At 72.7% G+C, this 230,686-nt stretch carries 175 protein-coding genes and 4 pseudogenes (2 of these 179 running past the window's edge); 63 read left to right on the forward strand and 116 right to left on the reverse strand.

The window, feature by feature from the left end:
* The 6 genes from OG753_RS08095 to OG753_RS08120 all read right to left on the reverse strand — a co-directional run.
* Positions 1 to 862, reverse strand: partial view of a methyltransferase gene (locus OG753_RS08095; protein ID WP_405787852.1) — the 5' portion only. Its footprint begins 161 nt before the window's first position; the window shows 862 of its 1,023 coding nt (coding positions 1–862); the start codon lies at positions 860 to 862; its stop codon lies beyond the left edge, outside the window.
* Between the two features lie 148 nt (positions 863 to 1,010).
* The gene (locus OG753_RS08100) at positions 1,011 to 2,129 is read right to left on the reverse strand and encodes a DegT/DnrJ/EryC1/StrS family aminotransferase (protein ID WP_327261119.1); all 1,119 of its coding nucleotides are present in this window, start codon (positions 2,127 to 2,129) and stop codon (positions 1,011 to 1,013) included.
* Positions 2,126 to 2,569 carry an FdtA/QdtA family cupin domain-containing protein gene (locus OG753_RS08105; RefSeq protein ID WP_327261120.1) on the reverse strand — a complete coding sequence of 148 codons (444 nt, stop codon included), beginning with the start codon at positions 2,567 to 2,569 and terminating at the stop codon, positions 2,126 to 2,128. The genes OG753_RS08100 and OG753_RS08105 overlap by 4 nt, the downstream gene beginning before the upstream one ends.
* Positions 2,569 to 3,348 (reverse strand): class I SAM-dependent methyltransferase, encoded by a 780-nt coding sequence (locus tag OG753_RS08110; RefSeq protein WP_327261121.1) that lies wholly within the window; start codon positions 3,346 to 3,348, stop codon positions 2,569 to 2,571. The genes OG753_RS08105 and OG753_RS08110 overlap by 1 nt, the downstream gene beginning before the upstream one ends.
* A complete protein-coding gene (locus OG753_RS08115) occupies positions 3,345 to 4,484 on the reverse strand; it encodes a nucleotide disphospho-sugar-binding domain-containing protein (protein ID WP_405787855.1) in 1,140 nt (379 codons plus the stop codon). The genes OG753_RS08110 and OG753_RS08115 overlap by 4 nt, the downstream gene beginning before the upstream one ends.
* Positions 4,485 to 4,790: 306 nt before the next feature.
* Positions 4,791 to 5,309, reverse strand: coding sequence for a MarR family transcriptional regulator (locus OG753_RS08120; protein WP_327261123.1), 519 nt, complete (start codon positions 5,307 to 5,309; stop codon positions 4,791 to 4,793).
* Positions 5,310 to 5,452: 143 nt separating this feature from the next.
* Here OG753_RS08120 and OG753_RS08125 point away from each other — a divergent pair, with 143 nt between their 5' ends.
* From OG753_RS08125 to OG753_RS08135, 3 genes are all read left to right on the forward strand, one after another.
* Entirely contained in the window at positions 5,453 to 7,042 is a 1,590-nt protein-coding gene (locus OG753_RS08125) for a DHA2 family efflux MFS transporter permease subunit (RefSeq protein WP_327261124.1), read from the forward strand.
* 310 nt (positions 7,043 to 7,352) lie between these two features.
* Positions 7,353 to 7,958, forward strand: coding sequence for a DNA-binding response regulator (locus OG753_RS08130; protein WP_405787857.1), 606 nt, complete (start codon positions 7,353 to 7,355; stop codon positions 7,956 to 7,958).
* A 325-nt stretch (positions 7,959 to 8,283) separates the two neighbouring features.
* Positions 8,284 to 8,970, forward strand: a complete 687-nt coding sequence (locus OG753_RS08135; protein WP_405787859.1) for a hypothetical protein — start codon at positions 8,284 to 8,286, stop codon at positions 8,968 to 8,970.
* Between the two features lie 101 nt (positions 8,971 to 9,071).
* On the opposite strand, the gene OG753_RS08140 is transcribed toward OG753_RS08135, so the two are convergent.
* The 14 genes from OG753_RS08140 to OG753_RS08205 all read right to left on the reverse strand — a co-directional run bounded on the left by OG753_RS08140 (position 9,072) and on the right by OG753_RS08205 (position 21,097).
* Positions 9,072 to 10,049: an acyltransferase domain-containing protein gene (locus OG753_RS08140; protein WP_405787861.1), complete on the reverse strand. Its 978-nt coding sequence runs from the start codon at positions 10,047 to 10,049 to the stop codon at positions 9,072 to 9,074.
* Entirely contained in the window at positions 10,046 to 11,017 is a 972-nt protein-coding gene (gene fabD / locus OG753_RS08145) for an ACP S-malonyltransferase (protein WP_405787863.1), read from the reverse strand. Before fabD ends, OG753_RS08140 begins: the two co-directional genes overlap by 4 nt.
* A 35-nt stretch (positions 11,018 to 11,052) precedes the next feature.
* Positions 11,053 to 11,271 carry a ferredoxin gene (locus OG753_RS08150; protein WP_327261129.1) on the reverse strand — a complete coding sequence of 73 codons (219 nt, stop codon included), beginning with the start codon at positions 11,269 to 11,271 and terminating at the stop codon, positions 11,053 to 11,055.
* On the reverse strand, positions 11,268 to 12,452 hold the full coding sequence (locus tag OG753_RS08155; protein WP_405787865.1) for a cytochrome P450: 1,185 nt from the start codon (positions 12,450 to 12,452) through the stop codon (positions 11,268 to 11,270). Before OG753_RS08155 ends, OG753_RS08150 begins: the two co-directional genes overlap by 4 nt.
* An 18-nt stretch (positions 12,453 to 12,470) precedes the next feature.
* Positions 12,471 to 12,734 carry an acyl carrier protein gene (locus tag OG753_RS08160; RefSeq protein WP_327261131.1) on the reverse strand — a complete coding sequence of 88 codons (264 nt, stop codon included), beginning with the start codon at positions 12,732 to 12,734 and terminating at the stop codon, positions 12,471 to 12,473.
* 121 nt (positions 12,735 to 12,855) lie between these two features.
* Positions 12,856 to 14,064 carry a ketosynthase chain-length factor gene (locus tag OG753_RS08165; RefSeq protein WP_405787867.1) on the reverse strand — a complete coding sequence of 403 codons (1,209 nt, stop codon included), beginning with the start codon at positions 14,062 to 14,064 and terminating at the stop codon, positions 12,856 to 12,858.
* Positions 14,061 to 15,332 carry a beta-ketoacyl-[acyl-carrier-protein] synthase family protein gene (locus tag OG753_RS08170; RefSeq protein ID WP_405787869.1) on the reverse strand — a complete coding sequence of 424 codons (1,272 nt, stop codon included), beginning with the start codon at positions 15,330 to 15,332 and terminating at the stop codon, positions 14,061 to 14,063. Before OG753_RS08170 ends, OG753_RS08165 begins: the two co-directional genes overlap by 4 nt.
* Before the next feature lie 80 nt (positions 15,333 to 15,412).
* Positions 15,413 to 16,921 carry an FAD-dependent monooxygenase gene (locus tag OG753_RS08175; protein WP_327261134.1) on the reverse strand — a complete coding sequence of 503 codons (1,509 nt, stop codon included), beginning with the start codon at positions 16,919 to 16,921 and terminating at the stop codon, positions 15,413 to 15,415.
* A 31-nt stretch (positions 16,922 to 16,952) separates the two neighbouring features.
* Entirely contained in the window at positions 16,953 to 17,894 is a 942-nt protein-coding gene (locus OG753_RS08180; RefSeq protein ID WP_327261135.1) for an aromatase/cyclase, read from the reverse strand.
* Positions 17,895 to 17,927: 33 nt separating this feature from the next.
* Positions 17,928 to 18,176 (reverse strand): acyl carrier protein, encoded by a 249-nt coding sequence (locus tag OG753_RS08185; protein WP_327266671.1) that lies wholly within the window; start codon positions 18,174 to 18,176, stop codon positions 17,928 to 17,930.
* 20 nt (positions 18,177 to 18,196) lie between these two features.
* Positions 18,197 to 18,520: a TcmI family type II polyketide cyclase gene (locus OG753_RS08190; RefSeq protein ID WP_327261136.1), complete on the reverse strand. Its 324-nt coding sequence runs from the start codon at positions 18,518 to 18,520 to the stop codon at positions 18,197 to 18,199.
* Positions 18,521 to 18,561: 41 nt separating this feature from the next.
* Complete coding sequence (locus OG753_RS08195; protein ID WP_327261137.1) at positions 18,562 to 20,094, reverse strand: FAD-dependent monooxygenase; 1,533 nt, start codon at positions 20,092 to 20,094, stop codon at positions 18,562 to 18,564.
* Positions 20,091 to 20,402 carry a darcynin family protein gene (locus OG753_RS08200; protein ID WP_327261138.1) on the reverse strand — a complete coding sequence of 104 codons (312 nt, stop codon included), beginning with the start codon at positions 20,400 to 20,402 and terminating at the stop codon, positions 20,091 to 20,093. The genes OG753_RS08195 and OG753_RS08200 overlap by 4 nt, the downstream gene beginning before the upstream one ends.
* Positions 20,399 to 21,097: a 4'-phosphopantetheinyl transferase gene (locus tag OG753_RS08205; RefSeq protein WP_405787871.1), complete on the reverse strand. Its 699-nt coding sequence runs from the start codon at positions 21,095 to 21,097 to the stop codon at positions 20,399 to 20,401. Before OG753_RS08205 ends, OG753_RS08200 begins: the two co-directional genes overlap by 4 nt.
* Positions 21,098 to 21,218: 121 nt before the next feature.
* Here OG753_RS08205 and OG753_RS08210 point away from each other — a divergent pair, with 121 nt between their 5' ends.
* Positions 21,219 to 21,728 (forward strand): MarR family winged helix-turn-helix transcriptional regulator, encoded by a 510-nt coding sequence (locus OG753_RS08210; protein ID WP_327261140.1) that lies wholly within the window; start codon positions 21,219 to 21,221, stop codon positions 21,726 to 21,728.
* Between the two features lie 63 nt (positions 21,729 to 21,791).
* On the opposite strand, the gene OG753_RS08215 is transcribed toward OG753_RS08210, so the two are convergent.
* Positions 21,792 to 22,577, reverse strand: coding sequence for an SDR family NAD(P)-dependent oxidoreductase (locus OG753_RS08215; RefSeq protein ID WP_405787873.1), 786 nt, complete (start codon positions 22,575 to 22,577; stop codon positions 21,792 to 21,794).
* Positions 22,578 to 22,822: 245 nt separating this feature from the next.
* Positions 22,823 to 23,500, reverse strand: a complete 678-nt coding sequence (locus OG753_RS08220) for a uracil-DNA glycosylase (RefSeq protein ID WP_327261142.1) — start codon at positions 23,498 to 23,500, stop codon at positions 22,823 to 22,825.
* Between the two features lie 241 nt (positions 23,501 to 23,741).
* Here OG753_RS08220 and OG753_RS08225 point away from each other — a divergent pair, with 241 nt between their 5' ends.
* The gene (locus OG753_RS08225; RefSeq protein ID WP_327261143.1) at positions 23,742 to 24,656 is read left to right on the forward strand and encodes a hypothetical protein; all 915 of its coding nucleotides are present in this window, start codon (positions 23,742 to 23,744) and stop codon (positions 24,654 to 24,656) included.
* 83 nt (positions 24,657 to 24,739) lie between these two features.
* Here the strand turns inward: OG753_RS08225 and OG753_RS08230 are convergent, their stop codons facing one another.
* The 3 genes from OG753_RS08230 to OG753_RS08240 form a co-directional block, all read right to left on the reverse strand.
* Positions 24,740 to 25,786, reverse strand: a complete 1,047-nt coding sequence (locus tag OG753_RS08230; RefSeq protein ID WP_405792571.1) for a lactonase family protein — start codon at positions 25,784 to 25,786, stop codon at positions 24,740 to 24,742.
* Between the two features lie 70 nt (positions 25,787 to 25,856).
* Positions 25,857 to 26,993: a nitric oxide synthase oxygenase gene (locus tag OG753_RS08235; RefSeq protein WP_405787876.1), complete on the reverse strand. Its 1,137-nt coding sequence runs from the start codon at positions 26,991 to 26,993 to the stop codon at positions 25,857 to 25,859.
* A 258-nt stretch (positions 26,994 to 27,251) separates the two neighbouring features.
* Positions 27,252 to 27,851: a GNAT family N-acetyltransferase gene (locus OG753_RS08240; RefSeq protein ID WP_327261145.1), complete on the reverse strand. Its 600-nt coding sequence runs from the start codon at positions 27,849 to 27,851 to the stop codon at positions 27,252 to 27,254.
* A gap of 142 nt (positions 27,852 to 27,993) precedes the next feature.
* On the opposite strand from OG753_RS08240, the gene OG753_RS08245 reads away from it, so the two are divergent.
* On the forward strand, positions 27,994 to 30,294 hold the full coding sequence (locus tag OG753_RS08245; protein WP_405787878.1) for a HelD family protein: 2,301 nt from the start codon (positions 27,994 to 27,996) through the stop codon (positions 30,292 to 30,294).
* Here the strand turns inward: OG753_RS08245 and OG753_RS08250 are convergent.
* Positions 30,284 to 31,777 carry an FUSC family protein gene (locus tag OG753_RS08250; RefSeq protein WP_327261147.1) on the reverse strand — a complete coding sequence of 498 codons (1,494 nt, stop codon included), beginning with the start codon at positions 31,775 to 31,777 and terminating at the stop codon, positions 30,284 to 30,286. The genes OG753_RS08245 and OG753_RS08250 overlap by 11 nt on opposite strands.
* 417 nt (positions 31,778 to 32,194) lie before the next feature.
* Here OG753_RS08250 and OG753_RS08255 point away from each other — a divergent pair, with 417 nt between their 5' ends.
* Both OG753_RS08255 and OG753_RS08260 read left to right on the forward strand, forming a co-directional pair.
* The gene (locus OG753_RS08255) at positions 32,195 to 32,665 is read left to right on the forward strand and encodes a MarR family transcriptional regulator (protein WP_327261148.1); all 471 of its coding nucleotides are present in this window, start codon (positions 32,195 to 32,197) and stop codon (positions 32,663 to 32,665) included.
* A gap of 160 nt (positions 32,666 to 32,825) precedes the next feature.
* The gene (locus tag OG753_RS08260) at positions 32,826 to 35,960 is read left to right on the forward strand and encodes a BTAD domain-containing putative transcriptional regulator (protein ID WP_405787879.1); all 3,135 of its coding nucleotides are present in this window, start codon (positions 32,826 to 32,828) and stop codon (positions 35,958 to 35,960) included.
* A 196-nt stretch (positions 35,961 to 36,156) separates the two neighbouring features.
* Here the strand turns inward: OG753_RS08260 and OG753_RS08265 are convergent, their stop codons facing one another.
* Positions 36,157 to 36,375, reverse strand: a complete 219-nt coding sequence (locus tag OG753_RS08265) for a hypothetical protein (protein ID WP_327261150.1) — start codon at positions 36,373 to 36,375, stop codon at positions 36,157 to 36,159.
* 212 nt (positions 36,376 to 36,587) lie between these two features.
* On the opposite strand from OG753_RS08265, the gene OG753_RS08270 reads away from it, so the two are divergent.
* The 6 genes from OG753_RS08270 to OG753_RS08295 all read left to right on the forward strand — a co-directional run bounded on the left by OG753_RS08270 (position 36,588) and on the right by OG753_RS08295 (position 45,227).
* Entirely contained in the window at positions 36,588 to 38,453 is a 1,866-nt protein-coding gene (locus tag OG753_RS08270; RefSeq protein ID WP_405787880.1) for a BTAD domain-containing putative transcriptional regulator, read from the forward strand.
* A gap of 91 nt (positions 38,454 to 38,544) precedes the next feature.
* Complete coding sequence (locus OG753_RS08275; protein WP_405787881.1) at positions 38,545 to 41,892, forward strand: non-ribosomal peptide synthetase; 3,348 nt, start codon at positions 38,545 to 38,547, stop codon at positions 41,890 to 41,892.
* Positions 41,889 to 43,289, forward strand: a complete 1,401-nt coding sequence (glyA, locus tag OG753_RS08280) for a serine hydroxymethyltransferase (protein WP_327261153.1) — start codon at positions 41,889 to 41,891, stop codon at positions 43,287 to 43,289. Before OG753_RS08275 ends, glyA begins: the two co-directional genes overlap by 4 nt.
* A complete protein-coding gene (locus OG753_RS08285) occupies positions 43,286 to 43,552 on the forward strand; it encodes a hypothetical protein (protein ID WP_327261154.1) in 267 nt (88 codons plus the stop codon). The genes glyA and OG753_RS08285 overlap by 4 nt, the downstream gene beginning before the upstream one ends.
* A complete protein-coding gene (locus OG753_RS08290; RefSeq protein ID WP_405787882.1) occupies positions 43,549 to 44,619 on the forward strand; it encodes a threonine aldolase family protein in 1,071 nt (356 codons plus the stop codon). Before OG753_RS08285 ends, OG753_RS08290 begins: the two co-directional genes overlap by 4 nt.
* 26 nt (positions 44,620 to 44,645) lie before the next feature.
* On the forward strand, positions 44,646 to 45,227 hold the full coding sequence (locus OG753_RS08295) for a GNAT family N-acetyltransferase (protein WP_327261156.1): 582 nt from the start codon (positions 44,646 to 44,648) through the stop codon (positions 45,225 to 45,227).
* A 65-nt stretch (positions 45,228 to 45,292) separates the two neighbouring features.
* Here OG753_RS08295 and OG753_RS08300 read toward each other — a convergent pair whose 3' ends face one another.
* The 15 genes from OG753_RS08300 to OG753_RS08370 form a co-directional block, all read right to left on the reverse strand.
* Positions 45,293 to 46,441, reverse strand: coding sequence for an acyl-CoA dehydrogenase family protein (locus OG753_RS08300; protein ID WP_405787883.1), 1,149 nt, complete (start codon positions 46,439 to 46,441; stop codon positions 45,293 to 45,295).
* Positions 46,438 to 47,628 carry an acyl-CoA dehydrogenase family protein gene (locus OG753_RS08305; RefSeq protein ID WP_405787884.1) on the reverse strand — a complete coding sequence of 397 codons (1,191 nt, stop codon included), beginning with the start codon at positions 47,626 to 47,628 and terminating at the stop codon, positions 46,438 to 46,440. Before OG753_RS08305 ends, OG753_RS08300 begins: the two co-directional genes overlap by 4 nt.
* A gap of 10 nt (positions 47,629 to 47,638) precedes the next feature.
* Entirely contained in the window at positions 47,639 to 49,036 is a 1,398-nt protein-coding gene (locus OG753_RS08310; RefSeq protein ID WP_405787885.1) for a condensation domain-containing protein, read from the reverse strand.
* The gene (locus OG753_RS08315; RefSeq protein WP_405787886.1) at positions 49,036 to 52,392 is read right to left on the reverse strand and encodes a non-ribosomal peptide synthetase; all 3,357 of its coding nucleotides are present in this window, start codon (positions 52,390 to 52,392) and stop codon (positions 49,036 to 49,038) included. Before OG753_RS08315 ends, OG753_RS08310 begins: the two co-directional genes overlap by 1 nt.
* Positions 52,385 to 56,485, reverse strand: coding sequence for a non-ribosomal peptide synthetase (locus OG753_RS08320; protein ID WP_405787887.1), 4,101 nt, complete (start codon positions 56,483 to 56,485; stop codon positions 52,385 to 52,387). Before OG753_RS08320 ends, OG753_RS08315 begins: the two co-directional genes overlap by 8 nt.
* A gap of 250 nt (positions 56,486 to 56,735) precedes the next feature.
* Positions 56,736 to 58,010, reverse strand: a complete 1,275-nt coding sequence (locus OG753_RS08325; RefSeq protein ID WP_327261162.1) for an MFS transporter — start codon at positions 58,008 to 58,010, stop codon at positions 56,736 to 56,738.
* A gap of 115 nt (positions 58,011 to 58,125) precedes the next feature.
* Entirely contained in the window at positions 58,126 to 59,157 is a 1,032-nt protein-coding gene (locus OG753_RS08330) for a winged helix DNA-binding domain-containing protein (RefSeq protein ID WP_405787889.1), read from the reverse strand.
* A gap of 12 nt (positions 59,158 to 59,169) precedes the next feature.
* Positions 59,170 to 59,844, reverse strand: a complete 675-nt coding sequence (locus OG753_RS08335; protein WP_405787891.1) for a 4'-phosphopantetheinyl transferase family protein — start codon at positions 59,842 to 59,844, stop codon at positions 59,170 to 59,172.
* Complete coding sequence (locus tag OG753_RS08340) at positions 59,844 to 63,782, reverse strand: amino acid adenylation domain-containing protein (protein ID WP_405787893.1); 3,939 nt, start codon at positions 63,780 to 63,782, stop codon at positions 59,844 to 59,846. The genes OG753_RS08335 and OG753_RS08340 overlap by 1 nt, the downstream gene beginning before the upstream one ends.
* 15 nt (positions 63,783 to 63,797) lie before the next feature.
* Entirely contained in the window at positions 63,798 to 65,012 is a 1,215-nt protein-coding gene (locus OG753_RS08345) for a cytochrome P450 (RefSeq protein WP_327261166.1), read from the reverse strand.
* A 1-nt stretch (position 65,013) separates the two neighbouring features.
* Complete coding sequence (locus OG753_RS08350) at positions 65,014 to 65,265, reverse strand: MbtH family protein (protein WP_405792573.1); 252 nt, start codon at positions 65,263 to 65,265, stop codon at positions 65,014 to 65,016.
* Positions 65,262 to 66,011: an alpha/beta fold hydrolase gene (locus tag OG753_RS08355; RefSeq protein WP_327261167.1), complete on the reverse strand. Its 750-nt coding sequence runs from the start codon at positions 66,009 to 66,011 to the stop codon at positions 65,262 to 65,264. Before OG753_RS08355 ends, OG753_RS08350 begins: the two co-directional genes overlap by 4 nt.
* Positions 66,012 to 66,014: 3 nt before the next feature.
* Complete coding sequence (locus OG753_RS08360) at positions 66,015 to 67,925, reverse strand: non-ribosomal peptide synthetase (RefSeq protein ID WP_405787895.1); 1,911 nt, start codon at positions 67,923 to 67,925, stop codon at positions 66,015 to 66,017.
* Positions 67,922 to 69,433, reverse strand: a complete 1,512-nt coding sequence (locus OG753_RS08365) for an aldehyde dehydrogenase family protein (protein WP_327266673.1) — start codon at positions 69,431 to 69,433, stop codon at positions 67,922 to 67,924. Before OG753_RS08365 ends, OG753_RS08360 begins: the two co-directional genes overlap by 4 nt.
* Positions 69,434 to 69,560: 127 nt before the next feature.
* The gene (locus OG753_RS08370; protein ID WP_405787897.1) at positions 69,561 to 70,574 is read right to left on the reverse strand and encodes a BTAD domain-containing putative transcriptional regulator; all 1,014 of its coding nucleotides are present in this window, start codon (positions 70,572 to 70,574) and stop codon (positions 69,561 to 69,563) included.
* A gap of 183 nt (positions 70,575 to 70,757) precedes the next feature.
* Here OG753_RS08370 and OG753_RS08375 point away from each other — a divergent pair, with 183 nt between their 5' ends.
* The 3 genes from OG753_RS08375 (at position 70,758) to OG753_RS08385 (ending at position 74,331) form a co-directional block, all read left to right on the forward strand.
* Positions 70,758 to 72,359 (forward strand): tryptophan halogenase family protein, encoded by a 1,602-nt coding sequence (locus OG753_RS08375; RefSeq protein WP_327261170.1) that lies wholly within the window; start codon positions 70,758 to 70,760, stop codon positions 72,357 to 72,359.
* 84 nt (positions 72,360 to 72,443) lie between these two features.
* The gene (locus OG753_RS08380; RefSeq protein ID WP_405787899.1) at positions 72,444 to 73,064 is read left to right on the forward strand and encodes a flavin reductase family protein; all 621 of its coding nucleotides are present in this window, start codon (positions 72,444 to 72,446) and stop codon (positions 73,062 to 73,064) included.
* A complete protein-coding gene (locus OG753_RS08385) occupies positions 73,051 to 74,331 on the forward strand; it encodes a cation:proton antiporter (protein ID WP_327261172.1) in 1,281 nt (426 codons plus the stop codon). Before OG753_RS08380 ends, OG753_RS08385 begins: the two co-directional genes overlap by 14 nt.
* Before the next feature lie 69 nt (positions 74,332 to 74,400).
* On the opposite strand, the gene OG753_RS08390 is transcribed toward OG753_RS08385, so the two are convergent.
* From OG753_RS08390 to OG753_RS08400, 3 genes are read right to left on the reverse strand one after another with little or no spacing between them, the layout of a single operon-like run.
* Positions 74,401 to 74,826, reverse strand: coding sequence for a universal stress protein (locus OG753_RS08390; protein WP_327261173.1), 426 nt, complete (start codon positions 74,824 to 74,826; stop codon positions 74,401 to 74,403).
* Entirely contained in the window at positions 74,826 to 76,358 is a 1,533-nt protein-coding gene (locus tag OG753_RS08395) for an APC family permease (RefSeq protein WP_405787900.1), read from the reverse strand. Before OG753_RS08395 ends, OG753_RS08390 begins: the two co-directional genes overlap by 1 nt.
* 52 nt (positions 76,359 to 76,410) lie before the next feature.
* Positions 76,411 to 77,004: a histidine phosphatase family protein gene (locus OG753_RS08400; RefSeq protein ID WP_327261174.1), complete on the reverse strand. Its 594-nt coding sequence runs from the start codon at positions 77,002 to 77,004 to the stop codon at positions 76,411 to 76,413.
* A 70-nt stretch (positions 77,005 to 77,074) separates the two neighbouring features.
* Here OG753_RS08400 and OG753_RS08405 point away from each other — a divergent pair, with 70 nt between their 5' ends.
* From OG753_RS08405 to OG753_RS08420, 4 genes are read left to right on the forward strand one after another with little or no spacing between them, the layout of a single operon-like run.
* Entirely contained in the window at positions 77,075 to 77,836 is a 762-nt protein-coding gene (locus tag OG753_RS08405) for a YoaK family protein (RefSeq protein WP_327261175.1), read from the forward strand.
* Between the two features lie 25 nt (positions 77,837 to 77,861).
* Positions 77,862 to 78,341 (forward strand): Lrp/AsnC family transcriptional regulator, encoded by a 480-nt coding sequence (locus OG753_RS08410; RefSeq protein ID WP_327261176.1) that lies wholly within the window; start codon positions 77,862 to 77,864, stop codon positions 78,339 to 78,341.
* Positions 78,342 to 78,395: 54 nt separating this feature from the next.
* The gene (locus tag OG753_RS08415; protein WP_405787903.1) at positions 78,396 to 79,073 is read left to right on the forward strand and encodes an HAD family hydrolase; all 678 of its coding nucleotides are present in this window, start codon (positions 78,396 to 78,398) and stop codon (positions 79,071 to 79,073) included.
* 49 nt (positions 79,074 to 79,122) lie between these two features.
* Positions 79,123 to 80,481, forward strand: a complete 1,359-nt coding sequence (locus OG753_RS08420; protein ID WP_405787905.1) for a cytochrome P450 — start codon at positions 79,123 to 79,125, stop codon at positions 80,479 to 80,481.
* Between the two features lie 56 nt (positions 80,482 to 80,537).
* Here OG753_RS08420 and OG753_RS08425 read toward each other — a convergent pair.
* Positions 80,538 to 80,700 (reverse strand): annotated as a pseudogene (locus tag OG753_RS08425) (IS481 family transposase); the annotation flags it as partial.
* 180 nt (positions 80,701 to 80,880) lie between these two features.
* Here OG753_RS08425 and OG753_RS08430 point away from each other — a divergent pair.
* Both OG753_RS08430 and OG753_RS08435 read left to right on the forward strand, forming a co-directional pair.
* Positions 80,881 to 81,891 carry a quinone oxidoreductase family protein gene (locus OG753_RS08430; RefSeq protein WP_405787907.1) on the forward strand — a complete coding sequence of 337 codons (1,011 nt, stop codon included), beginning with the start codon at positions 80,881 to 80,883 and terminating at the stop codon, positions 81,889 to 81,891.
* A gap of 276 nt (positions 81,892 to 82,167) precedes the next feature.
* Positions 82,168 to 83,268, forward strand: coding sequence for an FAD-dependent oxidoreductase (locus OG753_RS08435; protein ID WP_405792575.1), 1,101 nt, complete (start codon positions 82,168 to 82,170; stop codon positions 83,266 to 83,268).
* Between the two features lie 780 nt (positions 83,269 to 84,048).
* Here the strand turns inward: OG753_RS08435 and OG753_RS08440 are convergent.
* The 5 genes and pseudogenes from OG753_RS08440 to OG753_RS08460 all read right to left on the reverse strand — a co-directional run bounded on the left by OG753_RS08440 (position 84,049) and on the right by OG753_RS08460 (position 89,481).
* Positions 84,049 to 85,509: pseudogene (locus OG753_RS08440) on the reverse strand (NF041680 family putative transposase).
* A 181-nt stretch (positions 85,510 to 85,690) separates the two neighbouring features.
* The gene (locus OG753_RS08445) at positions 85,691 to 86,374 is read right to left on the reverse strand and encodes a hypothetical protein (RefSeq protein ID WP_405787909.1); all 684 of its coding nucleotides are present in this window, start codon (positions 86,372 to 86,374) and stop codon (positions 85,691 to 85,693) included.
* 51 nt (positions 86,375 to 86,425) lie between these two features.
* Entirely contained in the window at positions 86,426 to 86,620 is a 195-nt protein-coding gene (locus tag OG753_RS08450; RefSeq protein ID WP_405787911.1) for a hypothetical protein, read from the reverse strand.
* A gap of 71 nt (positions 86,621 to 86,691) precedes the next feature.
* Positions 86,692 to 87,555: an endolytic transglycosylase MltG gene (gene mltG / locus OG753_RS08455; protein ID WP_327261182.1), complete on the reverse strand. Its 864-nt coding sequence runs from the start codon at positions 87,553 to 87,555 to the stop codon at positions 86,692 to 86,694.
* Positions 87,556 to 87,618: 63 nt separating this feature from the next.
* The gene (locus OG753_RS08460; RefSeq protein ID WP_405787913.1) at positions 87,619 to 89,481 is read right to left on the reverse strand and encodes an ABC transporter ATP-binding protein; all 1,863 of its coding nucleotides are present in this window, start codon (positions 89,479 to 89,481) and stop codon (positions 87,619 to 87,621) included.
* Between the two features lie 134 nt (positions 89,482 to 89,615).
* On the opposite strand from OG753_RS08460, the gene OG753_RS08465 reads away from it, so the two are divergent.
* The 4 genes from OG753_RS08465 (at position 89,616) to OG753_RS08480 (ending at position 96,873) form a co-directional block, all read left to right on the forward strand.
* Entirely contained in the window at positions 89,616 to 90,068 is a 453-nt protein-coding gene (locus tag OG753_RS08465) for a MarR family transcriptional regulator (protein WP_327261184.1), read from the forward strand.
* Between the two features lie 40 nt (positions 90,069 to 90,108).
* Entirely contained in the window at positions 90,109 to 93,045 is a 2,937-nt protein-coding gene (locus tag OG753_RS08470; RefSeq protein WP_405787915.1) for an FAD-binding and (Fe-S)-binding domain-containing protein, read from the forward strand.
* Between the two features lie 160 nt (positions 93,046 to 93,205).
* Positions 93,206 to 95,095, forward strand: a complete 1,890-nt coding sequence (locus tag OG753_RS08475) for an ABC transporter ATP-binding protein (protein WP_405787917.1) — start codon at positions 93,206 to 93,208, stop codon at positions 95,093 to 95,095.
* Positions 95,092 to 96,873 (forward strand): ABC transporter ATP-binding protein, encoded by a 1,782-nt coding sequence (locus OG753_RS08480; protein WP_405787919.1) that lies wholly within the window; start codon positions 95,092 to 95,094, stop codon positions 96,871 to 96,873. The genes OG753_RS08475 and OG753_RS08480 overlap by 4 nt, the downstream gene beginning before the upstream one ends.
* Positions 96,874 to 96,936: 63 nt before the next feature.
* Here OG753_RS08480 and OG753_RS08485 read toward each other — a convergent pair whose 3' ends face one another.
* Positions 96,937 to 97,728, reverse strand: coding sequence for a metal-dependent hydrolase (locus OG753_RS08485; protein ID WP_327261188.1), 792 nt, complete (start codon positions 97,726 to 97,728; stop codon positions 96,937 to 96,939).
* Positions 97,729 to 97,872: 144 nt separating this feature from the next.
* On the opposite strand from OG753_RS08485, the gene OG753_RS08490 reads away from it, so the two are divergent.
* From OG753_RS08490 to OG753_RS08500, 3 genes are all read left to right on the forward strand, one after another.
* Positions 97,873 to 100,395, forward strand: a complete 2,523-nt coding sequence (locus OG753_RS08490; RefSeq protein WP_327261189.1) for a DUF3516 domain-containing protein — start codon at positions 97,873 to 97,875, stop codon at positions 100,393 to 100,395.
* Positions 100,396 to 100,456: 61 nt separating this feature from the next.
* Positions 100,457 to 101,380 carry an acyl-CoA thioesterase II gene (locus OG753_RS08495; protein WP_327261190.1) on the forward strand — a complete coding sequence of 308 codons (924 nt, stop codon included), beginning with the start codon at positions 100,457 to 100,459 and terminating at the stop codon, positions 101,378 to 101,380.
* 8 nt (positions 101,381 to 101,388) lie between these two features.
* The gene (locus tag OG753_RS08500; protein WP_327261191.1) at positions 101,389 to 101,790 is read left to right on the forward strand and encodes a YchJ family metal-binding protein; all 402 of its coding nucleotides are present in this window, start codon (positions 101,389 to 101,391) and stop codon (positions 101,788 to 101,790) included.
* Here the strand turns inward: OG753_RS08500 and OG753_RS08505 are convergent.
* Both OG753_RS08505 and OG753_RS08510 read right to left on the reverse strand, forming a co-directional pair.
* The gene (locus tag OG753_RS08505) at positions 101,754 to 102,566 is read right to left on the reverse strand and encodes a DUF6397 family protein (RefSeq protein ID WP_405787922.1); all 813 of its coding nucleotides are present in this window, start codon (positions 102,564 to 102,566) and stop codon (positions 101,754 to 101,756) included. The two genes, OG753_RS08500 and OG753_RS08505, sit on opposite strands and share 37 nt — an antisense overlap.
* A 137-nt stretch (positions 102,567 to 102,703) precedes the next feature.
* Entirely contained in the window at positions 102,704 to 103,102 is a 399-nt protein-coding gene (locus OG753_RS08510; protein WP_030384197.1) for a roadblock/LC7 domain-containing protein, read from the reverse strand.
* Positions 103,103 to 103,208: 106 nt separating this feature from the next.
* Between OG753_RS08510 and OG753_RS08515 the strand changes: the two genes are divergently transcribed.
* Positions 103,209 to 103,646, forward strand: a complete 438-nt coding sequence (locus tag OG753_RS08515) for a PPOX class F420-dependent oxidoreductase (protein ID WP_327261193.1) — start codon at positions 103,209 to 103,211, stop codon at positions 103,644 to 103,646.
* Between the two features lie 39 nt (positions 103,647 to 103,685).
* Here the strand turns inward: OG753_RS08515 and OG753_RS08520 are convergent, their stop codons facing one another.
* The 5 genes from OG753_RS08520 to OG753_RS08540 all read right to left on the reverse strand — a co-directional run bounded on the left by OG753_RS08520 (position 103,686) and on the right by OG753_RS08540 (position 108,902).
* Positions 103,686 to 104,348, reverse strand: a complete 663-nt coding sequence (locus tag OG753_RS08520) for a GTP-binding protein (RefSeq protein ID WP_405787924.1) — start codon at positions 104,346 to 104,348, stop codon at positions 103,686 to 103,688.
* Positions 104,345 to 104,725 (reverse strand): DUF742 domain-containing protein, encoded by a 381-nt coding sequence (locus OG753_RS08525; protein ID WP_327261195.1) that lies wholly within the window; start codon positions 104,723 to 104,725, stop codon positions 104,345 to 104,347. The genes OG753_RS08520 and OG753_RS08525 overlap by 4 nt, the downstream gene beginning before the upstream one ends.
* A 17-nt stretch (positions 104,726 to 104,742) precedes the next feature.
* Positions 104,743 to 105,186, reverse strand: coding sequence for a roadblock/LC7 domain-containing protein (locus OG753_RS08530; protein ID WP_327261196.1), 444 nt, complete (start codon positions 105,184 to 105,186; stop codon positions 104,743 to 104,745).
* Entirely contained in the window at positions 105,186 to 107,915 is a 2,730-nt protein-coding gene (locus OG753_RS08535) for a nitrate- and nitrite sensing domain-containing protein (RefSeq protein ID WP_405787926.1), read from the reverse strand. The genes OG753_RS08530 and OG753_RS08535 overlap by 1 nt, the downstream gene beginning before the upstream one ends.
* Positions 107,916 to 108,122: 207 nt before the next feature.
* The gene (locus OG753_RS08540) at positions 108,123 to 108,902 is read right to left on the reverse strand and encodes an MHYT domain-containing protein (protein ID WP_405792577.1); all 780 of its coding nucleotides are present in this window, start codon (positions 108,900 to 108,902) and stop codon (positions 108,123 to 108,125) included.
* Between the two features lie 177 nt (positions 108,903 to 109,079).
* Between OG753_RS08540 and OG753_RS08545 the strand changes: the two genes are divergently transcribed.
* Positions 109,080 to 109,679, forward strand: a complete 600-nt coding sequence (locus OG753_RS08545) for a methyltransferase domain-containing protein (protein WP_327261198.1) — start codon at positions 109,080 to 109,082, stop codon at positions 109,677 to 109,679.
* Positions 109,680 to 109,730: 51 nt separating this feature from the next.
* Here the strand turns inward: OG753_RS08545 and OG753_RS08550 are convergent, their stop codons facing one another.
* The gene (locus tag OG753_RS08550) at positions 109,731 to 110,645 is read right to left on the reverse strand and encodes an oxygenase MpaB family protein (RefSeq protein ID WP_405787928.1); all 915 of its coding nucleotides are present in this window, start codon (positions 110,643 to 110,645) and stop codon (positions 109,731 to 109,733) included.
* Positions 110,646 to 110,780: 135 nt separating this feature from the next.
* Between OG753_RS08550 and OG753_RS08555 the strand changes: the two genes are divergently transcribed.
* Together OG753_RS08555 and OG753_RS08560 are read left to right on the forward strand one after the other, a co-directional pair.
* On the forward strand, positions 110,781 to 111,560 hold the full coding sequence (locus OG753_RS08555; RefSeq protein ID WP_405787929.1) for a hypothetical protein: 780 nt from the start codon (positions 110,781 to 110,783) through the stop codon (positions 111,558 to 111,560).
* A gap of 370 nt (positions 111,561 to 111,930) precedes the next feature.
* Positions 111,931 to 112,929, forward strand: coding sequence for a polyprenyl synthetase family protein (locus OG753_RS08560; RefSeq protein ID WP_405787930.1), 999 nt, complete (start codon positions 111,931 to 111,933; stop codon positions 112,927 to 112,929).
* Between the two features lie 213 nt (positions 112,930 to 113,142).
* On the opposite strand, the gene OG753_RS08565 is transcribed toward OG753_RS08560, so the two are convergent.
* On the reverse strand, positions 113,143 to 113,325 hold the full coding sequence (locus OG753_RS08565; protein ID WP_327261202.1) for a hypothetical protein: 183 nt from the start codon (positions 113,323 to 113,325) through the stop codon (positions 113,143 to 113,145).
* Positions 113,326 to 113,507: 182 nt separating this feature from the next.
* Between OG753_RS08565 and OG753_RS08570 the strand changes: the two genes are divergently transcribed.
* From OG753_RS08570 to OG753_RS08585, 4 genes are all read left to right on the forward strand, one after another.
* Positions 113,508 to 116,615 carry a DEAD/DEAH box helicase gene (locus tag OG753_RS08570; protein ID WP_405787932.1) on the forward strand — a complete coding sequence of 1,036 codons (3,108 nt, stop codon included), beginning with the start codon at positions 113,508 to 113,510 and terminating at the stop codon, positions 116,613 to 116,615.
* A 3-nt stretch (positions 116,616 to 116,618) separates the two neighbouring features.
* The gene (locus tag OG753_RS08575) at positions 116,619 to 117,878 is read left to right on the forward strand and encodes an SWF or SNF family helicase (RefSeq protein WP_405787933.1); all 1,260 of its coding nucleotides are present in this window, start codon (positions 116,619 to 116,621) and stop codon (positions 117,876 to 117,878) included.
* A 186-nt stretch (positions 117,879 to 118,064) separates the two neighbouring features.
* Entirely contained in the window at positions 118,065 to 119,372 is a 1,308-nt protein-coding gene (locus OG753_RS08580) for a GAF domain-containing protein (RefSeq protein ID WP_405787935.1), read from the forward strand.
* Between the two features lie 54 nt (positions 119,373 to 119,426).
* Positions 119,427 to 120,950 (forward strand): aldehyde dehydrogenase family protein, encoded by a 1,524-nt coding sequence (locus OG753_RS08585; RefSeq protein ID WP_405787937.1) that lies wholly within the window; start codon positions 119,427 to 119,429, stop codon positions 120,948 to 120,950.
* Between the two features lie 230 nt (positions 120,951 to 121,180).
* Here OG753_RS08585 and OG753_RS08590 read toward each other — a convergent pair whose 3' ends face one another.
* Positions 121,181 to 122,320: a helix-turn-helix domain-containing protein gene (locus tag OG753_RS08590; protein WP_327261207.1), complete on the reverse strand. Its 1,140-nt coding sequence runs from the start codon at positions 122,318 to 122,320 to the stop codon at positions 121,181 to 121,183.
* Between the two features lie 87 nt (positions 122,321 to 122,407).
* Between OG753_RS08590 and OG753_RS08595 the strand changes: the two genes are divergently transcribed.
* The 7 genes from OG753_RS08595 (at position 122,408) to OG753_RS08625 (ending at position 130,618) form a co-directional block, all read left to right on the forward strand.
* Positions 122,408 to 123,463: a ferredoxin reductase gene (locus tag OG753_RS08595; RefSeq protein ID WP_405787938.1), complete on the forward strand. Its 1,056-nt coding sequence runs from the start codon at positions 122,408 to 122,410 to the stop codon at positions 123,461 to 123,463.
* A gap of 7 nt (positions 123,464 to 123,470) precedes the next feature.
* On the forward strand, positions 123,471 to 124,589 hold the full coding sequence (locus tag OG753_RS08600; protein ID WP_405787940.1) for a fatty acid desaturase family protein: 1,119 nt from the start codon (positions 123,471 to 123,473) through the stop codon (positions 124,587 to 124,589).
* Positions 124,590 to 124,973: 384 nt separating this feature from the next.
* Positions 124,974 to 125,801, forward strand: a complete 828-nt coding sequence (locus OG753_RS08605; RefSeq protein ID WP_405787942.1) for an FAD binding domain-containing protein — start codon at positions 124,974 to 124,976, stop codon at positions 125,799 to 125,801.
* On the forward strand, positions 125,798 to 128,524 hold the full coding sequence (locus OG753_RS08610) for a molybdopterin cofactor-binding domain-containing protein (protein WP_327261211.1): 2,727 nt from the start codon (positions 125,798 to 125,800) through the stop codon (positions 128,522 to 128,524). The genes OG753_RS08605 and OG753_RS08610 overlap by 4 nt, the downstream gene beginning before the upstream one ends.
* A complete protein-coding gene (locus tag OG753_RS08615; protein ID WP_327261212.1) occupies positions 128,521 to 129,492 on the forward strand; it encodes an antibiotic biosynthesis monooxygenase in 972 nt (323 codons plus the stop codon). Before OG753_RS08610 ends, OG753_RS08615 begins: the two co-directional genes overlap by 4 nt.
* 125 nt (positions 129,493 to 129,617) lie before the next feature.
* Positions 129,618 to 129,995, forward strand: coding sequence for an FKBP-type peptidyl-prolyl cis-trans isomerase (locus OG753_RS08620; protein WP_327261213.1), 378 nt, complete (start codon positions 129,618 to 129,620; stop codon positions 129,993 to 129,995).
* A gap of 359 nt (positions 129,996 to 130,354) precedes the next feature.
* The gene (locus tag OG753_RS08625; protein ID WP_327261214.1) at positions 130,355 to 130,618 is read left to right on the forward strand and encodes a hypothetical protein; all 264 of its coding nucleotides are present in this window, start codon (positions 130,355 to 130,357) and stop codon (positions 130,616 to 130,618) included.
* Positions 130,619 to 130,642: 24 nt separating this feature from the next.
* On the opposite strand, the gene OG753_RS08630 is transcribed toward OG753_RS08625, so the two are convergent.
* From OG753_RS08630 to OG753_RS08670, 9 genes are all read right to left on the reverse strand, one after another.
* Positions 130,643 to 131,353 carry a cytochrome b/b6 domain-containing protein gene (locus OG753_RS08630; RefSeq protein ID WP_327261215.1) on the reverse strand — a complete coding sequence of 237 codons (711 nt, stop codon included), beginning with the start codon at positions 131,351 to 131,353 and terminating at the stop codon, positions 130,643 to 130,645.
* A complete protein-coding gene (locus OG753_RS08635; protein WP_327266678.1) occupies positions 131,295 to 131,960 on the reverse strand; it encodes a molybdopterin-dependent oxidoreductase in 666 nt (221 codons plus the stop codon). Before OG753_RS08635 ends, OG753_RS08630 begins: the two co-directional genes overlap by 59 nt.
* A 256-nt stretch (positions 131,961 to 132,216) precedes the next feature.
* Positions 132,217 to 133,191: an ABC transporter substrate-binding protein gene (locus tag OG753_RS08640; protein ID WP_327261216.1), complete on the reverse strand. Its 975-nt coding sequence runs from the start codon at positions 133,189 to 133,191 to the stop codon at positions 132,217 to 132,219.
* A 1-nt stretch (position 133,192) separates the two neighbouring features.
* On the reverse strand, positions 133,193 to 135,256 hold the full coding sequence (locus OG753_RS08645) for an ABC transporter permease (protein WP_405787943.1): 2,064 nt from the start codon (positions 135,254 to 135,256) through the stop codon (positions 133,193 to 133,195).
* A gap of 97 nt (positions 135,257 to 135,353) precedes the next feature.
* The gene (locus OG753_RS08650; protein WP_405787945.1) at positions 135,354 to 136,478 is read right to left on the reverse strand and encodes a glycine betaine/L-proline ABC transporter ATP-binding protein; all 1,125 of its coding nucleotides are present in this window, start codon (positions 136,476 to 136,478) and stop codon (positions 135,354 to 135,356) included.
* Positions 136,475 to 138,001 (reverse strand): GMC oxidoreductase, encoded by a 1,527-nt coding sequence (locus OG753_RS08655; RefSeq protein ID WP_327261219.1) that lies wholly within the window; start codon positions 137,999 to 138,001, stop codon positions 136,475 to 136,477. Before OG753_RS08655 ends, OG753_RS08650 begins: the two co-directional genes overlap by 4 nt.
* On the reverse strand, positions 137,998 to 139,506 hold the full coding sequence (locus OG753_RS08660) for an aldehyde dehydrogenase family protein (protein ID WP_405787946.1): 1,509 nt from the start codon (positions 139,504 to 139,506) through the stop codon (positions 137,998 to 138,000). The genes OG753_RS08655 and OG753_RS08660 overlap by 4 nt, the downstream gene beginning before the upstream one ends.
* A gap of 589 nt (positions 139,507 to 140,095) precedes the next feature.
* On the reverse strand, positions 140,096 to 141,133 hold the full coding sequence (locus OG753_RS08665) for a DUF6745 domain-containing protein (RefSeq protein WP_405787947.1): 1,038 nt from the start codon (positions 141,131 to 141,133) through the stop codon (positions 140,096 to 140,098).
* Positions 141,134 to 141,167: 34 nt separating this feature from the next.
* Positions 141,168 to 141,494: a hypothetical protein gene (locus OG753_RS08670; protein ID WP_405787949.1), complete on the reverse strand. Its 327-nt coding sequence runs from the start codon at positions 141,492 to 141,494 to the stop codon at positions 141,168 to 141,170.
* 164 nt (positions 141,495 to 141,658) lie between these two features.
* Between OG753_RS08670 and OG753_RS08675 the strand changes: the two genes are divergently transcribed.
* From OG753_RS08675 to OG753_RS08695, 5 genes are read left to right on the forward strand one after another with little or no spacing between them, the layout of a single operon-like run.
* Positions 141,659 to 142,618, forward strand: coding sequence for an STM4015 family protein (locus OG753_RS08675; RefSeq protein WP_405787951.1), 960 nt, complete (start codon positions 141,659 to 141,661; stop codon positions 142,616 to 142,618).
* A gap of 10 nt (positions 142,619 to 142,628) precedes the next feature.
* Positions 142,629 to 143,753 (forward strand): STM4014 family protein, encoded by a 1,125-nt coding sequence (locus OG753_RS08680; protein ID WP_405787952.1) that lies wholly within the window; start codon positions 142,629 to 142,631, stop codon positions 143,751 to 143,753.
* A gap of 19 nt (positions 143,754 to 143,772) precedes the next feature.
* Positions 143,773 to 144,579, forward strand: coding sequence for an STM4013/SEN3800 family hydrolase (locus OG753_RS08685; RefSeq protein WP_327266679.1), 807 nt, complete (start codon positions 143,773 to 143,775; stop codon positions 144,577 to 144,579).
* Positions 144,576 to 145,949, forward strand: a complete 1,374-nt coding sequence (locus tag OG753_RS08690; protein ID WP_327261225.1) for an STM4012 family radical SAM protein — start codon at positions 144,576 to 144,578, stop codon at positions 145,947 to 145,949. The genes OG753_RS08685 and OG753_RS08690 overlap by 4 nt, the downstream gene beginning before the upstream one ends.
* Before the next feature lie 8 nt (positions 145,950 to 145,957).
* Complete coding sequence (locus tag OG753_RS08695; protein WP_405787953.1) at positions 145,958 to 146,848, forward strand: STM4011 family radical SAM protein; 891 nt, start codon at positions 145,958 to 145,960, stop codon at positions 146,846 to 146,848.
* Here the strand turns inward: OG753_RS08695 and OG753_RS08700 are convergent.
* Positions 146,823 to 148,022, reverse strand: coding sequence for an amidohydrolase family protein (locus tag OG753_RS08700; protein ID WP_405787955.1), 1,200 nt, complete (start codon positions 148,020 to 148,022; stop codon positions 146,823 to 146,825). The two genes, OG753_RS08695 and OG753_RS08700, sit on opposite strands and share 26 nt — an antisense overlap.
* 227 nt (positions 148,023 to 148,249) lie before the next feature.
* On the opposite strand from OG753_RS08700, the gene OG753_RS08705 reads away from it, so the two are divergent.
* A complete protein-coding gene (locus tag OG753_RS08705; RefSeq protein ID WP_405787957.1) occupies positions 148,250 to 149,362 on the forward strand; it encodes an alpha/beta hydrolase-fold protein in 1,113 nt (370 codons plus the stop codon).
* Between the two features lie 73 nt (positions 149,363 to 149,435).
* Here OG753_RS08705 and OG753_RS08710 read toward each other — a convergent pair whose 3' ends face one another.
* From OG753_RS08710 to OG753_RS08745, 8 genes are all read right to left on the reverse strand, one after another.
* Positions 149,436 to 151,136, reverse strand: a complete 1,701-nt coding sequence (locus OG753_RS08710) for an ABC transporter ATP-binding protein (protein ID WP_405787958.1) — start codon at positions 151,134 to 151,136, stop codon at positions 149,436 to 149,438.
* Complete coding sequence (locus OG753_RS08715) at positions 151,123 to 162,198, reverse strand: amino acid adenylation domain-containing protein (protein WP_405787960.1); 11,076 nt, start codon at positions 162,196 to 162,198, stop codon at positions 151,123 to 151,125. The genes OG753_RS08710 and OG753_RS08715 overlap by 14 nt, the downstream gene beginning before the upstream one ends.
* A 64-nt stretch (positions 162,199 to 162,262) precedes the next feature.
* On the reverse strand, positions 162,263 to 164,056 hold the full coding sequence (locus OG753_RS08720) for an ABC transporter ATP-binding protein (RefSeq protein WP_405787962.1): 1,794 nt from the start codon (positions 164,054 to 164,056) through the stop codon (positions 162,263 to 162,265).
* Positions 164,053 to 165,114 carry an iron-siderophore ABC transporter substrate-binding protein gene (locus OG753_RS08725; RefSeq protein WP_401273787.1) on the reverse strand — a complete coding sequence of 354 codons (1,062 nt, stop codon included), beginning with the start codon at positions 165,112 to 165,114 and terminating at the stop codon, positions 164,053 to 164,055. Before OG753_RS08725 ends, OG753_RS08720 begins: the two co-directional genes overlap by 4 nt.
* A gap of 113 nt (positions 165,115 to 165,227) precedes the next feature.
* Positions 165,228 to 166,067 (reverse strand): ABC transporter ATP-binding protein, encoded by an 840-nt coding sequence (locus OG753_RS08730; protein WP_327261232.1) that lies wholly within the window; start codon positions 166,065 to 166,067, stop codon positions 165,228 to 165,230.
* Between the two features lie 38 nt (positions 166,068 to 166,105).
* Positions 166,106 to 167,167 (reverse strand): iron chelate uptake ABC transporter family permease subunit, encoded by a 1,062-nt coding sequence (locus OG753_RS08735; RefSeq protein WP_327261233.1) that lies wholly within the window; start codon positions 167,165 to 167,167, stop codon positions 166,106 to 166,108.
* Complete coding sequence (locus tag OG753_RS08740) at positions 167,164 to 168,222, reverse strand: FecCD family ABC transporter permease (RefSeq protein ID WP_405787964.1); 1,059 nt, start codon at positions 168,220 to 168,222, stop codon at positions 167,164 to 167,166. Before OG753_RS08740 ends, OG753_RS08735 begins: the two co-directional genes overlap by 4 nt.
* A 300-nt stretch (positions 168,223 to 168,522) precedes the next feature.
* A complete protein-coding gene (locus OG753_RS08745) occupies positions 168,523 to 168,798 on the reverse strand; it encodes an isoamylase early set domain-containing protein (RefSeq protein ID WP_033225103.1) in 276 nt (91 codons plus the stop codon).
* A gap of 287 nt (positions 168,799 to 169,085) precedes the next feature.
* Here OG753_RS08745 and OG753_RS08750 point away from each other — a divergent pair, with 287 nt between their 5' ends.
* The 5 genes from OG753_RS08750 (at position 169,086) to OG753_RS08770 (ending at position 179,870) form a co-directional block, all read left to right on the forward strand.
* Positions 169,086 to 171,362, forward strand: coding sequence for an MMPL family transporter (locus OG753_RS08750; RefSeq protein ID WP_405787966.1), 2,277 nt, complete (start codon positions 169,086 to 169,088; stop codon positions 171,360 to 171,362).
* A gap of 76 nt (positions 171,363 to 171,438) precedes the next feature.
* On the forward strand, positions 171,439 to 176,223 hold the full coding sequence (locus tag OG753_RS08755) for a type I polyketide synthase (protein WP_405787968.1): 4,785 nt from the start codon (positions 171,439 to 171,441) through the stop codon (positions 176,221 to 176,223).
* A complete protein-coding gene (locus OG753_RS08760; protein ID WP_405787969.1) occupies positions 176,220 to 177,002 on the forward strand; it encodes a 4'-phosphopantetheinyl transferase family protein in 783 nt (260 codons plus the stop codon). The genes OG753_RS08755 and OG753_RS08760 overlap by 4 nt, the downstream gene beginning before the upstream one ends.
* A 6-nt stretch (positions 177,003 to 177,008) precedes the next feature.
* Positions 177,009 to 179,447, forward strand: coding sequence for a SpoIIE family protein phosphatase (locus OG753_RS08765; RefSeq protein WP_405787971.1), 2,439 nt, complete (start codon positions 177,009 to 177,011; stop codon positions 179,445 to 179,447).
* Between the two features lie 192 nt (positions 179,448 to 179,639).
* A complete protein-coding gene (locus OG753_RS08770) occupies positions 179,640 to 179,870 on the forward strand; it encodes a response regulator transcription factor (protein WP_405787972.1) in 231 nt (76 codons plus the stop codon).
* A 47-nt stretch (positions 179,871 to 179,917) separates the two neighbouring features.
* On the opposite strand, the gene OG753_RS08775 is transcribed toward OG753_RS08770, so the two are convergent.
* From OG753_RS08775 to OG753_RS08800, 6 genes are all read right to left on the reverse strand, one after another.
* Positions 179,918 to 180,934 (reverse strand): serine/threonine-protein kinase, encoded by a 1,017-nt coding sequence (locus OG753_RS08775; RefSeq protein WP_327261240.1) that lies wholly within the window; start codon positions 180,932 to 180,934, stop codon positions 179,918 to 179,920.
* Positions 180,935 to 181,171: 237 nt separating this feature from the next.
* Positions 181,172 to 181,735 (reverse strand): hypothetical protein, encoded by a 564-nt coding sequence (locus OG753_RS08780; RefSeq protein WP_327261241.1) that lies wholly within the window; start codon positions 181,733 to 181,735, stop codon positions 181,172 to 181,174.
* A gap of 132 nt (positions 181,736 to 181,867) precedes the next feature.
* Complete coding sequence (locus OG753_RS08785; protein ID WP_327261242.1) at positions 181,868 to 182,341, reverse strand: hypothetical protein; 474 nt, start codon at positions 182,339 to 182,341, stop codon at positions 181,868 to 181,870.
* 131 nt (positions 182,342 to 182,472) lie between these two features.
* Positions 182,473 to 183,072, reverse strand: coding sequence for a hypothetical protein (locus tag OG753_RS08790; protein WP_327261243.1), 600 nt, complete (start codon positions 183,070 to 183,072; stop codon positions 182,473 to 182,475).
* Between the two features lie 549 nt (positions 183,073 to 183,621).
* Positions 183,622 to 184,296, reverse strand: a complete 675-nt coding sequence (locus tag OG753_RS08795; protein ID WP_327261244.1) for a hypothetical protein — start codon at positions 184,294 to 184,296, stop codon at positions 183,622 to 183,624.
* A 142-nt stretch (positions 184,297 to 184,438) separates the two neighbouring features.
* Complete coding sequence (locus OG753_RS08800) at positions 184,439 to 186,760, reverse strand: WD40 repeat domain-containing protein (protein WP_405787974.1); 2,322 nt, start codon at positions 186,758 to 186,760, stop codon at positions 184,439 to 184,441.
* A 252-nt stretch (positions 186,761 to 187,012) separates the two neighbouring features.
* On the opposite strand from OG753_RS08800, the gene OG753_RS08805 reads away from it, so the two are divergent.
* Positions 187,013 to 187,138, forward strand: coding sequence for a hypothetical protein (locus OG753_RS08805; RefSeq protein ID WP_327261246.1), 126 nt, complete (start codon positions 187,013 to 187,015; stop codon positions 187,136 to 187,138).
* A gap of 104 nt (positions 187,139 to 187,242) precedes the next feature.
* Here the strand turns inward: OG753_RS08805 and OG753_RS08810 are convergent, their stop codons facing one another.
* From OG753_RS08810 to OG753_RS08855, 10 genes and pseudogenes are all read right to left on the reverse strand, one after another.
* Positions 187,243 to 190,194, reverse strand: a complete 2,952-nt coding sequence (locus OG753_RS08810; RefSeq protein ID WP_405787976.1) for an AAA family ATPase — start codon at positions 190,192 to 190,194, stop codon at positions 187,243 to 187,245.
* 107 nt (positions 190,195 to 190,301) lie between these two features.
* Positions 190,302 to 190,976: a response regulator transcription factor gene (locus tag OG753_RS08815; protein ID WP_327261248.1), complete on the reverse strand. Its 675-nt coding sequence runs from the start codon at positions 190,974 to 190,976 to the stop codon at positions 190,302 to 190,304.
* Positions 190,964 to 192,118 (reverse strand): ATP-binding protein, encoded by a 1,155-nt coding sequence (locus OG753_RS08820; protein WP_327261249.1) that lies wholly within the window; start codon positions 192,116 to 192,118, stop codon positions 190,964 to 190,966. The genes OG753_RS08815 and OG753_RS08820 overlap by 13 nt, the downstream gene beginning before the upstream one ends.
* Before the next feature lie 184 nt (positions 192,119 to 192,302).
* Positions 192,303 to 193,943 (reverse strand): molybdopterin-dependent oxidoreductase, encoded by a 1,641-nt coding sequence (locus OG753_RS08825; protein ID WP_405787977.1) that lies wholly within the window; start codon positions 193,941 to 193,943, stop codon positions 192,303 to 192,305.
* A 51-nt stretch (positions 193,944 to 193,994) separates the two neighbouring features.
* On the reverse strand, positions 193,995 to 194,654 hold the full coding sequence (locus tag OG753_RS08830; RefSeq protein ID WP_327261251.1) for an alpha/beta fold hydrolase: 660 nt from the start codon (positions 194,652 to 194,654) through the stop codon (positions 193,995 to 193,997).
* Positions 194,651 to 195,508 (reverse strand): DUF1295 domain-containing protein, encoded by an 858-nt coding sequence (locus tag OG753_RS08835; protein ID WP_405787979.1) that lies wholly within the window; start codon positions 195,506 to 195,508, stop codon positions 194,651 to 194,653. The genes OG753_RS08830 and OG753_RS08835 overlap by 4 nt, the downstream gene beginning before the upstream one ends.
* Positions 195,505 to 196,806 carry a class I SAM-dependent methyltransferase gene (locus OG753_RS08840; RefSeq protein WP_405787980.1) on the reverse strand — a complete coding sequence of 434 codons (1,302 nt, stop codon included), beginning with the start codon at positions 196,804 to 196,806 and terminating at the stop codon, positions 195,505 to 195,507. The genes OG753_RS08835 and OG753_RS08840 overlap by 4 nt, the downstream gene beginning before the upstream one ends.
* Positions 196,803 to 197,567: a DUF1365 domain-containing protein gene (locus OG753_RS08845; RefSeq protein ID WP_383194092.1), complete on the reverse strand. Its 765-nt coding sequence runs from the start codon at positions 197,565 to 197,567 to the stop codon at positions 196,803 to 196,805. Before OG753_RS08845 ends, OG753_RS08840 begins: the two co-directional genes overlap by 4 nt.
* On the reverse strand, positions 197,564 to 198,835 hold the full coding sequence (locus OG753_RS08850) for an FAD-dependent oxidoreductase (protein ID WP_327266682.1): 1,272 nt from the start codon (positions 198,833 to 198,835) through the stop codon (positions 197,564 to 197,566). Before OG753_RS08850 ends, OG753_RS08845 begins: the two co-directional genes overlap by 4 nt.
* A gap of 205 nt (positions 198,836 to 199,040) precedes the next feature.
* Positions 199,041 to 199,619, reverse strand: a pseudogene (locus tag OG753_RS08855) (sigma-70 family RNA polymerase sigma factor); the annotation flags it as partial.
* 98 nt (positions 199,620 to 199,717) lie between these two features.
* Here OG753_RS08855 and OG753_RS08860 point away from each other — a divergent pair.
* Positions 199,718 to 200,719 (forward strand): MerR family transcriptional regulator, encoded by a 1,002-nt coding sequence (locus OG753_RS08860; protein WP_327261254.1) that lies wholly within the window; start codon positions 199,718 to 199,720, stop codon positions 200,717 to 200,719.
* Here the strand turns inward: OG753_RS08860 and OG753_RS08865 are convergent.
* From OG753_RS08865 to OG753_RS08880, 4 genes are all read right to left on the reverse strand, one after another.
* Positions 200,707 to 201,657 (reverse strand): alpha/beta hydrolase, encoded by a 951-nt coding sequence (locus OG753_RS08865; RefSeq protein ID WP_327261255.1) that lies wholly within the window; start codon positions 201,655 to 201,657, stop codon positions 200,707 to 200,709. The genes OG753_RS08860 and OG753_RS08865 overlap by 13 nt on opposite strands.
* A gap of 45 nt (positions 201,658 to 201,702) precedes the next feature.
* Positions 201,703 to 203,082, reverse strand: a complete 1,380-nt coding sequence (locus tag OG753_RS08870) for a deoxyribodipyrimidine photo-lyase (protein ID WP_327261256.1) — start codon at positions 203,080 to 203,082, stop codon at positions 201,703 to 201,705.
* Positions 203,083 to 203,155: 73 nt separating this feature from the next.
* Complete coding sequence (locus OG753_RS08875; RefSeq protein WP_327261257.1) at positions 203,156 to 204,742, reverse strand: SDR family oxidoreductase; 1,587 nt, start codon at positions 204,740 to 204,742, stop codon at positions 203,156 to 203,158.
* A gap of 110 nt (positions 204,743 to 204,852) precedes the next feature.
* The gene (locus OG753_RS08880; RefSeq protein ID WP_327261258.1) at positions 204,853 to 205,491 is read right to left on the reverse strand and encodes a fasciclin domain-containing protein; all 639 of its coding nucleotides are present in this window, start codon (positions 205,489 to 205,491) and stop codon (positions 204,853 to 204,855) included.
* Positions 205,492 to 205,712: 221 nt separating this feature from the next.
* On the opposite strand from OG753_RS08880, the gene OG753_RS08885 reads away from it, so the two are divergent.
* Positions 205,713 to 206,297, forward strand: coding sequence for a sigma-70 family RNA polymerase sigma factor (locus OG753_RS08885; protein WP_327261259.1), 585 nt, complete (start codon positions 205,713 to 205,715; stop codon positions 206,295 to 206,297).
* The gene (locus OG753_RS08890) at positions 206,294 to 207,049 is read left to right on the forward strand and encodes an anti-sigma factor (protein ID WP_327261260.1); all 756 of its coding nucleotides are present in this window, start codon (positions 206,294 to 206,296) and stop codon (positions 207,047 to 207,049) included. Before OG753_RS08885 ends, OG753_RS08890 begins: the two co-directional genes overlap by 4 nt.
* Positions 207,050 to 207,131: 82 nt before the next feature.
* Here the strand turns inward: OG753_RS08890 and OG753_RS08895 are convergent, their stop codons facing one another.
* A complete protein-coding gene (locus OG753_RS08895) occupies positions 207,132 to 208,124 on the reverse strand; it encodes a GlxA family transcriptional regulator (protein ID WP_405787983.1) in 993 nt (330 codons plus the stop codon).
* A gap of 162 nt (positions 208,125 to 208,286) precedes the next feature.
* Here OG753_RS08895 and OG753_RS08900 point away from each other — a divergent pair, with 162 nt between their 5' ends.
* Positions 208,287 to 208,877 carry a cysteine hydrolase family protein gene (locus tag OG753_RS08900; protein WP_405787984.1) on the forward strand — a complete coding sequence of 197 codons (591 nt, stop codon included), beginning with the start codon at positions 208,287 to 208,289 and terminating at the stop codon, positions 208,875 to 208,877.
* Between the two features lie 16 nt (positions 208,878 to 208,893).
* On the opposite strand, the pseudogene OG753_RS08905 reads toward OG753_RS08900, so the two are convergent.
* Together OG753_RS08905 and OG753_RS08910 are read right to left on the reverse strand one after the other, a co-directional pair.
* A pseudogene (locus tag OG753_RS08905) lies at positions 208,894 to 209,109 on the reverse strand (aminoglycoside phosphotransferase); the annotation flags it as partial.
* Between the two features lie 29 nt (positions 209,110 to 209,138).
* Positions 209,139 to 214,991 carry a TIR domain-containing protein gene (locus tag OG753_RS08910; protein WP_405787986.1) on the reverse strand — a complete coding sequence of 1,951 codons (5,853 nt, stop codon included), beginning with the start codon at positions 214,989 to 214,991 and terminating at the stop codon, positions 209,139 to 209,141.
* 156 nt (positions 214,992 to 215,147) lie between these two features.
* On the opposite strand from OG753_RS08910, the gene OG753_RS08915 reads away from it, so the two are divergent.
* Positions 215,148 to 216,338, forward strand: coding sequence for an SLC13 family permease (locus OG753_RS08915; protein ID WP_405787988.1), 1,191 nt, complete (start codon positions 215,148 to 215,150; stop codon positions 216,336 to 216,338).
* On the opposite strand, the gene OG753_RS08920 is transcribed toward OG753_RS08915, so the two are convergent.
* From OG753_RS08920 to OG753_RS08955, 8 genes are all read right to left on the reverse strand, one after another.
* Positions 216,335 to 217,168 (reverse strand): inositol monophosphatase family protein, encoded by an 834-nt coding sequence (locus tag OG753_RS08920; protein WP_405787989.1) that lies wholly within the window; start codon positions 217,166 to 217,168, stop codon positions 216,335 to 216,337. The two genes, OG753_RS08915 and OG753_RS08920, sit on opposite strands and share 4 nt — an antisense overlap.
* A complete protein-coding gene (locus tag OG753_RS08925; protein ID WP_405787991.1) occupies positions 217,149 to 217,772 on the reverse strand; it encodes a hypothetical protein in 624 nt (207 codons plus the stop codon). Before OG753_RS08925 ends, OG753_RS08920 begins: the two co-directional genes overlap by 20 nt.
* 18 nt (positions 217,773 to 217,790) lie before the next feature.
* Positions 217,791 to 218,735: a hypothetical protein gene (locus OG753_RS08930; RefSeq protein ID WP_327261267.1), complete on the reverse strand. Its 945-nt coding sequence runs from the start codon at positions 218,733 to 218,735 to the stop codon at positions 217,791 to 217,793.
* Between the two features lie 95 nt (positions 218,736 to 218,830).
* Positions 218,831 to 219,568: a tyrosine-protein phosphatase gene (locus OG753_RS08935; protein WP_405787993.1), complete on the reverse strand. Its 738-nt coding sequence runs from the start codon at positions 219,566 to 219,568 to the stop codon at positions 218,831 to 218,833.
* A gap of 165 nt (positions 219,569 to 219,733) precedes the next feature.
* Entirely contained in the window at positions 219,734 to 220,708 is a 975-nt protein-coding gene (locus OG753_RS08940; protein ID WP_327261269.1) for an LLM class flavin-dependent oxidoreductase, read from the reverse strand.
* Positions 220,709 to 220,721: 13 nt separating this feature from the next.
* Positions 220,722 to 221,246, reverse strand: a complete 525-nt coding sequence (locus OG753_RS08945; RefSeq protein ID WP_327261270.1) for a hypothetical protein — start codon at positions 221,244 to 221,246, stop codon at positions 220,722 to 220,724.
* A gap of 1 nt (position 221,247) precedes the next feature.
* The gene (locus OG753_RS08950; protein ID WP_327261271.1) at positions 221,248 to 222,087 is read right to left on the reverse strand and encodes an alpha/beta hydrolase; all 840 of its coding nucleotides are present in this window, start codon (positions 222,085 to 222,087) and stop codon (positions 221,248 to 221,250) included.
* 112 nt (positions 222,088 to 222,199) lie between these two features.
* On the reverse strand, positions 222,200 to 223,609 hold the full coding sequence (locus tag OG753_RS08955; protein ID WP_327261272.1) for an MFS transporter: 1,410 nt from the start codon (positions 223,607 to 223,609) through the stop codon (positions 222,200 to 222,202).
* Positions 223,610 to 223,778: 169 nt separating this feature from the next.
* Between OG753_RS08955 and OG753_RS08960 the strand changes: the two genes are divergently transcribed.
* The gene (locus OG753_RS08960) at positions 223,779 to 224,699 is read left to right on the forward strand and encodes a helix-turn-helix transcriptional regulator (protein ID WP_383194129.1); all 921 of its coding nucleotides are present in this window, start codon (positions 223,779 to 223,781) and stop codon (positions 224,697 to 224,699) included.
* Positions 224,700 to 224,727: 28 nt separating this feature from the next.
* On the opposite strand, the gene OG753_RS08965 is transcribed toward OG753_RS08960, so the two are convergent.
* The 5 genes from OG753_RS08965 to OG753_RS08985 form a co-directional block, all read right to left on the reverse strand.
* Entirely contained in the window at positions 224,728 to 225,951 is a 1,224-nt protein-coding gene (locus OG753_RS08965; RefSeq protein ID WP_405787997.1) for an acyltransferase family protein, read from the reverse strand.
* Between the two features lie 126 nt (positions 225,952 to 226,077).
* Complete coding sequence (locus OG753_RS08970; RefSeq protein WP_327261275.1) at positions 226,078 to 227,331, reverse strand: VCBS repeat-containing protein; 1,254 nt, start codon at positions 227,329 to 227,331, stop codon at positions 226,078 to 226,080.
* Positions 227,328 to 228,116, reverse strand: coding sequence for a hypothetical protein (locus OG753_RS08975; RefSeq protein WP_327261276.1), 789 nt, complete (start codon positions 228,114 to 228,116; stop codon positions 227,328 to 227,330). The genes OG753_RS08970 and OG753_RS08975 overlap by 4 nt, the downstream gene beginning before the upstream one ends.
* A 22-nt stretch (positions 228,117 to 228,138) precedes the next feature.
* A complete protein-coding gene (wecB, locus tag OG753_RS08980) occupies positions 228,139 to 229,335 on the reverse strand; it encodes a non-hydrolyzing UDP-N-acetylglucosamine 2-epimerase (protein ID WP_327261277.1) in 1,197 nt (398 codons plus the stop codon).
* Positions 229,336 to 229,691: 356 nt separating this feature from the next.
* A protein-coding gene (locus OG753_RS08985) for an FAD-dependent oxidoreductase (protein ID WP_405787999.1) crosses the window boundary here: on the reverse strand, positions 229,692 to 230,686 show its 3' portion. The gene runs 697 nt beyond the window's last position; only the last 995 of its 1,692 coding nucleotides appear in the window; its start codon lies off the right edge, out of view; the stop codon is at positions 229,692 to 229,694.

Raw genomic sequence — 230,686 nt, forward strand, 5'->3', positions numbered from 1 at the left:
ACGGTTCGGTCCGCTCCGGCATGACGGCCTCGACCAGCAGGACCCGGCCACCCTCGCCGAGCGCGGCACGGCAGTTGGCCAGGATCTTCAGGGAGTTCGCGTCGTCCCAGTCGTGGATGACGTTCGAGAGCAGGTAGGCGTCGCCGCCGGGCGGTACGGAGTCGAAGAAGTCGCCACCGACCGTTTCGACCCTGTCGTCGACGCCGAGCCCGCGGAACGTCTCCTTCGCGCCGACGACGACATCGGGCTGGTCGTAGAGCACGCCGCGGACGTCCGGGTTGGCGGCGAGCACCGCGGCGAGCAGGGCTCCGTGTCCGCCCGCGACGTCCACGACGGTGCCTGCGCCGCTGAAGTCGAACGCGTCGACGACGGGGGCGATCAGCTGGCGCGAGGCCTCGGTCATGGCGTCGTCGAAGATGCCGGAGACGTCGGTGCGGTCCCGCATGAAGTCCCAGACGTTCTGTCCGTGCACCTTCTCGAAGGCGGGTTCGCCGGTACGGACGCTGTCCGCGAGGCCGACCCAGGTGTTGCGGTCGGCGGCGAGGCCGGTCCACCGGGCGAAGTTGCGCATGGAGGTCGGCGAGTCGCTGCGCAGCGCCTCGCCCACGTCGGTCAGGACGTAGACCGCGCCGTCCAGCTCCTCGACGAGCCCGATGTCGGCGCAGGCCCGCAGCAGCCGGTGGAGGGTGGGCGCGTGGGCGCCGACGGCTTCCGCGATCTCGTCCACCGGGCGGGCGCCGTCGGCCAGTGCATCGGCGACGCCGAGTTCGGCGGCGGCGCTCACCGCGGCGGCCATCCAGCTCGATGTGACGAGCTGCAGGACGCGGACGGAGGGCGGGGGCTGCGGGTGTGAGGACTGCATGGGAAGCGGACCCTTTCGGTCGCGGGTTCGGTGGGGTGGGGGCGCCGTGCCGGAGCGCGGCCGTACGACGGCGTCGGCGGGCCGGTGGTCTGCCGGCGGTCCGGTCGGCCGGCGCACCGTGCGTGGTGGCGCGCCGGTGCGTCGTGGGTCAGCGCGTCCGGATCAGGGCCGCGGCGCGCACGGCGGCGATGACCTGCGTGACGTCCTCGTCGCGCAGGTGCGGTCCCATCGGCAGGCTGAGCACCTGGTCGGCGATGGACTCCGCGAGGGGGTAGGTGCCGGCCGGCCACTTGGCGGCGTCCGCGTACGCCTGCGAGAGGTGCACCGGAACGGGGTAGTGGATCAGGGTGCCGATCCCCGCCTCGGTGAGGCTCGCCTGCATCCCGGCCCGGTCGTCGCAGCGGACGACGAACAGGTGCCACGCGTGCTCGGCCCAGTCGGCCACCTCCGGCAGCCGCACACCGGGCAGGCCGGCGAGTTCGGCCCGGTAGCGGTCGGCGATCCGCGCCCGACGGGCGTTCCAGCGTTCGAGGTGTCCGAGCTTGACCCGCAGCAGCGCCGCCTGCACTTCGTCGAGCCGGGAGTTGGTGGCGCGGATCTCGTGGTGGTACTTGCGCCGGGAACCGTAGTTGCGGAGCAGCCTGAGCCGGTCCGCCACTTCGGCGTCCGAGGTGAGCACGGCGCCGCCGTCGCCGAGCGCTCCGAGGTTCTTGCCGGGGTAGAAGCTGAACGCGGTCGCCGTGGTTCCGCCGCCGATCCGCTCACCCCGGTGCCTGGCGCCGTGCGCCTGGGCGGCGTCGTCCACGAGCGCGAGGCCGTGCCGGTCCGCGATCCGCCGCAGGGCGGCGAGGTCCGCGGGCTGGCCGTAGAGGTGGACCGGCATGATCGCCCGGGTGGACGGGGTGATGGCCGCCTCCACCAGCGCCGGGTCGAGGAGGTGGGTGCCCTCGTCCACCTCGACGGGGACCGGTGTCGCCCCGGCCGCCGACACGGACAGCCAGGTGGCGATGTAGGTGGCGCTGGGGACGATCACCTCGTCGCCGGCGCCGATCCCCAGGGCCCTCAGGGCCAGTTCGAGGGCATCGCACCCGCTGCCGACCGCCACGCAGTGCGCGGCGCCGCAGTAGGCAGCGAACTCGGTCTCGAACGCGGTGAGTTCGTCGCCCAGCAGGAACCAGCCCGAGTCGACCACCCGGTGGTAGGCCGCGTCCAGCTCCTCGCGGATCTCGGCGTGCGGCGCCTTCAGGTCCAGGAAGGGGATCTTCACGCGAGCAGCCTCGCGTCGGCCGTGAACTCCTCGTACACACGGTAGTAGTCGGCCTCGTCGTAGTGTTCGGAGGCCAGCACGAGGGCGATGGCGCCCTCCGAGAAGTTCACGAGGGAGTTCCACACCATCGGTCCGATGTAGAGCCCCTGGTTCGGGTTGTCCAGGTGGTACCGGGAGGTGCCGGAGGTGTCGTCGACGGTGACGTCGAAGCTGCCGCGGACGGCGATGACGAACTGCTCCAGCCGGCGGTGCGCGTGGTCCCCGCGCACCGACTTCACCGGCAGGTCGTAGAGGTAGAAGAAGCGCTTGATCTCGAATCCGATGTCCTTGACACCCTCCACGATGGACAGGCTCCCGCGGTCGTCGACGACCGTCTGGAGGTCCATCAGCGTGCAAGGACGTACCTGGCCGACCGAACCGGTCGCCGATGACCTGGTCATCACCACTCCTGGGCTGCTGCGCTGGACGGGACGGTTTCCGTGCCGGGTGCGACGCCGATGAACAGGCCGCGGCCGGAAGGGCCGCCGGCCGTGTACGCGACCGTGAAGCCGGCCTTCTCGAAGGCCTGCTCGTACTGCTCCCGGGTGAAGAGGGACAGGACGTGGGTGTCGGAGAAGCGGCGCAGTCCCGCGGCCGGTTCGCCCACCGTGTACGCGACGCTCATCCGTGTGGTGGTGCCCTCCCGGACGGTGTGGGAGACGCGGGCGATGGTGCGTCCGTCGACCTCGACGACGGCGCCGCCGACGTACCCGTCGAGGAACTCGTCCGGGAACCACCACGGCTCGACCACCACCACCCCGCCGGGTGCCGTGTGCTCACGGAACACCCGCAGCGTCCGGTCGAGTTCGTCGGTCGACGCCATGTACCCGATGGAGCTGAAGAGGCAGGTGATCGCGTCGAAGGTGCGGCCGAGGCCGAAGGATCGCATGTCGTCCCGGTGGACGGTGACGCCCGGGAGCCGGCGCACCGCGAGGGCGTGCATCCAGGGTGAGAGCTCGACCCCTTCCACGTGGTCGACGCTCTTGCGCAGGGCCTCCAGGTGCGTGCCGGTGCCACAGGCCACGTCCAGGAGGCTGGAGACGGCGGACCGGTGTTCCCGCAGGACCCGCACAATGTCCTCGGCCTCGGCGGTGTAGTCCTTGCCCCGGCCGCGGTAGACCGCGTCGTAGATCTCGGCGTGCTCCGCGCCGTACGCCTGCTCCGCGCTGGAGGTGGTCATCGGCGCACCAGTCCTTCCAGGTCGGCGACGAGGTCATTGGGGGTGGGGAGCGAGTTGAGCTCCCGCGCGAGTTCCCGCGCCCGCTGGGCGTAGCCGTCGTCGGAGAGGACCTTGCGGCACGCCTCGAAGGTGCCGTCCGGCGATCCGTCGCCCCGGTGGAGCACGATGCTCGAACCCTGCCGCTCCAGCATGCGCAGCGAGTCCTCGAAGGCCACGAACTGGTTGAGGACGACCTGGGGCGTGCCCGCCGCCATGGCGTTGAGCGCGGTGAGGCCTCCACTGTGGACGATCGTGTCGCAGGTGCGGACGAGGAACTCCAGCGGCACCCAGCCGCTGCGCACCTGCGGGAACAGGGTGCGCAGCTTCTCGCTCGCCTCCTCGTTCGCCGCGACGACGATCTCGGCGTCGAGCTCGGTGAGACGGGACACCAGCGCGCAGAGGTGGTCGAACACCTGGGGCATCGCGGTGCGGAAGCTGCCGTAGGTGACGCACACCCGGGGACGCTCGGCCGGTGTGTACATCCACGGTTCGAGGGTGCGCTGGCGGTTGCCGGGCACCCACCTCATCGGCCGGCCGGGGCGTGCGCCGGGCGGTATCAGGCTCGGCGGGCAGAGGTCGAGGAACAGGTCCGGCTCGGGCAGCGAGCCGAGGTCCAGCAGGTCGAGCTCCGGGGCGAGTTCCTCGTTCGCGTGGCTCTCCGCACCGTCGAAGTGCAGCCAGTCCCAGGCCTGCCGGACGTACGGGATGCCGAGGTGGGCGGCCAGCAGTCCGGCCGCGTAGGCATCGGTGCCGCCGACGACGAGGTCGGGGCGCCAGCTCTTGGCGAGTTGCAGCAGGGCGTCGAGGCTGACCGCCGCCTGGCGGCCGAACCAGCGTCCCACGTACGGCAGTTCCTGGTCCGGGGACCAGGGGAACTCGATGGGTCCACCCGGCCGGTTCAGTTGCTTGATGCTCTCCGTGGTGTGGCCGGCGGCCACGGGTACCGGTGGCAGTCCGACGGCCTCGATCGTGTCGGTGAGCTCGTCGAAGGCCGCGACGACGATCTCGTGCCCGGCGTTGCGCACCGCCGTCGCGAGCGGGGTCAGGGCGAATACGCCGGCCGGACTCGTTCCTGCGGCGATGAAGAGGACTTTCATGCATCTCCTTTGGTCTGGCCGTCCTGGAGGCATGGCTGCGCCGCCCCGCCCGGCCGATGACGTTCGGGCGCGGGTGACCACGCCTGGCGGGAGGCGGGCGGGAGCGGAGGGATCGGTGCCCATGCGGAGGAGCGGCCCCGGACTTCACGGGCGGGGAGCCGTCGGGCGGGTCGCTCGGCCAGTCCAGGGGGACACCGGCGCACGGGCGGGTGTCACGGCTGGGCTACTGGCGGAGGAGGCGGAACGGGGCCTCTGGGCACACACGTTCCAAGATGAAGGCAATCTTCTTCGCAGCAGGTCGGGTTGTCAAGCACGCCGTGGGGCACGGGTGCCCGGCCGGGGCGCCTGGTACTCGTCCGAGAGCAGCGAGTCCATCGTCCCGCGGAGGTGGCCGATGAAGTCCTCGAACTGGCGCAGCTGTTCGGGTGCGTACGTCGCCATCTCCGCGGCCATGCGGATGGCGTAGGGGCCGAAGAACTCCTCCGCGCGCGGCCGGACATGGGCGCTGCTGCGCAGCGTCACGATCCTGCGGTCGCTGTGTTCGCGGGTGCGGGCGATGTGCCCCGCCCCCTCCAGGCGGTTCAGCAGGGCGGCCGTGGCGCCGGAGGACAGGGATATGCGTTCGCTCAGCCGGGCGGGGGACAGGGGTGCGCCCTTGTCCTCGGCGTACAGGATCTCCGCCAGCGCCGCGGCGTCGGTGGAGTGCAGTCCCAGCCAGAGGGCGAAGCGCCGGGTGAACTCGGTGTAGTTCGCACCGAAGGCCCTCAGCCCGTCCATGAGCCGGTCGCGCTGCGCCTCGAGGCCGCCCAACTCCGGCTTCTCCATTCACGTACCCCTTCCGATCCTCGCCACCGACGCACTGTTTCGCGGCTCGGTTGACAACCCGACTCCCTCAAACTACCTTCACCGTGAAGATACCCTAGAGTGGAGGCATCTTGAATACCACAGCAGACCCGGAGTCCCCTCCCATGAGCAGGTGGCTCGGCCTCATCGCCGTGTCTCTGGGTGTGGCCCTGATCGTCGTGGACATCACGATCGTGAACGTGATCCTCGCCCCGATCATCGAGGACCTCTCGGTCGACTCGGTCGAGGCCCAGTGGATCCAGGAGTCCTACGCGATCGTCTTCGCCGCGCTGCTCCTGCTCACCGGCCGGCTCTCCGACCTGCACGGCGCCCGCAAGATCTTCCTCATCGGCCTCGCCGTGTTCGGCGCCACGAGCCTGCTGGCCGCGGTCGCGCCGAGCGGCGGCATGCTGATCCTGGCCCGGTTCCTGCAGGGCATCGGCGGAGCCATGATCCTGCCGTCGTCGCTCGCCATGGTGAACGCGACCTTCACGGGCAAGGCCCGGGGCCAGGCGTTCGCCATCTGGGGATCGACCATCGGCGCCGCCGCGGCCGTCGGTCCGCTGCTGGGCGGCTGGCTCGCGGACTTCTCCTGGCGCTGGGCCTTCGGCATCAACATCCCGCTGGTGGCCCTGATCACGGCGGGCATCCTGATCTACCTGCCCCCGTCGCCCCGCACCCAGGGCCGCGTCGACGTCATCGGCAGCATCCTGTCCGTGATCGGGCTCGGCTTCCTGGCGTTCGGACTGATCGAGGGCCGCAACTACGGCTGGCTGGTCACCACCGAACCGCTGAGCATCGGCGGGATCTCCTGGAGCGCCGGCCCGTCCCCCGTGTTCGTCTCGTTCCTCGTGTCGGCACTGGTCCTGTTCGCCTTCTGGCGCCGGCAGGCAGCACTCGGCCGCAAGAACGACGAGCCCCTGATGGACGTGCGGCTCTTCTCCATCCCCTCGTTCCGCAACGGCAACGTGGTGACGCTCATCGTCGGCCTCGGCGAATTCGGCATCATCGCGGTGCTGCCCCTGTGGCTGCAGTTCGCCCTGGACTACAGCGCCTTCCAGGCGGGGCTCGCTCTCGTCGCCCTCGCCGTCGGCAGCTTCTGCGCGAGCGGTGCGAGCTTCTCGATGTCGGCCTCCGCACTGGCGCAGGTACGGATCGGCCTGCTCCTCGAGGCCGTCGGCCTGGTCCTCCTCGGCCTGATCGCCGCCACCGACAGCGCCTGGTGGCTGATCGCGATCGCCCTGTTCCTCTACGGCATCGGCGTCGGGTTCGCCACGGCCCAGGTCACCAACATCGTCCTCGTGGACGTGCCCGCCGAGAGCGCGGGGCAGGGCTCGGGCATCCAGAGCGCGGCACGCGAACTGGGTTCCGCACTCGGCATCGCCGTCCTGACAACGCTGTTCTTCAGCTCGCTCGCCTCGACCCTGCAAGGCCGCCTGACCGATGCAGGACTCTCGGGCAAGGACGCGGAGCAGCTCAGCGGAGTCGTGACGGACACCGCCGGATCGGTGATCCCCTCGCTCTCGGCCGACCCGTCGACCGCATCGGCCGCGGACGCTGCACGTGAGGCGATGACCGTCGGGCTCGAACTGTCCAGTTACGTCTGCGCCGGGCTGCTGGTACTGGCGCTCGCGGCCACGCTGTTCGTCACGCCGAGGTCCGCGGCCGCAGCCGAGAAGTCCGAGCCCTCACTGCAGGAACCCAGCCCGCACTGAGCCCCCGCGCACTCGGACCAAGTGCGCGGCCACCGGGCGCCGACCCCGCGGCGGCGCCCCCGGAGACGACCCGGTCGGCGGGTTCCATTCCCCCGTAACCCCCGGCCGGGTCACCTCCGTTCGATGGAAACCTGGTTTCACATCCCGGAATCCCGGGACGGAACACCGTCCCGGGTTCCGCGAGATTTCGCCTACGTCAACCCAGGGGCAGCAAAATTTTTTCTGTACAACTACCCACCGGAAGCTAGGATCCTGACCAGGCCAGCGCCATCGCACGCTGCAGGACACTCGCGTTCACCCTGGAGGGAAAGTGACTACAGTTCTGCTCGCCGAAGACGTTTGCATGGTACGGGGGGCGTTCCTTGCATTGTTCGCACGGGAAGCTGACATCGATGTCGTAGCAGACCTCGGAGACAGCGGGGAAATACTGCCGGCAGCCCGGCTCCACAAGCCGGACGTCGCAGTGATCGATATAGACATGCCCGGTCAGGACGACCTGTCGATTATCCAGGAGATCCACGATGAATTACCGGGCACCCGCACGCTGATACTCACGCATCACTGGCGCCCGACGATCGTGCGCCGCGCACTGGACATGAGGGTCGACGGATTCCTCGTCAAGTGCTCCCCGCCGGAGAAGCTCGTGAGCACCGTGCGCGACCTCGCCGCAGGACATCGCGTGATCGACGCGGACCTCGCCGTGTCCGCATGGCAGGCGCCGATCCCCCCGCTCACCGAGCGTCAGCTCGAGGTGCTGAGACTCGCCGCGGCCGGCGAGGGCGTTCCCGACATCGCGGCGCGGCTCAACCTCTCCCCCGGCACCATCCGCAACTACCTGACCTCGGTGACGGCCAAGCTCAACGCGCGCACCCGCATGGACGCGGTCCGCATCGCGGCGGACGCCGGCTGGCTGTGACGGGCGACGCGCCCCGTCCGCCAAAAGAAGTACCGGATATTCCCTGGGCCCGCCAGTGAATGCATCACACGGAGGGCGTGAGATTCTCATGACCCCACCGGACGATTCCATAATGCATTGATGATGAAGACACTCCCGCATGGAGGCAATCTGACTTACGTTGGAGGCGGCCGGTTCCCGAGGCCGAAACAAGGGGGAAGTAGACAGTCTTATGGGATGCCCAACCAAATACCGCCATCATGCTTCTGAAAACCCGCCCACATGCGTTTCGAATACCGCGGACTGCACGTTGTGCGACAGCTGCAGAGAACAGATCGCCTCGTGCTTGAGCGAGTTGCCCGCCCTCTACTTGTCCTGCGAGCTCTCGCTCGCGGGAACCCGCACGCCACGCGAGAGAGTTTCGAGTTCGAACAGCCGGCAGGAAATGCCGTTCAACGCGGAAGCCGCCGAAGTGCGTTCCTCCGTCAGATCCGTCCTGGCCTCCTGGGCATCCCTCGTCGCACAAGAGCGCGGGCTCGATGCACCGCAGCGCGATGTCGTCCAGATGGCACGGTTCATCCATGAGAACATCCCGTGGCTTTCCGGCCATTCTGCGGCCGGCGAGGCAGTCGAGGAGTTCAGCACGCTGACCCGCCGCGCGCGACGGGCGAGCGAACCACGGGCTGTACGGGTCGTCCCGCTCGGCGACTGCATGCACCCGAGCTGTACCGGCAAGCTCCGGGCCGTGGTCAAGGTCGTCTCCGGCACCCGCTCGAAGCCGTCGGAGATCCGGTGCAGCGTCGACGACACGCACTGGTGGGCCTCGGACGAATGGGCGGCGCTGGCAGCGTGCGTACAGAGCCACACGACGTCCCGCCGCGCCTGGTACAGCGTTTCGGACATCGCGGCGCTCTGGAACATGCCCAACGGCAGCATCTACCGGCTCGCCAGCCAGTACCGGTGGCGTCGCCGCAAGGTCTCGGGCAAGGTCTTCTACCACGCGTCGGACGTCAACGACGCGCAGAAGCCCTGATCCAGGGGTCATGAAGTCCTGACGTCGAAAAAGCGGGGTGCCGGCGCATGCGCCGGCACCCCGCCTCCGTGCGCGGCCCGCAGATCCTGCCCCGCCCGGGATCAGGCACGTGCTTCCAGTTCCGCGAGCCCCTTCGTCCAGGCCGTCCACGCGTCGCGACCCGGAGGAGCCAGCAGCGGGACCACTCTGCTGCGCCCTGCCCGCACCGAGACGTGCCGGCGCGCCAGAGTGGCGAGTCCGCCGGCCGGTGCCCCGTCGACGACGGTGTACTCCCCGCCGCCCAGCACGCTGTCCAGGGCGGGCCAGAACAGCACCGGCTCCGCCATCTGGGCCGCCCAGAACTCCGGCAGCGCGGCCTCCGCGTCCGTGACGACACGGCCCGTACGGGTCGACACGATCGGGATCGTCGCCGGATCGAGCGTCTCGGCCGCGACGGCGGCGGCGAACCTGCGCGCGGCACGGTCCATCGCGGGCGAGTGCCAGGGCTCGAGCGAGCGCACCCGCCGGGCGGCCATCCCCCCGGCGCGCACGGCGCGTTCGGCCTCGGAGAGCTGCGGCTCCGGCCCGGCGAGGACCGTCTGCAGCGGGCCGTTGTGCGCGCCCACCACCACGCTCTCCCCCACCGACCGGCTGCGGATGCAGTCGAGCACCGTTTGCGGGGCTCCCGCGACGGCCAGCATGCCCCCCGGTGGGGCCTCCGCGAGCGCCGCGCAGCGTGCGGCGAGGATCCGGGCCGCCGCGTGCAGGTCGAACACGCCGGCGAGGGTGGCCGCGGCCAGCTCGCCGACGCTGTGACCGATCAGCAAGGACGGCCGGAGGCCCCGGCCCGCCAGCACCGCCCCGATCCCGTACCCGATCATGAACAGCAGGGGCTGCGCGGTCGTGCCCCGGTCGGCCGGAGCGCCGTCGACGCAGGCCAGCCAGTCCTCGCGGACGGTTTCGCCCCCGGGCCCCAGGGCGGCGAGGAACTCGTCGGCCACGGCGGCGAACCGCGGCTCCCGCCGGTAGAGCTCGACGGCCATGCCCGCGTGCTGAAAGCCCTGGCCCGGCAGGAGCAGGACGATCCCCTGTCCGGTCATCGCGCGCCGGCCCCGCGCGCCCCGGAGGCACCGAGCGCCGCGACCACGCGGTCGAGGCGCTGGGCGTCGCGGGTCCGGTACACCTGGGCCTCCGGGCACAGGCGGGCGCACAGACTGCTCAGCGCCTTGCCCGGCCCGACCTCGACGAACCGGTCGACCCCGGAGTCCGCGAGCGCCAGGACGGTGTCGGTCCACAGCACCCGGCTGGTGAACTGCCGCCGCAGGCAGCGCGCCGCCTCCCGCGCGGTGCGCACGGGCGCGGCCGTCACCGCGGACACCACGGGGACGACCGGGTCGCGGAGCTCGAACCCTTCGAGGACCCGGGCGAACTCCTCCTCGATTCCGGACAGCAGGCTGCAGTGCGCCGCGCCGCCCACGTCCAGTGTCAGCACCCGCTCCGCCCCCGCCCGTTCGGCGAGTTCGAGGAGCCGGGCCACTCCCCCGGTCTGGCCGGACACCACGATCTGGCGGTGGTCGTTGTGATTCGCGATCTCGACCACCTCCCCGGTCGCGGCGGCGGCCCGGGCGCACAGATCCTCCAGTTCGGCCGGTGCGATGCCGATGACGGCCCCCATGCTGCCCGGGATCCGTCGGTTGACCGACGCCATCAGCTCGCCGCGGAGCCGGACGAGCCGCAGGCCGTCGGTCCAGTCGAGCACGCCGGCCGCCACCATGGCCGTGAACTCCCCGAGGCTGTGCCCGGCGACGACGTCGGGCACGACCCCGTGCACCCGGAGCACCTCGTGGGCGACGACGCTGGTCAGGAACACGGCGGGCTGGGTCACCGGCATCGCGCCAAGCTCCGCGGCCGGGCCCTCCCGGCACAGTCCGGTCAGCGGTATGCCCAGGATCTCGTCGGCAACCCGGTAGTGCGAGTCGAGGAACTCCGGGTGCCGCTCCACGAGTTCGCCGCCCATACCGACGCGTTGCGAACCCTGGCCCGGGAACACGAAAGCCGTCCTGCTCATCTTCGGCACCACCCTCCATTCGTGGCGGGCGGCGCTCAGGTCACCCTGAGCGCCGCGATGGGACACGTCCGCGCCGCGCTCACGGCGGCGGCCTGCCGGTGCACCGGTACGTCACCGTCGTCGATCAGCTCGGCGTACCCCTCGTCGACGCTGATCAGGTCCGGGGCCACGGCCTGGCACAGTCCGTGGCCCTCGCAGCGGCTCAGGTCGACGCTGAGCCGCACGGCCGGCCGCCCGGCCGTCCGGGGGCTCACGTCCGCAGCGTCACCGGCAGGGACGCGATTCCACGGATCGTGTTGTGCAGCCGCCAGGTGGGCTCGCCGACCTCGATCGAACGGACGCGAGCGGACAGCGCCTTCAGAAGAGCGTGTCCCTCCATCCGGGAGAGCGCCTGGCCCACGCAGCCGTGGATGCCGTGGCCGAAGCCCACGTGCTGCGCCACCCCGGGGCGGTGGATGTCGAAGGTGTCCGGGTCCGTCCAGTGGCGCTCGTCGCGGTTGGCGGAGCCGTAGAGCAGCAGGACGCGCGCATCGGGTTCCAGCATGACGCCCCCCAGCTCGCGCTCCCGTGTGACCAGCCGGGTGAAGCCGCGCAGCGGCGACTCGATGCGGATGATCTCGTTGAGCGCCTTGGGTATGAGCGCTTCGTCCGTGCGGACCTGCTGCCACTGCTCGGGATGCGATCCGAACAGCCACAGCATGCTGGACAGCGCGCTGACGGAGGTGTCCATCGAGGGGGCGAGGAAGTCCCCGAGGAGGCCGGGCAGCAGGTACTCCTCGATCTTGCCCTCCTTCGCGTCGCTCACGAGCTGCGCGCCCCAGCTGCCCGGTCGCAGGTTCCCGGGGACCGACATCCGCTGGAGGAACTCGGACATCTCCTGCAGGAGCGGGAATCCCGCCATGGTGCGCTCGTTGAGCGGCCCGAACGCGTTGAAGCCGGCGGTCGCCCAGTCCAGCAGGCGCTCCTTGCCCTCCTCCACCGGCCAGCCGAGCAGGTCGGGAACGACGGCCAGCGGAAAGGCCTGGGCGAAGTCGGTGACCGCGTCGAAGGTGCCCTTCTCGATCAGCTCGTCGACGAGCCGGGTCGCCCAGCCCTCGATGTAGTCGTGGAACTGCTCCAGGGCCTTCGGCTTCAGGTGCCGGGCGACCAGGCCGCGCACGTGGTCGTGGTAGGGCGGGTCGCTGGTGAAACTGCTGCCCTTCTGCGCCTTGTTGAGCGTTTCGGTCAGTCCCACGCCCGACGCCGAGGAGAAGGTCGTGTGGTCGTGCAGGGCGTCGTAGACCTCGCGGTAGCGGGCCACGGCGAAGACCTGGTGGGCCTCCAGCCGGACCACGGGGCCCAGGTCGCGCAGCCGCCGGTAGTCCTCGTAGGGCGACAGGATCGACGCGTCGCTGTAGGGGTCGATGTCGCTGCGGGGAATGGTGGTGATCGCCATGGTGATCTCCTTGCTCGGTCAGCCGTGGGCCGGGGTCGACAGCAGGTGGGCGTTCACGACGTCGACGAAGTCCCCTGGGGTCTCGACGTCGGCGAACGCCGTGTCCTCGAACTCCAGCCCGTACTCCCGGCCGATCCGGCTGCCGGTCTCCAGCAGGGCGAGCGAGTCGTATCCGAGGTCCTCGAAGCTGGCGTTCCGGATGTCGCCCTCCAGTTCGCTCGCGCCGCCCGCTCCCTCTCGGAGGATGCGCTTGAGGTCTTCGATTCCGAACCTCTTGGTCATGTTCCGGTTCCTTCCCGGTGGTCGTCGCAGGCCGGGCCGGAAGCCCGGGCGTCATGGGGGGCGGGGAGATCGGGGGCGCAGAGATCAGCTGCGGGAAGATCGGCGCCGGTGCGCACGGCGGTCACCGTGCCGCGCGGACCACGACGGCGGAATTGAAGCCGCCGTGGCCCCGTGCCAGGACGAGCGCGGTGCGCACACAGGCCTCGCGCGCCGCGCCGGTGACCAGATCGATGCCGTACTCGGGGGCGCAGTCGACGTGGACGGTCGGTGGGATCACCCCGTCGCGGACGGACAGCAGCGCGGCGGCCACGTCGAGCGATGCCGCCCCGGCCGCCAGCCGGCCGGTCATCGTCTTCGGGGCGGTGACGGCCACCCCGCGGACGCCGAACACGGCGTTGATCGCGTCGGCCTCGACCCGGTCGAGCTCGGGTACGGCGGCGGCATCGGCGAAGACGACGTCCACCTCGTCCGGGGACACGGCCGCGTCGTCCAGGGCGGTCAGGATCGCCCGGCGCAGGCCCGGCTCCCGGGAGCTGCCCGGTTTCGGGTCCATCGTGGCGCCGTAGCCGGCGATCTCGCCGTAGACCCTCCCGCCCCGCCGCCGGGCGGCGGCCACCTCCTCCATCACGAGCAACGCACCGCCCTCACCCGCCACGTGCCCGGAGGCCGTCGGGTCGAAGGGGAGATAGGCGCGTTCGGGGTCGTCCGACGTGCTCATCCGGTCTGCGGCCATCTGCGCGACCCAGCCCCAGGGGCAGAGGGAGCCGTCGACTCCGCCCGAGATGACGAGTCGGGTGCCCTTGCGGATCTGCCGCCGGGTCTGGGCGATGGCGTCCAGCCCGCCGGCCTGGTCGCTGACGACCACGCCGCTGGGGCCGCGCATGCCGTGCCGGATGGAGATCTGGCCGGAGTTGACGGCGTAGAACCAGGCGTAGGACTGGTACGCGCTGACGTACTTGGGCCCCTTGCTCCAGAGGTTCTCCAGTTCGCGCTGGCCGAACTCGAAGCCTCCCGCGGAGCCGGCCGTGATCACCCCGGTGCTGAAGTCCGGCAGCTCGGAGGGCTGTACGCCCGCGTCGTCCAGGGCCCAGGCGGCCGCGACCAGTGACAGCCGCGTCATGTGGTCGGTGGCCGGGATCAGTCTGCTCGGCAGGTGCGCGGCGGCGTCGAGGGACACCTCGCCGGCCAGTTTCGCCGGGTATCCCGACGCGTCGAAGCGGCTGACCTCGGCGATGCCGCTGACTCCTTCGACGGTGGACTTCCAGTACGCGTCGGTGCCCATGCCGTTCGGCGCGATGGCTCCGATGCCGGTCACCCCTATGGGCGTCATGCGGCGTTCCTCTCGGGACGGGACAGCACCATCGCGCTCTGGAAACCGCCGAATCCGCTGCCCACCGTGAGCACGCGGTCGGTCCGCCAGTCGCGTGCCGTCAAGGGCACGTAGTCGAGATCCAGTTCCGGGTCCTGGTGGTGCAGGTTCGCGGTGGGCGGGACCACGTGGTGCTTGATCGCCAGCGCGGAGGCCGCGATCTCGATCGACCCGATCGCCCCGAGCGAGTGGCCCACCATGGACTTGATGGAGCTGACCGGCACCCGGTAGGCGTGGGCGCCCAGGCTGCGCTTGAACGCCGCCGTTTCGTGCCGGTCGTTCTGCTTGGTGCCGGATCCGTGGGCGTTGACGTAGTCGAGGGCGGCGGGGTCGAGTCGCGCCTCGTCCAGCGCTGCGGTGATCGCCTCGGCCATCTCGGCGCCGTCCGCACGCAGTCCGGTCATGTGGAAGGCGTTGCTGCGGTTGGCGTAGCCGACGATCTCGGCGTAGACGGTCGCGCCGCGCTTCAGTGCGCTCTCGTACTCCTCCAGCACGAACACCGCGGCACCCTCGCCGAGCACGAAGCCGTTGCGGGTGCTGTCGTAGGGGCGCGAGGCGTGCTCGGGGTCGTCGTTGTGCACGCTCGTGGCCTTGATCGCGTCGAAGCAGGCGACCGTGATGGGGGAGATCGGGGCCTCGGTCGCACCCGTGATCATCACGTCGGCGGTGCCCTCGCGGATCAGCTCGACCGCGTGGCCCACGGCGTCGATGCCGGACGTGCAGCCGGTGGAGATCACCGTGCTCGGCCCTTCGGCCCCGGTCGCCCAAGCCACCTCGGTGGCGAAGGAGCTGGGTACGAGGTAGTCGTACAGGTGCGGGGTGGTGTAGGTGTGGTCGACCAGGTGGGCCGCACCGTCGTCGCTCACCACCCGGTACTCGTCCTCCAGGCTGGTGGTGGCCCCGACGGCGCTGCCGATCGTCACACCGATCCGGTGCGGCGGAATCTCGGACAGCTCGAGTCCGCTGTCGAGGGCGGCCTCCCGCGCACAGACCACGGCGAACTGGGCCGCCCGGTCCATACGGCGTATCTCCTGCGCACGCAGGCCGTGTTCGGCCGGGTGGAAGTCGACCTCGGCCGCGATCCGCGAGCGGTACGGCGCCGGATCGAAGTGCGACAGGATCCTCGTCGCCGTACGTCCCTCGCTGATCAGGGACCAGAAGTTCTTGGTGCCGGCACCTCCTGGTGCCAGCACTCCGATACCGGTGATGACCACGCGTCGCCTCATCATCTTTCCCTTCACAGAAACGACAGACAGGTGAATCCGGACATGCTGAGGACCGCTCCCGGAGGGCGGCCGGACGAACGGGTTCAGGGCCGGCGGGCGAGCGGTACGGGCTCGCCGAACCAGCGACGCAGCGCCTCGCGCAGCGGCACGGGGGCCAGGTCGGTCCACACCACGTGGCCGTCCGGCCGCAGCAGGAACGCAGCGCCGTCCGCGGGGGCCTGCGCACCGTGGGCACCCACGACGCGGACGCGGCCGGTCCAGCCGTCGGCCGCGGCCCGCAGCTGCGCGGCGCGCGACCCGCCCCCGGTCAGATCGAGCAGGACCCCGCGGCCCTCGCGCAGCAGGCGGGCGACGGTCGTGCGGGTACCGTCCGCGGTGAGTTCGAGGTCGGGCAAGCGAGTGCCCAGGTGCGCGGCGCTCTCGCCGCCCTCGCCGCCCACCTCGTAGCGCACGTCGAGTCCGCTCAGCATTCCGGCGAACGTGGCCCTGGGCCCGGGCCGGTCCAGGAGCTCGGCGAGCACCTGTCGCACCGGGTCGGCCGCGGCTCCGCCGAACTGCAGCAGCGCTTGCGCGCGTACGTTGTCGATGACCCGGCCGGCCACGGGGTGGCGCTCGTCGTGGTAGCTGTCGAGCAGAGCGGGCGGGGCCCATCCGTGCACCTGCGCGGCGAGCTTCCACCCGAGGTTGGCGGCGTCCTGCAGGCCGAGGTTGAGCGCCTGGCCGCCGATCGGCATGTGGACGTGGGCCGCGTCGCCCGCGAGCAGTACGCGGCCGCGACGGTAGCGGGTGGCCTGCGCCCAGGCGTCGTCGAAGGCGTCCAGCCAGAGCGGGGTGCCGTCGGCGATGTTCTCGCCCGTCACCGTCTCCCAGGCCTCGGCCACCTCGTCGAACGACGGCGGGCCCGTGCGGTGGACCGGGGGGCGGCCCGATGCGTGGACCATCACGCGCGTCACCCCGTCGGCGCGTCGTGCGGAGGCGGCGAAGCCCCGCTCGAAGCGGGTGAACCGATGCCCGGGGACGTCGATCCCGGCCACGTCGGCACGCAGCAGTTCGCGACCGGCGGCGCCCCGGGCGAGCTCGAAGCCCGCCAGGCCGCGCACCGAGCTGTCTGCGCCGTCGCAGCCCACCAGGTACGCGGCGCGCAGGGTGCGGGGGCCGGCGGGTGTGCGGAACTCCGCCACGACTGCGTCGTCGGTGATGTCGAGCCCGTGCAGCTCGTGCTCCCGCCGCAGGTCGACGCCCGAGGCGAGGGCCCGGTCGCCCAGCACCGCCTCGGTACGGAACTGCGGCACCTTCCAGTTGCCCGCGTACCTGCTCCCGGCGGCGCGGGCGTCGAAGGACAGACCGCCGAAGTGGCCGGCCGGCTCGTGTTCCAGCGCGGCGAACTCCTCCACGAGCCCCCGCTGGCCGAGGAGTTCCATCGTGCGGGCACCCAGCTGTGAGGCGCGCGACTCGGTCATGGGTTCGGCCAGCCGGTCGGCGAGCACCACGTTCACCCCGTACTGCCCGAGGTCGCCGGCCAGCAGCAGGCCGACGGGACCGGCGCCGACGACGAGTACCTGGGCGGCCTCGACGGCGGGGCGCGGCGTCACGGCCCCGGCCCCGGGGCGCCGGTGCGTCCGGTCATGAACGGCCCTCGATGTGGGCCTTGGCATGGGCCAGTGTGCTCAGGCTGTTGGTGCCGAGGGCCGTGCGGACCGCCTTGCGCGCCTCGTCGAGCCCGGCGTCCGCACCGAGGACCAGCGCGATGGCGGCCTCGTTGATGACGGCGGTGTGCTGCGAGGTGGCCAGCACGCCCCCGGCGTTCTCCTCGAAGCGCCACTGCCCGGTGTGCAGCGCCAGCAGTGCGGGCAGCTGCGTCTGCTTGTAGACGATGCGGCCGGGGGGCAGGCACACGCGTACCGACCGGGTGGTGTGCACCGTCCCGTCGGGGGCGCGGGTGTCCATCTCGAGGAGCTGCAGCCCGTCCCGGTCCTGCAGCCGCACCCGTGCGACGTGCGGGAGCCGCCGGTCCCACAGATCGGCCCGGTCGATGAAGTCGAAGACCTGCTGCGGCGTTCCCGCGATCTGGGTCGTGTCCTCGAACGACAGGAGGGTCCGGGGCGCGTCGGCGCCCTGTTCCGCGTGGGTCCTCAGGGCCTCCAGCTCCGCGTGGCTGTTGCGGTCGACCGCCGCGGCGATCCACTCCAGCGCGGTCGGATCGTCGTCGACGGCGCGGTAGTCGTGCAGCAGCCGCACGTGGCAGTGCTCGTCCCCCCGGTCCTCGACGATCCAGGCACCGCCCATCGCGGCGACGGGAGGGCTGGAGACCTCCTGCCGGAACTCGATCCGGCCGTCGGCCGGCAGCAGCCGCCGACGTGAGGTCCAGGTCTTCGCCTCGCCGTTCGCCGTGGCCCAGATCCGTATCCGTTCGTGCTCGCCGTTCAGTTCGAGGTGCTCCACGTGGACGCTCGGCGGGAAGAACAGCGGCCAGTTCTCCACCTCCACGAGGAGCTGGTACACCGCCTTGGCCGGGGCGGCGATCGTGATCTCGTGCTGGACTTCGTGGACCTGTGGTCCGGACATCGTGTCTCCCTGCTCGTTCGGGGAATCGTGCTCTCAGGCGGAATTGACCAGCTCGAGGAAGCCGCGGGGGGTGGTCGCGGCGGTCACGGCGTCGTCGGTCAGCTGGATGCCGTACTCGCGGGAGATGACCGCGGCGGTCTCCAGCAGTGCGAGAGAGTCGTATCCGAGGTCGGTGAACAGCGCGTCCAGGATGTCGCCGTCCATGTCGACGCTCTCGTCCGCGCCGGCGGCGCCGAGCAGGATCCGCTTGAGGTCGGCGAGGGTGAACGCGGTGGCTTGCATCAGGGCTTCCTCTCCCATGACTACTGCTCCCAGTGGTAGAACCGCTGTGCGATGGCGTCGGCGGGCGATCGCCATGTCGCGGGGTCGTATGCGGTGATGTGCTGCTTGAGGTCCTCGCTGATCCCCACGAAGAGGGGGTGCGAGCGTGCTGCGGCGATCCGGTCGCCGCCGTCGTCGGACTCGAAGTCCTGGAGGTGGAAGTACAGGCCCTGGTAGCTGAAGAGCTGCCGGCGCACCGTTCCCATGTTCCGGGGCATGCCGGTGCGGTCGAAGTCGGCGAAGAGCTTTCCGACCTCGTCGATCGAGCTCGGCTCCAGGCGGGCGACGATCAGGGTGCTGTGCATCGGTTCTTCCTCGTTCCTTGTCACTGGACCGGCCGGGGCCGTCACTGGTGTGCCGGGTGCTCCGTCGTGTGCGCGGGCCGCGGCCCGAACCAGGTGGTGAGCGCCGCCGCGAGGTCTCCTCCGTCGGGCGCCGCCCAGGCGACGTGCCCGTCGGGTCGCAGGAGCAGCGCGCGCGTTCCGCCGAGCCGGCGGTCCTCGGAGGCCGCCGGCACCACGTCGACGTGCTCCGCCCACTCCTCGCCCAGCCGGCGCAGGCCCGGGTCGTCGGCCAGGTCGAGCAGCACGCCCCGTGCGGGGTGCAGCAGCCGTGCGGCCGTGGTGGGGCCCGATCCGGTCCGCAGGTCGCAGTCGGGCATCCGCATCCCGAGCAGCGGGTGCTCCCCGGGGCCGAGGTCGTAGCGGATGTCGAGTCCGCTGACCATGCCGGCGAGGTGCCGGCCGACGGCCTCGTCGCGCAGCAGTTCACCCAGTACGGCGCGGAGCGGCTCCACCTCGCTGCCGCCGAGGTAGAGGAGCCCCTGGGCCCGGGTGTTGGTCAGGACGCGCTCACCCACGGGGTGGCGCTCCTGGTGGTAGGTGTCGAGGAGGGCCGGACCGCTGCTGCCCCTCACCACCGCGGCGAGCTTCCAGCCGAGGTTCACCGCGTCCTGCACCCCGACGCTGAGCCCCTGGCCGCCCGCCGGGAGGTGGATGTGGGCGGCGTCGCCGGCCATCAGCACGCGCCCGCGGCGGTATTCGGTGACGAGCCGGGAGGCGTCGGTGAAGGAGCTGATCCACCGGGCCTCGCCGTGGCCGATGTCCTCGCCGGTGAGCCGCTGCCACGCACCCGCCACCTCGTCGAAGCCGGGCGGCCCCGTACGTTCGCGGGGCGCGGTGCCGCGTTCGCAGACGATGATCCGGTCGACGCCGTCGCCGAGGGCGGCGGCCATGACCATTCCGCCGGGCACCCGCTCCCCGAGGAAGCGCGGCCGGACGTCGGCGCCCGTGATGTCGGCGAGGAACATCTCGCAGGTGGCGTCGTGGCCGGGGAAGTCGAAGCCGGCGGCCTTGCGCACGGTGCTGCGGCCGCCGTCGGCGCCGACGAGGTAGGAGGCGCGGAGCACGCGTTCGCCGTCCGGCCCGGACACCGCGATCTCGACCAGGTCGTCCGTCTGCCGCACGTCGGTGATCTCGTGTCCGCGTACGAGGGTGGCGCCCAGCGAGGTGGCCCACCGCTCCAGCACCGACTCGGTCTCGGTCTGTTCGACGTTGCGCACGCCGAAATGCCCGTCGGGCAGCACGTCGTAGTCCATGGGGATGCCGCCGAAGTGCCCCTTGGTACTGATCTCGGGGTTCTCGAAGTGGTCCAGCAGGCCGCGCTGGGCGAAGACTTCGGTGGCCCGGGCGGTGAATCCGAGTCCGCGGGACTCGGTGACGGGCCCGGCCAGTCTGTCGACGACGATCACATCGATGCCGCCGAGCCGGAGCTCTCCGGCCAGCATGAGGCCGGTCGGTCCCGCTCCGGCCACGATCACGGGTGCGTCGATGTCCTGCTCCCGGCCGGTGCCGCCGGGGACGATGCCGGTTCCGGTCATGCCTTGTAGGTCTCTTCCATTCCGATGAAGTTGTCGGTGATGGTGACGAATCGCCGGGCCATCAGGGGGGACTCGCGCAGCTCCTCGACGAGGCCGTTGTAGGCGGGTACCTCATCGAAATGGACGAGGAAGAAGTTGGTGTGGCGGGCGCCGAACGCCGCTGCCCGGAACGGGCGAATATGGAGGAACTGGGCATGCTTCCCGAGGATCGGGAAGACGTGCTCGGACTCGAACCCATCGCGCTCGGCGGGGTCCATGAGAAACCATTCGGGTTCGAACCGGACGCCGAGAAATGCCGTGTACTTCACGAGAAATCCTCCTTGTGCGACTGCCGGCTCACCGGCTGTTGTTCGGGAATGCAAATAGCGGTGACCATGAGCCGCTCGTCGGCGGCCCACCGCCCGTGGAATATGTCGAGGGGCCCCGCACCCGCGATCTCCGGGACGGACCGGAGAATGCGGGCGGCGAATCGGCCGCTTTCGGGATCGAAGGTGACATGCGCGTCGCGGAAGCCGATGCGCACTCCGGTCAGCGGAAACCAGGCCTTGTAGACGGCCTCTTTGGCACTGAAGAGCATTCGCCCCCAGTGCACGCGGGGCGCCCCGGCGGTCAGCTCCCTGATGTGCCGGGCCTCGGCGCCGACCGTGATGGCGGCCAGCGCGTCGCCGGACAGCGGCGCGTTGGGCTCGGCGTCGATGCCCACGGCCGCGCCGTCCGCCGCACGCGCCACCACGGCGGCCCTGTAGCCGTTGCAGTGGGTCATGCTTCCGCGTACGCCGGCCGGCCAGCGCGGCTGCCCTTTCACCCCGGGCAGGATGGGGGCCGGCTCCACGCCGATCCGGGCCAGTGCCCCACGGGCCAATGCGCGCACGGTGGTGAACTCCGCGCGGCGCTTCTCGCCGGCCCTGGCCAGGACGGCCTCTTCCTGGGGAAAGAGCCGGGCGTCCAGGTCTTGCCGGGACTCCGCGGCCACGGCCCAGTCAGCTACTATCCGCGCCATCATGCGCACAGCCCTCCCATCGGCCCGTGATGCCCCACCGCGGCCTTGCAGGTGGTGCTATATCCTTGGGAAAATATGCGCGCATACTGAATGCCGCAGCGCAGCGAGAATGAGGGGTAACTCGATGAAGGAAACAGATATTTCACAGGCGGCGGAACAGAGCACACGCATTCTGGATGAGCTCAGATCATGGGGGGCGAATTACACTGAATTCACGCGCAGATTCGCCACCCATTTGGGGCTGCATTCCACGGACGCCGCCGCACTGGTGGAGATCCTCTACGCCGAGGACCAGAACGCCCCACTGTCCCTGGCCCGCCTCAGCGAGCGCGTTTCACTGACCTCGGGCGCCACGACGGCACTCGTGGACCGCCTGGAGAAGGCCGGTCACATCGTCAGGACCCGCGGGGAGCACACCGACCGGCGGGTGGTGACCCTGCGCAGCAGCCCGGAGATCGGCCGGCCCGCCTCGGAGTTCTTCCAGCCCTTCTCGGACAGCCTCACCAGGCTGACGGCGCAGTATCCGCCCGAACTGATCGACCGGTTCGAGGAGTTCCTGAAGGACATGCGCGCCACCCTCACTTCGCTGCTCGCCGACGAGTACCGCGAGACGCGCACTCCCGAGCGGTCGTGACGTGGCTCGAACGTCGGCGGTGACCTCGACGGGGTCCGTCGGCGTTCGCCTTCCCTCCCGCGGTCAGAAGTTGCCCAGTCCGCCGCACACGTTGATGGCCTGCGAGGTCACGGAGGCGGCCGTGTCGCTGACGAGGTATCCGACCATTCCCGCCACCTCGTCCACGGTCGAGTAGCGGCCGAGCGGGATCTTCGCCTCGAACCTCTGCAGGATGTCCTCCTCGGTGGTCTCCCAGGCCCGCGCGTAGCCGCTGCGCACGCGCTCCGCCATCGGCGTCTCCACGTACCCCGGGCAGACGGCGTTCACGGTGATGCCGGTCCTGGCCAGTTCGTTTCCGAGGGACTTGGTGAATCCGACGACTCCGTGCTTCGAGGCGGAGTAGGGGGATGCCAGTACGACGCCCTGCTTCCCGGCGGTGGAGGCGATGTTGACGATCCGGCCCCAGCTCTTGTCGCGCATCCCGCCGACCGAGAGCACGTCCCGGGTGATGAGGAAGACGCTGTTGAGGTTCGTGTCGATGACGTGGGACCACGCCTCGTTGGTGAGGTCCGCGGTGACCCCGCCGCCGCCCGTACCTGCGTTGTTGACCAGGACGTCGATGCTGCCGTACCGCTCGACCGCCGCGGTCACCATCGCCCGCACGTCGTCGGCCGAGCGGACGTCGCACGCGGTGCCGTCGGCCTCGTAACCCTGGGAACGCAGGTGCTCGACGGTCCGCTTCACCCCGTCCGCGGTCCTGGCGCACAGGAAGATCCGGTATCCCAGCCCACCGAGGTGGTTGGCGATCGCCAGACCGATGCCGCTGGTGGCTCCGGTGACGATCGCGGTCCTTCCGGCTCCGTTGGCCATGTTCTCTGTCCCCTCCGCATACGAAAGAACGGCCCGGGTCACCGGGCCGTTCCTGTGGGTCGTGGGTCTGGAAAGAGCCTCGGGCTCCGACGCTCAGCGTCGGGCCGGCGCCTGAGCGGCGTCCGAAGGGCACAAGCTTTCCAATGTGAGGACTATGTTCTTCACCCCAGGTCGGATTGTCAAGAGGGGTCGTGCGTCCGGCACATCGGGGGCGGTCGCCCGGGCCGTCGCCCGGGCCGCCCGGCTCAGGGAAGCTTCCAGTCCACCGGCTGGGCACCCTGACGGACCAGCAGCTCGTTGGTACGGCTGAACGGCCGCGAGCCGAAGAAACCGCGATCCGCGGACATCGGGGAGGGATGGGCGGACTCGATCGCCGGGAAGCCGTCGAGGAACGGCCGCAGGTTGCGCGCGTCACGGCCCCAGAGCACGGACACCAGCGGCTTGCCGCGCGCGACCAGGGCTCGGATGGCCTGTTCCGTCACTTCCTCCCAGCCCTTGCCCCGGTGGGCCGCGGGCTTGCGGGGCGCCGTGGTGAGCGCCCTGTTGAGCAGCAGCACCCCCTGGCGGGTCCACGGCGTCAGGTCACCGTTGGAGGGCCGCGGCAGTCCCAGATCCGTGTGCAGCTCCCGGAAGATGTTCTCCAGGCTGCCGGGCAGCGGACTGACCTCGGGCGCGACGGCGAAGCTGTGCCCGATGGCCATGCCCGGGGTCGGGTACGGGTCCTGTCCCATGATCAGGACGCGCACCTCGTCGAACGGCTGCTGGAAAGCGCGCAGGACGTGTGCTCCGGCCGGCAGATAGGTGCGCCCCGCCGCGATCTCCGCCCGCAGGAAGTCACCCATCGCGGCGACACGTCCGGCCACGGGTTCCAGCGCTTTCGCCCATCCGGGCTCGACAAGTTGGTTCAATGGGAGAGCTGCCACAACACGTCACTCTACTGGCGGACAAGGAGCGACGACGCACCCCTGCGCCGAAGATCGAATCACATCGGTCCGGCCTCGGGGCCGGAGGCGCCGACGGGCGGCAGGCGCACGGTCCGTGAACAGGTGCTCGCGGTGCGTCAGTTGAACGTATCTGTTATTCACCGGATAAATACGGACAGATGCCGCCGGACAAGGCCCTGCCCGAACACCATGTTCCGATAAGCCAGTAGCATGCGGCGCCATGAGCTCCCCCACTGGGCCCGCAAATGGCCTGCCCGTACGAATGCCGCGACCCCGCCAGACCGGACGGCACCGCCGGCCCGAGCCCGCGGTGGCGCCCGAGGGCGCGCCCGCGCTGGTGCTCGCCGTGCCCGGTGCACCCTCGGCCGCCTGGCGAGGGCTCGCGGAAGAGATCATCAGCATCGGCCGCTCCGAGCTGCCGGGCCTCGACGCCCGGATCGGCTTCCTCGAGGGTGACGACGCCTCCGAGTTCCCGTCCCTGTCCGGTGTGCTGACCGCCGTCGCGACCGAGCGTGTCGCGCGTGCGGAGTTCGCCCGCGCCGCCGGCCACGAGGTGCCCGCGCCGACCGGCCCGGACGCCGTGGTCGTACCGCTGCTGGCCGGCCCCGACAGCGATCTCCTCCGCCGGATCCGCCAGGCACTGATGGACTCCTCGGCCGCCGCCGAGCTGGCCGACGTGCTCGGCCCGCACCCGCTGCTCGCCGAGGGCCTGCACGTGCGGCTGTCCGAGGCTGGGCTGGCCCGCGCCGACCGCGCCCGGCTCTTCACCGTGACCACCGCCGCCGACGGCATCGTCCTGGCCACCACCGGTGGCGAGGAGGCCGTACAGGCCGCCGGGATCACGGGCATGCTGCTGGCCGCCCGGCTCGCCGTGCCCGTCAAGGCCGCGGCGCTCGACCAGGAGGGCTCGGTGGCCGCGGTCGCCGACCAGCTGCGCCGCGAGGGCTCCACCCTGCTCGCGCTCGCCCCGTACCTGATCGGCCCGGAGGCGGCCGACGGGCTGCTCGAGAGTGCCCGCAAGGAGGCCGACTGCGCCGTCTCCGAGCCGCTCGGCGCCTACGGTGCGCTCGGCAAGCTGGCCGTCGCGCAGTACACCGCGGCTCTCGGGATCACCCAGGACGCCGCCGCACACTGACCCGCCCGTACGACGGAAAGGGCCCCCGCCGGCCACGGTCCCCCGTGGCCGGCGGGGGCCCTTTCACGTGCCGCGTGCGCACCTCAGGCAAGAACCACGCAGGTGGCCGCGGGAACGGCCAGTGAGCCGGCCCGGTGCGGCTGCCCGGTCAGCGGGTCCACGTCGAACCAGGTGACGTCCCCCGAGTGCTCGTTGGCCGCGTACAGCCGGCTCCCCGAGTGGTCGACGGCGAGATCGCGCGGCCAGGCGCCGCCGCATGCCACGGCGCCCGTGAGCCGCGGCTTCCCGGGCCCGTCGGCGAGGGAGAGGGTGACGACGGCGTCCGCCCCGCGGACGGCCGCCCAGAGGAACCGTCCACCGGGCGAGGCGACGATCGCCGAGGGGTAGGCCCGTACGCCCCCTGAGACGCCCGGGGAAGCCACCGGAGCCTCGCCGACCGGTTCCAGTTGCCCGGACGCCCCGTTCCACCGGCAGACGGTCACCTGCGGCTCCAGCTCGTGGAGTACGTAGACCATGGCGCCCTCGGGATGGAAGACGAGGTGGCGCGGCCCGGTCCCGGCGCGCAGCGCGGTCTCGGTGTGCACCCGGAGCGCCCCGGTGGCCGGGTCGAGCGCGCAGACGCGTACCGAATCGGTGCCGAGGTCCACGCTGAGCACCCAGCGGCCGCTCGGGTCGGGCAGCACCTGATGGACGTGCGGGCCCTCCTGCCGGTCGGAGTCCAGGCCTGAGCCCCGGTGCGACAGCACATGGGCCGGGCCGCCCGGGCTGCCGTCGGCGGCGATCGGGAGGCTGCTCACGCTGCCGGAGGTGTAGTTGGCGGTGAGCAGCCTTCCCCCGGCCAGGCTCAGGTGGGTGGGCCCGGAGCCTCCGACACGGACGGACGCCCCGAGGGGGGCGAGCCCTTGCGCGGTGGGCCGGAAGGCGGTGACCGCGCCCCGCTCGGTCTCGTTCACCGCGTAGAGCACCCCGGTGGCGGGGGCGAGGGCGAGGTACGAGGGGTCCTCGGCGGCGGTGACCGAGAGGGGGGTCAGGGCTCCGGTCCTCGGGTCCACGGCCGCGGTGGTGACACCGCGGCCTCCCGACGAGGTGAACGAGCCGATGTGGGCGCGGTGTTCGCCGCTCCGCCCCATGCTGTCGCCGCTCACTGGAAGCCCCTCTCACTACCGCCGGATCCGTCCGGAACCGACGGTAACAGAAGGTCTAGACCAAATCCCGTCCCCGGGCCCGCTCCTGCGCGCCGGGGTGGTGGACGTACGAGGTGCTGCTGCTGCGGTCCTCGTAGGTGCGGTGGAAGACCGGGGTCGCGGAACCGGAGATCGGCGGCACGATCCAGGACCAGTCCGCGCCCACCTCGCGCCCTTTGCGCTCCTCCCGTTCCATGTGGGACAGGAAGCGCCGGGACTCGGTGTGGTGGTCGGCGATGGTCACCCCCGCGCGGTCGAAGGAGTGCAGGACCGCCCGGTTCAGTTCGACGAGCGCGCGGTCCTTCCAGAGGGAGCGGTCGCTGGAGGTGTCCAGCCCCAGGCGGCGCGCGACGGCGGGCAGGAGGTTGTACCGGTCGGTGTCGGCGAGGTTGCGCGCGCCGATCTCGGTGCCCATGTACCAGCCGTTGAACGGCGCGGCCGGGTAGTGGATGCCGCCGATCTCCAGGCACATGTTGGAGATGGCGGGTACGGCGTGCCAGCGCAGCCCCCAGTCCGCCCAGCCGTCGCCGTCGGGGTGGTCGATCGGCACCTCCAGGACGGCGTCGGCGGGGGTGTCGAACCAGCGGGGCTTGTCGTCGACGCCCTGCACCACCAGGGGGAGGAGGTCGAAGGGGGTTCCCGCACCGCCGGACCAGCCGAGCTGGAGCAGGGCCCCGGTGAGCGGGGCGTTGCGGGCGTCCCCCACGGTTATGGAGGGGTGGTCGCCGTAGCCCGCGTACCTGATCAGCTGTTCGCTCCAGATCAGGGGGCCGGGGCGGCCCGGGGCGTCCGGGGCGAAGACGGTGATCGTGGGCCGGACCCTGCCTCCGTTCGTCGCCTCGCGCAGGTGGTCGAAGCACTCGGCGGCGATGGTGTCGGCGTCGGTGAGCCCGCGGCGGTCGCGGACCCGCAGCGAGTTCCAGTAGAGCCGGCCTATGCAGCGGTTACTGTTGCGCCAGGCCACTCTGGCCCCGTGGACGAGTTCCTCGGGGGTGTGCACATAGCTGCCGGTCTCGGCGAGCTCGGCCCTCACGGCGGCGAGCCGGGCGCGCGGATCGCCCGAGTCCGCGTTCTCCCTGTGGAAGAGTCGGATGAACTCCTCGGCCGCTTCCCACACCTGGGCGGTGGTGGAGCGCTGTTGAAGAATTTCCATTCCGGGCCGGTACCCCCTGTCCGAGCAGATCCACCCTGTACATGCCGGATGAATGTGCAATAAACAATTACCCGTTGTACCTGTCGCAGGTCAGCCCCGTGGGAATGGCAGGTTCGGAACACTCCTCCGAGTGATCCTCATGGATTGGGCTGCGGTAGCGGGCGCGGCGGCGTAAGATCCGGCGCGTTCCGGGAGTTGGCCGCGCGCCGGGCTCTCATCGGACGCGCCGGGCACCGGGGCGCGCCCCCGGGACGGCCTTCAGCTGCAGGGGCGGCTCATGTAGAGCGCCTGTTCGCCCGTCGCGGGCGTGCCGCCGTACAGGGCGGTGTCGAGGCCGCAGAAGGTGAACCCCATGCGCCGGTAGGCGTGCACGGCCGGGGCGTTGACCGAGCTGACCTCCAGCCACAGGTGCTCCGCGCCCCGTTCGCGGGCGAACCGGTCCGCGCAGTCCATCAGCGCGCGGCCGATGCCGCGGCCCCGGTGACCGGGAGAGACCTCGATGTCCTCGATCGTCAGCCGCCGGTTCCACGCGGCGTACCCGACGGCGGCGAAGCCGCACAGCAGGCCGCCGTCGAGGGCGACGAAGGTCCGCGCGTCGGCCTCCGAGTCCTTGCCGCCGCCGAAGCCCTGCTCGTCGTGCTCCTCGGGCGGGAACACCTTGTGCACGGGCGGGTCCACCGGGACCTCGCGCAGCAGGAAGCCGAATCCGGCGCCGGCTCCCGGGTCGGGGGCGCTCACCTCGAAGACCGTGGCGGTGGTGAAGGAGCTGTCCAGGGCCTCGATGGCGCCGGCGTCCTCGGGGCGGGCGAGGCGGTAGACGATTCCGTCGGCGTCGGCCGGGCCGTGTGCGGTGGTCATGAGATCCACCGTACGCAAAAAATCCCCCGGCCGAATTGGCTGCCGAGGGATGGGAGAGCGTATATTCAATGATTCGCGACTTCGTTGAAAAACGGAGCCGCGAGGAAGCTTACGAGGACACTGTATCGCGGCAGGAGTGCAATTGTCAACCGAGGAATTCCGGAAAGAGCAGCAATTCGTCACCGACCTCTATCTGCGCCTCGACGGCCTGCGTGACCAGGCCGAACGTGCGGTCGAAGGCGCGCTGCGCGATGTCGGTACCGGGTTCCAGGCCCGGCTGGAGCGGGATGTCCTGGTCGCCGAGCAGTCCGGCCTGCTTTCCGCTCTGAATGCGGGCGAGAACGGCCTGTGTTTCGGCCGTCTGGAGTTCTCCGACGGCCGCGACCATCACATCGGGCGACTCGGAATCCGGGCCGACGACGCGGACCGCACGCCCCTGGTCCTGGACTGGCGCGCGGACGTGGCCCGCCCCTTCTACCTCGCCACCGGCCACACCCCCATGGGGCTGCGCCGCCGCCGGCACATCAGCAGCCGGGGGCGCGTGGTCACCGCCCTGCACGACGAGATCCTCGACCTGACCGACGCGGAGCGCACCGGCCACGAGGGCGCCGACGCGGACGCCGTGCTGCTCGCCGCGCTCGACGCCGCCCGGACCGGCCGGATGCACGACATCGTCCGCACCATCCAGGCCGAGCAGGACCGGATCATCCGCTCCACGCACCGCGGGGTGCTCGTCGTCGAGGGCGGGCCGGGCACCGGCAAGACCGCCGTCGCCCTGCACCGCGCCGCGTACCTGCTGTACGCCCACCGGGAGCTGCTCGCCAAACGCGGTGTGCTGATCGTCGGACCGGGCCCGGCGTTCCTGGGCTACATCGGCGGGGTCCTCCCGGCGCTCGGCGAGACGGGCGTGCTGCTGGCCACTGTGGGGGAGCTCTTCCCGGGCGTGCACGCGACCGGCACCGACCGCCCGGGCGCCGCCGCGGTGAAGGGCCGTGCCTCGATGGCGGAGGTCCTCACCCGGGTGGTGGCCGACCGGCAGTGTCTGCCGGAGACCGTGCCCGCGGACACCGGCGAGGAGTACGACACGGTGCCCGAGCCGGCGCTGGAGATCGACCACGAGGAGTACGGGACCCTGCTGCTGGACCGCACCATGGCGTACGAGGCGCGGGACCGGGCCCGGGCCACGGGCCTCCCGCACAATCAGGCGCGCCCCTCCTTCGCCTTCCCGATCATCGACGCGCTCACCGCGCAGCTCGCCGACCGGCTGGGCGCCGATCCGTACGGCGGGCCGAACCTGCTCGGCTCGGACGACATCGCGCAGCTCGGCAAGGAGATCGCGACGAGCTCCGCCGTGCACGCGGCGATCGACTCTCTGTGGCCGTCCCTCACCCCCGAGCGGCTGATCGCCGACTTCCTGGCGGACCCGACGCACCTGCCCGCGCACGAGGCGGACCTCATCCGGCGCGCGCCCGCGGCCCGGCCGGACTGGACCCCGGCCGACGTGCCGCTGCTGGACGAGGCGGCCGAGCTGCTCGGAGAGGACGACAGCGCCCGGCGCGCCGCCGAGGAGCGGGACCGGCAGCGGCGCATCGCCTACGCGCAGGGGGTGCTGGACCTGTCCGAGGGCTCGCAGTCGTACGAGTTCGAGGACGAGGAGAACGAGTTCCTCGCGGCCCACGACATCATCGACGCGGAGCGGATGGCCGAGCGCCACGAGGAGGACGACCACCGCAGCACCGCCGAGCGGGCCGCGGCCGACCGCACCTGGGCCTTCGGGCACGTCATCGTGGACGAGGCGCAGGAGCTGTCCGCGATGGCGTGGCGGCTGCTGATGCGGCGCTGCCCGACCCGGTCGATGACGCTGGTCGGCGATCCGGCCCAGACGGCCGACGAGGCGGGCTGCGGCTCGTGGGAGCGGATCCTCGCGCCGTACGTGGGCGAGCGCTGGGAGCTGGTCCGGCTGGGGGTCAACTACCGCACCCCGGCCGAGATCATGGACGTGGCGGCGGCCGTGCTGCGGACGCGCGATCCCGGCTTCGAACCGCCGCGTTCGGTGCGCAGCACCGGGGTGCGGCCGTGGGCGCGGGCGACCGACGACCTCGCGGGGGCGACCCGGGAGGCCGTGGAGCGGGAGCTGCCGGCCGAGGGGCGGCTCGCGGTGATCGCGCCACGGGCCCGGCACGCCGCGCTGGCCCCCGTACTGCCGGGCGTACGGGAGGGCGCGGAGCCGGACCTGACCGGGAAGGTGGTCCTGCTGGACCCGCGCCAGGCCAAGGGGCTGGAGTTCGACACGGTGATCGTGGTGGAGCCGGCCGAGCTGCGGCCGAGCGACCTGTACGTGGCGCTGACCCGGGCGACCCAGGCCCTCGGCGTGGTGCACACCGCCAGCCGGCTGCCGGCGGGGCTGACGGACGGGCCCGGGGAGCGGCTGCTCAGGCGCTGATGACGAGGGGCGCCCGGGGGTCGGTGCGCAGCGGCGTCGCGAGGGCCACGAGGGTGTGCTCCAGGCCGTGCAGGTGGGCGAGGGCCGGTTCCGCCGCCGCGGGCCGCGGGTGCGGCACGGTGGCGGGTCCGGAGGCTCCGCGCGGGGCGGTCAGGGCCTCCACCGCCGCCTCCACGCGCCAGCAGGCGGCGGCCAGCCGGGCGTCGTGGGAGGCCTGCGGGTCGGCGGCGACGGCGACCAGCCCGCGCACGTCCCGGGCGCAGTCGTCCAGCAGGGAGAGCACCTGCCTGGCGCGGGCCTTGCGGGCGCGCAGCGGGCTCAGCGGGTGGACGAGCGGTGCGAGGGCCATCCGTACCCGGCCCAGCAGCAGCTCCAGTTCGGCGGCGTGCGGGGCGGGGTCGGCGTCCGGGTCTCCCGCGAGGCGGTCCAGGGCGGCCGCGGTGGAGGCGCGTACGCAGTGCAGGGCGCGCTGGATCCAGGCGTCGTTGGCGGCGTGGGTGGTGACCGGCAGGATGATCACGACGGCGAGGGCGGCGCCGAGCGCGCCGATCGCGGTCTCCTGGAAGCGCAGGAGCAGCAGTCCGGGGTGCAGGACGCCGAGGAGGCCGTAGAGCAGGCCGGCCATGACGGTGACGAAGAACATCATCCAGGAGTACGAGGGCGCGGCCGTGTAGAAGATCCCGAAGACGCATACGGCGACCAGTGCGGCGGTGGGCAGCGGCGCGCCGTGCAGCGGGACGGCGATCAGCAGCCCGGCGGCGATGCCGACGACGGTGCCGAGGACCCGGCGGAAGCCCCGTACGAGGGTCTCGCCGCGGGAGGTGGTGTTCACGAAGATCCACCACGAGGTGCCGACGGCCCAGTACCAGCGGTCGTCGGAGAGCGCCTGGCCGATGCCGAGCGCGAAGGCGCAGGCGGCGGTGGCCTGGAAGGCCTGCCGGGTGGTGGGCCGCGCGAGCCCGGTTCCGGGCAGGCCGGGCGGGGCTGCGGGGGGCGGGGTGCGCCGCTCGATGGGCCAGAGCAGGAAGCGCACGGCGCCGGAGGCGAGGAGCGCCAGCCCGACCGCGGCGTACAGCTCGGGCAGCTGTCCGGGCACGGCGTGCAGGAACTGGGTGACGAAGAACATCATGAAGCCGAAGATCCCGAGGGCGTGTCCGCGCGGGCCGAAGCGGCGCGCGTACACCCCGGCGAACACGACGGCCAGGAAGGCGGCGTCGCGGGCGAGCGGGATCCCGTGCAGGGTGGTGGCGAGGGCGAGGACGGGGAACCCGGCGACGGGCAGCAGGGCGGTGGTCAGGCGCTGGGCGCGGACGTGTCCGTCGAGCACGGTGAAGAGGGCGAGCAGGGCCGCCAGTCCCCCGGTGATGGCGGCGGTCAGGGAGAGACCGCAGATTTCGGCGAGGGCGACGGCGGCGGCGACGCCGATCACCGCGCGGGCCGAGTTCCGCAGTCTCATGCGCCCCGGATCCGGAGCAACGAACATCCTCTTCACGGCGGTGTGCCGCCCCCCTCGCAGGTGATGCGCGCCGGTCCGGCGCCGCCCGGGGTGGTGGGCGGCTGACGGGCACGGCGAAGGCGCCGCGCTCCGGAACCGGCCTCGTTGCCGTCCGGCGCTGCGCGGCGCCGTAAGTACATGGATACGCCACAGATAACCATCCGGAGGCCCACTGGCTCAACCGGACCCTCGACAACTGGGCCATTGATACAGCTCTGCAGCACATTTGTCGGCCATGGGTCTGCCAACGGTCCAGCCCTGGGAGGGCCCTCGGTGCACCCGCGTCACCTCCCCCGGCGGGACACCGCGCTCCGGCCGGTTACTCAGCCCCGGCCGACTCTCGTCGGCGTGACCACGCGCTGTTATCGTGCAGCGACCCGCGGGGCGTACGGAAGGGGACCGACGTTGACGCGAAGGGTGGAGTCCGGGCAGGCCGAGGCGTTCAGCCGGGCCGCCGTGGCGGTCTTCCGGCTGAACGGACGGTTCACCGCCGCCCTCGACCGGCTCGCGCTCGCTTCCGGGCTCAGCGCGGCCCGCTGGCAGATACTCAGCACCGTGACGGGGGAGTCACTTTCCGTGTCCGCGGTGGCCCGGCGCGTGGGGACCAGCCGGCAGAGCGTCCAGCGCATAGCGGACCTGCTGGTGCGGCAGGGCCTGGCGGTCTATCTGGACAATCCGGCGCACCGGCGGGCGAAGCTGCTCACCGCCACCGAGCAGGGCGTCGCCGCGAAACGGGAGATCGACTCCTGCCTGGCCGAGCTGGCCCGGCAGCTGTACGCGGGTCTCGGCGGCGAGGACGAGGTGCACCGCACGGCCGAGGTGCTGCGGGGCCTGTCCGGCGCGTTGTCGTCGATCGGTTCCGACGACTCTCCGTGAAGCCCGTGCGCGTGTCCACCGCTATACGGACAAGCTGGCCTGAAACTGACGCGGTTTTTCCCAAGAGTTGACTGCACCGAGGAATCCTCTTTGCGGTACCGTTCGCGCCTGACGCGGGGTTTCAAGGCCGGGGGACCTTTTGAATCGGTATGTCTTCAGAGTGCTGGGGCCGCTGGTCGTCCAGACCGATGAGGGTCCGCTGCGCATCAACGGCCGGCGCCAGGCCACGGTCCTGTCCATGCTGGTGCTCTACGCCGACCGGATCGTTTCGGTGGACACCCTGGTCGACGCCGTCTGGCCGGAATCGCCCCCGGCGACGGCGCGCAACCAGATCGCCATCTGCGTGGCCACCCTCCGCAAGACCTTCAAGCAGGCCGGGGTGACCGATCTGCTGATCACCTCTCCCCCGGGCTACGTGCTGGCCAAGGGTGAACACCGCATCGACGTCCAGGAATTCATGGAGCGGGCCGAGCAGGGGCGGGACGCCGCCCGGCACGGCCGGACCGAAGAGGCGTGCACGCAGTTCGAGGAGGCGCTGAGCATCTGGCGCGGCTCCGCACTGGACGAGCCGTCCGGATCGCGGCTGGAGGCGGAGACCACCAGACTGGAGCAGATGCGGCTCGCGCTCATGGAGGAACGGGCCGGGCTGATGCTCCAGTTGGGCCGCCACCGCGCGCTCACCGGTGAGCTCAGCGAGCTGGTGGCCCGGCACCCCCTGCGCGAGCAGTGCCGCGAACACCTGATGCTGGCCCTGTACCGGTCGGGGCAGCGTGCCGAGGCCCTGGAGGTGTTCCTGCAGGGCCGCCGGTTACTCACCGAGCAGCTCGGGATCGAACCGGGTCCCGGACTGCGGCAGCTGCACGACCTGATCCTGCGCGACTCCCCCGAGCTGACCAGGCCCCCCACCGCGGTGGCGCCGGCGCCGACGGCCCTGAACACCATCCCCGCGCAACTGCCCGCCGACGTCATGGCGTTCACCGGCCGGCAGCGCGAGATGACCTCCCTGGACCGGCTCCTGAAGGAGCCCTACAACCCGCACACCCCGGCGCTGGCGACGATCGTCGGCGTCGGCGGGGTGGGCAAGACCGCGCTCGCGGTGCACTGGGCGAGCCAGGTCGCCGATCAGTTCCCGGACGGCCAGCTGTTCGCCGATCTGCGCGGCTACGACGAGGAGCACGCCCCGGTGTCCCCCGCCGCCGTGCTCGACCGGTTCCTGCGCGCCCTCGGGATCGGGGCGCCCCAGATCCCGCCGGACCCCGACGAGCGGGCCTCGCTGTTCCGGAGCCTGCTCAGCACCCGCAAGACACTGATCGTCCTGGACAACGTACGGTCCTTCCACCAGCTCAGACCCCTGCTCCCGGGCGGTGGCCGCAGCGTGGTGCTGGCCACCAGCCGGGAGAGCCTGGGGGACCTGACCGGGGACTACACGACGCTGACGCTGCGGCTGCGGATGCTGGAACCGACCGAGGCGACGGCCCTGCTCATCAAGCTCGCCGGGGCCGACCGGTTCGGCAGCGACCCGGTGGCGGTGGAACAGCTCGGCGCCCTGTGCGACTGTCTGCCCCTCGCGCTGCGGATCGCCGGGGCGCGCCTGGCGGCCAAACCGGGGCTGAGCGTACGGAGCCTGGTGGCGCGGCTGCGCGACCACCGGTCCCGGCTCGACGTGCTGAGCCCGGGTGAGGGCGGGGTGCGGGCCGGCTTCCGGCTCACCTACCGGGACCTGCCGCCGGAGGCGGCCCGGATGTACCGCAGGCTCGGACTGCTGCGCACGGCGGACTTCGCCGCCTGGGCGGGAGCGGCCGTACTGGACACCGATGTGTGGCACGCGGAGGAGCTGATCGACCAGCTGGTCGACGCGCAGCTGCTGGAGGTCGCCGACACGGCGCCGGGGCGGGCCGCACGCTACCGGTTCCAGGACCTGCTGAGGCTGTTCGCCCGCGAGCGCGCGGAGTCGGACGAACCGGAGGGGGAGACGGACGCCGCGCTGGACCGGGCCTTCGCGGCCTGGGTCTGGCTGGCCGAGGAGGCGCACCGGCGGATCGACGGGCGCCGGTTCCCGGCGGGGCGTACGCCCGCGCCCGCCCCCCTGTTCCTGACGGAGCTGGCCGACGAACTGCTGGACTCCCCGATGGACTGGTTCGAGTCGGAGCGCACGGCGGTGGCGGACCTGGTGGCCCAGGCGGCGGAGACGGGCCGGGCCCGCTACGCGTGGACGCTGACCGAGAGCACGGTCCCGCACTTCGAGACGAAGAACTACCTGGAGGACTGGCAGCGCTGTGCCGAGCAGGCGCTGGCCTCGGCCCGGCGCGCCGGGGACGAGCCGGGCGAGGCGACCATGCTGCGCCTGCTGGGGTCGCTGGCGATCTACCAGCGGCGGTACGAACAGGCCGAGGGCTGGAACATGGCGGCGCTGCGGTTGCTGCGCAACACCGGTGACGTGGGCGGGGCGGCGCTCGCCCAGCGGAACCTGGCCATGTGCGCGCGGTTCCAGGGGGACTGGGAGCGGGCCCTGGAGTTCTGCGAAGCGGCCCTCGGCGGTTTCCACGCGTCGGGAGACATCGGGAACGAGGCCCATCTGCTGGGGTTCCAGGCGCAGATCGAGCTGGACCGGGGCAACGTGGGCGGTGCGCTGCCGCTCGCCGAGGAGGCGGTGGCGCTGAGCCGGCGCACCGGATCGGTGCGGGCGGAGGCGCAGAGCGTGTACCGGCTGGCCGAGGTGCGGCTGCGCGCGGGTGATCTCGGCGAGGCCGCGGAGGCCTTCGGCGCGGTCCTGCGGCTGACCCGGGGCGAGGGCGACCGGGTCGGGGAGGCGCACGCGCTGCGCGGGCTGGGACAGACACAGTGGAGCCAGGGCCTGCTGTCGGCGGCGGGAGGGACGCTGCAGCAGGCCCTGGAGATCACGGATGAGCTGGCGGATCGTTTCCTGTACGCCCGCGTGGTGACCGATCTCGGATGTGTGGAGGCGATCGGCGGCCGCCTGGCAGAGGCGGCGGAGAGGTTCCGGCGGGCGCGGTCCGCCTTCGGGGAGGTCGGCGCGCAGCCCTGGCGGGCGCAGGCGAGCCGGTTACTGGCGGCGGTCCAGGGCGCGGCGGGTGAGCCGGGCGGTGGGGACGGACCGGGTGGCGCGGGCGGTACGGGTGGCGCGCGTGGGGCGGGTGGCGCGGGCGGTGCGGGCGGGCCTGCCGGGAACGGCCGGCCGGGCGGTGGGGACGCCGGTGCGGACGCCGCCGGGCTGCCGCATCGTTCCTTCAGTGCAGCGGAGTTGACCCTGCTGCTGACTCCGCCGCAGGACTAGGTCGTCTCTTTCGGATCTTGTCGGTCGGCCCGCGTCGTCCGGTGCCGTGCATCGCAAGGCGGAGGAGCGCCGTTGTACTGGACGTACTGCGGTGCTCCGACAACGCGGCGAGGTGCGGTGCCGGGCGACGCGGGCCCGGCAAGATCCGAAAGAGACGACCTAGCACCGGGCGGGGCGGGGCTGCGGCGGGGGCCGGTCAGCCCCAGGGCATGTCGCCGTTCGTGCCGGCGGAGCCGGGGTGCGGGGGGACCAGCGGCTTGACGACGCCCCAGGGCATGTCGTCGGCCTGCGTGGTGGTCCTCGTGTCCGCCAGGACGGCCGACGCTCCCCCCGTACCCACGAACACTCCCGCAAGAACGACCAGGCAGGCCGCCGCCGTCGTGTTCGCCGTCTTCACCGTCCGCGTGCTGCGCATCTGGGAATCCCCTCTCGGTGGATCATCGCTGCCGCTCGCTGCGGCATGAATGGAACAGTAGGGACGCCTCCTTTTTCTTCTGTGTTCCATCGATTTCGTGACCCCGGCCGCCCTCGAAATCGCCACGATATCGAGGAGACAACGCACTCCACTAGCTTCGTTCAGAGATTCTTCTCCATGAATCACGGATGGGGCGGTAGATGGAATTCCGAGTGCTCGGGCCAGTCGAGGTACGGCGGGACGGCCACCGGGTCGCGTTCTCCGGGGCGAAGCTGCACACCGTGCTCGCGGCGCTCCTCGTGGCCCGTGAAGAGGTGATCTCCGACGAACGGCTGTGCCGGCTGCTGTGGGGCTGGGCTCCGCCGGCCACCGTCAGCGCACAGCTCTACACCTATGTTTCACGCTTGCGCAAGATTCTCGGCGACGAGGTTCTGATCGATCGTAGGCCGCCCGGATATGCCATGAGCATCGGTAATGCGACCCTCGACCTGACGGAATTCGAGAGGCTGGCACTCAGCGGCCGCGAGGCATTGATCGCCGAGGACTTCGAAAAGGCAGGTGAGCTGCTGCGCGGCGCCCTGGCGCGGTGGAACGGACTGCCCTTCGCCAACGCCACGGAATACCTCGCCGACACCGAGGCGCCGCGGCTGACCGAGGCCCGGACGGTCACCCTGGAGCACCGCATCGCCGCCGATCTCGCCCTGGGCCGGCACGAGCAGATCACCGGCGAACTGACCGGCCTCGTCGCCGAGTTCCCGCTGCGCGAGCGCATCCGGTGCCAGCTGATGACCGCGCTGTGCCGGTCCGGGCGGCAGGCGGACGCCATCCACCTCTACCACCACGGCCGCGCGGTGCTCGCCGACGAGCTCGGCGTGAACCCCGGCGAGGAGCTCCAGTCCACCTACCGGGCCCTGCTGGAGGGCACGCTGGACCGGCAGCCGCGCTCCGCCTCCTCAGCCGCCGTACTGACCGGCCCGCGGCGGGACGCTTCCGGCCGCCCGGCCGGCGCTCCGGCCATGCTGCCGCCCGACACCGTCGACTTCACCGGCCGTGAGCCCGAACTGGAGCTGCTGTGCCGTGCGCTGGCTCCCGACGGGCAGGGCGCCGGGCGGCCCCGCCGGGTGCTGGTCACCGGAATGGCCGGGCTCGGCAAGACCGCCCTCGCCGTCCACGCGGCCCACCGCTGCCAGCGGCACTTCCCCGACGGGCAGCTGTACGCCGACCTGCGCGCCCCGGACGGCACTCCCCGGCACCCCACCCGGGTGCTGCGCGGGCTGCTGCGCGCGCTGGGCCCCATGGACGACGTACCGGCCGCCGAGGACCAGGACCAGCTGGTCCGCCTCTACCGCGAGCGGACCCGGGGCAGGCAGCTGCTGATCGTGCTGGACAACGCCTCCGGGGCCGCCCAGCTGGGTCCGCTGCTGCCCAACACCCCGGAACCGGCGGTCCTGGTCACCGGGCGGACGGCCCTGCCCACCGTGGCCGGGGCGCACACCGTGGCCCTCGCCCCCCTGGAGCCCCGGCACTCGCTGGAGCTGCTCTCCGCCGCGGCCGGTCCCGCCCGGGTGGCCGCCGCGCCCGGTGCGGCGTCCTCGATCGTCGAGCACTGCGCCGGTCTGCCCCTCGCCCTGCGGATCGTCGGGACCCGGATCGCGGCCCGCCCGCACTCCACCCCGGACCGGCTCGCGCGCAGGCTGGCCGATCCCGTCACCCGGCTGCGGGAACTGCACTCGGGCGACCTGGACGTCCACACCTCGCTGCTGCCGTCCTGGCGGGCGCTGGAGCCCGAGGTGCGGGCGGTGTTCCCGGTGCTGGCAGCGCTCGGCCCCCAGCCGTTCCCCGCCGCCGAGGCGGCGCTGTCGCTGCGGCTTCCCGAGGCCGAGGCCGAACGGCGGCTCGAGGCGCTCGCCGACGCGGCCCTGCTGGAGGTCAGCGGCGCGGACGAGTGGGGCCAGCCCTGCTACCTGTTCCATCCGCTCGTACGGCTCTTCGCGCTCTCGCTGGACGAGGGTGCGGCGCCCGACTGCGGGAGCTCCGGCCGGACGGAACATAACCGGCGGCTAACTCACCGCCCCTAGCCTCGCCCTGCCCCGCAGCAGGGCGCTCCGGCCCGTATCGACCCCAGGCACGCACCAGCCAACGGCCCGTAACACCGAATGGAGTTGGACCATGACCGAGCTCCTGCCCGCTCGCGCGGACAGTGCCGCGTCCTTCCCAATGACCGAGACGCAGCAGGCACTGATGATCGGACGGGGTGAGGCAGTCGAACTGGGCGGTATCGGCTGCTACGGATACTTCGAATGGGAGCGCGAGGACCTCGATCCCGCGCGTTTCGCCGCCGCCTGGCGCAAGGTGGTCGCCCGGCACGACATGCTCCGCGCGATCGGCCGCACGGACGGCACCCAGTGGGTGCCCGCCGACCCGCTGCCCTTCGACATACCGGTCGTGGACCTGCGCGACCTGTCGGAGGAGGCCGCGCGGGAACGGCTCGCCTCGCTGCGGGACGAGATGAGCCACGTGGTCTTCCCGGTGGGCAGCTGGCCGCTGTTCGACCTGCGGATCATCGAGCTGGGCGGCCCGGGGAACCCCGGCCGGGTCCACCTCGGCATCGACCTCCAGGTGCTGGACGCCTCCAGCGCCTTCCAGGTGCTCTTCCCCGAGCTGGTCGACCTGTACGAGAACCCGGACGCCGAACTCCCGGAGCCCGGGATCGGCTTCGCCGAGTACGCCCGCTGGCGCGCCGACGCCCTGCCGCACACCGAGGCCTTCCGCACCGCCCGTGCGTACTGGCTGGAGCGCATCCCCACCCTGCCGCCGGCCCCCTCGCTGCCCACGGGCGGCTCCGCCGACGACGGGCGCGAGGTGCGTTTCGACCGGCGCGAGCACCGCCTGTCCCCCGCCGACTGGCAGCGCTTCACCGCGCGGGCGCACGAAGCGGGACTGACCCCGTCGGTGCTGCTCACCGCCGCCTTCGCGGAGGTGGTCCGGTGCTGGGCCGAGGAGTCCGACTTCACCATCAACTACCCGATCTTCCAGCGTCCCGCGGTGCACCCGGACATCGCCGGTGTGCTCGGTGACTTCACCAATGCCGTGATGCTCGCCGCCGACGGTTCGGGCGCGACCTTCCTGGACCGGGCGCACGCCCTGCGCGACCAGCTCGCCCGCGACGCGGAGCACGGCGCCTTCAACGGCGTACGGGTGCTGCGCGAGCTGACCCGGCTGCACGGGGTGGGCGCGCAGGCCGGCATGCCGGTCGTCGTCACCAGCCTGCTCGACTACCCGGTGCGCAGGCCCGTCACGGACCTGGGCCGGGAGGTGTACTCGATCTCGCAGACCCCGCAGGTCTCGCTCGACGTACAGCTGCGCGAACTGGCCGGTGAGCTGCGCGTCATCTGGGACTTCGTCGACGGGGCGTTCGCGCCCGGTTTCGTCGACGCCGCCTTCGGCGTGTACGTGGACCTCCTGGAGCGGATCAACGACGACCCGCAGTCCCTGCACACCCGGCGCTTCGACCTGATCCCGGCGGCCGAGCGGACGCTGCGCCGCCAGGTCAACGACACCGCCGGGCAGATCCCGTACACCACCCTGCACGAGCTGTTCGCCCGGCAGGTGGAGCGTACGCCCGACGCCGAGGCCGTGGTGGACGCCGGCGGACGGCGCCTGAGCTACGCCGAACTGGCCTCGTACGCCTGGCGGATCGGGCACACCCTGCGGGACCACGGGGCGGCCCCGGGCGAGCTGGTCGCCGTCGTGATGGAGAAGGGCTGGGAGCAGTACGCCGCGGTGTACGGGATCCTCGCCTCCGGCGCCGCGTACCTGCCGCTGGATCCGTCCGTGCCCCCGGAGCGGCTGCGCCGCCTGCTCGCCGAGGCCAAGGTCGACCGGATCCTCACCCAGTCCCGCCTGGACTCCCGGATCAGCTGGCCGCCGACGGCCCGCCGCTACCGAGTGGACAAGGACTTCGAGTCGGGCGCCGACACCCGGCCCGACACCGCGCAGACCCCCGCGGACCTCGCGTACACCATCTTCACCTCGGGCTCGACGGGTGAGCCCAAGGGCGTGATGGTCGACCACATCGGCGTGGTCAACCTGGTCCGCGATGTCGCCGAGCGCTTCGAGGTCGGCGCCCGGGACCGGCTGCTTGCCATCTCCGGGCTGCATTTCGACGCCTCGATCTACGACGTCTTCGGGGTGCTGACCCAGGGCGGGACCGTGGTGCTGCCCCCGCCCTTCGAGCACGCCGAGCCCGACATCTGGGCCGATCTGGTGCAGGCGGAGCAGGTCACCCTGTGGAACTCCGTACCCGTGCTGATGGAACTGCTCGTCGGGGAGGCGGAGGTGCGCGAGCGCCGCGGCGGCGGCCGGCCACTGGAGTCCCTGCGGCTGTCCGTGCTCTCGGGCGACTGGATCCCGCTGACGCTGCCGGACCGGCTGCGGGCGCAGAGCCCGCGGATCCAGGTGGTGGGTTCGGGCGGTCCGACCGAGACGATCTGCTGGTCGCTGTTCCAGCCGATCGGCGAGGTCGACCCGTCCTGGACGAGCATCCCGTACGGCAGGCCGATCACCAACCAGCGCTACTACATCGTCGACCCGGCCGCCTACGAGCGTCCGCTCGGGGTGGTCGGCGAGATGGCCGTGGCCAGCGACGTCGGGCTCGCGCTCGGCTACTGGAACGACGCGGAGCGCACCGCGAACCGCTTCGTCCACCTGCCGGAGAGCGGCGAACGCGCTTATCTGACCGGCGACCTGGGCCGGTACCTCCCGGACGGCAGCATCGAGATCCTGGGCCGCGACGACTTCCAGGTGAAGATCCAGGGCCACCGGATCGAGCTGGGCGAGATCGAGGCCGTACTGCGCCAGGACCCCGGGGTCGGCGCGGCCGTGGTGGTGGCCCCCGCCAGTGCCCACGGGGTACGGCGGCTGCACGCCTTCGTGGTGGCCGACGGCGACGCGGCCGGGCCGGTGCTGGAGCGGCTCGCCGCCCAGCTGCCGGCCTACATGGTGCCGGCCGCCCTCACCGTGCTGCCGGAGCTCCCGCTGACCCGCAACGGCAAGGTGGACCGGCTGCTGCTGGCCTCCTCCGCTGGGCGGCAGCAGCAGTCCGCCGACGAGGCGGCCGTACGGGACGGCGGGGACGGGCCCGGCAGTGCGCTGGAGCTGGTGCTGTGCGCGGCGGTCGCGGACATCCTCGGCCTGGACGGGGTGGCGCCCGGTGACAACTTCTTCAGCCTGGGCGGCGATTCGCTCAGCGGTACCCGGCTGGCCGGCCTGCTCAAGGAGCTGCTGGGGGTGCCGGTGCCCGTCAAGACGGTGTTCCAGAACCCGCTGATCCGCGAACTGGCGGAGAGGATCGCCGCGGACGAGCAGCACGGCGCGGAGGCGGTCGCCGCCGCGGAGACCTTCGGCGAACTGGAGGCGGACGGGGCGGACGAGCCGGACGCGCCGGCCGGCGACGCGGTCCGGATCCGCACGGAGAACACGGTCAGCACGGACGATTCCGAGAGGGGACAGTCATGAGTCTCACCCTGCCCGCGCCCGTCACCGAGCCGGAGCTGCCCACGGCTCCCGGCGCCGCTCCCGGCCCCGGACCCGACCCCGACCTGGTCGATTTCGCCGGGCACGCCGCACAGCGGCTCAGAGAGCGCGACGGTGCCCTGTACTCGCTGCTGGCCCGTGAGTCGGCCCGTCAGCGCGACACCCTGATGATGGTCGCGGCGTCCAGCGTCGCGGACCCCTCCGTCCTGGCCTGCGAGGGCAGCGCGCTCGGCAACCTGACCGCCGAGGGCTTCCCCGGGAACCGCTACCACGCCGGCTGCGGGGTCGCCGACGAGATCGAACGCCTCGCGATCGACCGGGCGTGCGCGGCCTTCGGGGCGCAGGACGCGATCGTGCAGCCGCACTCCGGCTCCTCCGCGAACCTCGCGGTGATCACGGCGCTGCTGAGCCCGGGTGACAGCCTGCTCGGGCTGGACCTGGACTGCGGCGGCCACCTCACCCACGGCTCCCCCGCCTCGGTGACCGGCCGCTACTACCGTGCCCACGGCTACCGGGTGACACCGGACGGGCTGCTCGACTACGACCAGATCCGCGAGCTGGCCCTGGAGCACCGTCCGAAGCTGATCGTCTGCGGGGCGAGCGCCTACCCCCGCAGCATCGACTTCGCCCGCTTCCGGGAGATCGCGGACGAGGCCAACGCCTATCTCCTGGCCGACATCTCGCACATCGCCGGACTGGTCGCGGCCGGCCTCCACCAGAGCCCCGTCGACCACGCCCACGTGACGACCACCAGCACCTACAAGCAGCTGTACGGCCCGCGCGGCGGGCTGATCATGCTCGGCCGGGACGCCCGCAGGCCCGGACCGGAGCGCGGCACCCTCGCCGCGACCTTGCGCCGCGCCGTGTTCCCCTTCACGCAGGGCACGCCCGACCTGGCGTCGGTGGCGGCCAAGGCGCGCGCCCTGGACTTCGTGGCGAGCCCCGATTTCGCCGAGCTCGCCAAGCGGCTCGCGGACGGCGCGCAGGCGATCGCCGAGCGTCTCTCGGACCGGGGATTCCGGCTGGTCACCGGCGGTACGGACACCCACATGGTGCTGCTCGACCTGCGCGGCAGCGGGGTCACCGGGGATGTCGCCGAGCAGGCCCTGGAGTCCTGCGGGATCGTCGTCAACCGCAACCGGGTCCCCGGCGACACCACGCCGGTCCGGGTGACCGGTGGACTGCGGCTGGGCACCAACACGCTGGCCGCGCGCGGCATGGACCACGCGGTGGCCGCCGAGTGCGCCGACCTGGTCGCCGATGTCCTCGTCGCGCTGCGCGCGCAGGGCGGCGTACTGACGGACGCGCTGCGCGACCGGGTGCGCACCCGGGTCTCCGAGCTGTGCGCGGCCCACCCCCTGCCGGGGTATCTGCCGTGACCTTCAGCGGCTTCCCGCCCTCGGCGCTGCGCCTGTACGAGGACCTCGCGGCCGACAACAGCAAGGAGGCGTGGCGCCTGCGCCACCGCGAGCGGTACGAGCGTGACGTACGTGCGCCGATGGACGAGCCGGCCGCTGAACGGAGCATGGATTCGAAGGAGTCGGCCTTCCGGGAGTCGGCCGGGCCGGGTGCAGGCGCTCGGCCCGGCCCGGCCCGGTACACCCGGATGTCCCGCGAGCGAGGAGTTGACGTACCGTCATGACCATCGGGAGTTTCGAGACCGCCGATCTGCGCAGCGACACGGTGACCCGGCCGGGTCCCGGGATGCGGGCCGCGATGGCCGGCGCGGAGGTCGGTGACGACCTCTTCGGGGAGGATCCGACCGTCCGCGCGCTGGAGGACCGGCTCGGCGGGCTCTTCGGTTTCTCCGCGGCGCTGTTCACACCGTCCGGGGTGATGGCCAACCAGATCGCCCTCCAGCTCCTCGTCGGCCCCGGCGAGGAGCTGGTGTGCGATGCCGAGGCGCACGTCCTGGCGCACGAGGAGGCCTCCCCGGCCCGCTACGGCGGGATCCAGACCCGCACGGTGACCGCCGAGCGGGGGGTGATCACCCCGGCCCTGCTGGCCGGGGTGATCCGGCGGGGCAACCCGTACACGCTCGGTACCCGTGCGGTGGAGGTGGAGCAGACCCACACCCGGGCCGGCGGTACGGTCCACCCGCTGGGGACGCTGCGCGCCGTACGGGAACTGACGGCCGGCGCGGGCCTGACGGTCCACATGGACGGGGCCCGGATCTGGAACGCGATGGCCGCGACGGGCGCGTCGGCGCGGGCGTACGGGGAGACGGTCGACTCGCTGTCCGTGTGCCTGTCGAAGGGCCTGGGCGCACCGGTCGGGTCGGTGCTCCTGCTGCCGGTCGAACACCTGCCGCGCGCAAGGAAGTTGCGGCACGGACTGGGCGGCGGGATGCGGCAGTCGGGCATCCTGGCGGCTGCGGGACTGTACGCCCTGGACCACCACGTGGAGCGGATCGCGGAGGACCACGCCAACGCCGGGCTGCTGGCGGCGGGGCTGCGGGATGCGGGGTTCGCCGTGCGCCCGCCGGAGACCAACATCGTCCTCATCGAGGTACCCGGCGCCGACGCGGTCGTCGCACGGGCGGCGCAGGAAGGAGTGCTGGTGACCGCGCCCGGCCCGCGGACGGTCCGGCTGGTCACCCATCTGGACGCAGGAGAGAAGGCGTGCCGGCGGGCCCTCGAGGTGCTGGTCGCCGTTATGACCGATGTCGTCGCCGCGGCGCGCAACACCGCGCCCGCGGGACACCTGTAAGAAGCGGAAGAGAGCGAAGTAGCAGCATGAGCTTAGAAGTACGGCCCGCCACGGCGGATCTGTGGGACGACATCCGGAAGGTGCTCCAGCCGAAGAAGAGCGCGCACACGTGCTGGTGCATGGCCTGGCGGCTGTCCACCGGCGACTACGGGCGGCTCACCGCGGACGAGCGGGGCGAGCACCTGCAGAACCTCATGGAGAAGGCCGATCCGCCGCCCGGGGTCCTGGGATTCCTGGACGGCGAGGTGGCCGGCTGGTGCAACGTGGCGCCGCGCCGCCAGCTCGACCGGCTGACCTCGTCGAAGACGATCACACCGGTGGACGATCTGCCGGTGTGGTCGGTGACCTGCTTCGTCGTGCGCAAGGAGTTCCGCGGCAAGGGGGTCGCCTCGGGCCTGCTGGAGGGGGCCGTCGAGCACGCACGGACCCATGGCGCGCCCGCCGTCGAGGGGTATCCGGTGGACCCGGAGGGCGGCCGGGTGAACCCGACCCTCGCCTACGTGGGGACGATGGACATGTTCGAGCGGGCCGGTTTCCGCCGGGTCCACCGCACCGAGGCCAAGAGCGACAAGCGCCACCGCTGGGTCGTCCGGCGCGACCTGGTCTGACGGCCTCGGCCGTACGCAGAAGGGGCTCCCGCGGTGCGGGGGCCCCTTCCCTCGTGCGGTGCCGGTCAGGGCGTGTGCGCCGCGGTGTCCCACAGCTGGGCCGGGCGCCCGCAGCGCATGGCCTCCCATGCCGCGCGCCGGTAGCAGCCCGCCACCAGGCCGTCCCGGACCAGCCCCGAGGCGCCGTGCAGATGGACCGCGTCACGTGTCACATCGAGGGTGGTCTCCGCCGTGAGGGCGATCAGCCCGGCGGCCTCCCCCGGGGTGAGCCGGTCCTCGTCGAGGTCACGGGCGGCGTCGCCCACGGCCCAGCGCACGGCGTCGAGGCGGGCCAGCAGGCCGGCCACCCGCAGCCGGGGGCCCTGGTGTTTGACCAGGGCCTGGCCGAACTGCTGCCGGCCGCGGATCCGGGAGACGACCGCGGTCAGGGCGGCCGCCGTGATCCCGGCCAGCAGCGAGGCCTGGTGGACGGCGGCGCGCAGCCCCACCCGGGCGAGGGCGTTTTCGGCGGCGAGGCCGCGCAGCAGGACCGCTCCGGCCGGCAGCCGGGCCTCGTCGAAGGCGGCGCCGGCGACGGCTCCGCCGCCGTGGTCGCGCAGCGGGCGTACCGCCACGCCCTCCGTGGGCAGGCCCACGAGCGCCACGCACGGGCCGTCGGGGCCGCTCGCCAGGACCAGCAGGGCGCCCGGCCCGACTCCGGCGGCGAAGGGGCCGCCGGTGCCGGTGAGTACGACTCCGCCGGTGTCCCCGTCCGGTTTCCAGGTGATGCCCGGCGGTACGGTGCCGCGCGGATCGGGCAGCCGGCCCGGCACGGCGAGCTGCACCTCCCCGGTCCGTACCCGGTCCAGGAGGCCGTCGGTCTCCTCGGGGGCGAGGGGGCCGAGGCCCGAGATCAGGTCCAGGGCGAGGAGGGTGTCGGTCAGCGGGACGGGCTGCATCGCGTTGCCCGCCTCCTCGCAGACCATGGCGACGACCGCCTGGCCCAGGTCGAGGCCGTCCTTGCCGATGGGGAGGGCGAATTCCCAGGCGCCCACCTGGGTCAGCGCCTCCCAGGCGCCGGCGGGCGTGTCCCCGTCGACCTCCAGGCCCTGGCGCACGGTGAGCCGCAGCTGCCGGAAGAGGGAGTCCTCGTCCTCCCGCTCCCGCCACCGTTCGGGCGCGTCCGCCGCGCCCCGGCCGCCCGTCCCGTTCCCGCCTACCGCCTGTGACGTCACGGCCGTACCTCCGCCCCTGAGTCGAGACGCAGCCGGGCCAGCGTCTCCAGCATCATTTCCGCGGTGCCGCCCGAAATCCGCATTCCCGGGGCTTCGCGCAACGCAGAATCGAGTGGGTGTGCCACCCCGTCGACCTCGGGGTCGTCGAGGGTCATGCTGCGGTCGCCGTCGAGTTCCGCGGCCCACCAGGCCACCTCCGCGGCGAGCTCGGTGGTGTACCACTTGGCGGCGGCCGCCTCGTCCTCGTTGAGCTCGCCCCGGTCGAGGCGGGTGAGGACGCGGCGGACCAGCGTGCCCGCCGCGAGCAGCCGGGCGTTGAGCTTGGCCAGGCCGATCTGGTCGTGCTGGCCCGCCTCCAGCCGGTCGGTCTGGACCTCCAGCCGTTCCACGGCGGCCCGGTACCAGCGCAGCGCCTTGACGTAGTAGTCGAGGCCGGTGCGCTCGAAGGCGAGCGTCTTGACGACGATCGCCCAGCCCTGGCCGGTCTCGCCGACCACGTCGTCGGCGGTCACGGCCACGCCGTCGAGGGTGACCTCGTGGAAGGCGTCGTCGCCCATGCCGGGGATCTGCCGGATGGTGACGCCCTCCTGGGCCAGGGGGACCAGGAAGAGGCTGAAGGCGTCGTCCTCGCCCCGGGCCAGGCACAGGCCGTAGTCGGCGAGCCGGGCGAAGAGCGAATGGACCTTGGTTCCGTACAGCTTGTAGCCGCCCTTGCCGTCGGACACGGCGCGGGTGGAGAGGATGTTGAGGTCGGAGCCGGCCTGGGGTTCGCTGAACAGCACGCAGCCGAAGGCGGTGCCGGCCGCGAAGCCCGGCAGGTGCCGGGCCTTCATCGCGGGACTCGCGACATTGAGCAGGGTGGATCCGACGATCTGCACGGTGAGGGTGTGCAGCAGATCGGGCACGTCGTGCATGGCCAGTTCCTCGACCAGTACGGCGGCCGCGACCTGGCTGATGCCGCGGCCGCCGTACTCCTCGGGCCACTGGGGGGCGAGGAGGCCCCGTTCGCCCAGGGCCCGGTGGATGGGCCGCGGGTCGCGGGTGCGCCGGGCCTCGGCCACGGGGGCGGAGACCAGGATGTCGTGGATGTCCTCGCGCAGGGCCCGCATGGGGGTGCGGGGCACGTCGGCTCCGCTCCGCAGCAGCCCGCAGTCCGCGGGCGCACGGTAGAACTCGGTGGTGAGCACGGGCAACTCCCTAGATGGTGAGCGGGGATGCGGGCGCGGCGGTGGCCCGGTCCAGCACGTCCTCGATTCCGGTGAGCAGGCCCCGCACGTCCTCGGGCGTGGCCGCGTGGCGGTTGTACTCGGCGGTGCCGCCGATCTCGCCGTCCCGTTCCACGAGGCCGACACAGGCGAGGGCAGCGGCCGGGTCGGGGCTGTAGAGCTCCAGGTGCCGGGCGGGCGGTCCCGGCAGCTGGCCGACCTCGATGCCCGGGAGGTCCAGGGGGGCCGCCGGGTAGTTGTGGAGGGCGAACAGGACGTTGTACGGCGGGGGCGTGCCCTCGCCGAACAGGACGTCCACGGGCAGGCGCTGGTGGGCCAGCGCGTCGGCCACCGCGGTCCGGGTGCGGTGCAGCAGTTCCCGGAAGGTGGGGCCGCCCGCCAGGTCGAGCCGGATCGGTACCACGGTGGTGAACTGCCCGACGGCGCCCTCGAGGGCGCCCGCGAAGCGGCCGGCCGCGGGGGTGCCGATCACCAGGGAGGTACGGGCCTGCCTGCGGGCCAGTACCACGGCCAGCGCGGCGAGCAGCGTCATGAACGGGGTGGCCCCCTCGGCCGCGCCCAGTTCCAGCCCGCCGGCGACCGGCCCGCGGGCCAGCCGTACGGGCACGTGACCGCGTTCGAATCCGCCGGGTGCCCGGGGTGCGGGCGGATCGGCGGCGAACACCGCGCGTCGGCGGGCCAGTTCGGCCGAGCCGTCGGGTCCGGCGAGCCAACGGTGCTGCCAGTCGGCGTAGTCGGGGAACTGCAGTGCGGGCGGGACGAGGGCCGCCGGGCCCTCGCGGTAGCCCGTGGCCAGGTCCGTGAGGAGGACCCCGGAGGACCAGCCGTCGAAGACCGCGAGGTGGGAGGCGAGGATCAGGACGTGCTCGTCGGGGGCGAGCCGCAGCAGCCGGAAGGCGCTGGTGCGGCCGCTCTCCAGGTCGAGGACGGTGGAGGCGCTCTCGGTGCTCTGCAGGGCCACGCGTTCGGCGGCGGCCTGCGGGGTGAAGCCCGAGAGGTCGGCCCGGGTGAGCCGCAGAACCGGTTCCTCGTCCACGTGCAGCCTCGGCTGCCCGCTGGTGGAGACGGTGAGCCGGGTGCGCAGCGCCTCGTGGCGGCGCAGCACCCCGGTGAGGGCCTCCGCGAGCCGCTCGGGGTCGAGCGGCCCGGTCAGCCGCAGGGCGTGCGAGCCGGTGGCGACGGCCGGGTGGGTGCGTTCGCTGCGCCACAGCCGGGCCTGGAGCGCGGTCGGGGGGACCGGCCCCGCGCCGGAGCGCGGGGCCGGGTGGGCGGGTACGGGCTGCCGGGCGGCCAGCATCAGCCGGGCGAGCTCGCGCTTCGCCTCGGGGAGCGCGGCGAGCGCTCCTTCGAGCCCGGCCCCGTCGGCCATCAGGGACCGTCCGGGTGCTGGAGGGAGCCGAGCAGGGCGGCGGCCTCGTCGTCGCTCATGTTCTCGATCTGCTCGAAGACCGCGAGCAGCCGGTCCTGTTCGCCGGCGGCCTCGGCCTTGGCCTTACGGACCAGCTCGGCGAGTCCGGAGACCGTCGGGCGGCCGAAGAAGTCGGCGAGGGCGATGTCGATGCCGAAGAGGGCGCGGACCCGGGAGACCACGATGGTGGCCTGCAGGGAGCTGCCGCCCAGGGCGAAGAAGTCGCCCTCCACGTCCGGGTTCTGCCATTCCAGGAGCGGGGTGAGGATGTCCCGGCAGATCTGTTCCTCGACGGCGTCGCGCGGCGCGGTGCCGCCCTGCGCGGACAGTTCGGCCGGCTGGGGCAGGGCGGCGGTGTCGACCTTGCCGTGCGGGGTGAGCGGCAGTTCGTCCAGGACGACGACGACCGGAACCATGTAGCCGGGCAGCCGGCCGGCCGCGTAGGCGCGCAGGCCCTCGGCGTCGGCGACCTCGGAGGCGTAGGAGCCCACCTGTTCGACGGTGACGTAGGCGGCCAGCATGCGCTCGCCGCCCGCGGCGGGCTGGGCCACGACGACGGCCTGCTGCACCGACGGGTGCCCGGTGAGCACGGACTCGATCTCGCCGGGCTCGATGCGGTGGCCGCGCACCTTGAGCTGGCGGTCGGTGCGGCCGAGGAAGTCCAGGTTGCCGCCGGGCAGCCAGCGGACCAGGTCACCGGTGCGGTAGAGGCGCTCGGTCTCGGGGCCGTCCGCGTAGGGGTTGTCGGCGAAGCGGTCGGCGGTGAGCTCGGGGCGGCCCAGGTAGCCGCGGGCCACGCCGGGGCCGGCGACGCACAGTTCGCCGGGCACGCCGGGCGGGACGGGGCGCAGCCGCTCGTCGAGGACGAAGGCCTGGTGGCCCGGCATGGGCCGGCCGATCGGGGGGTTCCGGTCGTAGCTGCCGGTGCAGTCCATCAGGGTGACGGCGACGGTCGCCTCGGTGGGGCCGTAGCCGTTGACGAACCTGCGCTCCCCCGCGGTCCATTCGGCGACCAGCCTGCCGGGGAAGGCCTCGCCGCCCACGGAGACCAGCCGCAGGTCGGGCAGGCCTGCCTGGTCGAGCAACGGCAGCAGGGCGGGCGGGAGTTCCGCGACGGTGACCGCGTCCTCGCACATCCGGGTCTGGAGCAGGGCCGGATCGCGGCGCTCGTCGTCGGTGGCGATGACGAGCGAGCCGCCGGCGAGCAGGGTGGTGAAGATCTCGAAGACGGAGACGTCGAAGGTGAGCGGGGCGAACTGCAGGACGCGGTCCTCGGCCCGGATCTCGTAGGCCTTGGCGATGGTGCGGGAGAAGTGGGTGACCGAGCGGTGCTCGATCATGACCCCCTTGGGGGTTCCGCTGCTGCCCGAGGTGTAGAGCACGTAGGCCAGGTCGCCGGGGTGGGAGGTCGGCGCGAGGGAGGGGACCTCCCGGACGGGGGCGGCCGTTCCGGTGGTCACCAGCTCCAGCGGTACCGGCAGTTGCGCGGCCTCGTCGACGAGGGCGTGCCTGACCTTGGCGTCGGTGAGGACCGTACGGGTCCGCTCGGCCGGGGCGGCCGGGTCGACCGGAATGTAGTGGGCCCCCGCCTTGAGCACGCCGAGGACTCCGGCGACGGCGGCCGGTCCGCGGGCGACGCACACCGCGACGGGGTCGCCGTGCCGGACACCGCGGTCGCGCAGCCGGTGCGCGATGGCCTCGGACCAGCGGTCGAGGGCGGCGTAGTCGAGCCGGGTGGAGCCGTGGCGGACGGCGACGGCATCGGGGTGGATGGTGGCCCGCTCGCGGAACGCGCGGTCCAGGGTGGTGGTCCAGGCGGCCTCGTCCACCGGGCCGCCGCGCGACAGCTCGCGGGCGTGCCGGGAGGCGGCCGGCTCCTCGACCAGGCTGATGTCGCCGACCAGGAGGTCGGGGTTCTCGGCGACCTGCTCCAGCACCTGGCGGAAGGCGGCGAGCAGGGCGCTCGCCGTGCCGTGCCGGTAGAGGGAAGTGTTGTACTCGAGGGAGAGTTCCAGGCCGTCGTTCTCGCCGACCAGGAAGCTCATGTCGAACTTGGCCGCGCCGTCGTGCAGTTGCTCCATGCTGAACTCGACGTCGGCGGCCTGCGCCCGGTGGGTTCCCCAGCGGCCGAGCGAGGTGAACTCGATCTGGAAGAGCGGGTGCCGCAGCGGGTCGCGCACCGGGCGGACGGCCTCGACGACCTGCTCGAAGGGCAGCTCGCTGTTGGTGAAGGAGTCCATGACGGAGGCCGCGGTACGGGTCACCAGCTCGCGGAAGGTGAGCCGGTCGGTGACCTCGGTCCGCAGGGTGATCATCTGCACGAAGCAGCCGATGACCTGCTCCAGGTCGGGGTGCGGCCGGGAGGCGCTGGCCGTGCCGACGACGACGTCCTCGGTACGGGTCCAGTGCCGCAGCAGCGCGTTGAACGCGGCGAGCAGGGTGGTGAAGACGGTGGTGTTGCCGGCGTCGGCGAGCTCGGTGAGGCGGTCCAGCAGCTTCTGGTCCAGGGTCAGTTTCAGACCGCGACCGTCGCCGCGGGTCTCGGGACCGCGCGGGTGGTCGGGCAGGACCTCGGTGGCCACTGCGCCGGCCAGGATCTGGCGCCATTTGCCCGCCAGGGCCCGGCCGTGCTCGTCGTTCTCCAGCTTGGCGCGCTGCCAGGCCGCGAAGTCGGCGTACTCGACGGCGAGCGGGGGGGCCTCGGGGCGTTTGCCCGCGGCGGCCGCCGCGTAGCTGGAGGTCAGCTCCTCGGTGAAGATGCGGGTCGAGCCCGGGTCCCAGGCGACGTGGTGGACGACCCAGAGCAGGACGTGCCGGTCCTCGGCGAGGCGGACCAGGTGGGCGCGGACGGGCGGGGCGGCGGCCAGGTCGAAGGGGGCGGCGGCGCAGGTGGCGGTGAGCTCGGCGAGTTCGCGGTCCGCGTCCTCGCTGCCGGACAGGTCGGTGCTCTGGACGCCGAGCACGAAGGAGGGGACGGGCTCCTGCCAGGGGACACCGTCGATCTCGACGAGTTTGCTGTGGAGCACCTGGTGGCGGGCGACGACGGCGTTCAGCGCCTCGTGCAGGGCGGCCCGGTCGAGGGGACCGCCCAGGCTTATCGCCAGGGCTATGTTGTTGCGGGCCTTGCCGGCACCGAGCTTGTCGACGAACCACATCTGCTCCTGCTGGAAGGAGGAGCGGGACCGCGGTCCGTGGTCGGCGCGCCCCAGTTCGATGCGGCGGCCCACGCCGGCCGTCATCTGGTTGCGCATCCGCCCCAGCAGCCGGGAGCGCTGTCCCTGGGGCAGACGGCCGAGCCGTTCGGCGAGATCAGACATGGGTTCCTCCGTTGCGGTGCAGGTCGGCGAGGAGCGCGGCGAGAGCGTCGGGCAGGTGCTTGGCGAAGTAGTGGCGGCCCCCGGGGATCACGGCGAGCCGCACGTCGGCCGCGTAGCGGCCCCAGGCGCGGTAGCCGTCCTCGTATCCCTCGGTCGCGTCGTCGGCGTCGCCGATGATGCAGGTGAGGGGGGTGGCCAGGGGCCGGTCGTAGCCGCCCGGGGTGCGGGCGAAGAAGCGGGCGGCCTCGGTCATGTCGTGGCGGACCATCCGCAGGACGGAGGTGAGGTCGCTGTCGTCGAGGACGCCGTCGAAGCCGTCCATGGTGGTCAGGTAGGCGACGAGGTCGTCGTCGCCGGAGACACGTTCCATCTCCAGGGCGTACTCGGGGTCCTCCTCGGGGAGGGCCGCGGCGAGGTCCAGGGCGATGGGCCGCTGCCCCATCCGTTCCAGCACGTGGGTGGTCTCCAGCGCGGTGACGACTCCGGCGCAGTGGCCGTAGACCGCGTACGGGCCCTGCACGGTGCGGGCGATCTCCTGTGCGGCGAGTTCGGCGAACTCGGGGACCGGCAGCATCGGGCCGGGGCGCAGCGGGTCGTGTCCGGGCGGCGAGACGGCCAGGAGCTCGATGTGCGGCGGGAGCTGTGCGGCGAGGGGCTGGTAGGCGATGGCGTCGCCGCCTCCGTGCGGGAAGCAGACGAGGGTCAACGAGGTGGTGCCGGGCGGGCGTTGGGGCGTGAGCCGGTGCAGCAGTCCGGGGCCCGGCGCTCCCGCGCCGGCACCCGCGCCCGTTCCGGCGAGTTCGGCGGTGCGGGCGGCGAGGGCGGCCGGGGTCGGGTTGCTGAAGAGGTCGACGACGCGCAGGGCGGCGGCTCCGCCGTCCGGCAGGGCGGTGGCGACGGCGCGGACCGCGCGTACGGCGGCGAAGGAGTCCCCGCCGAGGGCGAAGAAGTCGTCGTCGGGCGCCACCTGCACCCCGAGCACCTCGGCCCAGACGGCGGCGATCCGCAGGGCGACCGGGTCCGCCCCCACGTGCGCCGCGGCGGCGGTGGGGCCCGGCGCGGGTGCGGTGGGGCGCGGGTCGGGCAGCGCGCCCCGGTCCACCTTGCCGTTGGGGCTGAGCGGCAGCCGCTCCAGCGGCACCAGGTCGGCGGGGACGCAGTGCGGCGGCAGGACGGCGGCGAGCGCGGTGCGCAGGGCGGCCGTGTCCACGTCGGCGCCCTCCTCGGGCACCACGTAGCCGACGAGCCGGTCGGAGCCGGCGGTGCGGCGGGCGGCGACGACGGCCTCGCGGACCCCGGGGCACGCGCGCAGCGCGCTCTCCACCTCGCCGGGCTCGATGCGGAGCCCGTTCAGCTTGATCCGGAAGTCGGTGCGGCCGAGGAGTTCGATCGTGCCGTCGGCTCCGTAGCGGGCCAGGTCGCCGGTGCGGTACAGCCGTTCGGTGCGTCCGGGCTCCAGTTCGACCCGGACGAACTTCTCCTCGGTCAGCTCGGGCCGGCCCAGGTAGCCGCGGGCCAGTCCGACCCCGCCGAGGTGGAGTTCGCCGGGCACGCCGACGGGGACGAGGCGGTCCTGCGGGTCGAGGACGTAGGCGAGCTGGTTGGCCATGGGCCGCCCGTACGGGAGCTTCGTCCACTCGGGATCGACCCGGCCGACGGGGTACTCCACCGAGTGGATGGAGGCCTCGGTCGCCCCGCCGAGCGCCACGAAGGACAGGCCGGGCGCGAAGGCGCGGATCCGGTCGGGCTGGGTGACGGGGATCCAGTCGCCGCCGAGGAAGGCGGTGCGCAGCTTCGGCAGCCGGGGTCCGCCGGCGTGTTCGAGCTGGTCGGTGAGGAGACCGAGGAGGGCGGGGGCGGAGTTCCAGACGGTGACGCCGTGCCGCTCGACGAGGTCGGCCCAGTGCGCCGGGTCCTTGGCGGCGGCCGGGTCGGGCAGGACGAGCGTGCCGCCCGCGGCCAGGATGCCGAGGGTCTCGTAGACGCTCATGTCGAAGCTGGGCGAGGACAGGGCGAGGACACTGTCGCCGGGCCCGATGCCGTACGAACGGTTGAGGTCGAGGAGGTTGTTGACCACGCCGCGGTGTTCCAGGGCGATGCCCTTGGGGGTGCCGGTGGAGCCCGAGGTGAAGATGATGTAGGCCAGGTCCCGGGAGGTGACGGGGACGGCCGGCCGGGTCGGGGGCAGCTCGGCGAGCGCGGCCCGGTCGGTGTCGAGCAGCACCTGCGCGGTACCGGCGGGGACGGGCAGCCGGCCGATCAGCTCGGCGTCGGAGACGACGATGGGCGGTGCGGAGTCCCGCAGCAGGAGCGCCAGGCGCTCGGCCGGGTAGTCCGGGTCGAGGGGTACGTAGGCCCCGCCGGCCTTGAGGACGGCGAGGATCGCGGTGACCAGGCCGGGGCCCCGGCGCAGGCACAGGGCGACGGTCCGGTCGGGTCCCGCGCCGGCTTCGACGAGACGGTGCGCGAGCCGGTTGGCGCGCTCCTCCAGTTCCCCGTAGGTGACGTTCCAGCCGCCGAGTCCGCCGAGGACCACCGCGGGCGCGTCGGGCCGCCGGTCGGCGTGCTGCTCGAACAGCTCGTGCAGGCAGGCGTCCTGGGGGAAGGGGGCGCGGGTGGCGTTCCAGTCGTCCAGGGCGGCGCGGCGCTCGCCGTCGGTGAGCAGGGGCAGGGCGGACAGCGGGGCGTCCGGGCGGGCGAGCGCCCCTTCGAGGGTGGTGAGGAAGTGGCCGAGGAGGCGGTCCACGGTCGCGGCGTCGAACAGGGCCGTGGGGTACTCGACGAGGGCCCGGACCGCCGTGCCGGTGTCGTGGACGCTGATCATGAGGTCGTACTTGGTGGCGTGCGAGGAGAAGTCGATGGGCTCGGTGGCGACGCCCGCCAGGCCCGGGGCGGTGTCCGGGGTCTCGTCGAGGAGGAACATCACGGAGGTGAGCGGCGGCCGGCTCGGGTCCCGGGGCAGTCCGAGGGCGTCGACGATCAGGTCGAAGGGCAGTTCCTGGTGCGCGTACGCCTGGAGGGTGGTGTGGCGGGTGGCTCGGACCAGCTCGGCGAAACCGGGGTCGCCGCCGGTTCTGATGCGCAGCGGCAGGGTGTTGACGAAGAAGCCGATGAGCTCGCCGAAGGCCGGGTGGTCGCGGCCGGAGACGGAGGTGCCGACGATGATGTCCTCCTGGCCGGTCCAGCGGCGCAGGGTGGCGGCGAAGCCGGCCAGCATCGTCATGTAGAGGGTGGCGCCCTCCGACTTGCCGAACTCCCGCAGCCGGGCGATGAGCCGGGGCGGGAGGTCGATGTAGCGGGAGGCGCCGGCGTGGCCGAAGACGGGGGGTCTGGGCCGGTCGGTGGGCAGGTCCACGGGGGTGGCGCCGCCCAGCTCCTCGCGCCAGAAGGAGGTGAGGCCCTCCAGCCGGTCCCCGCTGACGCGGCGGCGCTGCCAGGTGGCGAAGTCGGCGTACTGGAGGGCGAGCGGGGCCGGGGCCTCGGCGGGCGCCCCGGTGCGGGCGGCGTAGGCGCGCTCCAGTTCGGTGTAGAGCACGCGCATGGACCAGCCGTCGGTGACGATGTGGTGCAGGTTCAGGACGAGGACGTGGTCCTCGGCGCCGATCCGGCCGAGCCGGGCCCGCAGCGGGACGGCGCCGGCCAGGTCGAAGGGGGCTCCCGCGTCGGCGTCGTAGAACGGCCGGACCGCGTCCTCACCGGGGAGCTCGGTCAGCGGCAGGGGCAGCCGGTAGCCGTCCACCACCCGGGGCACGGCCTCGGTGGCGCCCTCCTGGTAGGTGTAGACGGTCCGCAGCACCTCGTGGCGGTCCACGATGTCCTGGAGCGCCCCGTGCAGGGCGCCGACGTCGAGCGGGCCGCGGATGCGGGTGGCCACCGGCACGTTGTAGGCGGGGCTGCCGGGCTGCAGCTGGTCGATGAACCAGAGGCGGCGCTGTGCGAAGGAGAGCACCGGCGGGTCGGCGGGGTCACGGGGCGCGGGATCGGGGTCCTCCCGTACTGCGGCGCGCCCGCCGGCTCGGCCGGTCAGGGCCTGGAACAGTGCCCGGCGGGACTTCGGCAGTGCGGCTATGCGTTCGGCGAGGGACTCGCTCACCTTGAGCCTCCGTGCGTCTTCGGGAGTCGGGAGAGGGATACGGCGAGGTGGCGCCGCGCGGTGCGCGGCGCTGGGGCTGGGGCTGCGGGTGGGTGCGGGGTGCGCGTGTCCGCGTCCGGCTGCGGGTGCGGGAGCGGGAGCGGACGTACGGGATGGGGCGCGGGGTGGGGCCCGGTGCACGGCGCGGGGCGCGGTGCGGAGTGGGCGCCGTTCGGCCGGCGCCCACTCCCGCTCCCCCGTCGTGCGTCGATCAGGCGGTGATCCTGGCCTCGTCGGCGGCCGGAGATCCCTCCTCGGCGTTGTCACCGGCGGGCATTTCCTTGATCTTGGCCACCGGGCCGCCCAGCAGGGTCAGGCCTCCGACGATGGTCACGGCGCCGGCCACCGCGAGGCCGCCGGTCAGGCCGATGCCCTCGCCGAGCGCGCCGCCGGCGAAGTAGCCCAGCGACAGGGCGCCGTACACCGCGGAGAGCGCGGTGCCGCTGACGCGGCCCATCTGCTCGTTCGGGGTGACCCCCTGGACGAGGCTGAGGACGTGGATGTCGAACATCGGGGAGACGAAGCCGATGACGGCCTGGACCACGATCAGTCCGACGAAGCCGCCGACCGCGCCGCCCGTCGGGATCAGGATGTAGCCGGCGCCGAGGACGACGGCGGTGATCACCAGGAGGCGGCCGACGGAGAGGCTCTTGGAGACCACCTCGGAGAGCACCGCGCCGACGATGACGAAGACCGACATGACGGCGAAGGCGATGCCGACCTGGCCGGGGCTGAGGTTCAGCACCTTGTAGGCGTAGACGATCAGGAGGGCGTCACCCATCGCGGCACCGAGGTTGACCACGACGTTGGCGGTGAACAGGCCGCGCAGCACCGGGTTGCCGAAGAGGGTGCGCATGCCCTCCTTCATCTCTGCCTTGGCGGACGCCTTGCGCTCTTCGGTCCGCTCACGGGTGTCCCGGTGACGGATGACGAGCAGGGCGGCCAGCGAGATGAGGAAGGTGAACGCGTCGGCGGTGATGGCGCGGGCGGCGCCGAGCACCTGGATGAGCGCGCCACCGGCGCCGGCTCCGACTGCTTCCGCGACGCTCCGGCTGATCTGGAGTTTCGTATTGCCTTCGATGAGGTTCTCGGTGCCGATGAGCTGCGGCAGCCAGGACTGGTAGGAGACCTCGAAGAAGGTGGTGAGGATACCGGTGAGTGCGGCCACGATGTAGACGTGGGTCATGCTGACGGAATCGAGGGCGAATGCCAGCGGGATCGTTGCGAGGGCCAGGAAGCGGCCCAGGTCGGCGACGATCATGACGGTGCGCCGCGAGACCCGGTCGGCCACGAGCCCCGCGAACGGGGCGAGCAGCAGGAAGGGGAGGAAGCGCAGCGCGCCGAGCACGCCGACCTCCAAGGCTCCGCCGTCCAGCACCACGACCGCGAGGGTGGGTAGCGCGAGGAGGGAGATCTTGTCGCCGAAGTTGCTGACGGTCTGCCCGAACCACAGGCGATTGAAATCGGAATGCCGACCGAGTGCCATGTCGACGCCCTTTTCTGATTGGGTAATTGTCGGACGGCACTGACGCTATGGGCCTCGAGTTAGCGACCGGTTATGAATCCGGGCACTGTAGAACTCTTGTAGACAGGCTATGAGTTCAGCTGGAGAAGCGTGCGACGTCGGCGCTCTCACGGGTGATTCCGGCCGCCACGTCGGGGCTGTGGGGCCCGGCCCCGGGGAAGGGTTCGACCGTCACCGGCATCCCACGGCGTCCGCCCGACCATGTGCCGACGGCCAGCCCGTCGACCAGCACGGTGGCCCGGATCTGCCCGCCGCCGGGCCACACCCGGCGTTCGTGTTCGGCGGGCACGGAGAGGTCACGGCTGCGGTAGCCGACGAGGTAATTGTCGTAGGCCGGCAGCAGGCGCACGTCGGGTTCCCCGGCCGGGGGCACGGCCTCGGGCCCGGTCTCCCGTACGGAGGCCCACGCGTTCTTGCCCGTGGTGGCCTTGAGCCCCGACCAGTGGATGAAGTCCAGGGCGTCGGAGGGTCCGTGGGCCGCCCGGTAGCGGCGCGCGAGTTCGCGTTCGGCGGCCGCTCCGGTGAAGGGCAGGGGCCCGGTGGCGGGCAGCCAGTCGTCGAGGAGGACGAAGGTGGCCTCGCCGCCCTGCTGCGGCCCGTGACAGATACGGCCCGCCAGGGCTGCCCGGCGGATCAGGTGGAAGGCGGACTGCCCCTTCGGCTCCACGCCGAGGGTGGTGAGCCGGTCGGTGAGCTGGGCGCGGGTCAACGGCCCCTCACCGTCGATGGCTTCGGTGATGAGCCGCTCCGAGCGTGTGCACAGGGACTCGTCGAGGCCCAGCTCGCGCAGCCGCCGGGCGGCGAGCGCGAGGTAGACCGGGCCGAAGAGGGCCAGCAGCCATCTGGCGTCGGCGGCCGGCACCAGCTGGAGGGTGCCGCGCATGAACCAGCCGCGGACGGCGGTGCGTTCGGTGTCGGCGGCCCGGCGGACCGCGTCCCGGGTCAGCCCGCGGGCCCGCACCCGGAGCCCGAGCTCCGCCGCGGCCAGGTCCTGTGCCTGCACGGCCAGCACCCGGTCGAGGACGGCGGCGACCGATTCCTCCCGGACCCCGCCCCCGATCGCCTGTGCGCGCGCCCTGAGCAGCCGGTCGGTCGTAGTTCGTTCCACGTGTCCAGTCTTTCAGCCGAGCAGCCGCAGCCGCATCTCCTCGCGGGCCGCCACGCATCCGACGACCCGATCGCTCCCCCAGTCCAGCAGCCGCCAGCCGCTCCAGCTCGCCGGCCGCTGCCCGTACACGGGAAGGTCGAGGCGGGCCGCTCCGTCGAGCGTGGCCGCCCCGACCTTGACCAGGGACTCCTTTCTCACCCACTGGCGCAGGAAGGCGCGCCGCGGGTCTTCGGCCGCCCGTACGGCGGCCAGTTCCTCCTCGTTGCAGACGGCCTCGGCCACCCGCTGGTCCAGCGGGTGGCCGTCGAGCGTCTCCACGTCCACACCGACGGGGCCGTGGGCCGCGGCGGCCGCGACCCAGCCCCGGGTGTGGGCGAGGCTGACACCGGTGCCGGGCGCTTCGAGGAGCCGCGGCCTGCCGTGCGGCCGGTCGCAGCTCCCGCAGCTCTGGACAACGGTGAGGCTCTGCGCCGGGCGGCCCAGGAGCCGCCCGGCGCAGAGCCGGACCAGTGCGTGCGCGGCCAGGAAGTCCTCCCGGTCGCCGGCAGACCGCAGGGCGCCGGCCCGGTCCAGTTCGGTACCGGTCAGCAGCTCCCGTACGTCCCCGGCCGCGGCCAGCACCGCCGCGGTCGGCCCGGCCAGAGCGAGGCCGGGCGGTGCGGGACCGGCCGGTGCGGTGCCGGTCATCAGCGCCTGCGGCGCAGCACCGCGTAGTAGCCGGGCAGCCGCAGGGCGTCGGAGTCCGACTGGGGGTCGATGGCGTGCAGTTCTATCGCCTCGTCCTCGACGACCTCCCAGGCGTCCGCGCCGAACGCCTCGGCCAGTTCGGGCCGGGTGAAGCGGTGCGAGTGCCGGACACCGGCGGCCTCCAGCGGGCCGACCAGGTCCTCGGCGCGGCCGCGCTTGCCTCCGACGAAGCCGAGGTAGCCGAAGGAGTTGCTGGAGTAGTCGGGCTCGTGGACGATCAGCGTGCCCTCGTCCCCCAGCAGGCGGTCGGCGACGGCGGCGAGCCGGGCCCGGGCCTCGCCGTCCAGGACGTGGAAGACGCCGCGGACGAAGATGTTGTACGGCCCCTCGCCCAGGGCGGCGGCCTGCTCGGCATCGGTCATGTCGATCGCCAGGTAGTCGACGTTCGGCACGCCCTCTGCCTCGCGCGTGGCGTGCGCGATGGCGCTGGCCGAGACGTCGACGCCGACGACCCGCGGGTAGTGCGGGGCGAGTTCGCGGCTGTAGCGGCCGTTGCCGCAGCCCAGGTCGATGACCGGCAGGCCGCTGCGGAAGTGGCGCTGTGCCTGGCCGAGCAGCCAGTGGAACTCCTCGCCGCTGTCGGCGTCCCAGATGACGTCGCCGCCGCGGCCGGTCCGCCGGATCCCCGCCCAGTACCGCTCCCAGGCGTCGCCGGTGTCGCGCTCCTCCGCCTTGCCGGGGGCGGCGCTCTCGTCGCCGGGCGGCGGGGAGTGGCGCTCCCAGACCTCGTCCCCGCCGAGGGCCTCGAGCAGGCCGGTGAACTCCTCGAACATCGAGTCGATGAGTCCGTCGGGGTAGACGGCGGGCAGGAAGTCCCAGTTGAAGGTGAGGCCGTCGGGCTTCTCGAAGACCTGGAAGTCGAGGGAGACCTGCGGGGTCTGCGAGATCCCGTAGACGGGCGCGCCCAGTTCGGTCTCCTCGTACTGCGGCGGGTGGCCGGCCAGGCTGGTCATCACCACGGGCATGGCCGGGGCGAGGGAGCCGCGCAGCTTGGTCAGCTCGCGCAGCACCTGCACACCGCTGAAGTAGCGGTGCTCCAGGTCGGCCCAGAGCCGGCGCTGGACGGCCTGGGCGCGTCCGGCGAAGGTGCTCTCCGTCTGCTCGACGGCCAGCAGCAGGGTGGTGGTGGTGTCCGCGAGCAGCGCGTTGACCTGCGGGTGCAGCGGGAGGCGGTTGAACAGCGGGAAGTTGATGGTGAACCGGGCCTGTCCGGCGGCCCGGCCGAGGATCTCGGCGTAGGCGGCGGCCAGCACCCCGGAGGGGGTGACCTCGCGGGCGTGGGCCCGCTCCTGGATGCGGGTCCACAGTTCCGGGGACACAACGTGGCTGCGTCGTTCGAAGCGGACCGGCAGCTCGGGGGCGTCGGCCGGGCGCTCGGGCAGCCCGGGGGCGGGCGGGAGGGTGGCGAGGCGGTCGCGCCAGTACCACTCGGAGCGGCGGTAGAGCTCGCTGTCGCGCAGCGAGTTCCCGACGGCGAGGACGTAGTCGCGGAAGGTCAGCTCCAGCGGGGCGAGTTCGGCGCCCGGTTCCACGTAGTAGGTGACCAGGTCCGGGATGAGGACCTGGAAGTAGCTCCAGGCGTCGGCGACGAGGAAGTCCAGGCAGAGGTGGATGCGGGCCCGGCCGCCGCCCAGCAGGCTGATCCGTACGTCGAACAGCGGCCAGCTGTCTCCGTCGAGGACCTGGTGGGAGAGCCGCTCGCGCAGCTCGGCCAGCTCGGCCTGCCGGGCCTCCTCGCCGAGGCCGCCGAAGTCGGTGACGGGAATCTCGTAGGCCGGGATCTCCTCGAAGACCTGCTGGGTGCCGTCGGGCAGGACGCGGGTGCGCAGGGCGTCGTGGCGTTCGACGAGCCGGCGCCAGGCGCCTTCGAAGCGGGCGACGTCGAGCTGCTCGCTCTCCCACTCGAAGTAGCCGTGGCAGCCGACGTTGCCGAGCTCGACGAGTCCGCCGCGGCCGATCCACAGCGCCTGCTGGCTCTCGGTGAGCGGGAAGGGCTCGAAGCGCGCGGCGGGGTCGGGGACGATCGCGGGGAGTCCGCCGAAGGAGCCGCGGCCGCCCGTGCGTTCGGTGGTGACGAGGGTGGCGAGCTCGGCGACGGTGGGGCAGGTGGAGAGGTCGGAGAGGCTGAGCTCGACGCTGTAGCGGCGGCGGATCTCGTCGATCAGCTGGAAGGCCAGCAGCGAATGGCCGCCCAGCTCGAAGAAGTTGTCGTGGATGCCGACGCCGTCGGTGCGGAACGCCTCGGCCCACAGGCGGCCGATCCCGTCCTCGACCTCGTTGCGGGGGGCCTCGTAGCCGGCGCCGACCGCGTCGCGGCCCTCCGGGGGCTCGGGCAGGCTGCGCCGGTCCACCTTGCCGTTGGGCAGCCGCGGGAGCACGGGCAGGACGACGACGGTGGCGGGGACCATGTAGTAGGGCAGGGTGCGGGCGACCTCGGCGCGCACCGCGGCGGAGTCCGGTTCGGCCGCGCCGGCCGGGGAGACGTAGGCGATGAGCCGCTTGTCGCCCGGGCCGCGCTCCTGGGTGACGACGACGGCCTCCGCGATGTCGTCGAGCCGTGCGATGTGCGTCTCGACCTCGCCGAGCTCGACGCGGAAGCCGCGGATCTTGACCTGGGAGTCGGACCGGCCGAGGAGTTCCACGGCGCCGTCCTCGCGGCGGCGGGCGAGGTCGCCCGTGTCGTAGAGCACCGGGTGCGGGTCGTCGGCGACGAAGTTGGGGTGGAACTTCGCGGAGGTGAGCTCGGGGCGGCCGTGGTAGCCGGCCGCGACACCGGCGCCGGAGACGTGCAGGCGGCCGACCTCGCCCTCGGGCACCGGGCTGCCGTCCTCGTCGAGGAGGTGGACGCGCAGGTTCGCGATGGGCACGCCGACCGGGACCTGGCGGGTGGCGCGGACCTCGTCGGAGGTGGCCTGGCTGGTGAAGTCGATGCCGGCGCCGAGGTCGAGGCAGGACAGGACGTTGGTGGTCTCGGTGGTGCCGTAGGTCATCACGACCCGGAAGGGCGTGTCGACGGGCGGCCAGCTGTGCACGCGCTCGGCGGTGGTGACCAGGATCCGCAGCGCGGTGTCCGCCGGCCACGTCAGGCCCCAGGCGGGCTCGGCCAGGGCGGCGACCAGCATGGTGTGGGTGATGCCCTCGCCGGCCAGCCAGTCGCGGATCTGCTCGGGGGTCTGCGCCTGCCCGGCCTCGGGGATGTGGACGGCCGCTCCGGCGGGCAGGTAGGCGAGCCACTCCATGATCTGGACGGCGAAGCCGGGGGTGGACATCCAGGAGGCGCGGTCGCCGGGCCGGACCCCGTAGGCACGGGTGGTCCAGTGCACCAGGTTGGTGAGCGCGCCGTGCCGCTCCAGGACGGCCTTGGGGGTGCCGGTGGAGCCGGAGGTGTAGATGAGGTGGCTGACGGTGTCGGGTCCGGTCACGACGGCGGGCGCGGTGTCCGGCTGTCCCTGCCCGGCCGTGGCGACCTCGTCCCGGGGGACGTCCTCGGGTATCCGGCGGCCGAGGTCGGCGGGGGTGAGTACCAGCAGCGGGGCGGCGTCGGCGATCATCGCGGCGAGCCGGTCGTCGGGGTTGACCGGATCGAGGGCGACGATCGCCGCGCCCGTCTTGAGGATGGCGAGGGAGCCGATGACGTACTCGGCGCTGCGCGGGTAGCAGAGGCCGATCCGGCTCCCGGCGGCCGCGCCGCGGGCGATCAGCGCGTGCGCCAGGCGGTTGGTGGCGGCCTCCAGTTCGGCGTAGGTCCAGCTGCGGTCGCCCTGTGCGAGGGCGGTGGCCCGGGGGGTGCGGGCGGCCTGTTCGGCGAGGAGCTGCGGGTACCCGGTCGCGGGGAACGCGGCGTCCGAACGGTTGAAGTCGACGAGTGCGGTGGTCACAGTGCGGGCCCTTTCTTACTTCGCGAAGGCTCGGCTGCGCAGCAGCCGCACGGGGAGAGCGTTGATCCCCCAGGTGAAGTTGGAGGAGTTGAAGGTGACGGGTCCGGCCAGTTCGAAGCCGTCGAGCACGCCGAGCATCTCGGTGAGCAGGGCGCCGAGTTCGAAGCGGGCCAGGCGCGCACCGAGGCAGAGGTGGCGGCCGTGGCCGAAGGCGACGTGCCGGTTGGGGCGGCGGTCGACCCGGAAGGAGTGCGGATCGGCGAAGACGTCCTCGTCACGGTTGGCCGAGACGTTCCACAGCGTCACCCGGGCGCCCTCGGCGATGGGGATCCCGTTGATCTCGGTGTCGCGGACGGCGGTGCGCAGGGCGTGCACCCCGGGGGTGGTCCAGCGCAGGATCTCCTCGACCGCAGGGGTGATGCCGTCGTGGCCGAGGCCGCGCAGCAGCCGCCACTGGTCGGGGTGTTCGGCGAACATGTGGACCGCGCCGGCCGCCGAGTAGCGGGTGGTCTCGTTGGCCCCGGAGAGGACCCCGTTGAGGTTGAAGACGATCTCGTGGTCGCTGAGCGGCCGTTCGACGCCGTCGCCCTCGTCCACGAGGGTGTCGTGGGCGATCTGGCTGACCAGGTCGTCGCCGGGGCGGGCCCGGCGCTCGGCCAGCAGTTCGATGAAGTAGAGGAAGATCTCCGAGTGCGCGTTGGTGCGCACCTCGTCGTCCGGGGAGTCGAAGGCGTCGGTGGTCAGGGCCCCGATCCAGGCCCAGTCGGCGCGCGGGATGCCCATCATGGCGCAGACGACCCGGTTGGGCAGCTGCTTGGCGAGGTCGATGAAGTCCAGCTCGTCGCGTTCGACGGCCTCGGTCACCAGCTCGCCGACGACCTTCTCGACCATCGCCTCCAGGCGCGGCATCTGCTGCGGTCCGAAGGCCTGGTGGAGGGCCCGCTTGAGGCGGGTGTGGTGGGGGACGTCGGAGACGATGAGCATGCGCTGGGCGACGGCGGCGACGGCCGCCGGGTCGCTGCCCAGGCGCATCCCGCGCGCCGAGGAGAAGGTGTCGCTGTCGGCGTACGCCTTCATGATGTCGCGGTGGCGGCTCAGCACCCAGAAGCCCCCGTCCTCGCTGCCGGGTTCGGGATGCCAGTGGACGGGCGAGTTGGCGCGCAGCCAGGTGAAGGCGGGCCAGAAGTCGTTGCGGCCGAAGGGGCCCGGGTCGAGCAGGTCGATCTCCATCTCAGGCTCCTCGCAGGCTGAGCGGGCGGGTGTCGGGCCATTGGGCGTCCACGAAGCCGGCGCATTCGTCCTCGGTGCCGTCGAACCCGGCCGGCGTCCAGCCGTCGGGGGTCTCGCGTGTGGCGGGGTACAGCGCGTACTGCCCCTCGTGGTTCACGAGAACCTGGTGGGTGGTGGGCACGGTGTCCTCCGGACTCGGGCGGGCGGGCAGGCGGGTTGTTGCGGACGGTCGGGCGGTCGGACGGGCGGTCAGACGCCGGTCGTGGTCTCGCCGCCCGTGCCCCGCAGCAGGGCGGTCAGCTGGTCCAGTACGGGCTGCGGGCGGCGCAGTACGGCGTGGTGGCCGCCCCTGGTGGTGTGCCGGGTGAACGCGGCGGTGGTGACCGCGGCCCAGCCGTCCAGGTCCTCGGAGCTGACGGTCTCGTCGCCGTCGGCCCCCCAGGCGTGGACCGGCGCGTCCAGGCGTACGTCCGGCTTGTGGACGTAACTCAGCGACAGCTGCGCGTCCTTGCGGAGCATCGCGACCATCAGGGCGCGGGTGTCCTCGTCGAGCAGCCCGGGGTCGAGGCCGGCCGTGTCGAAGAGCTTGTCCAGCTCCTCGCCGTCGTCGACGATGCCGCGGCCGGCGCCGTCCCAGTGGCCGGGGGCCCGGCAGCCGCTGACCACCAGGGCCCGCGGGGCGACCCGGCGGGAGACCTCGTAGCCGAGGAGGCCGCCGAAGCTGTGGCCGAAGACGACCAGGGGCCGGCCGTCGGCGACCACGTCCAGCAGCTCCGCGGCGATGGCCCCGACGGCCTCGTCGAAGGTGTCCGGCATCGGCTCACGCCAGCGGTTCTCCCGCCCCGGCAGCTGTACGCCGTACACCTGGGCGGTACCCGCCAGTGCGGGCTGCCAGGCGCGGAACTGCTGGCAGCCGGCCCCGGCGGGCGGCAGGCACAGGAGGGCGGGCAGGGTCCGGCCGGCGGGGTCGTCCGACCAGGTGGAGATCCAGGCGCCCATGGCTCAGGCCCCTTCTGCTTCGGCGGCGTCGCCGCCCGGGGCGGCGGCGGACGCCTCCCGCTCGGCGGCGAGCCGGTCGACCTCGGCGGCGAAGTGCGCGGCCGTCGGCTGTGCCAGCAGTGCGCCGAGGCCGACGCGCAGTCCGGTGATGCGGCGCAGCTCCGACACGGCGCGGGCGGCGGCCAGGGAGTGGCCGCCCAGATCGAAGAAGTCCGCGTCGGGGCCGGGGATCTCGGTGGCGAGCACGTCGGCCCAGACGGCCATCACGATGCGCTCGCTCGTGGTCGGGCCGGTGCCCGGGGCCGCCGGCTGCGCGGCGGGCGCGGCTTCCGGCGTCACCAGGGCCTTGGCCAGCGCCTCGCGGTCGGCCTTTCCGGTGGTCAGGGTCGGGATCCGGTCGAGCACCTGGACCGTGCTGGGCACGGCGGCTGCGGGCAGCTGCTTGCGGCAGCGTTCCACGACCAGGTCGGCGAGGCCCGCCCGGTCGGCGCCGGGGGCCGCGACGACGGCGAGGCCGAGGGTCTGGCCCGAGGCGAGGGGGCAGCAGGCGGCGGCGACGACCTCGGGCAGCTCGGCGGCGATCCGCTCCACCTCGCCCAGTTCGATGCGGTGACCGCGGATCTTCACCTGGTCGTCGCGGCGGCCCCGGTACTCCAGTTCGCCACCGGGCCGCCGGATCACCACGTCGCCGGTGCGGTACATGCGCGTGCCGCCGCCCTGGAAGGGGTCGGGCAGGAAGCGGCTGGCGGTGAGGCCGGGGCGGCCCCGGTAGCCGCGTGCGACGGCGGGGCCGCCGAGGTAGAGCTCGCCCTCGGTGCCGGCGGGCACCGGGCGGAGCTCCGCGTCCAGGACGTACGCCCGGTAGCCGGGCAGGGGTCGTCCGATGGTGGTCACGTCGTCCCCTCGTCGGCTGTCGGCCCAGGTCGCGGCGATGGTCACCTCGGTCGGCCCGTACACGTTGAGCAGCCGGCGGCCGTGGGCGAACCGTTCGGCCAGTGCGGCCGGGCAGGCTTCTCCGGCGACCACGACCACTTCGGCGGAGTCGATGCCGGCGCCGTGGGCGGCGAGCAGCGACGGGGTGAGGGAGACGGTGCGCAGGCCGCCGGGCAGCGGTTCGCGGCCTTCGGCGGCGGCCTGGCGCAGCCCGTCCAGGGAGAGGTCGGCGAGGGCCACGCCCTGGCCGTGCGTCAGGTAGAGCAGGGTGCACCAGAGCCAGCCGTCGAAGGCGGGCGAGACGGCGTTGAGGCCGAGCCCGCCGGGCGGCAGGCCGAGTCCGCCGAGGGCTTCGACGAAGGTGTCCAGGCCCCGGTAGGTGACCTCGACCCCCTTGGGGCGGCCGGTGGTTCCGGAGGTGTAGATGAGGTACGCGCAGCCGTCGGGGGCGGGTACGGACACCGCGAGCGCCCCGGGGGCCCGGCGGCGGACGTCGGCGGGGGCCAGCAGGGCGATCCCGTCGGGCTCCAGTCCGGTGGGCACCTCGGGGGCGACCAGGACGGCGGCGCCGGCGTCGCGCAGGACGCGGCCGAGGCGTTCGACGGGGTGGCCGGGGTCCAGGGGTACGGCGGTCGCGCCGAGGCTCCAGACGGCGAGCAGGGCGGGGACGCTCTCCCGGGACCGGCCGAGCAGCAGCCCGACGGCGGTCTCGGGGCCGGCTCCGGCCGCGGCGAGCGCGGTGGCGTACCGGGCGGTGCGGGCGGTGAGCGCCGCGTAGGTGAGGGTGCCGTCGAAGGCCTTGACGGCGGTCTCGTTCGGCTGTTCGCGCGTCCACCGTTCCAGGCGGGCGAACAGCGGCGGGAGGGTGTCGTCCGCCGGCGCGGCGGGATCCGGTTCCGCCCCGGCCGCGCGGAACGGTGTGTCGTCGGCCGGTACCCGCAGGGCGGTGGCCCCGGCGGACTCGGCGTGCCGGTGGGTCATCCGTCGTTCCTCTCGGTGTCCGCGGGGCGGGCGGCCGCGGTCGCCCGCAGGCGCGGGCCGACCACCTGGCCCCCCGCGCCCTGCGGGAGCTGCATCGACTTGGTCTCCAGGAAGGCCTCCAGTCCGGCGGTGCCGCACTCGCGCCCGATCCCGGACTGCTTGAATCCGCCGAACGGGGCGGCCGGGTTGAACTGGCCGCCGTTCACGTCGACCAGGCCGGTGCGGAAGCGGCGCGCCGTCCGCTCGGCGCGGGCGTCGTCGCCGGACCAGACCGCGCCGTGCAGCCCGTAGCGGGTGCCGTTGACGATCCGGACCGCCTGGTCCTCGTCGTCGTAGGGGATGACCGAGAGCACCGGTCCGAAGATCTCCTCCTGGCCGATGCCGCTCAGCGGGTCCACGTCGGCGAAGACCGTCGGCCGGACGTAGTAGCCGGTGTCCAGCCCGGCGGGCCGGTCGGGGCCGCCGCGGACCAGCCGGCCGGCGCCCTCCTCGACGCCCCGCCGGATGTGGCCGGTGACCCGGGCGTGCGCGGCGGCGGACACCAGCGGGCCGAGGTCGGTCGCCGGGTCGCGCGGGTCGCCGGTCACGTACCCGGCCATGGCCTCGCCGGCGAGCTCCACGGCCTCGTCCTGCCGGTCCCGGGGCACCAGCAGCCGGCTCCACTGCAGGCAGGTCTGGCCGGTGTTGAAGAGCATCTGGTCGACGGTGGCGGCCACGGACGCGGCCAGGTCGGCGTCGTCGAGGACGAGGCTCGCGTTCTTCCCGCCGAGTTCGAGGTGGACGCGCTTGACGCTGCCGGCGCCGAGCGCGGAGACCTCCCGTCCGGCCCGGGTGGAACCGGTCAGGGAGACCACGTCGATCAGCGGGTGGGTGACGAGCGCGGTGCCGACGGCGGCGCCGGTGCCCACGACCATGTTGAAGACACCGGGCGGCAGATCGGCCTCGGCGATCGCCTCGGCGAGCAGCCGGGCGTGCAGCGGGGTGATCTCGCTCGGCTTGTGCACCACGGTGCAGCCCGCCGCGAGCGCGGGGAGGATTTTCTGCACGGTGAGCAGCAGCGGGGTGTTCCACGGGGTGATGCAGGCGGCCACTCCGGCGGGCTCGCGCACGACGAGCGAATGGCCCACGCTCTCCTCGAAGGTGTAGGAGGCGGCGGTCTCGACGCAGTGGGCCGCCATGCCGAGGGAGAGCCCGACATGGGTCTGGCGCGCCATCCGGGCGGGCGCACCGACCTCGGCGGTGATGATTTCTGCGAAGCGGTCGGCCCGGACCTCCATGGCCTCGACGACCCGGCGCAGCAGAGCTACGCGTTCGGGCAGCGGGGTGGCGGCCCACCGTGGGAACGCGGCGGCGGCGGCGCGCGCGGCGAGGTCGGCGTCCCGGGCGGTGCCCGCGGGCACGGTGGCCAGGGCGCGCTCGGTGGCGGGGTCGGTGACGGCCAGGCGGCCGTCGGCGTCGGAGGCGACCCAGGCGCCGCCGATCCACTGGTCGGTGTAACGGGGCGGCAGGGCGGCCGCGTTGGGCTCGGCCCCGGACGGTCTGGTGTCCTGTGGCTCGGTCGGCACGGTCAGCACGGTCACGGTGGGGTCCTCACTCGGTCACGGAATCACGGGCTCGCTGGACGGCGGGTCGGTGTCACGCGGACGCCTGGTCGGCCGCGCGGGCCAGGGCGGCCGCGGCCCGGCTGTCGGGCCTGGCCCGCCGCACGGGCCGGGCCGGGACGGTCGTACGGAGGTCCGCGCTGCGGGCGGGGGCTCCGGCCCGGCGGGCGGGCGGCCGCAGCGCGCGGACGGTGGCGGGCGGGGCCCCCGCGACGGAGGCGAAGGCGGAGGCGGCAGCGGGAGCGGGAGCGGCGGGGCGCGCGGCGGCGGGGATCAGGGTGGCCAGCAACCGCTGGGTCTCCTGGCCGGGTGCCACGGCCAGCTCGTCGCGCATGCGGCGGGCGCACAGCTCGTACCAGCGTCGTACGCAGGCGAGTTCGCCGCGCCGGCCGTGCGCGGCCATCAGCGCGCGGTAGGTCTCCTCGTGGTGGCGGTCGATCTCCAGCGTGCGCCTGCACACCTCGATCAGCTCGACGAAGTCCTCGCGGGCCTCGGCGTCGGCGCGCAGCACCCCCAGGGCCCGCAGGGCGAGGGCCCTGAGGTACTCGCGCTGTTCGACGACCCAGTCGGCGCTCTCGCCGCGCAGGAACTCGCCGCCGTACAGGCCGAGCGCCGCCCGCAGCCGGGTGCGGGCGAGCGGGGCGTCGCCGGCCGCGGCGGCCCGCAGGCCGGTGTGCACGAGTTCCTGGAAGCGGTCGAGGTCGGACCACAGCCCGGTGATGTGCAGGACGTAGCCGAAGTCGCGGTAGACCAGCTGGATCCCGGAGTCGCCGGGGCGGTCGGGGTGGGCGTCGAGCACCCGGCGCAGGGCATGGGCGGCGACCTTCAGGGAACTGCCCGCGGCGGCGTCGGCGCCGGGCCACAGGGATGCGTAGAGCCGGTCGCGGGTGAGCATCTGGCCGCGGTGGACCACGAGGTACTGGAACAGGCCACGGGCCTTGCCGGCCCGCCAGCGCTGGACGGGGGTGCCGTTGACGGTCAGCTCGAAGTCGCCCAGGAAGCGGACCCGTACCGCCGGCCCCGCCGTCCCGTTCGCTGCGGTGGTCATCGCGTCCTCCCGGTGGTTTTCAGCCTGCCGCTGCTGCCTGCGAGGAGTGTGTCCGGGAGGTCTACAAAGGCCCTACAACGGCCGGATCCGATCGGTGTAGGGCGGTGATAGGGCCGCTTTCGACACTGATGAGCACGACCACCCGAACCCCCGAACCGCCGAATCCGAAATGAGGGCTGTTTCATGACCAGCAGCGACACCCGGCTTCAGAAGGTCGTCATCCTGGGCGGCGGCACGGCCGGCTGGATGACGGCCGCATACCTCGGAAAGGCGCTGCAGGGAACGGTCGACATCACCGTGCTCGAAGCGCCGTCGATCCCCCGCATCGGGGTCGGCGAGGCCACCGTGCCCAATCTGCAGCGTTCCTTCTTCGACTACCTGGGCATCGCCGAGGACGAGTGGATGCGGGAGTGCAACGCGAGCTTCAAGATGGCCGTGCGCTTCGTCAACTGGCGGACCGACGGGCAGGGCGAGTCGGCGGCCCGCGAGCTGCCGGGCGGCGGTCCGGACCACTTCTACCACCCCTTCGGGCTGCTCCCCGACTACGACCAGACCCCGCTGTCGCACTACTGGTTCAAGCGCAAGCACGAGGGCCGCACCACCGAGCCGTTCGACTACGCCTGCTTCCGCGAGCCCCCCGTGATGGACGCGATGAAGGCCCCGCGCTGGCTCGACGGACGTCCGGCCACCCGGTACGCGTGGCACTTCGACGCCCAGCTGGTGGCCGACTTCCTGCGCCGGTTCAGCACCGAGAAGCAGGGCGTGAACCACGTACAGGACGAGATGGTGCGGGTCGAGCAGGACGGCCGCGGCTACGTGACCACGCTGCACACCAAGGGCGGACTGGCGCTGGACGCCGACCTGTTCGTGGACTGCTCGGGCTTCCGCGGCCTGCTGATCAACCAGGCGATGGAGGAGCCCTTCATCGACATGAGCGACCACCTGCTGTGCGACAGCGCGGTGGCGACTGCCGTGCCGCACGACGACGAGGCGAACGGGGTGGAGCCGTACACGTCGGCGATCGCCATGTCCTCCGGCTGGGCGTGGAAGATCCCCATGCTGGGCCGCTTCGGCACCGGCTACGTCTACTCCAGCAAGTTCACCGACCAGGACACCGCCACCCGCGAGTTCGCGGACATGTGGGGCCTGGACGTGGAGGAGACGAAGTTCAACCACATCCGCTTCCGCGTCGGCCGCAACCGCCGCGCGTGGGTGAAGAACGTCGTCAGCATCGGCCTGTCCTCCTGCTTCCTGGAGCCGCTGGAATCGACCGGCATCTACTTCATCACCGCCGCGATCTACCAGCTGGCCAAGCACTTCCCGGACAAGACCTTCAACGAGGGCCTGGTCAACAGCTTCAACCACGAGATCGAGGTGATGTTCGACGACACCCGCGACTTCATCCAGGCGCACTTCTTCTACGCGCCGCGCAACGACACGCCGTTCTGGCAGGCCAACAAGAAGCTGACCCTCCCGGACAACATCCAGCAGAAGATCTCGGCCTACAAGGCCGGCCTGCCCATCAACTCTCCGATCACCGACGAGTCGACGTACTACGGCAACTTCGAGGCGGAGTTCCGCAACTTCTGGACCAACGGCAGCTACTACTGCATCTTCGCGGGCCTGGGCCTGGAGCCGGACGCCCCGCTGCCCTCCCTCGCGCACCGGCCGGACTCGGTGGCCGGCGCCGAACCCCTCTTCGACACGGTCAAGCGCCAGCAGCAGAACCTGCTGGAGACCCTGCCCAGTGCCTACGACTACCTGCGCCAACTGCACGGCGCGTAAGGCCCACCGCTCCCACGGCCCGGCAGCACGGCTCTCCCGCCGGCTGCCGGGCCGCAGTTGCTTCAGCCACCTCAGGAGTCAGACATGCCCCACCGTTCCGTGCCCCATCCCGCCGCACCGGACGAGTCGGCCGGGGGCCGTCCGGCGGACCTGCGGCCCTTCATGGCCGCCTTCCCCACCGGGGTGTCCGTCGTCACCACACTGGATTCCGATTCCGTGCCGCACGGCCTGACCTGCACCTCCCTCGCGAGCGTCGCCCTCGAACCGGCGACGCTCGTGGTGTGCATACGGGCGGCGAGCCCGACCCTCGCGGTGCTGCTCGCCGGCGGCCACTTCGCCCTCAACCTGTTGCACGAGCGGGCCCGCGGCACCTCGGACCTGTTCGCCTCCGCGGCGCCCGACCGCTTCGACCGCGTCGAATGGCGGCTGCCGCTGGGGGCCGGCGGGCCGCACCTGACGGCGGACGCGCACGCCGTCGCGGACTGCGCCGTGGTCAGAACCGTCGGCTTCGGGGACCACACGGCCGTCTTCGCCGAGGTCCGCCGGGTGACCGTACGGGACGACCGGCAGCCCCTGCTCTACGGGCAGCGCCGCTACGCCCCGTGGTCCGCGGCCGCGGCGGTCCCGCAGCCGGCCGCGCACGCCGCCCTGCCCGCCGCGCTGCGACCCGCCGGGACCGAGGGGGGCACCCGTGTCGTCGGCTGATCCGCTGCCCTCGCTCCTGATCGCCGTCCCCGTCGTGATCCTCGCCTGCCAGGCGGGGGCGATCGTCTTCCGCCGGTTCGGCCAGCCGCCGGTGGTGGGCGAGATCGCCACCGGCATCCTGCTGGGCCCCTCGCTGCTGGGCTGGCTCTGGCCGCAGGCCCAGCACTGGCTGTTCCCGCCGTCCGTGCTTCCGTACACCTCGGTGCTCGGCCAGCTCGGGCTGCTCGCCTTCATGTTCCTGGTCGGGCTGGAGCTGGACCTCAAGAGCCTGCGCGGCCACACCCGCGTCGCAGTGGCCGTGAGCCAGGCCGGGATGCTGCTGCCGCTGGCCCTGGGCTCGGTGCTGGCACTCGCGATGTACGACGGGTTCGCCCCGGCGGGTGTGGGCCGGCTGCCGTTCACCCTGTTCATCGCGGTGGCCATGAGCATCACCGCGTTCCCCGTCCTGGCCCGGATCCTCACCGACCGCGGCCTGTACGGAACCCCGCTCGGCGCGCTCGCCATGGCCTGCGCGGCCGTGGACGACGTCGCCGCGTGGTGCCTGCTGGCCCTGGTGGTGGCCCTCGCCTCGGCCGGGTCCCCGATGGAGGCGGCCACCACGGCCGCGCTGGCCGTGGCCTTCACCCTGGTGATGCTCTACGCCGTACGCCCCCTGCTGGCGCGCTGGGCGGCCCGCGCCGAACGGGCCGGGGACGCCGTGGTCCTGGTGGCGCTCTTCAGCGGACTGAGCCTGTCCGCGCTGGCCACCGACCGGATCGGGGTGCACGCCCTGTTCGGGGCCTTCCTGTTCGGGGTGATCACCCCTCGCACCGGGCAGCGCATCGAGGCCTCGGCGGCCCGGCTGCGCGCCTTCACGGTGCCCGTGCTGCTGCCGCTGTTCTTCGTGCTCACCGGGCTGCGCACGGACATCGGCGGGCTGACGGCGGCGCCGGAGCTGTGGCTGTGGACGGCCGCCATCCTCGGCGTCGCCTTCCTCGGCAAGTGGGGCGGTGCGGCGGGCGCGGCCCGTGCCTGCCGAAGACCCTGGCGGGAGGCCCTGTCGATCGGCGCCCTGATGAACTGCCGGGGGCTGACCGAGCTGGTGGTGCTCAACGTCGGTCTGGAACTGGGAGTCATCGGGCCGCAGCTGTTCACCGTGCTGGTGCTGATGGCCCTGGTGACGACGGCGATCACCAGCCCGGCCCTGACCCTGCTCCGTGCCGGCAGGGAGGTGAAGCGCCCGGCCCCGGCGAAGGCCGAGCCGGAGGGCGCCCTCTCCGGGCCCTGACCGGCAACCGGTACCGGGGAGGGGACCCGACGGGCCGGAGGACGTCCGCCTCGGCCGAGCCACGGCTGTTCAGGCGCCCTCCGGCCCGGTCGGTACGCACAGCACCGGGATCGGCGAGAGGTGCAGGAGCTTGTGCGGGGTGGACCCGAGCAGGGCCCCGCGCATCGGGCTGTCGCCCCAGCTGCCGACGATGATGACCCGGGCCCGGTGCCGCTCGGCGGCGTCCAGCAGTGCCTGGGCGGGCTTCTCGTCGGCCACCTCGACCGACGAGGGCACACCGGCTGCGTCGGCCTCCTCGACGGCGTGCGCGAGCGCGCTGCGGCCCGCCTGGCGGACGGCTTCGCGGTGGGCGCGGGACTCCTCGCCGGTGGGGCCCGGGGCGGCCGCCCCGTAGACGAGGACCAGGGGCTCGCCGAAGGCGGTGGCCACCTCCAGCGCCACCTGCAGGGCCCGTTCCGCGCCCGGCGACTCGTCGTAACCGAGGACCACGGACATCAGGACCCCCCTTGGTTCTTCCCGGCGTGGACGAGGGCCGGGTCGGCGACCGAGCGGCGCTCCTGCCAGAACCTGCCGTCACGTACCCGCCAGAAGCACATGACGGCCACACCCACGAGGGCGATGCCGATGCCGATGACCAGCGGTGGGCCGAGCCCGAACCAGGAGACGCCGCTGGCGGAGTTCTCCGGGTTGGACATGTCGCCGATCGACTCCACCAGCAGCCAGATCAGCAGGCCGGCGCCGATCACCGGCCCGAGTCCGATCAGCACGAAGTTGTGCAGGTTCTCGAACAGGTGGCGGCGGTAGTAGATGGCGCAGGCCAGGCCGGTGAGCGCGTAGTAGAAGGCGATGAGCAGGGAGAGCGCGGTCAGCGAGTCCAGGAGCGCGTTCTCGCTGATCTGGTTGACGATCAGGTACCAGCCGATGGCGATGCCGGCCACCCACCACGTGCTCACGTCCGGGGTCCGGAACCGCGGGTGGATCTGTGCCAGCTTGTGCGGCAGCGCGTGCCGGCGGGCCATGGACAGGGCCGTGCGGGAGGCGGGGATGATCGTGGTCTGGGTGGAGGCGAGCGCGGAGGTGGAGACCGCGAGGAGCACCACCCAGTCCCAGCCGCCCATGACCTCGTGGGCCAGCACCGCGAAGATGGCCTCCTCCTCGCCCGCGTTCTCGGCGAGGTAGGCGGTGCCCGCGTAGGCGACGACCGCGAAGCCCACGGACAGGTAGGTGACGAGGAGGATCACGGTCGACCAGATGCCCGCCTTGCCGGGTGCGGTGGCCGAGTTCTCCACCTCCTCGGTGAGGTTGACCGCGGACTCCCAGCCCCAGTAGATGAACACGCCGAGCAGCAGTCCGCCGGTGAGGGCGGCGCCGCCGGCGCCGAAGGGGTTGAGCCAGGAGAGGGAGGGCTCGATCTCCTCCAGGCTGCTGGTGCCGGCGTAGACGCGGTAGATGGCGACCACGGCGAAGGCCAGCAGGAAGAAGACCTGGGCGAGGATGAGGATGTCCTGGAGGTGGGCCGAGAGCTCGGTTCCGATGACGCAGATCCCGGTCATGACCAGGATCACCAGGACGGTGAGGCTCTGGCGGATCCACGCGTTGGCGGCCCAGCTGTCGAGTCCGACGGCGAGCAGGCCGAAGTTCACTGCGACGTCCGCGAGCGAGCCGATGACCAGGACGCCGGTCATCGCGATGGCCCAGCCGCCGAGCCAGCCCGCCCAGGGGCCCATGGCCCGGGTGACCCACGAGAAGGTCGTCCCGCAGTCCTGGTCGACCTTGTTGAGGTAGTAGAAGGCGGCGGCGATGAGCAGCATCGGGACGAAGGAGGCCAGCATCACGCCCGGTGCGTAGATGCCGACCAGCGCCACGATCGGCCCGAGGACGGCGGCCAGGGAGTAGGCGGGCGAGGTGGAGTTCAGTCCGATGACGAGCGCGTCGAGGAACCCGATCGCGTTGGCCTTGAGCGCCGCGTCCTGGCCCTCCGGTCCGGCGCCCGCACCGCCCCGGTCCATGTACGAGTCGTGACCCATGTACGAATGGTCACGCACACCGCACCGCCGCGCGAGGCGAGGAGACCCGGGGTCAGGGGCGGGTGTTCCAGCCCGCGATCACGGGGAGGCCGTGCTCCGTGGAGAGCATGCTGACGGTGCCGGTGCGCAGCAGGAACAGCCGGCCGTGCTCGGGCTCCAGGCGCAGGTAGCGGGAGGTCAGGACGCGCAGGAAGTGGCCGTGGGCGACGAGCACCACATCGCCGTCGTCCGCCCGGAGCACCGGGGCGACCCGGGCCAGGGCGCGGTCGGCCCGGGCGCCCACCTGCGCGGCGCTCTCGCCGGGGTGCTCGGCGTCGCCGGGCGGGACGCCGTGGGTCCACAGCGACCAGTCGGGCGTGGTCCTCTGGATCTCCTCGGTGGTGATGCCCTCGTAGCCGCCGTAGTCCCACTCGTACAGGTCGGGGTCGCTCTCGCCGCCGGTGAGCCCCGCGAGCTCGGCGGTGGCGACGGCGCGGCGCAGCGGGCTGGTCAGCACCAGGGCGGGCTGCCGGTCCCGGAAGAAGGGGGCCAGCGAGATGGCCTCCTCGACCCCGCGCGCGGTCAGCGGGAGGTCGGTGCGTCCCGTGTGCCGCCCGTTCGCGCTCCAGGCCGTCTCGCCGTGCCTCACCAGCAACAGGTCGCTCATCCTCCGGACCCTATGCCTTCCGGCATGTCGGCGCCGGAGCACCCGGGCGGGCGTGTCAGTGTCGGGCGTCATGGACGAGAACCGGGAGGCCGGGCGGAGGGCCGGGCCGCCGCCGCTCCCGCCGCACATGCCGGCGCTGATGGTCGTACTGACCGGGGTGACCGGGCTGGTGGAAGCGGTGAGCCTGCTGGCGCTCGGGCCGGCCTTCACGGCGATGCAGACGGGCAATGTGCTGTTCGTGGCCTTCGGGGCGGCGGGGGCGGGGCGTCTGGAGACGCTCGCGCCCGGGGTCTCGTTGGCCGCGTTCGTCGTCGGGGTGGTGTGCGGGTCCCACCTGGAGTCCGTGACCGAGGTCCGCGGTCGGCGCTGGTTCGTCATCGGGCTCGTCGCCGAGGCGGGGCTGATCCTGACCGCTGCGGGCGTCGGCTGGGGGCTGGTCGCGCAGTACGGATCCCCGGCCGTGCGGCATCTGGTGGTGATGGCGGTCCTGGCCACGGCGATGGGGTTGCGAAACACCACGATCATGCGGGCGAACGTGCCCGGCGTGCCGACGACGCTGGTCACCCGGTCCATGACCGCCTTCATCGGCGCGACGGCCATGGGACGGGAGAACACGTACGGATTCAGGACCGCGGGCTGGAAGCTGCGTGGCCTCTCCGTCCTGGCCATGTTCGCCGGCGGGTTCCTCGGGGCGCTGCTGCTGCGGGCCGGTGGGACCGTGGGCTGGCTGCTGCTGCCGGCCGGCGCGACGGTGCTGGTCGTGGGCCTGCTCTACCGGAGCCAGCCCGGGCTGCACACCGATCAGGCACCTGGCCGGGAACGATCGGGGTGAACGGGGCCATTGGTACAGTCGGGGCGTGGCGGTGGACGAGCTCGACACCAGAATCCTGCGCCTGCTGATCGAGCAGCCGCGCACCAGCGTGCGCGAGTACGCCCGCATCCTCGGCGTCGCGCGCGGCACCCTGCAGGCACGGCTGGACCGGCTGGAGCGCACGGGTGTGATCACCGGGACGGGGCCGGTACTCTCCCCCGCAGCCCTGGGCCATCCGGTGCTGGCCTTCGTGCACATCGAGGTCACCCAGGGGCACCTGGATGACGTGGGCGACGCGCTGGCCGCCGTACCGGAGATCATCGAGGCCTTCTCGATCACCGGCGGCGGGGACCTGCTGACCCGCGTGGCGGCCCGGGACAACGGGCACCTGGAGGACGTGATCCAGCGGCTGATCCAGCTCCCGGGCGTGGTCCGCACCCGCACGGAGGTGGCCCTGCGCGAGCGGGTGCCGCACCGGCTGCTGCCACTGGTCGAGTCCGTGGGCCGAAATGCCATGAAATCCTGACAGGGCAGACAGGATTACCGGAACAGAACACGAGCGGCAGGACGGGCGCACCGGATGATTTCCGTCATATTCGATCTCGACGGCACGCTGGTGGACAGCGAGCCGAACTACTACGAGTCCGGGCGCCGCACGCTGGAGCGGCACGGGGTCCCCGATTTCACCTGGGAGCAGCACTCCCGTTTCATCGGCATCGGCACGCTGGAGACGCTGGGGATCCTGCGGGAGCGGTACGCGATCCGGACGCCGGTCGAGCAGCTGCTCGCCGAGCAGAACGCCGCCTACCTGGAGCTGGCCCGTACCCGGACCGAGGTCTTCCCGCAGATGCGCAAACTCGTCGAGCGGCTGCACACCGAGGGAACGGCGATGGCGGTGGCCTCCGGCTCCTCGCTCGAGGCGATCGACGCCGTCCTGGCGGGCACGGGGCTGGACGCGCTGCTGACCACGGTGGTCTCCGCCGAGGAGGTCGCGCACGGCAAGCCCGCTCCGGACGTGTTCCTGGAGGCGGCCCGCCGGCTGGGCGCCGAGCCCGCCGACTGCGTGGTCGTCGAGGACGCGGCGCCGGGGGCGCGGGCCGCCCTTGCCGCGGGCATGGCCTGCATGGCGATCCCGTACGCTCCCGGCATCGCGGGGGACCCGGCCTTCGCGTCCGCCGGGCTCCTCTTCCCGGGCGGACAGCCGGAGTTCAGCGCGGACGCGGCCCACGAATGGCTGGCCGCTCGCCGGGCGCGTTAGAACTGTCCGCTCTCTGGCGCCGTGCGAGGGCGGCTGTCACCATGCCTGCGTGACCGCGACCCTCCCCCGGGACACCCGCAGCGGCGGACCGCGCCGGTGGCCTCTGCTCGGCAACCTGCCCGCCTTCGCCCGTGATCCGCTGGCCTTCTTCGAGTCACTGCGCGACGGCTACGGCGACTGGGTGCCCTGGGCGCTGGGCCCACAGCGCAACATCCTGGTCTCCCGGCCCGAGCACGCCGGCGAACTGCTGGGAGCGGTCGAGTCCACCTTCCGGCCGACGGAACTGGGCTGGGCCTTCCGCCAGTTGCTGGGCAACGGGGTGGTGGTCGCCACCGGGGACGACTGGCGGCGCAAGCGGGCGCTGGTCCAGCCCGCCGTACGGCCCCGCCAGGTGCGCTCGTACGCCTCCACGATGGTGGAGTGCGCGGACGCCCTGGCGAGCGGCTGGCGCGCGGGCGAACGGATCGACGTGCACCGGGAGATGGCCGGGCTCACGCAACGGATCGCGGTGCGCACGCTGTTCGGGAGCGACGCCGCCGGCCGGGAAGCGCCGATCAGCGCGGCCATGGCCACGGCCCAGCGGGAACTGGGGGCGGAGTTCCGGGGGCTGACGCTGTTCCTGCCGCCCTGGGTGCGCACTCCGGGGCGCCGCCGGATGCGGGAGGCCGTGGCGGTGCTCGACCGGGAGATCGAACACGTCATACGGGAGCACGAGGCGGCCTCGGCCGCGGGCGCGGAGCGCGACGACCTCCTCAGCCGGCTGCTCGCGGCCCGCGACGAGAACGGCGGCCCGCTCTCCCGCAAGGAGCTGCGGGACGAGTCGATCACCCTCTACATCGGCGGCCACGAGACCACCTCGACCACCCTGACCTGGGCCTGGCAGCTGCTGTCGGGCGCACCCGCGGCGCGGGCCCGGCTGACGGAGGAGCTGGACCGGGTGCTCGGCGGCCGGCTGCCGACGTACGAGGACTACGCGAGGCTGCCCTGGACGCAGCAGGTGATCAAGGAGGCGCTGCGGATCTATCCGCCGATCTGGCTGATCTCGGCGGTGGCCACGGACGGGGCGACCATCGGCGGGCGGGCGGTGCCGGCCGGGACCTCGGTGTGGACCAGCCCCTGGTCGGTGCACCGGGACCCGCGGTGGTTCCCGGACCCGGAGGCCTTCCGCCCCGAGCGGTGGGACGAGGACGCCCCGCATCCGGTGCCCGAGCACGCCTGGTTCCCCTTCGGCGGCGGCCCGCGGGCCTGCCTGGGGGCGCGGTTCGCCCTGGTGGAGGCCGCGCTCGTGCTGGCCGTGCTGGCGCAGCGGTTCCACCTGGACAGCGGCCGCGAACGCGCCGGGGTCTTCCCGGGACTCACACTGCAGCCGACCGGCCCGGTCCTGGCGACGCTGCGCCCCTCGCCCTAGGTGTCCCGTTCGACGGTGATCCCAGCGCCGGTGAAGAAGGCGTGGGCCCGTTGCCAGAATGTTGCCGAGCTTCTTGATGCCGACGTGCACGAGCTCGCCGGGTTTCTCGCGTTCGTAGCGGCGCATGACGTGCCCGGTCGCGCGGTCGAGGTGGGTCAGGCGGGCCAGCCGGTAACGGGTCAGGGCGCGGTGGACGGTCGAGGGGACCAGGCCGAGCAGGACCCGGGTGCAAAGCAGGCGTCTCAGCTCTCGGCGGGGGCGGCGGGGGCGGCGGGGGCGGCGGGGGCGGCGGGCTGGTCTGCCTGCCGGGAATCGGATCGCCGTCAACGGGGTTGGTGGGGATGAGCCGTTAGTCGCCATCAACGGGGTTGGTGGGGGACGAGCCGTTATTGGAGGGCCATGCGAGCGATTCAGGTGTACGAAGTGGGCGGTCCCGAGGTGCTGCAGGAGGCCACGGTGGACCAGCCGCGGCCGGGTCCGGGCGAGGCGATCGTGGAGGTCGCCGCATCCGGGGTCAACTTCCTCGACGTCTACCACCGCGAAGGCCGGTACAGCCTCCCGCTGCCCTTCACCCCGGGCGCTGAGGGCGCCGGCACGGTCGTCGAAGTTGGACCCGGCGTCGCTGACGTCGCGGTCGGGGACCGGGTCGGTTGGGTGGAGATTCCCGGCACGTATGCCGAGCGGGCCGTCGTGGACTCCTCCCGGCTGGTGCCGCTGCCCGACGACATCGGCTTCGAGACAGCCGCCGCCGTGCTCCTCCAAGGCATGACCGCGCACTATCTCATCAAGGACGCCTACCCGGTTCAGGGGGGCGACACGGTGCTCGTGCATGCGGCTGCTGGTGGCATGGGGCTGCTTCTGACCCAGCTCATCACCCATCTCGGCGGCAGGGTGATCGGCACGACGTCGACCACGGCGAAGGCCGAGCTGGCGAAGCGTGCCGGGGCCGCTGAGGTGATCCTTTCCTCCGCAGTCGACGATCTCGCGGCCGAGGTGAGGCGGCTCAACGGCGGTCAGGGACTGCCGGTTGTCTTCGACGGCGTCGGCGCGCACACCTTCGATGCGAGCCTCGCCAGCCTGCGAACCCGCGGCCATCTCGTGCTCTTCGGCGCGGCAAGTGGTGCCGTGCCTCCGTTTGATCCGATTCGGCTCGCCCACGGCGGTTCGCTGACCCTGATCCGGCCCAGCCTCGGGGACTTCATCGCCGATCGGTCCGAACTGCTCCGGCGGGCCGCCGATGTGTTCGAGTGGGTGCGCTCCAAGGCGCTCGAGGTCACCGTAACGGGCCGCTACGCATTGTCCGAGGCCGCCCAGGCCCACAGCGATCTGGAGGCTCGGCGTACCACCGGCAAGCTGCTCGTCGTACCCGATGCGGCCGCTATCGGACGCCGCGAGGAGACGCAGAGCTGATCGCGGGTGACGAGGTCGGGGATCTTGGAGACTGAGATGTCGAGGCACGGCCGACCGTCATCGCCAAGATCCCCGACCGCTTCAGGCACTCGGCAGGCCAAGATCAAATTCTGGCGGGTTTCGGGCGTGTCCGGGTCACACCCCTTCAAGATCCCTCAGCCGAGACCTGGCTCACCCGTCCACAACCTCCCGGGACAGACCACCTACTAGGGAGCTCTTTCGGCCTGCCCCGGGAAGATCCGGCGCCCACCGCAAGTTAGTAGAAGCGTGAACAACATGACGCGGGGTGCGGACGTGCCGGTGGACGTGGACGTGGTGGTCGTCGGCGCCGGGCAGGCGGGCCTGTCCAGCGCCTACCACCTCACCCGGGCGGGACTCGACCACGTGGTCCTGGACCACGCGCCCCGTCCGGGCGGGGCCTGGCAGTTCCGCTGGCCCTCGCTCACCTACGGCAAGGTCCACGGCCTGCACGCCCTGCCCGGCATGGAGCTGACGGGCGCCGACCCGATGCGTCCGTCGTCCCAGGTCGTCGGGGAGTACTTCGCCGCCTACGAGGACCGCTTCGACCTGCGCGTACGCCGCCCCGTGGACGTGACCGCGGTACGCGAGGGGGATGCGGGCCGGCTGCGCGTGGAGACCTCCGCGGGCATCTGGTCGGCGCGCGCCCTGATCAACGCCACGGGAACCTGGGACCGGCCGTTCTGGCCGCGCTACCGGGGCCAGGAGACCTTCCGCGGCCGCCAGGTGCACACCGCGAACTATCCGGGGCCGCAGGAGTTCTCGGGGGCGCGGGTGATCGTCGTGGGCGGCGGCACCTCGGCGGTGCAGCACCTGCTGGAGATAGCCGAGGTGGCGGCGGAGACCACCTGGGTGACGCGGCGGCCCCCGGTCTTCCGCGACGGGAGCTTCGGCGAGGCCGAGGGCCGGGCCGCGGTGGCCCTGGTGGACGAGCGGGTGCGCCGGGGGCTGCCGCCGCAGAGCGTGGTCAGCGTGACGGGGCTGCCCCTCAACGAGGCGGTCCGGGCCGGTCTGGCCTCGGGCGTGCTCGACCGGCGACCCGCCTTCGACCGGATCACCCCCGCCGGCGTCGCCTGGGCGGACGGGAGCCGGGTGGACGCGGACGTCATCCTGTGGGCCACCGGGTTCCGCGCGGCCGTCGACCACCTCGCCCCGCTGAGGCTTCGCCAGCCGGGCGGAGGCATCCGGGTCGAGGGGACCCGTGCCGTGCGGGACGAGCGGATCCACCTGGTGGGCTACGGCCCGTCGGCGTCGACCATCGGCGCCAACCGCGCGGGCGGCGCCGCGGTCCGCGACATCCGCCGGCTCCTGAACCGGCAGAGGGCCGTAGTGCCGGTGGCCGCAGCGCCGGTGGCCTGAGCCGTCGGGCGGGAGCGCCCTCTAAGCTGGCCGTTTAACCTCGGCGCGAGATGAGCCGGGCGAGTGTCTCTGTGGGCCAGCAGAGCCATGCGAGAAGCGGGCTCATGACCAGGAACCAGTGGACACTGATTCGGCCCTGCTCCTTGTCCAGGATCGCTGGTGCCTCATCCCGGTAGACGTAGCGGAGGTAGCGACGGCGGACCGGCGCTCCAGCCATCAGCAGCACTGGCGAGGCGACAAGGATGGCCAACGGGACCAGGACTTTCACGGCGGTGAGCTTCGCCTTCTCCTCATATCGCATGCGCTCAGCCTGTCGTCTAACCTCAACTCCTTGAAGGGGTGGGTATGGATCAGGCGGTCTTCGAGTCCATCAGGTACTCAGCTGGGTGCCAGGACTGCGGTGCGGAGTTGGAGTGCTGGGGCGTCCAAGCCCTGGTCCACGGCTCCTTGCGATGGGACACGGAGTCCAGGTGTTCAGCCTGCGGGTTTGCGATAGCTGACTGCGGCGGTGATCTGCCTTCCGAACTACGGGGGCGGCTGCTCTCCGAGCGGGGACCAGCCCGCCTCCAGGTGGATCCATCAGCGAGGAACGCTGCGATCATGCGGGTTCTGCGGGCAGAATTTGGCATAGGTCTCGTGGAAGTCAAGACCCTGCTGAGCGAGGTCTTGGCGGGAGCCCACTCAGGCACGATGCCTGAGATGGAGTTCCTGGCCCGCAAGCTGCGCGCGTCTGGCGTCGATGCTGTTGCCGCTCGGCCGTAGAGACCCTGAGCTGGCCATTCAGCTGATTCTCCGGGGTTTCGTGCCGACCTTGTGGTGTGCTGGGCGGGCGTATGCCTCGCCCGTGGCGAGGACGCGTCCGACTTCGTAGCGGGTGGCAGGCTGCTGGTTCTTCGAGCCGAGCGGTCGGCCTGGGCCGGGGCGGGTGGGTTTCGGTGCACCGGCTGGCGTGCCGGTCTTCGCCCGCAGGTTCCTGAACCCCCGCCGAACCCGGGCCGGTGGGAGTCTGTTCGGTTCTGCCGGCCGCTCCCATGGCCGTCAGAGGTCGCGCGCGAGCGGGCGGGCGAGGCGAAGCTGAGCGTGCGCGGCCAGGACGAGCCAGGTCCAGCGGTCGGCGGCCTGCGAGTCTCGCAGTTTCGGGCGGGTCCAGCCGAGTGTCTGCTTGAGCAGGCGGAAGGTGTGTTCCACGTCGAAGCGCCGGAGGAACGCCTGCCAGCACCGGTCGACGTCGTCGGGGCTGGCGCCGGTGCCCGACCACCACAGCCAGACGGGCTTGTTCACCCCGCCGCTGGGCAGTTTCGCGACCGTCAGGCGCATCACGGTGCCCTCGATGATCGGCAACGGGCCCTCGTGGTCAAGCCACGCTGCCCTGTGGGTGAGCCGTGGGTGTAGCCGGTCCCAGGCTTGGGCGGTCGCGGTCCCGTATCGGTTGGTGTTGGTGACGGTGACCGCGGTGACCTCGCCCCATGTGGCCGGGTCGCCGAAGACGAACTCGCCTCCGTGCCTGGGCGGGCGGCCGCCTTGCGGCGGGCAGATCCATGGCACGGGGACGGGTTTGCGCATGACCCGGTCCGAACGGAGCCGGCCCAGCACCTCGACGGGAAGATCACTCAGGAGGTGGGCGATGCGGGGCGCGTCGTAGCCGGCATCGAGGACGACCAAGATGTTCGGGGCCCCTGCCTGCCACTGGCGGGCTTCCACGAGGCGTTCGACGACATCGCGCACCTGGCCGGCGGTGACCGCGGCCAAGTCGGCGCCGGGCTCCAGCCGGATCGCGTCCAGCAACGCGGTCCACGAGGTCCTGCCGGTCTCCAGGGCGGCGACGATCGAGTACGGCCAGCCGGGCACCATCTGGTGCTTGCCCAGGCCGCGTCCGAAGGTATGGCAGAAGGACCGGTCCGAGGAAGTGTCGGCGTCCGGCCGCAACCACGGGGAGACGTCCACGGCCAGCACCAGCCGACCGTCGCCGGCTCGGGGAAGCGGGACGCTGGTCAGTGCCCGCCTCAGCCGGGCGACGTCGATCCGACCGTGGTTGATCCCGGAGTACAAGGCCCCGTGCCCGCGCCGATGCTCGGCAGCGAGCGCCAGGTCCACGAGGGTGCGGACCGGACCGTCGGTGCACAGCAACGCGTCGCACAACTCGAACAGGACGTCACTCCGCGCGGTCAGGCACGCGTACAACTCCGAGCGGAACTCCGCCACCACCGTCAACGCGTCTCGTTCAACCTCGTGCCCGACCAGCCTGTCGCTCAGCACAGGATCGACCCGCGGCCCCTCACGCAGCTGGTGAACTGGGAAAACACCGAACAAGTTCGACCCTCGTTCGACGCCGGACCATAAACGACAAGCTAAGACTAAGGCCCTGTCCTCAAAGTCCCGCCTGGCCCGCGGCGCCCGACCGGTGCTACTTCGACGACAGGACCTAGCGCGCCCCGACCGGGAATTCCCGGTCCGGGGTGGCGGCGGCCTGCGCCTCCTCGTCCGCGTAGACGCGGACCGTTCCGTCCCGCACGTCGACGACCGGGTACCGCCAGTTCTCGGTGGGCCCCGGGACCAGGACGTGCGGGACCCGCAGGTCCGCGTCGTAGACCAGGAGGGAGACGATGTCGTGGAGCCACTCGCCGATGGTGTACCCCTGCTCCGGGTGGTCGTCCGGACCGCCGATCCGGATGACGAAGAACCGCTCCTCCAGCCAGTGGCCGCCGTCGTCCAGCCAGTGCCCCTCCAGGAGGGGCACGCCGTCCACCCACAGCCGCGCCTCGACGGGGCCGCCCCGCAGCAGCATCACCGTGCTGTGGCGGTCGCCGCCGCTGAAACCGACCCGGATCCCGTGCGGGCTGTAGCAGTCGATGAAGGAGCTGCACGCCCCCGGGACCGGGCCGCTGCGGCTGAAGGGACGTCCGTCCGTCCGTGGCCCGGGGTCCTGCCCGCAGACCTCGGGGGCGCGGCAGGCCCGGTCGACACGCCGGGAACAGCCGAGCCCCATGGCCGCGAGATCGCGCGGGGCCGCCCGCGAGAGCAGTTCGGCGAGGCGGTCGCGGTAGCGCTCCTCGCCGATGAGCGCGACGAGACCGTTCTGCTCGCGCCACCACAGGCGCAGGTCCACGCCGGCCGGGGAACGGGCCAGCCAGTCCGCCCAGGCCGCGGTCTGCGACCCTCAGCGTTCTTCGATCAGCTGCCGCCGGGCGGCGTCCGCCCGCTCGGCGCGTATCGCCTCCTCGGTGCGTACCGGTCCCTCGGCGCGCATCGCCTCCGGCTCGGCGCTCCCGCCGGTCCCCGCAGGCAGGTCCTCGCCGGCCGCGGGGGCACTCGCCCCGCCGCCAGACGGCTTCGTCCTCCATGGCCACTTCACGGCTCGACCCCCTCGGTGCCCGCGCATCCCGCAGCCGCCGATCGTAGGTCCGCCCCCGGAGCCGGCGCCCCTCATTTCCCGGCGGGACCGGCCTGACCTGTGCGGGGGCCCGCGTTCACGCGGAGCCGGTTGAACTCCGCCACGTGCTTCTTGTGTTCCTCGTACGTCGCCGAGAAGCGGGTGTCGCCCTGCTTGACGGTGACGAAGAACAGCCAGTCCCCGGGGGTGGGGGCAACCGCGGCCGCCATGGCCTGCAGTCCGGGGCTGTCGATGGGCGTGGGCGGCAGTCCCTGGCGTTCGTAGGTGTTGAAGGGGCTGTCGATCCGGGTGTCGCTCAGCGTGGTGTCCAGGGTGCTGCGGTTCAGCGCGTAGTTGATGGTGGAGTCCATCTGGAGCGGCATCGACTTCGCGAGCCGGTTGTGCACGACCCGTGCGACCTTGCCCATGTCGGCGCGGCTCTCGGCCTCCGCCTCGATGATGCTGGCCAGGGTGGCGGTCTGGTACGGGGTCATCCCGTGGGCCCTGCCGCCGTCGGCGACGGCTCTGGTGGCGAGCTTCTCGTTCGCCGTCCGCACCATGTGCGCGAGGAGCGTGGCCGGAGTGGAGCTCGAGGTCACCGGGTACGTCGCCGGGAAGAGGTAGCCCTCGGGATTGCCCTTGGCCTCCGCGGGCAGGGCCAGCCCGGCGGTGGGCACCGCCGCCTTGGTGGACCCCGGCGGGAGCTTCAGCTCGCGGTCGACCGCGGCGTACACCTGCGGGGCACGCCAGCCCTCGGGGATCAGCAGGGTGCGTGGCGTCTGCGGCGCTTCGCCACCGCGCAGTATGGGAATCAGGAGGGCCGCACCGATCGCGATCAGCGTGCCGAGGAAGAGCGCCAGCCGGCCCCGGCGGGTCAGCCGGGAACGGCGCTGCGGCGGCCAGTACTCATGACGCATGCGGGAACGCTAACCCGCGATCCATCACATTTCCGGCATCCGACCCGTGCGTCGGTCATACGGTCACACATTCACCGGAGCCAGCTGGACGCCCTCGGGCGGCTCGGGCGTCAGCGCGGCGTCGCGGTCCCGACGGACCAGGGCGGCGTACCGGCCGTCCGCCTTCAGCAGCTCCTCGTGGGTGCCGCGCTCGGCGATGCGCCCGGCGTCCAGGACCACGATCTGGTCGGCGTCGCGGACGGTGGAGAGACGGTGCGCGATGGTGATGGTGGTGCGGCCCGCGGAGAGGTTGTCGATGGCCTGCTGCACGGCGTGCTCGGTGCGGGTGTCCAGGGCGCTGGTGGCCTCGTCGAGGATCAGCACGGGCGGGTCCCGCAGGATGGTGCGCGCAATGGCCAGGCGCTGCTTCTCGCCCCCGGAGAAACGGTAGCCGCGCTCGCCGACCAGGGTGTCGTACCCGTCGGGCAGGGAGGTGATGTGCTCGTGGATCTGGGCCGCACGGGCCGCGTCGGCGATCTCCTCGTCGGTGGCCTCCGGCTTGGCGAAGCGCAGGTTGTCGGCGACCGAGGCGTGGAAGAGGTAGGTCTCCTGGGAGACCACGCCGATCGAGCGGGCCAGCGAGTCGAAGTCCAGATGGCGCACGTCCACCCCGTCGAGGGCGACCCGGCCGCCGGTGACGTCGTAGAGCCGGGGCACCAGGTAGCTGAGCGTGCTCTTGCCGGAGCCGGTCGGGCCGACCACGGCGAGGGAGCCGCCGGCGGGGACGGTGATGTCGATGCCCGAGAGGGTCGGGCCGTTCTTGGCCTCGTACGTGAAGTGCACGTCCTCCAGGGTGACCTCGCCCTTGGCCCGGTCCAGCCGCACCGCGTCCGCGCGCTCGGTGATGTCCACCGGCAGGTCGAGGTACTCGAAGATACGGGCGAACAGCGCGAGCGAGGTCTGTATCTGCACGCCGGTCGACAGCAGGCTCACGGCGGGCCGGAACAGGCCCTGCTGGAGGGTGACGAAGGCGACGAGGGTGCCGACGGAGAGCGAGGGGGCGCCCGTCTGGAGGGCTATGCCGGCCGCCCAGTAGATCAGCGCGGGCATCGCGGCCATCACGATGCCGATGGTGGACATCCGCCAGCGCCCGGCCATGCTGGAGCGCACCTCGAGGTCGACGAGCTTCTCCGACTCCGCGGAGAAGGCAGCGGTGAGGGACTCGGAGCGGCCCATGGTCCGACCGAGCAGGATGCCGCTCACCGACAGCGACTCGGTGACCGTCGCGGCCATGGCGGCCATCTGTTTCTGCCGCTTCGTCGTGATCCTCTTGCGCTCGTGTCCGACCCGCCGGCTGATCCACACGAAGACGGGCAGCAGGAGCAGCGAGACGAGGGTGAGCCGCCAGTCGAGCGCGAGCATCGCGACCACCGTGGCGATGACGGCCGTCAGGTTCGAGACGAGCGAGGTCGCGGTGGAGGTGACGGTGGCCTGCATGCCGCCGATGTCGTTCGCTATGCGGGACTGCACCTCCCCGGTGCGCGTCCGCGTGAAGAAGGCCAGCGGCATCCGCTGGAGCTGCGCGTAGACGGCGGTGCGCAGGTCGTGCATGACGCGCTGGCCGACGGTGGTGGAGATGAAGGTCTGGAGCACACCGAAGACGCTGGTGACGACGGCGGTCAGGATCATGCCGAGCGCGAGCAGGCTGAGCAGCCCCGTGCGGCCCTCCGGGATCGCGACGTCGAGTATCTCGCGGAGCATGAACGGCGAGGCGACGCCGACCAGCGAGGAGGCGCCGACCAGCAGGCCGACGACGGCGAGCCGGCCGCGGTAGGGCCGGAATAGCCCCACGATGCGACGCAGCTCCCTCGGCTGCTCCGCGGGGGCGGGACGGGTGGGGTCGATGGGCTCTTTCGATGGGATCCACTTCGGTTCGTCGTGTGGCATGGGCACCCTCTCGGGGGTCAGGAGTCGGGGTCGAGGTCGTGGCGCGGTCCCCTCCGGCGCAGTCGGGACACCATTGGAGCATAGGTCATTGTTACCTATGCTCACAATGAACGGCATCCTGATATCGTTCCCGCATGAGCTCCGCCTCCGACAGCGATCGTCTCCTCGCCGAACAGCTCCTGCGCCTGACGCGCAGGCTCCACCGGATCCAGAAGCGCCACATGGTGCCGCTCGGGATCACTCCCGCCCAGGGTCGTTTGCTGCGCCTCGTCTCGCACTACGAGGACGACCGGGCACCCCGGATGGCGGATCTCGCCGCGCGTCTGGAAGTCGTCCCCCGCGCGGTCACCACCCTCGTGGACGGCCTGGAGGCGGCCGGGTGCGTAAGGCGCGCACCCGATCCTGCGAACCGCCGCGTCATCCGCATCGAGCTCACCGACACCGGCCGCGCCACGCTGCGCCGTCTGCGCAACGCGCGAACCGACGCCGCGGAGGAGATCCTGGCTCCGTTGACCGCCGGCCAGCGCGAAGTGCTCGGCGGTCTGCTGAACGCCCTGTCGGACGCCCCGGCGGAGCACACCTGCTGAGTAGGCCACCCGTGGGCCCGGACGACGCGAGGGGTCGCAGATGCCGCTGCTGGAACCGAAGCCGGGGGCGCTGCGCCCCCGCAGCATCAGCGGCCCCGCCCCCGACCGGGTCCCCGCGCACCGGGCCGGCGGCACGCCGGAACCGCTGCGCACCGAGCTGACCGAGCTGCTCGGCCCCGGGAAGGTGCTCTGGAAGGTCTCCGACCTGGTCCGCTACGCCTCCGACGCCTCCCCCTACCGCTTCGTGCCCCAGGTCGTGGTGATCGCCGAGAACATCGACGACGTCTCCACCGTGCTCTCGTACGCCCACGGCCGACAGCGCGAGGTCGTCTTCCGCGCCGCCGGGACCTCGCTCAACGGCCAGGCCCAGGGCGAGGACATCCTGGTCGACGTACGCCGCCACTGGGCCGGGATCGAGGTGCTCCAGGAGGGCCGGCTGGCCCGGATCCGGCCCGGCACCACCGTGGCCCGGGCCAACGCGGCCCTCGCCCGCCACGGCCGGATCCTCGGCCCCGACCCCGCGAGCGCCCTCGCCTGCACCCTCGGCGGGGTCGTCGCCAACAACGCGTCCGGGATGACGGCGGGCACCACGCGCAACTCCTACCGCACGCTCTCCTCCCTCAGCTTCGTCCTGCCCGGCGGCACCGTCGTGGACACCGCCGACCCACTGGCCGACGAGGAGCTGGCGCGTGCCGAACCGGCCCTGTGCCACGGCCTGATGGAGATCAAGCGGGAGATCGAGGCCGACCCGGCGCTGGCCGCGCGGATCCGCGCCAAGTACGAGATCAAGAACACCACCGGATACCGCCTCGACGCCTACCTGGACGGCGCCACTCCCGTCGAGATCCTGCGGGGGCTCATGGTCGGCTCGGAGGGCACCCTCGGCTTCATCTCCGAGGTCGTCTTCGACACCCTCCCCCTGGACCGCGAAGTCTGCTCCGCCCTGCTGTTCTTCCCGTCGCTGCCCGCGGCGGCCGCGGCCGTCCCCCTCTTCAACGAGGCGGGCGCCGTCGCCGTCGAGCTGATGGACGGGAACACCCTGCGCGCCTCGGTCAGTGTCGCGGGGGTGCCCGCCGACTGGGCGGACCTGCCCGGGCCGACCACGGCCCTGCTCGTGGAGTTCCGGGCGCCGGACACGGCCGGCCGGGACGCCTGTGCGCGCCGGGCCGCCCGCGTCCTCGACGGGCTCGGCCTGGTCGCCCCGGTGGCCTCGGTCACCAACGCCTTCACCAGCGACCCGAAGACCGTGGGCGGCTACTGGCGGGCCCGGAAGGCCTTCGTCACGGCCGTCGGCGGAGCCCGCGCCCGGGGCACCACCCTGATCACCGAGGACTTCGCGGTGCCCCCGTCCCGGCTGGCCGAAGCCTGCGAGGCGCTCCTCGCGCTCCAGGCGGAGCACGGCTTCGACGCGGCAATCGCCGGTCACGCGGCCCACGGCAACCTGCACTTCATGCTGGCCTTCGACGCCGCCGACCCCACCGACGTCGAGCGGTACGCGGCCTTCATGGAGGCCTTCTGCCGGCTCACCGTGGAGCGGTTCGACGGCTCCCTGAAGGCCGAGCACTCCACGGGCCGCAACATGGCCCCCTTCCTCGAACTGGAATGGGGACCGCAGGCGGCGGGCCTGATGTGGCGCACCAAGCGGCTCGTCGACCCGGACGGGGTGCTCGCCCCGCGCATCCTCCTCGACCGGGACCCGCGGGCCCATCTGCGCGGCCTGAAGACCATTCCGCAGGTGGAGGCGGTGGCCGACCCCTGCATCGAGTGCGGCTTCTGCGAACCGGTCTGCCCCAGCCAGGACCTGACGACCACTCCGCGCCAGCGGATCGTGCTGCGCCGCGAAATGATGCGCCAGCAGCCCGGCTCACCGGTGCTCGACGGCCTGCTCGCCGCCTACGGCTACGACGCGGTGGACACCTGCGCGGGCGACTCCACCTGCAAGCTCGCCTGCCCGGTCGGCATCGACACCGGGGCACTGATGAAGGACTTCCGCCACCGCCGCCACGGCCCGCGCGAGGAGGCCGCCGCCGCGCTGGCCGCCCGGCGGTTCGCGGCCGCCGAGTCCGCCGCCCGGCTGACCGTGGCCGCCGCCGGCCTGATCCCCTCCCGCGTCGGGGACCGGTTGCTGGAGGCGGTCACCGGGGCCGCGCGCAAGGCCGTACGTCCGGACCTCGTTCCGCGGTGGCTCGCGGAGCTCCCCGGCGCCGCCGCGCGGCGGCTGCCCGCGACCCGACGGGTGGGCGCCACGGCCGTGTACTACCCGGCCTGCGTCAACCGGATCTTCGGCAACCCCGGGGGCCGCACCGGCCCCTCCCTGCCGGAGGCCGTGGTGGCCGTTTCGGAGCGGGCCGGGCGGCCCGTCTGGATCCCCCGGGACGTCGGCGGTACCTGCTGCGCGACGATCTGGCACTCCAAGGGCTACGAGGCCGGCACCCGGGTGATGGCGAACCGGATCGTCGAGGCGGCCTGGGGCTGGACGGCCGGCGGGCGGCTTCCGCTGGTCGTCGACGCCTCCTCCTGCACACTGGGGCTCGCCCGCGAGGTGGTCCCGTACCTCACGCCGGAGAACCGGGCCCTCCACGCGGAGCTGCGCGTCCTCGACTCGGTCGTGTGGGCCGCCGAGGAGCTGCTGCCGCACCTGGACGTCCGGCGCACCGTGGGCTCGGCCGTGCTCCACCCCACCTGCTCGATGCGCCACTTGGGCGACGAGGACGGGCTGCGGGCGGTCGCGCAGGCGTGCGCCGACGAGGTGGTGGTCCCGGTCGACGCGGGCTGCTGCGCCTTCGCGGGCGACCGGGGCATGCTGCACCCGGAACTGACGGCGTCGGCCACGGCGCGCGAGGCGGCTGAGGTGACCGCGCGGGCCTTCGACGCCCATCTGTCGGCGAACCGGATGTGCGAGGTGGGCATGGACCGGGCGACGGGGCGGAGTTACTATTCGGCGCTGCTCGAACTGGAGCACGCCACCCGTCCGTGAGCGCCGGGGCGTGCGACCCCGGTGACCAGGCACCACGTCAGCGGTCGACGCCGCAAACCTGCTGGCTCAAAGACGCAGTCCGCGGAAAATCGATTGCCCGCCGCCGGTCCGGAAGGCGAACCTTGCACGGTTTGAACCACTCGACCAGTCATGGGGCGTCATGCAGATCAGCGATCTTCCGTATCCGGATCCAGGGGTACCCGACGCTCGTTCCGGCCCCCGGTTCCTGCTGTGGCTGGGGCGCGGTCAGCTCGGCGGACAGCTGAAGAGCCTGTGCTGGGGGATGCTGCACTTCTCCGGCGTCGCCGGACTGCCGTACGCCGTCGGGCTCGGCGTCGGCGCGGTCGCCGACCACGAGCCGAACCGGTTGCTGCTCGCGGGCGCCCTGCTCCTCGTCATCGGCGTCGCCATCTCGGTCGGCGACGCCATGCTGCACCGCACCGCCGTCACCAACTGGATCACCGCCGCGGCGCGCGTGCAGCAGCTCCTCGCGCGCAAGACGGCCGAACTGGGCTCCGCCCTCACCCGCCGGGTCGCCGCGGGCGAAGTGGTCGCGGTCTCCACGGGCGACGTCGAGAAGATCGGATGGTTCGTCGAGGCGGTCTCACGCTTCCTCGCGGCCGTCTTCTCCGTCGTCCTCGTCTGCGTCGGCCTGCTGTTCTTCGCTCCCGAGCTCGGTGTGGTCGTGGCCGTCGGCGTGCCGCTGATCGCCCTGGCCTCACTGCCGCTGCTGCCGCGCGCCACCCAACGCGCCGACGTCCAGCGGGAGAAGGCGGGCAAGGCGACCGAGCTGGCCTCCGACACCGTCGCGGGTCTGCGCGTGCTGCGCGGCATCGGCGGCGAGGAGCTGTTCCTCGGCCGCTACCGCGAGGCCTCGCAGGAGGTCCGCAAGGCCGCCGTGCGCAGTGCCCGGATGTGGGCGCTGATCGCCGCGATCCAGGTGGTGCTCCCGGGCGCGCTGATGATCACGGTGGTCTGGTACGGGGCGACGCTCGTCTCGAACGGGCGCATCGAGGTGGGTGAGCTCGTCGCCGCGTTCAGCGCGGTGGCCACGCTGCTCTATCCCCTGCGGCACTTCGAGGAGATCGCCATGGCGTACTCCTTCTCGCGTCCCTCCGCCAAGCGGGCCGCCCGGGTGCTGTCGCTGACCCGGACGGACGCCGCCGAGCGTCCCGCGCGCACCGATCCGGTGAAGGCGCCGGCCGCGGGCGGGGACCTGTACGACCCGCAGACCGGGCTGCTGGCCCCCGCGGGCCGGTTCACCGCCGTCGTGTGCGGGGACCCGGACCTGGCGGGACGGCTCGCCGAACGCCTGGGCGGCCACCCCATGGACGGGAACCAGGAGCCCGCCGACGAGGACGGGGACGGGGAGGGGGAGGACGCAGCGGACGCTGCGGTCGACGCGACGCCGTCCGTTCTCCTCGGCGGGGTCGCGCTGGACGAGCTCGAACTGGACACCGCGCGCACCCTGGTCCTCGTACAGGACAAGGATCCGGTGCTGCTGTCCGGGACGTTGCGGGAGCTGCTCGACGTACCGTCCTCCGGAGCGACCCCGGCCGGCGCCGCCCTGGACGCGGCCCAGTGCGCGGACGTTCTGGACGCGCTGCTGCAGTCGGCGCCGGACGGCGCCCTGGACCCGATGGACGCGCGGATCACCGAGCGTGGCCGCTCCCTGTCGGGAGGCCAGCGCCAGCGTCTCGCACTGGCGCGGTCCCTGGTCACCGACCCGGAGGTGCTGGTGCTCGACGAGCCGACCTCGGCGGTCGACTCGCACACCGAGGCGCGGATCGCGGACGGGATCGCGGCCCTGCGCGCCGGGCGGACCACGGTGGTACTGGCGTCCTCGCCGCTGCTGCTGGACCGCGCGGACCGGGTGGTGCTCATCGACGGGGGCACGGCGGTCGCGGCCGGTACCCACCGCGAGCTGCTGCACGGCGAGCCGCGCTACCGGGCGGTCGTCACCCGCGAGACCGAGGAGGAGCAGCGGCTCGGCGGGCTGGAACTGACAGAGCTGGAAGAAGCACTCACAGAGATCGAGGAATCCGCATGATCGGCGTGGCGCCGCCGGAGTACGACCCGGCGGCCCCCGAATCGGCCGCGACCCTGCCCGTGGGCACGTCGGCGACCGTACGGGGCTATGTGCGCGGCCTGTTCCGGCGCCACCGGCGGGCCTTCGTGGTGCTGGTGAGCGTCAACGCGGCCGCGGTGATCGCCTCCATGGTCGGCCCCTACCTGCTTGGCCGGGTCGTGGACGATCTCTCGGCGGGGGCTCGCGAGCTGCATCTGGGGCGGGTGGCGCTGCTGTTCGCGCTGGCGCTGGCGGTCCAGACGTTCTTCGTCCGGCTGGTCCGGCTGCGCGGGGCGATGCTGGGCGAGGAGATGCTGGCCGATCTGCGCGAGGACTTCCTGGTGCGGTCGGTGGGTCTGCCGCCGGGCGTGCTGGAGCGGGCCGGTACCGGTGACCTGCTGTCGCGGATCACCACCGACATCGACCGGCTGGCGAACGCGATGCGCGAGGCCGTGCCGCAGCTGGCCATCGGCGTGGTGTGGGCGGGGCTGCTGTTCGGGGCGCTCGCGGTGACCGCGCCGCCGCTGGCGCTGGCCGCGCTGGTGGCGCTGCCGGTGCTGGTGATCGGCTGCCGCTGGTACTTCCGGCGTGCGCCGTCCGCGTACCGATCGGAGGCGGCCGGCTACGCGGCGGTCTCCGCCGTGCTCACCGAGACGGTGGACGCGGGCCGCACGGTCGAGGCGCACCGCCTCGGGCCGGAGCGGATCGCGCTGTCGGAGCGCCGGATCTCGCAGTGGGTCGCGTGGGAGCGGTACACCCTCTTCCTGCGGACGGTCCTCTTCCCCGTCATCAACGTGACCTTCGTGACGATCCTCGGCTCGGTGTTGCTGATCGGCGGCTACTGCGTACTGCAGGGCTGGATGTCGGTCGGGCAGCTGACCACGGGCGCGCTGCTGGCGCAGATGCTGGTCGATCCGATCGGTCTGATCCTGCGCTGGTACGACGAGCTGCAGGTCGCCCAGGTCTCGCTCGGCCGGCTGGTGGGCGTGCGGGAGATCGAACCGGACGCGGGGGACGCGAAGGTGGCGCCGGAGGGCCGGGACGTGCGGGCGCAGGAGGTCCACTTCGGCTACCGGGAGGGCGTCGACGTCCTGCACCAGGTGTCGATGTCCGTGCCGCCGGGCACCCGGATGGCACTGGTCGGGCCTTCGGGTGCGGGCAAGTCCACCCTGGGACGGCTGCTCGCGGGCATCTACGCGCCCCGGACCGGCGAGGTCACCCTCGGCGGGGCGCGGCTGTCACGGATGCCGGCGGAGCGGGTGCGCGAGCACGTGGCCCTGGTCAACCAGGAGCACCACGTGTTCGTGGGCACGCTGCGGGACAACCTCCGCCTCGCGCGGACGGGCGCCGGGGACGCCGAGCTGTGGGCGGCCCTGGGCGCGGTGGACGCCGACGGCTGGGCGCGGGCCATGGAGGCCGGTCTGGACACCGAGGTCGGTTCGGGCGGCACGGCGCTGACCCCGGCGCAGGCTCAGCAGATCGCTCTGGCCCGGCTGGTGCTGGCGGATCCGCACACGCTGGTGCTCGACGAGGCCACCTCGCTGCTGGACCCGCGTGCGGCACGGCACTTGGAGCGCTCGCTGGCCCGGGTGCTGGACGGCCGTACGGTCATCGCCATCGCGCACCGGCTGCACACCGCGCACGACGCCGATGTGATCGCGGTGGTCGAGGGCGGCCGGATCAGCGAACTGGGCTCGCACGACGAGCTGGTCGCGGCCAACGGTGCGTACGCGGCGCTGTGGCGGTCCTGGCACGGCTGAGCCGGACCGGGCGGGCGCCGGGCGGCGGGCGGGAGGTGATCCCGCCCGCCGCCCGGCGGTGTTTCAGAGGAATCCGAGGGCGGAGGCCCCGCCGAAGCCGCCCAGCAGGATGAAGACCGGCATGAGGACCTTGAGTTCCACCCAGCTGCCGGCCCGGAAGCGCAGCGCCTTCGGCGGGCCGATCGGGTACCAGCGCTTGCCGGCGATCGGCAGCGGCCACAGGACCGGGCAGCCGGAGACGGTGAGCGCGTCGCCGATGTCGTGGACCAGAGCGCCGAGCACGATCGGCAGGCCGAGCCAGAGGTACTCCTGGCCCGGTCCGGTGAACAGCCAGTTCGCGCCGTTCCCGGGCTGGTCGAGGACGCCGGCCAGGATCCACGCGCTGGTCGCGCCGAGCAGCCAGACCAGGACGTCGCTGGACATCCGGGCGGCCCGCCACAGCAGGCCTTCGACCGCCAGCACCAGGTGGACGAAGAGCAGGGCGAGGACACCCCAGCGGCCGGCGGTGACGGCGAGCACGGAGGCGCCGCCGCCGATCAGGACGGCCCACAGCCAGGTGTGCGTCAGCGTGCGGTGGCCGCCGGTGCGGCGGGCGTCCTTCTTGGAGCGGGTGCCCTTGTAGACGGCGTAGGAGATCTTGTCGACGACCTCGCACAGGCCCTTGGAGAGCGGGCCGAAGGCGCGCGAGATCGTCGCCGACTTGTGATCGAGGTCGGGGGCGAGGGCCGCCCCGGCGCAGATCAGCGCGCCGACGACGAGGACGGGCCAGGGCATGGGGTGTCCGGCGGCCGCGGTGGCCGCGCCCACCCCCAGCCAGGCCGCTGCCCCGGAGAGTGAGTGCGCCGGACCCATCATGGTCGTTCCCCGCCCCGCTGGTGTGTGGTCGGGCCCTGTTGACTGTTTCGTTCGGGCCGCATCGACGGCACAGCGTACCGTCGGTGATCTTCATTCCGTCCGCCGGTTCCCTGATCCGGGGGGAAGCCAGGCAAGATGGGGGGTGTGACCCTCATTGATCAGCTCCCGCCGAACGCCGACCCCGACGCCCTCTTCGAGGCTTTCTCCTCGTGGGCCGAGGACCAGGGCATCACCCTGTACCCGGCTCAGGAGGAGGCGCTGATCGAGGTCGTCTCCGGGGCGAACGTGATCCTGTCCACGCCGACCGGCTCCGGCAAGAGCCTGGTCGCGGCAGGCGCCCACTTCACCGCACTGGCCCAGGACAAGGTCACCTTCTACACCGCCCCGATCAAGGCGCTGGTGTCGGAGAAGTTCTTCGACCTGTGCAAGCTCTTCGGCACCGAGAACGTCGGCATGCTGACCGGCGACGCCTCCGTGAACGCGGACGCCCCGGTGATCTGCTGCACGGCCGAGGTGCTGGCCTCCATCGCCCTGCGCGACGGCAAGCACGCCGACATCGGCCAGGTCGTGATGGACGAGTTCCACTTCTATGCCGAGCCGGACCGCGGCTGGGCCTGGCAGATCCCGTTGCTGGAACTGCCGCAGGCGCAGTTCATCCTGATGTCGGCGACCCTCGGCGACATGAAGCGGTTCGAGGAGGACCTCACCCGGCGCACCGGCCGGCCCACCTCGATGGTCCGCTCCGCGACCCGGCCCGTCCCGCTCTCGTACGAGTACGTCACCACGCCGATCACCGACACGATCACCGAGCTGCTGGAGACCCGGCAGGCTCCGGTCTACATCGTGCACTTCACCCAGGCCCAGGCGGTCGAGCGGGCACAGTCGCTCATGAGCATCAACATGTGCACGCGCGAGGAGAAGGACAAGATCGCCGAGCTCATCGGCAACTTCCGCTTCACCACCAAGTTCGGCCAGAACCTCTCCCGCTACGTCCGTCACGGCATCGGCGTGCACCACGCCGGCATGCTGCCCAAGTACCGCCGCCTGGTGGAGAAGCTGGCCCAGGCCGGCCTGCTGAAGGTCATCTGCGGTACGGACACCCTCGGGGTCGGCGTCAACGTCCCGATCCGCACGGTGCTGTTCACGGCGCTCACCAAGTACGACGGCAACCGGGTCCGCACCCTGCGCGCCCGCGAGTTCCACCAGATCGCGGGACGCGCCGGCCGGGCCGGCTTCGACACCGCGGGCTATGTGGTCGCGCAGGCGCCCGAGCACGTCATCGAGAACGAGAAGGCGCTCGCGAAGGCGGGCGACGACCCGAAGAAGCGCCGCAAGGTGGTGCGCAAGAAGGCACCCGAAGGCTTCGTCGCCTGGTCGGACACCACCTTCGAGAAGCTCATCGCCGCCGACCCGGAGGCGCTGACCTCGCGCTTCAAGGTCACCAACATCATGCTGCTGTCGGTCATCGCCCGGCCGGGCGACGCCTTCCAGGCGATGCGCCACCTCCTGGAGGACAACCACGAGCCCCGCAGGGCCCAGCTGCGGCACATCCGCCGGGCCATCGCGATCTACCGCTCGCTGCTGGACGGCGGCGTCGTCGAGAAGCTCGACACCCCGGACGCGGAGGGCCGCACGATCCGGCTCACCGTGGACCTCCAGCAGGACTTCGCGCTCAACCAGCCGCTGTCCACCTTCGCCCTGGCCTCCTTCGACCTGCTGGACCCGGAGTCCCCCTCCTACGCGCTGGACATGGTGTCCGTCGTGGAGTCCACGCTGGACGACCCGCGCCAGATCCTCGCCGCCCAGCAGAACAAGGAACGCGGCATCCAGGTCGGCCAGATGAAGGCCGACGGGATCGAGTACGAGGAGCGGATGGAGCGGCTCCAGGACGTCACCTATCCCAAGCCGCTCGAAGAGCTCCTCTTCCACGCCTACGACGTGTACGCCAAGAGCCACCCGTGGGTGCGCGACCACCCGGTCTCCCCGAAGTCGATCATCCGCGACATGTATGAGCGCGCGATGACCTTCACCGAGTTCACCTCCTTCTACGAGCTGGCCCGCACCGAGGGCATCGTGCTGCGCTACCTGGCGAGCGCGTTCAAGGCGCTGGACCACACCATCCCCGACGACCTCAAGTCCGAGGACCTCCAGGACCTGATCGCCTGGCTCGGCGAACTGGTCCGCCAGGTCGACTCCAGCCTGCTCGACGAGTGGGAGCAGCTGGCGAACCCGGAGGTGGAGACGGCGGAGCAGGCCCAGGAGAAGGCCGATCAGGTCAAGCCCGTCACCGCGAACGCGCGCGCCTTCCGTGTCCTGGTCCGCAACGCCATGTTCCGCCGGGTGGAGCTGGCCGCCCTCGACCACGTCAACGTGCTGGGCGAGCTGGACTCCGAGTCCGGATGGGACGCGGACGCCTGGGGCGAGGCCCTGGACGGGTACTGGGACGAGTACGACGACCTGGGCACCGGCCCCGACGCGCGCGGCCCCAAGCTGCTGCAGATCGAGGAGGACCCGGCGCACGGCCTGTGGCGCGTCCGGCAGACCTTCGCCGACCCGAACGGCGACCATGGCTGGGGCATCAGCGCCGAGGTCGACCTGGCCGCCTCCGACGAGGAGGGCCGGGCGGTCATCCGGGTCACGTCGGTCGGCGAGCTCGGAGCGCTCTGACCGCCTGCCACACCCCGCCGCACCCGCCCGCCCCGCCCTGCCCGACAGTGGAGATCCTCTGATGACGAACCCCGCCGAGAGACTGGTCGATCTGCTCGATCTGGAGCAGATCGAGGTCAACATCTTCCGCGGCGCGAGCCCGCAGGAGTCCCTCCAGCGCGTCTTCGGCGGCCAGGTCGCCGGCCAGGCGCTGGTGGCTGCGGGGCGCACCATCGAGAGCGACCGCCCGGTCCACTCGCTGCACGCGTACTTCCTGCGCCCCGGCATCCCCGGGGTGCCGATCGTGTACCAGGTGGAGCGGGTGCGCGACGGGCGGTCCTTCACCACGCGCCGCGTCACCGCGGTCCAGCAGGGCAAGACGATCTTCAATCTCACCGCCTCCTTCCATCATCCGGAGGAGGGCGGCATCGAGCACCAGCTGCCTCCTCACCACGTCCCTCACCCGGACACGCTCCCCAAGGTGGCGGACGAGATCCGCGAGCACCTCGGGGCGCTGCCGGAGGCGCTGGAGCGGATGGCCCGCCGCCAGCCCTTCGACATCCGGTACGTGAACCGGCTCCGCTGGACCCCCGAGGAGCTCAAGGGATCCGATCCCCGCAGCGCGGTGTGGATGCGCGCGGTCGGCCCGCTGGGCGACGACCCGCTCGTCCACACCTGCGCCCTCACCTACGCAAGTGACATGACCCTCCTCGACGCCGTGCGCATCCCCGTCGAACCCCTGTGGGGCATGCGCGGTTTCGACATGGCCTCGCTGGACCACGCCATGTGGTTCCACCGGCCCTTCCGGGCGGACGAGTGGTTCCTGTACGACCAGGAGTCGCCCATCGCGCACGGCGGCCGGGGCCTGGCCCGGGGCCGCATCTACGACGTGGAGGGCAAGCTGCTGGTGTCCGTGGTCCAGGAGGGCCTCTTCCGTCCGTACTCCGCCAAGCCGGCCGGGGCGTCCGGGCCGGCCCAGCAGTCCGAATCCGCCCCGGAGAACTGAGCACACCCATGCCCACCCCCGCCCTGCCCTGCCCCTGCGGGCTGCCCGCCACCTACCCGGAGTGCTGCGGCCGCTTCCACTCCGGAGCCGGGGCGGCGCCCACCGCCGAGCGGCTGATGCGCTCCCGGTTCAGCGCTTTCGCCGTCGGCGACACCGCCTACCTGCTGCGTTCCTGGCATCCCACCACCCGTCCGGACCGCCTCGACCTGGATCCCGAGCAGCGCTGGGAGCGGCTGGAGATCCTCGCCACCGAGCGCGGCGGGATGTTCGAGACGGAGGGCTCGGTGGAGTTCCGCGCCCACTACCGCGAGGGCGGGCACACCGGCTCGCTGCACGAGCACAGCAGCTTCTCCCGCGAGGCCGGGGCCTGGGTCTACGTCGGCCCCCTCTCCCCCGTCGACTTCGACTGACCCCGCGCTCCCGTCAGGGCGAAGTCGAGGCTGGTGCGGTACCAGTGGATCTCGTCCGGCGGCCCGGCCGTCAGCAGCCCCAGCGCCACCGCCGCGGCCGCCGGAACCTGCGGGTGCCCGTAGGGCGGGGGCGGGGCGAGGGCCGCAAGGACGATCCGCTCCGCCGGGTCGGGCACGGCCTGCCGCAGCTCGTCCTCGGGGAGTACGGAGGCCAGCACGGCGGCACGCTCCCAGGGGTCGGCGGCTCGTCTCAGCAGCAGCCCGACATGCCGCCCGCGCCACTTGCGCGGGCGCAGATCGGCCTTGGCCGCCATCAGTTCCCTGTCGGCCGACGGCGCGATCCCGCGGAGCATTCCCGGCTCCCGCGAGGCGAAGCTCCGCAGCTCCACGGACAGGTAGAGCCACACCACGGCCCGGTACCGGTTGATCCGGTAGCCGACCGGGGTCACGTGCCCGCAGCGCGCGAGCCGCGTGAACCGGCTCGGGCCGACCCCCACCACCCCGGCCGCGGCCTCCGCCCCGGCCACGGTTTCGACCTGCTCGCGCAGCGCATCCGGAGGTCCCGCAGCCGACCTGACCCGATCCAGCTCGGCGCGCGCGTAGCGCGCGGCGCCCCCGAGCGTCCGCGGCCCCGCCCGTACGATCCCCAGCTGGACGGCCCTGGCGAACTCGCTGCGGCTCAGCCCCAGTTCACCGGCGGCCTGGCCGCCGCCCATCAGTACCTCCGCAGCGCCGTCGGCCACTTCGCCGCGCACCGCGGTCCCCATCTGCATCATCACGGTCATCCCCCACAAAGCGGTGATTACTCTGTGTGAAGACCGTAACTCCCTGCAACGACATGCCGCGAGGCCTGTGGACAACTCCCCGGCAGCCCCCGACACGGCCCGACCCGCCCGACCCGGCCGGGCCCGGGTCAGCCTCCGGTGATGCGTCGCTCCGCGACTCCCAGGTGCTCGCCCACCCGGTTGACCAGCAGCGTCATCTCGTACGCGACCTGGCCGATGTCCGCCTCGGCGGCGCTCAGCACGCACAGGCTGCTCCCCGCGCCCGCCGCCATCACGAAGAGCACTCCCTCGTCGTACTCGACCATCGTCTGGCGCACCTCACCGGCCCGGAAGTGCCGGCCGGACCCCTTCGCAAGGCTCTGCAGGCCGGCCGCGACGGCCGCCAGGTGCTCCGCGTCCTCCCGCGCCAGCCCCGCGCTCGCCCCCGTGACCAGGCCGTCGTTGGACAGCACCACCGCGTGCCGCACCTGCTGGACCCTGCGCGTCAGGTCGTCCAGCAGCCAGTCCAGTTGCTTGTCCAGTGCCATTCCCAGCCCCTCCCCGTCGACGCCGGCCGGATGGCCGCGCCCCACCCCTCGTACTCGTGCCGCAAGCCTTCCCCACCAGTGCCTTTCGGGCAAGGAGGATGTCCCCATGGCGAAGAAGATGACTCAAGAGGAATGGCGGGCATTCGTCTCCCACTCCACCCGCACCGGAAAGCTGTCCACCGTCTCCGAGGACGGGAGCCCGCACATCGCTCCCATCTGGTTCGTGCTCGACGGCGACTCCTTCGTTTTCAATACCGGAAAGGACACCGTCAAGGGGCGCAACCTCGTGCGCGACGGCCGGGTCGCCCTCTGCGTGGACGACGACCGGCCCCCGTTCTCCTTCGTGGTCCTCCAGGGCCGCGCCGAGATCAGCGGGTACGACGACGACGCCGAGGCCATGCTCACCTGGGCGACCCGGATCGGCAGCCGCTACATGGGCCAGGAGCGCGGCGAATCCTTCGGCCGCCGCAACGCCGTCCCGACCGAACTCCTCGTCAGGGTCCCGATCGACAAGGTCATCGCGCACGCCGGCATCGCGGACTGACCGACCCCACCCGCTCACCGGCCGGGCCGCCGGGCCGGTTCACACGGAATCGGCCTGCGGCTCCACCAAGTCCAGCAGCCGGGCCGTGTGCACCCGCCCGGCGTACTCGACCAGTCTGATCAGCACTTCCTTCCCCGAATCCCGGTCTCGCGCGTCACACAGCACCACCGGGGTCCCCTGCTCCAGGTCCAGTGCCCTCGACACGTCGTGCGCCCCGTACCGCCGCGCGTCCGTGAAGCAGTTGACCGCGACCACGAAGGGGATGCGCCGGTGCTCGAAGTAGTCCACCGCGGGAAAGCAGTCCTCCAGCCGCCGCGTGTCGGCGAGGACGACCGCGCCCAGCGCTCCCTGCGACAGCTCGTCCCACAGGAACCAGAAACGGTCCTGTCCCGGGGTGCCGAAGAGGTACAGGGACAACCCCGAGCGAATGGTGATCCGGCCGAAGTCCATGGCCACCGTGGTGGTCGTCTTCTGGTCCACGCCGCCCGTGTCGTCGACCAGTTCGCCCGCCTCGCTCAGCACTTCCTCCGTCCGCAGCGGACGGATCTCGCTCACCGCGCCCACCAGCGTGGTCTTGCCCACCCCGAAGCCGCCCGCCACCAGGATCTTCAGTGCGAGCGCGGCCAGTTCGGGGTCCTCCCCCGGACCGGGATCCGCGTCCGGAGCCGATCCCACAGGCCGGTCGTCATGCTGTCCCATCAAAGCGCTCGCAATCCCTCGATGACTTCACGCAGAATCCGCTCGTCCGGCAGTTGTGCGGGCGGCACGGGCCGGCTGACCTTGACGTGTCCGCCCTCCAGCAGGTCCCCGAGGAGCACCCGCACCACCCCCACGGGCAGGTCGGCGTCCGCGGAGAGTTCGGCCACCGACTGGGTCTCGGACCGGCAGAGTCCCAGCAGCGCCCGGTGTTCGGGGCCCAGCAGGGACTCGGCCGTCTCGTCCGTGCCCGCCGGGTCGACCGCGACCAGCGCGATCAGGTCGAAGCGGACCCCGTGGGGTCCCGGCTTCGTCCGCCCGCCGGTCATGGCGTACGGACGGACGAGCGGGCCCGCTTCGGCGTCGTACCACTGGCCATCCATGTGCCGGACCGCCGCCCTCAGCCGGCGGCCGGCGGGCGCGCCGCGAACCGGGGCGGCGTGTAGAGGTGCTCGCCGACCCGCTTCACCAGCCGCGCCATCTCGTAGGCGATCAGGCCGATGTCGGCGCTGGCGGCGCTGAGCACGGCCAGGCAGGAGCCGTCGCCCGCGGCCGCGACGATGAGGCAGCCCTCGTCCATCTCGACCATCGTCTGGCGCACGCCCCCGGCGTGGAAGTGCCGGCCCGCGCCCTTGGCCAGGCTGTGGAAGCCGGAGGCCACCGCCGCCAGGTGCTCGGCGTCCTCCCGGCTGAGCGCGCTGGAGGCGCCGACCGCCAAGCCGTCGTTGGAGAGGACCACGGCGTGCCGGACCTCGCGGACCCGGTGCACCAGGTCGTCGAGCAGCCAGTCCAGTTCGCCGGACCTGCGGCCGCCGTCGAGGCCGACTCTTTGGTGTTCGATCATCACACTTCTCCTTCGCTGCCTGCGTGGGGGGAGTTCTCCTGGGCGCCGCGGACCCAGCCGGCCCGGTAGGCAGCCATCCGGTCCCGGGCCTGCTCCGGGCTGCGGCCCGGCGGCTCCTCGGGGAGGCGGGAACCGGCCGGGGGCTTGGGGGCGGGGGCCTCCCGGAGCTGGGGGACGAGGCTGGCCTGGCGCACCCGGCGCGGCAGTTCCGTCACCGAGGCCGGGGACGCAGCGGCCGGCTGGGTACGGGTTCCCGCGCCGCCGGGGCCACGCGGCCGCAGCGACGCCACCGGGGCCGGGTGCGGCTGCTCGCGTCCGGGAGCCTGGGCCGGCGGCACGGCCGGGGGCGACTGCGGGGTCGACTCCGGCTTCGGCCCCTGGCCCGGCTTCGGCTCGGGGGCAGGGCCGGGGCCGGGCCCGGGGCCAGTGGCAGAGCCGGGGCCGGAGCCAGGACCGGTGGCAGGACTCGCGCCCTGACCCGGGACACCCGGCGCGTCCTCCCGTACGACGGTCATGCCGGTGGGCTGCTCGGCCCTCCTGACGGCCCTCGGCACCGAGGACACGGCCGGAGCCGAAACCGGTGGCTGCGGCTGCGGGCGGGAGGCTACCCGGTCCGCTTCGTGGGCCCCGCTGGCGGCGGGGGCCGGGGTGGCGGCGCCGGACGTGATCGCGCCCTGGAGCATGGAGTTCGGCAGGAGCACCACCGCGGTGGTGCCGCCGTAGGGCGAGGTGCGCAGGTGCACCTTCACTCCGTGGCGGGCCGAGAGGCGGCTCACCACGAAGAGCCCGAGCCGGTCGCTGTCGAAGAGGTCGAGGGACTCGGACTGCTCGATGCGCCGGTTCGCGACGTTCAGGGTGTCGGGGCCCATGCCGAGACCGCGGTCCTCGACCTCCAGGACGTAGCCGGCGCCGACGGGTTCACCGCTGACCCGGACCTTGGTGTGCGGCGGGGAGAACTGGGCCGCGTTCTCGATGAGTTCGGCGAGCAGGTGGGTGAGGTCGGCGACGGCGCCCCCGACCACGGCGGCCTCGGCGAGCTGACGGACCTCGATCCGCGGGTAGTCCTCGATCTCGGAGACGGCGGCCCGCACGACGTTCGTGAGCGGGACCGGCATCCGCCAGGCCCGGCCCGGGGTGGCGCCCGACAGGATGATCAGGCTTTCCGCGTGGCGGCGCATCCGGGTGGTGAGGTGGTCGAGGCGGAAGAGGTCGCCGAGCTCGTTCGGGTCGTCGGCGCGCCGCTCCATCGAGTCGAGCAGGGTGAGCTGCTTGTGCACGAGGACCTGACTGCGGCGGGCGAGGTTGACGAAGACGCCGGAGACGCCGCTCGCGAGCTCCGCCCGCTCGACGGCGGCGCTGAGCGCGGCCCGGTGGACGGTGCCGAGCGCCTCGCCGACCTGGGTGATCTCGTCGTCGGCCGGCGGCCCGGGCGGGGTCTCGGCGGCGACGTCGATCTCCTGGCCGGCGCGCAGCCGTTCCATCGCCTGCGGCAGTTTGCGGTGGGCGATCTCCAGGGCGGTGTTGCGCAGCGAGACGAGTTCGACGACCAGGACCCGGCCGATGCGGACCGAGATGACGAGGGAGGCGGCGACGGCCATCAGGCCCAGCAGTACGGCGGCACCCGCCGGGCTGAGCGCACCCTCGGTGAAGGGGTCGGCCCGGTCGGCGGCAGCGTCCTGCGCGGCCGTCTCGATCTCCCGCATCGCCGAGGCGATGCCGTGGTGGGCGGCCTCCCAGCCGGCGGGCGCCCCGCGGCTCTCCTTGGCGGTGCCGGCGGCCAGCGCCCGGTCCTCGGCGGAGGTGAGGTCGGCGTAGGCGGCGCTCTTGGCGGCGGACTGCCAGGCGGCCTGCTGGTCGGCGGGCAGGTCGCCGGCCGCGGAATCGGTGAGCGCGCGGCGGGACTCGATCGCGCCGGTCAGCTGCCGAAGCGTTTCGGCGGTACGCGGGCCCGGGACGGCGAGCAACGCGTCCTCCCGGGACAGCAGCTCCGCGGCGCGGCCGAATTCGAGCAGGACCCGGGCGTCGGGACCGAGTTCGGCCTTGTCCCCGCCGGTCAGGGCGCCGCTGACGGCGAAGGCGGAGTCGACCACGCGGGTGTATATCGCGTAGGCCGCCTCGGGGGATGCGCGGCGGTCGGTGATGTCCTTGCGGGACGAGTCCAGGTTTTCGGCGGCGGCGACGAAGGCCTCCAGCCGGACGACGATGTCGGAGCGGTAGTCGCCGGAGTCGGCGACGGTGTGGCGGTCGCCGAGCCGCAGCCGCTGGACGGCGGCGTCGGTGCGGAGGGTCTGCTGTTCCAGGGCTCCCTGATCGGCGGCGGGGTCGGCGAGGAGGCGTACGGCGGCGCGCCGTTCGGCCTGGAGCTCGGTGACCGCGGCGGCGACGGGGGTGCGTATCTCGGTGTCGACCCGGTGGGCTCGGCCCAGGCGGGCCATGTCCTGGGCGGTGTTGACGGTGGCGAAGGCCCAGAGGGCGAGCAGCGAGACGACCGGGACCATCAGCAGCGAGACGATCTTCGCGCGGACGGTTGCGGGGCGCAGCCGCAACCGCATGCGGGGCCTGCTCTCGCGTACGGCGGCCGGGTGCGGCTGGTGGGCCTGGTGAGGCTGATGGGTCCGCAGCTCCGCCGGTTCCTCGGCCGGCGGCCCGGCGTGGGCCCGGCGGCCGCGTGCCGGGGGCGCGGGCAGCCGCGGCGCCGCTGCTTCCGGTTTTCTGCGGGGTGTTCGCATGGGCTCCTCGTTCCGGGGCGGTGCCTACGGGTGCGGTGGGGTGGGGGTGCGGTGGGGGTGCGGTGCAGTGGACGTGGGGACGCTCAGGTGCGGGGACGCGGGACGCTGCGTGGGGGTCGCGGCGGTGCGGTGCCGCGGGTCCGCGCCGGTCGGTGGGCGATCAGTGGGCAGGTCGCTGGGCGGTCAGCGGGCGGGGTCGCTGGGCGGTCAGTGGGCGCTCACCGTGGCCTCCCCCGGGTGACGGGCGGCAGCGCCGGCGCCGCGCTCGCCGACGGTGGGGGAGAGCGCGACGAAGGCGGCGGTGATGAACAGGTACGAGCCCAGCCCCACGGCGAGCGGGAAGATGAACTGCATGGCCGTGGCACCGGGCAGGACCGCGTCCGAGGGGCTGACCCTCACGGCGACGGCCATCATCCCCGTGTAGTGCATGCTGCTGACGGCGGCGCCCATGACGAGCGAGGCGACGGCGACCGCAACCGGCGACTTGATGTTGAGCGCGGCCCACAGCGCGGCGGTCGCCGCGAACACGGCGATGGCGACGGAGAGGCCGACGGTGAGCGGGTCGTACGAGACCTCGCCGTGCAGCCGGAGGGCCGCCATGCCCAGGTAGTGCATGCTGGCGACGCCGAGCCCGGTGGTGAGGCCGCCCAGTACGAGGGACCGGTTGCGGTCCTTGCCGTGGCCGACGGCGAAGACCCCGGCGCCGACGACCAGCATGGCGACGAGCAGGCTGAGGATCGTGAGCGGCACGTTGTAGTGGATCTCGGTGCCCGTGGCCTCGAAGCCGAGCATCGCGACGAAGTGCATGGTCCAGATGCCGGTGCCGATGGCCGAGGCCGCGGTGAGGAGCCAGTTGCGGCGGGAGGCTCCGGTCGTGGCGAGCGCACGGACGGTGCAGCGCAGCCCGAGGGCGGCGCCGATCGATGCCATCACATATGACAGCGCGGGTGTCAGCCACCCATAGGCGGCATGGTCCAGATGTCCCAGGTGTCCCATGGCCACGGGACGCTAGTCCGGGTGAGGGCGCGAACAGGGGGCGCATTTCGAAACCAGCTGGAACTGCTGGAATATGACAGAGCTACGTTCAACTCCGATCACACCACGTACCAGCTTGCGCACCGTCCGCAGGCACGCGTGCGGGCGCCCGTGGGGGATCATGGGCGCATGAGCGAAGACCACACACACGTGCAGGAGTTCTTCGGGGCGCGCGCGGCCGACTGGGACCGCAAGTTCCCCGGGGACGGGCCCGCCTTCGCCACCGCCGTGGCCGAGTTCGGACTGCGGCCCGGGGACCGTGTGCTCGACGCGGGCTGCGGCACCGGGCGGGCCATGACCGCGCTGCGGGCCGCCGTCGGACCCGCCGGGATCGTGCTCGGCGCTGACCTCACCCCGCAGATGCTGGCCGCCGCGCGGCGGGCCGGGCGGGACGCCGAGGGCGCCCTGCTGCTCGCCGACGTGGCCCGGCTGCCGCTGCGCGATGCGGCGCTCGACGGGGTGTTCGCCGCCGGACTCATCGCCCACCTGCCCGACCCGGGGGCGAACCTGAGCGAGCTCGCCCGGGTGGTCCGCCCCGGCGGCCGGCTCGCACTTTTCCACCCGATCGGGCGAGTGGCCCTGGCCGCGCGCCACGGCCGCGAGCTGACCCCCAAGGACATGCGGGCCGAGCACAACCTCGGCCCGCTGCTGACCGGTTCGGGCTGGGACATGACCTCGTACGCCGACGAGGACGACCGTTTCCTGGTGCTGGCCGTCCGCCACGCGTGACATACGCCCGTACGTCGGCCACGCGCCCGGGATCCGCGGAGGTGCCCGGGATCAGGCCGGAGGCTGGGCCTCGGCTCCGGCGGGCCGGCGGGGATGCGGCACGGGGCAGCCGCCCGAGCCGGGCACGGGGAACGTGCCGAGCTCGCCCACGTCATAGCCGTCCGGGTAGCCCTTGATCTCGGGGTTCTGGCGGGCGAAGTGCGGGTCCCGGCGCGGGGGCAGCAGCCGCACCGCGCGGCCGCGCAGCCACAGGGCCCCCTGGACCAGCCGCCGGACCCGGGGGCGCGGGGACTCGAACCGGAAGGCGCCCAGCAGCGACTCGTCGAGGAGGGCGAGGCTCGCGCGCCGCACGGCGGGGGCGAGCGGCGCCGGGTACCAGGAGGCCATGAGGTCGAGGGTGGAGTCGGCGACCTTGCGGGCGCCTTCGTCCCAGGCGAAATGGTCCTCTTCGTAGGCCTCCAGCGTGGCTTCGAACTCCTCGTAGGAGCCCGGGATGTCCGTGATGCCCAGATGGCGGCCGAGAGTGGCGTAGTAGTTCGCGCAAGCCCGTCGCTCGTGGTGGGTCAGCGGACGCCAGCCGTACGCGTCCAGCCAGCGCGCCGGAATCACCACGAAAGTGCACAGGACATAGCGCATGTCCTCGTTCGAGATGTCGTAGCTTCGGTGCATCTGGTTGATACGGCGGATCGCGGTGCGTGCGGTGTCGCTCTCGAAGCCGTGCTCGACTACCGCGTCCAGGAGCAGCGCGGTGTCGTCGTAGCGCTTCTGGGTCCGCTCGGTGAATTCGGCCGTCTCGGCCAGCAGGCCACCGATGCTCGGGACGGCATATGTCCGGAACAGGGCGAGTTCCAGGGCGCGGGCGAAGTCCCAGGGGAACTCGTAGGCGGCGGTGAGCCGGTAGATGGCGAGGAAATCCTTGTCGGGGTCGAGACGGAGGATCTCCCTCAGCCGGTCGTAACGCTGCACCGGGTGTCCCTTTCTGTGGCGGGTCCCCAACTCTACGTGCAGGTAGCAGCCTTGGAAATCGTGGCCCGCAAGCTCTCGACGCGCGGGTTACCCGCTGGTTAAGGTGCGCCGACGAGAGAGCTACCAGGAGGCCAGGTGTCCGACGACGAGGGTGGCGGCTCGCTGTATGTGCTGACCGCGGTGCTGCTGACCCCGGCACAGTTCCCCAGCATCCTGGGCGACGACTTCCCGGAGGCCTGCTCCCTGCTGGGAGTGGCGCCGGGCGGGGACGGGTACGGGCTGGTGCTCGGCCAGGACGAGGAGGGCGCGCGCTGGACGGTCGTCGTGGACGACGTCTCGCTCGTCGCGACGGCCATCGCCTCCTGGGACTGCGGGATGGAATACGACCTGTCCCCGGACGAGCGGACGATCGTGGTCTCGCTTGCGGGCTGGCCGCTGGAGCTGTCGGTGGCGGCGTCGGGGATCCCGGAACCCCACGATCCGGAGCAGGGCGCGGACGGCACGGGGCGGGTGCCGCTGGCGCCGCCGTCGGCCGAGGCCTGGGGTCCGGTGCAGCGGCGCATGGGCGCGGACCAGATCGCGCGGGAGTGGGCCGACTGGCGCGAGCGCGTGGCCACGGACGGCGGGGCGGCTGCCGCCGCACACCCCGGACTCGCGCGGGCGCTGGAGGAGGCGGTGGGGTACACCAGGACCGCGCCGCCGCCCGGCCGGATACGGTCCTCGTTCGCCGGCGAGGGAGCCCGGACACTGCGGGTCGACGGCCCCGGCTGGTCCCTGGTGGCCCGTACCGGCGAGGCGGCCTTCGTCCTGCTGGACGAGGAGCCCGGCGAGGTGCTCACGGTCCCCCAGGACGGGGATCCGAACCTGCCCGACCTGCTGAAGGACCTCGACCGCATCGCGGTCCGCCCGTCATGAACACGGGGCGCGGGCGCCCGGGCGGAGGGCCCCGACGCCGTCGGCAGCGGGCCATCGGTCCCGGCGACCGGCGGCCCGCCGATCCCGGACCTGGAGCCTCACACGGACGAGTTCGGGCCAACGGGCCGACGGCAGGGCCCGGAGCGGGTGACGGACTCGCTGCACGATTACCCCTGAGCGGTACAACGATCTCCGATTTTCGGGCATCGATCGTTCCAGTCCTCCACGACCGAAAAGAACCGGCCAATGAGGCTGAAAATCGCTCTGGATCCCTTTCCTCCGGAATGATCGAATCGGCCAGTCACTCGGCTCAAAGGATGCGCACCGCGCACCGGCGGCCATTCCACGACGGAGGCCATTCTTGAATTCCATGTCCTACCTGGACCTGCACCGGGAAGTCTCGCAGGACATCGACGCGGAGATCGAAACCGCGCTGGAGCGACTCGGCCCGCTGGCGAGCACGACCAGGAACTCGGTGGCCAAGCTCTTGGAGCACCGCAAACTGAGACATCCCCTCTCGGTGCTGCCGCTGCTCACCCACGCGATAGAGACCGGGAATCCCAAGCCGGCGATCCCACTGTCCGCCGTGCACCTGCTGTGGTGGACCTCGGCCTGCTATCTCGACGACCTGGCGGACGCCAACGGCGCATCCATCTCGGGCGAGCTCACGGAGAACGAAGCACTGCTCGCATCCGTCATCACAGGAAACGCGCTCCCCATTCAGATCCTCCTGGAGCAGGATCTCCCGGAGTCGGCGCGCAGTGCGCTGATAACCGAGATTCTGAACGGCTGGATCATAGGCGTCGACGGCCAGATCGACGACATGCGCGGGGACATCGGCAGCGCGTCCAGGAAATCGGTCGTCGAGACGTATCGCGGCAAATCCGGCGCACCGTTCGGAATGATCACCGCAATGGCCGCGATATTCTCGGGCACAACGGCCGAGAAGATAGAGCTGTGGCGAGAATTCGGCTATGTTTTCGGCATCCTCTGGCAGATCTTCAACGACCAGGAGGACATCCTCTCCGGCCGCGACGAGGATCTGCTCAACGGCACGGTGACCTATCTCCTCGCCTCCGTCATCGAGGACGCCTCGCCCGTGTCGAGGGAGCGCATCCTGGGCCTGTGCGACGCCGCAGGACGCTCGCATCAGGCCAGGTCGGAGCTCGCGAGCCTGCTGCGGACGCCCGCCGCCCTCGACCGGTACCGCGCGGAGATCGACGCGTTCCGCGCCGAGGGGTACCGCATTCTGGACGAACTGGGCGGCGACGGGACCTACTTGCGCGTGCTCCGCCACCTGGTGGACCACGCGTCCCAGATGCTGCTGGAGCCGGAGCTCGTCCCAGCGGTCGTGAGCGGCGCCGCCTGACCCGCCGGCTCCGCCGGGCCACGCCGTTCGGCGCCCCCGCCACTGAGCGGCCGCTCTCGGCACCCCCGCCCCGCGACCATGCCTGCCGGGCTCCGCATCGGAGCCGGAGCCCGGAAAGGCCCTACGTCTGCCCAGCCCTCGCGATCCGCCCAGCCCTCGGCACGGCCCTCGCTCTCGGCACGGCCCTCACCGCGCCCACCGTCGGCGCGGCCGTCAGCGGCCGATCTGCTTCCTGGACATACCCCGCAGGCGACGCCGCTGGGAGGAGTCCAGCAGGAAGTAGGCAGCGGTCGGCACGCCGATCAGGACAAGCAGCCCCGCCCAGAACCCAACCGTCCAGAACAACACGATGGCTGCCACGACTCCGGCAACCGCGACCTTTCCGCTCGTGGACATCTGCGGACACCTCCTTCTGCCGTCGACCACTACCCCACTCAACGTGCCGCTGCGACCACGCGTTCCCCGACACCCGAACGGGCTTCGAAGTGACCCGGGTCACGGCCCCGCCCCCGTCGCCGGGCGCCCTCGGTGGGGTACTCTCGGCCGCCCCGTACCCGGTAGTCAAGTTTGAGGAATGCGTGCTCTCCGAGATCTCCGGCCTCATCCACCACTCCGCAGTCTTTCTTCCCGCCGAGCCGGCCCGCAGCGGCCGCATCGCCCTGTGGCCGGCCGACGGCACGGCCGGCGGCGCCGACCCCCGCGCCGCCGACAGAGCCGACACCGGGACCACCGGAACCCACACCGGCACCGGCAGTTTCGAGGAGCTCACGGTCATCACCCCGGACCTGCGTCGGGCCACCGTGGTCGCACTCGTCCTGTCCGTGGACGAAGCCCTGCCGCTACTCACCCGCGCCCGGTCCGCCGCAGCCGAGGCGGCGGCCGCCGCGGCCACAGCCGAGGCCGATCCCAGCGATGCCACCGTCGGCCCCGTCGACGCCGCCGGCCCCGTCGCCGCCGGCACGGCGTTCTGGGGCGCCGCCGCCCTGCTCGCCCTGCGCCTCGCCGCGCGCGGGCAGCTCCTTCCCGGCCTCAGCCCCGCCGGCCACGACGCCTGGCGGATCGGGCCGCTGGAGGCCGCCGACCTCGACGAGATCCGGGAGCTGGCCGCCGCCATGCCGCCCGCCGCCCACTGCGTACCTCTGAACGCCGCCATGCCGCCCCGGCTGCCCGCGCCGGAGCCGCTGCTGCGGGCCTTCCTCGACGCCGTCGCCGACACCCTCCCCCGCTCCCCCGCCGCCCCGGCCGCCGCCGACGGGCCCGCCTTCGCCGCCCGCCCGCCGCGCCTCCACCCCGAACTGCGCGGCTGGGCCTCGGAGGTGGCCGCCTGCCATGACGCCGGGGTGCGGATCTCCCTGCGGATCGAGCTCGACCGTGCCCTCGACCACGAGGGGGAGCAGGCCCCCGATGCGCCCACCGAGTCCGCTGCCGCCTTCCGGGCCGTCCTCCAGATGCACAGCCTGGCCGACGCGGCCCTCGTCGCCGACGCCGCCGACGTGTGGGCCGGATCCGGAGCCGCCGCGGCCGCCTTCCCGCCCGGCGCCCGGCTGGACGCCCTGCGCGCCCTGCGCCGCGCCGCCCGGCTGTGGCCCCCGCTGGCCCCGCTGCTGGGCGCGGCCGTCCCGGACTCGGTCGAGCTCGCCGACGAGGAGGTCACGGAGCTGCTCGTCGAAGCCGCGGCCGCCCTGGCCGCCGACGGGGTCCAGGTGCACTGGCCGCGGGGGCTCCTGCGCGACCTGAGCGCCCGGGCCGTCCTCGGCGCCCGTACCGCCGAAGACACGGGCAGCCCCGGCACGGGCGGCCCCGGCACCGACCGCACCGGCCGCGCCGGCCGCGCCGGCCGCGCCGCCGACGGCTCCCTCCCCTCCGGGCTGCTCTCCCCCGGCGCCCTGCTCTCCTTCAGCTGGCGCCACGCCCTCGGCGACCAGGGCGATCTCACCCGCGCCGAACTCGACCGCCTCGCCGAGGCGAAGCGCCCCCTGGTCCGGCTGCGCGACCAGTGGGTCCTGGTCGATCCGGCCGAGGCCCGCCGGGCCCGCGCCCGGCAGGACCGTACGATCGCGGCCGCCGACGCGCTGGCCGCCGTACTCACCGGGTCGGCGGAGATCGACGGCAGGCGGGTCGACGTAGAGGCCACCGGTCCGCTGGAGGGCCTGCGCGCGCGCCTCACCGCCGACCCGCAGGAGGCCGACGCCCTCGGCGCGCCGCCTGAGCTGCGGGCCACCCTGCGCGACTACCAGCTGCGCGGCCTGCGCTGGCTGGCCCGGATGACCTCGCTCGGTCTCGGCGCCTGTCTCGCCGACGACATGGGCCTCGGCAAGACCGTCACCCTCATCGCCCTGCACCTGCACCGCAACCGGCCCGAGGACCCCGGCACCGGCACCGGCACCGGCACCGCCGGGGCCACCCTCGTCGTGTGCCCGGCCTCGCTGTTGGGCAACTGGCAGCGGGAGATCGAGAAGTTCGCCCCCGGCACCCCCGTACGCCGCTTCCACGGACCGGGCCGCAGCCTCGCAGGGCTCACCGGCGGCTTCGTCCTCACCACCTACGGCACCATGCGCCTGGCCGCGCCCGAACTCGCCGCCACCGCCTGGGGCATGGTCGTGGCCGACGAGGCCCAGCACGTCAAGAACCCGCGTTCCTCCACCGCCCGGGCCCTGCGCACCATCCCGGCCGCGGCGCGCGTGGCCCTGACCGGCACGCCCGTCGAGAACAACCTGTCCGAGCTGTGGGCCGTCCTCGACTGGACCACGCCCGGGATCCTGGGCCGCCTCGGCACCTTCCGCACCCGCTACGCCGAACCCGTCGAGAGCGGCCGTGACGCCCAGGCCGCCGCCCGGCTGGGGGCGCTCGTACGGCCGTTCCTGCTCCGCCGCAAGAAGTCCGACCCCGGCATCGCGCCCGAGCTGCCTCCCAAGACCGAGACCGACCACACCGTCGCGCTCAGCCGCGAGCAGACCTCGCTCTACGAGGCCGTCGTACGCGAGACCCTCGCCGCGATCTCGGAGGCGGACGGGATGGAGCGGCGCGGTCTGGTGGTCAAGCTGCTGACCTCCCTCAAACAGATCTGCAACCATCCCGCCCACTACCTGCGCGAGCACAGCCCTACGGAACGCGGCGCGAAGGAGGCCGGTGGCGGCGCCACCGCAGCCCGCTCCGGCAAGCTGGAGCTCCTCGACGAACTCCTCGACACGATCCTGGCGGAGGGCGGCTCGGTGCTGGTCTTCACCCAGTACGTGGCGATGGCCAGGATCCTCGAGAAGCACCTCGCGGCCCGCGGGATCGCCTCGCAGCTGCTGCACGGCGGGACGCCGGTGCCGCGCCGCGAGGAGCTCGTGGACCGTTTCCAGGCGGGTGAGGTCCCGGTCTTCCTGCTGTCCCTGAAGGCGGCCGGCACCGGCCTGAACCTCACCCGGGCCGGGCACGTCATCCACTTCGACCGCTGGTGGAACCCGGCCGTCGAGGAACAGGCCACCGACCGCGCCTACCGCATCGGCCAGACCCAGCCCGTCCAGGTCCACCGCATCACCGCCGAGGGCACCGTCGAGGACCGCATCGCGCAGCTCCTGGCGCGCAAGCGCGCCCTCGCCGACGCCGTCCTCACGGGCGGCGAGAGCGCGCTCACCGAACTGACCGATGCCGAACTGGCCGAACTCGTGGCGCTGCGCCCGACCGCACGCGGGGAGTGAGCGATGAACACCCGGGACCGAGACCCGTACGAGAAGACCTTCCCTGCGCTGCCGCCCGCCCCCGGCCGCGGCTTCGCCCGCACCTGGTGGGGCCATGCCTGGCTGCGCGCGCTGGAGGACAGCGCGCTCGACGGTACGCAGCTGGGGCAGGGCCGCAAGTACGCGCGTTCGGGCGCGGTCGGCGCGGTCTCTGTGCGCCCCGGCGGGCTCACCGCGGTGGTGCGCGATCCGGACGGGACTGCGCACCGGACGGACGTGCTGGTGCAGGAGTTCACCGAGGCGCAGTGGGACCGTCTGCTGGGTCTGGCCGCGGCCGAGGCCGGACACATCGCGGCGCTGCTGGACCGGGAGGTGCCGCCGGAGCTGGCCGAGGACGCGACCGCGGCCGGGGTGGAGCTGCTGCCGGGCATCGGGGACCTCGATCCGCGCTGCGACTGCGGCGAGTGGGATCACTGCCCGCACACGTCCGCGCTCTGCTATCAGGTGGCCCGCCTGCTGGACCAGGATCCCTTCGTGCTGCTCCTGCTGCGGGGCCGGGGCGAGCGGGAGCTGGTGGACGAGCTGGAGGAGCGGAGCACGGCGGAAGCGGAGGTTCCGCGGGAGCTTGCCGACGAGGGGGTTCCGGCGGCGGAGGTCTTCGCGACGGCGGCCGTCCGCCCTGCGCTGCCTCCGCTCCCGGCGCTCGTGCCGGCGCCGGGCCAGCCGCCCTCGCTGGACACCGAGACCGAGGCGGAACCGCACCTCGATGTGGACGCGGTGGAGTTCCTGGCGCAGGCGGCCGCGACCGAGGCCTGCCGGCGGCTCGCGGAGGCGCTCGCTCCGGGCCATGCCGACCGCGCCCCGACGGCCCCGCTCACGGTCTCGCAAGACGCCGTACGACTCGCTGCCGAGGCCGGTGACTTCCGGGTCCGTTCCCGCCTGGCGGCGGCTACCGGGCGGAGCCGGGCCGACATGGAACTGGCCGTACGCGCCTGGGGCTTCGGCGCGGCCCCGGGCCTCGCGGCGCTGGAGGACGACTGGACGCCGGACCGGACCACGCTGGCCCGCGCCCGGGCGGCCCTGGCATCGGCCTGGGCGGACGCGGAGGCGCCGGTGCTTCGCCGGGTCCGCGCCCGCTGGACGCAGGCGGGCACCGGCCGCCAGCTCCGGCTGGGGCGGGAGGGCCGCTGGTGGCCGTACCACCGCGAGGCGGGGCGCTGGATCCCGTCGGGCCCTTCGGCCCCGGACCCCGGGTCGGCGCTGGAGGCCGATCCCGCGGGGTGAGGCCGGTCGGGCCGCGTGAGGCCGATTCCCGCCCCGCGTGAGGCCGATCGGGCCGCGTCGGCCGGCGTAGCCTCTGGCCGACGTACCGCGGGTTCCCCGGCCGACGTACGGCTTGCCGGGATCCGGTGCCGGGACGACGATGGGGGCGCCGGGGCGCTCCGCACCGCGGCACCACGGGAGGGTGACATGGGCGATCCGTCGGTGGCACTGCCGGGCGGAGCCGATCCGGCCGCCCGGACGCGCGAACTACGTCTGGCCCACGCGGCGTTCACCCGGGACGGGCGGGTCGAGGATCCCGTGCGGGCCGTCATCGCGCGGTCCTGGCGCAGGTGCGCGCGGGCGCGGCTCAGCCCGGAGTGCGCGCCCGGGGTGGAGCTCGCGGAGGCGGAGCTGCGGCCGTACCGGGAGGAGCATCCGCTGGCCCGGGTGATGCCGCTGTTCCGGGATCTCGTCGGGGCGTTCGCCGCGCACGGGGCGCATCTGCTGGCCGTGTGCGACGCGCGGGGCAGCCTGCTGTGGGTGGAGGGCGAACCGGGCACCCTGCGGCGGGCCGAGGGCCTGGGCTTCGTCCCGGGCGCGCGCTGGGCGGAGGCGGCGATGGGGACCAACGCCCCCGGCACGGCGGTCGCGACCGGCGAGCCCGTGCAGGTCTTCGGGGCCGAGCACTTCAGCCGCCGGGTGCACCCGTGGACCTGCGCGGCGGCCCCGGTGCGGGATCCGCGCACGGGCAGGGTGCTGGGCGCGGTGGACATCACCGGCGGCGACGGCCTCGCCCACCCGCACTCCCTGGCCTTCGTACAGGCGGTGGCGCGGGCTGCGGAGGCCCAGTTGGCCCTGCTCGAACCGGGCCTGCCGGCTGCCGGGGACTGTCTCGCCGCCCTCGGCCGGGACGAGGCGCTGCTGGTGACCGAGGGCCGCAGGGTCCGCCTCGGCCGCCGGCACAGCGAGATCATGGCGCTGCTCGCGCACCATCCCGAGGGCTTGTCGGGCGAGGAGCTGACGATCGCCCTCTACGAGGACGAGTCGGTGTCACCGGTCACGTTGCGCGCCGAGATCTCCCGGCTGCGGGCCGTGCTGGGGCCTTCGGCGCCGCTTTCGCGCCCGTACCGCACGGCCGGCGCTCTGGACGCGGATTTCACCGCCCTGACCCGGCAGTTGGCCGCCGGGGCGGTGTCGGCGGCCCTCCACCACTACCCGGGGCCCCTGCTGCCGGCCTCCACCGCGCCCGGCATCGTGCGGTTGCGGCGCCGCATCGAGGAGCAGACGCGGGCGGCCGTGATCGCGCGGGCGGATGCCGGGCTGCTGACCGACTGGGTGTGCAGCCCGTGGGGCGCGGACGACCCGGAGGCGTGGCGGGCTCTGGCGGCGGCCCTGCCGCCGGAGCGCCGGCCGGCCGCGCTGGCCCGCGTACGCGCCCTGGACCGGGAGCTCGGCGCGCGCCCGGACCCTCGCGCGCGGCGGCGTGCAACGTATCCGCAACCCGCCCGTCCCTAGCCTCCGTCCGAGCGCTGTCCGACGGCGGCCGGCGCCCGGCAGGAGGAGGACGTCATGGCCCGTTACGCTGCGCCCGGTACCGAGGGGGCGCTCATGTCGTACGCGCCGCGCTACGACCACTTCATCGGCGGCGAGTACGTCGCACCCGCCCGCGGCCGGTACTTCGAGAACCCCTCCCCCGTCAACGGCCGGGCCTTCACGGAGGTCGCGCGGGGCACCGCCGAGGACGTGGAGCGGGCCCTGGACGCGGCCCACGCGGCCGCGCCCGCCTGGGGGCGTACGCCGGTCGCCGAGCGGTCGTCGGTCCTGCTGCGCATCGCGGACCGGATGGAGCAGAACCTGGAGGCCCTCGCGGTCGCGGAGACCTGGGAGAACGGCAAGCCGGTACGGGAGACCCTGGCGGCCGACCTGCCCCTGGCCGTGGACCAGTTCCGGTACTTCGCGGGAGCACTGCGCGCGCAGGAGGGCGCGCTGAGCCAGCTGGACGACGACACCGTCGCCTACCACTTCCACGAACCGCTGGGTGTGGTCGGGCAGATCATCCCGTGGAACTTCCCGATCCTGATGGCGGTGTGGAAGCTGGCTCCGGCGCTGGCGGCGGGCAACACCGTGGTCCTGAAGCCCGCCGAGCAGACCCCGGCGTCCGTCCACTACTGGCTGAGCCTGGTGGCGGACCTGCTGCCGCCGGGCGTGGTCAACATCGTCAACGGCTTCGGGGAGGAGGCGGGCAAGCCGCTCGCGTCCAGCCCGCGGGTGGCGAAGATCGCCTTCACCGGGGAGACCGCGACGGGGCGGTTGATCATGCAGTACGCGGCCGAGCACCTGAAGCCGGTCACGCTGGAGCTGGGCGGCAAGAGCCCGAACCTCTTCTTCGACGACATCTGGACGAAGGACGACGACCTGCGCGACAAGGCGCTGGAGGGGTTCACGATGTTCGCCCTCAACCAGGGCGAGGTGTGCACGAGCCCGTCGCGCGCCCTGATCGAGCGGGGCCGGTACGCGGACTTCCTGGACGCGGCGGTGGCCCGCACCGAGCTGATCGTGCCGGGGCACCCGTTGGACACGGACACCATGATCGGGGCGCAGGCGTCCGAGGAGCAGCTCAGGAAGGTCCTGTCCTACGTGGAGATCGGGCAGCGGGAGGGCGCGAAGATCCTCACGGGCGGCGAGCGGCAACACCTGGAGGGCGATCTCGCGGGCGGCTTCTATGTCCAGCCGACCGTCTTCGAGGGCGACAACCGCATGCGGATCTTCCAGGAGGAGATCTTCGGCCCGGTGGTGTCGGTGACCTCCTTCCAGGACTTCGACGACGCCGTACGGATCGCGAACGACACCGCGTACGGCCTGGGCGCGGGAGTCTGGACCCGGGACATCAACACGGCCTACCGGGCGGGCCGCGCGATCCAGGCGGGCCGGGTCTGGACGAACTGCTACCACGCGTACCCGGCCCACGCTGCCTTCGGCGGATACAAGCAGTCGGGCATCGGCCGCGAGACCCACAAGATGATGCTGGAGCACTACCAGCAGACGAAGAACCTCCTGGTCTCCTACTCCCCGAAGCGGCTCGGCTTCTTCTAGGGGCTCGAAGGACGGCGCCTGACCTGGAGTTTCGCCCGTCAGGCGCCGTCGGCGCGACCCGCTCGACACGGGTGTCAATTCTTTCTGTCCCTCCCGGTTCCTCCCGCCCCTCTCGCACTCCGGACCGGCTGCTCCGGACCGGGCGCGGACCGGGCCCGGCTCACCGGGCGGGTGGCACGCCCTGGCTGACGCGGTCTCGCGGACTCGGTCGCGGACGGTCGAAGTACGCGTCAGCTGACCCGAAGACCGACCGCCAGCATCAGCTCGAGGACCCGGTGTGGCGATGCGAGATCCGGAAACAGCTCCCGCAGCTGCGACATCCGGTACCGGACGGTCTGGGGATGGACGAACAACGCCGCCGCCACCTCGTCCCGTCTGCCCTGGTGCAGCAGCCACGCCCGCAACGTCTCCTCCAGCCGCCGCGCGGTCGCGACAGGCAAGGCCCGCAACGGTGCGAGGGCTCGGGCACGCAGGTCCGCGAACGCGTCCACGTCGGCGCTCAGCACCAGCTCGGGCAGGTGGTCCTCGGTGTCGCGGATATCAGCGGAGAGGGAGCGTGCGCGTACTGCTCGTGCGTACGAGGCGGACGCACGAGTCCATGGCCGGGCCGGGCCGACCACGGCGGCGCGGTCCGTCAGCTGCCGCAAGAGATGTGATCGGTCGGCATCGGGGACGAGCAGCACACCGGTGGCGTCCGGCAGATCGTCGAGGACGAGCGTGCTCGGGTCGAGCCCGCGGTAGGCGGGCCGGGCCTGGGCGGCGGGCAGCAGGACGGCGGTCAGCGAAGCCGGAGGCTGCCACCCGGCCCGCTGAACGGAGGCCAGCAGCACGTCCGGACTCGCGCCGGCGAGGAGGTCGCGGGCCAGGTGTTCCAGGTGGCGCTCGTGGTCCCGGCCCCGGGCGGCCAGTTCGTCGGCGTGGCCCGCGGCGCTCGCGGCGGAGAGCTCGTCGATGTAGGCGAAGGTCAGCTCGGCGAACTTGGCGACCTCGGCGGCGGGCAGACCTGCGGGTACGGCACCCGCTGCCAGGCATCGCCAGGCCACCCGGGCGCCGACGCGGTAGGCGCTGAGCAGGGCGTCCATCGAACGGCCGTCGCGCACCTCGCCGCGGCCCAGCTCGTAGGCTGCGTCACCGCCGTCGCCGCCTGTGGCGTTCCCGCTCGCGAGGTCCAGGTAGTGCCCCAGCGCGGTGCGGACGGCTCGGCGGATGGTGCCGCCCATACGGCCGGAAAGGGCGTTGGCGTAGGAAGGGACCTCGTCGATGATCGCCTGGACGACCTCGTCGGCGGTGGCCTTCAGCGCAGCCCGAAGCGCGGTGACCGTCGTCTCATCCAAGGCCAGTTCGCTGGCCCTCTGGGTTACATGGCTCACGTTCTTATTCCCTGCGAACAATTACGCCGATCAGATTCACGTCCTGCGGTCAGGACTTTACGCCTTGAGACGCAGCAAGCTGGGCCCATGACGAGTACAGCCCTCCGCAGCAAGGCGTGGAAACTGCTGGAGATGGTCACGACGCCGCTGCTGCCGTCGGACTATCTCGACCTGGTCAGCCCGCTGCGTGCGGGCGCCGACCTGCGGGGGCGCATTGAGGCCGTGCACCCCGAGACGCGTGACGCCGCGACCATCGTGATCCGGCCGGGACGGGGCTGGCGCGGCCACACGGCCGGTCAGTACGTGCGGATCGGGGTCGACGTCGACGGGGTGCGCCTGTGGCGTGCCTACTCCATCACCTCGCCGACAAACCGCCAGGACGGCCGCGTCACGATCACCGTGAAGGCGATCCCGGACGGCAAGGTCAGCAACCACCTGGTTCACCGGACGAAACCGGGCACTCTGGTACAGCTCGACCAGCCGGCCGGTGACTTCGTCCTGCCGGAGGCCAAGCCCGCCAAGGTGCTCCATCTGACGGCCGGCAGCGGCATCACGCCGGTGATGGGCATGCTGCGTGACATCGAGCTCGACGACGTCGTCATGGTCCACTGCGCGCCACAGCCGCAGGACGTGATCTTCCGCAACGAACTGCACGACATGGTCGCGGACAAGAAGCTGCGGCTCACCGAGGTGCACACCGACACGGACGGCGTGCTCGACATCGCCCGTCTCGACGAACTGGTACCCGACTGGGCCGAGCGCGAGACCTGGGCCTGCGGGCCCGCGGGCCTCCTCGACGCCGTCGAGGAGCACTGGACCGCGCACGGCGTGCGAGAGCGCCTGCACACCGAACGCTTCCGCTCCGGCATCGTCGTCGCCGGTGAAGGCGGCGAGGTCACGTTCAGCGCCAGCGGCAAGACCGTCGACGCGGACGGCGGCACGCCGTTGCTGGACATCGGCGAGGAGGCCGGCGTGCTCATGCCCTCCGGGTGCCGCATGGGCATCTGCTTCGGCTGTGTCACGCCGCTCAAGTCGGGCGCCGTCCGCGATCTGCGCACCGGGGACATCACCGAGGCCGAGCCGGGCGTCCTCATCCAGACCTGCGTGTCCGCCGCGGCGGGCCCCTGCGACATCGAACGGTAGGAACACCTTGACCGCCATCGACCCCACCGCCCACCTGACCGCGGAGCAGATCGAGGAGCTCGGCCGCGAGCTGGACGCGATCCGCGACGAGGTGCTCGCCGCCCGCGGCGAGAAGGACGCCGCCTACATCCGCAAGGTCATCTCGGCGCAGCGCAAGCTCGAGCTGGTCAGCAGGGGCGTACTGCTGTTCTCGATCTTCCCGCCCGCGTGGCTGATCGGCACCGCCGGTCTGTCCGTGGCGAAGATCATGGACAACATGGAGATCGGCCACAACATCCTGCACGGCCAGTGGGACTGGATGCGGGACCCGAAGATCCATTCCACCACCTGGGAGTGGGACCACGTCTCGCCGGCCGATCAGTGGAAGCACTCGCACAACGAGCTGCACCACACGTACACCAACGTGATCGGCAAGGACAACGACCTCGGCTACGGCATCATGCGCGTCGACGAGGATCAGCGGTGGCACCCGTTCCACCTCGGCCAGCCGCTGTGGAACTTCATCAACGCCTGCTTCTTCGAGTACGGCATCGCGGCGTACGACCTGGAGCTCGGCAAGAACCTGCACAAGCGCCGCCGCAAGAACCCGGAGTTCCGCGCGCGGGCCAAGGCAGTGGGCCGCAAGATCCGCAAGCAGGTGCTCAAGGACTACGTGATCCACCCGCTGCTGTCGGGCCCGTCGTTCCTCACCACGCTCGCCGCCACGTTCACCGCGAACCTGGTCCGCAACATCTGGACCCACTCGGTGATCATGTGCGGGCACTTCCCCGAGGGCGTGCAGGTCTTCGAGCGCCGGTCGATCAAGGGCGAGACGCGCGGCCAGTGGTACCTGCGCCAGATGATGGGCTCGGCGAACATCAGCGGCAGCAGGGCCATGCACTTCATGACCGGCAACCTGTCGCACCAGATCGAGCACCACCTGTTCCCGGACCTGCCGAGCAACCGGTACGCCGAGGTCGCGGTGAAGGTGCGCGCGCTGTTCGAGAAGTACGAGCTGGAGTACGTCACCGGGCCACTGCCCAAGCAGGTGTTCTCCGCATGGCGCAAGGTCTTCCGCCTCTCGCTGCCGAACAGGAAGCCCAAGGTCGATACGCCGGACCGCGAGCAGGAGCTCGTCGCTGCCTGATTCCCGGTATCGGTTTCACGGACCGGATACGAGGTGTGAGCGCCGTTCACCGAAGGCGAGAGCGATCCTTCACCGGGTGGAGCGACGAAGGTGCTGTCGGCGCGCATGCAGCCGATGGGTGGGGCAGACGCTGGTGACAGCCTTCCAGCGGTCGCTGCGGGAGGAACTGCGGGCGGCCTTCGTTGTCCGGGGAGGCACCCGGCGCGGAACAGCCGCATCCCGGAGCTTCCGCTTGGGCGAGCGGGCCCGGCTCGTTCTCAGTACGCTGGAGAGGAGTGTTCGCGCCCACCGGGCTCTGCCCTGAAGCGGATCGGCCTCAGCGACCCCAGCACCTTCTCCCGCTCCAGAGGCGGCTACCCCTGCACGCATCGGGCAGGTGTTTCCATGGACCTCAACACCATCACCGAAGTCGTCCGGCGTCCGTCCGACCGGCCGGGCATGGACTGGCGCGAGGGCGATGCATGGCTCGCGGGCGGGACGTGGCTGTTCTCCGCGGAGCAGCCGGACCTGCGCCGCCTGGTCGACCTGACCGCGCTGGGCTGGGATCCCCTCGTGCCGAGCGGCGCGGGCCTCGAGATCGGCGCCACGTGCACCATCCGCGACCTGTACGCCTTCACACCGCCGGCCGGCTGGATCGCGGGCCCCCTGTTCGCAAAGAGCTGCGAGGCGTTCCTGTCCTCGTTCAAGGTCTGGAACTCGGCGACCGTCGGCGGAAACATCTGCATGTCCCTGCCTGCCGGCCCCATGATCACCCTGACGGTCGCGCTCGAGGCCGAGTACGAACTATGGGCTCCCGACGGGTCCGTGCGCACCGTCGATGCCCTCGACTTCGTGACCGGGAACAACCGGAACGTCCTCGCTCCCGGGGAGATACTGCGACGCGTCAGCATTCCGGCGCGCGCCCTGCGCAAGCGCACCGCGCACCGCCGCTTCACCCTGACCCACCTCGGCCGTTCGACGGTCTTTCTCATCGGCACTCAAACGCCGGGAACGAGCGACCTGCTGCTCACCGTCACGGCCGGCACCACACGCCCTGTGCGCATCGCCTTCGACACCATGCCCGATGCCCGCACCCTGCAGCAGCGCGTCAACGTCATCCCTGCCGGCGTCTGGTTCGCCGACCCCAACGGAACCCCGGACCACCGTCGCCACCTCACACTGCACTTCGCCGAAGAGATCCGCCACGAACTCACGGCTGGGGGCCCGGCATGACCTACATCGTGAACGGCAGGAGCTTTGCCGAAGAACCGGCACCCGGCCAATGTCTGCGTACGTTCCTGCGCGCTCTCGGCCATTTCGGTGTCAAGAAGGGCTGCGACGCGGGCGACTGCGGCGCGTGCACCGTGTGGCTGGACGGCAGTCCGGTGCACAGCTGCATCACCCCCGCCTTCCGCGCGGAAGGCCACGAGGTGACCACGATCGAGGGTCTCGGATCACCCGGCGAACTGCATCCCGCGCAGCGCCGGTTCCGGGACGCCCCGGGGTTCCAGTGCGGTTTCTGCACCCCAGGAATGATCATGACTTCGGCGACGTTCACCGAGGCCCAGAAGGCGGACCTGCCAAGGGCGTTGAAGGGCAATCTCTGCCGTTGCACCGGTTACCGGGCCATCGAGGACGCGGTGAAGGGCGTCGCCGGTGTGCAGACGGCCGCGCCGGGAAAGGCCGTCGGAACGAGCATCGGAGCGCCGGCGGCCGACGACGTGGTGACCGGTGGCGCCGAATTCACGATGGACACCCGCATGGAAGGCATGCTGCACCTCAAAGTGCTGCACTCGCCCCACGCGCACGCCCGGATCGTCTCGATCGACAAGACCGCTGCGCTCGCCGTCCCCGGCGTGCATCGCGTGTACACCTGGGAGGATGTGCCGCGAAAGCGCTTCACGACGGCGATCCACACCGACCACCTCGTCGATCCGGACGACACGTACATCCTCGACGACACGGTCCGCTTCGTCGGCCAGCGCGTCGCCGCGGTGCTCGCCGACACGGTGGGCGCGGCAGAGGAGGGCTGCCGGAAGGTGAACGTGGAGTACGAGGTGCTGCCGGCAGTATTCGATCCCGAGGAGGCCATGGCCGAGGGAGCGCCACAACTGCACGGCTCGGAGGACCCGTTCGTCCGCGACTCGGTCCACAACCTCCTCCTCGAGATCCACTCGCACATCGGCGATGTCGACGCCGGCTTCGCCGCGGCCGACGTGATCCACGAGGCCACGTACTTCTCACCGCGCGTGCAGCACGCACATCTGGAGACGCACGGCTCGATCGCCTGGATGGAGGACGGCCGGCTGAACGTCCGCACCAGTTCGCAGTCGCCGTCGATCGCGAAGGTCAAACTGGCCTATCTGTTCGCACTGCGCCCGGACCAGCTCCGCGTGTTCTGCAAGCGCGTCGGCGGCGGTTTCGGCGGCAAGCAGGAGGTCATCTCGGAGGACCTGGCCGCGCTCGCCACCCTCGACACCGGGCGGCCGGTCTGCTTCGAGTACACGCGCGAAGAGGAGTTCACCACGGCATCGCCCCGGCATCCGATGAAGCTGACGGTCAAGCTCGGTGCCCGGTCGGACGGAACACTCACGGCGTTCCAGGTCCGCAACGTGTCGAACACGGGCGCCTACGGCAACCACGGCGGCGAGACCGTGTACGCGGGCGGCGCCGCCATCATGATCTACCGCTGCCCCAACAAGAAGTACGACGCCTTCTCCGTCTACACGAACAACGTCCCCAGCGGCGCGCTGCGCGGTTACGGGATGACCCAGCCGGCCTTCGCCGTGGAATCGGCGATGGACGAACTGGCCCTCGCACTCCACATGGATCCACTCGAACTGCGACGCCGCAACATCGTGCGCCCCGGCGATCCGCTCGTCGCCCTGCACGACGGGCCCGACGACGTGATGTTCAATGAGGACGGGCTCGGCAAGTGCATCGACCTCGTGGCCGGAGAGCTGGCCCGTACGGCCGATCAGCCCTCCCCCGGCCCCGGGTGGCTCGTCGGGGTCGGCGCCGCGAGTTCCCTGCACGAGACCGCGCCCCCGACCGAGCACATCTCCGAGGCCTGGGTCACCCTCGGCGACGACCTCATGTACGAGCTGGCCGTCGGCACTGTCGAGTTCGGGGAGGGTACCTCGACCGCGCACGTCCAGATCGCGGCCAACCAGCTGGGTACGACGCCGTCGCGGATCCGCCTGGTGCAGTCCGACACCGACCGCACGGGCTTCGACACCGGCGCCTTCGCGAGTGCCGGACTCTTCGTGGCGGGCAACGCGGTCCTCAAGGCGGCCAACGCGGTGCGCGACCGCATCCTGGAGTTCGCCGCCGCCCACACGGGCGTCCACCTCGTGATGTGCTCGATGGACGACGCCGATGTCGTCTGCGGAGACGAGCGCGTCTCGCTGGCCGCGCTCGTCGCCCTGGCCCGGGCGCGCGGCATCCGGTTCACCGCTGCGCGCAAGGCGTACGGCTCGCCCCGCAGCGTCACCTCCAACACGCAGGGCTTCCGCATCGCCGTCCACCGGGTGACGGGTGAGATCCGCATCCTGTACAGCGTCCAGGCGGCCGATGCCGGTGTGCTCATCAACCCGGAGCAGGTCCGGGGACAGGTGGAGGGCGGTGTCGCCCAGGGCATCGGATTCGCGCTGACCGAGAACTACCAGGTCGACGCGGAGGGCGTCATGGCCAACCCGAACCTCCGCAACTACCGCATCCCCACCTACGCCGACGTGCCCCGCACCCACGTCCTCCTGGTGGGCTCCTCGGACTCCGTCGGGGCCATGCGGTCGAAGGGGATGGCGGAATGCTGCATCAACCCGGTGGCCCCCGCCCTGGCGAACGCGCTCCGCGACGCCACCGGCATCCGCTACCGCGAGCTGCCCCTCACCCCGGAACGGATATACGGCCGGCTCGTGGAGAGCCATTCGGCGCGAACGGGCACGAGACGATGACGGCCGAACGGCGGCCGGACGCCGGGGCGACGGTCATCCTCGGCAGGAAGGTCCGCCCCGGCATGGAGCGGGCGTACGAGAAATGGCAGGAGGAGGTCAACGCCGCCGCCGCCCGCTACGCCGGTCACCTCGGCGCCGAGGTGACCAAGCCGACCGCCCTGCAGCCCGACTGGGTGGTCGTCTACCGGTTCGACTCGGTGGCCCATCTGCAGGCTTGGATGAACGGCGCGACCAGGCAGCGGCTCCTTGACATCGGCGCGCACTACTTCGACGGTCCTGCCACCCAGCAGGTGATCAGTGGCGGTACCCAGCCGACGGACCCGCTCGTGACCGTGGTGGTGAGTCACCGCGTCCACCCGGACAACGTCGATGACTTCCTCGTGTGGCAGGACCACATGAGCCAGGAAGAGGGCAAGTTCGCAGGGTTTCGCGGCACGGAGATATTCCGGCCCGTCGAAGGCGTTCAGGACGAGTGGACCACCCTCTACCGCTACGACAACGCCGAACACCTCGACGCCTGGCTGACCTCGGCGAAGCGGCGGGAGATTCTCGCCGAAGGGGAGAAGTTCGACGACTTCAGACTGCGCACGATCGACAACTCGTTCGGCAGCTGGTTCGCCTTCGAGGAGAACGGCAAGGAGGCACCGCCGCCTTCGGAGACCAAGACCGCCGTCGCGGTCTGGATCGGCCTCTACCCGACCGTCGTGCTGCTGACGCTCGTCCTGCATCCGCTGGGGATGCCGCTCTGGTTCGGGCTCCTCGTGGGCAACCTGCTGTCGAGCTTCATCATGAGCTTCTTCACGATGCCCTACTACGTGAACCGGCTGCTCAAGCGGTGGCTGAGGCCCCCACCGACCGAACCGCCGGCCCGGACCAACCTCATCGGCGTGAGCATCGTCGCCGGGCTGACGGTGTTCTGGGTCGTCGTCTTCTACCTCATCACGCAAGTGTTCTGGACGCTGCCCTGACCCCGGGTCGCGAAGGAAGAAGGCCGCGGCGGCGTTCTTGATAGCGTGATCGTCCCCTACAGGGAGTGCCTGCGCGGCCCGGCCGGTCTGTGCGAGGGATTCCGGCGGAGAGCGTTGAGGCAGCGATGAGTGAACCGACGAAGCCCGAGGTCGATGTTCCGGCGGGTGATGCTCCCGAGGAGCTGACGATCCGGGACCTCGTCGTCGGGGACGGGCCCGAGGCGAAGCCGGGGAGGGTGGTCCGGGTTCACTACGTCGGGGTCACCTTCGAGTCCGGAGTGGAGTTCGACGCGTCCTGGGACCGGGGCCAGCCGTTCAAGTTCGCCGTGGGCGGCGGCAGGGTCATCAAGGGCTGGGACCGGGGCATCCGAGGGATGAAGGTCGGCGGCCGGCGCGAGATCATCGTTCCCCCGCGCCTGGGCTACCGCGATCAGTCCCCCTCGCCGTTGATCCCGGCGGGTTCCACGCTCGTCTTCGTGGTGGACCTGCTCTCCGTGGTCTGAGCAAGGCGCGCTTCCCCCCGGCCTTCTCCGTCGCGGCGAGGGCCGGGCGGCGGGCGGCGGGCTGGCCCCGGTAACCGGCAGCACGCCCCATTCGTCATCGGGGCGGGTCCCGGATTGGCGGCTCGAGCGGGGTTCCCTCGTGCGGATGACCCGCGGGGCCAGTCGGGTCCGTCCGGCCGCTTCACCACGGCCCCGGCTCAACCCCGACCCCGCCCGGGCGGACGCACCCGGCCTCTCCATCCTCGCGGGCATAGGCTTCACAGTGGCGCTGCTCATCGGCGAACTCGCCCGGCATCCACGAGGAGGACCGGACCGAGGACGCGGCAGGTTCCAGCCGGACGTGAACATCAGGAGCGCACATGGGAACGACCCTCATCGTCGTGACGGTCGTCGTCGCTGCCCTGGTCATCAGAACCGCCCTCGCCGAGCTCAGGGAACCCGGCAGCGGCCGGCGGCAGTGGACGGCCCTCGCCGACCCCCGCGCGGTTTCCGCGGGGGCACTCACCGCCGTCATCCTGGGGGTGCTGGGCTGGCTGCACGCCGGCCCCGAAGGGGCCGTCTGGGCAGGGCTGGCCGGAGTCCTCGTGGCATTCACCGTGGCCCAGGGCCGCCGGCCCGATTGATGTGCCCGGGCACGGAGACGGTACTCATCCCGCCTCTGCACCTGCGTCCGGCCGCTCCTCCACCTTGCCGTCCGGATCGTCCCGCAGCCACAGCGGGTGCTCCCGCTCCGCCCACGGGCGCTCGACGGACCCGGTACGCATTCCCCTCCGTGCCTCCGGGTCGGCGAGGGCCATCCTGATATGACCGGCCAGTACCAGCCCTATGGCCAGGGCCAGCCAGTCGTGCACAAAGGTGGCGCTGGTACGCCACACCAGTGGGGTGAGGTGGGTGAACCACATCAGCAGACCGGTCGCCAGCATCACCAGGACAGCGCCCGCGATCCACGACGCATAGATCTTCTGGCCGGCGTTGAACTTGCCCGCGGGCCGGGACTCGCGCCGGTGGTCGCGTCGCCGCACCGCGCGCAGCCACTTCCGGTCGTGCGGCCCGAAGCGGTTCAGTCTTCGCAGGTCGGCCCGGAAGGCGGCGGAGGCGAGACCCAGCAGGAAGGGGGCGGGCAGCAGGATTCCAGCCCATTCGTGGACGGTCACCACGAGATGCCTGCGGCCGACGAGTTCGGCGATCTGGGGTACGTACAGTGCGGCCGCGGTCGCCACGCACACCAGCGTGAGTGCGGCGGTCGTGCGGTGGACCCAGCGCTCGGCACGGGTGAACCTGCCGACCGGCCGGGCCGGTTCAGACAGTGGGGGTGTCGCTGCGCCCGTTGGACGCGCCGACCCAGGCGTCGACGTCATAGCCCCGCTCCTCCCAGTAGCCGGGCCGCACTTCGGACGTGACGGTGATCCCGGAGAGCCATTTCGCCGACTTGTAGAAGTACATCGGCGCGACGTAGAGCCTGACCGGGCCGCCGTGCGAGTGGCTGACCGGCTTGTCCTGCATCTGCAGACAGACCAGCACGTCGTCGCGCCGGGCCTGCGCCAGTGTGAGGCTCTCGCTGTACGTGCCGTCGAAGCAGGTGAAGCGGATTGCCTTGGCCTCGGGACCGACACCGGCCGCGTCCAGCAGCTGGGACAGCCTGACGCCGGAGAAGGGGGTCTCGGGCACCCGCCAGCCGGTGACGCACTGCACGTCGCGTACGACACGGGTCTGCGGCAGCGCGCGCAGGGCGTCGAGGGTGTACGTCGCTGGGCGCTCGACCAGACCGCCCACGGTGAGCCGGTAGTTCCGCTCGTTCTTCTGCGGTACCGAGGTGGCGACGGAGTAATAGCGGAAGCCGCCCCCATTGGGAAGCAACCCGGTGATCCCGGTCGGGTCCTTGTCCGAGGCGGCCCCCAGGAAGGCCTCGATCCCGCGCTGCAGGTACGGCGCGGCAACGAGTCCGCCGGCTCCGAGCCCGAGCATTCCGAGCACCAGACGGCGGCCGACGGGGGTTCCCTCGGTATCGGGGTGGTCTGTCGTCACCCCTCGATTCCAGCACTCCCGGGTGGGGGACACCAGGTGGATCGGGGCAACGTCAGACTTCCGTCATGAATCGGCCGTCGGGTGACAGCGGTCCTGCACGGCTGCTGGAGCGGGGCCGCCTGCTCCTGGAAACCCGGCAGGGTGCCTGGAGGGGTCGTCCTCCAGGCACCCTCACCCGGCTCGCGCGGCTTCCGCGTCAGGACGGGAGCCAGGTCCGCCAGGTGGTCTCGTTCTGCTCGACCCAGCGGCTCGCCGCTTCCTGGGGGGACAGTTTTTCGTCCGCGATCATCAGGGCGACGTCGTTCTGCATCTCGGTCGTCCAGTTGAACTTCTTCAGGAAGGCGGCCGCATCGCCTCCGTCGTCCGCGAAGCGGGCGTTGAGGAACTTCTGCAGCGGCGTGTGCGGGTACGCGCAGGTCACCTTCTTCGGGTCGGCGTCACAGCCCTCCTGGTACTCGGGCAGTTTCACCTCCGTCATCGGGACCTTCTCGAACAGCCACTGGGGCTTGTACCAGTAGCTCAGGAACGGCTTCTTCTCCTTGGCGAACTGCTTGATCTGCGTGATCTGCGCCGCCTCCGATCCCGCGAAGACGACCTGGTAGTCGAGGTCCAGGTTGTTCACGAGGGCCTTGTCGTTCGTCACGTAGGACGGGGATCCGTCCAGCAGCTGGCCCTTGCCGCCGCTCTCCGCGGTGCGGAGTTGGTCGGCGTACTTGTTCAGGTTCTTCCAGTCGGTGACGTCCGGGTGTTCCTCGGCGAAGTACGTCGGCACGAACCAGCCGATGTGGCCGGTCACGCCGAGGTCGCCGCCCCGCGCGATCGTTCCCTTGTTCTCGATGTACCGCTTCTCCTGCTCCGGGTGGCCCCAGTCCTCCAGGATGGCGTCCACGCGGCCCTGGCTGAGGGCGTCCCAGGCGGGTACCTCGTCGATCTGGACGGTGTCCACCCGGTAGCCGAGCTCGTGCTCCAGCAGGTACTGGGCGACGGCGACATTGGCCTGGGCGCCGACCCAAGACTGCACGGACAGCGTCACCGTGCGGGAGCCCTTCGCGTCGGCGTACGGGGAGGCCTGGCGGGTCATGTCGGCGGCGCCGCAGCCGGTGAGTGCCGTCAGTGCGACGGAGACGGCGGCCGCTGCCGCGAGGGCGGTGGAGCGTGTGGTGCGAGCCATGTCAGGCCCCCTTTCCGGCGGGTTCGCGGCGCTGTGTCGGCTGGGTGACGCGGTCGAGCATCAGGCCGAGGCAGACGATCGCCGCGCCGGCGACCAGACCGGTCGCCAGGTCGCCCTGGGCGAGACCGAAGACCGCGTCGTAGCCGAGCGCTCCGCCGCCCACGAGGCCGCCGATGACGACCACGGCGAGGACCAGTACCACGCCCTGGTTGACGGCCAGCAGCAGCGCGGGCCGTGCCAGCGGCAGCTGGACCTGGAACAGCTGCTGCCGTCCGGTCGCACCCAGCGAACGCGAGGACTCGAGCGCCGCCGGGTTCACTGCGCGCACCCCCTGGGCGGTGATCCGCACCACCGCGGGCAGCGCGTAGACCACGGCGGCCGCGACGGCCGGCGCACGGCCCACGCCGAACAGGGCGACCACGGGGATCAGGTACACGAACTGCGGCATGGTCTGGAAGACGTCGAGGACGGGGCGCAGGGCGCGTCCCAGGCGGGAGCTGCGGGCCGCGGCGACACCGAGGGCGAAGCCGATCAGCAGGGTCACGGCGACGGCGGCCAGCACCTGGGACAGGGTGTCGAGGGCCGGGTCCCAGACTCCGAGGACACCGATCGCGGCCATGGCCAGGACGGCGGTCGCGGCGGTGCGCCAGGTGCCGATGAGCAGGGCGGGCGCGCCGACGCCCAGCAGGACCGCCCACCAGGGCAGCCACTGCAGTCCGTCGCGCAGGGGGTCCAGGACCCATGTGGTGAAGCGCCCGGCCCAGTCGGCGGTGCCACCGACGAAGGGCACGCCGGAGTAGAGGTGGGCGGTCATCCAGTCGACCGCCCCGTTCACGGGCTCGGCGATGTTCAGCGTCCACCCGTCGGGCCAGGAGAGCCGGCCGGCCAGGCGGCCTCCGACGGCGAACACGGCGGTCGCCCCGGCGGCGACGGCCCAGCCGAGCACGGGCCGGTGGGCCGGGGCCGCGCCTATCCGCTCCCCGGCCGCGGCCGTGACCCGGTCCAGGACGATGGCGAGCAGCACGATCGGCACGCCGGCGGCGAGTGCGGCGCCGACGTCGACGGAGGCGAGTGCCTGGTAGACGCGGTCGCCGAGACCGCCGGCGCCGATGACGGACGCGATGACGGCCATTCCCAGCGCCATCATGATCGACTGGTTGACGCCGAGCAGCAGTTCCTTGCGGGCCAGCGGAAGCCGGGCCGTCAGCAGGCGCTGCCTGCCGGTGGCGCCGAGGGACGTGGCGGCCTCCACGACGCCGGCGTCGGCGCCGCGCAGCCCGAGGGCGGTGAGGCGGGCCATGGGCGGGGCCGCGTAGACGACGGTGGCGAGGACGGCCGCGGGCACGCCGATGCCGAAGACCAGGACGACGGGCAGGAGGTACGCGAAGGCGGGCAGCACCTGCATGGTGTCCAGCACCGGGCGCAGGGTGCGGTGCATCCGGTCGGACAGGCCGGCGGCCAGCCCGAGGAGACCGCCGAGCAGCACGGACGCGGCGACGGCGGCCACCATCAGGGCGAGGGTCTGCATCGTGGGGACCCACATGCCGAGCAGTCCGCACACGGCGAAGGCGGCGACGGAGGTCAGCGCGAGCCGGATTCCGGCGAGGCGCCAGGCCACCAGAGCGGCGGCGGCGGTGACGCCGGCCCAGCCGAGGGCGAGCAGCACCAGGTACACCGCGCGGACGGACACGACCACGGTGTTGCTGATGTGGCCGAGGAAGTAGAGGAAGAGGGGGTGGCCGTCGCGGTTGTCGATGATCCAGTCGCTGGTGCGGCCGAGCGGTCCGGACAGGTCCACGGCGAGGGACGACGGCCAGTTGCCGCCGCCCAGGAGTACGGAGCCGAGGACGAGTACGACGGCTGCGCCGACGCCGATGAGCCGGCCGCGGTGGCGTGCAAGGGCGCGGAGCGTGCCGGCCAGGCCGCCGGTGGCGGTCGCGTCGGTCGAGGTCGCGTCGGTCGTGGTCGCGTCGGTCGAGGTCGCACTCGGGCTCGCGCCGGAGGCGTTCGTACCGGTCGGGGTGGTCTCGGGGCCCGGCGGAACCGGGGTGACGGTGGCGGTCATCGGCTCCACCGCCCGGCGTAGGCGTAGGCGTGGACGCCGGTGTCGGCGCAGGCGCCGGTCGTGCCGCACGGCGGCGGCCAGGTCGTATGGTCGTACATCAGGCCACCGCCTTTCCCGTCGCGGCCGGGACCCCGGCGACGACACCGAGGAGTCCCGCCTGGTCGACCACGCCGAGGCACTTGCCGTCCTCGACGACCCGCGCGTTCTCGCCCGTACGGGCGACGGCCTCGATGGCCTCGTGGACGGTGGCACTCGGGGCGAGCGCGGGGCCGGCCTGGGACTCGTCGAGGCGAGCGGGGCGCATCGCCGAGCGCACGGTCAGCACCTGCTCACGCGGCACGTCCCGGACGAAGTCCCTGACGTAGTCGTCGGCGGGGGCGCCCACGATCTCCTCCGGCGTGCCGAGCTGCACGATGCGGCCGTCGCGCATCAGAGCGATGCGGTCGCCGAGCTTCAGCGCCTCGCTGAGGTCGTGCGTGATGAAGACCATCGTGCGCCCCTCCTCCCGGTGCAGGCGTACGACCTCTTCCTGCATGTCTCGGCGGATGAGCGGGTCCAGTGCGCTGAACGGCTCGTCGAACAGCAGGACTTCGGGGTCGACGGCGAGGGCGCGGGCCAGTCCCACGCGCTGCTGCTGGCCGCCGGAGAGCTGGCTCGGACGGCGGTGCTCCAGGCCGTCCAGGCCGACCTTGGTGACGAACTCGGCCGCGCGCTCGCGCCGTTCGCCGCGTCCCACGCCCTGGATCTCCAGCCCGTAGGCGATGTTGTCGAGCACAGTCCGGTGCGGCAGCAGGCCGAAGTGCTGGAAGACCATCGACGCCCGGTGGCGGCGCAGCTCGCGGAGCCGGCCGGAGTCCATGGACAGCACGTCCTCGCCGTCGATGGAGATGCTGCCCGAGGTCGGTTCGATGAGCCGGGTGAGGCAGCGTACGAGCGTCGACTTGCCCGAGCCCGACAGGCCCATGACGACGAAGACCTCGCCCTTGCGGACGTCGAAGGAGACGTCGCGGACGGCGGCGGTGCAACCGGTGCGCTCGCGCAGCTCGGCGGCGTCGAGGGCTCCGAGTTCCTTGTCGGCGGGCACCCGGCCGGCCTTCGGACCGAAGACCTTCCACAGGTCGCGTACGGAGAACACGGATTCCGAGGAGGACTGAGACGCGGTTGCGGCATCCGGCTCGGTTGCGGCAGGCGAGGCGGTCGTGGTGTGCGGCGGATTGTTCATCGGGTGGTACCTCCCAGCAGGTCGGCGCATTTCTCGCCGACCATGAGCACGCCGATCATCGGATTGACGGCGGTCATGGTGGGGAAGACGGACGCGTCGGCGATCCGGATGCCGTCGAGGCCCCGGATCCTCAGGTCGGGCGCGACGACGGCGAGTTCGTCGTCGGCGGCCCCCATCCGGCAGGTTCCGGCCGGGTGGTAGACGGTGTGCGCGACGTGGCGGGCGTACGCGCTGAGCTCCTCGTCGGAGGTGACCTCGGGCCCCGGGCACACCTCGCGCCCCAGCCATCCGGCCAGCGGCTCGCTCGCCGCGATCTGCCGGGCGATGCGGATCCCGTCGACGAGGGTGCGGCCGTCGTAGTCGTCCTCGTCGGTGAAGTACCGGAAGTCGAGAGCGGGCTTGTCCTCGGGGTCGGCGCTCGTCAGGTAGAGCCGGCCGCGGCTGCGCGGCTTGGGGATGTTCGGGGTCATCGACACGCCGTGCGCGGGCCGTTCGTAGCCCAGGCGCTCCGGATTGTCGGTGAAGGGGATCTGGTAGAAGTGGAACATCAGGTCCGGGCCCTCGGACGCCGGGTCCCGGCGGACGAAGAGGCCGGCGTCGGAGTCCATCGCGGAGTTCTCCGGGATCGGGCCGTGCGTCTCCCACACGATGACCGACTCGGGGTGGTCGAGCAGGTTCTCCCCGACGCCCGGCAGGTCGTGCACGACGGGTATGCCGAGCTTCTCCAGGTCGGCGCGCGGGCCGATGCCGGAGTGCAGCAGCAGGCGCGGCGTGTCCACGGCCCCGGCGCACACCAGGACCTCGCGCCGGGCGCGTACGACGTGCTCCGCGCCCTCCTTGGTACGGATGTGCACGCCGGTGGCGCGGGTGCCCTCCAGCTCCAGCCTGTACGCCCAGGTCTCCAGGGCGATGTGCAGGTTCGGCCGGTCCAGGAACGGGTGGAGATAGGCCACGGAGGCGGAGGACCGCTTGTTGTTCTCCGGGTGGTAGGCGAGGTCGAAGAAGCCGACGCCCTCGTGGAAGGGTGCCTTGTTGAAGCCTTCGACGCGCGGAACTCCCAGCGCGCTCTGCGCGGCGTCGACGAAGTCCCTGGCGATCGCGTTCCGGTCGGCGTCGTCGACGGGGACGATGTTGTTGCGCAGCCGGGCGAAGTAGGGATCCATGGCTGCCGCGTCCCAGCCGTCGGCGCCGGCCTCCGCCCACTCGTCCCAGTCGGAGGGCAGGGGCTTGAAGGCGATGAGGGTGTTGTGCGAGGAGCAGCCGCCCAGCACCCGCGCACGGCTGTGGCGGATGTGCGAGTTGCCCCGGGGCTGCTCGGTGGTGGGGTAGTCGTAGTCGAGCTCACCGCCGAGCAGGCCCATCCATCGGCGCAGGGTGAGGACGTCGTCGCGGCCGACGTCGCTGGGGCCGCCCTCGATGACGGCGACGCTGATGTCCGGGTCCTCGGTCAGCCGGGAGGCGATGACGGATCCGGCGGTGCCACCGCCGACGACGACGTAGTCGTACACGTGCTGGTCGTTCATGCCTGGTCCTTCGCCGTCGCGCCCGCGAACCAGCGCACGGGGCGCGGGGCGCGGTTGGTGTAGATGTGCTTGGCCTCGCGGTATTCGGCGAAGCCGCCGGGGCCCAGTTCGCGGCCGATGCCGGACTTCCCGAAGCCGCCCCATTCCGCCTGCGGAAGGTACGGGTGGAAGTCGTTGATCCAGACGGTGCCGTGGCGCATCAGGCCGGCGACCCGGCGGGCACGCTGTTCGTCGGAGGTCCACACCGCTCCGGCGAGGCCGTACTCGGTGTCGTTGGCCAGCGCGACGGCCTCCTCCTCGGTACGGAAGGTCTCCACGGTGAGGACCGGTCCGAAGACCTCCTCGCGAACGACGCGCATGCCGCGGTGGCACCGGTCCAGGACCGTGGGCCGGAAGAAGTAGCCGGGGCCGGCGGGCCGCGCGCCGCCCGCCCGCAGCCGTGCGCCCTCGGCGAGCGCGGAGGCCACGTACTCCTCGGTCCTCGCCAGCTGGGCCGCGGAGACGAGCGGGCCGCATTCGACGCCCTCGTCGGTGCCGCGTCCCAGCCTGATCAGGTCGGCGCGGCGGGCGAGCTCGGCGACGAAGCGGTCGCGCAGCGGCTCCTCGATGATGAGGCGGGAGCCGGCGGAGCAGACCTGGCCGCTGTGGATGAAGGCGGCGTTGAGCGCCTGGTCGACGGCGGTGTCGAAGCCCTCGGCCGTCGCGCAGGCGTCGGCGAAGACGACGTTGGGGTTCTTGCCGCCCAGTTCGAGGGCGACCTTCTTCACGCTGTCGGCGGCGGCCCGGGCGACCTTCGTGCCGCTGACCAGTCCGCCGGTGAAGGAGATCAGGTCGACTTCGGGGTGCTCGGCGAGCCGGGCGCCGACCGTGTCGCCGGGGCCGGTGACGATGTTGGCCGCGCCGAGCGGGAGTCCGGCCTCGAGGAGCAGCTCGATGAGCACGACGGTGGTCAGCGGGGTGACCTCGCTGGGCTTGATCACGAACGTGTTGCCGGCGGCGAGAGCGGGGGCGATCTTCCAGCTGGCCTGGAGCAGCGGGTAGTTCCACGGCGTGATGAGGGCGCAGACCCCGACCGGCTCGTGCACGACGACGCTGTGGATATCGTTCGAACCGGCGTCGACGACCCGTCCGCCGTCCTCCTTCTCCACGAGGTCGGCGAAGTAGAGGAAGGCGTCGCGGACGCAGTCGACGTCAACGCGTCCCTCCTCCAGCGTCTTGCCCGCGTCCCGGCTCTCCAGGGCGCCGATCCGCTCGCGGCCCTGCTCCAGCAGCGCCGCGACCCGCCGCAGCAGGGCGGCCCGCTCGGCGACCGGCGTACGCGGCCAGGCGCCGTTGTCGAACGCGGCGCGCGCCGCTGCCACGGCGTCGTCGGTGTCCTGGACGCCGCCCTCGGCCACGACCTCGAAGGGGGTCGCGTCGACGGGGTCGATGATCTCGCGCGTGGCCCCGGACAGGGCTGCGCGCCACTCTCCGCCCACATGGATGGTCTGTTGTGCTGCCGTCACGGTGCGTATTGCCTTTCGTCCCTTTGAGTCCCCCTGCCGGTCAGACCGACTTGATCCGGCCGCCTGCCCCGACTCCCCGGATCCATGCGCAATGCATGGCGGAGAGTGTTCTGGTTCACTCACAAAGGCGGTGGAAATATGGACATATGGAACTAGGCGGATGTGCAGGAGACACAACGCGGCGACGCGTGGGACGGAACGGGAATGCGTGTGAGGCAGACAACGCCGAAGAGCGGCCGCTCCGGAAGGGGACCTACGACCGCCGTACACCGTCACACCATGTGATGGTGGCTGTACCCCGCGCCTGGCAGCGGCCCGGCGGACATCGCCGGGAGAAGAGCGCCTTCACGGCGCACGGCCTCCAGCGCCCACTGCGCGGATCGAACCACGGCAGCAGGGTCAGTGCGCGTCGTCGAGGTTGCGCATCAACTCGGTAGAGAAGCTGACCGCGCACCGACAGGTCCAGGTCGGTCAGTCGAATCACACTGACGGCGTCCGCGACGTCCGGGGCCACCAGCCGGTCGTGCCGAAGGCGTGCGTGCTCCGGAGGGCTGCAGGTTCGAGCCGGCGTTCCGCTTCCGGGGGCGGCTCACGTCTCCCGGAGCGGTGCGTACGCCTCGGGCTCGAGGCCGAACGTCCAGGCCACGCCCTGGCGGGCCGTCCGGGTCGTCGGGGGGACCCGTAGCCAGTAGGTGCGGCTGGTGCCGTCGGGCTCCGGTGTCGAGTTGACGACCTCCACCATCACGACGGCCTCGTCGTCCGGCATCGGTATCCGCCACAGGACGCCCGTCTCGTCCCGGTGCACGGGCTCGGCCGCGGATTCCCTCAGATAGCGGTCGTACCCGTAGAACTCCAGCATCACCCGGCGCAGTTCGGCGTTCTCCTCCTCGCGGATCCGCTCGGGTGTCAGCGTGCCCAGGCCCGCCAGGAACTCGGCCGGAACGGGCATGCCCCGCCATGCGTGCAGTTCGAAACCGTCGGGGAACGCCAGCGCCGGGCCGTCGCCGCGGTCCAGCCTGCCCGCCTCGTCCCGGTGCAGCTCCACCGGCCGTTCGCACAGCACTGCCAGCCGCTCGTACGGCCACCACCAGCCGGCCGAGCGGGCCAGGACCGCCAGTCCGTGCAACGGCGTGCCCTCCTGCGTGTCGAACGCGCACAGCCAGGCGGCGTCGTGCTGTCCGAGCACGGCGTCCAGGAGCAGCAGGCGCAGCCGCCGCTCCTCGGCCGCGGCACCCTCGCCGGCGTCGGCCGTCAGCGCCTCCACGACACCCGTCCGGACCCGGTCCGCCAGATGTTCGGTGTTCTCCCACAGACGTCCGCCCGTGGCGCTCCAGTGCCGCCCCCATCCCTGCGGGCCGAGCCGCTGCTGGGCCCGCTCCCGCTCGGCCGCCCACGGCGCGCTGCGCACCGCCTCCCGTACGCCGCGGCCCCGCGCGGCGGGGGCACACGGCCCGTCGGCCGCGCCCAGCAGGCGCGCCGCCGCCCGGGGCGATTGCGCCCATGCGATCCGCTCCGGCTCCGGCAGGCCGGCCGCCCGGTACGCGAGGCGCACCCCGGCCTCGGCGGCCGCTCGATCGGCCGGCCCGGTGGCCGCTGCGGCCGCCCTCCACACATCGACGTCGTTCACCACGGTCCTGCTCCCCCCACTGTCCGACACGCTGTCAGTCCGCCACGGTCCGTACCGCTCCGGGTAGGTACTCCCGCTGCCGCACCACCCGGTACCAGCCCTTGGGCAGGGGTATCGCGGCATGCTCCTCGTGCACCACCCGCCCGCCGTCCGGAAGATGGAGCAGCAGCGGGCCGAAGGCCCCCGGTTCCCGCACGAGCCTGCCGGGGCCGACCACGGCATGCGCATGCCCGGTGACCTCGCCCAGGGCCAGGACCATCCGGCCCCGCCCGTCCCGCGGCTCCTGGTCGGCGCCGGCCGCCTGCGGCGGCACCGCCGACTCGTCGAGCGACACGATGAGCACGTCCCCCTGCCGGTACATGGGTGTCCCCTTCCCCACGCGCCGCCCGGTGCGCCGCGTTCTTCTCCGAAGGTAGGAGAGGGGTCTGACAACGGCCTACCTCCGGCCCTGCCTCGGGCACTGTCAGTGCTCCTTGGTACAACTTGCAGCACATCGGACGCGACAGGCGAGGAACGGCGGGCCCCATGAGTTACCCGAGACACCTGACGGAATCGTGCGGGCTGCCCGTCTTCGACTTCCCGAAGCCGGAGGACGCGGACACGACCCGCCTGCCCGCGGCGGACGCCGTCGCGTGGCGGATCTCCAGCGACAGCTACGACAGCGAGGAGAGCTGGACCGAGGCGTTCGCCCGGTTCACCGACGCGGTCGACACCACCGCCGTCCGCGCGATCGTCGTCGGCTCCTGGGAGGACGCCTACGACAGCGGGCCCGAGGACATCATCAGCGCACTCCTCGACGCCCGTCCGCGCCTGGCCGCCCTGCGGGGCCTGTTCCTCGGGGACATGGAGTCCGAGGAATGCGAGATTTCGTGGATCAACCAGAGCGACGTCGGCCCGCTCCTCGACGGCTTCCCCGAGCTGGAGGAGTTCGGGGTGCGCGGCGGCTCCGGGCTGGTCTTCCCCGCGGTCACGCACCGGAACCTGCGCTCCCTGACGGTCGAGACCGGCGGTCTGCCCGCCGAGGCCGTCCGCGGTGTCGCCGGCAGTGACCTGCCCGCCCTGGAGCACCTCGACCTGTGGCTCGGCACGAGCGAGTACGGCGGGGACGCTGCGGTCACCGACATGGCGCCGATCCTCGACGGCGACCGTCTGCCGCGTCTGCGCCACCTGGGGCTGCGCAACAGCGACATCCAGGACGAGATCGCCGGCGCCGTCGCCTCCGCTCCCGTCGTCGCCCGCCTGGAGACCTTCGATCTGTCCATGGGCGTCCTCACCGACCAGGGCGGCGCGGCCCTGCTCGCCGGCCAGCCCCTGACGCACCTCAAGAAGCTGGACCTCCACCACAACTACCTCGGTGCGGAGCTTCGCGAGCGCCTCCAGGAGGTCCTGGGCGGTGCCGGCGTCACCCTCGACTTGGACCGCGGCAACGCCGACGAGGACGAGGACGACGGCCGGATCTGGCGCTACGTCGCCGTCGGCGAGTAGCGCGCGGGCCATGACGGAGCACGCACCACCGCCGCGCTGGGCGGTCGTCGGCAACCCGGAGAACCGGCGCGTCGCCCTGTTCTCCGCGGCCGTGCGCGACGCCGGGCTGCCCGCGCCGCGTGTCGTGCCCTGGACGGACGTCCTGCGCGGCGGCGGCGCCGCCTTCGCCGCCGACGAGATCGTACGGATCGAGTCGCCGGGGGAGAACGCCGAGGTCGACCGGTTCCTGCGCGGCGCCGTGGACCCCACCCGGGTGGAGGGCGGGGCCCGTTGGTACGCCGCCTTCACGGCGGCCGTCCGGACGCTGACCGGTGGCCGACGCGTCGACGACCCGGACGAGCTGTCCGTCCTCTTCGACAAGCGGCTCTGCCACGGCGCGCTCGCCCGCGCCGGGGTCCCCGTACCGCAGTCGCCGACCTCCGGGGGCGGCACGCCGGTGCGCGGGTGGGACGACGTACGGGCCCTCATGGACGCGCACGGCATGCCGCGGGTGTTCCTGAAGCCCGCCCACGGGTCCTCCGCCTCCGGTGTCGTCGCCGTCGAGACGGCCGGCGGGGGCCGGATCAGGGCGACCACCTCGGTGGAGCGCGATACGGACGGCCGGCTCCACAACTCCCTGCGGGTACGGCGGCTCACGCACGAGGGGGAGGTGGCCGCGCTGGTCGACGCCCTCGCCCCCGACGGACTGCATGTCGAACGCTGGTGGCCCAAGGCCTCCCTCGGGGACGGGGCGGCCGACCTGCGCGTGGTCGTCGTGGCCGGGAAGGCCACCCACGCCGTGGTCCGCACCAGCCGGTCCCCCATGACCAACCTCCATCTCGGCGGGCGGCGCGGCGACCTCGCCGCGGCGGTCCGGGCGGCAGGACCGGCCTGGGCCGAGGCCCTGCGGACCTGTGAGCGGGCCGCGGCCTGCTTCCCGGACACCCTGTGCGTCGGGGTCGACCTGCTGCCCGCCATCGGCTGGCGCCGGTTCGCGGTGGCCGAGGTCAACGCCTTCGGCGACCTCCTGCCGGGCCTGACCGGACTACCGGGCAGCGGCGCCGAGGGCCTGAGCACCTATGCCGCGCAGGTCGCCGCCGCCACCCGAAGACATGTACCGCACCACCCCACGAGGAACCACCGTGCACCCGCCTGAAACCCGAGCGCTCCCCGACATGAACGAGGTCGTCGGCCGCGACGACCTGCTCCTGCTCACCCTGGACACCCTGCGCCACGACGTCGCCGTCGAACTGGCCGCCGCCGGACGGCTCCCGAACCTGGCCCGGCACCTGCCCGGCGGCGTCTGGGAGGAGCGGCACGCCCCCGGCAGCTTCACCTACGCCTCCCATCAGGCGATGTTCGCCGGCTTCCTGCCGACCCCCGCCCGGCCCGGCCCGCATCCGCGCCTGTTCGCCGCCCGCTTCGCCGGGAGCGAGACGACCGCCGGCCGCACCTACGTCTTCGAAACGCCCGACCTGGTGTCCGGCCTCGCCGCGGCCGGGTACCGCACGGTGTGCATCGGCGGCGTCGGCTTCTTCAACAAGCAGGGCGCGCTCGGCGACGTACTCCCCGGCATGTTCCAGGAGAGCCACTGGGAGCCGGAGTTCGGCGTCGCGTCGCCCACCTCCTTCGAGGCACAGGTCGAGCGGGCCGAACAGGTCGTCGCCGCACTCCCCGCCGGACAGCGGCTGTTCCTCTTCCTCAACGCCTCCGCGCTGCACCAGCCCAACTGGTTCCACCTCCCCGGCGCCACCGCCGGGGCGGGCGACACCCGCGCCACCCACGCCGCCGCCCTCGAGTACATCGACCGGCACATCGGCCGGCTGCTCACCGCCATGAGCTCCCGACGCCGCTGCTTCGCCATCGTCTGCTCCGACCACGGCACCACCTACGGCGACGACGGCTACACCGGACACCGCCTCGCCCACCAGGCCGTCTGGACCGTGCCGTACGCCCACTTCTTCCTGGAGCCGTCCGCATGACCGCCCTCGCGACCTCCCCCGCCCCGGCCGGCGCACCCACCGCGCCGTCCCCGGGCAGCCCGTACACCGCCTACGTGTACGCGTACCCCCACAAGACCGCCTACCGGCCCCTGCCCGACCGGCCCGCCCTGCGGGACCTGTGGCGCGGCGAACGCAAGGACGCCCTCTCCCTCTACCTCCACATACCCTTCTGCGAAGTCCGCTGCGGCTTCTGCAACCTCTTCACCCGCATCGGCGCCCCCGACGGGCTCACCGGCCGCTACCTCGACGCCCTGGAGCGCCAGGCCACCGCCGTCCGTGACGCCCTCGGCGACGACGGACCCGTCTCGTTCGCCAACGCGGCCTTCGGCGGCGGGACGCCCACCTTCCTGACGGCCGGCGAACTGGAACGGCTCTGCGACATCGCCGAGCGGCACATGGGCGCCGACCTGCGCGCGATCCCGCTGTCCGTCGAGACCTCCCCCGCCACCGCCACCGCCGACCGGCTCGCCGTCCTCGCCGAGCGCGGCGCCACCCGCCTCAGCATCGGTGTCCAGAGCTTCGTCCCCGACGAGGCGCGGGCCGCCGTACGCCCCCAGCGCCGCGCCGACGTCGAAGCGGCCCTCGGCCGCATCCGCGACGCGCGCATCCCCGTCCTGAACATCGACCTCATCTACGGCATCGACGGCCAGACCCCCGCCACCTGGCGCGCCTCGCTGGACGCCGCACTGGCCTGGCGCCCCGAGGAGCTGTACCTGTACCCCCTGTACGTGCGCCCCCTCACCGGGCTCGCCCGGCGCACCGCCCTCACCGACCGGGCCTGGGACGAGCAGCGCCTGAACCTCTACCGGCTGGGCCGCGACCACCTCCTCGCGCACGGCTACGAGCAGGTGTCGATGCGCATGTTCCGGCTGGCCGGCACGGCGCCCCAGGGCCCCGACGACCACGCCTGCCAGACCGACGGAATGATCGGCCTGGGCTGCGGCGCCCGCTCCTACACCTCCACGCTGCACTACTCGTTCGACTACGCCGTCGACATGGGCGAGATCCGCGGGATCATCGACGACTACACCGCCACCGACGACTTCACCCGCGCCGTCCACGGCCGCCCCACCAACGGCGACGAGGCGCGCCGCCGCCACCTCCTCCAGTCACTGCTCCAGGCGCAGGGCATGCCGGTCGCCGACTACCGGGAGCGGTTCGGCGCCGATCCGCACGAGGACTTCCCCGCCGAGCTGGCGGCGTTCGCGGCCCGCGGCTGGCTCGAGGAGGACGGCACGGGACCGCTCCTGCGCCTGTCCCCCGAGGGTCTCGCCCACTCCGACGCGCTCGGCCCCGAGCTGTTCTCACCGGCCGTACGGGCCGCGATGGCCGCCTACGAGACCAAGTAGCCGGCGCCGTGGACCTCACCCTGCTCTACCGCGGCCCGCTCGCCTCCTGCGACTACGACTGCCCCTACTGCCCGTTCGCCAAGCGCCGCGACACCACCGCCCAGCTGCGCGCCGACCGGGCCGCCCTCGAACGGTTCACCGGCTGGGCGCGCTCCCGCAGCGAGGAGGACCGGCTCTCCCTCCTGTTCACCCCGTGGGGCGAGGGCCTCGTCCGCTCCTGGTACCGCCGCGCCCTCGTCGAGCTCTCGCACCAGCCGCACGTCGACCGCGTCGCGATCCAGACCAACCTCAGCTGCCGCACCGACTGGCTCGCGGACGCCGACCCGGCCACGCTCGCGCTGTGGTGCACCTACCACCCGGGGCAGACTCCGTACGACCGCTTCCTCGGCAAGGTGGACGACCTGGCCGGCCGGGGCATCCGTCACAGCGTCGGCATCGTCGGCCTCCGCGAAAACCTGGAACACGCCCGCAGGCTGCGCGCGGACCTGCCCGCCCACGTCTACCTGTGGGTGAACGCCGCCGACGGCCACACCTACACCGACGCCGAGGCCGGCGCGTGGACCGCCCTCGACCCGCTCTTCCCGTACAGCAGGCACCCGCACCGCTCGGCCGGACTGCCCTGCCGTACGGGTGAGTCGGTGATCTCGGTGGACGGCGACGGCACGGTCCGCCGCTGCCACTTCGTCCCCGCGGAGCTCGGCAACCTCTACGACAGCTCGTACCGGACGGCGCTCGGCCCCCGCCCCTGCCCGCTGACCACCTGCGACTGCCACATCGGCTACGTCCACCTGGAGACGCTGCCGCTCTACGACGTCTTCGCGGGCGGTGTCCTGGAACGCGTCCCGGCGGCGGGCCCGCCGCTCGTCCCCCTGCTCAGGACCCGCCCGGCAGCCCCGTAGCGATCCGCCCGCCGGACACGACGAGGCGGACCGCGCGCAGAGCGGCCAGGTCGGTGAGCGGATCGCCGTCCACGACCAGCAGGTCGGCCCGGAGCCCGGCCGCGAGCCGGCCGGTGTCGCCGTCGATGCCCAGGGCCCGCGCCGCTCCCGTCGTGGCCAGGTCGACGATCTCGGCCGGGGTCAGCCCGATGTGCTCGAAGAACTCCAGGCTGGAGACGAACCCGTCGAAGACGGCGTGCGGGACGCCCGCGTCCGTCCCGGGCAGGAGGTGGACGCCGCGCTCCGCCATCCACCGGAGCCGCCCGAACATCTCCTCGGCCCGCTCGCGGCCGAACCGTTCCGCGAAACCCCGCCAGTCGGGGCTCGCCGCCGGACAGACCGCGATGCCGCGGGCCGCCATGGCGTCGACCAGGTCCTCGCGCACGTCGAAGCCCTCGCGCCCCATCCACGTGCAGTGCTCGATGGTGTCCGCCCCCGCGGCCACGGCGGCCGCGATGCCCTCGGTCCCGTGGGCGTGCGCCGCCACCGGCAGCCCGGCGCTCCGCGCCTCCTCCACGATCAGGCTCAGCTCCTGCGGGGTGAACTGCGCCTGCCAGATCGGCGGTCCGCCCTTGGTGATGCCGCCACCGGTGGCCATCACCTTGATCAGGTCCACTCCCCGGGCGGCGTTGCGGCGGACCGCCTCCCGGATGGCGTCGGCCCCCTCCACCTCACCGCCCAGGAACCAGCAGTGCCCGCCGGGGACGGTCAGGGGTGTTCCCGCGGACAGCAGTCGCGGCCCCGGCACCCGCCCCGCCGCGATGTCGTCGCGCAGCCGTACGGCGAGCCCGCCCCGGTCGCCGAGGTCGCGTGCGGTGGTCACCCCCGTGGCGAGCAACTGCCGGGCCCGGCCGGCCATCCCGGCGTAGAGCTCGGCGTCCGGGGCGGCCCGCAGGACGGCCACGGGATCGGGCCCGGCGTCGAGCGCGAGATGGACGTGGGAGTCGATCAGGCCAGGCAGCAAGGTGCCGTCGGGGAAGTCCAGTCGGGGATCCTCGGGGCCGGCCTGTGCCTCGACCTCGCCGCGCGGACCGGCCGCGGTGATCACTCGCCCGTCGTACAGGACGGCCCCGTCGGTGATCACCCGCCCCCCGGGACCCGCGACCATCCGGCCCGCCGATATCAGTGCTCGCACGCTGCGCCGTCCCTCCATCCGACCCACCGGCGTCCCGCCGCCACGACCGCCGGCGCAATGCCCCTACGAAGGTCATCTTCCCCCCGGCCCCGGCCGGGGCGTCACATTCAGGCCGCCGCCCGACGGGCCGGTGGTGCGCCGGCCGCGATGCCCCGTTCACTGCCCGGATCCGCCGCGAGGACGATAAAGTTGGGTTCACCTAACTACGCTGCTCGCAAGGAGACTTCATGGGCCTGGAGACCGCCTTCGCCGCATTCGGGCTGCCCGGCGAACCGGGGTCCGAGGAGTTCTGGGCGGCGGCCGGAGCGCCCACGTCCGTGCCTGCCGACGAAGACGGAGACGGAGACGACGGCCGCGGTGGCTGGGTGACCCTGTTCCTGTGGCGCGGCTCCCCCGCCACGATCGTCTTCGAGAGCTGGTCGGACGAGGTACCCCTGCGCCGCTGGGACGTGACGGACTGCTGGTACGCCGAGGTACGCATGCCCGCGCGGCTGCGCGTGACCTACCGTTTCGTCGCGGACGGCACGGCGTACGCGGACCCGCTGAACCCGGCCGGTGCGGGCGGCGACCGGTCGATGGCCGCCACCCCGGACGCCCCGGCCCAGCCGCACTGGCCGGTCATCGGCGCGGACGACGTACTGCCCGTCCCGCGGACCCGGATCCGCTGGGCGAGCGAGCGGCTCGGCGGGCGGCGGACCGTAGGGGTCCATCCCGCGGGCGGCGGCGGACCGGTGGTGGTGCTGCTCGACGGGGACGACTGGCTGTATCTGCACCCGGCGATGACCGCCTTCGACTCCGCCGTCGCCGAGGGCGAGATGCCGCCCGTCACCCTGGTGTTCCTGCCGACCAGGGACCGGGAAGCCGAATTCGGCTGCCGGCCGCAGCTGTGGGAGGCGGTCCGGGACGAACTGCTGCCCCTGGTGGCGGAGTCCGGCGTGCCCGCGGACCCGGACCGCCTTGTGATCGCCGGGCAGAGCCTCGGCGCGCTGAGCGCGGTGTACGCGGCGCTGGAGTTCCCGGACCTGGTGTCGCGGGTCGCCTGCCAGTCGGCGTCACTGTGGTGGGCGCCCGACGCCGTGAAGGCTGCGGACCCCCTGGGCGGACCGGCGGGCGGCACGATCGCCGCCCGCCTGCGGGAGGCGCGTCCCGACCTGTCCGGGCTGCGGATCGCCTTCGACGTCGGGGAGCACGAGACGCGGATGCTGCCCCACTGCGAGGCGGTCGAGACCCTGACCGAACGGGCGGGCGCGACCGTGCGGGTCTCCCGGTCGGCGTCGGGCCACGACCGTGCGGGCTGGCGCCACGCCCTGGTCCGCGACGTCGCCTGGGCGCTCGGCTAGAGGATGTCCTGCCGATCGGCCCGGCGTGATCGGCAGGACACCCCTTGAACCGGCCCTTCGGATCTCTTCGGGCTCAGCGGGCCACCGCCAGGCAGTACTCCGCGTCTCCCGCGAGGAGGTTGCGGTGGGTGTCCTCGGCCGTGATCACGCCCTCGTCCAGGACGAGGACACGGTCGGCGGCGTCCAGGAGGGCCGGGCTGCTGGTGATCACGACGGTGGTGCGGCCCCGGCGCAGCTCCGCGATGTTGCGTGCGATGAGCTGCTCGGTGACCGCGTCGACGGCCGTGGTCGGATCGTGCAGGACGAGGATGTCGCTGTCGGCAGCCAGGGCGCGGGCCAGGGACAGCCGTTGGCGCTGTCCGCCGGAGAGGTTCGCGCCGCGGTCGCGGACGCCGTGGTCGAGTCCCTCGCGGTGGAGGGCGACGACGTCGGTCAGCATGGACGCCGCGACGGCCTCGTCGACCGTGCGGCTGGTGCCCGACGGATCGATGTTCGTACGCAGGGTGCCCGCGAAGATCTCCCCGTCGTACGGGTTGACCAGCATGTGCTCGCGGACCGCCTCGATCGACAGAGCGGCCAGCTCCTCCCCGCTGACCCGCACCACTCCCTCGTACGCCTTCGGCGGGACCTTCAGGGCCAGGATCGCGGCGAGGTCGGCCGCCGCGCGCGGCTGGTAGGCGGCGATCGCCACGAACTCGCCCGCCGGCACCTGGAACTTCAGCTCGTGCAGGGTCCCGTACCGGACGCAGTCGATCTCCAGGACACCGCCCGCGGCCGGACGTTCCGGGCCGGGGGTCGCCACCGGTGGCGCAACCAGCACCAGCGCCATCCGCTCGGCCGACGCGCGGGCCATCATCACGTACTTGGGCATGTCCGAGAACATCTTCAGCGGTTCCATGATGAATTGGGCGAGGCCCACGGCCATGACGAGCTCCCCGACCGTGATCCGGCCGTTGAAGGCCAGCCAGCCCGCCGTCAGTGTCACGCCCACGGCGAGCGCCGCGTTGAGGGCCGCCGCGGTGCCCGCGTACGCGCCGTTCACCCCGGCCACGGTGATCGCCTGGTGCTTCGCCTCCGTGCTGACCCTGCGGTAGGAGCGGAAGGCCGCGTGGTTGCCGCCGAAGCCGTGCAGCGGGCGCAGGCCCGTGATGAGGTCGGCCACCTTGGCGCCCGCGCGGGCCACCCGGGCCTGCTGTTCCCGGGTGCTGGAGCCGATCCGCTTGGACATCACGCTCAGGATCGACAGGATCAGGGCGGTTCCCACGATCACCAGCAGGCCGAGCCGGATGTCTGCCAGGCCGAGCGCGACCGCCGCGACCAGCACCGCGACCAGGGAGCTGATGAGCAGAGGCACCACTTCGATGATGTCGGCCGTCTGGTCGGCGTCCTCGGTGGCGATGGTCAGCACCTCGCCGGACTTGAGGCCGGCGTCCCGGGCGACCGGCTGCAGGCCGCAGTCGGCGACCTGCACCCGCCAGCGGTGCGCCTCGGTCGTGTTGGCCTTCTGCAGGATGCGCATGCCGAACCGCCACGACAGGGACACGGTCGTGATGATCACGGCCAGTGCGCCGATCGAGAGGGCGAGCGCCCCGGGGCTGCGGTCCTGCATCGTGTGCTCGACGATCAGGCCGAGTGCGATGGGGAAGGCGGTCTCACCGGCCTGGTAGAGGCCCATGAGGACGGTGCCCCAGGTCATGGCGCCGACGTTGCGGCGCAGGGCCGTCCGGAGGATGTCGGACCCCGGTCGGGGCCGCTGCGTGTCAGGAGTTTTCATCGAGGTGGCGGGCAATCATCTCGGGGGTTCGCAGGGTGAACAGATCACGGACCGTGATCACAGGACCGTACTCCCGGCGGAGCAGGCCGATCAGCCGCACCGCCAGCATGGAGTGCCCTCCGAGGGACACGAAATCGCTCAACGCGCTCACCTCGTCGTCGTCCAGGTCGAGTGCTTCGGCGAAGAACTCGCACACCGTGGTCTCGGTCTGCGTCTGCGGGCCGCGCTCCCCCGCCGTGGTCAGCGTGCCGAGCGGCCTGGCGTCCGGCAAGGCCTTCGTGTCGGCCTTCCCGTTCACGGTCAGCGGGATGCGGTCGACCCGGGCGTAGTGCGTCGGGCGCAGGAAGTCGGGCAGTCCGGCGCCCACCTCGGCGGCGACGGCCGCCAGGTCCGGGCCGTCCGGGCCGTCGAGTACGAGGTAGGCGGCCAGCCGGTACGCGCCGTCGACCTGCGGGTCGGGCTGGGCGACGGCGGCGACGAACCGCACCGCCGGGTGCGCGGCGAAGGCGGCCTCGACCTCGCCCGGTTCGACGCGGTGCCCGCGGATCTTGACCTGCTGGTCGGTGCGGCCCAGGTACACGAGGTTCCCGTCGGGCCGCCGCGACACCAGGTCGCCGGTACGGTACATGCGTTCGCCGGAGGCGCCGAACGGGCAGGCGACGAACCGGTCCGCGGTCTGGGCGGGCTGCCCGAGATAGCCGCGCGCGATGCCGATGCCCGCCACGTACAGCTCGCCGGGAACTCCGTCGGGCAGGGGCCGCAGCCACGGGTCCAGGACGTACACGTCCGTGTTGTCGATGGCCACGCCCACCACCGGGTCCTGGCACTCGAAGGTGCCCACGCCCAGCGTGTTGATGGTGTATTCGGTGGGTCCGTACAGGTTGTAGCCGACGGTTCCCTCCGTCTCGGCGAGCCGCTGCCACAGGGTCGGGGTGACGGCCTCGCCACCGAGCAGGACCAGTGCCGGCCGCCGCCCGGGGGTGTCGAGCAGGCCCTCGGCCACCAGTTGCTGGGCGTAGGTCGGCGTCACGTTGATGACGTCGATGCCGTGCTCCAGGCAGTACTCGACGAGGCGGGGCGCGTCGCGGCGCAGTTCCTCGTCGCAGATGTGCACCTCGTGGCCGTCGGCGAGCCACAGCAGTTCCTCCCACGACATGTCGAAGGCGAACGACACGGTGTGGGCGATGCGGAAGACGCGGTGGTCGTGGTCGGCCAGCACGGGCTCGAAGATCCGGCGCTGGTGGTTGATCAGCATGTTGGTGAGTCCGGCGTACTCGGTCACCACGCCCTTCGGCCGCCCGGTCGATCCGGAGGTGTAGATCGTGTAGGCGGGGTGGCGCAGGCGGTCCGGGTCGTCCGGCGCGAAGGTCACGTACGGATCGGCCCGGGGCAGCGGCCGGTCCAGCTCGATCAGTTCACCGGTCAGCCGCGGTGACACGGCGCTCACGGTGAGGATCACGTCCGGTCGGGCGTCGGCGACGATGGCGGCGATCCGCTCGTCCGGGTGGTCCAGCTCCAGCGGCACGTACGCGGCGCCCACGCGCAGGACGGCGAACAGCGCCACGATCGAGTCGAGGGAGCGCGGGATCGCGAGGGCCACCGTCCGCTCGGGTCCGATGCCGCGTGCGGCGAGCACGCCCGCCAGCTCACGGCTGCGGTCCCGCAGACGGCCGAAGGTCATGGTCCGGCCGTGGGCGACGAGCGCGATCCGCTGCGGGTCCCGGTCGGCGGCCCGGTCGAACCGGTCGACGACGGTGTCCGTCCCGACGTCCGTGCGCGGGCCGGCCTCGGGCTCGGGACCCGGGCCCGGCAGTGCGCCCAGCAGCCCGGCGGACCGGGTCAGGTGCCCGAGGACGTCCAGGTAGTCGTCGAGGAGCTTTCGGGCGGCCTCCGTGTCGTGGTCGCGGTACTCCAGTTTGACGGTGAGCCGATCGCCGGGCGTGACGACCCAGGTGAACGGGTAGTGCGTGGAGTCGTCGGCGTGGACGGCGGTGATGCCGTGCCGGGCGTTCATCTCGGCGAACGCGTCCATGTCCAGGAAGTTCTGGAGCACGAAGAGGTTGTCGAACAGGGTGTCGTGTCCGCCGGCCCGCTGGATCTCACCGAGTCCGAGGTGCTCGTGCTCCATCGCCTCGACCCGGGCCGCCTGTACGGCCGTCAGGTAGTCGCGGACGGTGTCGTCCGGCCGGGCCCGTGTCCACATGGGCACGGTGTTGAGCAGCACGCCGACGACCTCGGACAGGTCCTCGCCCTCGCGGCCGGAGACGGTCACGCCGAACACGGCGTCGGCGCGGCCCGTGTGTGCGCCCAGGAGGAGACCGAAGGCGCCCGTCAGTACCGTGTTGAGGGTGACGCCGTGTGCCCGGGCCGCTTCCCGCACCTGCTGCGACCGTTCGGCGGTGAGCGCGTGCACGAGCGTGCGCGGCAGGTCGTCGACCAGGGCCGGCGTCGGTCCGGCGAGCAGGGTGGGGCCGGGGAGGCCGGTGAGGTGCTGTGCCCAGAAGCGTTCCGAGACGGCCGGGTCCTTGGCGTCGAGCGTCCGGGCGTACTCCTCGAAGCCGGGCGTGGCCGGGGCCGGGGGTGTCAGCTCGCCCGCGAGGGCGGCCTCGTAGGCGTCGAACAGGTCCCGCAGCACGATCTCGCGGGACCAGCCGTCCCACAGCAGCAGGTGGTAGCTCAGCAGCAGGCCGTCGCGCTCGCCCGGCAGGTGCACCACGGTCAGGCGGATCAGCGGCGGCTCGCCCGGGTCGAATCCGGTGTCGCGGTCCCGGGTGAGCAGGGCGTCCACCTCGGCGTCCGTCGCGAGGGAGACGGTACGGACACCGACCTGCCGGCCCGCGCCCAGGACCTGGACGGCGTTCCCGTCGTCGTCGGTGGTGAAGCCGGCGCCGACGACCGGGTGCCGGGCGATCACCCAGGCCATCGCCTCGGCCAGGGCGTCGGTGTCCAGGCGCCGGTCGAAGGTGAACCAGCTCTGTGCGACGTAGTGTCCGGCCGGTCCGGCCAGCTGGGCCTGGAAGAAGAGGCCGCGCTGGAGCGGGGTGACGGGCGCGGTGCGTTCGGCCGTCGTGGAGGCGTCCGCGATGTGTTCCAGTGCGGCGCGCCAGTGCCCGGTGATCGCGTCGGGTATGCCCTCGGCGAGGGTGAAGACCGCGTGCAGGCTTCCGGTGGCGGCGTCGGTCCAGGCGTTGACCTCGACGGCGTAGGGGCTGCCCTGGTCGCCGCCGGTGACGTGGAGCGCCTGTGACTCGTCGCCCCGGCCGAGGTAGTTGAACAGGACCTGCGGGCGGGAGGTCAGCAGGGGGGCCGTCTGCGGGTTGAGGTAGCGCAGCCCGCCGTACGCGGCGTGCGCGCGCTCGTCCGGCTGGCGTTCGGCGACCTCGCGGGCCGCCGCGACGGGGTCGGTGTGCGCCGTGAGCCGCACGGGGGCGATGGAGGTGAACCAGCCGACCGTACGGGTGTAGTCGTGGTGGGACGACACCGGGACGCGGCCGTGCCGCTCCAGCTCGATCGCGAGATCGGTGGGCGTGGGCTGGACGCGGGTCAGGGCGGTGCGCAGCGCGCCGCACAACAGCTCGGTGAGGCCGACGCCGAGGGCGGCGGGCGCGGTGCGGGTCACGCGGTCGCCGACCTCGGGCGGGATCACGACCGTGGTCCGGCGCAGCCCCTGCGCCGCGGGCAGCAGCGGGGGTGCCTGGAGGGTGGTGATCCAGTGCCCGAGGCCGTCGGTCTCCCGGGCGGCCCGGTCGGCCAGGGCCTGCGCGTACGCGGCGTAGGGGGTGGTCGGCGGTGCGAGCGGCCTGCCGCGCAGGGCGGTGTCGATGTCGTCCAGCAGGACCAGCCAGGACACGGCGTCGACGGCGAGGTGGTGCGCGGTGACGACGAGGGTCCGGGTCGCCTCCAGCCAGGTGAAGGCGATGACGTCCCCGGCGCCGGGGTCGAGCCGGCCGGCGGCTTCGTTCGCCGCTGCCGTCGCGTCGGACGCGTCGGACGCGTCGGCGCCGTTGGACCCGTCGGCGCCGTTGGACGCGTCGGCGCCGTTGGACCCGTCTCCGCGTACGACGGTGACCGCGCGGGCGGGTTCGGTACGCAGCGCCCACACCCCGTGCTCGGCGCTCAGCCGCAGCCGCAGCGCGGGGTGCGCGGCGACCACGGCGTTCGCGGCGCGTTCGGCGTCGGCGAAGCCGGTGCCCTCCGCCGCGACCAGGCTCCGGGCCTGGGCGAACCGGGCGAGGGATCCGCCCAGTTCGCGCTGGCGCAGGATGATCGGCGTCGGCGTCAGCGGGCCGTCCTCCTGGGGTGCGGGCGCGGCGGGCGCCGCGGTCCGCGGGGTGCTCGTCGCCAGGTGCTCGGCGAGTGCCCGCGGGGTCCTGAGCAGGAACACGTCGCGCGGGGCGATCCCGAGGCCCAGGGCCCTGGCCCGGTTGACGACGGTGATGGCGAGGATGCTGTCGCCGCCGGCCCGGAAGAAGTCGCTGTCCCCGTCCACGGCGGTACCGGGCAGGGTCTCGGTGAAGATGCCGACCAGCGCGGTGAGCGCGGAGCCGGTCGCGGAGCCGGTCGCAGAGCCTGAACCGGAGCCGGTCCCGGGGCCCGTCGCGGGCGCCAGGGTGGTTTGCGGGGCGGCGCGTGCGGCCAGGGCCTTGCGGTCGAGTTTGCCGTTGACGGTCAGCGGGAGGGCGTCGACCGGCAGGACCAGGCCGGGAACCATGTGGACGGGCAGCTTCGTGGACAGGAGGTCCGCGAGGTCTCCGGACACCCGGCCCACGACGTGCGCGACCAGGTGGTCCCCGCTGCCGGCGACGGTGACGGCCGCGTCGACGACCCCGTCGAGTTCCCGGATCGCGGACTCCACCTCGCCGAGCTCGATGCGGAAGCCCTTGAGCTGTACCTGGTCGTCGGCGCGGCCGGTGAACTCCAGCTCGCCGTCGAGCGTTCGGCGTGCGAGGTCGCCCGTGTGGTACATCCGGGAGCCGTCGCCCGCGAAGGGGTCCGCCACGAACCGGCCCGCGGTGAGGGCCGGCCGGCCCAGGTAGCCGAGGGAGACCTGGTCGCCGGCGACGTAGATGGCGCCCACCCGGCCCGGCGGGACCGGCCGGAGCCGGTCGTCGAGCAGGTGGACGACCAGGCCGGGGATCGGGCCCCCGATCGGGCTGGCGTCGTCGCCGGGGCGGAAGTCCTCGTCGGTCAGGACCCGGTGGGTGACGTGCACGGTGGTCTCGGTGATGCCGTACATGTTGACCAGTTCGGGCGAGGCGGCGCCGTGCCGCTCCACCCAGCCGCGCAGCCGCCCGAGGTCCAGCGCCTCGCCGCCGAAGATGATCCGGCGCAGGGCGGTGAGCGGCTCCTGCGCGTGCCGGTCGGCCTCGATGAACTGGTAGAAGGCCGACGGCGTCTGGTTGAGGACGGTCACCCGGCGCTCCCGCACCAGGCGGTGGAAGTCCACCGGGGAGCGGGTCAGGCCGTACTCCGGCACGAGCAGTTCGGCGCCGTGCGCCAGAGCGCCCCACAGCTCCCACACGGCGAAGTCGAAGGAGTACGAGTGGAACTGCACCCACACGTCGTGCGGGCCGAAGTCCATGTCGGGCTCCGTGTTCGCGAGGAGGGTCACCACGCTGGAGTGCGGGACGACGACGCCCTTGGGCCGGCCGGTCGAACCGGAGGTGTAGATCACGTACGCGGGATCGTGCCAGTCCGCCCCGGGCCCGGCCGTGTCCCCGGTGTCCGTGTCCCGGACGTCCCCGCCCTGGGCGTCCCCCGGTGCGGGTTCGTCCCCCTGGACCAGTACGCGGGCCGCCACGCCCGCCCGGGCCAGCAGCCCCGTGAAGCGGTCCCGGTGCTCCCGGTCCACGAGCACGACCTGCGGGGCCGCGTCGGCGAGGATGTACTCCAGCCGTCCGTCCGGGTAGGCGAGGTCCAGCGGTACGTAGGCACCGCCCGCGGTGACGATCGCGACCAGGGCGACGACCTGTTCCAGGGAGCGCGGAACCGCGACGGCGACCCGTTCGCCGGGCCGGACACCGAAAGCGCGCAGGGCCGAGGCCAGCTCGTCCTTCGCGGCGGCCAGTTCACCGTAGGTCAGCGACCGGGCACCGCCGTCGAGGGCGCACTGGGTGACGGCGGTGGCGGCCGGATCCCGGTGCGCGGCGGCGTCGAACAGTGCGCCCAGGGTCGTCGGGGTGATCTCCGCGGGAGCCCGGAGGCCCGCGGGCGCCAGGTCGTCGACCAGGGCGTCGGGGCGGGTGAGCAGGCCGGTGAGGGTACGGGTGAACGTGTGCAGGATCTCCCGCGCGCTCGTCTCCCGCAGCAGCGCGCCGTCGTGGATCAGGTTGAAGCGCGGGCGGCCGTCGAGGGCGCGCTCCACCACGAGGGTCAGCGGGTAGTGCGGGGCTCCCTCGTTGACGATGTCGGTGATGACGAGCGTGTCCTCGGGGCTGCGCAGGGCTGCGACGTCGGTCGCCACGTCGAACACCACGAGGGTGTCGAAGAGCGGGCCGGCGCCGCTCAGCCGGCTGATGCGCGCCAGCGAGACGTGCTGGTGCGCCAACACCGTGCTCTGATGTTCCCGCACCGAGGCGAGCAGGCCCTCCGCGGTGGTGGCGGCCTCCCACCGGGCGCGCACGGGGACCGTGTTGATGAACAGACCCACCATGTCGCCGATGCCGGGCACGTCCGCGTCGCGGCCGGAGACGGTGGAGCCGAAGACGACGTCCCTGCCGTGCAGGAGGCCGCCCAGCGTCAGCGCCCAGGCGCTGTGCACGGCCACGCTCAGCGGGACGCCGGCGGTCCGGGCGGCCTCGTCGATGTCGGCGGAGGCCGCGAGGGCGGTGTCGGCGAACAGGTCGGACGGCGTGTGCCCCTCGGCGACCAGCGAGGGGCCGGGCAGCCCGGCGAGCTGTTCGCCCCACACCCGGTCGCTCTCGTCCTCGTCGCGTTCGGCGAGCCAGCGCACGTAGTCGGTGAAGCCCCCGATGGGGTACACGGTCCCGGGGGCGTGGTACTCGGCCAGGAGCGCGCGCAGCATCGGCGGCACCGACCAGCCGTCGGCGATGATGTGGTGCACAGTCTGCACCAGGACGCTGCGGCCGGCGCCGGCGCGGATCAGCGTGTACCGCATCAGCGGGCCGCTCGCCAGGTCGAACCCGGCGCGGCGGTCCCGCTCGGCGTGCTCGCGGATCTCGTCGTCGGTGATGCCGGGGCGGTCCAGGGTGGTGAACGGGGCCTGCACCCCGCCCTCCAGTACGGAGACCACCCGGCCGTCGGCGAGGGCCACGAAACGCGCGGCCAGGTTGGGGAACAGGGTGAGCAACCGGGTGGCCGCGGCCGCGAGCCGGTCGGGGTCCACGTCGCCGTCGAGGGTCAGGAGCTGCTGCTCGACGTAGCTGCCCGCGGAGTCGTCGTCGAAGACCGAGTGGAAGTACAGGCCCTCCTGGAGCGGGGTCAGCGGCAGGACGTCCCGCAGGGCCGGGCCGTCGAGTTCGTCGACGTCGGCCTGGGTGAGGGCCGACAGGGTGAAGTCGCTGGGCGAGTGGCCGCTCCGGTCGAGTGCGGCCAGTGCGGCCAGGCCGGACAGGGCCTCCCGGAAGTACCGCCCGATGGTCTCGATGTCCTCGTCGGCGAACAGCCCGTCGGGCCAGGACAGTGTGGTGACCAGTTCGTACGCGCCGCCGGCCGAAGCGGGTTCGGCGATGGCGTTGAACTCCAGGGCGCGCGGCAGGCGCATCCTCGGGTCACGCTTCTCCCCCAACTGACCGGTGGTGCCCGCGATTTCCCAGTCGCCGGAGGAGCCCGCGCCGAAGCGGCCCAGGTAGTTGAACAGCACCTGTGGTGCGGGCGCGGCGAACGCGGTGTCGGACAGGTACCGCAGGGCGCCGTAGGAGACGCCGTTGCTGGGCACCCGGGCGAGGTCCTCCTTGACGGCCTTGAGGGCGGCGACCAGGTATGCGGGATCCGTGGGGCCGGCGGCCGCGTCCGTCGCCGTTCCGGGGTCGACGGTCACCGGGAAGAGCGTGGTGAACCAGCCTACGGTCCGCGACAGTTCGGGTTCGAAGCCGGCGGAGTCCGCGACGTACCGTCCTTCGCGGCCGTGGCCCTCCAGCTCGATGTGCGCGAACGTCTGCTCCTGCCCGAGGTCGCGGCGCCACCGGGCGAGGGTGACGGCCAGGGCGGTCAGCAATACGTCGTTGACGCCCGCGTGGAACCTCGCGGGAATCTCGCCGAGCAGCGCGGCCGTGACGTCGGCGCCGACCGATACGGTCGTCGTCCGCTCCCGCGCGACGGTGTCGGCGGCGGACAGCGCGCGCCGGCCCAGCGGTGCGTCCTCCCCCGGCAGGGCGCGCCGGAAGTGCGTACGGTCCGCGTCGAACCCGGCGCGTCCCAGCAGCTGGGTCCAGCGCCGGAACGAGGTGCCGACCGGCGGCAGGTCGATCGGCGCGCCCGAGACGAACCAGCGCCACGCCGTGGAGAGGTCCTCCATCAGGATCCGCCAGGACACGCCGTCGATCACCACGTGGTGGGCGACGAGGACCAGCTGGCGTGCCTCGCGGCGCCAGACGGCGCGCAGCATCACGCCGCCCTCGGGGTCCAGTTCGCCGGTGGCGAGCGCGACGCACTCGTCGAGCGGCCGGTCGCTCTCCTGCCAGCCCGCCACGGCCCGGTCCGCCTCCGGGATCTCGAAGCTCCAGCGGTCGCCGCGCACCAGTTTCGCGCGCAGCATGTCGTGCCGGGCGACCACGGCGGTGAGGATCGCGTCGAGCGCGTCGGCCGTCAGGGTGGGCGGGGTGTTGAGGACCACCGACTGCACGAAGCCGTCGACGGCATCGGTGGTCTCGCCGAGCCACTGCACGATGGGTGATCCCACGACGGTGCCGGTGGCGACGTCGCCGTGGTCCACGGCGGCGGCCTCGCGGTCCGCGACCGCCGCCAGAGCGCCGACGACGCCGTGGGTGAAGATCTGGCGCGCGGTGACGTGGAGACCGGCCTCGCGCAGGGCGCTCAGCAGGGAGATCGCCAGGATGCTGTCGCCGCCGAGCTGGAAGAAGTCCTGGTCGACGCCGACCGCGTCGCGCCGCAGCACCGCCGCCACCGCCGCGCACACCAGGCGCTCGTTCTCGGTGGTGGGCGGGGCGAGCGCGCCCGCGCCGGTGGCGGGTTCCGGGAGGGCGCCGCGGTCGAGCTTGCCGTTCGCGGTGAGCGGGAACTCCTTCATCACGACGATGTGGGCGGGCACCATGTACTCCACCATGTGCCCGGTGGCCCAGTCCTTGACCTCGTCCGCGCGCAGGTCCTCGCTGCCGGTGGAGGGGATCACGTAGCCCACGAGGTAGGTGCCGCCCGCCGTGTTCTTCTTCGCGACGACACAGGTGTGGCGTACCGCGGGGTGCTCGGCGAGACCGGCCTCGACGTCCTCGATCTCCAGCCTCATGCCACGGATCTTGATCTGGTTGTCGGCGCGGCCGAGGAAGTCCAGCGACCCGTCGGGGGCGAAGCGGGCGAGGTCGCCGGTCCGGTAGAGCCGGGACCCGTCCGCGGCGAAGGGGTTGGCGACGAATCGGGCGGCCGTCAGGGCGGGGGCGCCCACGTAGCCGCGTCCGAGGAGGAAGCCTCCGACGTACAGCTCGCCGCCGACGCCGACGGGGACCGGGCGCAGTTCGTCGTCCAGCACGTAGAGCTGGGTGTTGGGGTTGGGCCTGCCGATCGACGTCGACAGGCGTTCGGCCGCGCCCCGGTAGACGACGTGCGAGACGCCGATGGTCGTCTCGGCCGGGCCGTAGCCGTGGTACATGGGTATGTCGAGCCGGGTGCGGAAGCGCTCGTAGAGCTCCGGGGTCAGCACCTCGCCGCCGCACCACACGTGACGCAGGCTATCCAGCCGCCCGGAGTCGCCCGCGATCTCCAGGAGGACGTCCAGCATGGACGACACCAGGTAGGTGAAGGTGACGCGCTGCTCGGCGATGACGCTCAGCAGGTGGTGCGGGTCGCGTTCGCCGCCGGGGCGCAGGACCACCAGCCGGCCGCCGCACACCAGTGGCAGGAAGATCTCGTTGATGGAGATGTCGAAGGACAACGGGGCCTTGAACAGCGAGGCGTCGTCGTGGCCGAAGCCGAGGATCTCCTCGACCTGCCACAACAGGCGCTCGCTGATCGCCTCGTGGCGGATCATCGCGCCCTTGGGGCGGCCGGTCGAGCCGGACGTGAAGATCACGTAGGCGAGGGCGTCGCCGGGGACGGTGACCCCGGTCCCCTCCCCCGGGTAGGAACCGAACCGCCAGTCGCCGAGGTCGACGGGCACGGCTTCCGGTTCGTCCGGCGTGTGCTGGGCCGTGCGGCCGAGCTGGAGGACGACACGGGCGTCGGATATGACGACGGACCGGCGCGCGGCGGGCCACTGCGGGTCGAGCGGTACGAACGCGGCCCCCGCCTGGAGCACGCCGAGCAGGCCGATCACCATGTCGGCGGAACGGTCGAGCGAGATGGCGACGACCTGTTCGGCGGTGAGGCCGCGTTCGATCAAGTAGTGGGCCAGCTGGGCGGAGAGCTCCGCCGCCTGACCGTAGGTCAGCGTACGGTGCTCGTCGACGACGGCGACGGCGTCGGGCCGCAGGCGCGCCTGCTCGCGGAACATCTCCACGACGGTCGGGCGGACCCGGTCCGCCCCGGTGTCGTTCCACCGGGCCAGCGTCTCGAGCCTCGCCGCGACACTGGACGGGCCGATGGTGGAGATGGGCCGGTCCGGGAAGTCGGCCAGGTCGTCGAGCGCGAGCTGCGCGTCAGCCTCTACGACGCCTTGCGGGACGCGGATGCTCCGGCCGCCCTCGGTGTCCGCGCCGACCTCCCAGCCCACCGGCCCGGCGCCGCCGTTGTCCGCCCAGCCGAGGATGTCCGCGAACAGCGTGCCGGGGGTGAGCTCCAGGCCTTCGGGGCTGCGGCCCGTCGCCCAGTACGCCAGCCCCACGGCACACGCGTGGGCGATGGTGGTGTCGGAGTAGTCGCCGGATCGCCGGCGCACGTCGGCCAGGCGCGTGCGGGAGAGCAGCGCGAGACGAGCGGTCGATTCCGTCATCGAAGGCTCAACGCCCCTTCCAGATCGATATCGATAAGTTGACCCAAGCCCAAAATCGGGCTCGCTAGCTGCCTTCGCGCCAGGCCCGCCACAGTCGCGCGTAGCTGCCGCCCAGGGCGACCAGCTCCTCGTGCGTGCCCTGCTCCACGACGCGTCCCGCGTCCAGTACGGCGATCCGGTCCGCCGCCATCGCCTGGGTGAGCCGGTGTGCCACGAACAGCGTGGTCCGGCCCGCGCACGCGGCGAGCACGGCCCGCTCCAGCTCGGCCGCGCCCTCGCTGCCCGCCTCCGCCGTGGACTCGTCGAGCACCACCACCGGAGTGCGGCCGAGCACCAGCCGGGCCAGCGCGACGTGGGCGACCTTGGTGACGTCCAGCCGCTCACCGCCCTCGCCGACCGCGGTGTTCAGCCCTTCGGGCAGCGCCTCGACCCATCCGTCGGCGCCCACCGTGCGCAGAGCTGCCATCAGTTCGGCGTCGGTCGCCTCCGGTGCGGCCAGGCGCAGGTCCTCGGCGAGCGGGCCGGAGAACACGTGGGTCTCCTGCGTCAGGATGCTGACCAGGGCCCGCGCCCCGGCCTCGTCCAGACCGGCGAGGTCGGTGGACCCTATGCGCACCGAGCCGGCCTGCGGGGTGCCGATACCGGCGATCAGCGCGGCGAGGGTCGACTTGCCCGCGCCGGTCGCCCCCACCAGGGCGAGTGAACCGCCGGCGGGGATCGTCAGGTCGACGTCCCGGACGACGGGCTCCTCGGAGTCGGGGTAGCGGAACGTCAGTCCCCGCACCTCGACGGCCACGGGCTGCGGCGTGTCCGCCGCCCGGGCCGCTGCGAGCGCGCCCACCAGCCGGTCCTCCGCATCCTCCTCCAGTACCCCGACCAGGCGGGTCAGGCTCGCGCCGGACTTCTGGGCCTCGTCGAAGGTGAACATGATGGAGCCGAGCGGGGTGAACAGCCGGTGGAACAGCAGCGGGGCGGCGGAGACCTCGCCCAGGGTGGCGGCGTCGGCCTCCAGCAGGGCGTACCCCACCACGATGATCAGGACCAGTCCGATGAACTCGGCGCGGTTCTCCCGGCCCACGAACCGGCCGAAGAGCCGGAACACCTCGATGCCGAGTTCGCGCACCCGCCACGACTCGTTGGTGACCTTCTCTCGGACGGCTCCTTCGAGGCGGTACGCCCGGACCGTGTCGATGCCGTTCAAGCCGCTGATCAGGGCCTGCGCCCGGTCGGCCTGGGCCGCCCGCTGCGTGCGGTAGAGCGGGGCGGAGCGGGGGAGGTACCAGCGCAGAGCCAGTCCGTACGCGGGCAGTGCGCAGGCACCGGCCAGCCCGAGCCGCCAGTCCAGGCCGAACATGCCGATCGTGGCGATGACCACCAGCACGCCCGCCGAGAACACGGTGGGCACGGCCGTTCTGATGCCCTTGGACAGGACGGCCACGTCGTCGCCGACCCGGGAGAGCACGTCTCCCCGGCCGACCTGCTCGATCCGCACGCTCGGCATCCCCAGCACCGCCCGGACGGCGCCTTCGCGCAGCCGGGCGAGCAGGTCCGCGCCGAGGCGCCCGATGAGGTAGGTCGACAGGGCGGTGGCCGCCGCGCCGAGCAGCGCGGCGGCCACCATCAGTACCCCGGTCGTGACCAGGATCGAGCGCGGACCGCCCGCGACCACCCCGTCCACCACCCGGCCGAGCAGGAGCAGCGGGAGCACCTGGAGTGCCGCCCCCGCCACCGTGGTGAACACGGTGGCGGAGGTCAGCCACGGCACCTCGCGGCAGTGCGCGGTGAGCCAGCGGGTGGCCTCGCGTCCTGTCGTCGTGCGCAGGGCCGACGGGGCGACGCGCGTGGCGGTGATGCTCACACCTGACCGACCGACTTGACGAGTTCGTCGATCGCGTACGGGAGCGAGAGCAGCGTGCCCTGGGACATGGCGGCGCCGACCGCCGGGCCCTCGCTGTCGAGGAGGTAGGACACCTTGCCGTTCTTGACCGCGTTCAGGTTGGTGAACAGCTGGAACTTCTTCAGTGCTTCTTGGTCGGCCTTGTCGGCGATGACGAAGATGCGGTCGACGTCGACGAGGTCCATGCGCTCCGGGGAGAGCGTGGTGTAGAACTTGCCGTCCGCGATCTTGTCGATCTCGGTCTGGCCCTTGTAGCCGATGCCCGTCACCAGGCGTCCGCGCACGTCGGTGGTGGTGAAGGGGGCCACCGAGTCCTTGTACCAGGACAGCGGGACGGCGGTCTGGTTCGCGAACTCCGGGTGCGCCTTCTTGGCCGCGTCGAGCTTGTCCTGGATGCCCTTGACCAGCTCGGTGCCCTTGGCCTCCTGGCCGAGGGCCTTGGCGATGTGGACGGCGTTGTCCTGCCAGGGTGCGCTGAACGGCTCCTTCTCGGCCTTGGTGCGGCCCACCGTCGGAGCGATCTTGGAGAGCTTCTCGTAGGCGGCCTGGTCGATCTCGGAGTACACCGCGATGATCAGGTCCGGGCGCAGGGCCGCGATCTTCTCGTAGTTCGGGCCGGCGTCACCGTTGTTCATGATGACCTCGGGGCGGGTGTCCCCCCACTGGGCCTTCACCCAGGGCCACTGGGTGTTGATGTCGGGGGACGTCCCCGGCGGGTTGGGGTACTGGTCGACCATGCCGACCGGCTTGATGCCGAGCGCCAGGATGGCCTGGTCGTCCGTGTACCCGACCGAGACGACGCGCTGGGGAGCCTTCTCGACCTTCGTGGAGCCGAACGCGTGCTCCACGCTGACCGGGAACGTGCCCCCGGCGGCCGGGGAGTTGTCGCTCTTCTTGTCCGCCTTGTCCGCAGTGTCGGAACCGCATCCGGTGAGGAGGCCGACCCCGAGGGCCGCGGCGGACAGAACCGCCGCCCACCGCCGCCGGGGCGTCATACGTGTCGTTCGATGGAGAAGCATCCGAAATCCCTTGCTTTCGTGCCGTCCATTGCAGTCCCGCCCGAGGGCAGCCAAACCCTACCGCGGCCAAGTGAGGCTAGCCTAGCCTTACTTGTGCCGTAACTTTGTTTGATCTAGGAGAGCCGCACGTGGGTGCGGCCGATGGGCACGATGAGCGGCCGGTCGCCCACCGGGTCGTCCACGACCTTGGCGCGCAGCCCGAACGCCTCGTACAGCAACTCGGCGGTGATCACGTCACGGGGGTGCCCCTGCGCGAGGATCGAACCGGCCTTCATCACGATGAGGTTGTCGCTGTAGCGCGTGGCCAGATTGAGGTCGTGCAGCACCAGGACCACGGTGCAGCCCGATTCGTGCAGGTCGTCCACCAGGTCGAGCACGTCGATCGCGTGCGCCAGGTCCAGGTAGGTGGTCGGCTCGTCCAGCAGCAGCAGGTCGGTGCCCTGAGCGAGCGTCATCGAGATCCAGACGCGCTGGCGCTGCCCGCCGGACAGGGCGTCGACGGGGCGGTCGGCCAGGTCGGACACCCCGGTCATCGCCAGGGCGCGCGCCACGACGTCGGCGTCGTCCGAGGACCACTGGCGCAGCCAGCTCTGGTGCGGATGGCGGCCCCTGGCGACCAGGTCGGCCACCGTGAGTCCCTCCGGGGCGACCGGCGCCTGCGGCAGCAGGCCGAGCTTCTTCGCCACCTCCCTGGTCCTGAGCCTGCCGATGTCCTCGCCGTCCAGTACGACCGTTCCGCTGGTCGGCTTGAGCAGCCGCGACAGGGTCCGCAGCAGTGTCGACTTCCCGCACCCGTTGGAGCCGATGATCGTGGTGATCACCCGTGGCGGGATCGACACGTGGAGGTCGTCGATGACGACCCTGCCTCCGTACCCGACCGTGACCCCCCTGGCCGCCAGCCGTGAGGCCTCGTCTTCCCCGGACTCGATCCCGGCGATCTGAGATAGGGCCACAACTCCCCCTGATGTAGGCATGTCTGAAGAGATATCAACTAGCGGAGGTTGGCCCGTACCAGCAGGTAGACGAGGAAGGGGCCGCCGATCACGGCGGTCACCACGCCCACCGGGAGGGTGAGCGGCAGTGCCGTACGGGCGATCAGGTCCGCGCCGATCAACAGCAGGGCCCCCGCCATCCCGGAGGCAGCCATCGGCGGGGTCGGGCACTTCGCGAGGCGCATCGCCACCTGCGGCGCCACCAGCGCGACGAAGGGGACCGGGCCGGCCGCGCTCACCGCCACACCCGCCAGCAGGACCGCGCACAGCAGCAGGACCGCCCGCACCCTCGTGTAGCGGACGCCGAGGCCCGCGGCCACGTCGTCGCCGAGGTGCAGCGGCTTGAACTGGAAGGCGACGCCCGTCACGACGACCATCAGGACGAGGGTGCACCACAGCGCCACGCCCACGTCGTCCCACGAGCGGTTGTCCAGCGAGCCGATCAGCCACGCCTGGGCCCGCGCCACGTCCCTGATGTCGGCGGTGACCAGCAGCCACGTGGTGACGGCCTCCATCACGGCACTGACCGAGATGCCGATGAGGATGAGCCGGAAGCCGTCGATCCCGCGCCGCCACGCCAGGAAGTACACGAGCAGGCCCGTGCCGAGGCCGCCCGCGAGCGCCGCCCCGGACAGGCCCACGGAGTTCACGACCGCCGCCGCGGTCCCGCCCGACACGGTCACCAGGAACACGGCGACCGCGCCGGCTCCCCCGGTGATGCCCAGAATGTCCGGGCTGGCCAGCGGATTGCGCGCGATGGACTGCGTGATCGCCCCGGACACGCCCAGGGCGACGCCCACGACGAGCCCGGCCAGGGCGCGCGGCATCCGCAGGTCCATGATCACGAACTGGTCGACCTGCTCGCCCCCGCCCAGGATCGTGGCGATCACCTGGGACAGGCCGATGGGGAAGTCCCCGACGCCGATGGACAGGCAGAACACGAGGAAGGTCGCCGCCGCCAGCAGCAGCGTGACGCACACGACCCACGGCCGCCAGACGAACGAGACGGGGCCGAGCCGCACGCCCGGCGTCACCGCTGCCTTCACTTCGGTCCCGGTCATGCGCTCTTGAACTTTCCGCGCCACACGAGCGCCGCGAAGAACGGGGCTCCGAAGAGGGCCACGACCACGCCCGCGTCCAGCTCCCCCGGCCGCACCAGCAGGCGCCCGACGATGTCGCAGACCAGCAGGACGATGGCGCCGAGCAGGCCCGCGTACGGCACCAGCCAGCGGTAGTCCGGGCCGGTCAGGAACCGGGCCATGTGGGCCACCATCAGGCCGAGGAAGGCGACGGGGCCGCAGGCCGCCGTCGCCGCGCCCGCCAGCAGGGTGACGGAGACGATGCCGACGGTCCGGCTCAGGGCGATGTTCACTCCCAGTCCCCGTGCGACGTCGTCGCCGAGGTTGAGCAGATTGAGGGCGGGCAGCGTGATCAGCGCCAGGACCAGCCCGACCCCGATGAACGCGATCACCGGCAGGATGACGTCGAAGCCGACACCGGCCACGGAGCCCGCGTTCCAGAAGCGCAGGGCGTTCAGCGAGGCCTTGTCCGACAGCGCGACCGCCGTGGTCATCGCGGCGAGGAACACCGTGACCCCCTGCCCGGCCAGCGCCAGGGTCAGCGGATTGCCCGCGCCCCTGCCGATGCTCGCCAGCCCGAAGACGATGACACCGGCGACCGCGGCGCCCAGGAAGGCGAACCAGACGTACTGGAAGGGATGGGCGAGGCCGAACAGGGCGATCACCAGCACCACGGCGAACGAGGCGCCGGAGTTCACCCCCAGCAGGCCGGTGTCGGCGATCGGATTGCGCGTGTACCCCTGGATCAGCGCCCCTCCGACCCCCAGGGCCACGCCCGCCACGAGCCCGAGCACCGTGCGCGGCACCCGTACGGTCCGGACGATGAGCCGTATCTCGGTGAGCCGCTGATCGGGGTCGGGCACGCCCGATAACCCGCGCCACACCTCGGCGGGGGTCAGCGCACGCGCGCCGACGGCCAGCGACACCACCATCACCGCCAGGAGGACCAGTACCAGGGTGACCGAGCCCACGACCCGCCGCCGACGGGCCTCCGTTACGCCCCTGGGCACGGGGCGTTCCACTGCAATCGTGCCCATGTCGCTGTACGTCATCCCTTCGATCCACCGGGGGAGCATGGCCGGTGGCGCTCACCACCGCCCGGACGGGTCGGCACGCCGACGCAGCCGCGACCGAAACTTAGGCAAAGCTAAGCTGATTCCATGGCGAGCTGTCGATAGACAAATCGGGCAGGCAGGAGTGACGGGCCGCCAACTCGCCCGTAAATATGTACGGTTGACCGATTAGGCAAGGCTAACCTAACTCAGTTGGTTCACGTCATGCAAAACGCGCCCCGATGACCGCCGGGGCGCGCTCCGGTCCGCAGGGAGTCCGGGCCGTCAGGTGTGCAGCCGGCTGTTGGGGCCGTCCTGGTCCCCGGCGCTCTCGTCGTTGAACCAGTAGTCCCCGGCCGCCAGGTAGCGGAACGAATGGGTGCTCCTGCTGGGCAGCTCGACGGTCACGGCACGCTTGCCGTCCTTGCGGCGGGCCAGGGTGTGGACACCGGGCTGCCAGTCGTTGAAGTCGCCCACCACGCTGACCGGTCCCGGCGGGGTGTCGACGGGGAGGATGAAGGTGACCTCGGTGCGGTCCTTGCGCAGCTTGCGCTCCAGCATGGTGAGCTCCTGACAACGGCAGTGGGGGTGGTACGCCGCCCATAGTCGGCGGCCGACGCACCGGACGCACCCCGGCGCCGCCACTCCCACCCGGGACCCACCGGATCGAGTGACCCTCGGGCGCGCGATGTCACCCTGCGTGTCGACGGCCCCGGCATGCCGTCCCCTCCGCCCCTGTCAAGGTACGAATGGCCGGGGCTACGGCCGCGTCCCGCCTCCGGGCACGGTGGATATCGACCTTCCTGCGCCCGAGCAGGAGCGATTCGCCGTCCGCACCGGAGGCATCCATGTTCCGCCGCGCAGGGGCCTTCGTCACCCGCCGCCCCCGACTCGTTCTCGTGGCCGCGCTCGCCTTCCTCGTCCTGTCCGTCGTCTTCGGCACGGATGCGACCGGCCGGCTGAAGACGCAGGGGTACGACGACCCCCGGTCCGAGTCCAGTCGCGCGGCGCAGCTGGCCGCCGAGCGCCTGGGCGCGTCCCCCAACCTGGTCCTCGTCGCACAGGCCCGCAGCGGCTCCGTGGACGACCCGGCCGCCCGCAGCGCCGGCAGCGAACTGACCGGAAGACTCACCACCGCGGCGCACGTGAGCGCCGTGTCCTCCTACTGGACCGGCGGCGCGGCGGAGCTGCGCAGCCGGGACGGCCGGGCGGCGATGCTGGTCGCACACGTGGCGGGCGAGGGCGAAGAGCTCGGGGCGCGGGTCGAGCGACTGCGCGAGGAGCTGGCCACCCCGGACGACAACCCCAGTACCGCCGGTACCGCCGACCGGACGGCCCTGAGCGTGCACGTCGGGGGGAGCGCGCTCGTCGACGCCGAGCTCCAGGACATCTCGGAGTCCGACCTGAAGCGGGCGGAGTCCGTGGTCCTGCCGGGCACGCTGGTCCTGCTGGTCCTGGTGTTCGGCAGTGTGGTCGCCGCGGCCCTGCCCCTGCTGATCGGCGTACTGGCCATCGCCGGAACGCTGCTGGTCCTGAGCGTGCTCGGCAGCGTCACCGACGTCTCCGTGTTCGCGCTGAACCTCACCACGGCGCTCGGCCTGGGGCTGGGCATCGACTACGGGCTACTGGTCGTCTCGCGATTCCGTGAGGAGCTCGCTGCCGGATTCCTCCCGCGCACCGCCGCCGTACGGACCGTGCGCACCGCCGGCCACACGATCGCCTTCAGCGCCGCGACCGTCTCCGCCGCGCTCGCCACCCTGCTGGTGTTCCCGCCGTACTTCCTGCGGTCCTTCGCCTACGCGGGCATCGCCGTGGTGGCGATCGCGGCGGTGAGCGCCGTGACCGTACTGCCCGCCCTGCTCGCGCTCCTCGGACACCGGGTGAACGCCTGGGCCGTGCCGTGGCGCCGCCGGGTCCGGTCCGGCTCCCGGTCCGGGTTCTGGGAGGGGCTGGCCCGGATCGTCGTGCGCCGCCCGCTGATCGCGGCGCTGCCGGTGATCGGCCTGCTGGTCCTGCTCGCCGCACCCTTCGCCCACGCCGATTTCGCCACCCCCGACGACCGGGCACTCCCGGTGGGCGCGTCCAGCCGCCAGGCCGGTGACCTGGTGCGCGACCGGTTCGACACGAAGGCCTCCAGCGCGCTGACCGTCGTCACCGCGGGCAGTGCCTCCCCGCAGGAGAGGGAGGACTACGCCCGCCGGCTGTCCGCGGTCCCGCAGGTCGCCCGGGTCGTGGGACCCGACGGCGGCTTCAGCAACGGCGAACGCGCCTCGGTCCCCGGCCCGGCCGGATCCACCGCCCGGCCCTCCGCCGCCGACGGTCCGGTCCAGCTCTCCGTGATGCCGCTGGCCGACCCCCAGTCGCACGCGGCCCAGCGGCTCGTCCACGACATCCGCGCGGTACCCGCCCCGGCGGGCACCGAGGTCCTGGTCGGCGGACCGAGCGCGGTCCTGGTCGACGCGAAGGCCACGGTGGGCGACCGTATCCCGCTCGCGCTCGCCCTGATCAGCGTCACCACCTTCGTCCTGCTGCTCGGTTTCACGCGCAGCCTGCTGCTGCCGCTGAAGGCCATCGCGCTGAACGCGCTGAGCCTCGCGGCCGTCCTCGGCGCCATGGTGTGGGTCTTCCAGTCGGGCCATCTGCACGAGCTGCTCGACTTCACTCCCGGACCCCTCAGTACGACCATGCCCGTCCTGCTGTTCTGCATCGTCTTCGGACTGTCGGTGGACTACGAGGTGTTCGTCCTCGCCCGTATCAAGGAGGCGCACGAAGCCGGGCAGGACAACGCCCGCTCGATCGTCTCGGGCATGGCCCGCACGGGCGGCATCGTCACCACCGCCGGAGCCCTGCTCGCCTTCACCCTCCTGAGCTTCGGCACCTCGCAGGTCTCCCTCCTGCAGTTCTTCGGGATCGGCGCGGGCCTCGGCGTCCTGCTCGACGCCACGCTCGTCCGGGGTGTGCTCGTACCGGCGCTGATGCGCCTGGCGGGCGGCCTGAACTGGTGGGCGCCGCGTCCGCTGCGGGCCGGGGAGCCGACCCCGGCACCCCGTCCTCCCCCGGCTCCCGTCCGCAGGTGTCCCGCGGCCCGGCCGGCCCTGCGTACTCCGGCCCGCGCCCGCCACTGACCACCGGTACGCAGCGCCCCGCCCGGTCCCGTCCGTACCCCTCCGCCCGTCCCCTTCACGACAAGGAAGACCTCTCATGAACGACATCGCCATCACCGGACTCGGCTGCCGCTTCCCCGGTGCTCCCGACATCAGCGCCTACTGGAAGCTCCTGCTGAGCGGCAAGCGACAGTTCTCCGCCGTGCCGAAGGAGCGCTGGAACCATGAGACCTTCCACGAGCCCGGCAATCCGTCGGCCCCCCATGCCGCCTACACCGACCAGGTCGCCTTCCTGGACGACGTGGACCGCTTCGACGCCCTGCACTACGGCGTACCGCCCGCCCGCGCCCGGGCCATGGACCCGCAGCACAGGCTGCTGCTGGACGTGACCCGCGAGGCCCTCGACGACGCGGGGCTGGGCCGGGGCGACTTCGACCGGGAGAACACCGGGGTCTTCTGCGGCATATCGGTGTCCGACTACAAGGACCTGATGACGGCCCCCATCCGGGCCATCGCGCTGGCCGACGACGCGCGGCAGGCCGCGGCGGACCACGAAGGCCTCCTCGACGCCGTCAAGGACCACGCGCAAGGACTCGGCAGCGTCCAGGCCTTCAGCCTGCCGGGGAGCCTGCTCAACATGGCGCCCGGCACCGTCAGCCGGCACTTCGACCTCGGCGGCCCCAGCTTCGCCGTCGACGCCGCCTGCTCCGGCTCGCTGGTCGCACTGGACCAGGCCATGGCGCAGCTGCGCCAGGGCGGCTGCCGCATCGCCGTCGTCGGCGGCGTGTACCTCAACCTCACCCCCGACAGCCTGATCGGTTTCTCCACGCTCCGGGCGCTCTCCGCCACCGGGGTGTGCCGGCCCTTCGACGAGGGTGCGGACGGCTTCGTCCTCGGCGAGGGCGCCGGCGCCGTCGTCATCCGGCCGCTCGCCGACGCGCTCGCCGCCGGGGACCGTGTCTACGCGGTGATCAAGGGCATCGGCTCCGCCAACGACGGCGCCTCCCCCGGGCCGCTGGCGCCCGCCCCCGACGGCCAGTTGCGCGCCATGCGCCGGGCCTACGACGACGCGGGCGTCCCCCCGTCCACCATGGGCTTCCTGGAGGCCCACGGGACCGGAACCGAGACCGGCGACCGCGTCGAGGTGGAGGCCCTGCGCCGGCTGCGCACCGAGTACCCGGACGACGACCCCTCGCTGTGCTACCTCGGCGCCGGCAAGGCCCTCATCGGGCACTCCCTGTCCGCGGCGGGCATGGCCGGGCTGATCAAGACGGCCCTCGTGGTCCACCACCGCACGATCGTTCCGCAGCCGAAGACCACCCGGCATCCGGACCTGGGCATCGACGCCGCGGGCCTGCGCCTCGCCGACACCCCGCGGCCCTTTCCCGAGTCCGGTGCTCCGCGCAGGGCCGCCGTCAGTTCGTTCGGATTCGGCGGCACGAACGTCCATGTGGTCCTGGAGGAGCGGCCCGCCCCCGACCATGCGGGTGCCCGAGCCCACGCCCCCGCCGCCGGTGACCTCCCGGAACGCGGCCGGACCACCGGACCCCAGCTCGTTCTGCTCTCCGCCGGCAACCCCGAGCTGCTGGACCAGCACATCGGCAACGTTCTCGACGCACTCGACACGCCGGACCCCGCCCCGCTGGCAGCCGTGGCCCACACCCTCGGCTCCCGCCGGCCCCTGACGGCCCGGCTCGCGATCGCGGCCGACGACACGGAGGCCTTCGTCGAGCGGCTGCGCCGCGCCCGCCGGCAGCTCGCCGACGGCGACCGGGGCGACCTCGGCGACGGCGCATTCGCCGCGGACGCTCCGCTGCCGGCGGCGCAGCGCCGCCTCGCCCTCCTCTTCCCCGGGCAGGGCAGCCAGCGGCCGGGCATGATGCGGGAACTGTACGAGAGGTTCCCCGGCTTCCGGGCCACCGTCGACCGGCTGGGCGCCACGGTCCGCGAGGAGGCCGGCTTCGACATCGGCGGCCTGCTGTACGGCACGGCGGCGACCCCCGGGAGCGGGACCGAGGAGCCCGGGCAGCGGCTCGCCTCGACCGAGGTGTGCCAGCCGCTGCTCGGTACCGTCCAGATCGCCGCCACCCGGCTGCTCTGCGACGTCGGCGTCACGGCCGACGTCGTACTCGGCCACAGCGTCGGCGAGTTCGCCGCGGCCGCCGCGGCCGGTGCGCTCACCGCCGAGGACACCGTGCGGCTGCTGGTCCACCGGGGCGCGACGCTCCGGAGTGCCGAGAGCGGTCTGCGGGGCGGGATGCTCGCGGTCCAGACCGACAAGGAGACCTGCCGCCGGCTGGTCACCGGCATCGACGACGTGTGGCTCGCCTGCTTCAACCAGCCGCGCCAGGTCGTGGTCAGCGGTACCCCGCAAGGGCTGGTCGCCATGCGGGAGGCCTGCGCCGGGGCGGGGGTGGTCACGGTGGAGCTCGACGTCTCGAACGCCTTCCACTCGCCGCGGCTCGCCGCCGCGGACGAGACCATGCGCGAGGACCTCGCCGGCCGCCGCATCAGCGGCCCCGTCCTGCCGTTCGTCTCGTCCGTGGACGCGACCGTGTGCACCGACGCCGACCGGCTGCGCGAGCTGTGGGCCCGGCACGCGTCTGCGCCGGTCCGGTTCGGCGATGCCGTCCGCACCGCCTACGACCAGGGGGCCCGGGTCTTCCTGCAGGTCAGCGGAGGCAACTCGCTCCTGACCTCGGTCCGCCGCAACCTCACCGACCACGGCGACGTGCACGTCGTCCCGGTCACCGGGGCCACGCCGGACGACGGCCAGGCCTTCGTACGGGCCCTCGCCCGGCTCGCGGTCCTGGGCGTGCCGGTCGACCCGCGCGCCCTGGTTCCCCAGGACGAGCGCCGGCTGCTCGACCTGCCGGTGGCGAGGCTCGCCACCCAGTCGTACTGGGTGCCCTGCCGCCGCCAGGGAAAGACGGACACCCCCGCCGCCTCCCGCCCGGCCCAGTCCCCGCCCCGGTCCCCGGCGGCGTCCCCGGCCGGGCCCGTTCCCCCGAAGGAGAGCACCATGAACGACGCACCCCTCCACCCGATGGACGAACTGCTCCGGCTCGTACAGCAGCAGACGGCGGTGCTGGCCCGGCTCGCCGAGACGCTCCCCGAGCCGGACCCGGCCACGGAGGCGGCACTGCTCGCGCGCCTCGCCGACGCACTCCCGGGGCGGCACCCGGCCACGGAGGCCGTTCCGGCGACGGCCGGGACCACTCCGGTGCCGCCCGCCGCTCCCGGCGTACCGGCTGACGCGGACGTACCGGCTGCCCCGGTCGCGCCCGCCGAAGACGAGCCGTCGCCGGCCGGGGAGATCACCGGGATCACCGACTCCGTGCTCGCGCACGTGGCCCGGGTCAGCGCGTTCCCGGTGGCCCAGCTGCGCGACGACCACCTGCTGATCGACGACCTCGGCTTCGACTCGCTGATGCTGACCGATCTGTTCACCTCCCTCCAGCGGGAGTGGCCGAAGTGGACGTTCGACGGGACGGCCGCCGACGGGCCGACCGTCGGAGGCATCGCCGCGCTGATCGCGGGCGACTGCCCGGACGCCGTACCGGTCGCCGCCCCGGCAGTCGTACCGGCTGCCGTACCGGCGGCCGTTCCGGAGCAGCGCTCCGGAGGCGAGGAGCCCCGGGCCGCCGTCGCGCCGCTGCCCGAGGAGCACACCCGGATCGAGTGCTTCCCCGAGGTCACCGCCCACGGCGAGCACTTCGCCGCGCTCTCCGGGCTGGGGCTGCCCAATCCGTACTTCCTCGTCCATGAGGGTGGCATGACGGACACGACCGTCGTCGACGGCCGCGAGCTCCTCTCGTTCTCCAGCTACAACTACCTGGGCATGGCCACCCACCCGGAGGTGAACCGGGCGGCCCAGGAGGCGATCGAACGCTTCGGCACCTCGGTGTCCGCCAGCCGCCTGCTGTCCGGCAGCCGGCCGCCCCATCTGGAGCTCGAGAGCGAGGTCGCCGACCTGCTCGGGTGCGAGGCCGCGATCACCCTGGCCAACGGCCACGCCACCAACGTCACCGTGATCGGGCACCTCGTCGGCCCCGGGGACCTGATCGTGCACGACTCCCTCGCCCACGACAGCATCCTGCAGGGGTCCAAGCTCTCCGGCGCGACCCGGCGGCCGTTCCCGCACAACGACGCGGACGCCCTGGACACCCTGCTGACGCAGGTCCGCGACCAGTACCGGCGGGTGCTCGTCGTCGTGGAAGGCGTGTACAGCATGGACGGGGACATCGCCGACCTGCCAGCCCTCGTCGAGGTCAAGCGCCGGCACGGCGCGCTGCTGATGATCGACGAGGCGCACAGCATCGGGACGATCGGCAGGACGGGGCGCGGCATCGGCGAGCACTTCGGCACCGACCGCTCGGCCGTCGACCTGTGGTCGGGCACGCTGTCCAAGGCGCTGGCGAGCTGCGGCGGCTACGTCGCGGGGAGCCGTCCGGTCGTGGAGTACCTGCGCTACACCGTGCCGGGCTTCGTCTACAGCGCCGGAATGACCCCGGCCGACACCGCGGCTTCGCTGACCGCGCTGCGCATGCTGCGGGCCGAGCCGGAGCGCGTGGCACGTCTGGCGGAGAACGCGGCGCTGTTCGTGCACCTCGCGCGCGAGGCGGGCATCAACACCGGGGACAGCCACGGCACGCCGGTCGTCCCCTGCATCGTCGGGGACTCACTGAAGACCCTGCGCCTGGCGCAGGCCCTGTTCCAGCAGGGCATCAGCGTCAACCCCATCCTCCATCCGGCCGTACCGGAGGAACTGGCCCGGCTCCGCTTCTTCATCACGTCCGACCACACGCCGGGCCAGATCCGGCAGACGGTGGCCGCGCTGGCCCGCGAGCTGCTGCTCCTCGACACGGCCCCGGCCGCGTGACCCCCGTGTTCCGGCCGATCGCACAGGGCCGCGTCCACCGGTGGGGTGGAGCCCTGCTCCTCGTGGCCCGCTGCCGCGACCTGCGGCAGCGGGCGGGGCACGTACCGCTCTCACCGGCCGAGCGGTACGTGCTCCGCGCGCTGCCGGCCTGGCGGCAGGCCGAGTGGACGGCAGGCCGTCTGCTCGCGAAGCGCCTGGTCGGCGAGGCGGTCTCCGCTCCGGCGGAGGATGTGGAGATCCTCCCGCGGGACGACGGCAGCCCCTGCGTCGTGGTCGGCGGCAGCCCGGCGCCCGCCCTGAACCTGTCCATCAGCCACACGGCCCACCACGTCGCCGCGGCCCTCGCACCGCAGCCGGTGGGGGTGGACCTGTGCGAGACCGCCTCGGCCGATGCCGTACGCCGGGTCGCGGACCGCGTGCTGTCGCCGGAGGAGCTCTCCCTCGTCGGTACGGAGCGGCCCGAAGCCCTGGCCGGGGCGTGGGCGCTGAAGGAGGCGGCGGTCAAGGCGGACCGGAGCGGTGTCTTCGGAGCGGCTCCGCTGGGCGTCCCGATCCTCGGCCTCGGGCCGCCCGTCCTCGGCGGAGCGCGCCGCGCGATGGTGTGGCGGACGGACGACGCGACCCTGGCCCTGGTCCTCGCGACCCGGCCGGCTGAGCGCCCCCCGGCCGACGGCATTGCGTTGGTGCTCCTTGCCCCGCTGGATCATTCTGGTCAGAGGAGCGCCTGGCCGTGCGGGTCCCGTGGGACGGCGGCAGCGGAACGAGCGAGGGCGAGATGAGTGGCGATGGAGCGAGTTCCCACCTCTCCTGGTGAGCGGCCCGAGGAGACGGGCGCCTCCCTCGAGTCGGCGTACACGGCCTCGGCCACGATCAACGAGCAGGGCATCGTCACCGAGTGGAGCGAGGGCGCCACCCGGCTGCTCGGATACGTGCCGTCCGAGGTCGTGGGGCTGCCGGCCGCCCACCGGCTCGCCGATGTCCTCAGCGACGCCGCGCGGAACGTCCCGTCCGCGCAGGAGCGGTGGAGCGGGACGGTGGCACTGCGGCACCGGGACGGCCACCGGCTGGAGGTGGCGCTGCTCGCACACCGCTGGACCTCGACCGGAGGCACCACGAAGTGGTTCGTGGTGTCCGCCGTCGGCGGCGCCTCCCGCTCGCCCTGGGACGAACCGCTGAAGGAATGGGCGTTCACGCAGTCCCCCTGCTTCCTCGCGATCTTCGATGCGGACCTGCGGCTGGTGCGGGCGAACGCCGGCATGGAGCGGACGCTCTCCCTCACCGAGGCCGAGATGAGCGGGCTGCGGCTGCCGGAGATCGCCCCGGATCCCGTGAGCGACGAGACCGAGCGCAGGATGCGCCTGGCCCTGGACACCGGTGAGCCGCAGTACATGGAGGCCTTCGTCCATCCGACGGGCGGCGGCGCGGAGCACGGCTGGGCCACCTCGCTGGCCCCGTTGCGGGGCCCGGACGGGCAGGTGCACGCCGTGTGCCTGGCCGCGCACGACCGGACCGGCGTCGAGAGCGTCCAGCACCAGATGCTCCTGACGGACGAGGTGGACGCCGCCCCCATCGGTACCACCCTGGACAGTGTCCGCACCGCGCACGAGCTGGCCGACGCCGCCGTCCCCCGGTTCGCCGATTTCGCGGTCGTCGACCTGCTGGAACCACTGCCGCGCGGCGACGAGCCGGTCTCCGTCAAGGAGGGCGGCCCGGTCACCGTCTGCCGCGCCGCGGCGCGGTCGGTCCTGGACGGAACCCCCGAGTCGCGCGTAGCCGTCGGGGACACGACCAGCTATCCGCCGCTGTCACCGCCCGTCGCGGCGCTGGTCGCGGGCCGCGGTGCCGTGTACGGGGCGGCGGACCCGGAACTCGCCCGGTGGGCGGCCCAGGACCCCGGGGCCGCATGGATCGGCGAGTACGGGGCCCACTCGATCATGGTGGTGCCGATGCGGGCCGGCGGGGGGACGCTCGGTGTGGCCGTCTTCAGCCGCCACCGGCGGCGGGACCCCTTCCAGCCGGAGGACCTGAGGCTGGCCGGGGAACTCACGGCCCGCGCGGCCGCCGGTATCCGCAACGCGTACCGGTCCGGCCGCGAGCACACCACGACCATGACACTGCAGCGCAGCCTGCTCCCGCACACGCTGCCGGATCAGGCGGCACTGGAGATCGCCTCCCGCTACCTGCCGGCCGCCGGCGAGGCCGGTGTGGGCGGTGACTGGTTCGACGTGATCCCGCTGTCCGGCGCGCGGGTGGCCCTGGTCGTGGGTGATGTCGTCGGCCACGGCATCCGTGCCACCGCCACCATGGGCCGGCTGCGCACCGCGGTCCGCACCCTGGCCGACGTCGACCTGGCCCCCGACGAGCTGCTCACCCACCTCGACGACCTCGTCATCCACCTGTCCGCCGACGAGGCCGACCCGGAGTCGGGCGGGGAAGCGGCCGGGGGCATCGGGACCACCTGCCTCTACGTGGTCTACGACCCGGTCATCCGCCGCTGCACGGTGGCCCGCGCCGGCCACCCGCCGCCCGCCGTGGTCTCCCCGGAAGGCTCCGTGTACCTCCTGGACGTCCCGGCCGGTCCGCCGCTGGGCCTGGGCGGCCTGCCCTTCGAGACCCTCGAGGTCGAACTGCCGGAGGGCAGCATCCTCGCCCTGTACACCGACGGTCTGCTGCAGGCCCGCGACCACGACATCGACGAGGCGCTGGACAGCATGTTCGCGGCGCTCGTCCGGCCCGCGGATTCGCTGGACGGGGTCTGTGACCGCGTGCTGACGGCCATGCTGACGCACCGCCCGGACGACGACGTGGCCCTGCTCGTCGCGCGGACCCGGGGCCTGCACGCGGACCGGGTCGTCGTCTGGGACCTGCCCTCCGACCCATCCGTCGTGGCCACGGCCCGGCGGCAGACCACCGACCAGCTGACGGTGTGGGGACTGGAGGAGGCCGCCTTCGTCACCGAGCTGCTGGTCAGTGAGCTGGTCACCAACGCCATCCGGTACGGCCAGCCGCCCATCCAGCTGCGGCTGATCCACGAGAAGAACAGCACTCTGATCTGCGAAGTCTCCGATGCGAGCAGTACCGCCCCGCACATGCGGCGGGCCAGGACCTTCGACGAGGGCGGGCGGGGGCTGCTGCTGGTCGCCCAGCTCGCCCAGCGCTGGGGCACCCGGCACGCGGCCATCGGCAAGACCATCTGGGCCGAGCAGTCCCTCAACGGGTTCTGAGGACGCACACGCAGCTGGGCTGTATGCAAGGAAATGTCCCCTGTGACGCGCCTGTGACAGTCGACGGACACCGCCATGAAGTCCCGACGACAAGCTCTTTAACAGGGACAAACACCGACATTCGGGTACGAGTCCCCTGCTTCCGAGGACGTGAGCAGCAGTGATGACCAGGCCGATCCGTCGGAGGAAATCATGAGCCTCACCCTCGTCGCCCCGCAGACCGAAGCCGCCGCCACCACGCTCGCCCCCCGCGAGCAGGAGGCACTGCGACACATCGCCGCAGGCTGCACCTACCTGCAGACGGCCCGCCACATGGGGCTCTCGAAGCACACGGTCGACGCCTACCTGCGCCGGATCCGCGCCAAGCTGAACATCAACACCACGGCCGAGATGACCCGCCTGGCCATCTCCCTGGGTCTGTGACGCTCGCAAGAAGGAAGGAACGCCCGTAGGGGGTAGGGCGGGGCGGTCTACGGGCCGCCGGGCAGGCCGTAGAACACCGGCCGGGCCCAGACCGGGGGCTCCCGCGGGGGCGCGGAGTCCCCCGCGACTTCGGGGGTACGGGAATTCTCCCGCGGCGGCGGATCGGCGTTCCGGCCGATGCCGCCCCCGGTGGCGACGCGCAGCGCGGCCACGAATTCGAGACAGGACCCGTAACGGTCCTCGGGGACCTTCGAAAGAGCCTTGGTCAGTACGTCGGCGGCGGCGGGAGTTATTCCCGGCCGCCTTTCCGTCAGTGGGGGCGGGGGGTCGTACTGGTGCGCCCACAGCAGCGCCGCGTCCTCCTCGCGCTCGAAGGGGGGCCCTCCGGCGAGGGTTTCGTAGACGACGCAGGCCAGGCTGTAGAGATCGCACCTGCCGTCCACCGGCCTGCCCGAGATCTGTTCCGGCGCCATGTAGTCGAGCGTGCCGACGAATTCTCCGTCCGTGGTGAACCCGGTGAGCGCCAGCGCCTTCTTCGTCAGCCCGAAGTCCGTGAGGTAGATGTGCTCGGGGTGCTCGCTGTCGGTGCCCGCGGCCACCAGGATGTTGCCGGGCTTGACGTCCCGGTGCACGAGGTCGTGGTCATGGGCCGCGTCGAGCGCGGAAGCCACCTGGGCGGCGATGCGCAGGGCGGTCGCCACCGGCAGCGGACCCTCACGGTCCAGCAGCGCGCGCAGGTCCAGGCCGGACACGTAGCGCATGGCGATGTAGAGGACGCCGTCGGTCTCGCCGGCTTCGAAGATGGGCACGATGTGCGGGTGGTCGATCGACGCGGCCACCCGTGACTCGTGCGTGAAGCGGCGCCGGAAGGTCTCGTCGCGGGCGCGCTCCGGAGCGATCAGCTTGAGGGCGACCGTACGGTCCAGGCGCAGGTCCTTGGCGCAGTAGACGACGGCCATGCCACCGCGGCCGATCATGCGCTCGACCCGGTAGCCCGCGATCTGCTTCCCGATGAGGCCCGAGGCGCGGCCCGCGTACACGCTGAGGTTCGACACCTCGCTCATCGGGCGCCCCGCTCACCCGGCCCTGTGACGCCGCCGGACGCGGCGGGCCGCTCTTCCATACCTGGAAGTCTATCGAGCGGCCCATCCGCACGCCCGGTCGAACCGGGTCGTATCCGGTCCGGCCGGGCGGACACACGGAACACGCACACACGCACACGCACACGCACACGACACCGTGACCGGCCCCGAGGGGACCGGTCACGGTGTCGCGAACGGGAGGTGCGGTCGGCGGGCCCGTCAGTCGAAGTCCATGCCGCCGGCGCCACCGGCGCCGCCGAAGCCGCCGGTGACCCCACAGCCGATGCCGAGGCAGATGCCGCCCTCGCCACCCGTGCCGCCCTTGCCACCGTCACCGCCGGGCAGCGCGGTCCCGCCGGTGCCGCCGGTGCCACCGTTGGCGCTGCCCTTGCAGGAACCGGCACAGATGCCGCCCTTGCCGCCGGTGCCCCCGGTGCCGCCCGGGACGCCGGTGGTGCCGGTGCCGCCGTTGGCGCTGCCGTCGCACAGCCCGGCACAGATGCCGCCCTTGGTGCCGTTGGTGCCGTTCACCGATCCGGTGCACTTGCCCGCACAGATCCGGTCCCCGACGCGGACGCCGCCGTTGCCCACCTTCACTTTGTCCAGTACCGCCCGGCCGTCGAACCGGCCCCCGCCCGGCTGCGCGTCTCCGGTGCTGAACGAGGATGCCACCTGGCTGGACGCCGCCGGAGCCGCCGTGGCCACCGGTGCCATCGCGCCCGCGCCGATCAGGGTTGCGGAGATGACGAGACCGAGACGGAACTTCGTGGATCGCATGCGCATGAGATTCTCCCTCGCTAAGAACTGCTTCGTATCGAATGGGCCCGGTCGATGTCCGGCCGGTCGTTCCCCGGGATGTGTCGGGATGCGTCGGCGCCCCGGCCCTGCCGCGGGCCGGGGCGCCTTCGTTCCGCCTCAGGGGCGCAGGGTGTCTCCCATCAGCGCGAACCAGTCGCCGTCCACGTAGTACTGCTTCCAGGTGTCGATCTGCTCTTCCGAGATCTTGTACTTGTCGGCGACCTTCTTGGTCGTCTCCTTCGGGTCGTCGGCCGCCAGCACGATCAGCACGATGCGTACCTTGTCCACCACGGTCAGGTCCGCCTTGGGCTTGTCGGGCAGGTCCTCGAACTTGAGGCAGCCGACCCCGCCGGGCTGGCCGGGCTCGCCCGGCTGACCGGGCTCGCCGCCCCTGCCGCCCTTGCCGCCCTCTCCGCCCTTGCCGCCGGCCCCGAAGCCGGTGCAGTGCTCGGGCCGGTCGGCCGGAGCCGAGGCGCTGATGTTCGTGGGGGTGTGGGACTGCGACGCCTGCGCGGCGCACGCCGTACCGGTGACGAGGGCCAGAGAGGCCGTGACCAGGATGATCGGACGCTGCCAGGACTTGGTGAACATGACGGGTTTCTCCGTTTCCGCAAATACCGATGAGGGGGGACGCGAAAGGGGTGGGGTGGGGGTTGGGGGTGGAGGCCCGGAGGCCTCCACCCGTTGAGCGGGGTACCGCGCTATGCGGTGCGGTGTGCGGGTCAGAAGATGCTGCCGCCACCGGCGCCGCCGTTGCCACCGAGGCCACCGATCAGGCCGCCGATGCCACCGTCTCCGGCCTTGCCTCCATTACCACCGTTGAAGATGGAGAAGCCGCCGTTACCGCCGTTGCCGCCCTTGCCGCCCTTGAGGAAGCCGTCGCCGCCCCCGCCGCCGCCACCGGCGTTGCCGCCCTGGAGGACACCGAAGCCGCCGTCGCCGCCGTTGCCGCCGGCGCCGCCGATCCGGCCCTCACCGCCACCGCCGCCGCCACCACCGGCGCCACCGAGCAGGAAGCCGTCTCCGCCGGTCCCGCCGTTGCCGCCCTTGCCACCAGTACCGACGACGCTGCCGCCACCGGAACCACCGGCCCCACCGGCGCCACCGACGAGCCCGCCGGTACCGCCCTTGCCACCGTCGCCTCCGGCGCCTCCGGCGGCCGGGAGGGCCGTAGCCACCTGGGTCACCGGGGTGGCCGAGGCCATGGAGGCCGGGAGGACGACTCCTCCGGCGACTACAGCTGCGGCGGCGGCCAGGGTCGCGATGCGGAAGCCGCGGCGGGTCGGACGGACAACGTTGTTGGTCTGCATCTTGCGGTTCATGACTTTCTCCTACCGATGTAAAGGGATATGTGACGTTCCGGTTTTCCGGGACGGTGCGGTGATTTTTGTGGAGAGAAGCAATTCCTTCTCTTCCGTCTGCCTCGTTCCGTTTCCGGTGAGGCCCGCACCACAAGTAAGCCCCGGGGGCCACACCCGGGTCATGTTCCGGAATCTCGGGACTTGACACCCTCATAAACACCGACTAAAAGCGCCCCCCGCCGTGGTCCGCAGTACGGAAGGCGAGGGGCGGAAGGAGGGAGGCGGCGGGTAGGGGACGACCGGTAGGGGGAGGACGCGGCGATCCTGCTCAGGTGGTCCGGTGCGGGCGGGCCCGGCGGGGATGCCGTCGGCGAGCGTGCAGCACGCGCCCGCGGACTCCACCCGTAGGTGCGGGCCGTCGGGCAGCAGCGTCTGCGCGTGCAGGAGCGACAGGGATCGCGGCCACTCGGGGGGGCGGACACCAGAGTGAGGCCCCTCCGCACCTCGACGCCCCGGAGGGGCGGATCGTGCCCGGCCCCGGCCCGGAGAGCGGGCCGGGGCCGGGGTGGCTCAGCGGGCCTGGTGGAACGTGCGGCCCCGGTGGGCCTCGGCGGAGCAGGAGCGCTTCTCCGCGGCGGTCATCTTGCGGGTCTTCACCACGACCGCGTTGCTCTTGCCGTCCGTGCCGTTCTTGGCAGGGCTGGTGATCGTGTCCTGGAAGAACCAGTAGTAGTGGCTCCACTTCGGGCTGTCGTAGTGGGTCTGCCAGGTACCGGAGACCTTCTGCATCACCTGGGCGCGGGAGATCCAGCCCACCTCGCCCGGCTTCACCGTCATGTTGAGCGAGCTGCTCTCGGAATGGCTGCTCGACCAACTGTGGCTGTAACTCGCCGTTACGCTCAGGTCAACGATGCCCGCTATGTTACCTCCGGCCGTCACGGAGACACCCAGCGAGTCGGTCGAGCCCACCGTGTCGTCCCAGGTCATCGACTGGGTGGAGTCGGACGTGCTGCAGTTGAACAGCGAGTTCGACACCTGGCGGAGCTCACCGAGGTACGCCTCCCCGAGCTTGGGCGAGTTGAACGTGCACTTGCCTTCGCCCGAGGCGCAGTCCGCCATCAGCTGCTGCCGTGTCGGCTGGTCGGCGGCGGATGCCGGAAGGGTGGCCGCCGCGGCGACGGCGCAGGCCGCCACCGTCGTGGTCAACGCGCGGGCTGCGTAACGCCTGACGCGGTTTGTGGTCATCGTGGTACCTCTCACGGTGCTGGGGGGATCGGTGAACCGTCGTACGGCAGAGGCGAATTGACGCGCCGCCAGCGCACTTTGGATCACCGCCCATTGCTCCTGAGATTCTCCCGACCGACCGGAGGGGTACGGTCCGATTGAGTCATTCCGCAGCCGGGCGACGCAGCACGGCGACCTCCGGGCCGAAACCGACGACGAGCCGCCCGCCCGGCGCGGCCGCGAGCGCGGCCACCGCGAGCGGGAACACGTACTCGTCCGCCGCTTCGCGCCCCGTCGCGAGGTCCCAGAACCGCACCGCCTGGCCCTGGCCCATGGCCAGCACCGGCCGCCCGTCGCTCCCGGTGGTGACGGCCACGGGCCCGTTCGGATCCGTGTCACCGGTCTGCACGTCGCCGATCTGCCGCATGGTGGCCAGGTCCCACAGCCGCACCGTCCTGTCCCGGCTCCGGCTGACCGCGGCCGGCCTGCCGTCCACCAGCGTCGTGGCCACCGATGTCACCCAGTCGGTGTGGCCGGCCAGGGGTTCGCCGATCTGCCGGCCGGTCCCGAGGTCCCACAGCCGTACGGTCCTGTCCCAGCTGCCGGTCACCGCGACGGGCCGCCCCGCCAGCTCCGCCGTCGCGACGGCGGTCACCCGGCTGGAGTGCCCGGTGAGCGGCTCGCCGACCGGGCGGCGTGCGGCAAGGTCCCAGACGGCCACGGTGCGGTCGGCGCCGGCCGTGACGACGACCGGCCGGCCGTCCAGGGTCGCGGTGGCCAGGGCCAGCACCCGGCCGTGATGGCTGGTGAGGGGCTCGTGACGGTCTCCCCCGCCGACCGGGTCCAGCAGCCGCAGCACGTCGCCGGAGCCGGCGGTCACCATCAGCGGTTTCCCCTCCACCACCGAGCCGGCCAAGGCGTTCACCGCGCCCTCCAGGCCCGTCACGGGGCCCGCGACCTGCCGCCCCGTGGCCAGGTCCCAGACGTGCAGGGCGTGGTCGGCGCCGGCCGTGACGGCCACCGGGTGCCCGTCGAGAACGGCGGTGGTGATCGCCGAGACCGTTGCGGTGTGTCCGGTGCGGGGCGGGCCGTCGCCGTGGGCGTGGGTGAGGTCCCAGGTGCGGATCGTGTGGTCGGCGCCCGCGGTGACCGCCACAGGCCGCCCGTCCACGACCGTGGTGGCCACGTCCGTGACCCTTCCGGTGTGGCCGGTCAGCGGCGGGCCCACCGGCCTCCCGGTGGCGCGGTCGCGGACCACCACCGTGCCGTCCCGTTCCACGGTGAGGGCGACCGGGTCCGCGCTGCCGGCAGAACCGGGGCCCCGGCCGGAGATGCGGTGCCACAGGTCCGCCTCCTGCTCCGGGCCGGGCGGGAGGGCCGGCGCCACCCCGTTCGCGTCGACGCTCCGCAGGACCCGCATGCCGTTCACGTGCTGCCGGTCGTCCGCCAGGTCCCAGATGCGCAGGGTCCCGTCCGCCTCGGCGGTGAGGGCGACCGTACGTCCGCCCAGCACCGCCGTCTCCCGCGCCCGGGTCCGTACGAGGGCGCCGTTCTGGCGGGCGACGGCCAGGGGGCCGATGAACCGGGGCTCCTCGCCGTCGCCCCCGACGGCGACGGCGTGCCCGTCCACCACCGTCAGGGTGGAGACGCCGGGCAGGTCCTCTCCGCCGGCCAGGACCCCGGCGGCCGACCGGGCCGTGGCGGGCTCCCCGGTGGCCAGGTCCCAGAACCGCTCCTCCCGCCCGGGCTCCCCGGGCTCCCCGGGCTCTCCGGGCTCCCCGGGCTCTCCGGCGGTGACGGCGAGCACGCGCCCGTCCAGGGCGACGGTCCTCGCCACCGCCAGTGTCCGGGCCAGCTGCTCGCCGGAGGCCAGGTCCCGCACGCGCACCGTCCGGTCCACGGCGGCATCGTCGACGGTGAGGACGACGCGGCGGCCGTGGAGCGTCGCGAGGCCGGCCGCCGACGGGAAGGCTCCGATCCGGCGGCCGGTCAGCAGGTCCCCCACATAGAGCGTCCCGTCGGCGCCGAGGGCGAGCAGGACACGGCGCCCCTCCAGGGTGGTGCTCTCCACCAGCCTGACGAACTCCCCGGCCGCGCCGCCGGTGGCGAGGTCCCACACCAGGACCGAGTCGTCGCCGTGCAGCGAGAAGGCCACGGGCTTCCCGTCGGCCTCCGCCGTGGCCACCGAGAGCACCTCGGCCGTCAGCGAGGAGAGCGGGTCGGTGCGGCCGGTGACCGGATCGTGGAGTTGCCCGCCGGTCGCCAGGTCCCACATGCGCACGGTGTTGTCGCGGCTGCCCGAGACCACGACCGGCCTGCCGTCGACGACGGCCGTGGCCACCGCCCGCACCGGCCCGCCGTGACCGACGAGGGAGCGCAGCCGCCGCTGGTCCGGCACGGGCCCGTCGGACCACTGAACTGTCCACCGCGGGCCGGTCATCAGGGCATTCACGTCGTCGGGCGCACCCGTGGAAGTCTCAGACATGCCGCCGAGGCTAGCCACCGGGTCTGACACCGCCCGTCACTACCACACCGCAGGTCCCGGCCGGAGCGTGCGGACCACCACCATTGTGCTCGCCGCCGACCGGCACTCCGGTGGGGGGCGCCGGCGGGGAATCTGCGGGGCCAACGCCCATGTGCGGGTGGGGCGGATGGCGTTGAGTCGGACATGCCGATCGGCCGGCAGGCAACCGACATCAGCGCGACCCGCGCACCGACCCTCGAGGAGGTGATCCGGATGAGCGTCCTCAGGCTCCAGAACGCGGAGGCCCGCACCACGCAGTGTGCTGCCGCCACCGTCAGTCCGACGAGCGGCAGCAGCAACGGCTGCGGGACTGCGCACGAGCCGGAGCACCCGGACTGACCCGCCGGGTCCGTGCGGGGGCTCGGCGCGCCCCCGCACGGACCCGTCGCTCCCCCCGGACGGCCACAGAAGCCCGTGAGCCCGGCGTGATCGGCAGGAACCCCTCAGGCGACCAGGTCGCGGGCGGCGGTGGCGAAAGCCGTCCGGTTCGGGTGCCCGGTCTTCTGCAGGAGGCTGGCCACGTGCTTCTCCACGGTGCGCAGCGAGATGTGCAGCCGGCCCGCGATGTCCTTGTTGCTGATCCGTTCGGCGACCAGCCGGGCCACCTCGAACTCGCGGACGGTGATCCCGCAGCGGCGCAGGTCCGCCGGTACCCGCTCGGTGCCCGTGCGCCGTTGCCGTACCGACGCGCCCATCCCGCGCAGCAGGGCCCGGCCGGCTCCGGCGACCGTCTGGAGGCCCGCGTCGTGGAAGTACTCCTCCGCCTCGCGCAGCCACTCGACCGGTGTGCCCCAGCCGTCCTCGTACGCCGACTGCGCGACCAGGCGCAGGGACAGCCGGCGTGCCATGGGGAAGGGTTCGGCCGCCTCCAGTGCCTTGCCCGCGGCCGCCGTCGCCTCGTCGGGGCGGCCCTCGCGGCCGAGGAGGACGGCGTGCGCCAGGCCGGTGAACTGGTGGTTCCAGCGGGTGGCGCTGACGCTCGCCTGCGCGACCTCGGCATGGTGGCGCCGGCCCATGCGGCCGGCGAGGACGCCGAGCAGCAGGACGATGCCGTGCTTGCCGAAGTCGCCGATCGCGGGGTTCTCCGCGTCGTAGGCGAGTGCCTGGGCGAATTCCTGTCCGGCCGCCTCGTGTTGTTCCTCCAGCAGCGAGCAGAACGCCCGCGCCATCCCGTACGACATGGCGCGCACGCCGGGCGCCGCGTCGAGCAGCGGGGCCAGTCGCTCCAGTGCGCCGCGCATCTCGGCGCGGCGGCCCTGGTGGGCGTACCGTACGGCGTCGGCGAGCCGCAGCATGGCCAGGTGGCGGCCCAGTCCGAGGCGGGACGCGTCGGCGGCGGACTCGCGGATCCGGTCGCGGGCCTCGTCGAAGCGGCCGTGCTGGATCCGGTCCAGTGCGAGGACGAAGCCGGTTTCGTGGGCCAGGGGCAACAGGCCCATGCCGAGAGCCTCCTGCCGGGCCTGTTCGATCGGGGCCGGCCGCCCGTCGTGGCTCGCGGCGACGGTGGCCAGGTGCACGTCGGCGGCCATGCGCGGGGCGGGGAGCCGACGGGCGAGGGCGAGGGTGCGGGCCCGCCCGAAGTGGGCCACGGCGGCCGGTTCGTCCTGTGCGCGGGCCAGCTGGCCAAGGAGCAGCAGTGCCCTGCACGCCACGTCGGGCAGGTCGACGCGCTGGGCGGCCTCCAGTGCCCGCCGGGCGTAGCGGGTGGCGGTGCGCAGCCGGTCGGGGGCGAGCCGGCTCAGTTCGACGTGCACGGCGGCGAGGTCCACGAGGGCGGCGTACTGGTCGGCGGGGTGGCCGCCGAGGAGGGAGCGGGCGAGGTCGAGGTGCCACAGGGCTTCCGCGGGGCGGCCCGTCAGGGTGGCGATGTCGCTCAGCCGGGCGTGGAGTCCGGCCCGTCGCTGGGCGGGGATGTCGTGCTCGCCGCCGTCCCCGCCGAGGGTGTCCAGGATGGCGGCGGGCCCGGGGAGGCGGTCGAACCGTGCCGAGCGGGCGACGGCGTCGAGGAGCCGCTCCAGGACCGTGGCGTGCAGTTCGGGGGCGATGCCGGGTTCGACGAGCCGGTGGGCCGTGGTGAGCAGTTCCACGGCCCGGTCGGCGGCACCCTCGCCCGTCGCCCGCCCGGCCGCCTCGCAGTACAGGCGGACGGCCTCCGGGGTGTCGCCCGCGTGCTCGTGCAGCTGGGCGGCGTGCTCGCACCATGCCCCGGGCAGCCCGGGGTGGAGCTCGGTGAGGGCGCGGGCGGCCCGCCGCAGGTATCTGGCCCGCTCGCCGGGGCCGAGGTCGTCCAGCAGGGCCTCGGCCGCCAGCCGGTAGCGGAAGGTGTACCACTGCGTGCCCGGCCCGTCCGGGGTGATCAGGTACGAGGCGACGGCGGCGCGCAGGACCGCGGACAGCTGCGTGTGGTCACGGCCGATCGCACGCTCCAGCACGGGCAGCGAGAAGCGGCGGCCGAACAGGGCCGCCATGCCCAGGAGTTCCACGCCGAGCGGGCCGAGCCGCCCGGTCTGGCGCCGGACGTTGTCCGCGACGGTGGGCGGTACGGACGGGCTGTGCGGGTCCGGGAGGGCGGGGCGGCCGGAGAGGTCGTGGACGAGCTCCTTGACGACGAAGGGGATTCCGGCGCTGCCGTCCACCGCCCGCCGGACGAGGTCGGGGCAGACCTCGGCCGCAGGGACGCGCAGCTCGGCCGCGATGAGCAGGTGGACGTCGGGGTGGCTGAGGGGGCTGAGCTCGAGCACCGTCGCGGCCTCGCGCTGACGGGCCCGCGTGGCCAGTTCGGTCGCCGCGCAGGGTCCGCATCCGGTGACGAGGAGGAGCGCGGCCGGCTGCATCCCGATGTTGTCGAGGAGGTACTCGACGACCGCCAGCGTTCCGGCGTCGGCGTCGTGCAGGTCGTCGAGGACGAGCAGGCAGCCCCGCCGCGCTCCGACGACGGCGAGCAGGCGCAGCATCGTTTCGGCGACCACGATGTGGGACGCGGCGTCGGCCTCCGTGTCCCGGGCGCCGCTCAGCAGCCGGGCCAGGACCGGTCCGTAGCTGCCGAGTTCGCCGGAATCCGGCAGCAGGCCGGCGCGGGCCAGCAGGAGCAGCGCCTCGATCAGGGGCCGGTAGGGGACGGGCGGGCCGACCGCGCCGGCGCGTCCCCGTACGGTGACCATGTTCGTCTCGGCGGCCATGGCGAGGGCCTCGGTGGCGAGCCGGGTCTTGCCGACGCCCGGCTCGCCGGTGACGAAGAGCGCTCCGCCGGCCCCGGAACGGGCGGCGGCCAGCGCCATCATGATCTGCCCCATCTCGGTGCCACGGCCGATGAGTTCGCCCCGTCTCGGGTGCGGTCCGCCGTTCGGGCCCGCGACGGTACAGTCCTCCGGCAGCGCCGGCCAGAAAATGGACACCGGCTCGTCCCCTTTCCGGCGGGCCCTCCGAGGCTCCGCCGGGACTGACGATAGGGACGGTGCGCGTGCCCCCTGTAGCCGTCCGTTTGGGGGGCTTGTGCGGGTGGTCAGCCCCCCTCGAGACTGTCCTCCCGGACCCGCTGGGCCAGGTCGAGCTTGGTGTAGGTGGGGCGGCCCGCCTGCTGGTACTTGGCCTTGACCCGGTCCAGGTAGTCCTTGGCGGTGTGGACCGTGATGCCGGCGCGCCGGGCGGCGGACTTCAGGGTGAGTCCGGAGGCGTAGTCGAGCAGGATCTGGCGTTCCCGGGGCGACAGCCGGGGGCGGGCGGGGCTGTCGTCGTAGGCGCAGGCGAAGGCGAGTTCGGCGGAGAGGGCCCCCTGGCCCGAGGCGAGGTCCTTGATGGCGGTGACCAGGGTGGGCAGGTCGTGGTCCTTGGTCAGATAGCCGTCGGCGCCGGCCCGGACGGCCTCGATGATGCGGGAGCGGTCCGGCACGGTGCTGATCATCAGGACGCGGCTCCCGGTGCGCAGCAGCCGCCGGATGTTGTCTGCGGGGGTGGAGCCGTCGCGCAGCACGAGGTCGAGGAGGACGATGTCGGGCGGGGCGTACCCGGTCCGGCCGAAGCCGTACGGGAGTTGGGCGTCCGGCGCCTGAAGGAGTTCGCCGACGGTGGCCGCGGTCGCCACGAGCCGCAGCTCGGGCACACCGCCCAGCCAGGCCCGCAGGCCGTCGAGGAGCATCCGGTCGTCGTCGACCACCGAGACGGTGATCACCCGGGCCATCTCAGCTCCACCCGTACTCCCTCGCCGGGGGCGCTGTCCACGGTCGCCCGGCCGCCCACCTCCGCCATCCGGCCGTGCACGGAGCCGCGCAGGCCGAGGCCGGGCGTCCACCGCTCGGGGTCGAATCCGGGCCCCCGGTCGACCACGGTGACGACGGCTCCCCCGCGCGCGTCCGGGTCCCTGGTGGCGGTGAGGTAGGCGTGTCCGGTGCCCGCGTGCCGCCGTACGTTGTTCAGGGCCTCGCGGACGGCGTCGCCCAGTGCGGCGGCGACCTCGGGGGGCACCTGCGGGAGGTCGTGGTACTGGGCGGTGACCCGCAGTTGGAGGCTCTCGACGGAGCAGACCGCCTCCTCCAGGGCCGTGCCGATCTCCCGGTGGTGGACCTCTTCGGCGGTCTGCTGGATCAGCCGGCGCAGGTACGCGGCCTCGCGGGCGCAACGCCGGCGCACCTCGGGCGCGTTGGCGTCGACCGAGCCGGACGCCAGGGTGGTCAGTGTGGCGAGGACGGTGTCGTGCAGTGCCCGGTGGTGTTCCAGCCGCTCGGCGTAGCGCGCCTTGTGTGCCTCCGCGGTCACGGCGCGGGCGTTGGCCTCGTCGAGGAGGCGGCCCTGGCGGAGCAGGTACCAGCGGAAGAGCCAGGTCATCACGGCCGAGGAGACGATCGAGTTGAGATGGCCGAGAATCACGGCGGGGCTCGCGCCCACCGCCTGGTAGCCGATGAAGTGGGTGATCACGAGGAGTGCGATCACGGTGAGGGCGTGGAGCCGTTCGAGGGAGATGGCCGCGACGGCGCTCGCCGATCCGCCGAGCAGCATGGCCCAGGCGATCGCGGGCGGTTCGCGCAGTCCGCCCCAGGCGGTCAGGGCCAGGGGCAGCAGGCAGCCGGTCACCAGGACGTCCGCCCAGATGTGCCGCGGGTCGAACCAGCCGCGCCGCAGGGCGGCGCCGTAGGCCAGTGCGCTCAGTCCCAGGGCGACCGCGAATCCCGCGTACTGCAGCGGGAGCTGCGACCCCCGCTGGGCGACGGCGAGCGCGCCGACCGTCAGGTGGCTCGCCCGGTACAGCAGGGTGGCCACGATCAGGAAGGACTGGGCGCGTTGCAGACCCGATCCCAGGCCGCTCGTCCCCCGCAGTGCCCGCATGCGCCGTACCGGTAAGGACAGCAACGCCAAGACCACACCCTCCCGTACCGCTTTGCCCGTGACATCTGCCATTTTGCCCTAGCAGGTGCACGTCAAATAGGCGCGTACCGGCCTGCTCACGGGCTTGGCCGAGGTGGCACCACAGGTCGGCCGGAAAGGCGTTTCCCGGTGTCCGCCGGCCGCCCTATCCGGCCATGACGACGACGGAGTGCCTGCCGGTGGCCCCGTCGGGGACGGTCGGGGCGCGCCGTTCGGTCTGGGTCTCCCCCGTCCGGTCGGTGGCGCGGACGGTGAGCGTGTGCGTGCCCGGCGCGGCCTGCCAGGAGTAGGACCACTGGCGCCAGGTGTCGCGGGTGGCCTCGGCGGCGAGATCGGTCTCCTGCCAGGGGCCGTCGTCGACCTGGATCTCGACGCGGTCGATGCCGCGGTGCTGGGCCCAGGCGACACCGGCCACCATCACCGTGCCGGGCGCGGGGCGGGCGAAGGGCTTGGGGGTGTCGATGCGCGCCTGGGTCTTGACCGGAGCCTTCCGGGCCCACTCGCGCCGGACCCAGTACGGGTCGTAGGCGTCGAAGGTGGTGAGCTCGATGTCCTCGATCCACTTGCACGCCGAGACGTACCCGTACAGGCCGGGAACCACCATCCGCACCGGAAAGCCGTGGTCGAGCGGGAGAGGCTCGCCGTTCATCCCGACCGCCAGCAGGGCCTCCCGGCCGTCCATGACGTCCTCGACCGGCGCGCCGAGCGTCATGCCGTCGACGGAGCGGGCCACCAGCTGGTCGGCGGGTCCGCCCCGGGACGGCGGTCGCACGCCGGCCTCCGCGAGCAGGTCGCCGAGCCGGGCGCCGAGCCATCTGGCGTTGCCCGCGTACGGTCCGCCGACCTCGTTGGAGACGCAGGTCAAGGTGATGTCCCGTTCGACGAGCGGCCGGGCGAGCAGCTCTTCGAAGGTGAGGCTCAGCTCGCGGGCCACGCCCTTGCCGTGGATCCGCAGCCGCCACGTGTCCGCCGGCACCCGGGGGACCACCAGGGCCGTGTCCACCCGGTAGAAGTCCTTGTTCGGCGTGGTGAAGGGACTGATCCCCGGCACCCGCAAGGCCGTGCCCGGGGGCGGGCCGGGCGCCGGTGACGCGGGGGGCGGCAGGACCACGGCCGCCCGGGAGGCGACCGCGTCGCCGGACCGCGAGGAGGTGAGGGTCCGGCCGGCGGCGCCCGCCCCCGTACCGAGGGCGGCGGCGGCTCCGGTGAGCAGCAGGAAACGGCGTCGGCTCCAGCCGGGCCGGGCGGCGGCCGGGGCCTCCTGGGGCCGGGCGGCGAGCGGTACTGCCTCCTCGGGCCGGGCGGCGGCCGGTACTGCCTCCTCGGCCCGGGCGGCGGCCACGAGCGGGCCGATGAGGGCGTACAGCACGAGCGCGCCGGCCAGGGCTCCCGCGAGGGACGGCAGGGCATCGGCGAACCCGTCGGAGTCCGGCCGGTTCAGCGCGGCCGCGGCGCCCACCAGGCCGAAGAGGAGCACGCCCGCCGCGCCGGTCCGCCGTCTGCGCAGGGCGAGCAGCCCGAGGGCCGTCGCCAGCAGGGCGGTAACGGCGAGGATGCCGAGTTGCAGGACGAGCTTGTCGTCGGTTCCGAAGCTGCGGATCGCCCAGTCCTTGACCGCGGCGGGCGTGCGGTCGATGGCCGCTCCCCCGACGGCCGTGACCGGACCGGCCTCGGGCCGGACCCCGGCCGAGACCAGTTCCGCCAGCGCCAGTGCCACGTAGCCGGACACCAGTCCGGCCAGCGACGCCGAAGCTCCCCGCTCGATTGCTGCCTTGTCGATGCTCACACCCGTGCCTTCGCGGCGCGGTCCGTGCCGGATTGGTCGTCGGGAGGGTGGTCAGTCCCGCGTGACGAGGCTGGTGACGAGGGCGGCGGTGCGCCGGTGCCAGGCACCCGCGCCGCTGAGCATCGCGTGGCCGCCCGTGGGCATCGGGATGGCGGTGGCGTCGGCGCCCGCGAGGCGGGACCGGCGCACGAACTCCCAGGATCCGGCGGCCGAGGTGACCCGGTCCCGCTCGTCGTGCAGCAGGTAGAGCCTGCGGCCCGCGAGGTGGTCCACCGGCTCGCCGGGCGGGCACCAGGGGGCGAGGGCCACCACGCCGTGGACCAGGGGTGCTCCGGCGGCGCGCAGTGCCGCCCGGCCGCCCATCGAATGGCCGACGAGGACCACCGGCACGTCCCCGGCGAGTTCCCGTATCCGCGCGAGGGCCGCCTCGGCGTCCCGGGCGGCGTCGCAGCGGGAGCCGTTCCAGCCGCGGTGCCGGTAGCGCACCTCGGCCACCAGGACGTCGCGCCCGCGGGTCGCGCGGGCGACGGCCGCGGCGAAGGGCCGCATCCGCAGCGCGGGGAGGTTGAGGAGGGGCGGCGGCTCCGGGCCGTCCTCGCGCCCTCCGTGGAGCAGCAGGACCGCCGCCGCCGGTACCGCGGGGGACGTACGGACCACGAGCGCCCCGCGCTCGCCGGTCGACTCCGTGCCCTGCTCCGTCCCGGCCGTCACCCGTCCTCCCCCGGTATGCGGCGCGGCGGGCGTGGGAGGAACCCGCTGGTGCGGGCGGCGTAGGCGGCGTAGCCGGGCCGGTCTGCCATGTGCGCCTCCAGCAGTCTCTTGCCGCTGCCCCAGATCAGCAGCGCGCTCATCACCAGCGGCGACACCAGCGTGAGTGCCGCAGTCTGCCAGGTCGCGCAGGCCAGCAGGTACAGCCCCCACCAGACGAGGAAGTCGCCGAAGTAGTTGGGGTGCCGCGTCCAGCTCCACAGGCCGCGGTCCATGATCGCTCCGCGGTGCTCGGGGCGTTCCTTGAAGCGGGCGAGCTGGAAGTCTCCGACCCCCTCGAAGAGCAGCCCGGTCGCCCACAGGAGCAGGCCGGCCGCGGCGAGCGGCCCGAGGGGCACGGGCACGTACGACGCGGCCTGCACGGGCAGCGAGACGAGCCAGACCAGCGCGCCCTGGAGGAGGTAGACCTTGCGCAGGGCGTAGAGCCGGGGGCTGCCCGGTGCCCGGGCGAGCATGCGGGCGTAGCGCGGGTCCTCGCCGTGTCCCCGGCCGCGCCGGGCGATGTGCAGGGCCAGGCGGATGCCCCAGACGACCGTCGCCGCCGCGACCGCGAGGCGCCGGCCGTCGTCGCCGTACCCCGCCGACAGCAGCCAGCTGGTCAGGGCCACCGCGGCGAAGGCGACGCCCCAGGCGACGTCGACGATCCGGTCCAGGCCCCGGACGGTGGCGACGGCGAAGGTGACCAGCATGACGGCGAGAGCGGCGCCGGCCGCGAAGGCCAGATTGACGGCCAGGGCGCCCCAGTCGACGCCGCTGGTGAGCGCCGCCTGGGCCTGCGCCTGCGCGGCTGTGTTCATCGCGTCTCCCGGGGCACGGGGTCGGCGGTGAGCAGCAGTTGGCGTACGTCGAGGTAGCGCGAGCGGAACCCGGCCTCGGAGTAGGCGAGGTAGAGCTCCCACATCCGGCGGAAGGTGCGGTCGAAGCCGAGTGCGTCGACGGGGTCCGCCTGTCGCACGAACTCCTCGCGCCACAGCCGCAGCGTCTCCGCGTAGTGGTCGCCGAAGCCGGCGTCGGCCTCGGTGCGCAGCCCGGCTGCGGCGCTCTCGTGGGCGATCGCCTCGCGGGAGGGGATGAGGCCGCCGGGGAAGATGTACTTGCTGATCCAGGTGTGCGTGCGGGCGGTCAGGAGCATGCGCTCGTGCGGCATGGTGATGGCCTGGAGGGCGACGCGGCCGCCGGGTGCCAGGAGCCGGCGCAGGCCGGCGAAGTAGGCGGACCAGTACTCGGCGCCGACCGCCTCGATCATCTCCACGCTGACGACGGCGTCGAAGGAGCCCTCCACGTGCCGGTAGTCGCGCAGTTCGACGGTGACCCGGTCGCCGAGGCCGGCCGAGGCGATGCGCTCCCGGGCCAGGTCGCGCTGCTCCGCGGAGAGGGTCACGGTCAGCACCCGGGCGCCCCGGGCGGCGGCCCGGATCGCCAGCTCGCCCCAGCCGGTGCCGATCTCCAGCACCCGGGTGCCCGGTCCGACGTCCGCGAGGTCGAGGAGCCGGTCGATCTTGCGGTGCTGGGCGGCGGTGAAGGTCGCGGGCGAGGCGGGGAAGGCGGCGAAGACCGCCGAGGAGTAGCTCATGCTCCGGTCCAGGAACAGCGTGAACAGCTCGTTGGACAGGTCGTAGTGGTGCTGGATGTTCTCCCGCGAGCCCTCGGGGGTGTTGCGCTGCTGCTCCGGGCGCCTGCGCACCCAGGCGTCGCGCAGCCGGCGCAGCGGCGCCGGCACCAGGTCGTCGACGTGCGCGGCGAGCACGGTGAGGGCGCCGACCAGGTCGTCGCTGTCCCATTCCCCGGCCATGTACGACTCGCCGAAGCCGATCAGACCGTCCGCGCCGATCCGGCGGTAGAAGGCCTCCGGGTCGTGGAGGGTGAGCGTGGGCAGCGCTCCGGCCTGCCGCGGGACGCCGTACGCCGGCCGCTGCCCGTCCCCGTGCCGTATCCGCAGCGGGAGCCGGGCGAGGGCGCGGCCGATGATCCGCTCGGCGACGGCGGTGCGCAGCGCCGAGGCGCGGGGCGGCCGGACCACGTCGGGCCAGCGGGCCGCGTCGACGGGGGCGGGCGCGGGCGCGCTCTCGTGGGCCGGGACGTACGAGACGGTCACAGGGTGCCTTCCTGCGTGGGGTGCACGGGACGGGGGCGGACCGGGAGTCCGCGGAGGAGGAGCCGGATGCCCTGGAAGCGGATGCCGGCGGAGACCCGGGCGGTGGACCACGGATGGCGCAGGGCGGCGCCGATCAGGGCGCGGGCACCGGCCGGACGGTGGTGGCCGCGTACGGTCGCGGTGAAGGGGCAGGTCCCGTCGTCGTGGCGCAGTTGCACGGTCAGGTCGAGGCGGTCGCCGGGGACGGGCAGCCGCATCCGGTAGAAGCCCTCGACCGCGAAGAACGGCGAGACGTAGAAGTCCTTGGGGACGTCGGCGAGTCCGTCGGCACCGGGGCGCAGCAGGTAGCAGTGGCGCTCGCCGTAGGTGTTGTGGACCTCGGCGACGACGCACACCGGGGTACCGGCGCGGTCGTGGCACCAGTAGAGGGTGAGCGGGTTGAAGACGTGTCCGAGGACCCGGGCGTGGGCGAGCATCAGGACGCGTCCGTCGGCGTTCTCCACGCCGTGGGCGGCCAGCTGGGCCTCCAGGCCCGCGCGCAGGGTGGGGGCCTTGCCGCCGAAGTGGTCACGGGCGTCGAAGCGGGCCAGCGGGCGCAGTCCCCTGGGGATGCGGGGCGGCTCGTCGATGTCGATGAGCCACAGGTAGGTGCGCTGCCGGAAGGCGTGCCGGACGGGGCCGGTGCGTTCGTGGGCCACCGTGCACTCGTAGAGGGCCGGCACCCGGGGCGGCGCGGCCTGCGGCGCCGGGGCCGCGTTCACCACCTCACCCCCAGGGCCTCGGCCGCGGCGACTCCGGAGCGGCAGCCGTCCTCGTGGAAGCCCCAGCCGTGGTAGGCACCGGCGAAGGCGGTCACGGACGTGTTCAGCCGGGGCAGTTCCTGCTGCGCCGCCACGGACCGGGGGGTGTAGACGGGGTGTTCGTACACCATGCGGGCGATCACGTCGAAGGGGTCGACCCGGCCGCGGGCGTTGAGGGTCACGATGTGCGGGTCGGCGGTCGGCAGCCGCTGGAGCCGGTTCATGTCGTAGCTGACCTGGACGCTCTCGGGACGGGCGGCGCAGGAGGGGAGCCAGTAGTTCCAGGAGGCGCGCGCGTGCGGGGACCGGGGCAGCAGTGAGGTGTCGCGGTGCAGCACGGTGGGGTTGCGGGAGTACGTGAACGCTCCGAGGATCCGGATCTCGTCCTCGGTCGGATCGGCCAGCAGGCGCAGCGCCTGGTCGGGGTGGACGGCGACGACCACGGCCGCGTACGGGGTCGAGTCGCCGTCCGGGGTGACCACGCGCGCGTGGTCGGCGGCGCGTACGACGGCCCGGACCGGGGTCCCGGTGCGGACGGAGGTGAGGTGCTTGGCCACCTTGGCCACGTAGGTCGCCGAACCTCCTTCGACCGTACGCCACTTCGGGGATCCCTTGACGGACAGCAGTCCGTGGTGGGCCAGGAAGCGGAAGAGGTACCGGGCGGGGTACTCCAGGGCCGTGTCCGGAGCGCACGACCAGACGGCGGCTACGAGCGGGACGGCGAAGTGGCCGACGAAGTAGGGGGAGAAGCGGTGCAGGTCGAGGAACTCCCCCAGGGTCTGCCCGTCCTCCTCCTCCTGCGAGTCGAGCAGCTTCCGGGCGGCGCGGTGGAAGCGCGGCACCTCGGCGAGCATGCGCAGGTGGCGGCCGCGCAGCACATTGCCTCCGCCGAGCAGTCCGGCCGCGCCGCGGGCGCCCGCGTATTCCAGGCCGCAGCCGTCGCACCGCACCGACATGCTCATCTCGGATTCCTGGGTGGTGACGCCCAGTTCGTGGAACAGCCGCAGCAGGTGCGGGTAGGTGCGCTCGTTGTGCACGATGAATCCGCTGTCCACGTGGACGGTGCCCGCGTCCTGTGTGGGCAGTTCATGGGTGTGGGCGTGGCCGCCGAGGCGGTCGTCCGCCTCGTACAGCACCACGTCGTATTCGCGTTGCAGCACGTGAGCGGCCGTCAGTCCCGCAACGCCCCCGCCCACCACAGCGACTCTCCGCCGGTCCACGTCACTCAACCCCTCGCGCTCGCTGCCCCGCACGGCCGGTGCCGGGCGTTTCACGGGTACTTCGGTGCCGGAGGGCCCGCGGATGGGAATCTTGTTCCGGCGGGTGCCGGGTACCGGGCGACACCGGCACGGGCGCCGTGCCCACCGCCGCCGTTCCCACCGCCGCCGCCGCCGCTGCCGCCGCTCCCGCCGCCTCCGCCGCGCCTGCGCACGCCTCGCCGTCGAGGCAGTGGCGGATCCGGTGCAGGCCCCGCCGGGCGTGGCTCTTGACGGTGCCGAGCGGCATTCCGGTGCGCTCGGCGATCTGGGCCTGGGTGAGGTCCGCGTAGAAGGCCATGGCCAGCACCTCGCGCTGGGCGCGGGGCAGTTTCGCCAGCTCGCCGGTGACGAGCACCCGGTCCAGGACGGTTTCGGGGCCCGCGACCGGCTCGCCCGCGGGCGGCAGGGCGGCGCCGGCGGCGGCGACCAGGTCGAGCCGCCGGGTACGGGCCGTGAGCGCGTCGGCGATCTTCCGCCGGGTGATGCCGACCAGCCATCCGGGGAACGGTCCGCGCTCCGGCCGGTATCCGGCGCGGCCCTGCCAGGCGGCCAGGAAGACCTGCTGGCGGACGTCCTCGGCTTCCCTGGAGTCGCCGAGGGTGCGGGCCGCCAGGGTGTGGACGAGCCCGCCCCAGCGTCGGTACGCGGCGCTCAGGCACGCCTCGTCGCCGCGTACGAAGCCCTCGGCGACCTCGTGGTCGGGCAGCTCCCGGGCCGCGGGTGACGGCCGGGTGATGACGCTCTGTGCGGTCATGGCGACTGCCTCTCGGACGGGGACCGGTGCCCGTCCAGATTCCGGCCCGCCCGTGCATCGATTCCACTCGCATCGGTTGTGCGTCGCATGATGGATCCATGAACGAGACCGCACAGCGGCCCGCCGAGGCCGTGCACGGTGTCACGACCGGGGCCGTGGCACGCCGGCTGGGAGTCGCCCCCACGACACTGCGCTCCTGGGACCGGCGGTACGGGATCGGGCCGGCCGCCCGCGAGGACGGCCGGCACCGGCGGTGGACCCCCGCGGACATCGCCGTCCTGCAGGAAATGTGCCGCCTGACCGCGTCGGGGGTGCCGCCGGCGGAGGCGGCGCGCGCCGCCCGGACCGGGTCGGGAGCCCCCGCGCCCGACACGCCCACGGCACCGGGCCGTCAGCCGGGATCGGGCAACGGGCTGCCGCTGGGCGACGTGCGCCAGGAGTGCCGGGGGCTGGGCCGGGCCGCCGTGCGCCTCGATTCGCCGACGATGGACGAGATGCTGGGCTCCCTGATCGCCGAATACGGCCTGGTCACCACCTGGGAGGAGGTGATGGTGCCGACCCTGCACGCCGTGGGGCGCAAGTGGGAGACCTCGGGCGACCAGTACGTCGAGGTCGAGCACCTGCTGTCCTGGCACGTCTCGACCGCGCTGCGCCGTGTGAGCATCGGCGCATTGTCCGGCCCCCGGGCGGCCGCTCCCCCGATCCTGCTGGCGTGCGTACCGGGCGAGCAGCACACGCTCCCGCTGGAGGCCCTGGCCGCCGGACTGGCCGAACTCGGCCTGCCCGCCCGGATGTTCGGGGCGGCCGTGCCGCCCGAGGCGCTCACCCAGGCCGTACGCCGGATCGGTCCCGCCGCGGTCGTGCTGTGGGCCCAGGCCCGCTCCACCGCGCACCACGCCCTCGCCCGGCACGTCGCCGACACCGCATGGGGGGTCAAGGGCGCCCGGGCCCGGACCACGGTCCTCCTCGCGGGCCCCGGCTGGGCGGGGCCCGCGCCCGCCCCGGGCATGCTGCGCCCCGGCGGGCTGCGGGAGGCCCTGGCCCTGCTGCGCGGGCTGTGCGAGGCCGCGGCGGCGGGAGCGGTGCCTCAGCGCTCCTGAGCGGCGCGGGCCCGGTCGACGACCCCGCGCACCGCCTCCGCGACGAGCTGCGGCTGCTCGACGGCGATGCCGTGGCCGCTGTCGGTGTCCGTGACGTGCCGGGCGCGCAGCTCGCCGGCCAGGCGCCGCTGGGCGGCCAGCCAGGCCGGCCAGGTCGAACCGCCACCGACTCCGAGGTCCCACGGGTGGTCGGAGGTGAGCACGACGGCGGGCAGGTCGCGCCGCAGGGCCGGCGCCCCCTCGACCTCCCGCACGGCGGCGGGGTAGTCGGGTGCTTCGAGGCCCTTCCCCCGGTCCGCCGTCCGGATCCTGTCCATCCACGCCGACCACTGGGCCGGTGTCAGGGTGTCCTCCAGGAAGGGGGAGGCGCCGTCGACGGTCACCACCCCGGCGGTCCGCGCCGGTTCGGTGCGCGCGAACAGCGAGGCGATCATCGCGCCCCACGAGGCACCGACCAGCACGTACGGCGGGTGCTCACCGGCCGCGGCAAGCAGCGCCCGCAGGTCCCGGACGCCCGCGGCCGCCGTGGTGGGCGAAGGCGTCCGCGTCGAGCGGTTCGGCGTCCCGTCGAGCCGGGTGGTGCCGGGCCGGTCGTAGGCGCAGACACGTGTGGAGCGGGCGAGCGTCGTGAGCACCGCCGAGGCGTCCGGCCTCGGGCCGGCCTCGGGGTGCGCGGCGTCCACGACGTGCGTCCACTCGTCCGACGCCCCTTGCGCCCCGGACACGAGCACGACCGTCGGGGACCCGGATCCGCGGCAGTCCAGCAGCACGCGACGGCCGTCACCGATGTCCACCAGCCGTCCGGAACCGTCCCCGCCGTCCGCCGCCACGGGTACTGCCGCCACGGGTCCCGCCCCTGCGAGCATCGCGCACGACACGGCGAGGGCGACGAGGGCGGCGGGCACCCGACGGGCCCGGACCGGGCCTCTTGCCCACATCTGTCCAGTCTGGCACCCGGCGGTGGGCACCGACAGCCGGTGGTGTCAGGGACCGTCCTTGCCGCGGGCCTGCCGGAAGCGTGCCAGTCCCTCCGGGAGGCCGACCAGCGGGTCCGGGTAGTCGTACCGGGCCCGTTCGAGGCCGGGCAGCTGCCACGGCTCGTGGACCGAGGGGCCCTGCAGCCCGGCGAGTTCGGGAACCCAGCGCCGCACGTACGCGCCGTCGGGGTCGTACCGCTTGCCCTGGATCACCGGGTTGAGCACCCGGTTGGGACGGCTGTCGGTACCGGTCCCGGCCACCCACTGCCAGTTGAGCTGGTTGTTGGCGACGTCCCCGTCGACCAGCAGGTCGAGGAAGTGACGGGCCCCGGCACGCCAGTCGATGTACAGCGTCTTGGTCAGGAAGGACGCGGCGAGCAGCCGGCCGCGGCCCGGCATCCAGCCCTCGTGGGCGAGCTGCCGCATGGCCGCGTCGATCACGGGATAGCCGGTGCGGCCCTCCTTCCACGCGCGCAGGTCGGCCTCGGCCGCCTTGCCGCGCCGCCACCGGTCGGACCGGGTGCGGTAGTCCTCGCCGGCGGCGCCGGGGCGGGCGGCGAGCAGCTGGTACTGGAAGTCGCGCCAGCAGAGCTGCCGTACGAAGGCCTCGGCACCCGCACCGCCCCGGGACCGCGCACGGTGCACCGCCTCGGCCGCCGAGACCGCCCCGAAGTGGATGTACGGGGAGAGGCGGGAGGTGACGTCACCGGGGAGGTCGTCGTGCCCCTCCTCGTACCCGTCGGCGTGCTTGCCCAGCCAGTCGGTGAGCCGCTGCCGGCCCTCCCGCTCGCCCCCGGTGACCAGCCCCTCGGAGGCGGACGGCCCGTCCGCCCGGGACGGCACGGCCTCGGAGCGGATCGCCCCGGGCACCCGGACCTCCTGCGGCGCCGCGAGCGGCTCGCGCAGCCGCTCCGCCGACCAGCGCCGGAAGTACGGGGTGAAGACGGCGAAGTGATCGGATCCGCTCGGTGTCACGGCCCCGGCGGGCAGGGCGGTGACCACGCCGTCGTGGACGTACAGGCGCCGCCCGTCGGCCTCCAGGGCACTGCGCAGGCGCTGCTCTCGCCGCAGGGCGAACGCGCTGCAGCCGGCCGCCATGTGCACCTCGTCGGCTTCGGCCTCCCGTACGACGGCGCACACCTCGGCCACGGGGTCCCCCGAGCGGACGACGAGCCGGCCGCCGCGCTCGCGCAGCCCGGAGTCGAGACCTGCCAGGCAGTCCGCGAGGAAGGCGAGCCGGTTGGGCGCCGCGAAGCCCGCGCGGTCCACCGCCGGGTCCCGGACGAAGAGCGGGACGGTCTCGTTCCCCTGGCCCAGCGCGGCGCGCAGCGGCGGATGGTCGTGGACGCGCAGGTCCGAGGTGTACAGGACGACCGAGACGTTCATGATGCTGCTCCTGGCATCGGGCCACCGGACGGGCTCCGGCGCGCGCGGTGGTGGCTGGGCTGGGCTTGCCCTGTCATTCGGCGCGTGCGGGCGCGGCGGATGCAGCGGGGCGGCCCTCGGCGTCCGCCTCCGCCGTACGCGCGATCTTGCGGGCCATGCCGCCGAAGACCGCGGCGTGGAACGGCGAGACGCTCCACCAGTACAGGTGCCCCGCGAGGCCGCGCGGGTGGAAGAGCGCCCGCTGCCGGTAGCGGGTCCGCCCCTCCTCGTCGCTCTCGGTGTACATCTCCAGCCAGGCGAGGCCGGGCAGCCGCATTTCGGCCCGCAGGCGGAGCAGCCGGCCGCGTTCGATCTCCTCCACCCTCCAGAAGTCCAGGGAGTCCCCGACCCGCAGGCGTGCGGCGTCCCGGCGGCCCCGGCGCAGTCCGACTCCCCCGACGAGCCGGTCCAGCCAGCCCCGGACGGCCCAGGCGAGCGGGAAGGAGTACCAGCCGTTGTCGCCGCCGATCCCCTCCACGACCCGCCACAGGGCCTGCGGCGAGGCGTCGACGGTCCGCTCGCGCTCGTCGGAGTAGAGGCTGCCGCCGGCCCAGTCGGGGTCGGTGGGCAGGGGGTCGCTGGGCGCTCCGGGGACGGAGGCCGAGGACCAGCGGGTGATGACCTGCGCGTCGCGGACCTTCTGGAGGGCGTAGGTGAGGGCCGTGTCGAAGTCGAGGGGGGTGCCGGGCCGATCGGGCACCCAGGTGGCGATGTCGTGCTCGTCGCAGACGACCTCGTACTTGAGCGACTCGGCGAGCGGGCGGGCGATGGCGCGGGGCACGGGGGTGACCAGCCCGACCCAGTGGCTGGAGAGCCTCGGTGTGAGGACCGGTACGGGGAGGATGAGCCGCTGGGGCAGCCCGTCGACGCGGGCGTAGCGGCGCATCATCTCGAGGTACGTGAGGACGTCGGGGCCGCCGATGTCGAAGGCGCGGCTGACCTCCGCGGGCATGCCGGCGCTGCCGACGAGGTAGCGCAGCACGTCGCGGACGGCGATGGGCTGGATACGGGTGCGCACCCAGCTCGGGGTGACCATCACGGGCAGCCGCTCGGTCAGGTAGCGGAGCATCTCGAAGGAGGCCGAGCCGGAGCCGATGATGACGGCGGCGCGGAGCACGGTGGTGGGTACCCCGGAGTCCAGGAGGATCTGCCCGACCTCGGCTCGGGAGCGCAGATGGGGCGAGAGGTCGTGGTCGGGGACTCCGCGCGGGGTGAGTCCGCCCAGGTAGACGATGCGGCGGACGCCGGCGGCGCGGGCCTGTTCGGCGAAGGTCTGCGCGGCCAGGCGGTCGGTGCGCTCGAAGTCGCGCCCGGTGCCGAGGGCGTGCACGAGGTAGTAGGCGACGTCGACGTCCCGCAGGGCGGTGGCGAGCGACGCGGCGTCGGTGACATCACCGCGGACGATCTCCGCCTGCCCGGCCCAGGGGTGGTCGCGCAGTTTCGCCGGGGTGCGGGCCAGGCAGCGCACTGTGTGGCCCGCCTTGAGGAGCTCGGGGACCAGCCGGCCGCCGATGTAGCCGGTGGCTCCGGTGACCAGGCACCGAGAGCCCGGGGCCGGTTCCGGGCCGGGGGCCGGTTCCGGGCCGGGGCCCGGGGCCGGGAGTCCTTGTGCGTCCGTCATGGGCTCGCTCCGATCCGCCGTCGCGGGTGTGTCCCCCGGAGCTCTTCCGGGGGCGCGGTCCGGCTGGATGCACGGACCGCCTCCCACGAGTTGATCGTGCGGGACCGCGCCTACTTCGGCATGAGGACCGTGTCGACGATGTAGACGGTCGCGTTGGCGGTGGGGACGTTGCCGCAGACGACCTTGGCGGAGTTGTTCACCATGTAGTCCGTACCCGAGCCCATGGTGGTGACCATGCCCTTCTGGAGGGTCGTGAAGGAGCCGTTGTCCAGCTGCTTCGGAGCGAGCCGCTCACCCACCACGTGGTAGGTGAGGATCTTGGTCAGGGTCTCCTTGTCGGCCAGGACCTTGTCCAGGTCCGCCTTGGGGATCTTCGCGAACGCGTCGTTGGTCGGCGCGAACACCGTGATGTTCCGGGCGTTGTTCAGGGTGTCCACCAGGCCCGCCTTCTTCACGGCGGTCACCAGCGTGGACAGCGCCGGATTGTTCGAGGCGGCGGTGGCGACCGGGTCCTGCGCCATACCGCTGAAGGAGCCCGCACCGCTCTTCGGCACGGAGGCGCACGCCGGGCCGAACGGAGCGCCCGCGACCGCATCCGCGTCGCCGATCGGCTCGGGGGAGGAAACGGCATCGGGCGCGGCGGACCCTTCCTTGCTCGTACTCTCCTCCGAACAGGCCGACAGTGCCAGCGGAAGCAGTACCGCGGCGGTGACGGCGAGGGCGGCGCGGCGGAAGGTCTGGATGCTCATGGTCTCTCCTGGGTCTGCTGACTCACCCATCGGTGAATCACGAAGCCCATTCGCCGCCGGCCCTCATCCGGATGGCCCCATCACCCGAACGAACGGCGACCCGCACAGGCTGGCGAAAGACTTCCGGTGACCGCCGAAAAACAATGTCCGTCGAGACCGATCCGGCCCGCCCGCGGCTCCGAATGAGCTGTGCAACCGAGTACTCCTGGAGGACCTCCCCGGTGAGAGAGAACGTGCGCATAGGCCGACACCCGTCGGCCGCTCCCGACCTGCCGGAGCTGATGGGCCGGGTGGCCCGCGGTGATCAGCAGGCCTTCACGGTCGTGTTCGAGGCCGTGTCCGGCCCCGTCCTCGGCCTGGTCCGCACCGTGCTGCGGGACCCGGCCCAGTCGGAGGAGGTCGCCCAGGAGGTACTGGTCGAGCTCTGGCGGACCGCCGCCCGCTACCAGCCCGCGCGGGGCTCCGTGATGAACTGGGTGCTGACCCTGGCCCACCGGCGGGCCGTCGACCGGGTGCGTTCCGCGCAGGCGTCGACCAACCGTGAGAAGCGGGCGGCGCTGCTGGACCACACCACGGCCTACGACGAGGTGGTGGAGCAGGTGGAGAGCCGGCTGGAGCGCGAGCAGGTGCGGCGCTGTCTGCACGGACTCAGCGAACTGCAGCGGCAGTCGGTCACTCTGGCGTACTACCGCGGCCTGACCCACCGGGAGGTCGCGGAGTTGCTGGCCCTTCCGTTGGGTACCGTGAAGACACGGCTGCGCGACGGGCTCATCCGGCTCCGTGACTGCCTGGGGGTGGCCGGGTGAACACCTCGGATCTGCACACGTTGACGGGCGCCTACGTGCTCGACGCCCTGGAACCGGGCGAGCGGGCCGCCGTCGAGCGGCACCTCACCGACTGTTCCCCCTGCGCGCAGGAGGTCCGGGAGTTCTCCGAGACCGTCACGCGCCTCGGGCTCGCCGTCGCCGCGCCCCCGAGCGCCGCGCTGCGCGACGAGGTGATGCGCCGGATCGCGACGGTCCGCCAGGAACCGCCCGCGACGGTGAGGTCCGGCCGCGGCGGCCACGTACGGCCCCGCTGGCGGCCGGCTACGAACTGGGCGCTCGCGGCCTGCCTCGCGGGTGCCGTCGCGCTCGGCGGCGTCGCGGTGTCGCAGTACGAACGGGCCGAGGAGGCCCGGCAGCAGGCGCTGCAGGCGCGCAGCGTGAACGACGCGGTGGGGGCGATCCTCTCGGCCGCCGACGCCCGGGTGGCCACCGCTCCCCTGCGGGGCGGCGCCGTCGGCACGGTGGTCGTCTCCGACTCCCGCAACCAGGCGGTCTTCGCGGCCTCCGGCTTGCCGGCGCCGCCCGCCGGCAAGGTGTACCAGCTCTGGTACGCCGACGGCGGGAAGATGCGTTCGGCGGGCCTGATGGACACCGGCAGCCCGGCGGCGGCCACCCTGCTCGCCGGCCCGGTCAACGGGGCGACGGGGATGGGCGTCACCGTCGAGCCGGCCGGCGGCTCGCCGCAGCCGACCTCCCAGCCGGTGGCCCTGCTGGGCTTCCCCGCGGCCTGAGCGAGCCGGGGCCGTCCGGGCCGTCTCCCGGACGGCCCCGGGCCGGCCCCGTACGGCCCCCGGGGCCCCGTACGGCTGCCGTTCAGGCGGAGAGCGACCGGAAGCGGCTGCGGTACTCCGTCGGTGTCGTGTCGAGCTTGCGCCGGAAGGCGCGCACGAGGGTGTCGGTGGTGTTGAACCCGCAGACCGTCGCGACGCGTTCGAGGGTGTCGTCCGTCGACTCCAGCCGGTTGCGCGCCACTTCGACGCGGGCCGACTCGATGTATGCGGCCGGCGTCGTCCCCAGCTCCGTCCTGAAGATCCTGGCGAGCTGCCGTTCGCCGACGTGTGCCTGCTCGGCGAGGTCGGCGACGCTCAGCTCCCCGGCGATGTTCCGCGTGATGTAGTGACGGAGGTCCTCGATGCGCCGTGTGGTCGACAGGGGTTCGAGCGGAACGCTGAACTGGCTCTGCCCGCCGGGCCGCTTCAGGTACATCACCAGCTGCCGGGCGACGCGCAGCGCGACGGTCTCGCCGAAGTCCTCGGCGACGAGGGCGAGCGAGAGGTCGAGGCAGGCGCTGATCCCGGCGCCGGTCCACACCGCCTCGTCCCGGATGAAGATCGGATCCGCGTCGACCTCGACGGACGGGTGTTCGTCCGCGAGTTGCTGCGCGGTCGACCAGTGGGTCGTGGCCCGCCTGCCGTCCAGCAGCCCGGCGTCCGCGAGGATGTGCGCGCCCACGCAGACGGACGCGACGCGCCGGCTCGTGGCGGCGAGGGTCCGGACCCGGTCGACCACCGTGGGGTCGGCGAGGGCGCGGATGCGGCCCCGGTCGTCGACCTCGACCGATCCGGGCACCAGCAGGGTGTCGATGCTCCGGCCCGCCACCTCCCCGAGGGTGAGATCGGGCAGGATCCGGACCCCGGCGGAGGTGGTGACCGGGTCCAGGGTCTCGGCGGCGAGGGCCACGCGGTAGCCCGTCGCGTCGCCCACCTCGCGCCGCAGCAGGGCGAAGACCTCGGGCGGGCCGGTCACGTCGAGCAGGTCGACACCGTCGAAGAGGACGACGACGACGAACCGTTCCACGGTGCTCAAGGGGTCTCCGTTCGGTGCGAGGAAGCCTGTCGGGCCCCACGGTATGTCGGTTTCTGCAGGTTGGATGACATTGCCGACATCAGGGGTGGCTCCTAGCGTGGAGACACAGCCGCCGCACTGCGGCTGGAACCTCTCGAAGCGACACCCCAGGAGGGCATTTCCATGTCCAGGACGACCCTGCGCGATCTGAGCGGCCTCGACCCGAGCCCGGCGTCACCGGCCGCGGCGACGCTGATCCTGATCGACTACCAGAACACCTACACCCGGGGCGTGATGGAGCTGACGGGGTGGGAGGCCGCCGTCGACGCGGGCGCCGCCTTGCTGGCCCGGGCCCGTGAGACCGGGGCGAAGGTGATCCATGTGATCAACGACGGCGGCGAGGGAGGCCCGTACGACATCCGGGCCGAGATCGGCCGGATCCACCCCCGGGTGGCTCCGGCGGAAGGCGAGGCCGTGGTCGTCAAGGCGGTCCCCAACGCCTTCGTGGACACCGACCTGGGCGACCACGTCGACGCCGCCGGCCACAAGGACGTCATACTCGCCGGGTTCATGACCCACATGTGCGTGACCTTCACCGCGGAGGGGGCCTTCCTGCGGGGCAACCGGCCCACGGTGGTCGCGGACGCGTGTGCGACCCGGCCGCTGCGGACGGCGGTGGCCGAGGTGTCCGCCGAACAGCTCCACCACGCCGCGCTCGCGACGATCGCCGATCTCTACGGGGTCGTCGTCCCGTCCGTCTCCTCCCTCGGCTGAGGCGACCGCCGGTCCGTCAGCCCGCCGTCGCCACGAGGCGTCGCAGTGCGTCCCGGGCGGGTGGGCCCCAGGTGGGCTTGCCGCCCGGGCGGCCGCGGACGCCGGCCTCGCCGACGAGGACGCCGCCGAGGGCTCGCTGCGCCGCCCAGCCGCGGGCGCGGGGCAGGGTCGCGGCGTCCACGGCCGGCCGGCGGGCGGCGCGGAAGCGGTCGACGACCCCGTCCGGGAGCAGGTCCAGGGGGCGGCCCGGCCGTCGGGGCGTCAGAGCTCCTCGCCGAGCGGCAGCCGGTGGATACCCGGCAGGTACGCGTCGAGCTCCCCCGGGGTGAACCGGGACATGCCCACGACGTGCCAGAACTCGCCGGCCACATCACCCTCGTACTTGTATCCGCCGGACGGTGTCAGCGCCGCCCAGCCGCCCTCCATGCCCATCAGCGTCGCCCGCAGGGACGCCGGCTCCGGGTCCCCGTCCGCCGGGAGGTTCCAGAGCCGTACGGTGCCGTCCTCGGCGCCGCTCGCCAGGGTCGTGCCGTCCGGGGAGAAGGCGAGCGAGAGCACCCGGCCGGTGTGCCCGACGAGGTCGCCGACGTGCTCGCCCGTCTCGGCGTTCCACAGGCAGACGGACCGGTCATCGCCCCCGGTGGCCACCAGCGGGCGGCTCGGATGGGCGGCCACCGCCCACAGCCGGCCGCCCCGCCCGCGCAGGCGTGGACCGGCCTGCCCGTCCCGCCAGACGATGGCCGTACCGTCCCAGCTCGCGCTGGCGAGCCAGGCCCCGCCCGGGCCGTAGGCGACGCCGTACACCCGGTCGGCATGCCCGCCGAGCTGCTGCAGGAGAGCGCCGTTCCGGGCGTCCCACACCCGTACGAAACTGTCGTCGCAGCCGGTGGCCAGGACATCGGCGTCCGAGCGGAAGGTGATCGAGCGGACCCGGCCCCGGTGCCCGGTCAGCGCGGAGACGGGGGAACCCGTGGGCCGGAACCAGACGCGGACGGAATCGTCGTCGTTGGCGGTGGCGAGCAGGGTGCCGTCGGCGTTGAAGGCCTCCGCCCAGACGTGCTCGGTCTCGGCGTCGAGTTCCCGCAGATAGGTGCCGCCCACCGGGTCCCACAGGTACATGTCGCCGTCGTTGCTGGCCGTGGCGAGCACGGCTCCGGCCGGACTGAACGCCGCCGAGACCAGCCGGTCGCCGCGGCCGGTGAGTTCGTGCGTACGCCGTCCCGTGCCCGCCTCCCAGAGCCGTACGACCCCGTCGTTGCCGGCCGCCGCGAGCTGCGTGCCGTCCGCGCTGAAGGCGACACCGCTGATCCGGCGGCCGTGGCCGCGCAGGATGCGCTTGCCCTGGCCGGTGGCGGCGTCCCAGATCTGGGCCCCGCCGTCGTTGCCGACGGTGAGCAGCTGGCTGTCGCCGGGCCGGAAGGCGCAGGCCCAGGCGGTGCCGCGGTGCTCGGTCGGCTGCTGGGGGTGGAGGGCGATCGTGTGTCCGTGGGGGCGCCCGGTGACCGTCCACAGCCGGACGGCGCCATTGCTGTCGCAGGCCGCGAGGAGTTTCCCGTCGTCGCCGAACAGCACCTGGTAGACGGCTCCGGTGCCCCGTTCGAGTATTCCGGCGGGGGTGCCCACCACCGGGTCCCACAGGCGCACCTGGCCGTCGGTGTCACCGCTTGCGAGGAGGGTCCCGTCGGGGTGGAAGTCGAGGACGTACACCCGGCCGGTGTGTCCGGTGAACTCGTGCAGCAGCCGCGCGTCGGCGGTGCGCCGGATCCGCACCGTGCCGCCCTGTCCGGCCCCGCCCCGGTCGGCGGTGGCGAAGAGGGTCCCGTCGGGGCTGAACCGGGCGCGGTAGACGGCTCCTTGATGGCCCTCGATCTCCCGGACGCAGTGCCCGGTGTTCAGGTCCCAGAGCCGTACCGTCGCGTTCGCGTCCCCGGTGAGCAGCAGGCCGTCCGGGCCGTAGACCGCCGTGTAGACGGGAGCGGTGTGGCCCGGCATCCGGTGCACGGGCTCGCCGGTGGCCACGTCCCAGACCGTGACCAGGCCCTCGCGGTCTCCGGTGGCGAGCAGGGTGCCGTCGGCGTCGAAGGAGACCGGCCACACTCCGTCGGGGTGGACCCGCAGGTGGTGGCGGCACGCTCCGGTGACCGGGTCCCAGAGCCGCACCGCGCCGTCGGAGCCGCCGGTGGCGATGACGTCCGCCCGGAACTTCACCGCGTACACGCGTCCTTCGTGTCCCTGGAGGGTGCGCACCGCCCGGCCGTCGTCGGCGCCGCAGACCAGGATGGAGCCGTCCTCGCTGCCGACCGCGAGGAGTTCGCCGTCGGCGCTGTACGCGATGGGTTCGGGCAGGCGGCTGGTGCGCATGCCGAAGCCGTACGGGACGCCGACGGCGGAGGGCCGGAACCCGGCGTCGACCGGCATCCCGGGGGCGATCGCGGCGGTCCCGAGCTCGGGGGCGGACCGGGTCCCGTCGTCCATCGTCACGTCGATGAGCGCGGCCCGGTGCCAGCGGCTTCCGGTCAGCAGGGCGCCCCGCAGGTCGGCACGGGTGAGCCGGGCCCGGCTGAGGTTCGCGCCGGTGAGGTCGGCGCGGCTGAGGTCGGTCCCGTCGAGGCGGGCGCCGGTGAGCCGGGTGCGCCGCAGCAGGGCGCCGGAGAGGTTCGCGCCGATCAGGCGGGCGTCGGTCAGATCGGCGTCGGTGAGGTCGACGCCGGAGAAGTCGCGGTGCGAGAGGTCCTCACCGGCCAGCCGGGCGCCCCGCAGATCGGCGTTGGCGGGGACGCGGAGCCGGTCGGAGATCCGCACGGCGTTGGCCCGGGCGGCCTCGCTGACGGCGCGGCCCGGTGCGTCGAGGACGTCGCGCACCCACCGGGCGCACTGTTCGTGGTCGGCGAGGTCGCAGAAGAACTCGACGGCGAGCTGGCTGAGCGGGCGCGCGAGGAGCAGGGTGTGCGCGCCGAGGGCGAGCTGGCGGGCGGCCTCCCTCGCCACGAGCCATTCGATGACGGATCCGTGGATGAACTGGAACACCCCGTCGTCGCTGCGGACCAGCAGACTGCCCGCGCCGACCGCCTGGGCGCGCTCGGAGGGGGTGAGCGGGGACTCGGTGAGTTCGCTGAGGGTGCCGGCCACGGTCTCGGTGAGCTCGTCGAGCCGCAGGGCGCTGCGTCCGCTCTCCCACAGCCGCCAGGCCAGCGCGGTGACCGCCGCCCACAGCTCGTCGGCGGTGAGGCCGGGCGGCGCGCCGGGGCCGCCCTGGCCGCGCCGTTCCTCGTGGCCGAGCCAGGAGGTGAACACGTCCTCGTACAGCCGGGCGGGGCTGAGCGCCCGGCCCGCTCCGGCGACCGCGCGCAGCTGGTCCTGGCTGAGGTCGGCGACGAAGGAGAGCAGCCGGGGGTTGCGGCAGAGCATCAGCAGGTCGGGGATGTTCCGCAGGAGCTGGTAGCGCCGGTCGGCGGCGCCCTCGTCGCCGTAGCTGCGGACCAGGTAGGAGCGGATCTGCGCCGGGGTGAAGCCCTCGACGGCCAGGATCCGGCGCTGCGGGAGCAGGCCGACGCGCTCGCCGAGCGCGGTGAGGACCTGGGCGTGCGACTTGAAGTGCTGGGTGCGGCTGCTGACGACGATCTTGGCGTGGTCGACGGCCGCGTCGAGGAGGACCTGGAGGTGGTCGGCGGCCCGGTCGTAGCTGACCCGGTTGACCAGTTCGTCGAAGCCGTCGAAGAGCAGGACGACGCGGCCCTGCGCGAGCATGTAACGCAGGGCCCGCAGGTCGATGGTGTCGACGTCGTGGCCGGCCAGGTGCGCGGCGACGAGGCCTTCGAGGCTGTGCGCCCGGTCCAGGGAGTTCAGCGGGATCAGCAGCGGGGTCAGGTGCGGGAGCTGTTCGGGGATCCGGCGGGCGAGCTCGCGCAGGGCGAAGGTCTTGCCGTGTCCGAAGTCGCCGAGGAGCAGGACGAACCGGCCGTGATCGGATTCCAGGAGCTCCAGCAGCTCCTCGACGAGTCCGTCACGTTCCTGGCCGGTACCGTCCCTGCCGTCGGGGCGGTCGGCGTCACGGTAGCGCTGGGGGAGGTAGAGGCCGGGGGCGTACTGTTCGCTGTCGCTGAGCCGGGCGCTCTGCACGGCGACGTAGCCCCGGAGGTCGAGCAGGCCCTGGAACTCGATGAAGCTGCGCACGCTGACCCGGACGCCGTGGCCGGCGGCCCGGCGGCGCAGCCCGCCGGCGGGGGCGTCGCCCGCGTACACCAGGACGGCCTCGGAGCCGGTGTCGGTCGCGTGCACCTGGGCGATGAAGCGGTCGACCTCCTCCTCGGTGGGGCGCCCGGGGTGGACGGCGATGCGCTGCTGCCGCACGATGCCGTCCTCCTGCTCCTGCCAGGTGGCCATGATCTGCGCCATGTCGCCCGGTTCGCGGCGCGGTACGTCGCGCAGCCGTACGCCCTCCCTGCGCACCCGGCAGATCTCCTTGACCCGTTCGGCGAGCGAGGCGGCCGGATCGTCCAGCGGAGCCCGCCCGGTGGTCCGCGGGGCGTCGATGACGGCGGGCAGTTCCGGTACGGGGAAGACCCGCCGGGTCTGCCGCCACGCGGCGGGGATGGTCTCGGACGCGGAGGTGATCCGGTCGTCCCAGCGGGTCACGCCCTCGGCGCCGACCTGGAGCAGCTGGAACCTGGCGGGGGCCGCGGAGCCGAACAGCGGCAGTTCCCCGGCGGGGCCGGCGAGCCGGCTGCGGCTGGGGTCCCCGGTGGCGGTGCGCGGGCCACCGGTCGGCCCGTGCAGCAGGAGGTGCAGCCTCGGGGCCGCCAGCCGGGCGAGGGTGTCGGCGTCCCGCAGCCCGCCGGGGCCGCCGACCGCGTCGCCGGGGCGGCGGCCGTCGGTGAGCGGGTGGCGGAGGGCGCCGATGCGCAGCCAGCCCTCCTCCTCGTACCGGCGCATGGCTTCGGCGAACCAGGCGGCCTGGTCGCGGCCGATGAAGCCGTACTGCTCCTCGGGGCGGTGGCTGTAGGCCATGGAGGAGTTGAATCCGGCGACGACCGTGCTCAGTTCGGGCACAGGGAAGAGGGTCCAGGGCTGGTCGCTGTCGAAGACGGTGTCCAGGCCCTGGTACAGGCCGCGGAACAGCCGGGTGTAATGGCGCCACTTGGGCCAGTACGGGGGCTGCGGTGCGACTTCGTCGGCCTCGCAGGTGTGGAAGTACGCCTGGGAGGCGGCCTGGTTCACGTCCTGGGCGCCGGGCACCACCATCACCCGCTGGGGGGACAGGTCGAGCTGGGACCGCAGGGCGGTGAGGAAGCTGAGGGCCTGGTCGCATTCGCGCGGGCTGCCGGAGGCGGTGAGGTCCCCGGTCACCACCAGCAGATCGGGGGCGGGCGCGCCGGCGTCCCTGAGCATGATGAGGTCGCCGCGGATCTGGCGGCTGAGCGAGTCGGGCTCGCGGCCGCGGCCGAAGTCGGGCCCGGCCAGGTGCAGGACGGTCACGGCGTCCTGGGCGGCGCCGGCGCCTGTCGCGGCGGCCTGCGGATAGAGCGGCGCCCTGGCCGGCCGTCTGCGGCCCGACCAGGGCGGGCCGGCGAGCGCGCTCGGCTGGGGCCGGCCCGGATTCGGCTGCTCCCGGTGGCGGACGGCGGCGCCCGATCCGCTCCCGGGGAAGCCGGGACGGCGTCCCGGGCGGGCGTGGCCGTCGACGGCCTGCCCGACCCGGTTCAGCAACAGGGAGCGGGCCGCGTCGATGTCGGCCACGCCGACGAGGTCGACGTAGGTGATCGTGGCGAGGAGGCCCTCGATCGGCATCTCGTCCACCCGGACGGTCAGCAGCCTCCGTTCGGGCGACTCGGGCGAGGCCCGGAGCGCGGCCTGCCATTCCATGCGACCGTAGGTGGATCGCTCGTAGTGGCGTGACAGGACGGCGATGACCGCCAGGGACTCGCTGACCCCCCGGTCCATGAAGTCTATGAAGTTGGTTCCCGGTACGAAGTCCCAGGCCTGCACCACCGTGCGGTAGCCGGCCTCCTCGAGGGTCCAGGCGATCCAGACGGCCCACTGTTCGTCTGCCGGGGAGTAGCTGATGAAGAAGTCGAACTCTCTTGCGGGAGCGCCGAATTGCCCGTCCGTCATCATGATTCCATCGTAGGGCGGTGCCCTCGCCTGCGGGCCCGTCCCGGCAAGGACGAGGTGGCCTCCCCCGGGACGCCCCCCGGGACGCCCGGGCGGGCGTGTCCGGTTCCGTCCGCCCCGTCTGATGCCGGGGCGTGTGTATGTGCGAACCTGTTCGCCGTGTCTTTCCTCAGGCGTCTGCATCCACTGGACTGGCTCGCCGGCGGCCTGCTCGCACTCGGTGCACTGTGCGTCGCCACGGGACTGCTGCCCACCGGGCACGCCTCGGACGTGATGGAGCGCGTCGGTCCGCTGCTGGTGTTCCTGGCGACCGTCATCGTCCTCGCCGAGCTGACCGGCAAGGCCGAGGTCTTCGACGTCGTCGCCACCTGGGTGGCACGGGCGGGCCGCGGGCGGTATCCCCTGCTCTTCTGCCTCTGCGTGCTGTTCGCGTCCGTCACCACCATCACCCTCAACCTTGACACGACGGCGGTCCTGCTGACCCCGGTGATGCTCGCGCTGGCGACCCGGGTCGGCATCGCGCCCGTACCGCTGGCGATGACCACGGTCTGGCTGGCGAACACGGCGAGCCTGCTGCTTCCCGTGTCGAACCTGACGAACCTGCTGGCCGCGGACCGGATCGCGCTGACCCCGTCGGAGATGGCCGCCACCATGTGGGCGCCGCAGCTGGCGGCGATCGCGGTCACGATGGTCTGCCTCTGGGTCTTCTACTGGCGCCCGGGCCGCCGCGGCGAGACCCGCTACACGCCTCCGCCCCTGCCGCGGCCCGTGGACCGGGTCCTGTTCCGGGTGTGCGCGGTGGCGTGCGCCGGGTTCCTGCTGGCGATCCTGCTGGCCGACGTACCGCTGTGGTCGGCGTCGATGGCGGCCGCGCTGATCGTGGTGGTGGCGTTCTGGGTGCGCAGCCGGGAGACACTGCGCCTCTCCCTGGTCCCGTGGCGGCTCCTGGTCCTCGTGCCGGGCATGTTCCTGGTCGTGGAGACGGTCAACGCGCACGGACTGCACGACATCCTCGCCGCCGCCATGGGGTCCGACAACGACCTGGTGGGCATGCTGAGGTCGGCGGCGGTCGGTGCGGGCTTCTCCAACGTGCTGAACAACCTCCCGGCGTACCTGGCCGGCGAGGCGGCCATCCCGGTGGCCAACCACGAGCAGCTGCTCGCACAGCTCATCGGCGTCAACGTGGGCCCGCTCATCACGCCGTGGGCCTCGCTGGCCACCCTGCTGTGGTTCGAACGGTGCCGCTGGCACGGCACCCGGATCGACCTGGGCCGCTTCTTCGGTACGGGGTTCGTGCTGGCGGTGGCGGGCACCCTGGCCGCGACGCTGGCGCTGGCGGCGACCTCCTAGGCCGTGTCTCGGGTGACGGCGCCCACGTCGGCAAGCAGGTGCGCGAGGGTCTCGCCGCGCGCCGCGACGAAGCTGCGCCCGGTGTCGGCCCCCGCGAAGCCGGGGCTGAACGCCGCCCCGGACAGGGTGCACAGTTCCACCCCGGCCTCTGCCGCGAGCAGCGCCCCGGTCGGCAGGTCCACGCCCTCGGCGCGGTAGCCGACGAACGCGTCGATGGTGCCGCGCGCCAGCAGGCTCCAGCCGAGCAGCGGCGCCCACAGCTGCAGGACCCGCCGGCAGCGCAGCTCCAGCACTGCGCGCAGGGCCACGGCGCTCGCGTCGCCCCGTTCCACGGCGTATCCCTGCGTCCAGGCGACGACGGGCCCGGGGCTCGGCAGCGTGCGGCCGGGGCCGGGCAGAGCGCCGGACGGCCCGTGGGCCCCGTATCCCCTGACCGCGTGCCAGGTCTCCCCCGTGACCGGTTCGTGCACCACCCCCATCACCGGGGTGCCTCCCAGGCACAGCCCGATTCCCACCGCGTAGGTGGGCAGCCCGATCACGACGTTGTTGCTGCCGTCCAGCGGGTCGACCAGCCAGGTGCGTTCGCCCGCGGCGTCGAGCAGCCCGGCCTCCTCGGACAGGATCCGGTCGTGCGGGAAGTGGTGCTGCAAGCGGCGCAGGACGAGCTTCTCGGCGGCGAGGTCGAGGTCCATCAGGACGTCCCCGGACCCGCCCTTCGTACGCACGCACCGCGCCGTGCCGAAACGGCTGCGCAGCAGGCGGCCCGCCTCCTGCGCGGCGGCGACGGCGATCTGCCTCTCGTGGTCGAAATCAGGCCCGCTGCTGGGCATCGATCCTCCTGAGGACGGTATGGACGCTGCGCACGGTCTGCGCGGTGTCGCACAGCCGGCGGGTCGTGCGGCGCGGCCCGCCGTCGAGCGGGCCGAGGGAGAGGTCGAGCCGGCCGGGGACCGACATGCCGTGCACCAGGGTGGCCGCGGGCTCCGCGCCCTCCAGGGCGGTGGCGTGGAACTCGCCCGCCGCCAGGGTGTAGGTCTCCCCGCCGGAGCTGACGAGGGCGGGGCCCGGTTCGCTCCGCACCAGGACGGAGGTCGGCCGGATCTCGTCCACGCCGTCGCTCCCGCTGTGCACCTCGAAGACCCGGTGGGTCGCGCCGTCCTCCCCGTCCCGTACCACGCCGGTCCGTACCGGCAGGTTGGCCACCCGCCCGAACAGCACACGGCTGCGCAGTTCCCAGCTGTGGGCGTGCATCGGTGACGCGTCCGGTTCGGCGTGGTCGTCGGTGTCGAAGAGGTGTACGCAGATTCCGTGCGGGCCCTCTCTCAGCAGGGGCAGGCACAGAAATCCGAGCGGATGGCGGACGGCACGCAACTCCCGGGTCCCGGAGGCGATTTCCTCCAGGGCGACAAGAGTCCTTTCGAGCTCGTGGTCCATGGCACGCGCCGGAGCGCATCACCTCCTGTAGGGGTCCTCCGCATGCAGTGCCTTCTCGATGATCTTGCCGATGTCGCTGTCGGTGAATACGCGCGGCAGGGGCAGCCGCAGGCCGTCGAAGAGCGCCCGCACCTCGTCGACGGTGGGCTCCTGGCCGAGCGGCGAGGCGACGCGCAGGTCGAGCACGGTCGCCTGCTCGCGGCTCTGGTGCAGCTCGGTCACGTAGTAGTCGTAGAGCGGCTGGCCGCGCTCCACCAGCAGGTTCACCCGGGACTGGTCGTCCTGGGTGATGATCAGGCAGGTCTCGGACAGATCGAAGCGCAGGGTCGGCACGGCGGCGGACAGGTGCACGCTGATCTCGAGCGTCGTCAGCTGCCGCTGGTACCAGCAGGCGGCGAGGACGGTCGCGTACGACTCCCGGCGGACCCGGTCGGTGGTCCACGGTTCGTCGCCGCGGCGCTGCACTCCGAACATCTGCCGGAAGCGGGCGTATGCGGCGCAGGCGCGTTCGTCGGCCGGATTGACGATGTCGATCTTCACATTGAGCTGGGAACGGTGTTCCTTCGCGGCGCTCACGCACTGGGGCAGCGTGACCGCCCGCAGGTAGGTGCCCGTACCGCCCTTGAAGTACCAGAGGTTGGTCTGCTGGCGGGCCTTGCGCAGGGCCTCGCCGACCTCGTTGCCCGAGAGCGAACGCACCATCGCGAGGTCTTCCAGGGCTTGGCGCGTCCCGCTCATCGCCTCCTGGATGCTGGCGGGGCGGCGTACGCGCTCCACGAGCGACCCGGTCGCGAGGAGGCCGAGGACGACGAGGGTGGCACCGGAGGAGACGTCGTCACTGATGACGTCGCCGAAGATGTCCAGGAGTCCGACCGCCATCGCGATGCCCAGGGCGACCACGACGTCGGCGTTCCGCAGCACCCAGGCAACGAAGCGTTCCAGCCGCCCCATGTGTGCCGCCATGAACGCACCCCCCTCCCCCACCCGTGTTCCGATGGTAGGAGATGCGCCGGTGGCCCCACCAGGGCGACTTCACGTCGCGCGGGCGCCGCCGCCGGTCAGCGGCTGTCGGCGGTCAGCAGGCGGGAGCGCAACCGCTCCACGGTCCGCTGCGGCAGCCCGGCCCGCTCCCCGAGGTAGCCCTCCACCGATCCGTACCGGGCCTCCAGGTCCCCGAACACCAGCTCCATGACGACGGCGGGGGCGCGGCCGTAGCTCGGCCACTTCATGACCCGGCCCGGGTTGGCGGCCCGCCAGTCCGCGGCGAGGCGCTCGGTGGCCAGCTCGGTCAGCGCGAAGTCGGCGAGGACGTCGGCCCGTTCCACCCCGAGGAGGGTGAGGACGAACGCGCCGATCAGCCCGGTCCGGTCCTTGCCCGAGGTGCAGTGGAAGACGACGGGGCCGGGCGCCTGCGCCACTTCCTCGATCACCTGCCGGATCTCGGCGGCTCCGTCCTCGGTGACCTCGGCGAACCGGTCGGCGAGGTAGCGCCAGGGGTCGAGGTCCGGGTCGATCTCGGCCTGGTCGTAGGGCCGGTGCTCGATGCTCAGGTTCACGTACCGGAACCGCTCGGCCTCGGGCACCTGCCCCTTGGCCTCGATCTCCCAGGGATAGCGCAGGTCGATCACGGTGCCGATGCCCAGCCCCAGGAACCGCTCCCAGTCGTCGCCCGCCAGCTTGCCGAGCGAGTCGGCCCGGTAGACCGTCCGCCACCGCACGGTCCGGCCGTCGGCCGACCGATACCCGCCCAGGTCCCGGAAGTTGTGCAGTCGCTCGAACCCGACATGCCTGCCCATGGTCTCCCCCTCGTCCCGACGATCCACCGACGATCCACCGACGATCATGCAGCACGCCGATCGCCGGACTCCACCCCGAACGGCCGGAGTCCGCCCGCCCGGACGCCCGCCCGGACACCCGCCCGGACGCCCGCCGGGTCTCCGCGCACCGTGGACCGACGGTGCTCAGGCGCGCGACGCTGCCACGGGGGCCGCGGCCTCCGGGAGGGACGCCGGGAGGGCGAAGGTCTCGGCGAGGAGTTCGTACGAGCGCCGGCGGTCGGACGGATCGCAGGTCAGGGTGTTGACGATCAGCTCGTCCACGCCGTGGCTCCCGGCGAGGGCCGTCAGGGTCGCGGACACCTGCTCCGGCGCCCCGGAGACCAGGGCCGCGCGGTGCACCTTGGCCCGTTCCAGCTCCGCGCCCGTCCAGCGGTGGCGGCGCGTGGTCTCGTACGACGGCAGCGGGCCGTCCTGGCCGAGGTCCTTGCGGGCGCGCCACAGCAGCAGGCTCTGGGCCAGTTCCTCCGCGCGGCCGGCGCTGTCCGCCGTCACCACGCGGACCGCGAGCGCGCCGCCCGGCCTCACGCCGGTGGAGGTACGGAACCGGGCGCGGTAGTCCTCGATCGCCTCCCGGCCGCCGACCGGGGAGAAGAAGTGCCCGAAGGCGAACCGTGTCCCCAGCAGTCCGGCCAGTCGCGCCGATTCGCGTCCCGCGCCCAGCAGCCACATCTGCGGCGGGACCGGCGCGTGCGGGACGACCCCGCCCTCGCCCAGCAATGCGCGCAGGTCCGCCAGCCGCTGCGGGAAGTCGCGGGCGGGGCCGCCGGCCCGGCCGATCCCGAGGTCGACGCGTCCCGGGTGGAGGGAGGCCAGTACGCCGAACACCTCGGCCACCTTCGCCGGGTCGTAGCGCGGCAGCAGCACACCGCCGGTGCCGATCCGCATCCGCGAGGTGCGGGCGAGCAGTGTGCCCGCGAGGATCTCCGGCGCGCTGCTCGCGAAGCCCGGCGAGTCGTGGTGTTCGGCGACCCAGTAGCGGGTGTAGCCGAGTTCGTCGGCGCTGCGGGCCAGGTCCACGGACGCGCGCAGCGCCTGGTCCGGGGTGTGGTCCTCGCCGACGGGGGTCTGGTCCAGTACGGACAGTCGCAGCTTCGTCATGACGGGCCGCCTTTCAGTGCTGGTGGGCGGGGAGACCAGTGGCGCCCGCCATCGTCGCGGGCACGATCCTGAAGTCCCGTTCGAAGACGAGGTTGTGGAGGTCGGCGGCGGCGATCGCGTGCAGGGTGGGCAGTTCGGCGGCGGCCTGCGCGTCGTCGAAGACGTTCAGCGGCCATTCTGAGACCGTCGCTCCGCGCAGGTGCGGGTGGTGGAAGGAGGCTCCGTAGTGCGCGTACAGCGTGACGGGCGGGATGTCGGCGGCCGACTGCTCGTCCCACCACAGGGTCCAGGCGTGGAAGAGGCTGCCGTCGTCGGCGCGTTGCACACCGCTGGCGTCGATCACGCCCTGCCCGAGGAGCAGTTCGTCGTTGAGCTCGCCGAGCGCCCGGCGGGCGTACGGGTCCAGCAGGCGCGCGGCGGTACGGAAGTGCTCCTCCTTGTCGGGCCGGGTGACGGCACCGCCGTGGATGCCGTCGCGCAGATCGGCGAAGTGGCGCAGCAGGGCGTCGAGGTTGGGGACGCCGGAGGTGGTGGTCATGTCAGCTCCAGTTCGGTGAGTGAGGGAGGAAGGGGTGCAGGGCCCGTCCCAGCCAGCCGCGCAGCGACGCGGCCGGGTGGTGCCCGCCGGGGCCGCGGCCGGGTTGCAGGAACGCCCCGTGTCCCGTCTGCCGGAATTCCCGCAGGGTGACCTCCACCCCGGCGGCCCGCAGGAGCCGCCCGTAGTGGTGCACGTCGTCGCCGACGGGATCGAGGTCGCCGGTGGCGAGGACGGCCGGTGCGAGTCCGCGCAGGTCGGCGGCCTCGAAGGGGGTGCTGTGCAGGCGTGTGCCGTCCGCGGCCACCGGGCGGCCCGGCTGCCGGTAGTCCTGCCAGGCCGCCATCAGGTAGGAGGCCGTGGGGAAGAGGTCGGGGAAGCGGTGGTACGAGGCCGCCGCGCACCCGGGGTCGAGCGGCGGGTACGCCAGTACCTGTGCGGCCAGCGGGATCCCGCGGTCGCGGCAGACGAGCGCGGCGGAGGCGGCGAGGGTGCCGCCGGCGCTGTCCCCGCCGACGGCCAGGACGGGCGGGGCACCGCCCGGCCGGTCCTGCTCCCCGGCCCAGGCCAGGGCGGACAGGACGTCCTCGACCATGGCCGGGTGGCGTACGTCGGGAGCCAGGCGGTAGTCCACGCTCACGACGCCGAAGCCGGACGTCTGGGCGAGTTCGGCCGTGGCGCCGTGCCAGTCCTGGGCGGATCCGGCGCGCCAGCTGCCTCCGTGGGCCCACACCAGCCAGCCCTGCGGTGACCCGGTGCCCGGCCGGTAGGCCCGGGCGGGAAGAGGGCCGGACGCGGAGGGGACGGACACCTGCTCCCAGCTGACGACGGTGGGTGCGGCCATCGGGGTTCCTTTCCATCGGTAGCCGGCGCTCGCGCCGGGCCCGGGGCCAACGTTCGCGGCCGGGGCAGGGCTGTCACAAGGCGGAGTTGCCTTAGTGGAGGCACGCACTTCGTCAGTGGGACCGCCTGGTGCGCAGGAAGAGTGCGGTGGTGAGGGTGCCGACGAGGACGATGGCGGTGTTCACGATGACCGCGGTCGTGATCCCGTCATGGATGTCGGTGTTCGCGGCGGCGATGGCCGACATGACCGGCGTGCCCATCGTGATGCCGATCTGCTGGGTCATCGTCGCCAGACCCGTCGCCATACCCTGCTCGTGATCCGGAAGCCCCGTCGTCGCCGTCACCATGAACCCGACGATCACCAGCATGTTCCCCACACCACCCGCAAAGGTGGCGGTCAACAGCAGCCACATGCTCGACGAGGTCTCACCCAGCGCGATCAGACTCAGCGTCGCCACCGCCTGCAGCACACCACCCACGATCAGCGTGGCGCGGGTGCTCGTCGCGGCAATCACCCGCGGCGCGACCGAACCACCGATCACCGTGCCGACACCCAGCACACCGAACGACAGACCCGCCGCCAGCGGAGAGAAGTCCAGCACTTCCTGCAGATACAACGTCATCAGGAAGACCAGACTCGTCTCCGTCAGGAACGCGATCAGACCCGCAATATTGCCCCAGGCCACCGTCTTCTTCTTCAGCACCGACACCGGCACCAAAGGAGCCGCACTCTTCGACTCGACCGCATAGAACACCACCAGCAGCACCACACCCGCCGCCAGCCAGCCCAGCGCACCGCCCGAACCCCAGCCGTGCTCACCCGCCTGCGTCAGACCGTAAATCAGCGCAAGAAGACCCAGCGTCACGGCCGTCGCACCCGGCAGATCCAGCTTCGGACGCACCGACGGACGCGACTCCTTGATCACCACCGGAGCGATGAACAACACCGCCAGCGCCACCGGCACGTTGATGAAGAACGCCCACCTCCACGAGAGCAGATCCGTCAGAACACCACCCAGGATCGCCCCCGTCGTGAAACCCGCCGACATCAACGCACCGTTCAAGCCCAGCGCCTTCTGACGCAGCGGACCCTCCGGGAACGAAGTCGTCAGCAGAGACAGACCCGCAGGCGTCACCGCCGCCGTCGCCAGACCCTGGAACACACGGGCAACCAGCAGCATCTCCGGACTCGTCGCCAGACCACCCGCCAACGACGACAGACCCAGCACCGCCAGACCCACCAGGAACAACCGACGCCGACCGAACAGGTCAGCCACCCGACCGAACAACAACGTGAAACCAGCAGCACACAGCGCGAACGACGTCGCAATCCACTGCAGATTCGACAACGAGAAACCAAGCCCGTCACCGATCACCGGCAACGCCACATTCAGAATCGAGAAATCAACCGCCAGCATGAACTGCGCCACCAGCAGCACCACAAGAACCAACTTCAGACGCCCGTCCAGACGAACGGGCCCCTCAGTTCCCGTATCGACCCGAGCACCCTCGACAACCGACATCGCCGACCCACATCCTCTCGATCACGCAACGAGCTGTTGCGTCATCGACTCTGGACCGGCCGGAGAGGGTTACCCAGCCCCCTGGTTGTGCTGGCGCCGGGCAAGCTAGCACTGCCAGGGCCACCTTCACGGGCACCGTTCGGCGCCCTCCCCCGGCACACTGGAACGTATGGACACACCGACTGCCCTGGGCGAGTTCCTCCGCACTCGTCGCGCCCAGCTCCAGCCCGAGGACGTCGGGCTCCCCACCCACGGCACCCGTCGGCGCGTACCCGGGCTGCGGCGCGAGGAGCTCGCCCTCCTGGCCGGCGTGAGCATCACGTACTACACCCACCTGGAGCAGGGGCAGAGCACGAACGCCTCGGACAGCGTCCTCGACGCTTTGGCCCGCGCCCTGCGCCTGACCCCGGACGAGCACGCGCACCTGATGAACCTGGCCCGGCCGCCGCGCGCCAAGCGGGCCCAGTCGCCGCGTCCCGAGTACGCCCGCGACACCACGCGCCGGCTGATCGCCGCGATGCCGCAGGTCCCGGCCGTCGTCCTGGACGGCCGCAACAACGTGCTCGCCTGGAATCCGCTGGGCCACGCCCTGCTCGCGGGGCACGTCGACATGGCGAGCCCCGACGATCCGGCCGTCCGCCCGAACCTCACGCGGATGCTGTTCCTCGACCCGCACACCCGGGAGCTCTACACGGACTGGAAGAGCGAGGCCCGGGTCGCCCTGGCGGCCCTGCGCCTGGTCGCCGGGCGCAATCCGCAGGACCGTGCGCTCGCGGAGCTGATCGGGTCCCTGATGCTGCAGAGCCCCGACTTCGCCTCCCTGTGGTCGAAGCACCCCGTACGGGACTGCACCGTCGGCACCAAGACGCTGCACCATCCGGTCGTGGGGCCCCTCACCCTCGATTTCGAGAACCTGCACCTCACCGACGGCACCAACCACCGGATGCTGCTCTACAGCGCCCCCGAGTCCTCTCCCTCCGACGCGGCGCTGCGCATGCTGTCGAGCCTGACCGCCGGTCCGGCGGCCGCTCCCGGGCACGGCAGCCCGAAGCCCGCGGCGGCGGATGCCGACGCGGGCGGAGAGCAGTAGGGCGGAGGGCAGCGGACAGGATCGCCGGTCAGTCGCGGGCGGCCGCGGTGACCGGGGTCCGCTCGCCGGCCGGCTCAGGGGCTGCCGGAGCCGGGTCCGGGACCGGCTTTGCACGAGGCCTGGCGCGCCCGAAGCGGCGCATGGCGGGCATCTCGACGAAGCGGAACAGGAGCCAGCCGCCCAGCAGCGAGGCCGCGAAGAATCCGGCGATCACCAGCAGGGCGACCGGGACGCTGTAGGTGTTCTCACCCAGCAGCGAGCGGAGGTAGAAGATCGTGACGCCCTGGACGAGGTAGAAGCCGAAGGACACCTCGCCGAGCCAGACCATGGGCCGGCTGCGCAGGAAGGTGGCGCGGCCGTCCACGTCGGCCTGGGCGGTGGCTCCGATGAGTGCGGCGACCGGGACGATCGTCGCGACGACGAATCCGTATTGGAACGGGGCGATCATGGCCGCGGCGTAGCCCAGGACGGTCAGGACGAGGGCGGCGCCGAAGCCGACGCGCCGCGGCCAGAGGCCGGCCAGGACGACGCGGGCGAGCAGGATGCCGAGGGCGAACTCGAACACGCGGCCCAGCGGCAGCAGGTAGCCGAACCAGAACTGCATGTCGGAGACGGGCGTGATGGCCGACTTCGGGGTGTCGGGGACGACGTAGGTCGAGATCAGCTGGACGGCGACCATGCCGACGACCATCAGGGCGCTCCACACCCACAGGGCGGAGCCCCGGATCCTGCGGATCGCAACGATGAGCAGCGGGAAGAGCACGTAGAAGAGCAGCTCGCTGCCGAGGGACCAGCTCGGCGGGTTCACGCTGAGGTTGACGCCCGCCTGCGGGAACCATGTGTGGACGAGGAGCAGGTTCGGCAGCCAGTCGGCGACGCTGGTGACGGCGGCGCCGGCGAAGAGGATCATCGCGGCGGCGAAGACGACGACGTGGTTCGGGAAGATCTTCAGGAGTCTTCGGCGCAGGAAGGCTGTGACGCGCTCACCCGGCCGTGAGGCCCATGCGAGGACGAAGCCGGAGAGCACGAAGAAGAACGAGACGCCGAGGTATCCGGCCTTGCTGAAGGCCGTGGAGAACCCGTCGGCGATCGAGGCGTCGGCAAAGGGGTTGATCGGGGCGTTCGGCGGTATCGGGGAGTCGGTCAGGGACGAGTGGAAGAAGAAGACCAGGAGCGCGGCGAAGAACCGCAGGCCGGTGAGGGAGGGCAGCTTCGCCCGCTTCGCTGCTTCGGAGGGCGTCGTGGAGGCCACAGGAGATCGCTCTTTCGGGAGTGGGGTTCGTCGGGGGGCAGCCGCCGGGACCGGGCTCCGCCGTGCGGTGCGCGGTCCCGGCGGCACGAAGGGGCGTACGGGACTGCCGGGAGGGACGGAACGGGCCTACTGGTCGATCTCGTTGCGGTAGACCATGAGCTTGGCGTCCTTGGCCACGTAGTAGTTCTGGACGGAGTACGCGATGGTGGCGAAGTCGAGGCGCCCGTCCCCGTTGAAGTCGGCGGTGGCGATGCGGGCGACGGATTCCTCGGAGACCCGCCACTTGGCCCAGACGCCGTTGGCCGCGTCGATCGCCTTGTAGTACATGACGCCCTGCCACGGCCACGGCCCGCGCAGGGCCACGAGGAACTCCTCGTCGCCGTCGCCGTCGAAGTCGGCGCAGACGATCTGGTGGCCGGGGCCCTCGCCGTTCTCGTTGGGGTCGCCGTACACGTCGAGCAGGACGCGGTTCCAGCCCTCGCCGCCGCCGGCCTTGGTGTAGACGGCCACGGTGTTGCCGTGGAAGGGCTCGATCGCGGCGACGTAGGCCATCGGGTCGTCGCCGAGCCGGCCCGCGTTGAGGTCGCCGCTGCCGCGGAAGCCTGTCTGCTCGAACTGTGTGAGCTCGCCGGTGCCGATCAGCTCGCGGACCCACTCCTGGCGGGCTTCGTCGAACCAGAGCCAGGTGACGCCCTCGTCGGAGGCCAGCAGCAGGGATTCGAGCTCGGAGCCGGGGACCAGGCCCTTCTTCTTCTCTGCGCCGTGGATCATCCGGAAGTGACTGTCGTCGATGACGGTCATCGGCCACTCCTCGGCCGTGTGCACGTCGTCGGGCTGCGTGAACAGCACGACGGGCAGTACGGCGTGGACGTCCTCCTTGGCGACGATCGGCAGGCCGATGATCTGGAGCCGGTCGGTGCGGGTGAAGTGGCCGGCGCGCAGGCGGTGCATGCCGGTGGCGCGGCCGACGTAGTGGCGCTTCCAGCGGGACTCGTCCTTGTCGGGGGTGCCCGGGTTCTCCAGCCAGTCGATCTTGCCGCCTTCGGTGTTGGCGTCGTGGATCGTGCCGATCGGGCCGTAGAGGTCGTAGCAGACGATGACGTCGGGGTGGCCGTTGCCGCTGACGTCGGCGAAGTCGGCGCCGACGGGCATCTTGATGCGGTCGGCGATCAGCCGGCGGGTCCAGTCGCCGTCGTTGGCGTACCAGTAGATCTCGCCGAGGCGCAGCCCGTAGCCGAACAGGTCGGGCCGGCCGTCGCCGTCGATGTCGGGCGCCTCCAGCCAGTAGCCGTCGCGGAGCTGGTCGGCGACGATCTCGGCGGTGAACTTCGGGGCGCGCAGAGCGGTTTCGGTGCTCTTGCCGGTGCCGTTGGCGGTCATGAGTGGCTCTCCAGGGAGGTGAGGGCGGAGGTGGTCGCGGGGTGGAGGGTGCGCAGCGCGCGGGGCACGGGGTGGTACTCGATCGCGAGCCAGATGCAGTCGGTGTCGGCCCGGTACTGGTGCCAGGGGTAGTGGTAGGTGCACTGGGGGCCGGTGGCGCAGAACGGGTCCGGGGTGGTGTAGCCGGGGCTCATCAGGACGTCCTGGTAGAGCGAGGCGTGGTCGCTGTCCCGGAAGCGCTGCATCCGGCCCAGGCCGTGCACCTGGGTGTGGACCTCGATGAAGTCGTGGCTGTTGTGGACGGCGCAGTCGGTTCCGGCGGGTGAGAACCAGAGGTTGGCGCGGACGTTGAACTCGCGCAGGTCCATGGCGCTCTCGCGCTCTCCGAGTACGTGGGCCGGGTCGAACAGGACGGTGTTGATGTCGTCCTGGGGGCTGCGGTGGAGGGCGGTCTCGCGGGGGAACTCGCCGGGACCGAGGAGGTCGGCGAGGTGGGACCAGCCGGGTTCCGCGGTGATGCCGGTGATGTCGGTGCCGTCGGGGGCGCTGCGCAGGAGGAGGAGCGCGTCGGCCTTCTCGATGCGGGTGTCGGCGAGGACGGTCGAGGAGAGCGGGGGGATGGTCTTGCGGGGTGTCTCCGCGATGGTCACGGGGGTCACACCGGGGTTGACGACGATGGTGCGGCCTTCGACGGTGTAGTCCACGGCGTCGCGGACGAGCGCGGCCCTCAGGTACGGGGTGCTGAAGTTCAGGGGGCGTTCGACGGCGGACGGGGTGGCGCTCATGCGGCTGCTTCCTCTCCGGGGTTCAGGTGCGGGCGAAGTCGGCCGTACGGGCGAGCTCGACGCTGAGCTCGTCGACGGCGCTGTCGGGGACGAAGGGCTCGGGCGCGGGTCCCAGGCCGAAGAAGTGGGCGAGCGCGGCGACCGTGCGGGCGGTGGCCAGTCCGTCGCCGTACGGGTTGGCGGCGTTCGCCATCCGGTCGTACGCGGCCCGGTCGCGCAGCAGCTCCAGGGTGTGGGCGACGATGCCCTCGGTGGCCGTGCCGACGAGGCAGGCGGTGCCGGCGACGATGGCCTCGGACCGCTCGGTGACGTCGCCGAGGACCAGGGTGGGCTTGCCGAGCGCGGGCCCTTCCTCCTGGCTGCCGCTGCTGTCCGAGACGATGAGGTCGGCGCGGCCCATGAGCTTGCAGAAGCTGAGGTAGGGCAACGGGTCGACGACGGTGATGCCCGGGTGGCCGCCGATGTAAGGGAGCAGTGCCTCGCGGACGACCGGGTTGCGGTGCAGCGGGACGACGACGCGCACTCCGGGCTCGTCGGCGATGCGGGCCAGGGCCCGGCCGATCTGCGGCAGGTGCGGCCAGGCCTCGCGGCGGTGCGCGGAGGCCAGGACGACCCGGCGCGGATCGAGGTCGAGGTCGGCCAGGGCGGGGGCGCCGTAGCTCTCGGCGCGGCCGCTGGCCCAGCGCAGTGCGTCGATGACGGTGTTGCCGGTGACCGTGATCGTGTCGGCGGCGATGCCCTCGCGGAGCAGGTTCGCCAGGTTGCCGGGGGTGGGCGCCAGGTGGAGGGCGGCGACCTGGGCGACGAGCCGTCTGTTGCCCTCCTCGGGGAAGGGCGAGCCGAGCCGGCCGCTGCGCAGTCCGGCCTCGACGTGGACGACGGGGATCCGCTGGTGGAATCCGGCCAGGGCCCCGGTGAGGGTCGTGGCGGTGTCTCCGTGGACCAGGACCGCGTCGGCCGGCGCGGTGGCGAAGTAGTCCTCCAGGCCGCGCAGCGACCGGTAGGTGACCTGGGAGAGGGTCTGCTTGGGGGCCATCACCTTCAGGTCGACGTCGGCGGTGAGGCCGAAGGCGTCGAGGGTCTCGTCCAGCATCTGGCGGTGCTGCCCGGTGGAGATCACGACGGGCTCGAAGCGCGGGTCTTCCCGGAGGGCGCGGATGACCGGCGCGAACTTGATGGCTTCCGGGCGGGTGCCGAGGACTACGGCGACGGAACGCATGGCTTCCTCTGCTTTCTGACGTGTCGGGAATCGAGCCGTGACAGGGAGTGCGAGGGCGTACTGGCGGGTGCAGGGGCGTGCGAGGGCGCGGCGCGGCGGTGCCGCGGGCCTTTTCGACGGGTGGTGGCCAGGGGATCGGATCTCACTGCGAGGGGCCTTTCGGCTGCCCTCTTCCGGCCAGGACCCAGCTTTCCCGGAGCGGGCCGGGGAGTCAACGAACGCCGGCGGACACTCGAACGGTCGTACGGGAACGACAGAAGCCCCGCACTCCGGAGACCGGAGTGCGGGGCTTCTGAACAGGGACGACGGGTGAGGAAGGACGACGGGTGAGGAAGGACGGCGGGCGGGGAAGGAGGTCAGCCCCGGGCGGGCTTGATCGACATGGAGTGGCGGAAGAAGTCGGACGGGTCGTACTTCCTCTTCACCTGCTGCAGGCGCGGGTAGTTATCCTTGTAGTAGAGCGTCTGCCACGGCACGCCGGAGCGGTTGCGGCGCGGGTCGGTGATGTCACGGTCGGGGTAGTTGATGTAGCAGCCGTCGGTGCTGTCGTCGATCAGGGGTACGCCACCGGTCGCGGAGAAGAAGTCCTCGTACAGGTCGCGCAGCCAGCCCAGGTAGTACCCGTCCTCGCCCTCGTCCTGCCAGAAGGTCTGGAAGCACATCTTGAAGATGGACGAGCGCTGCGCGTTTGCCGTCGCGTCGGGCGCCGCGGCGTTGACCTGGCCACCGAAGGAGAACAGCACCAGCATGGTGTCCGGGTTCTTGAAGTCCGGCCGGCTCATGTACCGGTAGAGCGACGAGATCTGATGGTCGGTGAAGTTCTTCCTCATGTACGCCGACTTGTGCGCGCCGCGTGAGGTGGGATTGGTGATGACCGGGTTGTTGGTGCCGACCAGTCTGGTGGCCTGGAGCCAGGGCAGGGTCCTGGGCTCCGCGAACTGCGGCATGGCGGGCAGCTCGCCGGTGGGGCGGGTGAGCGCCTTCGGGACGACGCCCGTACCGGCCGTGATGGCGGCCAGATAGTCGTCCAGCAGCTTTCTCGCGTTCGGCACCGTCGCGTCGACCTGGGTGAACATGCCCAGGCTGCCGTGTGCCTTGGAACTGACGTTGAACAGGCTGGAGAGGTTGCGGTACGGGGAGCCGGGCGCGCTGTTGGCCGCGTGCCAGGCACCGAAGTTCTTCAGCAGCCGGGTGAACTTCGCCTCCGTCAACTGCTCCCAGGGGAAGTCGACCGCGCTCACCAGGACCTTAGAGGGCGGGGAGATCAGCTGCTGGGAGGGCTCGGAGCCCCTCGCCCCCGGAGAACGGAACCAATAGCGGGTCACCAGGCCGAAGTTGCCTCCGCCCCCGC

Source organism: Streptomyces sp. NBC_00029 (genome assembly GCF_045160505.1).
GTDB lineage: Bacteria > Actinomycetota > Actinomycetes > Streptomycetales > Streptomycetaceae > Streptomyces.

What these genes read in the sequence shown, in the direction of transcription:
- OG753_RS08105 (WP_327261120.1), bottom strand. Translation starts at nt 2,569, where the DNA reads ATGACCAGGTCATCGGCGACCGGTTCGGTCGGCCAGGTACGTCCTTGC.
- OG753_RS08110 (WP_327261121.1), bottom strand. Translation starts at nt 3,348, where the DNA reads ATGACCACCTCCAGCGCGGAGCAGGCGTACGGCGCGGAGCACGCCGAG.
- OG753_RS08115 (WP_405787855.1), bottom strand. Translation starts at nt 4,484, where the DNA reads ATGAAAGTCCTCTTCATCGCCGCAGGAACGAGTCCGGCCGGCGTATTC.
- OG753_RS08120 (WP_327261123.1), bottom strand. Translation starts at nt 5,309, where the DNA reads ATGGAGAAGCCGGAGTTGGGCGGCCTCGAGGCGCAGCGCGACCGGCTC.
- OG753_RS08125 (WP_327261124.1), top strand. Translation starts at nt 5,453, where the DNA reads ATGAGCAGGTGGCTCGGCCTCATCGCCGTGTCTCTGGGTGTGGCCCTG.
- OG753_RS08140 (WP_405787861.1), bottom strand. Translation starts at nt 10,049, where the DNA reads ATGACCGGACAGGGGATCGTCCTGCTCCTGCCGGGCCAGGGCTTTCAG.
- fabD (WP_405787863.1), bottom strand. Translation starts at nt 11,017, where the DNA reads ATGAGCAGGACGGCTTTCGTGTTCCCGGGCCAGGGTTCGCAACGCGTC.
- OG753_RS08155 (WP_405787865.1), bottom strand. Translation starts at nt 12,452, where the DNA reads ATGGCGATCACCACCATTCCCCGCAGCGACATCGACCCCTACAGCGAC.
- OG753_RS08160 (WP_327261131.1), bottom strand. Translation starts at nt 12,734, where the DNA reads ATGACCAAGAGGTTCGGAATCGAAGACCTCAAGCGCATCCTCCGAGAG.
- OG753_RS08165 (WP_405787867.1), bottom strand. Translation starts at nt 14,064, where the DNA reads ATGACGCCCATAGGGGTGACCGGCATCGGAGCCATCGCGCCGAACGGC.
- OG753_RS08170 (WP_405787869.1), bottom strand. Translation starts at nt 15,332, where the DNA reads ATGATGAGGCGACGCGTGGTCATCACCGGTATCGGAGTGCTGGCACCA.
- OG753_RS08180 (WP_327261135.1), bottom strand. Translation starts at nt 17,894, where the DNA reads ATGTCCGGACCACAGGTCCACGAAGTCCAGCACGAGATCACGATCGCC.
- OG753_RS08185 (WP_327266671.1), bottom strand. Translation starts at nt 18,176, where the DNA reads ATGCAAGCCACCGCGTTCACCCTCGCCGACCTCAAGCGGATCCTGCTC.
- OG753_RS08190 (WP_327261136.1), bottom strand. Translation starts at nt 18,520, where the DNA reads ATGCACAGCACCCTGATCGTCGCCCGCCTGGAGCCGAGCTCGATCGAC.
- OG753_RS08195 (WP_327261137.1), bottom strand. Translation starts at nt 20,094, where the DNA reads ATGACCGGAACCGGCATCGTCCCCGGCGGCACCGGCCGGGAGCAGGAC.
- OG753_RS08205 (WP_405787871.1), bottom strand. Translation starts at nt 21,097, where the DNA reads ATGATGGCGCGGATAGTAGCTGACTGGGCCGTGGCCGCGGAGTCCCGG.
- OG753_RS08210 (WP_327261140.1), top strand. Translation starts at nt 21,219, where the DNA reads ATGAAGGAAACAGATATTTCACAGGCGGCGGAACAGAGCACACGCATT.
- OG753_RS08215 (WP_405787873.1), bottom strand. Translation starts at nt 22,577, where the DNA reads ATGGCCAACGGAGCCGGAAGGACCGCGATCGTCACCGGAGCCACCAGC.
- OG753_RS08225 (WP_327261143.1), top strand. Translation starts at nt 23,742, where the DNA reads ATGAGCTCCCCCACTGGGCCCGCAAATGGCCTGCCCGTACGAATGCCG.
- OG753_RS08230 (WP_405792571.1), bottom strand. Translation starts at nt 25,786, where the DNA reads ATGGGGCGGAGCGGCGAACACCGCGCCCACATCGGCTCGTTCACCTCG.
- OG753_RS08235 (WP_405787876.1), bottom strand. Translation starts at nt 26,993, where the DNA reads ATGGAAATTCTTCAACAGCGCTCCACCACCGCCCAGGTGTGGGAAGCG.
- OG753_RS08240 (WP_327261145.1), bottom strand. Translation starts at nt 27,851, where the DNA reads ATGACCACCGCACACGGCCCGGCCGACGCCGACGGAATCGTCTACCGC.
- OG753_RS08250 (WP_327261147.1), bottom strand. Translation starts at nt 31,777, where the DNA reads ATGTTCGTTGCTCCGGATCCGGGGCGCATGAGACTGCGGAACTCGGCC.
- OG753_RS08265 (WP_327261150.1), bottom strand. Translation starts at nt 36,375, where the DNA reads ATGCGCAGCACGCGGACGGTGAAGACGGCGAACACGACGGCGGCGGCC.
- OG753_RS08275 (WP_405787881.1), top strand. Translation starts at nt 38,545, where the DNA reads ATGACCGAGCTCCTGCCCGCTCGCGCGGACAGTGCCGCGTCCTTCCCA.
- glyA (WP_327261153.1), top strand. Translation starts at nt 41,889, where the DNA reads ATGAGTCTCACCCTGCCCGCGCCCGTCACCGAGCCGGAGCTGCCCACG.
- OG753_RS08290 (WP_405787882.1), top strand. Translation starts at nt 43,549, where the DNA reads ATGACCATCGGGAGTTTCGAGACCGCCGATCTGCGCAGCGACACGGTG.
- OG753_RS08295 (WP_327261156.1), top strand. Translation starts at nt 44,646, where the DNA reads ATGAGCTTAGAAGTACGGCCCGCCACGGCGGATCTGTGGGACGACATC.
- OG753_RS08310 (WP_405787885.1), bottom strand. Translation starts at nt 49,036, where the DNA reads ATGGCCGACGGGGCCGGGCTCGAAGGAGCGCTCGCCGCGCTCCCCGAG.
- OG753_RS08315 (WP_405787886.1), bottom strand. Translation starts at nt 52,392, where the DNA reads ATGTCTGATCTCGCCGAACGGCTCGGCCGTCTGCCCCAGGGACAGCGC.
- OG753_RS08325 (WP_327261162.1), bottom strand. Translation starts at nt 58,010, where the DNA reads ATGGCACTCGGTCGGCATTCCGATTTCAATCGCCTGTGGTTCGGGCAG.
- OG753_RS08335 (WP_405787891.1), bottom strand. Translation starts at nt 59,844, where the DNA reads ATGACCGGCACCGCACCGGCCGGTCCCGCACCGCCCGGCCTCGCTCTG.
- OG753_RS08345 (WP_327261166.1), bottom strand. Translation starts at nt 65,012, where the DNA reads ATGGAGATCGACCTGCTCGACCCGGGCCCCTTCGGCCGCAACGACTTC.
- OG753_RS08355 (WP_327261167.1), bottom strand. Translation starts at nt 66,011, where the DNA reads ATGGGCGCCTGGATCTCCACCTGGTCGGACGACCCCGCCGGCCGGACC.
- OG753_RS08360 (WP_405787895.1), bottom strand. Translation starts at nt 67,925, where the DNA reads ATGACCCACCGGCACGCCGAGTCCGCCGGGGCCACCGCCCTGCGGGTA.
- OG753_RS08370 (WP_405787897.1), bottom strand. Translation starts at nt 70,574, where the DNA reads ATGACCACCGCAGCGAACGGGACGGCGGGGCCGGCGGTACGGGTCCGC.
- OG753_RS08375 (WP_327261170.1), top strand. Translation starts at nt 70,758, where the DNA reads ATGACCAGCAGCGACACCCGGCTTCAGAAGGTCGTCATCCTGGGCGGC.
- OG753_RS08380 (WP_405787899.1), top strand. Translation starts at nt 72,444, where the DNA reads ATGCCCCACCGTTCCGTGCCCCATCCCGCCGCACCGGACGAGTCGGCC.
- OG753_RS08390 (WP_327261173.1), bottom strand. Translation starts at nt 74,826, where the DNA reads ATGTCCGTGGTCCTCGGTTACGACGAGTCGCCGGGCGCGGAACGGGCC.
- OG753_RS08395 (WP_405787900.1), bottom strand. Translation starts at nt 76,358, where the DNA reads ATGGGTCACGACTCGTACATGGACCGGGGCGGTGCGGGCGCCGGACCG.
- OG753_RS08400 (WP_327261174.1), bottom strand. Translation starts at nt 77,004, where the DNA reads ATGAGCGACCTGTTGCTGGTGAGGCACGGCGAGACGGCCTGGAGCGCG.
- OG753_RS08405 (WP_327261175.1), top strand. Translation starts at nt 77,075, where the DNA reads ATGGACGAGAACCGGGAGGCCGGGCGGAGGGCCGGGCCGCCGCCGCTC.
- OG753_RS08415 (WP_405787903.1), top strand. Translation starts at nt 78,396, where the DNA reads ATGATTTCCGTCATATTCGATCTCGACGGCACGCTGGTGGACAGCGAG.
- OG753_RS08430 (WP_405787907.1), top strand. Translation starts at nt 80,881, where the DNA reads ATGCGAGCGATTCAGGTGTACGAAGTGGGCGGTCCCGAGGTGCTGCAG.
- OG753_RS08435 (WP_405792575.1), top strand. Translation starts at nt 82,168, where the DNA reads ATGACGCGGGGTGCGGACGTGCCGGTGGACGTGGACGTGGTGGTCGTC.
- mltG (WP_327261182.1), bottom strand. Translation starts at nt 87,555, where the DNA reads ATGCGTCATGAGTACTGGCCGCCGCAGCGCCGTTCCCGGCTGACCCGC.
- OG753_RS08460 (WP_405787913.1), bottom strand. Translation starts at nt 89,481, where the DNA reads ATGCCACACGACGAACCGAAGTGGATCCCATCGAAAGAGCCCATCGAC.
- OG753_RS08465 (WP_327261184.1), top strand. Translation starts at nt 89,616, where the DNA reads ATGAGCTCCGCCTCCGACAGCGATCGTCTCCTCGCCGAACAGCTCCTG.
- OG753_RS08470 (WP_405787915.1), top strand. Translation starts at nt 90,109, where the DNA reads ATGCCGCTGCTGGAACCGAAGCCGGGGGCGCTGCGCCCCCGCAGCATC.
- OG753_RS08475 (WP_405787917.1), top strand. Translation starts at nt 93,206, where the DNA reads ATGCAGATCAGCGATCTTCCGTATCCGGATCCAGGGGTACCCGACGCT.
- OG753_RS08480 (WP_405787919.1), top strand. Translation starts at nt 95,092, where the DNA reads ATGATCGGCGTGGCGCCGCCGGAGTACGACCCGGCGGCCCCCGAATCG.
- OG753_RS08485 (WP_327261188.1), bottom strand. Translation starts at nt 97,728, where the DNA reads ATGATGGGTCCGGCGCACTCACTCTCCGGGGCAGCGGCCTGGCTGGGG.
- OG753_RS08495 (WP_327261190.1), top strand. Translation starts at nt 100,457, where the DNA reads ATGACGAACCCCGCCGAGAGACTGGTCGATCTGCTCGATCTGGAGCAG.
- OG753_RS08500 (WP_327261191.1), top strand. Translation starts at nt 101,389, where the DNA reads ATGCCCACCCCCGCCCTGCCCTGCCCCTGCGGGCTGCCCGCCACCTAC.
- OG753_RS08505 (WP_405787922.1), bottom strand. Translation starts at nt 102,566, where the DNA reads ATGATGCAGATGGGGACCGCGGTGCGCGGCGAAGTGGCCGACGGCGCT.
- OG753_RS08510 (WP_030384197.1), bottom strand. Translation starts at nt 103,102, where the DNA reads ATGGCACTGGACAAGCAACTGGACTGGCTGCTGGACGACCTGACGCGC.
- OG753_RS08515 (WP_327261193.1), top strand. Translation starts at nt 103,209, where the DNA reads ATGGCGAAGAAGATGACTCAAGAGGAATGGCGGGCATTCGTCTCCCAC.
- OG753_RS08525 (WP_327261195.1), bottom strand. Translation starts at nt 104,725, where the DNA reads ATGGATGGCCAGTGGTACGACGCCGAAGCGGGCCCGCTCGTCCGTCCG.
- OG753_RS08530 (WP_327261196.1), bottom strand. Translation starts at nt 105,186, where the DNA reads ATGATCGAACACCAAAGAGTCGGCCTCGACGGCGGCCGCAGGTCCGGC.
- OG753_RS08535 (WP_405787926.1), bottom strand. Translation starts at nt 107,915, where the DNA reads ATGCGAACACCCCGCAGAAAACCGGAAGCAGCGGCGCCGCGGCTGCCC.
- OG753_RS08545 (WP_327261198.1), top strand. Translation starts at nt 109,080, where the DNA reads ATGAGCGAAGACCACACACACGTGCAGGAGTTCTTCGGGGCGCGCGCG.
- OG753_RS08560 (WP_405787930.1), top strand. Translation starts at nt 111,931, where the DNA reads ATGTCCTACCTGGACCTGCACCGGGAAGTCTCGCAGGACATCGACGCG.
- OG753_RS08565 (WP_327261202.1), bottom strand. Translation starts at nt 113,325, where the DNA reads ATGTCCACGAGCGGAAAGGTCGCGGTTGCCGGAGTCGTGGCAGCCATC.
- OG753_RS08575 (WP_405787933.1), top strand. Translation starts at nt 116,619, where the DNA reads ATGAACACCCGGGACCGAGACCCGTACGAGAAGACCTTCCCTGCGCTG.
- OG753_RS08580 (WP_405787935.1), top strand. Translation starts at nt 118,065, where the DNA reads ATGGGCGATCCGTCGGTGGCACTGCCGGGCGGAGCCGATCCGGCCGCC.
- OG753_RS08585 (WP_405787937.1), top strand. Translation starts at nt 119,427, where the DNA reads ATGGCCCGTTACGCTGCGCCCGGTACCGAGGGGGCGCTCATGTCGTAC.
- OG753_RS08595 (WP_405787938.1), top strand. Translation starts at nt 122,408, where the DNA reads ATGACGAGTACAGCCCTCCGCAGCAAGGCGTGGAAACTGCTGGAGATG.
- OG753_RS08605 (WP_405787942.1), top strand. Translation starts at nt 124,974, where the DNA reads ATGGACCTCAACACCATCACCGAAGTCGTCCGGCGTCCGTCCGACCGG.
- OG753_RS08610 (WP_327261211.1), top strand. Translation starts at nt 125,798, where the DNA reads ATGACCTACATCGTGAACGGCAGGAGCTTTGCCGAAGAACCGGCACCC.
- OG753_RS08615 (WP_327261212.1), top strand. Translation starts at nt 128,521, where the DNA reads ATGACGGCCGAACGGCGGCCGGACGCCGGGGCGACGGTCATCCTCGGC.
- OG753_RS08620 (WP_327261213.1), top strand. Translation starts at nt 129,618, where the DNA reads ATGAGTGAACCGACGAAGCCCGAGGTCGATGTTCCGGCGGGTGATGCT.
- OG753_RS08625 (WP_327261214.1), top strand. Translation starts at nt 130,355, where the DNA reads ATGGGAACGACCCTCATCGTCGTGACGGTCGTCGTCGCTGCCCTGGTC.
- OG753_RS08630 (WP_327261215.1), bottom strand. Translation starts at nt 131,353, where the DNA reads ATGACGTCGACGCCTGGGTCGGCGCGTCCAACGGGCGCAGCGACACCC.
- OG753_RS08635 (WP_327266678.1), bottom strand. Translation starts at nt 131,960, where the DNA reads ATGCTCGGGCTCGGAGCCGGCGGACTCGTTGCCGCGCCGTACCTGCAG.
- OG753_RS08640 (WP_327261216.1), bottom strand. Translation starts at nt 133,191, where the DNA reads ATGGCTCGCACCACACGCTCCACCGCCCTCGCGGCAGCGGCCGCCGTC.
- OG753_RS08645 (WP_405787943.1), bottom strand. Translation starts at nt 135,256, where the DNA reads ATGACCGCCACCGTCACCCCGGTTCCGCCGGGCCCCGAGACCACCCCG.
- OG753_RS08650 (WP_405787945.1), bottom strand. Translation starts at nt 136,478, where the DNA reads ATGAACAATCCGCCGCACACCACGACCGCCTCGCCTGCCGCAACCGAG.
- OG753_RS08655 (WP_327261219.1), bottom strand. Translation starts at nt 138,001, where the DNA reads ATGAACGACCAGCACGTGTACGACTACGTCGTCGTCGGCGGTGGCACC.
- OG753_RS08670 (WP_405787949.1), bottom strand. Translation starts at nt 141,494, where the DNA reads ATGTACCGGCAGGGGGACGTGCTCATCGTGTCGCTCGACGAGTCGGCG.
- OG753_RS08675 (WP_405787951.1), top strand. Translation starts at nt 141,659, where the DNA reads ATGAGTTACCCGAGACACCTGACGGAATCGTGCGGGCTGCCCGTCTTC.
- OG753_RS08680 (WP_405787952.1), top strand. Translation starts at nt 142,629, where the DNA reads ATGACGGAGCACGCACCACCGCCGCGCTGGGCGGTCGTCGGCAACCCG.
- OG753_RS08685 (WP_327266679.1), top strand. Translation starts at nt 143,773, where the DNA reads ATGAACGAGGTCGTCGGCCGCGACGACCTGCTCCTGCTCACCCTGGAC.
- OG753_RS08690 (WP_327261225.1), top strand. Translation starts at nt 144,576, where the DNA reads ATGACCGCCCTCGCGACCTCCCCCGCCCCGGCCGGCGCACCCACCGCG.
- OG753_RS08705 (WP_405787957.1), top strand. Translation starts at nt 148,250, where the DNA reads ATGGGCCTGGAGACCGCCTTCGCCGCATTCGGGCTGCCCGGCGAACCG.
- OG753_RS08710 (WP_405787958.1), bottom strand. Translation starts at nt 151,136, where the DNA reads ATGAAAACTCCTGACACGCAGCGGCCCCGACCGGGGTCCGACATCCTC.
- OG753_RS08715 (WP_405787960.1), bottom strand. Translation starts at nt 162,198, where the DNA reads ATGACGGAATCGACCGCTCGTCTCGCGCTGCTCTCCCGCACGCGCCTG.
- OG753_RS08725 (WP_401273787.1), bottom strand. Translation starts at nt 165,114, where the DNA reads ATGCTTCTCCATCGAACGACACGTATGACGCCCCGGCGGCGGTGGGCG.
- OG753_RS08735 (WP_327261233.1), bottom strand. Translation starts at nt 167,167, where the DNA reads ATGACCGGGACCGAAGTGAAGGCAGCGGTGACGCCGGGCGTGCGGCTC.
- OG753_RS08740 (WP_405787964.1), bottom strand. Translation starts at nt 168,222, where the DNA reads ATGGGCACGATTGCAGTGGAACGCCCCGTGCCCAGGGGCGTAACGGAG.
- OG753_RS08745 (WP_033225103.1), bottom strand. Translation starts at nt 168,798, where the DNA reads ATGCTGGAGCGCAAGCTGCGCAAGGACCGCACCGAGGTCACCTTCATC.
- OG753_RS08750 (WP_405787966.1), top strand. Translation starts at nt 169,086, where the DNA reads ATGTTCCGCCGCGCAGGGGCCTTCGTCACCCGCCGCCCCCGACTCGTT.
- OG753_RS08755 (WP_405787968.1), top strand. Translation starts at nt 171,439, where the DNA reads ATGAACGACATCGCCATCACCGGACTCGGCTGCCGCTTCCCCGGTGCT.
- OG753_RS08765 (WP_405787971.1), top strand. Translation starts at nt 177,009, where the DNA reads ATGGAGCGAGTTCCCACCTCTCCTGGTGAGCGGCCCGAGGAGACGGGC.
- OG753_RS08770 (WP_405787972.1), top strand. Translation starts at nt 179,640, where the DNA reads ATGAGCCTCACCCTCGTCGCCCCGCAGACCGAAGCCGCCGCCACCACG.
- OG753_RS08775 (WP_327261240.1), bottom strand. Translation starts at nt 180,934, where the DNA reads ATGAGCGAGGTGTCGAACCTCAGCGTGTACGCGGGCCGCGCCTCGGGC.
- OG753_RS08780 (WP_327261241.1), bottom strand. Translation starts at nt 181,735, where the DNA reads ATGCGCATGCGATCCACGAAGTTCCGTCTCGGTCTCGTCATCTCCGCA.
- OG753_RS08785 (WP_327261242.1), bottom strand. Translation starts at nt 182,341, where the DNA reads ATGTTCACCAAGTCCTGGCAGCGTCCGATCATCCTGGTCACGGCCTCT.
- OG753_RS08790 (WP_327261243.1), bottom strand. Translation starts at nt 183,072, where the DNA reads ATGAACCGCAAGATGCAGACCAACAACGTTGTCCGTCCGACCCGCCGC.
- OG753_RS08795 (WP_327261244.1), bottom strand. Translation starts at nt 184,296, where the DNA reads ATGACCACAAACCGCGTCAGGCGTTACGCAGCCCGCGCGTTGACCACG.
- OG753_RS08800 (WP_405787974.1), bottom strand. Translation starts at nt 186,760, where the DNA reads ATGTCTGAGACTTCCACGGGTGCGCCCGACGACGTGAATGCCCTGATG.
- OG753_RS08805 (WP_327261246.1), top strand. Translation starts at nt 187,013, where the DNA reads ATGAGCGTCCTCAGGCTCCAGAACGCGGAGGCCCGCACCACGCAGTGT.
- OG753_RS08815 (WP_327261248.1), bottom strand. Translation starts at nt 190,976, where the DNA reads ATGGCCCGGGTGATCACCGTCTCGGTGGTCGACGACGACCGGATGCTC.
- OG753_RS08820 (WP_327261249.1), bottom strand. Translation starts at nt 192,118, where the DNA reads ATGCGGGCACTGCGGGGGACGAGCGGCCTGGGATCGGGTCTGCAACGC.
- OG753_RS08835 (WP_405787979.1), bottom strand. Translation starts at nt 195,508, where the DNA reads ATGAACACAGCCGCGCAGGCGCAGGCCCAGGCGGCGCTCACCAGCGGC.
- OG753_RS08860 (WP_327261254.1), top strand. Translation starts at nt 199,718, where the DNA reads ATGAACGAGACCGCACAGCGGCCCGCCGAGGCCGTGCACGGTGTCACG.
- OG753_RS08865 (WP_327261255.1), bottom strand. Translation starts at nt 201,657, where the DNA reads ATGTGGGCAAGAGGCCCGGTCCGGGCCCGTCGGGTGCCCGCCGCCCTC.
- OG753_RS08870 (WP_327261256.1), bottom strand. Translation starts at nt 203,082, where the DNA reads ATGAACGTCTCGGTCGTCCTGTACACCTCGGACCTGCGCGTCCACGAC.
- OG753_RS08875 (WP_327261257.1), bottom strand. Translation starts at nt 204,742, where the DNA reads ATGACGGACGCACAAGGACTCCCGGCCCCGGGCCCCGGCCCGGAACCG.
- OG753_RS08880 (WP_327261258.1), bottom strand. Translation starts at nt 205,491, where the DNA reads ATGAGCATCCAGACCTTCCGCCGCGCCGCCCTCGCCGTCACCGCCGCG.
- OG753_RS08900 (WP_405787984.1), top strand. Translation starts at nt 208,287, where the DNA reads ATGTCCAGGACGACCCTGCGCGATCTGAGCGGCCTCGACCCGAGCCCG.
- OG753_RS08910 (WP_405787986.1), bottom strand. Translation starts at nt 214,991, where the DNA reads ATGATGACGGACGGGCAATTCGGCGCTCCCGCAAGAGAGTTCGACTTC.
- OG753_RS08920 (WP_405787989.1), bottom strand. Translation starts at nt 217,168, where the DNA reads ATGCCCAGCAGCGGGCCTGATTTCGACCACGAGAGGCAGATCGCCGTC.
- OG753_RS08925 (WP_405787991.1), bottom strand. Translation starts at nt 217,772, where the DNA reads ATGGACCACGAGCTCGAAAGGACTCTTGTCGCCCTGGAGGAAATCGCC.
- OG753_RS08930 (WP_327261267.1), bottom strand. Translation starts at nt 218,735, where the DNA reads ATGGCGGCACACATGGGGCGGCTGGAACGCTTCGTTGCCTGGGTGCTG.
- OG753_RS08935 (WP_405787993.1), bottom strand. Translation starts at nt 219,568, where the DNA reads ATGGGCAGGCATGTCGGGTTCGAGCGACTGCACAACTTCCGGGACCTG.
- OG753_RS08940 (WP_327261269.1), bottom strand. Translation starts at nt 220,708, where the DNA reads ATGACGAAGCTGCGACTGTCCGTACTGGACCAGACCCCCGTCGGCGAG.
- OG753_RS08945 (WP_327261270.1), bottom strand. Translation starts at nt 221,246, where the DNA reads ATGACCACCACCTCCGGCGTCCCCAACCTCGACGCCCTGCTGCGCCAC.
- OG753_RS08950 (WP_327261271.1), bottom strand. Translation starts at nt 222,087, where the DNA reads ATGGCCGCACCCACCGTCGTCAGCTGGGAGCAGGTGTCCGTCCCCTCC.
- OG753_RS08955 (WP_327261272.1), bottom strand. Translation starts at nt 223,609, where the DNA reads ATGTCGGTTGTCGAGGGTGCTCGGGTCGATACGGGAACTGAGGGGCCC.
- OG753_RS08960 (WP_383194129.1), top strand. Translation starts at nt 223,779, where the DNA reads ATGGACACACCGACTGCCCTGGGCGAGTTCCTCCGCACTCGTCGCGCC.
- OG753_RS08970 (WP_327261275.1), bottom strand. Translation starts at nt 227,331, where the DNA reads ATGACCGCCAACGGCACCGGCAAGAGCACCGAAACCGCTCTGCGCGCC.
- OG753_RS08975 (WP_327261276.1), bottom strand. Translation starts at nt 228,116, where the DNA reads ATGAGCGCCACCCCGTCCGCCGTCGAACGCCCCCTGAACTTCAGCACC.
- wecB (WP_327261277.1), bottom strand. Translation starts at nt 229,335, where the DNA reads ATGCGTTCCGTCGCCGTAGTCCTCGGCACCCGCCCGGAAGCCATCAAG.